Source organism: Roseateles sp. DB2 (assembly GCF_051857535.1).
GTDB lineage: Bacteria > Pseudomonadota > Gammaproteobacteria > Burkholderiales > Burkholderiaceae_C > Roseateles_B.
Genome location: NZ_JBPZGY010000008.1, coordinates 1 through 218,668 on the forward strand (window position 1 = coordinate 1; position 218,668 = coordinate 218,668).

General features: G+C 69.4%; 207 protein-coding genes, 1 tRNA gene, 1 pseudogene and 2 riboswitches. Of the genes and pseudogenes, 118 read left to right on the forward strand and 91 right to left on the reverse strand.

The window, feature by feature from the left end; genetic code table 11:
* Positions 1-245: 245 nt before the first annotated feature.
* The 5 genes from ACS5PK_RS13440 to ACS5PK_RS13460 all read right to left on the reverse strand — a co-directional run bounded on the left by ACS5PK_RS13440 (position 246) and on the right by ACS5PK_RS13460 (position 6,114).
* Entirely contained in the window at positions 246-1,490 is a 1,245-nt protein-coding gene (locus ACS5PK_RS13440) for a tyrosine-type recombinase/integrase (RefSeq protein ID WP_439440761.1), read from the reverse strand.
* A gap of 13 nt (positions 1,491-1,503) precedes the next feature.
* Positions 1,504-2,058 (reverse strand): hypothetical protein, encoded by a 555-nt coding sequence (locus tag ACS5PK_RS13445; RefSeq protein ID WP_439440762.1) that lies wholly within the window; start codon positions 2,056-2,058, stop codon positions 1,504-1,506.
* Positions 2,058-4,190, reverse strand: coding sequence for a hypothetical protein (locus ACS5PK_RS13450; RefSeq protein ID WP_439440763.1), 2,133 nt, complete (start codon positions 4,188-4,190; stop codon positions 2,058-2,060). The genes ACS5PK_RS13445 and ACS5PK_RS13450 overlap by 1 nt, the downstream gene beginning before the upstream one ends.
* A 91-nt stretch (positions 4,191-4,281) precedes the next feature.
* A complete protein-coding gene (locus ACS5PK_RS13455) occupies positions 4,282-5,640 on the reverse strand; it encodes a hypothetical protein (RefSeq protein WP_439440764.1) in 1,359 nt (452 codons plus the stop codon).
* A gap of 159 nt (positions 5,641-5,799) precedes the next feature.
* A complete protein-coding gene (locus ACS5PK_RS13460) occupies positions 5,800-6,114 on the reverse strand; it encodes a hypothetical protein (protein WP_439440765.1) in 315 nt (104 codons plus the stop codon).
* Positions 6,115-6,198: 84 nt separating this feature from the next.
* On the opposite strand from ACS5PK_RS13460, the gene ACS5PK_RS13465 reads away from it, so the two are divergent.
* From ACS5PK_RS13465 to ACS5PK_RS13480, 4 genes are all read left to right on the forward strand, one after another.
* On the forward strand, positions 6,199-7,530 hold the full coding sequence (locus ACS5PK_RS13465) for a YifB family Mg chelatase-like AAA ATPase (protein WP_439440766.1): 1,332 nt from the start codon (positions 6,199-6,201) through the stop codon (positions 7,528-7,530).
* Between the two features lie 193 nt (positions 7,531-7,723).
* Positions 7,724-8,767, forward strand: coding sequence for a Gfo/Idh/MocA family protein (locus tag ACS5PK_RS13470; protein ID WP_439440767.1), 1,044 nt, complete (start codon positions 7,724-7,726; stop codon positions 8,765-8,767).
* Positions 8,768-8,898: 131 nt separating this feature from the next.
* A complete protein-coding gene (locus tag ACS5PK_RS13475) occupies positions 8,899-9,081 on the forward strand; it encodes a hypothetical protein (RefSeq protein ID WP_439440768.1) in 183 nt (60 codons plus the stop codon).
* A 9-nt stretch (positions 9,082-9,090) separates the two neighbouring features.
* Positions 9,091-9,912 carry an SPFH domain-containing protein gene (locus ACS5PK_RS13480; protein WP_439440769.1) on the forward strand — a complete coding sequence of 274 codons (822 nt, stop codon included), beginning with the start codon at positions 9,091-9,093 and terminating at the stop codon, positions 9,910-9,912.
* A 113-nt stretch (positions 9,913-10,025) separates the two neighbouring features.
* On the opposite strand, the gene ACS5PK_RS13485 is transcribed toward ACS5PK_RS13480, so the two are convergent.
* A complete protein-coding gene (locus ACS5PK_RS13485; RefSeq protein WP_439440770.1) occupies positions 10,026-10,634 on the reverse strand; it encodes a glycine zipper 2TM domain-containing protein in 609 nt (202 codons plus the stop codon).
* Positions 10,635-10,751: 117 nt separating this feature from the next.
* On the reverse strand, positions 10,752-13,487 hold the full coding sequence (gene metH, locus ACS5PK_RS13490) for a methionine synthase (RefSeq protein ID WP_439440771.1): 2,736 nt from the start codon (positions 13,485-13,487) through the stop codon (positions 10,752-10,754).
* An 83-nt stretch (positions 13,488-13,570) separates the two neighbouring features.
* Positions 13,571-13,678: riboswitch (S-adenosyl-L-homocysteine riboswitch) on the reverse strand.
* A gap of 89 nt (positions 13,679-13,767) precedes the next feature.
* Between metH and ACS5PK_RS13495 the strand changes: the two genes are divergently transcribed.
* Positions 13,768-14,967, forward strand: coding sequence for an HD-GYP domain-containing protein (locus tag ACS5PK_RS13495; protein WP_439440772.1), 1,200 nt, complete (start codon positions 13,768-13,770; stop codon positions 14,965-14,967).
* A gap of 44 nt (positions 14,968-15,011) precedes the next feature.
* Here the strand turns inward: ACS5PK_RS13495 and ACS5PK_RS13500 are convergent, their stop codons facing one another.
* From ACS5PK_RS13500 to ACS5PK_RS13530, 7 genes are all read right to left on the reverse strand, one after another.
* Entirely contained in the window at positions 15,012-15,326 is a 315-nt protein-coding gene (locus ACS5PK_RS13500; protein ID WP_439440773.1) for a hypothetical protein, read from the reverse strand.
* Between the two features lie 11 nt (positions 15,327-15,337).
* The gene (locus ACS5PK_RS13505) at positions 15,338-16,396 is read right to left on the reverse strand and encodes a homocysteine S-methyltransferase family protein (RefSeq protein ID WP_439440774.1); all 1,059 of its coding nucleotides are present in this window, start codon (positions 16,394-16,396) and stop codon (positions 15,338-15,340) included.
* Positions 16,397-16,512: 116 nt separating this feature from the next.
* Positions 16,513-16,980 (reverse strand): hypothetical protein, encoded by a 468-nt coding sequence (locus tag ACS5PK_RS13510; RefSeq protein ID WP_439440775.1) that lies wholly within the window; start codon positions 16,978-16,980, stop codon positions 16,513-16,515.
* Positions 16,981-17,007: 27 nt separating this feature from the next.
* The gene (locus ACS5PK_RS13515; RefSeq protein WP_439440776.1) at positions 17,008-17,625 is read right to left on the reverse strand and encodes a hypothetical protein; all 618 of its coding nucleotides are present in this window, start codon (positions 17,623-17,625) and stop codon (positions 17,008-17,010) included.
* Positions 17,626-18,054: 429 nt separating this feature from the next.
* Positions 18,055-18,699, reverse strand: a complete 645-nt coding sequence (locus tag ACS5PK_RS13520; RefSeq protein WP_439440777.1) for a pyridoxamine 5'-phosphate oxidase family protein — start codon at positions 18,697-18,699, stop codon at positions 18,055-18,057.
* Complete coding sequence (locus ACS5PK_RS13525) at positions 18,696-19,664, reverse strand: nucleoside hydrolase (protein ID WP_439440778.1); 969 nt, start codon at positions 19,662-19,664, stop codon at positions 18,696-18,698. Before ACS5PK_RS13525 ends, ACS5PK_RS13520 begins: the two co-directional genes overlap by 4 nt.
* Entirely contained in the window at positions 19,661-20,713 is a 1,053-nt protein-coding gene (locus ACS5PK_RS13530) for a fumarylacetoacetate hydrolase family protein (protein ID WP_439440779.1), read from the reverse strand. The genes ACS5PK_RS13525 and ACS5PK_RS13530 overlap by 4 nt, the downstream gene beginning before the upstream one ends.
* A gap of 35 nt (positions 20,714-20,748) precedes the next feature.
* Here ACS5PK_RS13530 and ACS5PK_RS13535 point away from each other — a divergent pair, with 35 nt between their 5' ends.
* The 4 genes from ACS5PK_RS13535 to ACS5PK_RS13550 all read left to right on the forward strand — a co-directional run bounded on the left by ACS5PK_RS13535 (position 20,749) and on the right by ACS5PK_RS13550 (position 25,205).
* Positions 20,749-21,825, forward strand: coding sequence for a hypothetical protein (locus ACS5PK_RS13535; RefSeq protein WP_439440780.1), 1,077 nt, complete (start codon positions 20,749-20,751; stop codon positions 21,823-21,825).
* Between the two features lie 160 nt (positions 21,826-21,985).
* Positions 21,986-22,267, forward strand: a complete 282-nt coding sequence (locus ACS5PK_RS13540; protein WP_183106092.1) for a BTH_I0359 family protein — start codon at positions 21,986-21,988, stop codon at positions 22,265-22,267.
* A 179-nt stretch (positions 22,268-22,446) separates the two neighbouring features.
* Positions 22,447-24,744, forward strand: coding sequence for an ATP-binding protein (locus tag ACS5PK_RS13545; RefSeq protein WP_439440781.1), 2,298 nt, complete (start codon positions 22,447-22,449; stop codon positions 24,742-24,744).
* An 89-nt stretch (positions 24,745-24,833) separates the two neighbouring features.
* Positions 24,834-25,205 carry a hypothetical protein gene (locus ACS5PK_RS13550; protein ID WP_439440782.1) on the forward strand — a complete coding sequence of 124 codons (372 nt, stop codon included), beginning with the start codon at positions 24,834-24,836 and terminating at the stop codon, positions 25,203-25,205.
* A gap of 18 nt (positions 25,206-25,223) precedes the next feature.
* Here ACS5PK_RS13550 and ACS5PK_RS13555 read toward each other — a convergent pair whose 3' ends face one another.
* On the reverse strand, positions 25,224-25,646 hold the full coding sequence (locus tag ACS5PK_RS13555) for a nuclear transport factor 2 family protein (protein WP_439440783.1): 423 nt from the start codon (positions 25,644-25,646) through the stop codon (positions 25,224-25,226).
* 186 nt (positions 25,647-25,832) lie between these two features.
* On the opposite strand from ACS5PK_RS13555, the gene ACS5PK_RS13560 reads away from it, so the two are divergent.
* The 5 genes from ACS5PK_RS13560 (at position 25,833) to infA (ending at position 31,852) form a co-directional block, all read left to right on the forward strand.
* A complete protein-coding gene (locus ACS5PK_RS13560; RefSeq protein WP_439440784.1) occupies positions 25,833-26,165 on the forward strand; it encodes an antibiotic biosynthesis monooxygenase family protein in 333 nt (110 codons plus the stop codon).
* 83 nt (positions 26,166-26,248) lie between these two features.
* Positions 26,249-29,137 carry a DUF2339 domain-containing protein gene (locus ACS5PK_RS13565; protein ID WP_439440785.1) on the forward strand — a complete coding sequence of 963 codons (2,889 nt, stop codon included), beginning with the start codon at positions 26,249-26,251 and terminating at the stop codon, positions 29,135-29,137.
* Positions 29,134-30,588, forward strand: a complete 1,455-nt coding sequence (locus ACS5PK_RS13570; protein WP_439440786.1) for a DUF3999 family protein — start codon at positions 29,134-29,136, stop codon at positions 30,586-30,588. Before ACS5PK_RS13565 ends, ACS5PK_RS13570 begins: the two co-directional genes overlap by 4 nt.
* A 105-nt stretch (positions 30,589-30,693) precedes the next feature.
* Positions 30,694-31,038, forward strand: coding sequence for a DUF2834 domain-containing protein (locus ACS5PK_RS13575; RefSeq protein ID WP_439440787.1), 345 nt, complete (start codon positions 30,694-30,696; stop codon positions 31,036-31,038).
* A gap of 553 nt (positions 31,039-31,591) precedes the next feature.
* Entirely contained in the window at positions 31,592-31,852 is a 261-nt protein-coding gene (gene infA / locus ACS5PK_RS13580) for a translation initiation factor IF-1 (protein ID WP_439440788.1), read from the forward strand.
* A 96-nt stretch (positions 31,853-31,948) separates the two neighbouring features.
* Here the strand turns inward: infA and ACS5PK_RS13585 are convergent, their stop codons facing one another.
* Positions 31,949-32,359, reverse strand: a complete 411-nt coding sequence (locus ACS5PK_RS13585; protein ID WP_439440789.1) for a VOC family protein — start codon at positions 32,357-32,359, stop codon at positions 31,949-31,951.
* Positions 32,360-32,529: 170 nt separating this feature from the next.
* On the opposite strand from ACS5PK_RS13585, the gene ACS5PK_RS13590 reads away from it, so the two are divergent.
* The 14 genes from ACS5PK_RS13590 to sodC all read left to right on the forward strand — a co-directional run bounded on the left by ACS5PK_RS13590 (position 32,530) and on the right by sodC (position 45,528).
* Positions 32,530-33,012: a retropepsin-like aspartic protease family protein gene (locus ACS5PK_RS13590; protein WP_439440790.1), complete on the forward strand. Its 483-nt coding sequence runs from the start codon at positions 32,530-32,532 to the stop codon at positions 33,010-33,012.
* Positions 33,009-33,965: a TraB/GumN family protein gene (locus ACS5PK_RS13595; RefSeq protein ID WP_439440791.1), complete on the forward strand. Its 957-nt coding sequence runs from the start codon at positions 33,009-33,011 to the stop codon at positions 33,963-33,965. Before ACS5PK_RS13590 ends, ACS5PK_RS13595 begins: the two co-directional genes overlap by 4 nt.
* A gap of 55 nt (positions 33,966-34,020) precedes the next feature.
* Positions 34,021-34,749, forward strand: a complete 729-nt coding sequence (locus tag ACS5PK_RS13600) for a PhaM family polyhydroxyalkanoate granule multifunctional regulatory protein (protein ID WP_439440792.1) — start codon at positions 34,021-34,023, stop codon at positions 34,747-34,749.
* Positions 34,750-34,807: 58 nt separating this feature from the next.
* Positions 34,808-35,689 (forward strand): LysR substrate-binding domain-containing protein, encoded by an 882-nt coding sequence (locus ACS5PK_RS13605; protein WP_439440793.1) that lies wholly within the window; start codon positions 34,808-34,810, stop codon positions 35,687-35,689.
* Between the two features lie 9 nt (positions 35,690-35,698).
* Positions 35,699-36,175, forward strand: a complete 477-nt coding sequence (locus ACS5PK_RS13610) for a metal-dependent hydrolase (protein ID WP_439440794.1) — start codon at positions 35,699-35,701, stop codon at positions 36,173-36,175.
* Positions 36,176-36,177: 2 nt separating this feature from the next.
* Positions 36,178-36,669 carry a hypothetical protein gene (locus ACS5PK_RS13615; protein WP_439440795.1) on the forward strand — a complete coding sequence of 164 codons (492 nt, stop codon included), beginning with the start codon at positions 36,178-36,180 and terminating at the stop codon, positions 36,667-36,669.
* Positions 36,670-36,823: 154 nt separating this feature from the next.
* A complete protein-coding gene (locus tag ACS5PK_RS13620) occupies positions 36,824-38,482 on the forward strand; it encodes an L-lactate permease (protein ID WP_439440796.1) in 1,659 nt (552 codons plus the stop codon).
* A 70-nt stretch (positions 38,483-38,552) separates the two neighbouring features.
* Positions 38,553-40,052 carry an FAD-linked oxidase C-terminal domain-containing protein gene (locus ACS5PK_RS13625; RefSeq protein ID WP_439440797.1) on the forward strand — a complete coding sequence of 500 codons (1,500 nt, stop codon included), beginning with the start codon at positions 38,553-38,555 and terminating at the stop codon, positions 40,050-40,052.
* A gap of 15 nt (positions 40,053-40,067) precedes the next feature.
* Complete coding sequence (gene glcE, locus ACS5PK_RS13630) at positions 40,068-41,180, forward strand: glycolate oxidase subunit GlcE (RefSeq protein ID WP_439440798.1); 1,113 nt, start codon at positions 40,068-40,070, stop codon at positions 41,178-41,180.
* 26 nt (positions 41,181-41,206) lie between these two features.
* Positions 41,207-42,472, forward strand: a complete 1,266-nt coding sequence (gene glcF, locus ACS5PK_RS13635; protein ID WP_439440799.1) for a glycolate oxidase subunit GlcF — start codon at positions 41,207-41,209, stop codon at positions 42,470-42,472.
* Positions 42,473-42,731: 259 nt separating this feature from the next.
* Entirely contained in the window at positions 42,732-43,097 is a 366-nt protein-coding gene (locus ACS5PK_RS13640) for a hypothetical protein (protein ID WP_439440800.1), read from the forward strand.
* 275 nt (positions 43,098-43,372) lie between these two features.
* Positions 43,373-43,963 (forward strand): hypothetical protein, encoded by a 591-nt coding sequence (locus ACS5PK_RS13645; protein ID WP_439440801.1) that lies wholly within the window; start codon positions 43,373-43,375, stop codon positions 43,961-43,963.
* Between the two features lie 310 nt (positions 43,964-44,273).
* Positions 44,274-44,783, forward strand: a complete 510-nt coding sequence (locus ACS5PK_RS13650) for a DUF4240 domain-containing protein (RefSeq protein WP_439440802.1) — start codon at positions 44,274-44,276, stop codon at positions 44,781-44,783.
* 226 nt (positions 44,784-45,009) lie between these two features.
* A complete protein-coding gene (gene sodC, locus ACS5PK_RS13655) occupies positions 45,010-45,528 on the forward strand; it encodes a superoxide dismutase [Cu-Zn] SodC (RefSeq protein ID WP_439440963.1) in 519 nt (172 codons plus the stop codon).
* Between the two features lie 18 nt (positions 45,529-45,546).
* On the opposite strand, the gene ACS5PK_RS13660 is transcribed toward sodC, so the two are convergent.
* On the reverse strand, positions 45,547-46,272 hold the full coding sequence (locus ACS5PK_RS13660) for an HD-GYP domain-containing protein (protein ID WP_439440803.1): 726 nt from the start codon (positions 46,270-46,272) through the stop codon (positions 45,547-45,549).
* Positions 46,269-46,496, reverse strand: a complete 228-nt coding sequence (locus tag ACS5PK_RS13665) for a hypothetical protein (RefSeq protein ID WP_439440804.1) — start codon at positions 46,494-46,496, stop codon at positions 46,269-46,271. The genes ACS5PK_RS13660 and ACS5PK_RS13665 overlap by 4 nt, the downstream gene beginning before the upstream one ends.
* Positions 46,497-46,932: 436 nt before the next feature.
* On the opposite strand from ACS5PK_RS13665, the gene ACS5PK_RS13670 reads away from it, so the two are divergent.
* The 3 genes from ACS5PK_RS13670 (at position 46,933) to ACS5PK_RS13680 (ending at position 50,588) form a co-directional block, all read left to right on the forward strand.
* On the forward strand, positions 46,933-47,931 hold the full coding sequence (locus ACS5PK_RS13670) for a hypothetical protein (RefSeq protein WP_439440805.1): 999 nt from the start codon (positions 46,933-46,935) through the stop codon (positions 47,929-47,931).
* Positions 47,932-48,043: 112 nt separating this feature from the next.
* Positions 48,044-49,708, forward strand: coding sequence for an alkaline phosphatase family protein (locus ACS5PK_RS13675; RefSeq protein ID WP_439440806.1), 1,665 nt, complete (start codon positions 48,044-48,046; stop codon positions 49,706-49,708).
* A 256-nt stretch (positions 49,709-49,964) separates the two neighbouring features.
* Entirely contained in the window at positions 49,965-50,588 is a 624-nt protein-coding gene (locus ACS5PK_RS13680; RefSeq protein ID WP_439440807.1) for a PEP-CTERM sorting domain-containing protein, read from the forward strand.
* A gap of 219 nt (positions 50,589-50,807) precedes the next feature.
* Here ACS5PK_RS13680 and fghA read toward each other — a convergent pair whose 3' ends face one another.
* The gene (gene fghA, locus ACS5PK_RS13685; protein ID WP_439440808.1) at positions 50,808-51,671 is read right to left on the reverse strand and encodes an S-formylglutathione hydrolase; all 864 of its coding nucleotides are present in this window, start codon (positions 51,669-51,671) and stop codon (positions 50,808-50,810) included.
* Between the two features lie 7 nt (positions 51,672-51,678).
* Complete coding sequence (locus ACS5PK_RS13690; RefSeq protein WP_439440809.1) at positions 51,679-52,785, reverse strand: S-(hydroxymethyl)glutathione dehydrogenase/class III alcohol dehydrogenase; 1,107 nt, start codon at positions 52,783-52,785, stop codon at positions 51,679-51,681.
* A 72-nt stretch (positions 52,786-52,857) separates the two neighbouring features.
* Between ACS5PK_RS13690 and ACS5PK_RS13695 the strand changes: the two genes are divergently transcribed.
* Complete coding sequence (locus tag ACS5PK_RS13695) at positions 52,858-54,585, forward strand: diguanylate cyclase (RefSeq protein WP_439440810.1); 1,728 nt, start codon at positions 52,858-52,860, stop codon at positions 54,583-54,585.
* 28 nt (positions 54,586-54,613) lie between these two features.
* On the opposite strand, the gene ACS5PK_RS13700 is transcribed toward ACS5PK_RS13695, so the two are convergent.
* Together ACS5PK_RS13700 and ACS5PK_RS13705 are read right to left on the reverse strand one after the other, a co-directional pair.
* Positions 54,614-55,603: a hypothetical protein gene (locus tag ACS5PK_RS13700; protein WP_439440811.1), complete on the reverse strand. Its 990-nt coding sequence runs from the start codon at positions 55,601-55,603 to the stop codon at positions 54,614-54,616.
* 137 nt (positions 55,604-55,740) lie between these two features.
* Complete coding sequence (locus tag ACS5PK_RS13705) at positions 55,741-57,672, reverse strand: sigma-54-dependent Fis family transcriptional regulator (protein ID WP_439440812.1); 1,932 nt, start codon at positions 57,670-57,672, stop codon at positions 55,741-55,743.
* Positions 57,673-58,002: 330 nt separating this feature from the next.
* Here ACS5PK_RS13705 and adh point away from each other — a divergent pair, with 330 nt between their 5' ends.
* Together adh and ACS5PK_RS13715 are read left to right on the forward strand one after the other, a co-directional pair.
* Positions 58,003-59,523: an aldehyde dehydrogenase gene (gene adh, locus ACS5PK_RS13710; protein WP_439440813.1), complete on the forward strand. Its 1,521-nt coding sequence runs from the start codon at positions 58,003-58,005 to the stop codon at positions 59,521-59,523.
* A gap of 85 nt (positions 59,524-59,608) precedes the next feature.
* The gene (locus ACS5PK_RS13715) at positions 59,609-60,001 is read left to right on the forward strand and encodes a DUF779 domain-containing protein (protein ID WP_439440814.1); all 393 of its coding nucleotides are present in this window, start codon (positions 59,609-59,611) and stop codon (positions 59,999-60,001) included.
* Positions 60,002-60,025: 24 nt separating this feature from the next.
* Here ACS5PK_RS13715 and ACS5PK_RS13720 read toward each other — a convergent pair whose 3' ends face one another.
* The 8 genes from ACS5PK_RS13720 to ACS5PK_RS13755 all read right to left on the reverse strand — a co-directional run bounded on the left by ACS5PK_RS13720 (position 60,026) and on the right by ACS5PK_RS13755 (position 67,054).
* Entirely contained in the window at positions 60,026-60,961 is a 936-nt protein-coding gene (locus ACS5PK_RS13720; RefSeq protein ID WP_439440815.1) for a class I SAM-dependent methyltransferase, read from the reverse strand.
* Positions 60,962-61,377: 416 nt separating this feature from the next.
* On the reverse strand, positions 61,378-62,976 hold the full coding sequence (locus tag ACS5PK_RS13725; protein ID WP_439440816.1) for a PH domain-containing protein: 1,599 nt from the start codon (positions 62,974-62,976) through the stop codon (positions 61,378-61,380).
* Entirely contained in the window at positions 62,969-63,472 is a 504-nt protein-coding gene (locus ACS5PK_RS13730; protein WP_439440817.1) for a PH domain-containing protein, read from the reverse strand. The genes ACS5PK_RS13725 and ACS5PK_RS13730 overlap by 8 nt, the downstream gene beginning before the upstream one ends.
* 39 nt (positions 63,473-63,511) lie before the next feature.
* Positions 63,512-63,928 carry an FKBP-type peptidyl-prolyl cis-trans isomerase gene (locus tag ACS5PK_RS13735; protein ID WP_439440818.1) on the reverse strand — a complete coding sequence of 139 codons (417 nt, stop codon included), beginning with the start codon at positions 63,926-63,928 and terminating at the stop codon, positions 63,512-63,514.
* Positions 63,929-64,074: 146 nt separating this feature from the next.
* Positions 64,075-65,142: a nucleotidyltransferase domain-containing protein gene (locus ACS5PK_RS13740; protein WP_439440819.1), complete on the reverse strand. Its 1,068-nt coding sequence runs from the start codon at positions 65,140-65,142 to the stop codon at positions 64,075-64,077.
* Positions 65,139-66,071 (reverse strand): HprK-related kinase A, encoded by a 933-nt coding sequence (locus ACS5PK_RS13745; protein WP_439440820.1) that lies wholly within the window; start codon positions 66,069-66,071, stop codon positions 65,139-65,141. Before ACS5PK_RS13745 ends, ACS5PK_RS13740 begins: the two co-directional genes overlap by 4 nt.
* Positions 66,068-66,397, reverse strand: coding sequence for an HPr-rel-A system PqqD family peptide chaperone (locus ACS5PK_RS13750; RefSeq protein ID WP_439440821.1), 330 nt, complete (start codon positions 66,395-66,397; stop codon positions 66,068-66,070). The genes ACS5PK_RS13745 and ACS5PK_RS13750 overlap by 4 nt, the downstream gene beginning before the upstream one ends.
* Positions 66,398-66,412: 15 nt before the next feature.
* Complete coding sequence (locus ACS5PK_RS13755) at positions 66,413-67,054, reverse strand: hypothetical protein (RefSeq protein WP_439440822.1); 642 nt, start codon at positions 67,052-67,054, stop codon at positions 66,413-66,415.
* Positions 67,055-67,333: 279 nt separating this feature from the next.
* On the opposite strand from ACS5PK_RS13755, the gene pssA reads away from it, so the two are divergent.
* Positions 67,334-67,951, forward strand: a complete 618-nt coding sequence (gene pssA, locus ACS5PK_RS13760) for a CDP-diacylglycerol--serine O-phosphatidyltransferase (RefSeq protein ID WP_439440823.1) — start codon at positions 67,334-67,336, stop codon at positions 67,949-67,951.
* Positions 67,952-68,029: 78 nt separating this feature from the next.
* Here the strand turns inward: pssA and ACS5PK_RS13765 are convergent, their stop codons facing one another.
* A complete protein-coding gene (locus tag ACS5PK_RS13765; protein ID WP_439440824.1) occupies positions 68,030-68,965 on the reverse strand; it encodes a DMT family transporter in 936 nt (311 codons plus the stop codon).
* Positions 68,966-69,025: 60 nt separating this feature from the next.
* Positions 69,026-69,640 (reverse strand): LysE/ArgO family amino acid transporter, encoded by a 615-nt coding sequence (locus ACS5PK_RS13770; RefSeq protein ID WP_439440825.1) that lies wholly within the window; start codon positions 69,638-69,640, stop codon positions 69,026-69,028.
* Positions 69,641-69,768: 128 nt separating this feature from the next.
* On the opposite strand from ACS5PK_RS13770, the gene ACS5PK_RS13775 reads away from it, so the two are divergent.
* Complete coding sequence (locus tag ACS5PK_RS13775) at positions 69,769-70,653, forward strand: LysR family transcriptional regulator ArgP (RefSeq protein WP_439440826.1); 885 nt, start codon at positions 69,769-69,771, stop codon at positions 70,651-70,653.
* Between the two features lie 2 nt (positions 70,654-70,655).
* Here the strand turns inward: ACS5PK_RS13775 and ACS5PK_RS13780 are convergent, their stop codons facing one another.
* The 3 genes from ACS5PK_RS13780 to glpD form a co-directional block, all read right to left on the reverse strand.
* Positions 70,656-71,501, reverse strand: a complete 846-nt coding sequence (locus ACS5PK_RS13780) for an AraC family ligand binding domain-containing protein (protein WP_439440827.1) — start codon at positions 71,499-71,501, stop codon at positions 70,656-70,658.
* A gap of 37 nt (positions 71,502-71,538) precedes the next feature.
* Complete coding sequence (locus ACS5PK_RS13785; protein WP_439440828.1) at positions 71,539-71,928, reverse strand: hypothetical protein; 390 nt, start codon at positions 71,926-71,928, stop codon at positions 71,539-71,541.
* Between the two features lie 307 nt (positions 71,929-72,235).
* Complete coding sequence (gene glpD / locus ACS5PK_RS13790; RefSeq protein ID WP_439440829.1) at positions 72,236-73,762, reverse strand: glycerol-3-phosphate dehydrogenase; 1,527 nt, start codon at positions 73,760-73,762, stop codon at positions 72,236-72,238.
* Between the two features lie 42 nt (positions 73,763-73,804).
* Here glpD and glpK point away from each other — a divergent pair, with 42 nt between their 5' ends.
* The gene (gene glpK / locus ACS5PK_RS13795; protein WP_439440830.1) at positions 73,805-75,298 is read left to right on the forward strand and encodes a glycerol kinase GlpK; all 1,494 of its coding nucleotides are present in this window, start codon (positions 73,805-73,807) and stop codon (positions 75,296-75,298) included.
* A gap of 308 nt (positions 75,299-75,606) precedes the next feature.
* On the opposite strand, the gene ACS5PK_RS13800 is transcribed toward glpK, so the two are convergent.
* Together ACS5PK_RS13800 and ACS5PK_RS13805 are read right to left on the reverse strand one after the other, a co-directional pair.
* A complete protein-coding gene (locus tag ACS5PK_RS13800) occupies positions 75,607-78,699 on the reverse strand; it encodes an ATP-binding protein (protein WP_439440831.1) in 3,093 nt (1,030 codons plus the stop codon).
* 334 nt (positions 78,700-79,033) lie between these two features.
* The gene (locus ACS5PK_RS13805) at positions 79,034-79,615 is read right to left on the reverse strand and encodes a TMEM165/GDT1 family protein (RefSeq protein ID WP_439440832.1); all 582 of its coding nucleotides are present in this window, start codon (positions 79,613-79,615) and stop codon (positions 79,034-79,036) included.
* A gap of 104 nt (positions 79,616-79,719) precedes the next feature.
* Positions 79,720-79,837: riboswitch (yybP-ykoY riboswitch) on the reverse strand.
* Between the two features lie 73 nt (positions 79,838-79,910).
* Between ACS5PK_RS13805 and ACS5PK_RS13810 the strand changes: the two genes are divergently transcribed.
* Positions 79,911-80,303, forward strand: a complete 393-nt coding sequence (locus ACS5PK_RS13810) for a VOC family protein (protein WP_439440964.1) — start codon at positions 79,911-79,913, stop codon at positions 80,301-80,303.
* A 14-nt stretch (positions 80,304-80,317) separates the two neighbouring features.
* Positions 80,318-80,584 (forward strand): TfoX/Sxy family DNA transformation protein, encoded by a 267-nt coding sequence (locus ACS5PK_RS13815; protein ID WP_439440833.1) that lies wholly within the window; start codon positions 80,318-80,320, stop codon positions 80,582-80,584.
* A 17-nt stretch (positions 80,585-80,601) separates the two neighbouring features.
* Here ACS5PK_RS13815 and ACS5PK_RS13820 read toward each other — a convergent pair whose 3' ends face one another.
* Complete coding sequence (locus ACS5PK_RS13820) at positions 80,602-81,516, reverse strand: 2OG-Fe(II) oxygenase (RefSeq protein ID WP_439440834.1); 915 nt, start codon at positions 81,514-81,516, stop codon at positions 80,602-80,604.
* A 58-nt stretch (positions 81,517-81,574) separates the two neighbouring features.
* Between ACS5PK_RS13820 and ACS5PK_RS13825 the strand changes: the two genes are divergently transcribed.
* On the forward strand, positions 81,575-82,255 hold the full coding sequence (locus ACS5PK_RS13825; RefSeq protein WP_439440835.1) for a helix-turn-helix transcriptional regulator: 681 nt from the start codon (positions 81,575-81,577) through the stop codon (positions 82,253-82,255).
* Here the strand turns inward: ACS5PK_RS13825 and ACS5PK_RS13830 are convergent, their stop codons facing one another.
* Both ACS5PK_RS13830 and ACS5PK_RS13835 read right to left on the reverse strand, forming a co-directional pair.
* Positions 82,256-83,356 (reverse strand): acyltransferase family protein, encoded by a 1,101-nt coding sequence (locus tag ACS5PK_RS13830; protein ID WP_439440836.1) that lies wholly within the window; start codon positions 83,354-83,356, stop codon positions 82,256-82,258. It abuts the gene before it with no gap.
* 665 nt (positions 83,357-84,021) lie between these two features.
* Positions 84,022-84,567, reverse strand: a complete 546-nt coding sequence (locus ACS5PK_RS13835) for a GNAT family N-acetyltransferase (protein WP_439440837.1) — start codon at positions 84,565-84,567, stop codon at positions 84,022-84,024.
* Positions 84,568-84,688: 121 nt separating this feature from the next.
* On the opposite strand from ACS5PK_RS13835, the gene ACS5PK_RS13840 reads away from it, so the two are divergent.
* Positions 84,689-86,125 (forward strand): diguanylate cyclase, encoded by a 1,437-nt coding sequence (locus ACS5PK_RS13840; protein ID WP_439440838.1) that lies wholly within the window; start codon positions 84,689-84,691, stop codon positions 86,123-86,125.
* 13 nt (positions 86,126-86,138) lie between these two features.
* On the opposite strand, the gene ACS5PK_RS13845 is transcribed toward ACS5PK_RS13840, so the two are convergent.
* Both ACS5PK_RS13845 and ACS5PK_RS13850 read right to left on the reverse strand, forming a co-directional pair.
* Positions 86,139-86,765, reverse strand: coding sequence for a DUF6515 family protein (locus tag ACS5PK_RS13845; protein ID WP_439440839.1), 627 nt, complete (start codon positions 86,763-86,765; stop codon positions 86,139-86,141).
* Between the two features lie 60 nt (positions 86,766-86,825).
* Positions 86,826-87,719 (reverse strand): VirK/YbjX family protein, encoded by an 894-nt coding sequence (locus tag ACS5PK_RS13850; protein WP_439440840.1) that lies wholly within the window; start codon positions 87,717-87,719, stop codon positions 86,826-86,828.
* Between the two features lie 165 nt (positions 87,720-87,884).
* On the opposite strand from ACS5PK_RS13850, the gene ACS5PK_RS13855 reads away from it, so the two are divergent.
* The 7 genes and pseudogenes from ACS5PK_RS13855 to ACS5PK_RS13885 all read left to right on the forward strand — a co-directional run.
* Positions 87,885-88,532: a glutathione S-transferase family protein gene (locus ACS5PK_RS13855; RefSeq protein ID WP_439440841.1), complete on the forward strand. Its 648-nt coding sequence runs from the start codon at positions 87,885-87,887 to the stop codon at positions 88,530-88,532.
* Positions 88,525-89,169 carry a histidine phosphatase family protein gene (locus ACS5PK_RS13860; RefSeq protein ID WP_439440842.1) on the forward strand — a complete coding sequence of 215 codons (645 nt, stop codon included), beginning with the start codon at positions 88,525-88,527 and terminating at the stop codon, positions 89,167-89,169. The genes ACS5PK_RS13855 and ACS5PK_RS13860 overlap by 8 nt, the downstream gene beginning before the upstream one ends.
* Before the next feature lie 90 nt (positions 89,170-89,259).
* Positions 89,260-90,867: an FAD-dependent oxidoreductase gene (locus ACS5PK_RS13865; RefSeq protein ID WP_439440843.1), complete on the forward strand. Its 1,608-nt coding sequence runs from the start codon at positions 89,260-89,262 to the stop codon at positions 90,865-90,867.
* Positions 90,864-91,298 carry a c-type cytochrome gene (locus tag ACS5PK_RS13870; RefSeq protein ID WP_439440844.1) on the forward strand — a complete coding sequence of 145 codons (435 nt, stop codon included), beginning with the start codon at positions 90,864-90,866 and terminating at the stop codon, positions 91,296-91,298. The genes ACS5PK_RS13865 and ACS5PK_RS13870 overlap by 4 nt, the downstream gene beginning before the upstream one ends.
* Positions 91,299-91,342: 44 nt before the next feature.
* Positions 91,343-91,858: a RidA family protein gene (locus tag ACS5PK_RS13875; protein WP_439440845.1), complete on the forward strand. Its 516-nt coding sequence runs from the start codon at positions 91,343-91,345 to the stop codon at positions 91,856-91,858.
* Between the two features lie 71 nt (positions 91,859-91,929).
* Complete coding sequence (gene pstS, locus ACS5PK_RS13880; protein WP_439440846.1) at positions 91,930-93,021, forward strand: phosphate ABC transporter substrate-binding protein PstS; 1,092 nt, start codon at positions 91,930-91,932, stop codon at positions 93,019-93,021.
* A 98-nt stretch (positions 93,022-93,119) separates the two neighbouring features.
* A pseudogene (locus tag ACS5PK_RS13885) lies at positions 93,120-93,789 on the forward strand (transposase); the annotation flags it as partial.
* A gap of 187 nt (positions 93,790-93,976) precedes the next feature.
* Here the strand turns inward: ACS5PK_RS13885 and ACS5PK_RS13890 are convergent.
* The 7 genes from ACS5PK_RS13890 to ACS5PK_RS13920 form a co-directional block, all read right to left on the reverse strand.
* Positions 93,977-95,767, reverse strand: a complete 1,791-nt coding sequence (locus ACS5PK_RS13890) for a serine/threonine protein kinase (protein ID WP_439440847.1) — start codon at positions 95,765-95,767, stop codon at positions 93,977-93,979.
* Positions 95,768-95,923: 156 nt separating this feature from the next.
* On the reverse strand, positions 95,924-96,805 hold the full coding sequence (locus ACS5PK_RS13895) for a hypothetical protein (protein WP_439440848.1): 882 nt from the start codon (positions 96,803-96,805) through the stop codon (positions 95,924-95,926).
* Positions 96,806-96,840: 35 nt separating this feature from the next.
* Positions 96,841-99,282 (reverse strand): penicillin acylase family protein, encoded by a 2,442-nt coding sequence (locus tag ACS5PK_RS13900; protein ID WP_439440849.1) that lies wholly within the window; start codon positions 99,280-99,282, stop codon positions 96,841-96,843.
* 583 nt (positions 99,283-99,865) lie between these two features.
* Positions 99,866-100,459 (reverse strand): response regulator, encoded by a 594-nt coding sequence (locus tag ACS5PK_RS13905; RefSeq protein ID WP_439440850.1) that lies wholly within the window; start codon positions 100,457-100,459, stop codon positions 99,866-99,868.
* A 176-nt stretch (positions 100,460-100,635) separates the two neighbouring features.
* Positions 100,636-101,820 carry a GNAT family N-acetyltransferase gene (locus ACS5PK_RS13910; protein WP_439440851.1) on the reverse strand — a complete coding sequence of 395 codons (1,185 nt, stop codon included), beginning with the start codon at positions 101,818-101,820 and terminating at the stop codon, positions 100,636-100,638.
* Between the two features lie 32 nt (positions 101,821-101,852).
* Entirely contained in the window at positions 101,853-102,959 is a 1,107-nt protein-coding gene (locus tag ACS5PK_RS13915; RefSeq protein ID WP_439440852.1) for a tetratricopeptide repeat protein, read from the reverse strand.
* A gap of 145 nt (positions 102,960-103,104) precedes the next feature.
* Positions 103,105-103,707 carry a phenylacetic acid degradation protein PaaY gene (locus tag ACS5PK_RS13920; protein WP_439440853.1) on the reverse strand — a complete coding sequence of 201 codons (603 nt, stop codon included), beginning with the start codon at positions 103,705-103,707 and terminating at the stop codon, positions 103,105-103,107.
* 216 nt (positions 103,708-103,923) lie between these two features.
* Between ACS5PK_RS13920 and ACS5PK_RS13925 the strand changes: the two genes are divergently transcribed.
* The 11 genes from ACS5PK_RS13925 (at position 103,924) to paaZ (ending at position 114,821) form a co-directional block, all read left to right on the forward strand.
* The gene (locus tag ACS5PK_RS13925; RefSeq protein WP_439440854.1) at positions 103,924-104,760 is read left to right on the forward strand and encodes an enoyl-CoA hydratase-related protein; all 837 of its coding nucleotides are present in this window, start codon (positions 103,924-103,926) and stop codon (positions 104,758-104,760) included.
* A 44-nt stretch (positions 104,761-104,804) separates the two neighbouring features.
* Positions 104,805-105,269 (forward strand): hydroxyphenylacetyl-CoA thioesterase PaaI, encoded by a 465-nt coding sequence (gene paaI, locus ACS5PK_RS13930; RefSeq protein ID WP_439440855.1) that lies wholly within the window; start codon positions 104,805-104,807, stop codon positions 105,267-105,269.
* 4 nt (positions 105,270-105,273) lie between these two features.
* Positions 105,274-106,581, forward strand: a complete 1,308-nt coding sequence (paaK, locus tag ACS5PK_RS13935; protein WP_439440856.1) for a phenylacetate--CoA ligase PaaK — start codon at positions 105,274-105,276, stop codon at positions 106,579-106,581.
* A 115-nt stretch (positions 106,582-106,696) separates the two neighbouring features.
* A complete protein-coding gene (gene paaA / locus ACS5PK_RS13940) occupies positions 106,697-107,698 on the forward strand; it encodes a 1,2-phenylacetyl-CoA epoxidase subunit PaaA (protein WP_439440857.1) in 1,002 nt (333 codons plus the stop codon).
* Positions 107,699-107,715: 17 nt separating this feature from the next.
* Positions 107,716-108,018, forward strand: coding sequence for a 1,2-phenylacetyl-CoA epoxidase subunit PaaB (paaB, locus tag ACS5PK_RS13945; RefSeq protein WP_269632395.1), 303 nt, complete (start codon positions 107,716-107,718; stop codon positions 108,016-108,018).
* A gap of 11 nt (positions 108,019-108,029) precedes the next feature.
* Entirely contained in the window at positions 108,030-108,821 is a 792-nt protein-coding gene (gene paaC, locus ACS5PK_RS13950) for a 1,2-phenylacetyl-CoA epoxidase subunit PaaC (protein WP_439440858.1), read from the forward strand.
* Positions 108,822-108,940: 119 nt separating this feature from the next.
* Positions 108,941-109,462, forward strand: a complete 522-nt coding sequence (paaD, locus tag ACS5PK_RS13955) for a 1,2-phenylacetyl-CoA epoxidase subunit PaaD (RefSeq protein ID WP_439440859.1) — start codon at positions 108,941-108,943, stop codon at positions 109,460-109,462.
* A gap of 141 nt (positions 109,463-109,603) precedes the next feature.
* Positions 109,604-110,683 carry a 1,2-phenylacetyl-CoA epoxidase subunit PaaE gene (gene paaE / locus ACS5PK_RS13960; RefSeq protein WP_439440860.1) on the forward strand — a complete coding sequence of 360 codons (1,080 nt, stop codon included), beginning with the start codon at positions 109,604-109,606 and terminating at the stop codon, positions 110,681-110,683.
* A 126-nt stretch (positions 110,684-110,809) separates the two neighbouring features.
* The gene (locus tag ACS5PK_RS13965; RefSeq protein ID WP_439440861.1) at positions 110,810-111,418 is read left to right on the forward strand and encodes a TetR/AcrR family transcriptional regulator; all 609 of its coding nucleotides are present in this window, start codon (positions 110,810-110,812) and stop codon (positions 111,416-111,418) included.
* An 85-nt stretch (positions 111,419-111,503) separates the two neighbouring features.
* Complete coding sequence (locus ACS5PK_RS13970) at positions 111,504-112,646, forward strand: ABC transporter substrate-binding protein (RefSeq protein ID WP_439440965.1); 1,143 nt, start codon at positions 111,504-111,506, stop codon at positions 112,644-112,646.
* Between the two features lie 120 nt (positions 112,647-112,766).
* Positions 112,767-114,821: a phenylacetic acid degradation bifunctional protein PaaZ gene (gene paaZ / locus ACS5PK_RS13975; RefSeq protein WP_439440862.1), complete on the forward strand. Its 2,055-nt coding sequence runs from the start codon at positions 112,767-112,769 to the stop codon at positions 114,819-114,821.
* 22 nt (positions 114,822-114,843) lie between these two features.
* On the opposite strand, the gene ACS5PK_RS13980 is transcribed toward paaZ, so the two are convergent.
* Complete coding sequence (locus tag ACS5PK_RS13980; protein ID WP_439440863.1) at positions 114,844-115,617, reverse strand: glutaminyl-peptide cyclotransferase; 774 nt, start codon at positions 115,615-115,617, stop codon at positions 114,844-114,846.
* Between the two features lie 263 nt (positions 115,618-115,880).
* Between ACS5PK_RS13980 and ACS5PK_RS13985 the strand changes: the two genes are divergently transcribed.
* Positions 115,881-117,389, forward strand: a complete 1,509-nt coding sequence (locus tag ACS5PK_RS13985) for a hypothetical protein (protein WP_439440864.1) — start codon at positions 115,881-115,883, stop codon at positions 117,387-117,389.
* A 13-nt stretch (positions 117,390-117,402) separates the two neighbouring features.
* Here ACS5PK_RS13985 and ACS5PK_RS13990 read toward each other — a convergent pair whose 3' ends face one another.
* From ACS5PK_RS13990 to ACS5PK_RS14000, 3 genes are all read right to left on the reverse strand, one after another.
* The gene (locus ACS5PK_RS13990; RefSeq protein ID WP_439440865.1) at positions 117,403-117,630 is read right to left on the reverse strand and encodes a DUF1161 domain-containing protein; all 228 of its coding nucleotides are present in this window, start codon (positions 117,628-117,630) and stop codon (positions 117,403-117,405) included.
* A 109-nt stretch (positions 117,631-117,739) separates the two neighbouring features.
* Positions 117,740-118,474, reverse strand: a complete 735-nt coding sequence (locus ACS5PK_RS13995) for a substrate-binding periplasmic protein (protein ID WP_439440866.1) — start codon at positions 118,472-118,474, stop codon at positions 117,740-117,742.
* 82 nt (positions 118,475-118,556) lie between these two features.
* On the reverse strand, positions 118,557-120,641 hold the full coding sequence (locus tag ACS5PK_RS14000; protein WP_439440867.1) for a S46 family peptidase: 2,085 nt from the start codon (positions 120,639-120,641) through the stop codon (positions 118,557-118,559).
* Between the two features lie 163 nt (positions 120,642-120,804).
* Between ACS5PK_RS14000 and ACS5PK_RS14005 the strand changes: the two genes are divergently transcribed.
* Positions 120,805-121,638: a hypothetical protein gene (locus ACS5PK_RS14005; protein WP_439440868.1), complete on the forward strand. Its 834-nt coding sequence runs from the start codon at positions 120,805-120,807 to the stop codon at positions 121,636-121,638.
* A 110-nt stretch (positions 121,639-121,748) separates the two neighbouring features.
* Entirely contained in the window at positions 121,749-123,101 is a 1,353-nt protein-coding gene (locus ACS5PK_RS14010; protein WP_439440869.1) for an MATE family efflux transporter, read from the forward strand.
* On the opposite strand, the gene ACS5PK_RS14015 is transcribed toward ACS5PK_RS14010, so the two are convergent.
* Positions 123,102-123,992, reverse strand: a complete 891-nt coding sequence (locus tag ACS5PK_RS14015) for a hypothetical protein (RefSeq protein ID WP_439440870.1) — start codon at positions 123,990-123,992, stop codon at positions 123,102-123,104.
* Between the two features lie 153 nt (positions 123,993-124,145).
* Between ACS5PK_RS14015 and ACS5PK_RS14020 the strand changes: the two genes are divergently transcribed.
* The 4 genes from ACS5PK_RS14020 to ACS5PK_RS14035 are packed head-to-tail and all read left to right on the forward strand — an operon-like array spanning position 124,146 to position 128,981.
* Positions 124,146-125,150, forward strand: a complete 1,005-nt coding sequence (locus ACS5PK_RS14020; RefSeq protein WP_439440871.1) for an ABC transporter permease — start codon at positions 124,146-124,148, stop codon at positions 125,148-125,150.
* Complete coding sequence (locus tag ACS5PK_RS14025; RefSeq protein WP_439440872.1) at positions 125,143-125,988, forward strand: ABC transporter permease; 846 nt, start codon at positions 125,143-125,145, stop codon at positions 125,986-125,988. The genes ACS5PK_RS14020 and ACS5PK_RS14025 overlap by 8 nt, the downstream gene beginning before the upstream one ends.
* A 28-nt stretch (positions 125,989-126,016) precedes the next feature.
* The gene (locus ACS5PK_RS14030) at positions 126,017-127,513 is read left to right on the forward strand and encodes an ABC transporter substrate-binding protein (RefSeq protein WP_439440873.1); all 1,497 of its coding nucleotides are present in this window, start codon (positions 126,017-126,019) and stop codon (positions 127,511-127,513) included.
* 7 nt (positions 127,514-127,520) lie between these two features.
* Positions 127,521-128,981 carry an amidase gene (locus ACS5PK_RS14035; protein WP_439440874.1) on the forward strand — a complete coding sequence of 487 codons (1,461 nt, stop codon included), beginning with the start codon at positions 127,521-127,523 and terminating at the stop codon, positions 128,979-128,981.
* Here the strand turns inward: ACS5PK_RS14035 and ACS5PK_RS14040 are convergent.
* On the reverse strand, positions 128,966-129,895 hold the full coding sequence (locus ACS5PK_RS14040) for a carbohydrate kinase family protein (protein ID WP_439440875.1): 930 nt from the start codon (positions 129,893-129,895) through the stop codon (positions 128,966-128,968). The two genes, ACS5PK_RS14035 and ACS5PK_RS14040, sit on opposite strands and share 16 nt — an antisense overlap.
* A 111-nt stretch (positions 129,896-130,006) precedes the next feature.
* Here ACS5PK_RS14040 and ACS5PK_RS14045 point away from each other — a divergent pair, with 111 nt between their 5' ends.
* The 12 genes from ACS5PK_RS14045 (at position 130,007) to ACS5PK_RS14100 (ending at position 143,380) form a co-directional block, all read left to right on the forward strand.
* Complete coding sequence (locus ACS5PK_RS14045; protein ID WP_439440876.1) at positions 130,007-130,876, forward strand: substrate-binding periplasmic protein; 870 nt, start codon at positions 130,007-130,009, stop codon at positions 130,874-130,876.
* Between the two features lie 17 nt (positions 130,877-130,893).
* On the forward strand, positions 130,894-131,784 hold the full coding sequence (locus ACS5PK_RS14050) for a hypothetical protein (protein WP_439440877.1): 891 nt from the start codon (positions 130,894-130,896) through the stop codon (positions 131,782-131,784).
* The gene (locus ACS5PK_RS14055) at positions 131,784-132,728 is read left to right on the forward strand and encodes a LysR family transcriptional regulator (RefSeq protein WP_439440878.1); all 945 of its coding nucleotides are present in this window, start codon (positions 131,784-131,786) and stop codon (positions 132,726-132,728) included. Before ACS5PK_RS14050 ends, ACS5PK_RS14055 begins: the two co-directional genes overlap by 1 nt.
* Positions 132,729-132,920: 192 nt before the next feature.
* Entirely contained in the window at positions 132,921-134,594 is a 1,674-nt protein-coding gene (locus tag ACS5PK_RS14060) for an OFA family MFS transporter (RefSeq protein ID WP_439440879.1), read from the forward strand.
* 109 nt (positions 134,595-134,703) lie between these two features.
* Complete coding sequence (locus ACS5PK_RS14065; protein ID WP_439440880.1) at positions 134,704-135,168, forward strand: formate dehydrogenase subunit gamma; 465 nt, start codon at positions 134,704-134,706, stop codon at positions 135,166-135,168.
* Complete coding sequence (locus tag ACS5PK_RS14070) at positions 135,168-136,745, forward strand: formate dehydrogenase beta subunit (protein WP_439440881.1); 1,578 nt, start codon at positions 135,168-135,170, stop codon at positions 136,743-136,745. Before ACS5PK_RS14065 ends, ACS5PK_RS14070 begins: the two co-directional genes overlap by 1 nt.
* A gap of 2 nt (positions 136,746-136,747) precedes the next feature.
* Entirely contained in the window at positions 136,748-139,630 is a 2,883-nt protein-coding gene (fdhF, locus tag ACS5PK_RS14075; RefSeq protein ID WP_439440882.1) for a formate dehydrogenase subunit alpha, read from the forward strand.
* A gap of 7 nt (positions 139,631-139,637) precedes the next feature.
* Positions 139,638-140,501, forward strand: coding sequence for a formate dehydrogenase accessory sulfurtransferase FdhD (fdhD, locus tag ACS5PK_RS14080; RefSeq protein ID WP_439440883.1), 864 nt, complete (start codon positions 139,638-139,640; stop codon positions 140,499-140,501).
* 19 nt (positions 140,502-140,520) lie between these two features.
* Positions 140,521-140,751: a formate dehydrogenase subunit delta gene (locus tag ACS5PK_RS14085; protein WP_439440884.1), complete on the forward strand. Its 231-nt coding sequence runs from the start codon at positions 140,521-140,523 to the stop codon at positions 140,749-140,751.
* A gap of 97 nt (positions 140,752-140,848) precedes the next feature.
* Entirely contained in the window at positions 140,849-142,183 is a 1,335-nt protein-coding gene (locus tag ACS5PK_RS14090) for a hypothetical protein (RefSeq protein ID WP_439440885.1), read from the forward strand.
* A 72-nt stretch (positions 142,184-142,255) separates the two neighbouring features.
* Positions 142,256-142,459, forward strand: a complete 204-nt coding sequence (locus tag ACS5PK_RS14095) for a hypothetical protein (RefSeq protein ID WP_439440886.1) — start codon at positions 142,256-142,258, stop codon at positions 142,457-142,459.
* Positions 142,460-142,573: 114 nt separating this feature from the next.
* Positions 142,574-143,380, forward strand: coding sequence for an isocitrate lyase/PEP mutase family protein (locus tag ACS5PK_RS14100; protein WP_439440887.1), 807 nt, complete (start codon positions 142,574-142,576; stop codon positions 143,378-143,380).
* Positions 143,381-143,471: 91 nt separating this feature from the next.
* Here ACS5PK_RS14100 and ACS5PK_RS14105 read toward each other — a convergent pair whose 3' ends face one another.
* Positions 143,472-144,542, reverse strand: coding sequence for an ABC transporter permease subunit (locus ACS5PK_RS14105; protein ID WP_439440888.1), 1,071 nt, complete (start codon positions 144,540-144,542; stop codon positions 143,472-143,474).
* A gap of 108 nt (positions 144,543-144,650) precedes the next feature.
* Positions 144,651-145,115 (reverse strand): GNAT family N-acetyltransferase, encoded by a 465-nt coding sequence (locus ACS5PK_RS14110; RefSeq protein WP_439440889.1) that lies wholly within the window; start codon positions 145,113-145,115, stop codon positions 144,651-144,653.
* A gap of 274 nt (positions 145,116-145,389) precedes the next feature.
* Here ACS5PK_RS14110 and ACS5PK_RS14115 point away from each other — a divergent pair, with 274 nt between their 5' ends.
* Positions 145,390-145,605 carry a YgaP-like transmembrane domain gene (locus ACS5PK_RS14115; protein ID WP_439440890.1) on the forward strand — a complete coding sequence of 72 codons (216 nt, stop codon included), beginning with the start codon at positions 145,390-145,392 and terminating at the stop codon, positions 145,603-145,605.
* Positions 145,602-146,180 carry an RNA polymerase sigma factor gene (locus tag ACS5PK_RS14120; RefSeq protein WP_439440891.1) on the forward strand — a complete coding sequence of 193 codons (579 nt, stop codon included), beginning with the start codon at positions 145,602-145,604 and terminating at the stop codon, positions 146,178-146,180. The genes ACS5PK_RS14115 and ACS5PK_RS14120 overlap by 4 nt, the downstream gene beginning before the upstream one ends.
* Before the next feature lie 352 nt (positions 146,181-146,532).
* Here ACS5PK_RS14120 and ACS5PK_RS14125 read toward each other — a convergent pair whose 3' ends face one another.
* Positions 146,533-147,315, reverse strand: a complete 783-nt coding sequence (locus tag ACS5PK_RS14125) for a substrate-binding periplasmic protein (protein ID WP_439440892.1) — start codon at positions 147,313-147,315, stop codon at positions 146,533-146,535.
* A 195-nt stretch (positions 147,316-147,510) separates the two neighbouring features.
* Here ACS5PK_RS14125 and moaA point away from each other — a divergent pair, with 195 nt between their 5' ends.
* The 4 genes from moaA (at position 147,511) to mobA (ending at position 150,605) form a co-directional block, all read left to right on the forward strand.
* On the forward strand, positions 147,511-148,647 hold the full coding sequence (gene moaA / locus ACS5PK_RS14130) for a GTP 3',8-cyclase MoaA (RefSeq protein WP_439440893.1): 1,137 nt from the start codon (positions 147,511-147,513) through the stop codon (positions 148,645-148,647).
* A 147-nt stretch (positions 148,648-148,794) separates the two neighbouring features.
* Positions 148,795-149,526, forward strand: coding sequence for a hypothetical protein (locus ACS5PK_RS14135; protein WP_439440894.1), 732 nt, complete (start codon positions 148,795-148,797; stop codon positions 149,524-149,526).
* Between the two features lie 16 nt (positions 149,527-149,542).
* Positions 149,543-149,899: a hypothetical protein gene (locus tag ACS5PK_RS14140; protein WP_439440895.1), complete on the forward strand. Its 357-nt coding sequence runs from the start codon at positions 149,543-149,545 to the stop codon at positions 149,897-149,899.
* Positions 149,892-150,605, forward strand: a complete 714-nt coding sequence (mobA, locus tag ACS5PK_RS14145; RefSeq protein WP_439440896.1) for a molybdenum cofactor guanylyltransferase MobA — start codon at positions 149,892-149,894, stop codon at positions 150,603-150,605. The genes ACS5PK_RS14140 and mobA overlap by 8 nt, the downstream gene beginning before the upstream one ends.
* A gap of 281 nt (positions 150,606-150,886) precedes the next feature.
* On the opposite strand, the gene ACS5PK_RS14150 is transcribed toward mobA, so the two are convergent.
* Entirely contained in the window at positions 150,887-152,647 is a 1,761-nt protein-coding gene (locus ACS5PK_RS14150) for a PKD domain-containing protein (protein ID WP_439440897.1), read from the reverse strand.
* Between the two features lie 208 nt (positions 152,648-152,855).
* Between ACS5PK_RS14150 and ACS5PK_RS14155 the strand changes: the two genes are divergently transcribed.
* Both ACS5PK_RS14155 and ACS5PK_RS14160 read left to right on the forward strand, forming a co-directional pair.
* A complete protein-coding gene (locus ACS5PK_RS14155; RefSeq protein ID WP_439440898.1) occupies positions 152,856-153,440 on the forward strand; it encodes a GNAT family N-acetyltransferase in 585 nt (194 codons plus the stop codon).
* A gap of 167 nt (positions 153,441-153,607) precedes the next feature.
* Positions 153,608-155,611 (forward strand): OPT family oligopeptide transporter, encoded by a 2,004-nt coding sequence (locus ACS5PK_RS14160; RefSeq protein ID WP_439440899.1) that lies wholly within the window; start codon positions 153,608-153,610, stop codon positions 155,609-155,611.
* Positions 155,612-155,730: 119 nt separating this feature from the next.
* Here the strand turns inward: ACS5PK_RS14160 and ACS5PK_RS14165 are convergent, their stop codons facing one another.
* Positions 155,731-156,147, reverse strand: coding sequence for a VOC family protein (locus tag ACS5PK_RS14165; RefSeq protein WP_439440900.1), 417 nt, complete (start codon positions 156,145-156,147; stop codon positions 155,731-155,733).
* A gap of 217 nt (positions 156,148-156,364) precedes the next feature.
* Here ACS5PK_RS14165 and ACS5PK_RS14170 point away from each other — a divergent pair, with 217 nt between their 5' ends.
* Positions 156,365-157,345 (forward strand): hypothetical protein, encoded by a 981-nt coding sequence (locus ACS5PK_RS14170; RefSeq protein WP_439440901.1) that lies wholly within the window; start codon positions 156,365-156,367, stop codon positions 157,343-157,345.
* Between the two features lie 118 nt (positions 157,346-157,463).
* Here ACS5PK_RS14170 and ACS5PK_RS14175 read toward each other — a convergent pair whose 3' ends face one another.
* The 8 genes from ACS5PK_RS14175 to bufA2 all read right to left on the reverse strand — a co-directional run bounded on the left by ACS5PK_RS14175 (position 157,464) and on the right by bufA2 (position 164,039).
* Entirely contained in the window at positions 157,464-158,945 is a 1,482-nt protein-coding gene (locus ACS5PK_RS14175) for an alpha/beta hydrolase fold domain-containing protein (protein WP_439440902.1), read from the reverse strand.
* A gap of 323 nt (positions 158,946-159,268) precedes the next feature.
* Positions 159,269-159,949, reverse strand: coding sequence for a signal peptidase I (lepB, locus tag ACS5PK_RS14180; protein ID WP_439440903.1), 681 nt, complete (start codon positions 159,947-159,949; stop codon positions 159,269-159,271).
* An 86-nt stretch (positions 159,950-160,035) separates the two neighbouring features.
* Positions 160,036-160,518: a hypothetical protein gene (locus ACS5PK_RS14185; RefSeq protein ID WP_439440904.1), complete on the reverse strand. Its 483-nt coding sequence runs from the start codon at positions 160,516-160,518 to the stop codon at positions 160,036-160,038.
* 79 nt (positions 160,519-160,597) lie between these two features.
* Positions 160,598-161,437 (reverse strand): YceI family protein, encoded by an 840-nt coding sequence (locus tag ACS5PK_RS14190; RefSeq protein ID WP_439440905.1) that lies wholly within the window; start codon positions 161,435-161,437, stop codon positions 160,598-160,600.
* Positions 161,434-161,976, reverse strand: a complete 543-nt coding sequence (locus tag ACS5PK_RS14195) for a peroxiredoxin (protein WP_439440906.1) — start codon at positions 161,974-161,976, stop codon at positions 161,434-161,436. The genes ACS5PK_RS14190 and ACS5PK_RS14195 overlap by 4 nt, the downstream gene beginning before the upstream one ends.
* Positions 161,977-162,053: 77 nt before the next feature.
* Positions 162,054-162,851, reverse strand: a complete 798-nt coding sequence (locus tag ACS5PK_RS14200) for an HvfC/BufC family peptide modification chaperone (protein WP_439440907.1) — start codon at positions 162,849-162,851, stop codon at positions 162,054-162,056.
* Complete coding sequence (bufB, locus tag ACS5PK_RS14205) at positions 162,848-163,699, reverse strand: MNIO family bufferin maturase (RefSeq protein WP_439440908.1); 852 nt, start codon at positions 163,697-163,699, stop codon at positions 162,848-162,850. The genes ACS5PK_RS14200 and bufB overlap by 4 nt, the downstream gene beginning before the upstream one ends.
* Positions 163,700-163,778: 79 nt before the next feature.
* Positions 163,779-164,039: a BufA2 family periplasmic bufferin-type metallophore gene (gene bufA2, locus ACS5PK_RS14210; protein WP_439440909.1), complete on the reverse strand. Its 261-nt coding sequence runs from the start codon at positions 164,037-164,039 to the stop codon at positions 163,779-163,781.
* A 235-nt stretch (positions 164,040-164,274) separates the two neighbouring features.
* Between bufA2 and ACS5PK_RS14215 the strand changes: the two genes are divergently transcribed.
* On the forward strand, positions 164,275-165,198 hold the full coding sequence (locus tag ACS5PK_RS14215; protein WP_439440910.1) for an N-acetylmuramic acid 6-phosphate etherase: 924 nt from the start codon (positions 164,275-164,277) through the stop codon (positions 165,196-165,198).
* A gap of 21 nt (positions 165,199-165,219) precedes the next feature.
* Here the strand turns inward: ACS5PK_RS14215 and ACS5PK_RS14220 are convergent, their stop codons facing one another.
* The 7 genes from ACS5PK_RS14220 to ACS5PK_RS14250 form a co-directional block, all read right to left on the reverse strand.
* Positions 165,220-166,650, reverse strand: coding sequence for an esterase-like activity of phytase family protein (locus tag ACS5PK_RS14220; RefSeq protein ID WP_439440911.1), 1,431 nt, complete (start codon positions 166,648-166,650; stop codon positions 165,220-165,222).
* Between the two features lie 118 nt (positions 166,651-166,768).
* A complete protein-coding gene (locus ACS5PK_RS14225; protein WP_439440912.1) occupies positions 166,769-167,434 on the reverse strand; it encodes a DUF4197 domain-containing protein in 666 nt (221 codons plus the stop codon).
* A 63-nt stretch (positions 167,435-167,497) separates the two neighbouring features.
* Positions 167,498-167,866 carry a DUF5329 family protein gene (locus ACS5PK_RS14230; RefSeq protein ID WP_439440913.1) on the reverse strand — a complete coding sequence of 123 codons (369 nt, stop codon included), beginning with the start codon at positions 167,864-167,866 and terminating at the stop codon, positions 167,498-167,500.
* 30 nt (positions 167,867-167,896) lie between these two features.
* Entirely contained in the window at positions 167,897-168,313 is a 417-nt protein-coding gene (yidD, locus tag ACS5PK_RS14235) for a membrane protein insertion efficiency factor YidD (protein ID WP_439440914.1), read from the reverse strand.
* Positions 168,314-168,459: 146 nt separating this feature from the next.
* Positions 168,460-169,089 carry a LysE family translocator gene (locus tag ACS5PK_RS14240; RefSeq protein ID WP_439440915.1) on the reverse strand — a complete coding sequence of 210 codons (630 nt, stop codon included), beginning with the start codon at positions 169,087-169,089 and terminating at the stop codon, positions 168,460-168,462.
* A 12-nt stretch (positions 169,090-169,101) separates the two neighbouring features.
* Positions 169,102-169,602 carry a GNAT family N-acetyltransferase gene (locus tag ACS5PK_RS14245; RefSeq protein WP_439440916.1) on the reverse strand — a complete coding sequence of 167 codons (501 nt, stop codon included), beginning with the start codon at positions 169,600-169,602 and terminating at the stop codon, positions 169,102-169,104.
* A gap of 104 nt (positions 169,603-169,706) precedes the next feature.
* Positions 169,707-171,797 (reverse strand): M13 family metallopeptidase, encoded by a 2,091-nt coding sequence (locus ACS5PK_RS14250; protein ID WP_439440917.1) that lies wholly within the window; start codon positions 171,795-171,797, stop codon positions 169,707-169,709.
* 125 nt (positions 171,798-171,922) lie between these two features.
* Between ACS5PK_RS14250 and ACS5PK_RS14255 the strand changes: the two genes are divergently transcribed.
* From ACS5PK_RS14255 to ACS5PK_RS14270, 4 genes are all read left to right on the forward strand, one after another.
* Positions 171,923-172,789, forward strand: a complete 867-nt coding sequence (locus ACS5PK_RS14255; RefSeq protein WP_439440918.1) for an N-acetylmuramoyl-L-alanine amidase — start codon at positions 171,923-171,925, stop codon at positions 172,787-172,789.
* 9 nt (positions 172,790-172,798) lie between these two features.
* Positions 172,799-173,803, forward strand: a complete 1,005-nt coding sequence (locus ACS5PK_RS14260; RefSeq protein WP_439440919.1) for an ABC transporter permease subunit — start codon at positions 172,799-172,801, stop codon at positions 173,801-173,803.
* 4 nt (positions 173,804-173,807) lie between these two features.
* On the forward strand, positions 173,808-174,719 hold the full coding sequence (locus tag ACS5PK_RS14265) for an ABC transporter permease (protein ID WP_439440920.1): 912 nt from the start codon (positions 173,808-173,810) through the stop codon (positions 174,717-174,719).
* A gap of 90 nt (positions 174,720-174,809) precedes the next feature.
* The gene (locus ACS5PK_RS14270; protein WP_439440921.1) at positions 174,810-175,739 is read left to right on the forward strand and encodes an agmatinase; all 930 of its coding nucleotides are present in this window, start codon (positions 174,810-174,812) and stop codon (positions 175,737-175,739) included.
* Here the strand turns inward: ACS5PK_RS14270 and ACS5PK_RS14275 are convergent.
* Entirely contained in the window at positions 175,724-176,530 is an 807-nt protein-coding gene (locus ACS5PK_RS14275; RefSeq protein WP_439440922.1) for an MBL fold metallo-hydrolase, read from the reverse strand. The genes ACS5PK_RS14270 and ACS5PK_RS14275 overlap by 16 nt on opposite strands.
* A 110-nt stretch (positions 176,531-176,640) precedes the next feature.
* On the opposite strand from ACS5PK_RS14275, the gene ACS5PK_RS14280 reads away from it, so the two are divergent.
* From ACS5PK_RS14280 to ACS5PK_RS14295, 4 genes are read left to right on the forward strand one after another with little or no spacing between them, the layout of a single operon-like run.
* On the forward strand, positions 176,641-177,636 hold the full coding sequence (locus tag ACS5PK_RS14280; RefSeq protein WP_439440923.1) for a helix-turn-helix domain-containing protein: 996 nt from the start codon (positions 176,641-176,643) through the stop codon (positions 177,634-177,636).
* A 37-nt stretch (positions 177,637-177,673) separates the two neighbouring features.
* Positions 177,674-179,317, forward strand: a complete 1,644-nt coding sequence (locus tag ACS5PK_RS14285; protein ID WP_439440924.1) for an ABC transporter substrate-binding protein — start codon at positions 177,674-177,676, stop codon at positions 179,315-179,317.
* Positions 179,314-179,937: a M15 family metallopeptidase gene (locus ACS5PK_RS14290; RefSeq protein WP_439440925.1), complete on the forward strand. Its 624-nt coding sequence runs from the start codon at positions 179,314-179,316 to the stop codon at positions 179,935-179,937. Before ACS5PK_RS14285 ends, ACS5PK_RS14290 begins: the two co-directional genes overlap by 4 nt.
* A gap of 11 nt (positions 179,938-179,948) precedes the next feature.
* A complete protein-coding gene (locus ACS5PK_RS14295) occupies positions 179,949-181,001 on the forward strand; it encodes a S66 peptidase family protein (protein ID WP_439440926.1) in 1,053 nt (350 codons plus the stop codon).
* A gap of 10 nt (positions 181,002-181,011) precedes the next feature.
* Here the strand turns inward: ACS5PK_RS14295 and ACS5PK_RS14300 are convergent, their stop codons facing one another.
* The 7 genes from ACS5PK_RS14300 to ACS5PK_RS14330 form a co-directional block, all read right to left on the reverse strand.
* Positions 181,012-181,821, reverse strand: coding sequence for a substrate-binding periplasmic protein (locus ACS5PK_RS14300; protein WP_439440927.1), 810 nt, complete (start codon positions 181,819-181,821; stop codon positions 181,012-181,014).
* 81 nt (positions 181,822-181,902) lie between these two features.
* The gene (locus tag ACS5PK_RS14305; RefSeq protein WP_439440928.1) at positions 181,903-182,694 is read right to left on the reverse strand and encodes a substrate-binding periplasmic protein; all 792 of its coding nucleotides are present in this window, start codon (positions 182,692-182,694) and stop codon (positions 181,903-181,905) included.
* Between the two features lie 36 nt (positions 182,695-182,730).
* Positions 182,731-184,224: a D-alanyl-D-alanine carboxypeptidase/D-alanyl-D-alanine endopeptidase gene (gene dacB / locus ACS5PK_RS14310; RefSeq protein ID WP_439440929.1), complete on the reverse strand. Its 1,494-nt coding sequence runs from the start codon at positions 184,222-184,224 to the stop codon at positions 182,731-182,733.
* 69 nt (positions 184,225-184,293) lie between these two features.
* The gene (locus ACS5PK_RS14315; RefSeq protein ID WP_439440930.1) at positions 184,294-184,524 is read right to left on the reverse strand and encodes a hypothetical protein; all 231 of its coding nucleotides are present in this window, start codon (positions 184,522-184,524) and stop codon (positions 184,294-184,296) included.
* Between the two features lie 162 nt (positions 184,525-184,686).
* Positions 184,687-185,688, reverse strand: a complete 1,002-nt coding sequence (locus ACS5PK_RS14320) for an alpha/beta hydrolase (RefSeq protein ID WP_439440931.1) — start codon at positions 185,686-185,688, stop codon at positions 184,687-184,689.
* Entirely contained in the window at positions 185,685-186,878 is a 1,194-nt protein-coding gene (locus tag ACS5PK_RS14325) for an aromatic amino acid transaminase (RefSeq protein WP_439440932.1), read from the reverse strand. Before ACS5PK_RS14325 ends, ACS5PK_RS14320 begins: the two co-directional genes overlap by 4 nt.
* A 213-nt stretch (positions 186,879-187,091) precedes the next feature.
* On the reverse strand, positions 187,092-188,255 hold the full coding sequence (locus ACS5PK_RS14330) for a DUF2332 domain-containing protein (protein ID WP_439440933.1): 1,164 nt from the start codon (positions 188,253-188,255) through the stop codon (positions 187,092-187,094).
* 150 nt (positions 188,256-188,405) lie between these two features.
* On the opposite strand from ACS5PK_RS14330, the gene ACS5PK_RS14335 reads away from it, so the two are divergent.
* Positions 188,406-189,053: a Crp/Fnr family transcriptional regulator gene (locus ACS5PK_RS14335; RefSeq protein ID WP_439440934.1), complete on the forward strand. Its 648-nt coding sequence runs from the start codon at positions 188,406-188,408 to the stop codon at positions 189,051-189,053.
* Between the two features lie 36 nt (positions 189,054-189,089).
* Positions 189,090-189,500 carry a hypothetical protein gene (locus ACS5PK_RS14340; protein ID WP_439440935.1) on the forward strand — a complete coding sequence of 137 codons (411 nt, stop codon included), beginning with the start codon at positions 189,090-189,092 and terminating at the stop codon, positions 189,498-189,500.
* Between the two features lie 23 nt (positions 189,501-189,523).
* Here ACS5PK_RS14340 and ACS5PK_RS14345 read toward each other — a convergent pair whose 3' ends face one another.
* Positions 189,524-190,015, reverse strand: a complete 492-nt coding sequence (locus tag ACS5PK_RS14345; protein WP_439440936.1) for a glutathione peroxidase — start codon at positions 190,013-190,015, stop codon at positions 189,524-189,526.
* 26 nt (positions 190,016-190,041) lie between these two features.
* Positions 190,042-190,902 carry a DMT family transporter gene (locus ACS5PK_RS14350; protein ID WP_439440937.1) on the reverse strand — a complete coding sequence of 287 codons (861 nt, stop codon included), beginning with the start codon at positions 190,900-190,902 and terminating at the stop codon, positions 190,042-190,044.
* A 317-nt stretch (positions 190,903-191,219) separates the two neighbouring features.
* Here ACS5PK_RS14350 and ACS5PK_RS14355 point away from each other — a divergent pair, with 317 nt between their 5' ends.
* Positions 191,220-192,134: a hypothetical protein gene (locus ACS5PK_RS14355; RefSeq protein WP_439440938.1), complete on the forward strand. Its 915-nt coding sequence runs from the start codon at positions 191,220-191,222 to the stop codon at positions 192,132-192,134.
* Positions 192,135-192,235: 101 nt separating this feature from the next.
* Here the strand turns inward: ACS5PK_RS14355 and lplT are convergent, their stop codons facing one another.
* Positions 192,236-193,513, reverse strand: a complete 1,278-nt coding sequence (gene lplT, locus ACS5PK_RS14360) for a lysophospholipid transporter LplT (protein WP_439440939.1) — start codon at positions 193,511-193,513, stop codon at positions 192,236-192,238.
* 279 nt (positions 193,514-193,792) lie between these two features.
* Between lplT and alr the strand changes: the two genes are divergently transcribed.
* From alr to ACS5PK_RS14380, 4 genes are all read left to right on the forward strand, one after another.
* Entirely contained in the window at positions 193,793-194,911 is a 1,119-nt protein-coding gene (gene alr / locus ACS5PK_RS14365; RefSeq protein WP_439440940.1) for an alanine racemase, read from the forward strand.
* A gap of 355 nt (positions 194,912-195,266) precedes the next feature.
* On the forward strand, positions 195,267-195,605 hold the full coding sequence (locus ACS5PK_RS14370; protein ID WP_439440941.1) for a PspC domain-containing protein: 339 nt from the start codon (positions 195,267-195,269) through the stop codon (positions 195,603-195,605).
* An 89-nt stretch (positions 195,606-195,694) separates the two neighbouring features.
* Positions 195,695-197,920 carry a sensor histidine kinase gene (locus ACS5PK_RS14375; RefSeq protein ID WP_439440942.1) on the forward strand — a complete coding sequence of 742 codons (2,226 nt, stop codon included), beginning with the start codon at positions 195,695-195,697 and terminating at the stop codon, positions 197,918-197,920.
* A 61-nt stretch (positions 197,921-197,981) separates the two neighbouring features.
* Complete coding sequence (locus ACS5PK_RS14380) at positions 197,982-198,485, forward strand: hypothetical protein (protein ID WP_439440943.1); 504 nt, start codon at positions 197,982-197,984, stop codon at positions 198,483-198,485.
* 43 nt (positions 198,486-198,528) lie between these two features.
* Here ACS5PK_RS14380 and ACS5PK_RS14385 read toward each other — a convergent pair whose 3' ends face one another.
* Together ACS5PK_RS14385 and ACS5PK_RS14390 are read right to left on the reverse strand one after the other, a co-directional pair.
* On the reverse strand, positions 198,529-199,440 hold the full coding sequence (locus ACS5PK_RS14385) for a DMT family transporter (protein WP_439440944.1): 912 nt from the start codon (positions 199,438-199,440) through the stop codon (positions 198,529-198,531).
* A 107-nt stretch (positions 199,441-199,547) separates the two neighbouring features.
* Entirely contained in the window at positions 199,548-200,183 is a 636-nt protein-coding gene (locus ACS5PK_RS14390) for a LysE family transporter (protein WP_439440945.1), read from the reverse strand.
* 162 nt (positions 200,184-200,345) lie between these two features.
* On the opposite strand from ACS5PK_RS14390, the gene radA reads away from it, so the two are divergent.
* A complete protein-coding gene (radA, locus tag ACS5PK_RS14395; RefSeq protein WP_439440946.1) occupies positions 200,346-201,710 on the forward strand; it encodes a DNA repair protein RadA in 1,365 nt (454 codons plus the stop codon).
* A 73-nt stretch (positions 201,711-201,783) separates the two neighbouring features.
* On the forward strand, positions 201,784-202,221 hold the full coding sequence (locus ACS5PK_RS14400) for a hypothetical protein (protein ID WP_439440947.1): 438 nt from the start codon (positions 201,784-201,786) through the stop codon (positions 202,219-202,221).
* A 186-nt stretch (positions 202,222-202,407) separates the two neighbouring features.
* On the opposite strand, the gene ACS5PK_RS14405 is transcribed toward ACS5PK_RS14400, so the two are convergent.
* Positions 202,408-204,306, reverse strand: a complete 1,899-nt coding sequence (locus ACS5PK_RS14405; RefSeq protein ID WP_439440948.1) for a diguanylate cyclase domain-containing protein — start codon at positions 204,304-204,306, stop codon at positions 202,408-202,410.
* Between the two features lie 167 nt (positions 204,307-204,473).
* On the opposite strand from ACS5PK_RS14405, the gene ACS5PK_RS14410 reads away from it, so the two are divergent.
* From ACS5PK_RS14410 to ACS5PK_RS14455, 10 genes are all read left to right on the forward strand, one after another.
* The gene (locus ACS5PK_RS14410) at positions 204,474-204,887 is read left to right on the forward strand and encodes an antibiotic biosynthesis monooxygenase family protein (protein ID WP_439440949.1); all 414 of its coding nucleotides are present in this window, start codon (positions 204,474-204,476) and stop codon (positions 204,885-204,887) included.
* Positions 204,884-205,336, forward strand: a complete 453-nt coding sequence (locus ACS5PK_RS14415; protein WP_439440950.1) for a hypothetical protein — start codon at positions 204,884-204,886, stop codon at positions 205,334-205,336. The genes ACS5PK_RS14410 and ACS5PK_RS14415 overlap by 4 nt, the downstream gene beginning before the upstream one ends.
* 42 nt (positions 205,337-205,378) lie before the next feature.
* A complete protein-coding gene (locus tag ACS5PK_RS14420) occupies positions 205,379-206,314 on the forward strand; it encodes a branched-chain amino acid transaminase (RefSeq protein WP_439440951.1) in 936 nt (311 codons plus the stop codon).
* 42 nt (positions 206,315-206,356) lie between these two features.
* On the forward strand, positions 206,357-206,563 hold the full coding sequence (locus ACS5PK_RS14425; RefSeq protein ID WP_439440952.1) for a zinc-finger domain-containing protein: 207 nt from the start codon (positions 206,357-206,359) through the stop codon (positions 206,561-206,563).
* A 10-nt stretch (positions 206,564-206,573) separates the two neighbouring features.
* Positions 206,574-207,023 carry a YybH family protein gene (locus ACS5PK_RS14430; protein WP_439440953.1) on the forward strand — a complete coding sequence of 150 codons (450 nt, stop codon included), beginning with the start codon at positions 206,574-206,576 and terminating at the stop codon, positions 207,021-207,023.
* Positions 207,023-208,036 (forward strand): YheT family hydrolase, encoded by a 1,014-nt coding sequence (locus ACS5PK_RS14435; protein WP_439440954.1) that lies wholly within the window; start codon positions 207,023-207,025, stop codon positions 208,034-208,036. Before ACS5PK_RS14430 ends, ACS5PK_RS14435 begins: the two co-directional genes overlap by 1 nt.
* Before the next feature lie 140 nt (positions 208,037-208,176).
* Positions 208,177-209,163, forward strand: coding sequence for an ATP-binding cassette domain-containing protein (locus tag ACS5PK_RS14440; RefSeq protein WP_439440955.1), 987 nt, complete (start codon positions 208,177-208,179; stop codon positions 209,161-209,163).
* Positions 209,160-209,921 (forward strand): ABC transporter permease, encoded by a 762-nt coding sequence (locus tag ACS5PK_RS14445; protein ID WP_439440956.1) that lies wholly within the window; start codon positions 209,160-209,162, stop codon positions 209,919-209,921. The genes ACS5PK_RS14440 and ACS5PK_RS14445 overlap by 4 nt, the downstream gene beginning before the upstream one ends.
* 50 nt (positions 209,922-209,971) lie before the next feature.
* Positions 209,972-210,520, forward strand: coding sequence for a DUF2946 family protein (locus tag ACS5PK_RS14450; protein WP_439440957.1), 549 nt, complete (start codon positions 209,972-209,974; stop codon positions 210,518-210,520).
* A gap of 54 nt (positions 210,521-210,574) precedes the next feature.
* Positions 210,575-211,390, forward strand: a complete 816-nt coding sequence (locus ACS5PK_RS14455; RefSeq protein WP_439440958.1) for a hypothetical protein — start codon at positions 210,575-210,577, stop codon at positions 211,388-211,390.
* 49 nt (positions 211,391-211,439) lie between these two features.
* On the opposite strand, the gene ACS5PK_RS14460 is transcribed toward ACS5PK_RS14455, so the two are convergent.
* On the reverse strand, positions 211,440-211,982 hold the full coding sequence (locus ACS5PK_RS14460) for a c-type cytochrome (protein WP_439440959.1): 543 nt from the start codon (positions 211,980-211,982) through the stop codon (positions 211,440-211,442).
* Between the two features lie 180 nt (positions 211,983-212,162).
* Between ACS5PK_RS14460 and ACS5PK_RS14465 the strand changes: the two genes are divergently transcribed.
* From ACS5PK_RS14465 to ACS5PK_RS14475, 3 genes are all read left to right on the forward strand, one after another.
* On the forward strand, positions 212,163-213,725 hold the full coding sequence (locus ACS5PK_RS14465; protein WP_439440960.1) for a DUF1800 domain-containing protein: 1,563 nt from the start codon (positions 212,163-212,165) through the stop codon (positions 213,723-213,725).
* A 9-nt stretch (positions 213,726-213,734) separates the two neighbouring features.
* Complete coding sequence (locus ACS5PK_RS14470) at positions 213,735-215,033, forward strand: DUF1501 domain-containing protein (RefSeq protein ID WP_439440961.1); 1,299 nt, start codon at positions 213,735-213,737, stop codon at positions 215,031-215,033.
* Between the two features lie 59 nt (positions 215,034-215,092).
* Positions 215,093-215,167: transfer RNA gene (locus ACS5PK_RS14475), tRNA-Arg, on the forward strand.
* A gap of 462 nt (positions 215,168-215,629) precedes the next feature.
* Here ACS5PK_RS14475 and ACS5PK_RS14480 read toward each other — a convergent pair.
* Positions 215,630-218,464: an SEC-C metal-binding domain-containing protein gene (locus ACS5PK_RS14480; RefSeq protein WP_439440962.1), complete on the reverse strand. Its 2,835-nt coding sequence runs from the start codon at positions 218,462-218,464 to the stop codon at positions 215,630-215,632.
* Positions 218,465-218,668: the final 204 nt, after the last annotated feature.

Consider the following 218,668-nt stretch of genomic DNA (forward strand, 5'->3'; position numbering starts at 1 on the left):
AACTCGGCGACGGCGGCCTGGCGCTGCTTGCTCCATAGTGCGTACGTACCCATCAAGTCGTTGATGGATACGAGCATCCTAGGCGCGGCTCAGCGGATCAACATGACATGCCAGGACGCTTACAGATGTGCGGCTTCTTGCACTCTCGCGTCTGACTGGCTCATAGCGTGAGCCTGCGGAGATTGGTTGCTAATCAGTAGGCGGTATGACGATGAGCACACGAGCGCAAAGCACATCTGGGGACGTCAAACACCAGATAGCTGTCTCACCTGCTCTCTGAGTGTTTTAACCTCGTCGCGAAGGGCTTTCAACTCGGCCAGACGACCCTCTCTGGCAATCCGCGCAAGCCTGGCTTGGCTCGATGACGCGTAGCCATAGAACTGATCTGGATCGTCATGTCCAAGCTTCATTGCGGCGGCCGCGGCAATTGACCTGTTGCTTGTGTCGAGGCCGAGTTCACGCCGTTCAGCGAGTTCCTCGTCGACGAAGGTCGAAGCGAATTTGCCTCGCAAGATATGAGGTCCGATGCCTTTGTCGAAGCCGAGCGACCTGAACGCTCGTGAGATTACCTGGGTCATCGATCTCTCAAGGATGGGCTTGCCCGTCTTCTCCGAGAGAAAAAGCGCATTCTTATGTACCGACTTCAGAACCTTGTGCTCCATGACCCAAGGCTTCCAGTAGTTCTCGATGAACTCACAGATTCGATAGGCCAGGGCTAGCTCAATGCCGAACGTCTTTGTGTAGCTGAGCTTCTGCTTGGGAGGCCGCACAAGGTATTCGCCCTCCGCCGTTTCAATCTCGCTCATATCGAATTGATCTATGCGAAGTGAGCAGATGGACCCACGACGAAATCCAGCCGACTCCGCAATGTCGGCGAAGAGACTGTTGCGCTGTGCGACGAATGGATCAAACCGCTCGCTGAAGTAGGCCATGAGGTCACTCACATCTTTGTCCGTGACCACCGATCCTGCCGCGTTGTGCTTGGCGTTGCGCTTCCCAACCTTAAAGAGCAGCGGATACTTCTTTTCGCTCCCCGCAACCCACCTTCCGCCACTACGCTTTCGCACCACCTTTGATTCGATGATCGCAACGACCAGCCCTCGGCGGCCGATCGTCCCAACCGGCACCCGCCCGGTCTCTTGGAGCCACACGATCCATTGATAGATCCGCTCGAGCTTGACGTTCACGGTCTTCTTAGCTTGATCGTCGCCGCCGCGATGTGCCTTTGATTTCTTGACCTTCTTGAAGTTCTCTGCCTTGAACTTGCGAATCGTCGCATTGGATACGGACCGGAGAGGGGTACCCTCGTTCTGCAGAAATGTCCAGAACTCGACGAGGTGGTGCAGCCCCTGACCAACCGTCAGCGATGAGTTGCCACGCTCATCGATCTGATAGGTCGCGTAGTCGGTAAGTTCGCGAAGGATGCAATCCTTCTCCAGGTCATAGACCAGAAAGGCTGGGCATCCCTCCTGCACGGGAACCTCAGACACGATGTAGCGAGGGTTAGACATCCTTGCGAAGCACCCTAACGTTCGAAGGCGTCGACCGGACCAAGTCGGCATTTCGAGACCTGAGTTCCTGCAGAGCTTCCTCGTAAGCTTCGCGGATCGCCGTGAGCTCTTCGACCATGGAGTCGACCGTGGAATTCAATGCCACGATCTGGCGCCGAAGCTCTCCGTTCTCGGATGTCAATTGAAGCGCGTGCCGTTCGGCGATCTGACGCAACTGCAGGTGTACCTTCACCCGCTCGCGAGAACGATTTACCGAGAGCTCTCGAACTGGCGGTGTTGGGTTTGCCGCCGCTTTCACAAGGTCGGTGAGGGCTTTTGCGTCTTTCTGAAGTGAGCCGTGCTTCCTCAGCGTGTCATGCGCATTACTCGCAAACGATTCTTCGGCGCTAGCGCCTGTGAAGACCCACTTGTTGAACTTGTTCAGGCTCGTCGGCGCATCTTCGGTTAGCGTCCCATCCTTCAACATGGTGGCCAGGCGTTTGAGCTTGCGCTCGATGTTGACTCGCCCCTCGTCCGCATTCGCGAATGCCACTTTTGGCTTGGCCATCACTCGCCCCCCATTGACGCCGGCTCGGGTTGCGCCTTCTTCCGATAGAAGGCCACCAGTTGCTCTGTAGCCTCTAGCGCCTTTTGTTCAGCGCTGGTCTGAAGCGATGCCGGGCGCTGCGAAAGACGTTCACGCTGCCTGCTGAGGTCATCCTCAACGGCGACTCGATGCGTCTTCTTCATCTGGTGATATGGACAGGATCCGCACACCGTCGGGGACGCGAGCTCGCGAGCCAACTGCCCGCGCCGGAAACACCGTGCACCAGGTTTGGGCCCGCCGGCGTTGCAGTTGCCGTGGCGGAACGGGATCACCGAATGTCCCCTGTCGATCAGCACGCTCGACACCTTCTTTGCTGCCACCTTTAGATCAGCGTCGTCGTAGCTGATCCGTCCGAGCATCTTGCGCGCGAATCGCTGCACAAGGCGTGCAAACCCGCCGGCTACGGAGGCGCCGCCTTGCAGGATCTCCAGCACGTCGTCATGCAGCTTAACGCGGCCGTATTCCTTGACCTCCGCTGCCAGCTCAGCAGCCTGCGCGGCCCTTGCCTTCTTCGATTCGCCGCCGTCGCCCCACAGCTTCGCCGCGTGATGCGCAAGAGCACGGCTTGGGCCCTCGAGCACATAGTGCAGGGTCATCGCCAAGTCGAAGTGCGCCAGTTGTTGGGAAAGCGCGTACAGGTCCGCGTTCTCATAGCGATAGTGGAAGACCACGGCGTACGCCCGCCTAAACATGTGCGAGTTAGGTGCAATGTCGCTCCCAGAGCCAGTTGCGCGCTCACATAAGAGTCCAATCCCTGGATCGGACGAGTAGTCGTACCAAGTGGGCACGTCTTCTCGACCTCTCGGCGGCATGCAGAACACCTTCCTCATCCGGCCTGTCTGCTGTTGCCCTCCGTTGCGCCCCGCTTCACTCCAAGCAATGTCAGAGATGGCCTTGGCCGTCTTGAGCGCCTTGAAGGAGATCTCATTGATGTAAAACTGGCGATAGTCGCTGATCGTCTTCTCGCAGTAGAAGTAGGACTGGAAGAGGCTCAGTTCCTCATCGATGCACTCGAAGGCATCTGCATAAAGGCCCGTGGCCTTCGAAGCGACCTCGTCCTTCCGACGCCCATTGAAGACCCCCAACAGCACAAAGCATGCCGCCAGGAGCGTCCGCACGAGACCAAGCAGACCGAGACCGCGCTGCCAGTCACCAAGTCTGGCCACGGTAGCGACGCGGAAACCGAGCAGCTGTTCAAGTTGCCGGGCTTCTGGCGCCTCCAGTAGCCTCAGCATTCTCGATTCGTCGACCTCCTCCTGCTCGTATGGGGTCAGGTCTGAATAGACGTAGCCGACGAGTTTGACGATTGGGTCCGAGTAGATGGATACCCAGCGATAGGCCTCGCACATCAAAGCTGCGAGCTGGGCTGGATCGAAGTTCTCAGTGCGATTCTGGGCGGCGGCTGCTGCCGATTCTGCGAAGGCGTATGGCTTCGGATGCGCCACGCAGAGCGCGCGCATATCTTTCGGGAGCTCAACCAGATTATTTAGTTGAGTGATTAACGCGCTGATGCTTTTGACACCGGGCAACTCATCTGCGCGCGTCCTGTGAAGCTGACCGTGCACATCACCTCGACGGTACTCAATCCGTACCTGGCCCGGCCCCACATTGGCGCCCATCGCTGCGAGCAGGCTTTCGCAGCTGTACTCAATGACCCCTTGTTTCTTTCTTCTTCTAGATAACGCAAGGGTTCTCAGGTCAATGACCGAAGCGCGGCGTTCAAGATCTAACGCAAGGTACCAGCCACCCTTCACGAACTTGTCGAGCAGTGCTTCCCAGTGGCCGGGCGTCACCCACTTGAGGTGGTAAATCTCATGGAGCCAGAAGTACTCAAGCGCGCGGATGACCGTTCGCCCCAGGGTGACGGCGGTAGTGGCCGTGCTCTTCGTGTCTTGCTGCCTCAGCACGTAGGTATCGATGACTGCGACAACCACACGGGCGAGATCTGGGCGATCTTTGAGAAGCGTGACCGTTGGATGTAGCCGATTCGGCGGCAGGTACGCAGTTGCTAAGTCGATCGTCCTTTCGCCCGTTTCGTGGTTCTCCGGAAACTTGAGGCCCACCCCAACGACGTCATCCTTGAAGGTCAGCATCCGACACCTGATTTCGTACCCATACGCTGTGACTCGTGGAGTGTCGTCAGGCACCTCCCGCTCGGATGACGGGATGTAAGGTGTTTTGCGCTTAGCCATTGATCAGATGCCGGTAAGGGCCCTTCTTGAGGTACTCAACCAAGTACATGTTGAATTCCAGCCTTGGGACATGAATCTCTGCAAAGGCTTTCGGGTTCTCTGCGTACAGACGGTTCCAGTTGGCGTCGTAGTAGCGGCGCGTGAGCACGGCTTCTTCGACCCGCTCCCGATCAATGACGAGCTTCCGATTTGGGCATCCGCCGTCTTCGTGGCAATGCGCGCCATCGCAGACTCCACCGCTCAGCCAGGCGTCGTCGGAGGGTGTTGATGGATCCAGGCAGGACGTGCCGTCTCCGATCGGCATCAAGGGAATGCCCACGGGCTTCATCGTGATCCGCGCCGCGACCTCCACTTCCCACCGACGCTGGAATTCCAAGTTGATCGACGAATTGATCCGGCGGGTGATCAGATGGTCGATGTAGTCGCCAATGGTCGCGAAGGTGCTGTGGCCCGCAAGCTCCGCTGCGGCGATCGGACCTTCCTCAACACTGACCACGGTCAGCTTTTGGGTACGGATCATCTCGAACGAGAAGTACGGCAGCCCGTACCGGTCTCGAATCGTCTTCAGTGGTTTTTGAAGGTTGGAGATGGGCTGGCCTCGGCTGGCTTCGAAGTTGCTCTCTGAACTCAGCCATAGGCATTGCTCCTCGACATCGGCCCAGCCGCGCCGCACCAAGTGCTCAAGCCGGTCCAGCACCAAGCGGAGCGCCCGCGCAGCAGGGTTGTCATGACCCTCAATGAGGACCATTGGCGTGTCGTCGCCCGTCTTGTCCTTTACCGACTGGATCAGAAATCCGCCGGCGGGCAGCGGGCGCACGTCCTTCTTCCTCAGCTCAATTACTGCTCCCACGTTCCACGCCGTCGCAAGCTGAATCAAGACGATCGCCGCGATCAGAACTGTCTGGTGGGGGTAGTAGCGATATCGAAGACATCGTTGCAGATCCAGCGGCTCGATGCCCATTCGCTCTGCGAGCTCAGGGGCAAGGACGGCACCGCCTTTGTTGCGGGCGGCCTCAAACGGCGTTTCCAATCTGCTGTCGACTTGTAGGTAGTGCGCTACGAGCGCCCGACGTTGGTCGGCGCTGAGCGCCCGGACGTGATCAATGAGCCCCGTCTTGGGCAGGTTGTCGAGGAGCGCTTGAACGAACGCGGGACTCCAATCCTCGGCAAGGATTGCGTCTTGGACTGAACACGCCCTGTAGTACGTGTCGAGTTCGCGACAGCAAGCGTCTGAGATCGCATCAAGGTCCGCGTGCATTCGCTTGAGCTGCAGTTCCTTGAGTTCCTTGGGATTTGCGTGGGGTAAAGCGCCGAGCGGCGCGTCCTTGGCCTCTCCATCCTCGTAGCGCACGCCGTCGCTGATCAAAGGCCTCGGCGTATGGTCCCCGCGGCCCTTAGGCCGAAACGCCATGCTGGCGCGCGCCAGAGCGCCGTCCGGTCGCAGCTCGAGAAGGTGGTTGCTGAGGAACTTCCGCGTCGTTGCCGAGCGCAGCGCCCCTCGATCCTGTCCTCAAAGCCTATGGAACGTGTCGTCGATGTCCATGTAGAGGTCTCGCACGTTCTCCATTTCCAAGGCCTGGATTGGAATTTTTGCGAACGCGCTCCAACTTGGCACTTCGGCCAGTCCAGGAAGCCCGAATGACAGTACGTCCCACGTCGTGAGGTGGGTCGGTTCAAGATCGGTGTCGATTGCGAACTGCTCTAGCGCCGGCCACAGCCAGTTCATCACCACGGGTTGCCAGTCGTCGAATGCGACGTCAACATCCTTGAGGGTGATTCGGCCGTAGCGTTTTGAGTAAAACTTCAGAGTGATCTTTTTGACCATCTATCCCTCACGTTCATGGTAAGCCCTGGAAGCTCTTCACCCATGAGGCGGCTACCCAGCACGAACGTAAATCCTACATAGTGCATGACGGTCAACCTGGCCCCGGCAGACCTGCCCAAGGAAGGCGCACGCTTCGACCTCCCCATCGCCCTGGGATTGCTGGCCGCCAGCGGCCAGATCGAGGCGGGCCCCCTGGCTTGCCTGGAATGCGCAGGCGAGCTGTCCCTGGCCGGTGAGCTGCGGCCGGTGCGCGGCGCCCTGGCCATGGCCCTGGCCCTGCGCCAGCAGGCCCTGCCGCGCCAGCTCCTGCTGCCACCGGGCAGCGCGGCCGAGGCCGCACTGGTGGGCGGGGTGGACGTGCGCCAGGCCGGCCATCTGCTGGACGTGGTTCGGGCCCTGCTACCGCACTCGCAGGAACCCCTGCCCAGAGCCGACGGGCCGGCACAGGCCACGTGCCACTCGGCAGACGACGCTCCCCTGGACCTGCGGGACATCAAGGGGCAGGCCGTCCCCAAGCGGGCCCTGGAGATCGCGGCGGCCGGTGGGCACAGCCTGCTGCTGGTGGGCCCCCCGGGCTCCGGCAAATCCATGCTGGCCCAGCGCCTGGCCGGCCTGCTGCCAGCCATGGACGAAGCCCAGGCCCTGGAAAGCGCCGCCACTCTGAGTCTGGCCGGCCAGTTCCGCCCCGCCGCCTGGGGCCGGCGGCCCCTGCGCGCGCCGCATCACAGCGCCTCGGCCGTGGCCCTGGTGGGCGGCGGCTCGCCGCCGCGCCCCGGCGAGATTTCGCTGGCCCACCAGGGGGTTCTGTTTCTGGATGAGCTCCCCGAATTCCATCGCAGCGCCCTGGAGGCCCTGCGCGAGCCCCTGGAGACCGGCCGCATCCTCATCGCCCGGGCCGCGCGCCAGGCGGAATTCCCCGCCCGCTTCCACTTGGTGGCCGCCATGAACCCCTGCGCCTGCGGCTTCCATGGGCAGTCCGGGGCGCGCCAGTGCCGCTGCACACCCGACCAAGTCGCCCGCTACCAGGGTCGGCTCAGCGGCCCCTTGCTGGACCGCATCGACATGATGGTGGAGGTACCCGCCCTGCCGCCCGAGCTGCTCGCCGCCGCCGCGGACGGTGACGACAGCACCACCGTGGCCCGGCGGGTGCAGCAGGCCCGCGAGCGCCAGCACGCCCGGCAGGACTGCACCAACGCCCAACTGAGCCCACCCCAGCTGGACCGCCACGCCCAGGCCGATGCGGCGGCCCAGGCCCTGCTGGAGCGCAGCATCGCCGCGCTGGGCTGGTCCGCTCGCGCCCAGCACCGCCTGCTGCGGGTGGCGCGCAGCATTGCCGACCTGTCCGGGGAAAACACCATCCAGAAGGCCCATGTGGCCGAGGCGGTGCAGCTGCGGCGGGCGCTGGCGAGGGCCTGAGACGCCGGGCGCCAGGCGCCGCCCGCGAGCGGCCGCGCGCAGGGGCGCAGGGGCGCAGGTCTGCTGCCTGAAACCCGCTTGTATCCAGCCCGCGTGAAGCCTGGGACACAATGCCCACGAGCGACGATCCGGGACTCCCAGGCCCACGGCGCCCCGCACCCGCACCCCGCACCCGCCCCATGGACGCCTCCCCATGAAGACCTTCGGCTGGGCCCTCGTCGGCCCCGGCAAGATCGCGCGGCGCTTTGCCCACGCCCTCAGCGCCCTGCCCGGCAGCCGCCTCGTCGCCATTCACGGTCGCGACGCAGCGCGCGCCACGGCCTTTGCCCATCAGTGCCAGGACCAGTGGCCCGACCCGGCCGGCGCACCGCGTGTCAGCCCCGACCTGAGCGCCCTGCTGGCCGACCCGGCCGTCGACGCCGTCTACATCGCCACCCCCCACGCCCAGCACGGCGCCCCCGTCCGAGCCGCCTTGCTGGCCGGCAAGCCCGTACTCTGCGAGAAGCCGCTGGTGCCCTGCCGCGCCGAGGGTGAGGCCCTGGTGGCACTGGCGCGCGAACGCGGCGTCTTCCTGATGGAGGCCGTCTGGACGCGCTTCCTCCCAGCCTACGAGGTGCTGGGCAGCTGCTTGCGGGCCCAGGCCATCGGCCCGCTGCGGGCCCTCGAATCGAGCTTCTGCTTCCCGGCCCCCTACGATCCCCACAGCCGACTCTTCGACCCGGCGCTGGCCGGCGGCGCCCTGCTGGACATCGGCCTCTACAACCTCACCGCAACGCGATGGGTGCTGGAGCAGGCCCTGGGCCACGTCCCCGAGCTTCAGCGTCTGGACGTCCAAGGCCTGCTGGCGCCCACCGGCGTGGACCTGCGGGTGCAAGGCCTGCTGGGCTTCGAGGGCGGGGTCATGGCGCAGTTCCTCTGCGGCCTGGATGCCAGCGCGCCCAATGCGCTGACCATCCTGGGCGAGCGCGGCTCCATCAGCCTGCCGCGCAACTTCTGGGAAAGCCAGCAACTGGTCCTGCGCCCTCAGGGCCAGGCCGAGCAGTGGGTGGACGCCCCTTGGCGCATCAACGGCTTCGAGGGAGAGATCGAGGAGGCGCAGGCCTGCATCCGGGCCGGCATCATCGAAAGCCCGCGCATGCGGCACACCGAGTCCCTGGCCATCCTCGGCTGGATGGACCGCATCCGCGCGCAGCTGGGCGTGCGCTACCCCTTCGAGCCAGCCCCTCCCCTGCCCTGAGCCCCGGGCCGTCCGCTGTGGCTGCGACCCTACAGGCAAGGCTGGCCGAACGCGGCACGGCGGAATGAAGACCGTCCAGGCCGCGGGCTTGTGGAATGATGCGCGCAGAAAAAACTGCGAGGGACACTGCCATGAGCCTGCTGCGAGCATGGCTGGTACTGCTGATGCTGTGGCTGGCCTGCCTGGGCCTGCTGATGTGGCTGCGATCGCTGAGCCGACGCCAGGCCATCGCCTGGCTGCAGTGGCTGCGCTGGGCGGGCATCGGCGCCGTGCTGGCGGGCGTCCTGGCCGCAGCGACGATTCATTTCTTCTGAGAGGGAACCATGAAAGCACAAGAGAGACGTATCCGCCCCGTGACCCTGGGCCTGCTGCTGGCCGCGGCCGCACTGAGCGCCTGCACACGCATCGAGACCGGCGAGGTCGGCCTGCGCGTGGGCATCGACAAGCAGATCAGCGGCGCCGAGCTGATGCCCGGCAGCTTCAACCAGACCCTGTTCGGCGAGGTGCTGACCTTCCCGGTGCGCGACATCGCCGTCGTCCTGGACAACAAGAACCCGCTCACCTCGGACAACAGCACGCTCAAGGACTTCGACCTGACGCTGGTCTACTCCATCAGCCCCAGCAGCGTGTCCGACCTGTGGGGCAGCAAGAGCCGCAGCTTCCACACCTTCAACAGGGACGAGCGCGACTGGATCCTCATGCACAGCTACATGACCACGGTGGCCAACAACGCCGCCTACAAGGCCGTGCGTGAGTACAAGGCCCTCTCGGTGGCAGACAACCGCCAGAAGATCGAGCAGGAGATCAAGCGCATCGTCACCGAGACCCTGGCCTCGGAGAAGCTGGACCAGGCCCTGACCGTCAGCCTGGTGCAGGTGCGCAATGTGCTGCCGGCGGACGACATCATCGCCTCGGCCAATGCCGTGGTCACCGCGCAGAACGCGCTGCGGGCCAAGGAGATCGAGGTGGAGACGGCCAAGAAGGAGGCCGAGCGCATTGCCGCGCTCAATGCCAACAGCAAGGCCATCGAGTACATGAATGCCCAGGCCCAGCTGAAGATCGCCGAAGGCATCGCGGCGGGCAAGGTGAACACCATCGTCGTGCCCTACGACTTCAAGGGCATCGTCAACGCCAACAGCCGCTGAACAGCGGCGACGAGCCTGACTGGCTCAGGACCTGAGCCAGTCCCGCCCCCAGCGAGGCGGCAAGACAAAGGCGGCCGACAGGCCGCCTTTGCCGTTCATGGAAGGGCGGTGACTCAGCGCTCGCGGCGCTCGATACGCCCGTCCCGCACCACCACGACGTCACCGGCACGCAGGCCGGGATCCTGGCCCTGCTCCAGCCGCTGGGTGCTGCCATCGGCATGACTCAGGCGCACGATCCAGACACGGTGCGACTTCTGGCGCTTCTCGATCTCGTTGCCGGCATAGCCGCCCGCCACGGCGCCGCCGATGGTGGCGATCTTCTTGCCAGTGCCTCCGCCCACCTGATTGCCCAGGAGGCCACCCAGCACCGCGCCGCCCACGGCGCCGATGCCGCTGGCCTTGCCCTGGCGGGTTTCCTCATGGACCTCGACCACGCGCGCGCACTCGCCGCACAGCGCGGGGCTGGACGAGGCCGAGGTGGCGGGCGGGCGGCCCGGCTCGGCAGCCTTGACGGTGCCTGGCGCAGAGCGGGCATCGGCTGCGGCCTGCTTGAGCGGCGGCTGCGGGCTGCTGCCGGCATCGCTATCCGCGACGGGAGCGGCCACCGAGGTCGGCGCCACTGCGGGCGAAGAGGCCCGGCCCACGGCAAAGGCACCGGCCAGCAGGACGCCGGCGCCCAGCACGCCGGCAACGATTTGACTGGAAGAGAAAGGTATTTTCATGAGGCTCCGCGAGCCGCGCCACAGAAGGGACGGGCCGCTTACCAAGAATGCCACGCGAGCCGATTCGGCCGACAAGCGAACCGGTCACAGTTGTAAGAGAGCGTTCCGCCGCGGACCTCAGCCCAGCAGGGGCGCCAGCGCGCGCTGGGCGGCAGCTTCGTCGAGGGCGCAGCGGGCGGCCCAGTCCTTCAGCTGGTCCTCGCCGATGCGGCCAACGTTGAAGTAGCTGGCCTCAGGGTGGGCGAAGTAGAAGCCGCTGACACTGGCGGCCGGTGTCATGGCCATGGATTCGGTCAGGCCCATGCCGATGGCCTCGGGGGCCAGCACGCGGAAGAGGTCTTTCTTGACGAGGTGATCCGGGCAGGCGGGATAGCCGGGCGCAGGGCGGATGCCGCGGTACTGCTCGGCGATCAGGGCCTCGTTGTCCAGTTGTTCTTCATCCGCATAGCCCCAGAACTCCTTGCGCACGCGCTGGTGCAAGCGCTCGGCCAGGGCCTCGGCCAGGCGGTCAGCCAGGGCCTTGAGCATGATGGCGGAGTAGTCGTCATGGTCGGCCAGGAACTGCGCTTCCTTCTTGTCGCAGCCGAGGCCGGCGGTGACGGCAAAGAGTCCCACGTAGTCGGGCACGCTTCCCTTGGGTGCGATGAAATCGGCCAGGCAGCGGTTGGGGCGCATCACGCCATCCACCACCGGCCGCTCCGACTGCATGCGCAGGCCGCGCCAGGTCATCAGCACCTCGCTGCGGGATTCGTCGCGGTAGATCTCGATGTCGTCGTCATTCACCTGCGCGGCCGGGTAGAGGCCGAAGACCGCGTTGGCGGTGAGCCAGCGACCGTCGATGAGGCGCTGCAGCATGCGCTTGCCGTCGCTGAACACGCGCTGTGCCTCGGTGCCCACGATCTCGTCCTTGAGGATGGCCGGGAAGGGGCCGGCCAGGTCCCAGGTCTGGAAGAAGGGACCCCAGTCAATGCAGGACGCCAGCTCGGCGAGGTCGACATTGCGCAGCTCGCGGCGGCCCAGGAACTTGGGCACGGGCGGGGTGTAGGCGGCAAAGTCCAGGCGCTGCTTGTTGGCGCGGGCCTGGGCCAGGCTCACCAGCGGCGTCTGCTTCTTGCTGGCATGCAGGTCGCGGACCTTGTCGTAGTCGGCCTTGAGCTCGTCGATGAAGCGCGTGGCGCGCTCGTCGGACAGCAGATCCGAACACACGCCCACCGAGCGCGACGCATCAGGGACGTAGACCACCGGGCCCTCGTAGTGCGGCGAGATCTTCACCGCCGTGTGCACCCGGCTGCAGGTGGCGCCGCCGATGAGCAGGGGGATCTTCTTCATGCGGAAGTACTCGTCGCGCTGCATCTCGGCGGCAACGTGCTGCATCTCCTCCAGGCTCGGCGTGATCAGGCCGGACAGGCCGATGATGTCCGCCCCTTCCACCTTGGCGCGGGCGAGGATGTCCTGGCAGGGGACCATCACGCCCATGTTCACCACCTCGAAGTTGTTGCACTGCAGGACCACGGTGACGATGTTCTTGCCGATGTCGTGCACATCGCCCTTGACGGTGGCGATGACGATCTTGCCCTTGGGCTTGACATCCCCACCCGCAGCGGCGAGCTGGCGCTTTTCCTCCTCGATATAGGGCACGAGGTGGGCCACGGCCTGCTTCATCACGCGGGCGCTCTTGACCACCTGGGGCAGGAACATCTTGCCCTGGCCGAAGAGGTCCCCCACGATGTTCATGCCGGCCATCAGCGGGCCCTCGATCACGTGCAGGGGCCGGCCGCCGCTGGCGCGTATGGCCTGCCAGCATTCCTCGGTGTCCTCGGTGATGAAGTCGGTGATGCCATGCACCAGAGCGTGCGAGAGCCGCTCCTCGACCGTACCGGCACGCCAGGCCAGGCGGGCGCTGTCGTCCTTGGCCGCGCCCTTGGCGCTCTCGGCAACCTCGATGAGGCGCTCGCCCGCGTCCGGGCGGCGGTTGAGCACCACATCCTCGACCCGCTCGCGCAGCACGGGCTCCAGCTCGTCATAGACGCCCACCATGCCGGCATTGACGATGCCCATGTCCATGCCCGCCTGGATGGCGTGGTAGAGGAAGACGGTGTGGATGGCCTCGCGCACCGGGTCGTTGCCGCGGAAGCTGAAGGAGACGTTGGACACCCCGCCCGAGACCTTGGCGCCGGGCAGATTGGCCTTGATCCAGCGCGTGGCCTCGATGAAGTCGACGGCGTAGTTGTCGTGCTCCTCGATGCCGGTGGCGATGGCGAAGATGTTGGGGTCGAAGATGATGTCCTCGGGCGCGAAGCCCACCTCCTCCACCAGGATGCGGTAGGCGCGCTGGCAGATCTCGGTCTTGCGCTGGAAGGTGTCGGCCTGGCCCTTTTCGTCGAAGGCCATCACCACGGCCGCGGCGCCGTAGCGACGCACCAGCGTGGCCTGGCGCTTGAACTCGGCCTCGCCTTCCTTCAGCGAGATGGAGTTGACGATGCCCTTGCCCTGGATGCACTTCAGCCCGGCCTCGATCACCTCCCACTTGGAGGAGTCGATCATGATGGGCACGCGCGCGATCTCGGGCTCGGAGGCGATGAGGTTGAGGAAGCGCACCATGGCGGCCTTGCTGTCCAGCATGGCCTCGTCCATGTTGATGTCGATGATCTGCGCGCCGTTCTCCACCTGCTGGCGGGCCACGGACAACGCGTCCTCGTAGCGCCCCTCCAGGATCATGCGGGCGAAGGCCTTGGAGCCGGTCACATTGGTGCGCTCGCCCACGTTGACGAAGAGCGTGCCCTGGCCGATCTCCACGGGCTCCAGGCCCGAGAGCTTCATGGGCTGGACGACGGTGCTGGACGGTGTGGACATGGGGACCTCGGCGATGCGAAAGCTGCAGCCTTCTTGCTGCAGGGGGCCGGGGCAGGACTCACCTCGGCCGCCAGGGATTGGGGACTCGGTGAGCGTCGTTGGCAGGGCAGCCCCAGTTCCTGGGCCACCGGGTTCGAGCCTGGCGCTGACCGGCGGACGCCGGTCGGGGCGTCGCAACGCTCCTCGAACGTGCCGGATTTTACGCACTCGCAGGGTTTACGCGCGGCTTTCACGTCCTGGCTCAAGACCATACTGCGCCGCGTCGAAATAATTCCTGATCGTGGAACTCGTCCCCCTTCCTCCTCACAGCCTGCGCATCGGCCAGGTGCTGACCTTCTCGGTGCGCGACGCCGAGGGTCATCTGCTGTTCGCGGCCGGCCAGACCCTGCAGAACACCCCCCAGGTCCAGGCCCTGATCCAGCGCGGCGCCTGGGTGCTGGCCCATGAAACCAAGGAATACCAGAAGGCCCTGGTCCACAAGATGGACACCCTGATGATGCAGGGCGCCTCTCTGGCCAGTATCGTGAAGGTCGAGGCCGACTACCGCGTCGAACGGCCCCAGCGCACCGTCGCTGAGCTCAGCGAACCAGTCTTCTGGACCGACCTGCACCTGCGCGCCCACAGCCTGCTCAAGGACCCTCGCGAAGACTTCCTTGGCCGATTGGAAACCCTCCGCGAGGAAGCCCTGCAGCGATTCCGCCAGCGACCAGACGCGGTGCTGACCCTCCTGGTCCACGACGCGTCCCAGGACTTCCAGCGCTACAGCGCCCGCCACGCCGTGCTGTGCCTGCTGGTCGCGGACCTGGTGGCCCGCCAACTGGGCTGGGCCGAGGAAGGTTCGCGCGCCCTGCACAACGCAGCGCTGACCATGAATCTCAGCACCACGCTGCTGCAGGACCGGCTGGCCGCGCAGGAGGACAAGCCCAGCGAACGCCAGCGCGTGGAGCTGCGCGAGCACGGGGACCGCAGCGCCCAGCTGCTGCGCGAGCTGGGCGTTCATGACGAACTGTGGCTGGGCGCCGTGCGCCTGCACCACGAAGCCGGCCCCGGCGCCCTGGCAGGGCGCGTGGCGGTGGACCAGTTGGCCCGCGTGCTGCGCCGCATCGACATCTTCGGCGCCCGGCTCAGCCCGCGCCGCAGCCGCAAGGCCCTGTCCGGCGCGGCCGCCGTGCGAGCCATCTACCTGGACGAGCTGCAGCAGCCCGACGAGGCAGGCGCCGCCGTGATCAAGGCCGTGGGCCTCTACCCGCCAGGCAGCCTGGTGCGGCTGGCCAATGGCGAGCTGGGCATCGTGGCAAGACGCGGCCACAGCGCCACCGAGCCGCTGGTGGCTGCCCTGATCGGCAAGAGCGGCGCCCCCTTGAGTGGGCCCGTCGCGCGCGACACGCGCCTGCAGGCGCAGGCGGTTGCCGCCAGCCTGGCGCCGCACGAGCTCAAGCTCGTGATCAACATGGAGAAGCTGCTCAAGACCGCCAGCTGAGCCACGCCCGCCTCCCGGTGGCGCTCAACGGTCGGCGCGCCGCATCAGTAGAGGCGCAAGGGGTCCTCGGCCGCCTGCCGGGCCTGCGCAATCTCTTCATTGAGGCGGGACTGCTCCTCCATGAGATCCTGCAGACGCGCCCAGGCACGGGCCCGGTCACGCAAGGCCTGGGGCCGCTCCCCAGGCGCCGGCCCCCGATTCACGATGGATTGCAGGGGCCGCATTTCGCGGTCGATGAGCGCCAGGCGCTGCTGCAGCGGCTTGATGGCCTCCTCCACCGGCTGCAGGCCCGCGGCAGAGGCCAGACCGCACAGCGTCAGGTAGAGGCCGGCGACGAAGCCGGCTCGCGCCCAGGGCATGGCTCGGCAGCTCACGCGGCGACCAGCCCGCTGAAGAGCTTGTGTCCGCAGGCCCGCGGCTGGTAGGCCGAGACCTTGGACGCGATGGCCGCGATGTGCTCGGGCGTGGTGCCGCAGCAGCCGCCGGCGATGTTCAGGAAGCCGGCCTGCGCGAACTCGGCCATCAGGCGGCCGGTGACGTCCGGTGTCTCGTCGAAGCCGGTGTCGCTCATCGGGTTGGGCAGGCCGGCATTGGGATAGCAGCTGATGGCGGTCTCGGGCGCGGCCTTGGCCAGTTCCTCGATGTAGGGCCGCATCAGCGTGGCACCCAGGGCGCAGTTCAGGCCTATGGCCAGGGGCTTGGCATGGCGCACCGAGTGCCAGAAGGCGGTCACGGTCTGGCCGGAGAGGATGCGGCCCGAAGCGTCGGTCACGGTGCCGGAGATGATCACCGGCAGGCGCTCGCCCGTCGCTTCCATCAGCTCATCCAGGGCGAAAAGCGCGGCCTTGGCATTGAGCGTGTCGAAGATGGTCTCGACCAGGAACAGGTCCACCCCGCCCTCCAGCAAGCCTCGGGCCTGCTCGTAGTAGGCGGCGCGCAGGGTGTCGAAGTCGACGTTGCGGGCACCGGGGTCGTTTACATCAGGGCTGATGGAAGCCGTGCGCGGTGTGGGGCCCAGGGCGCCGGCGGCGAAGCGGGGCTTGTCAGGGGTGCTGTACTTGTCGCAGGCGGCGCGTGCCAGGCGGGCGGCGGCCACGTTCATCTCGTAGGCGAAGGCCTGCAGGCCGTAGTCTTCCTGGGCCACCGAGGTGGTGCCGAAGGTGTTGGTCTCGATGATGTCCGAGCCGGCGGCGAGGTACTTCTCGTGGATCTCGCTGATCACGTCAGGCCGGGTCAGCACCAGCAGGTCGTTGTTGCCCTTGAGATCCTTGGGATGATCAGCAAAGCGCGTGCCGCGGAAATCAGCCTCGGTGAGCTTGTAGCGCTGGATCATGGTGCCCATCGCCCCGTCCAGGATCACGATGCGTTGCTTCAGCAGGGCCGGCAAGGCGCTGCCACGGGTGTAGCGGGGGGCGGTGGGGGCGTTCATGGGGGGGATTGTAGAAAACCAGCCGCATCCCTGCTCAGGCGGCCTTCGTCAATGGTTGAGCCAGCGTCGCACCGGGGCGGCCACCCCGGGCCAGGAAGGGCGATGCACGGAGGACCTCAATCGACAGTCACATCAACCAGCTGATACTGGCCCGCCTGCCCGGCGAGCACCTCTCGATTGAAGTCAGTCATCAGCTTCGCGCACGGCGGGCAGCTGGCGGGATGGGCCCAGATGAGCACATCGCCGGCGAGCACGGGCTTGATGCCGAGCAAGGCTTGCTCCGAGGCCAGGTCCTTGATCCGCACCTGTGGCGGCACGCGGCGGGTCTCCTCAGCCTGGGCCACGCTGCTCCCCTGCTTGCTCAGCGCGTAGGCCTGGCCGACGAGAAGCAGCCGCCCCTGGCGATACAGCTTCACCTGCGGCAGATAGATGAAATAGGGGGGCTGGCCGGGCTGGCCGGTCTCAGTGGGCAGCCACCCGCTCTTCTGGACCGTGCTCAGGGGCAGGGTCGAGGAGAGCTTCGGTGAACGGCTCGGCGCGGGTGCGCCGGAGACCTGTGAATGCAGAGCAGCGGCCACCAGCACGGCCAGGGTCAGTGTGCGCATCCTCGTCTACCTGTTCTTTCCGGCCTGCTTGAGGGTCTCCATGCGGATCTGGGCAAGCTCCTCTTCCGAGAGGACATATTGGCGCTCCGCGCCCTGCCGGTGAACGTCCAGACTCAAGGCGAGGCCGCGGTCCGACTGCCCGACGGAGCGGACAGCCACCTTGAGTCCGAGGCCCTGCAGGTCCGCCTTCATTTCATCCATGATGTCCACCACGGCCGCCGCCCCCTTGGACCGGGCCTCCTCGCTGGTCCTGGGAACTGCCAGCTCTGCGATGCAACGGTCGTCCTTGCATTCCAGACTCTCGACATAGGCTCCCAGACGAACCAGATGCTCCGTCTGCAGCAGATAGCCGATCTTCTGCTGGAGCAGGCGCCTATCCAGGCCTGGCGGCTGCAACGCCGTATCACGCCCCGGAGCAGGCGCAGGCGACACCAAGGTCGGTGCGGGCACCGAGGCCTCGCGGGAAGCCGCAACATTCGCCTTCAGGAGGGAAGACGACTCGCCGGTCGGACTCACTGCAGCGGGGGATGGCGCAGCGCGATCGAGCACCACCATGACGATAGCGGCGGCAAGCAGACCCGCAGCCGCGAGAAAGGACCACCGCTTCGTCAACATCTGCGCCATCTCCTAAGCGTCAGTAGGGAATTGACTTTGGAAAGGTATAGCACCCATGGGCGTTGCAGGCGGTGCAGCTACTGGGGCCGCATGTGAAGTCGCGGCAAGGAGGGTCGCAGGATACCCCTCCGGGTCCGTTGGGCTTCGGCGGTTCGGCAAAGGAAACGCCAGCTACAAGCAAAAGAAGGAACAGTGATTTTTTCTATCTCTCAGTTGACCACTGATTTGGCAAGTTATTTTTGCAAACATGGCAGCGAAGAAGATCCACGCAAGCACGTATTGACTTCCCGCCCTTTCGCCCGGCCAAAATGGCATGATGTCCGACCGCTGCCGTCCCGACCGCTGCCGTCATTCGGGGGCGGCACCCGAGCACCCGCCCCGCCAACCTCCTGGAGCTCCGGTGTCTCCGGCAAAGCCGAGATCCGCTGAGCGCCAGCTTCAGTACAGCGTCGCCGCCTGCCGCGCCTGCAGCGCGGCGTCATAGGCCACCCCGTCGAAGCTGGCCTCCAGCGCCTGCAGGATCTCGCCCGGCGAAGGCAGCTCGCTGCGCTCGCGTTGCACCGCCGGGTCCCACAGCCGCGAGCGCTTGATGGCGCGGGCACACTGGAAGAACACCAGGTTCACCGTGATCACCAGCACCGTGGCGGGGCGCTTGCCGTCCACCACGAAGCGGTCGAGCAGCGCGGGCGAGGCGCTGATGCGGGCCTGGCCATTGACCCGCAGCACCTCAGGCACGCCAGGGATCAGGAACTGCAGCGCCACCTGCGGGTCGTGCAGCACGTTGCGCAGGCTGTCGATGCGGTCGTTGCCGCGGCGGTCGGGCAGCAGCAGGGTCCGGCTGTCGGCCACCTGCACGAAGCCCGGGGCATCGCCGCGGGGCGAGGTGTCCAGGCCCTGCGGCCCGCGCGTGGCCAGCACCACGAAGGGCGCGGCCTCGATGTAGCGCTGGTAGAGCGGGTGGATCTCGCGGCACTCCTTGAAAACCGAGGCGGGCGAGGGCTGACGGTCATACAGCGCCCTCAGGCCTGCTGCATCGCGCACATCGTGCGACTCGTCGTACCAGGGGGCGGGGGCGGTGCTCATGCGGTTTCCAGGCTGCGGGCCAGGCGGCCCAGTCGTTCGGTGATGAGATCGAAGAGTCCCTGGGCGTCGACCTCGCCCAGCACCAGGGCGTTGCGCGGGCGCTCGGTCACGCCCCACCAGTCGATCACGCTCATGCCCAGGGTGAGCGGGCTTTGTGTCTCGATCTCGACATTGCAGCGGCGACCACGGAAAAGCTCAGGCTTGATCAGCCAGGCGATCACGCAGGGGTCGTGCAGGGGGCCGCCCTGCTGGCCGTACTTCTGCTCGTCAAAGCGTTCGGCAAAGGCCAGCCAGCCGGCCACCGCCGGGCCGATGCGCCCGCCCAGTGCCTGGATGGCCGCGATGCGCGCCGGGCTGGTCAGGGCCTGGTGCGTGCAGTCCAGCGGCACCATGGTGATGGGCACGCCGCTGCCGAAGACCACCGCCGCGGCATGCGGATCGACATAACAGTTGAATTCGGCGGCCGGCGTGATGTTGCCGCCCTCGAAGAAACCTCCGCCCATCAGCACGATGCGGCCGATGCGCTGCGCCAGCGCCGGCTCCTTCTGCAGGGCCAGGGCGACATTGGTCAGCGGGCCCAGCGGGCACAGGGTGACGCTGCCGACGGGGCGCTCCATCACGCTGCGGATGATCAGGTCCACGCTGTGCTCGGCTTGCAGGGGCATGGTGGGCACGGGCAGCTCGCAGCCGTCCAGACCGGTCTTGCCGTGCACATGCTCGGCCGTGACCAGGGGGCGCAGCAGGGGGCGATCAGCCCCGGCATGCACCGGCAGGTCCGGCCGCCCGGCCAGCTCACAGACCATGCGGGCATTGCGGCTGGTCAAGTCCAGAGGCACGTTGCCGGCCACGGTGCTGATGGCCAGCACCTCCAGCTCCGGGCTGGCCAGGGCCAGCAGGATGGCAATGGCGTCGTCCTGACCAGGGTCGGTGTCGATCACGATGGCTTGGCGGCCTGGCCTGCTCATTCGGCGACCTCCTCGCCCGGCTCGACGGCAGCCACCTCGGGCCCCGGCTCGGCCTGCGCAGCCGCTGCGACGTCCTGGGGGGCGGGGTCCGTCAGGTTCATCACGTCCAGGTCGATGGCGCCGAAAACGCTCTGGCCGTCGGCTCCCTTGAAATCCACGCGCAGGCTGTCACCCCATTTCATGTAGCCGGTCTGCACGCCTGCCTTGTCCTCGGCCTCCAGAGCTCGGCGATGGCTGAGACTGGCGCAGCCCTGGCGCGGCCGGGCGGGTCCCAGGGGACCGCTGCCCACCAGCACGCTGCCACACAGGGGCTTGAGACGGACGGCCTGAGCCAGGAGATCGCCAAAGCCGAAGCGCATGTCAGCGCCCAGATCGATGGGACCGAACTTGCGCCCGTTCAGCAAGGACTGCAGGCTGCCCTTGAGGCGGCCACTGCGCCAGGCCTCGCCCAGCTCGTCCGGCGTCACCAGCACGGGGGCCAGGCTGCAGGCCAACTGGCTCAGATGCGGCGCCTGGCCGGCTTCGCGCTCGCGCTGCGCCAGTTGCTGCAGGCGCCAGTCGCAGCAAAGGCCCAGCAGGCGCACGGCCTCCAGCGCCTGCTCGGGCGCAGCGCCCTGAGCGAGATCCGCACAGACGACGAAGAGCCCGGGCTGGAAATCCAGGCCCAGGGCCTCGTTGGGCAGGCGCACTGGCTCGACAGGCCCCTGCAGGGACTCCGCCGGGCCACGCACCAGCAGCGGCTCCGAGCCTGCCTCGCCGCCCAGCAGCAGGGCCTGCAGCTCGGCGTAGGCATTGCCCTGCAGCAGTGCCCGTGGGCGCGGCAGAGGCGCCATGCAGCGTGCCGGCTCGAAGGCGAAGGCATGGCGGGCCTTGCCATGGTTCAGTGTGAGGAAGAGATCTTCCAGCTGCGGTGCTAGAAAATTCCAGTCGTCCAGCACCTGCTGCAGACGCGAGGCGATGCCGTTGGCGTAGTGCGCCTGGCTCAGGTCCCGCGAGACGACCACCAGCTGGCCATCGCGGGATCCGTCTCGGTAGGTGGCTAGTTTCATCGTGGGTGACACTCCTGCATGCACCGCATTGTCCAATGAGCCGAGCCTCCCCGACGCCTTCCCTTGCCCACCGGCCCGGCCGGGGCATGGCTGCGGCCCTGGGCCTGGCCCTGCTGGCCCACGCCTGGCTGCTGAGCGCCTGGCCCCAGCAGGAGCCGCCTGCGCTGCACAGCGCCCCGCTGCTGCTGAGCCTGCGCGAGGGAGCCCGGCCTCAGGCTGAGCCCCGCGACGCACGCACGGACGCACAAACTGACGCACAAACTGACGCACGAACCGACGTACGCTCCAATGCACGCACGGACGCACGCCCATCCCCCGACACGAACACCGCCGCCGCCCCAGCGGCACGCGCCCCCGCAACCGCCGCAACGCCCGCCCCGCCGCCCGGCGACGTACTCGACCCCGCCATGCCCCAGGGCCTGGCGGCCCTGGCGGAGGCGGCTCCCGTGACGGCACAGGACCTGGCCGCGCTGCCCCCGCAAGGTGAGGGCGTCTGGCGCTACCGCCTGCGCCAGGCCGGCGCCGAGGGCCTGGCCTGGCTGCACTGGCACTCGCAGGGAGAGGCCTACGCCCTGCAGCTGCGGCGCCAGTTGCCCGGCCGTCCCCTGCCCAGTTGGCGCAGCGAAGGCCGACGTGATGCCCTGGGCCTGGCACCGCTGCGCTTTGCCGTGCTGCGCGGCCCGCGCGAGATGCAGGCACTCAACTTCCGGCGCGAGCAGGGCGTGATCAGCTACTCTGCCAGCACCGAGCTGCAGCCACTGGCACCGGCCACCCAGGACCGGCTGTCCTGGTGGCTGCAGTTGCCCGCACTGCTGCAGGCTTGGCAGATCCAGCATGGCACGCCGCTGCCGGGCCAGCGCTTCGAGATCCCCGTGGCCTTGATCCGCGGCGGCCTGCACGGCTGGCAATTCAGGGTGCAGGGCCTGGAAGCAGGTCTGTGGCATCTGCAACGAGGCAGCCTGGGGCCTCACGACACCCGCCTGGACGTGTGGCTGGACCCGGCCCGCCAGTACCTGCCCGTGCGCCTGCGCCAGCAGATCGGCGACGAGGAGGGATGGGAAATGGAGTTCCTGGATGAACTCCCCGGCCCTGAGGCCCGCCCGGCCGCGTGATCCGTGTGATTTGTGACGCGCCTGCCACAAATAAAAGACCCACCAGACGCCGATCAGCCAGGCTTTCTGCCACTATTTGATCGCGGTCGAGGCCGTTAGCAGGCCGGCTTCCCTTGAAACCGGCCCTGCCGACCGCAGTTGCTGGTCACAGGAGTCCATCATGCACATGCTCTACAACTCCCCCAGTTTCATCGTGGTCCAGTTCGACGTCCCCGTCGAACAGCTGCGCCATGACGGCCGTGATCTGCCCGCTCTGCAGCGCGGCGGCTTCGAGATCGTCGACAAGTTCTCCCGCAAGGAGATCTTCATCGAGGGCGCCCTGGCCCAGCAGTTCCAGGAAGGCGTCGAAGCCTTGATCGAACAGGAGCCCAGCGAGGAAGAGCTGGATGACTTCATCGAGCGCTACGCCAACATGGGCCAGCAGCCCGTGGTGATGCACTGAGTGCTGTCCTGGGGCTCGATCATTGCGTCGAGGCCCCCTCCCCCCGGCGTCTTTTGCGAGAGAGTTCACGAAACCTGCCCCCGAACGGGACTTGTCCTTCCGCCGTCCCTGCGCCAAGATGGGTCGGACGCCGGGCCTGACAGCCCGGCGTTCCATTCACCCTCTGTGAGGAGAGGCCCATGGTGAAGCGTTTGGCAGAGCAGCGCGTCCTGGCGTCGCCAGGCTTGCGGGATGCCCCCGTGATGGACCGCATGTGCTCGCACTTCGTGCTCACGCTGACAGTCAAGCACGCCAGCCGCTTCAACCTCCGCCGCGACTTCAACGGTCTGCTCTCCTTCACAGGCCGCCACCTCGTCTGGCCCCAACGCGTGCTCACACGCCTGCGTTCCTACCTGGCCCAGCGCTGCGCCCACAACGAGCTCTGGGCCGGCCATACCGAGCTCGACGACACCCGCTTCCTGGAACGCCACGGCGTCTGGAATGGCCCCTTCGCCGAGGCGACGCTGTTCTTCTACCTGGACGAATACATCAAGGATTCGCCCAAGGACATGATGGCCCTGCTGGCCAGCACCTGCGAGCACCTGGACCGCCAGCTCAAGCGCGAGTCCACCCTGGTCGAGAAGAACATCGCCTCCCTGGGCCACCTGCTGCAGCTCAACCCCGCCGAGCGCGCCATCCTGCTGTACGGCACCCTGGCCCGCTACCAGCGCGAGCTGCGCGGGGCCCTGGTGGAGTTCAAGGTCAACAACGCCCAGGAGGCCTTCGCCGCCATTGCGGCCGTGGCTGGCGTGGACGAGCGCGAGGTCGCCGAGGCCCTGCGCGCGGGCTCGCGTCTGGAGCGCATCGGCATGGTGGAGAACCTGATCTCCGAGCACAACATCACCGATCTGGCCGACCTGATGAAGGTCAGCGACCAGTTGCCCCCGGTGCTGATGCGCGAGTACCGCGACCCCAACGACTTGATGGCCGTTTTCACCCGGCCCGCCACGCGCAGCGAGCTGGCGCCCCAGGACTTCCAGTTCGTTGCCGAAGACCTCGCCCTGCTGGGCCAGCTGCTGCGCCATGCGGTGGCGCGCCACCAGGCGGGCGTCAACGTGCTGCTCTACGGCCCGCCCGGCACCGGCAAGACCGAGCTGGCCAAGGTCGCGGCGCAGGCGGCCGGCCTGGACCTTTATGAAGTGGAGTATGCGGACCGCGACGGCAACTCCCTCTCCGGCCGCGACCGCTACCGCTCCCTGCAGATCAGCCAGGTCTTCCTCAAGGCCAGCAGCAATGTGGCCCTGCTATTCGACGAGGTCGAGGACGTCTTCCCGCCGCTGTCCGGAGACACCGTCCAGCTGATGGCCCGGCTGGATTCCGCCCTGGACATGCCCAGCGGCAACTCGGTCAGCGGCAAGGCCTGGGTCAACCAGATCCTGGAGAGCAACCCGGTGCCGGTGATCTGGGTGACCAACCGCATCGAGCAGATCGACCCGGCCTTCCGCCGCCGTTTCCAGTACCACCTGGAGCTGAGGTCCCCGCCACCCGGCGCCCGCCTGAGCCTGGTGCAGCGCGCCCTGGCCGATGTACCGGTGACGGCCGAGTTCCGTGAGCGCCTGGCCGCCCGGCGCGGCCTCACGCCTGCGCAGATCCGCACCGCCGTGCGCTTTGCCCAGCTGACCTGCGAGGACGAGGCCCCGGAAAGCTATGAGCGCCTGATCGATCGCCAGCTGCACAACGCCGACCGCGCCCTGGGTCATCAGTCGCAGGAACGCGAGGCACGCCGCCGTGTCACCCAGTACGAACTGGACCTGCTGAACTGCGAGTCCCGCTACGAGGTCGCCCGCATCGTGCAAGCCCTGCGCAAGCGCGGGCACGGCAACCTCTGCTTCTACGGCCCGCCGGGCACTGGCAAGACAGCCCTGGCCGAGCACATCGCCGAGCAGCTGGGCCGCCCGCTGATGGTGCGCCAGGCCAGCGACCTCTCCAGCAAATTCGTCGGCGAGACCGAGCAGAACATGGCCCGCATGTTCGAGTCCGCCGCCCAGGAAGGCGCCGTGCTGTTGCTGGACGAGGCCGACAGTTTCCTGCGCAGCCGCCGCATGGCCGAGCGCCACTACGAGGTCAGCGAGGTCAACGAGATGCTGGCCGGCATGGAGCGCTTCCCCGGCATCTTCATCTGCACCACCAATCTCTTCGAGGACCTGGACGAAGCCGCCCTGCGCCGTTTCGCCTTCAAGATCCGCTTCAAGCCCCTGCGCGCCGAGCAGCGCTGGGCCATGTTCGAGCGCGAGGCCGGCGCCGCACCGACAGCCGATCAGCGCGAACGCCTGCTGCGCCTGGACAGCCTCACTCCCGGCGACTTCGCCGCCGTGCGCCAGCAGGGCGAGATCCTGGGCGAAACGCCTGGCGCCGAGGAGTTCCTCGAGCAGCTGGAAGCCGAGCACCGGGTCAAGCCTGAGGTCAGGCAGCAGCGGAGCATCGGGTTCCGGCACTGAGCCCAGGGACCTGGCCGCTCTTCGTGCGGGATCCGGCTGCCGCACAGCCGGCGTACCCGGCTGACGCCGCGGCCCTAAGCTGTCCGCCCATGTTGCTGACCCTTGCTGCCCTGCTGATCTTCCTCACCGGCCTGGCCCACTCCTGGATGGGCGAGCGCTACCTGCTGCGGCGGCTCTTCAAGCGCGAGAACCTGCCCGCCGTGCTGGGCAGCACCGCCTTCACCACGGGCACGCTGCGCTTCGTCTGGCACCTGCTGACCCTGGTGTGGTGGGGCATGGCTACGCTGGTGATGCTGGCGCTGCAAGGCCCCTTGGATGCTCGCATGGTGCTGCGGGTCTTCAGCGGCATCGCCGCGGCTTCGGCCCTCTTTCCCCTGGTCTTCACGCGGGGCCGGCACTTGTCCTGGCTGGCCTTCCTGGCCATTGCCGGGCTGCTGTGGGAAGGCGCCGGCAGGCTCTGAGCGCCGCGGCGCCCGCCTTCAGGGCGCCTTGGGGGGCGGCACCGGCGTGGTCTGGGATGAGGTCAACTGCCAGCGCTCCCCGTCCCAGTGGGCCGACAGGGCTTGCGTCATGCGCATCCTGCGGGGGCCGGCGCCCAGCTCCAGGGTCTGCGTGATGACAGCCGTGCTGCCGCTGACGCGCACCTTCTGATCCAGCACGGCCAGGGGCGGCGCGGCCGTCTTCCTGTCTGCGGCGTAGAAGCCGATCACCGCCTGGCGCTCATCCACCTCGCCCTTGGGCGAGACCTCCACGAACTGCGGCGCTGTCATCCGCGCGATGGCGGCCTGGTCGAAGGCGAACTGGGCCGCCACATAGCCATGGGCCAGCGTCTTCAGCGCCTGTTCCTGCGCAGGATAGGGCTCGAGCAGGCTGGTGCAGGCGCCCAGCAGGAGCAAGCTCAATACGCAAGATGCAGGAAGCACGGTCTTTCCGGGCATGGCAAAGGCTCTGGCAAAGGGAGGGGCCAGCATACTCGCGGATCCTTCACCACACCATGTGCTGGCCGTCATCCCTGCCGCGGTGCGCACGTCGCCATCCAGCGCAGCCACCAGACAGCTCTCGCCTGGCCAGCCCCTGCCCTGCGTCTCATGTATACCGCCACCTTCATCTTCGCCAAAGGCGACTGGGACGACGAGTTCCATGCGCTGGACGCCACCATCGCCGCCGCCGCACGTGCCCTGCCAGGCTACCTGGGCGAAGAGAGCTGGGACAACGCGGAACGCGGCCTGATCTGCAATGTCTACTACTGGGAGTCTCTCGAAGCGCTGCAGGCCCTGATGCGGCACCCAGCCCACCTGGAGGCCAAGCGCCTGCAGGCCCGCTGGCTGCAGGGCTACCAGGTCCATGTGGCGCAGGTGCTCAGGTCCTATGGCGATGGCAGGCTGGCCGTTCAGGACGCCCACCTCCAGCGGGGGAGCTGAAGCCACCCCGCGCCCTGCCACAATCCGCCGCAGACGCCGCCCCCAGCGGCAGGACAAGAGCTCCGAAGAGCAAGGAGGGTGGCATGCGTGTTCTGGGACCCGTGCTGGGCCTGTTCGTGGCCTGGATCCTGGGCAACTGGTTCGGCTGGCGTGAGGGCGGCTTCGTGGCCCTGGGCGCCGTGATGGGCGGCGTGGCGGCCCATCTGCATCGTCGCGTGAGCCAGTTGCAGGCGCAGATGGCGCAGATGGATCAGCAGCTGGCCCTCCTGGGCCTGCCTCGCACGCAGGCCGCGACGGGGCCCCAGACAGCCGCCAGGCGGACAGAGGCCACTGAGCAGCCGGGCGACGCAGCGCCCGCCGTGCCTGTGCCTGCCTTCACACCCGACCCGATCGACACAGCTGCCGAGGCCCTGGCGGTATCGTCCCCTGCCGCGCTGGTTGCCGGCATCCACCCATCCGCGCCAGCACAGGCGGCACCCGCCAGCCCCGCCGCCCTCGCCCCACATGCCGCGGCAGCCCGCAGCGCGGCACTCGAGCCCGACGAGCGCAGCCTTTCTGTCACCAGCAGCCTTGCCGCCAGCGTGCTGGCCTGGTTCCGCGGCGGCAACACCATTGTTCGCGTCGGCGTGCTGGTGCTGCTGGTGGGCGTGGGCCTGCTGCTGCGCTATGCCGCCGAGCATGCGGTCATTCCTCTGCCCTGGCGCCTGGCCGGCAGCGCGCTGGGCGGCCTGGGCCTGACGGCGCTGGGCCTGCGCCTCACCCCGGGTCGCCGCGGCTACGGCCTGAGCCTGCAGGGCGCCGGCGTGGGCATTGCCTACATGAGCCTGTTCGCAGCCTTCCGGCTCTACGGCCTGATGCCCTCCGGCCTGAGCTTCGGCTTGATGGCACTGCTCTGCCTGGCCATCACCGCCTTGGCCCTGAAGCAGGACGCCTTGCCCCTGGCCGCGCTGGGCTTCGGCGGCGCCTTCCTGGCCCCGGTGCTGGTCTCCACCGGACAGGGCAGCCATGTGGCCCTGCTGAGCTACTACCTGCTGCTGAACGTCTCCATCGCCGCCATCGCCCGGCGCAAGCCCTGGAAGCTGCTGCACCTGGAGGGCCTGGGCTTCACCCTGGGCATCGCCTCGGCCTGGGGCTTCAAGGCCTACCGGCCGGAGCTCTTCGCGAGCACCGAGCCCTTCCTGATCGCCCATTTCCTGCTCTACCTCTACATCGGCGTGCAGTACACGCTGCACATGGTCGAGCGCAGCCGGCCCGGGCAAGACCTGGCCCTGGTCGACGGGAGCCTGTTCTTCGGCACGCCCATCGCCGCCTTCGGCCTGCAGGCCGCGATGCTGCGCCACCAGCCCCTGGCCCTGGCCTTCAGCGCGGCAGTGCTCTCAGGCCTCTACCTGGTGCTGGGGCGCCATCTGCTGCGCCGGGCAGGCAAGCGCGTGCTGCTGCTGGTCGAGGGTGCGCTGGCGCTTGGGCTGATCTTCCTGGCTCTGGTGACGCCCCTGGCCCTGGATGCCCGATGGACCAGCGCCGCCTGGGCGGTGCAAGGCGCCGGGGTGCTGTGGATCGCCCTTCGACAGCAGCGGCGCTGGGCTGCCGCGATGGGCCTGCTGCTGCAGGCACTGGCCTGCCTGGTCTATTGGGCGGAGCAGTCCGGCCTGCCGCAGACCTCGGGCGGATGGCTCTTCCTGAACACCGCCTGGCTGGGCCTGGGCCTGCTGGTGCTGGCACTGATGTTCAGCAGCCATGCCCTGCAGCGGCTGCCCCGCGACAGCGCGCTCGCCCGCAGCTTCGCGGAGCCCGTGGTGTCCTGGGCATTGCTGGGTGGTGCCCTCCTGCAGCTGTGGATCCCCGGAGTAGAGGAACTGGCGCGATGGGACCAGGCCCGCTACGCCCAGCCCCTGCTGGAATCGGGCTGGGGCGCCCTGCTGGCACTGGCCAGCGAAAGCCTGCGCCGACGCCTGCACTGGCCCGCCCTGGGTCTGGCCGCGCGCGGGCTCGCCGGCCTGGGCCTGCTCTTCGGCCTGGCCCTGCTGCTGCTGGCGCTGACCCGCATCGATGGCGACGCAGACACCCTGCTGCTGCGCCAGGGCGGGCTGGACATCGCCCTGCTGGGCCTGCTGGCCACAGCCTGGCTGCTGCATCGCCAGGACAGCGACGCGCAGAAGCCCGCGCCCCGAACACATCTGGCCCTGCTGACGCTGGCCGCCTGGCATCTGCTGCTGCATGCAGCAGCCCTGCCTTACGCCCTGGCGGTCGCCCACATCGGGCGCCATGAGGCCTGGACCCCGGCCGCGCTGATCCTGCTGCCCACCCTGGCCTGCCTGGCGATGCTGGGCCCGCGCCTGGCCCGGCACTGGCCGCTGCAGCCCCACCACGACTGGCTGCGCCAGACGGTGCTGCGCCCCTGGCTGGCCGTGCTGATGGGCTGGAGCCTGCTGGCCAACCTGGTGGGCAACGGCCGCATGGATCCGCTGCCCTCGCTGCCCCTGCTCAACCCGCTGGACCTGGCCCACGGCCTGGCCCTGCTGTATGCGCTGCGGCTGGGCCATGGCGAACCCGGCGGCAGCCTGGGCGGCCGCTGGCTGCGCTGCGGCGCCGCCCTGGGCTTCTTCTGGCTCAACAGCCTGCTGGTGCGCGGCCTGCACCTCTGGGCAGACACGCCGCTATGGCTCTACGGCGCGCTGGGCAACAGCCTGGTGCAGACCGGCCTCAGCCTGCTGTGGACGCTCAGCGCGCTGGCGACCATGGGCTGGGCCACCCGCCGGGCTCCTGCCGCCCTGGCGCGCAGCGCCTGGATGCTGGGCGCCGGCCTGCTGGGCGTGGTGGTGCTCAAGCTCTTTTTCCTGGACCTCGCCATGCTCAACAGTCTCATGCGCATCGCCAGCTTCCTCGCCGTGGGCCTGCTGATGCTGGTCATCGGCTACATCGCCCCCCTGCCTCCTGCCGCAGGGGAGGCCCGAGCCAAGGCCGCCCCATGAAGCTCAGCCGCCGCCAACTGGGCCTGTGCGGCCTGGCCTTGCTGACCCGGGGCGCCACGGCCTCGCCGGCCACGCAGGCCTCCGGTGCCACGTCGCCCGCCCTCGTGTGGGCGCCTCTGCAGGCCCAAGCCGGCGGCGGCCTGCAGCGCATGACGCTCGGCTGGGCACTGCTGCGAGCGGCGCCCGCCGGCTCGCTGGACACGATCCAGGTGCAGGACGCCAAGGGTCAGGTCTTGCCCAGCGCCTGGGCCGGTGCGCCGGCCCAGGCTCAATCCCGCCGGACGCTGCCGCTGCCCCTGTGGGCCTGGCCGGACGAGGCCCCGGTGGGACCCGCCGAGGGTGCTCGGTCGCTGGCCGTGGAACTCGACGCACAGGGCCGGGTCCGACGCATCCTCTCCAGCACCAGCCCCCAGGGGCCGGGCCACGGCGCAGGCCAGGGCCCCGCAAGCCGGCGCTGGCTCATGGACCTGTCGGCACTGCGCGACGCCGCCGAGCGGGCATTGGACCTGGCACTGGACTGGACCTCCCCACCGGAGGGTCAGGTCTTGTCCGCGCAGCTGGAAGGCAGCGACGACGCCCAGCACTGGCAGGCCCTGCGCAGGGCCCAACTGCTGGATCTGCCCGCAGCAGCCAGTGCGCCCGCGCTGCAGCTCAGGCACATCGACTGGCCGGCTGGGCAGGCCCTGCCGCGCTACCTTCGCCTGCAGTTCGACGCGCCAGTGCTGCTCAGGTCCGGCGCCTTGACGGTGGAGAGCCGCCAGCGGCCGGACCTGGCCACGGAGCTGCTGTCCTGGCAGGCCGAGCCCAGGGGCGTGGATGAGGCGCCTCGCTGGCGCCTGGACCTGCCCGTGGCACTGCGCCCGGAGGCCTTGCGCGTACAGCTGCCCGCGCTCAACCAGTTGCTGAGCCTGCGCCTGGAGCAACGCCAGCAGGACGGGCAGGCCTGGCAGGGGGTGCACCGCTTCGTGGCCTGGCGCATGCAGCGCGGGGGCGTGGAGGCGCAGTCGCCCGCCGAGCCGCTCCAGGCGGCGCCCGCCCGCCAATGGCGACTGGTGGCGGAGGGCCCCGTGCCCGCCGGCCTGGAGCAGGCCCCGCTGGACCTGCAGTGGCTCTGGCGGCCGCCTCAGCTGGTCAGCCTGCTGCCGGCAGATCCGGCCCTGCTGGCAGGCCTGCGCCTGCAGTTGAGCGCCAGCACCCAGGAGCCTGGCCGCCTCGCGCTTCGGACCTTGATGCCGGGCTACCAGCCGGGCAGCGAGTACCAGCTGCCCGAAGCGCTGCCAGGCCCGGTGCAGGCACAGGCCGCACACCCGGCGCCGCCCGCCTGGGAGGACCCGGCCACCCGCAAGCGCTGGGGCCTGTGGGCGGTGCTGGGCTTCAGCGTGGCTGGCCTGGCAGGCCTGGCCTGGCGGCTCAAGGGTGAGGTCACCAGCACCGAGCCGCCGCAGACGTGAACCCGCCGCCCGCCCATTTGTGGCGAACCGGCGGGTGGGCGAGGCCCCGTTTATGCCGCCCGTCATGACATAACATCCAGAAACCGCGACCCGCCTGCCCGACGCATGCCCGCCTCCTACACCCGCCAGGCCCTGACCTACGACGCCCTGGCCCTGCTGGGCCTCCTGGCCACCTGGCCCTTCAATCTGCAGTACCTGCTGCAGGGCGGGAGCCTGGCGCCCGCCGCCTTCTTCGGCGCCGCCTTCGCCAATACGCTGACCACGGCCTTCACCCTGGACCTGCTCGTGGCCGCCCTGGCCTTCGCGGTCTTTGCCGTGGTGGATGGCCGACGCGCGGGGGTCCGGCGGCCCTGGCTGTATGTGCTGCTGTGCTGGAGCACCGGCCTGGCCATTGCCCTGCCGCTGTACCTGGCACGCCGGGAGCAGGCCAGAGCCGCCCAGGTGCACTGAGGTCGCGCAGCCTGCTCATTGCCTGTGCGCTGCCAGGCGACCTGCGTCGCATCGGCGGCCTTTGCAGCATTTACGGCATTTACGGCCGCAGTTGGCACGAACCGGCCCTTGTGCAGCTCCGGCGGCGCCTGCGGCTGTTAAACTCCGTGCATTGCTGCCGTCTCGCTTTCCTCAGCAGCATTCTGTGCGTCTGCCAGTGGCCCCAGGGCCGTCGCCAGACGCAACGGCCTGCAGCCGTCCTCCACCAGGGACGCCCGCGCCCCCAGGCAAGCTCGTCTGGCTCATCGATTCCGGACGCCGGCAAGGCCGGCAGGCCCAGCGCGGAATCCTGAACTGCACACCCGCGATGCACACGATCGTCGCCATCGACCGCGTGCCTCTCCAACGCCCCCTGCCCACGCCGTCTGCCCCAGACACGCGGGCGTCCACTTTCTGATTGCTGTTGACCTGCACCCTGCGCCCTTGGCAGCCTTGTCCTGCCCCTCCTCGAGTCGTACTGGCGGCGCTCGATCTGCAGCGTCGACCCACCCACGATTCAATAAAGGACTGATCCATGGCCAAAGAAGAACTGATCGAGATGCGCGGCAAGGTCGACGAAGTGCTGCCGGATTCGCGCTTTCGCGTGACCCTGGAGAACGGGCACTCGCTGGTGGCTTACACCGGCGGCAAGATGCGTCGCCACAACATCCGCATCCTGGCAGGCGACCAGGTCTCGCTGGAACTCTCGCCCTACGACCTGAACAAGGGCCGCATCACCTTCCGGCACCTGGAAAACCGCGGCCCCATGGGCGGCGCACCGCGCCGCCGCTTCTGAGGCACGGCGGCCCGCCAAAGCCGCCCCCCACACACCTCAGCGCCAGGCCTCTCGTCAGGGAGGCCTTTTCAATGGCGCCGTGACTGGCACCCAGGCTCAGTGCCAGCGCGCCAGGGCGCGCTCGCTCGCCCGGATCTCCAGCGCATTGCCGCTGGGATCCCGAATGAACATGGTCCAGCGCTCATCCGCCCGCCCCTCGTGCTGGCAGTGAGGCGGCACCTCGAAGCGGGTGCCCGCGGCCATCAGGCGCTGGGCGAGGTTGCGCCACTGCGGAAGCGACAGGCAGACATCCAGCAAGCAGGCTGGGGCGTCCGGCGCGCCGGCATCGTCCAGCCAGACAGCCAGGGGCTCGCCAAAGAAGTCGAAGGACAGCGCCCGATCTCGGGACGCCGACTCCCTGCACCCGAGCAGCTCGCCATAAAAGGCACGTGCCTGGGCCAGGTCATGAACGCGGATCGCCCAGGCGGCGGGCCTGGCGTCAGGGGAAGCGGCGACGGCTGTGAGCATCCTTGAATCTCCTGAAAATTCTGGATACCAGCGGACACGGTCACGCAAGGTCTTGTTGCATCGGCCGTTCAGAATAGCCAAGCCGCCGCGCGCTGGCGAGCGCGCCCAGGGGGGCACTTGCGCGCATGCGACGCCCGCCTGTCCCTCAAAGCTGTGGCATCGTGCGGAGCATGAGCAAGGAACTGCCCTCATCCTTCAAGCTGCTGACGATCTGGCTGCTGATCCTCACCGCCGTCTTCCTGGCCGCACAGGCCTGGCAGCACCAGCGCGAACGGCCGCGCTTCACGCTCAACGAGCGCGAGCTGCGCCTGCAGCGGGGGCCGGACGGCCATTTCCACTGGCCCGGCCACCTGGGCGGGCAGGAGACCGTCTTCCTCGTCGACACCGGCGCCACCACCACGGCGCTCCCCCGCGCCCTGGCTGAGCGGCTGGGACTGCGTCCGCTCGCGACCCTGCGCAGCAGCACGGCTGGCGGGGTGGTCGAAGGCTATGCCGCCGAAGTCGACCTGAGCCTGGAAGGCGGCCTGAAAGCCCCACGCCTGCGCGTGGTCGTGCTGCCGACTCTGGACGCCCCGCTGCTGGGCATGGACGTGCTGGGCCGGCTGAAGTTCAGCCAGCAAGCCGGCGAATTCACCGTGGAGCTTCAACGATGACCTTCAGACACTGGCTGCTCGCCGGTACGGCCTGCCTGACCCTGCTGCTGAGCCACCCTGCACATGCGCAGGACTGCCCCCCCGCGCTGCCGCCCCCGAATCCCGCCCTGCTGGCCCAGCCGCCGGCCGGCACCCCCGACCGGGGCCTGCTGTGGCAGCTGGAGAAGGACGGCCGCAGCGCCTGGCTCTATGCCAGCATTCACCTCGGCCGCCCCGAGTGGCTCCTCCCCGGCCCGCGCCTGCAGGCGGCGCTGGCGAGCAGCGACACCCTGGCCCTGGAACTCGACCTCAGCGACCCGCAGGTCTTGCAGACACTGACCGGCCCGGTCCCGGGCCGCCCCACGCTGACGCTGCCGGCCGAGCTGCAGACCCGCATGCAGGCCCTGGCCCGGCGCTACTGCACCGACCTCTCGCCCTACGCCCGCCTGCATCCCGTGCTGCAGCTGGGCCAGTTGGTGGCGCAAAGCGCCCGCAGCGAAGGGCTGGGGGCCGAGTTCGGCCAGGAGATGGGGCTGATGATCCAGGCCCAGCTGCGCGGCCTGCGCCTGACCGGCCTGGAGACGGCCGTGCTGCAGCTGCAGGCCCTGATCCCAGCGGGCCGCAAGGAAGCGCTGGAAGAGGTGCGCGAAGGCCTGCGGCAGCTGGAGTCGCCCGAGGTGCGCCGCCAGACCCGCCGCCTGGCCGAGGCCTGGGCCCAGGGCGACCTGGCCACCCTGGAAAGCTACGAGCAGTGGTGCAACTGCGTGCACACCGCCGCCGACCGGGCCGCGCTGAGGCGCACCATCGCTGAGCGCAACCCCGGCATGGCCGAGGGCATCGCCAAGCTGCATGCCAAGGGTCAGCGCCTGCTGGTGGCCGTGGGCGCCCTGCACATGACGGGCGAGGGCAGCTTGCTGGAGGCCTTGCGGGCGCGTGGCTTCGCGATCACGCAGCGGTGGCCCGAGCCACGCTGATCGACGAGCTGCGCGCCCTTGGCGCTACCATGGCGCCATCACCCCAGGAGGCCCCATGGCAGACAGCAACAGCTTCAGCAAGTTCGTGCCCGGTTTCGAGTTCCTGCAGGGCTTGGTCAAGAACGCCGGCGCGGCCCTGCCGGGCATCGGCCAGTGGGTCGCCCCCACGCTGAACCCGGAGGAGCTGTCCAAGCGCATCGAGGAGCTGCGCACCGTGCAGTTCTGGCTGGAGCAGAACGCCCGGATGCTGGGCGCCACCATCCAGGCGCTGGAGGTGCAGCGCATGACGCTGTCCACGCTGAAGTCCATGAACGTGCCGCTCACCGAGCTGAGCGAGACGCTCAAGGTGCCGCCCATCCCCGAGTACAAGCTGCCCGAGATGCCCGGCATGCCGCCCGCCCCCAAGGCCCGCAAGCCCGCATCCAAGGTGGCCGCCAAGTCCGACGAGACAGCGGCAGCGCCAGCCTTGGGCGCGGTGGACCCCATGCAGTGGTGGTCCGCGCTGAGCAACCAGTTCACCCAGCTCGCCACCCAGGCCATGAAGGACGGCGCCACCGACGCCGCCAAGAACCTGGCCGGCGCCATGGTCAAGCAAAGCTTCGACGCCGCGGGCGAGACCATCAAGAAGGCCGCGGCCATGCCGCTCAACGTCGCCAAGAGTGCCGCGGCGGCGGCAGGCGCAGCGGCGGGTGCGGCCGCCGGTGCCGCAGCCAATGCAGCCATCAAGCCCGCGACCAAGGCCGCGCGCAAGGCGGCACCGGCCCGCAAGCGCATCACGCGCTGAGGGGCCAGCGGCCTTTCGTTCAGCGATGCCCCTCGCCTGATCCGACTTCCCTGCACGCATGGCCGCGTCCCGCATCCCGCCCATCCAGTGCCTGCTGGCCTTCGAGGCCGTGGCCCGCCTGCGCAGCGTGAGCCTGGCGGCCGAGGAGCTGAGCGTGACACCCAGCGCCGTCAGCCACCGCATCCGCCAGTTGGAGACGCAGCTGGGCTTCAAGCTCTTCGGGCGGGACTTCGCGCCCACGGACGACGGCCAGCGCTACCTGCCCTCGGTGCGTCAGGGGCTCAAGGCCCTGCAGCAGATCCCGCGGCCCGACGGCGCCGGGCTGCAGCCGGCCCGCCTGCGCCTGGCGGTGACGCCCACCTTCTCGCGCCAGATCCTGCTGCCGCGCCTGGCCCTGTTCCGCCACGCCTATCCCGAGGTCGAGCTGGTGATGCAGGTGGCCATCCCGCTGGCCAACACCAAGGCCGAGGACGCCGACCTGGAAATCCGCTACGGCACTGGCGACTACCCCGGCCTCGAATACCGTCGCATCCTCAGCGACGAGCTCACGCCAGTCTGCAGCCCCGAGTACCTGCACGAGTTCGGCCCCTTCGACGGCTTCGACAGCGCCGAAGACATCCGCCGGGCCCGCCTCATCCGCAGCCCCCTGGACCCCTGGAGCACCTGGTTCGAGGCCCATGGCATCCACCTGGACGAGCCCCGCACCGGCGCGCAGTTCAACGACGTCGGCCTCGTGCTGGACGCCGCGGCGGCCGGCTTCGGCGTCGCGCTGATGCGCATGAAGCTGGGCCTGACCTGGCTGGACAGCGGGCGCCTGCTGCGCCTCTCGCCCCGCACCGTGCCCTCGCCCTTTCACCATTACCTGTGCTGGAAGCCGGGAGCGATGGAGCGCTGGGAGTGCGCGGCCTTTGCGGACTGGCTGTTCAAGGCCCTGGGCTAGCAGCGCGGCATGCCGGTCACGCCCTTTCACTTCGGACTGGGCGCCGCCCTGCACGGCGCTGCGCCCCGCCATCTGAGCTTCCTCGCCTTCTGCGCCGCCAACGTGCTGATCGACGTGGAGTCCATCTGGAACCTCCTGCGCGGACAGCCCCAGGTCCATGCCTTCTTCCATACCTATGTCGGCGCAACGCTCGCCGGCCTCGCGACGGCCGCGCTGTGCGGGCTGTGGCGGCGCTGGCGGCTGGGGCAGCCGCTGCCGCCGCCGTACCGGCGCTCGCTCCTGCTCGGCGCCCTGCTGGGTGCCTGGAGCCACGTGATGCTGGACAGCATCATGCACACCGACATCCGCCCGCTGGCGCCGTTCAGCGAGTCCAACGCGCTCTTTCGCCTCATCGCGCTGCCCGAGCTGCACCTGATCCTCCTCGGGCTGGGTATGCTGGGCGGAATGGCCGCCTGGCTGCGGCGGCTGCAAGAGGGAGACCGTTGAGCATGCACGTCGAGACCCTGACGCTGGAGCGTGTGTTCGATGTGCAGCGGCCGACCATCGGACGCAGCCGCGACACCACCTCGGACTTCTCCTTCGAGGCACAGGGCCGCAAGGTGTACGGCCTCAACGCGCCCGGCACCCCGAGCCTGAAGGCGGGCGACCGGGTCAGCTTCGTGCTTCGGGAGTCCGGCAACTTCCAGTCGCTCGTGGGATGGCACAACCACACCACGGGCGAGGACGTGCTGCCCAGGCACCGCTCCCTGGGCCGCGGCCTCTTCCACGCCGGAGTCATCCTGGTCTTCGGATGGATGATGTTCTCGACGGCGGAGCAGCCCGGCGTCCGTCTCATGACTGGCGGCCTGTTCGTCCTGTTCGTCCTGTTCGCCATCAGCGCCGTGCAGAACGCCTGGCAAGGCCAGCAGGCGCCCGTGTCATCCGGTCACTGCGGGAATCAGCCGAGGGCCGCTGACAACAGCTTGACGTCTCCGCGATGACGGCCTCCGGATCTACCCTGTGTCCGCCGCCGCTTTGAAATTTCCTCAAGGAGCAGCCCGCCAGGATTCACGCAGCGCGCGGCCCTGCCCCCGCACCATCGCTCCCCAGCGGCTCCTTCCCCAGAGCCCACCACAAGAGCGACTGGAGACAACCATGGTCTGGCAACAGGTCTACAACCCCTTTGACAACATGCTGCTCAGCACGCTGGTGGCCGCCATCCCGGTGGTCGTCATGCTGCTGGGCCTGGGCGTGTTTCACCTCAAGGCCCATGTGGCTGCGGCGGCCGGCCTGGCGAGCGCGATGCTGATCGCCATCGTGGCCTTCGGCATGCCGGCGGGCATGGCCACGCGGGCCGCGCTGCTGGGCGGGCTCACCGGCCTGCTGCCCATCGGCTGGATCGTGCTGAACATCATCTTCCTGCACCAGCTGACCGAGCAGAACGGCAGCTTCAAGGTCCTGCAGGATTCCATCGCCGGCATCACGCAGGACAGGCGTCTGCAGCTGCTCCTGATCGCCTTCGCCTTCGGCGCCTTCTTCGAGGGCGCGGCCGGCTTCGGCACGCCGGTGGCGGTGACGGCGGCCATCCTGATCGGCCTCGGGTTCTCGCCCCTGGCCGCCTCGGGCCTCTCGCTGATCGCCAACACCGCGCCCGTGGCCTACGGGGCCCTGGGCACGCCGGTGATCACGCTGGCCAAGGTGCATGGCTACGACCTGATGGCCGTCTCCGGCATGATCGGTCGCCAGCTGCCCTTCTTCTCGCTGCTGGTGCCCTTCTGGCTGATCTGGGCCTTCGCCGGTCGCAAGGCCATGATGGAGATCTGGCCCGCCATCCTGGTGACCGGCCTCTCCTTCGCCATCCCGCAGTACCTGGTGAGCAACTTCATCGGCCCGGAGCTGGTGGACGTGATCGCGGCCATGGTCTCCATGAGCTGCCTGGTGGGCTTCCTGCGCGTCTGGCAGCCGAAGACCGTGTGGACCTCCGTCTCGCTGAAGGGCCATGAGAAGGACGGCGGCACCGCCCTGCCGCCGCAGAAGCCGCAGGTGCACCCGCGCGGCGCCGTCATCAAGGCCTGGACGCCCTGGGTGATCCTGACCGTCTTCGTCTTCGCCTGGGGCCTGCCGGCCACCAAGAACGCGCTGAACGGGATCTTCGCGCCCAAGTTCGCCATCGAGGGCCTGCACAAGCTGGTGCAGAAGGTCGCCCCCGTGGTGCCGACGCCGCACAACGAAGCGGCCGAATACGTGTTCAACCTGCTGTCGTCCACCGGCACGGGCATTCTCGTCGCCGCGATCGTCGGCGGCCTGGTGATGGGCTACGGCCTCCCGGCCCTGGTGCGCACTTTCTTCAAGACGGTCTGGCTGGTGCGCACCTCGCTGCTGACCATCGTGCTGATGCTGGCCCTGGGCACGCTGACGCGCTATAGCGGCCTGGACACGACGCTGGGCCTGGCCTTTGCCGGCACCGGCGTGCTCTACCCCTTCTTCGGCACGCTGATGGGCTGGCTGGGCGTGGCGCTGACGGGCTCGGACACGGCGTCCAACGTGCTCTTCGGCGGCATGCAGAAGGTGGCGGCCGAGCAACTGGGCCTCAATCCCAACCTGATGGGCGCTGCCAACAGCTCGGGCGGCGTGATGGGCAAGATGATAGACGCGCAGTCCATCGTCGTGGCCTCCACCGCCACCCGCTGGTTCAACCACGAGGGCGACATCCTGCGCTACGTCTTCTTCCACAGCATCGCCCTGGCCTGCCTGGTGGGGATTCTCGTCACGCTGCAGGCCTATGTGCCGCCCTTCACCTGGATGGTGTGGTGAGTCGCCGCCGCGCCCCGAGGCGGGGCTACAGTGCTGCACTGAGCCCCGCCCCCTGCACGAAGCCCCTGCCATGAACGCGAACGACGCCGTCACGCTCTCCCCCGCCGAGCGCAGCCAGCGCCAGCACCGCCTGGTGCAGGCCCTGCGCGCCCTGCTGCCCGCCCACGCCCTGCTGTGGCAGGCGGAAGAGACCACGCCCTATGAGTGCGACGGCCTCTCCGCCTACCGCGCCCGCCCGCTGGCCGTGGCCCTGCCCGAGACCGAGGCGCAGGTGGCCGCCGTGCTGCGCTGCTGTCTCGAACTGGAGATTCCGGTGGTGGCGCGCGGCGCAGGCACAGGCCTCTCGGGCGGCGCGCTGCCGCATCCTGACGGGCTGGTGCTCTCGCTGGCCCGGCTCAACCAGATCCTGGACATCGACCCCCTCGCCCGCACTGCCCGCGTGCAGTGCGGCGTGCGCAACCTGGCCATCTCCGAGGCGGCAGCGCCCCTGGGCCTCTACTACGCGCCGGACCCCAGCAGCCAGATCGCCTGCACCATCGGCGGCAACATCGCCGAGAACTCCGGCGGCGTGCACTGCCTCAAGTACGGCCTGACGCTGCACAACGTGCTGCGGGTGAAGGGCTACACGGTGCGCGGCGAGGCCGTGGAATTCGGCTCCGCGGCCCTGGACGTGCCAGGTCTTGATCTGCTGGCCACCGTGGTCGGCAGCGAAGGCATGCTGGCCGTGGTGACCGAGGTGACGGTGCGCCTGCTGCCCCGCCCCGTGCTGGCGCGCTGCATCATGGCCAGCTTCGACGACGTGCGCAAGGCCGGGCAGGCCGTGGCCGACCTCATCGCCGCCGGCATCATCCCGGCCGGCCTGGAGATGATGGACAAGCCCATGACCGCCGCGGTGGAAGACTTCGTCCACGCCGGCTACGACCTCAGCGCCGAGGCCATCCTGCTGTGCGAGAGCGACGGCACGCCGGACGAGGTCGAGGAGGAAATCGAGCGCATGAGCGCCGTGCTGCGGGCCAGCGGCGCCACGCAGATCTCGGTGAGCGCCGACGAAGCCCAGCGCCTGCGCTTCTGGAGCGGCCGCAAGAACGCCTTCCCGGCCTCGGGCCGCCTGAGCCCGGACTACATGTGCATGGACTCCACCATCCCGCGCAAGCGCCTGGCCGACATCCTCCTGGCCATCGCCGAGATGGAAAAGAAGTACGGCCTGCGCTGCGCCAATGTCTTCCACGCGGGCGACGGCAACCTGCACCCGCTCATCCTCTTCGATGCCAACGACCCCGACCAGCTCGACCGCTGCGAGCGCTTCGGCGCCGAGATCCTGGAGACCAGCGTGGCTCTGGGCGGCACCATCACCGGCGAGCATGGCGTGGGCATCGAGAAGCTCTCGTCCATGTGCGTGCAGTTCAGCCCCGAGGAACTGCAGCAGATGCGCGACTTCAAGGCCGCCTTCGACCCGCAAGGCCTGCTCAACCCCGGCAAGCTCATCCCCAGCCATGCGCGCTGTGCGGAATACGGCAAGATGCATGTCCGTCAAGGCCTGCTGGCCTTCCCTGATCTGCCGAGGTTCTGAATGACCGCATCCGCCATGCCCTCCCCCCGCACCGCGCCGGCCGACCTGGGTCAGCTGCAGGCCCGCATCCGCGAAGCCGCGGCACGGGGTCAGGTCTTGCAGATCCAGGGTCAGGGCAGCAAGCAGTTCTACGGCGGCACGCTGCAGGGCGAGCTGCTGGACCTGACCCTGCTGCCTGGGCTCAGCGGCATCAGCGCCTACGAGCCCAGCGAGCTGGTGGTGACGGCCAAGGCCGCCACGCCCCTGGCCGAGCTGGAAGCCCTGCTTGCCGCACAGGGCCAGCACCTGGCTTTCGAGCCGCCCCGCTTCGAGGGCCGCGGCACCGTAGGCGGCATGATGGCGGCCGGGCTCTCGGGGCCCTCGCGCGCCACCCAGGGCTCGTTGCGGGACCATGTACTGGGCCTCACCATGATCAACGGCCGCGGCGAGCTGCTGAGCTTCGGCGGCACCGTGATGAAGAATGTGGCCGGCTACGACCTGCCCCGCCTCATGTGCGGCGGCCTGGGCGTGCTGGGCGTGATCGTCGAGGTCTCGCTGAAGGTCCTGCCCCTGCCGGTGGCGCGCTGCACCCTGCGCTTCGACATGCCCGAGGCCGAGGCCCTGCAGCAGATGAACCGCTGGTCCGGCCTGCCCCTGCCCCTGCGTGCCAGCGCGGCCTGGGACGGCGCCCTGGTGCTGGAGCTGGCCGGTGCCGAGCGCGCCGTGGCCGCCGCCCGGCGCGAGCTGGGCGGCGAGCTGATCCCCGAGGACCTGGCCGCCGGCTTCTGGCGCGGGCTGCGGGACCACAGTGACGAGTTCTTCGTTGGCGCCCACCGCGCGGTGCAGGGGGGTGCCAAGCTGTGGCGGCTCTCGCTCCCGCAGACGGCGCCCAGCCTGCGCATCCCCGGCGAGCAGATGATCGAGTGGGGCGGCGCCCAGCGCTGGGTGACCACCCCCCTGCCCGCGGCGCAGCTGCGCGAGCTGGCCGCGCAGGCCGGCGGCCACGCCACGCTGTTCCGCGCGCTGGACAAGTCCGACGGCGTGTTCAGCCCCCTGAGCGCGCCGCTGGCCCGCATCCACCGCGATCTCAAGACCGCCTTCGACCCTGCCGGCGTCTTCAACCGCGGCCGGCTCTACCCCGACTTCTGAGCGTCCCCACGGAGCGCCCCCGGACCATGCAGACCCGCCTCGCCCCCGAATTCCTGAACACCACCGCCGGCGAGGCAGCCGAGGCCATCCTGCGCCGCTGCGTGCACTGCGGCTTCTGCACCGCCACCTGCCCCACCTACCAGCTGCTGGGCGATGAGCTGGACGGCCCGCGCGGCCGCATCTACCTGATCAAGCAGGTGCTGGAGGGTGCCGAGCCCACCCGCGCCACGCAGGCGCACCTGGACCGCTGCCTCACCTGCCGCAACTGCGAGAGCACCTGCCCCTCGGGCGTGCAGTACGGGCAGCTGCTGGAGATCGGCCGCGAGATCGTGGACCGCAAGGTGCCCCGGCCCTCCACCGAGCGTGCCGTGCACTGGCTGCTGCGCGAGGGCCTGACCTCGCCGGTCTTCCCTGCGGCCGCCCGGCTGGGCCAGGCCCTGCGGCCGCTCGTGCCCGTGGCCCTGCGCGAGAAGCTGCCGCCCAAGGCCGGCCCACGCGCCCACCAGTGGCCCACCCGCAGCCACCCGCGCAAGATGCTGATGCTGCTGGGCTGCGTGCAGCCGTCGCTGATGCCCAACATCAACGCCGCCACCGCCCGCGTGCTGGACGCCATCGGCATCCAGACCCTGGTGGCCGACGACGCCGGCTGCTGCGGCGCCATCCGCGCCCATCTGCACGACGAGGCCGGCGGCCTGGACGACATGCGCCGCAACGTCGACGCCTGGTGGCCCCTGGTCGAGGGTCTGGCCGGCGGCGGCCCGGTCGAGGCCCTGGTGATGAATGCCTCGGGCTGCGGCGTGATGGTCAAGGATTACGGCCGGCTGCTGGCCCACGACCCCGCCTATGCCGAGCGCGCGGCCCGCATCAGCGCCCTGTGCAAGGACGTCAGCGAGCTGCTGGCGCCCGAGACCGGCGCCTTGCAGCAGGCCCTGGCGAAGGCACAGGCCGTGCCGGGCCCCAAGCCCCGCCTGGCCTACCACCCGCCCTGCACCCTGCAGCACGGCCAGCAGCTCAAGGGCGGCGTCGAGGCCCTGATGCGCGCGCTTGGCTTCGACATCCAGGTCTCCCGCACCGAAAGCCACCTCTGCTGCGGCTCGGCCGGCACCTACTCCCTGCTGCAGCCCCAGCTCGCCCACCAGCTGCGTGACCGCAAGCTCGCCGCCCTGGCGCCGCTGCAGGGGGACTGCACGGTGTCGGGCAATATCGGCTGCATCCAGCATCTGCAGTCCGGCACCGAGCAGCCGGTGCGGCACTGGGTGGAGGTGCTGGACGAGGCCTTGGGCGGGGCCTGAAGGCCGCGACGGGCGGACCTCGTCCATTCGGAAAGCGGCACACCATGCCAGCCATTGGCTGGCGCGCTGTCAATGCTGGCGACTGTGTGCCTGCTCGTTGTGCCTGCTCGTTGTACCTGCACGTGTGCGCACGGCCTGAGCACGCGCAAGCCCTCCTGCCGCTCGCGGCCGAAAGTGCTGCCCCGGGCGTCGGGTCGACCCAGACCGCGGCCAGGCCTGCAAGAATCCGGGGCACCACCACCTGCCCCTCGGAGCCCGCATGTCCAAGCCTGCCTTCACCGTCAAAGCCTTCGGCCTCTACGTGATCGTCCTGGGCCTGTGCCTGGTGCTGGCGCCCAACCTCTTGCTCTCAGTGTTCGGCATGCCGCCGACCTCGGAGGTCTGGATTCGCGTCGTCGGCCTGCTGGCCTTCAACATCGGCGTTTACTACGTCTACGCTGCCAAGTGTGAGGCCCGGGCCTTCTTCCAGGCCTCCGTCTATTCGCGCGTCCTGGTGCTCGTGGCCTTCGCCGCCTTCGCAGGCCTTGGGCTGGCCAGCCCCGTGCTGGTGGTGTTCGGCCTGGCGGATTTCGCGGGAGCGGTCTGGACGCAACTGGCCTTGCGGGCAGAGAGGGCAACGGCCTGACTGGCTGAGCAGGGTCAGATCCTGCCTCGGTCCCTGCCGGCAACAAGACTGCCTGGCGCCCTCGGATGAGCCCGCCATGCGGGCCGGCGCAGGGCCTGGCGTCTTGCCCCTGAGGATCGGGCCAAGCAAGACCTGACCCCCATCGGGGGGAGTGAAAACATCACGACGCGGCCGGCGCGGCCGTGTACAGACGCTGCACAATCGCTCGCCGCCCGGTGGGGCCCCGTTCGACGGTGCCCCACCGGCGCATCCACCACCGCAGCGAGGAATTGCACTTGAGCGCTCTTGTCATCAAAGCCTGGCGGGCTGACACCAAGCCCGTCGACGGCCAGAACACCTTTGTGAGCATCACCGGCCGGGAGGGCGGCCTGATCGCCTGGCTGCTGTCGCTGATGGGGGTGGACCCCACGACCACCATCCGCGTCGGTCTGGAGCGCGTCGAGTTCTCCAGCGCCTCGCTGGCCGGCACGGAATCACGCATGGTGCCGCTGCAGAGCGTGTGCTCCACCTACTACGGCTATCACAAGCCCTGGAAGGCCGCAGCGTCCGTCATCGCCCTCTTCGCCTTCCTGGGCTTCTCCTTCGCCGCGCCCTCGTCTCACACCTCGGGCGAGGGTTTTTCACTGACCACCTTGGCGTTGACCACCGGCCTGGGCACTGTCTTCGCCCTGCTCTACTACTTCCTGAACAGAACCCTGACCCTGGGCTTCGTCGAGCACAGTGGTGCCGTGTGTGCCATCCGCTTCAAGCGCTCGGTCATCGAGAACGTGGACATCAACGAGGAGCAGGCGCGATCGGTGTGCACCATCGTCCAGCGCCTGATCGAGGCCAAGGAGAAGCGCGCGCTGCAGGCGGCGCGAAGCTGAGCCAGCGACAGCGCCTCTAGCGCCGCCCTGCGCTTGCTGATCCGGGTGTTGCGATACGACGCCAAGGCTGCGCTGGACCTGGGCGAGCAGGCGGCGCGGACGGATATCGCCAAGGGCTTGCTACGCCGCCACGCCCGCAGGCCTGGCGCTGCTCGCTGACCCTCCCGGCCATCTTCGTGCTGCATGGCAGCACCGTGCTGGAAGGCTAACCTGCCTCCTGCGTGCCACCCCTCGAAATCGGCCACAATCCGCCGGAGCGACGACCGTCCTTCCCGGCACCCGTCGCACGGACATTGCGCCAGGACCCGCCATGCTGACCATCGACTTCTGGAACCTCATCGACCGCAGCCGCAAAGCCGCCCAAGGCGATGCCCAGGCCCATCTGGACCTTCTCAACGAGGCGCTGCGCGAGTTGCCCGCCGGGGACCTCGTCAGCTTCCAGCACTGGTTCGATGACTACGAAGCCCGCGCCAACAGCTGGGCGCTGTGGGGCGCGGCCTACCTCATCGGCGGTGGCTGCTCCGATGACGGCTTCCTGGACTTCAAGGGCTGGCTGATCTCCCGGGGAGAAAAGGTCTTCGAGGCTGCGGTGAAGGATCCGGACAGCCTGGCCAAGGTCGTGCAGCGTGACGAAGACTGCCAGGTCGAGGGCTTCTCCCTCGCCGCCCGCTGGATATGGTGCGAGAAGACCGGCGAGGACTTCGCCCATTTCCCACCCTCCCCCCTGGCACGGCCTGGCACCGAGATCGCTGGCGAGCCTTGGGAAGAAGACGATCTGCCCCGGCTGTTCCCCAAGCTGGCGAAGAAGTTTGCCGGCTGAGCCCGGTGCGACGAGGACCGCTCGGTCGTCACGGAGCACGACCGAGGCAGAGGACCCAACTCCCGTCGCTGCCGGCACCGGGCTCTGCTCGTTCGGACAGGCGCTTGTGGGATTCAGAGCCGTGCCGCCACAATCAGGGCACACTTCGCACGGTCCGCGTGCCAACCGCGCCCTTTCATGCCAGCCATCACCCATGCGCTGGCCAGCCCCCGGAGTAAGCATGAACATGAAGAACGCTTGGGTCGCAGCCGCCTGCCTCCTGACGGCCACCGCGGCCTCCAGCGCCGAAGTGTCGGTGCCTCTGCACATGGCAGAGAAACAGGGCACCGGCGCCGCCCTTGGCACCGTCCGCATCGTCGAGACGCCCTACGGCCTCGCCTTCCACCCCACGCTGAAGGGGCTGGTGCCGGGACTGCACGGCTTTCACATTCACGAGAAGCCCTCCTGCGATTCCGCCGAGAAGGACGGGGCGCTGGTGCCGGCCCTTGCGGCAGGTGGGCACCTGGATCCGCAGGGCACGAAGAAGCACGGCGAGCCCTGGGGCGACGGTCATCTGGGGGACCTGCCGCCCCTGTATGTGGCGGCCGACGGCACGGCCGTCACCCCGGTGCTCGCGCCCCGCCTGAAGCTGGCCGACGTGCACAAGCGCTCGATCATGGTCCATGCAGGCGGCGACAACCATGCCGATCACCCCATGCCCCTGGGCGGTGGCGGCGCCCGCGTGGCCTGCGGTGTGATCGAGTGAGCCTGGCGCAGCCGGGCCTCAGCCCTGCTGCGCATGCTCCAGCGCCTGCCACAGAGGCTCCAGGGCCTGGGCGTCGGCCTCCTCGTGGTCGATGTCGGCGTCCTCGCCATGGGCCGCCTGCTGGATGGGCTCCACCATGTGCACATCGAACTCCCCCGGTACCAGACACAGCGCCAGCGTGGCGCGCGAGAGTGCCGCCGGGCCTGAATCGGCGATGCCCATCAGCACCTCCGTCACGGCCAGCAGCCGCCCCAGCGGCGTGAGTGCCTCGCCGGCCAGACGCAAGGGATAGCCACTGCCATCCAGGCGCTCGTGGTGCTGGCTGATGGCCTTGCCCAGAGCCTCGGGATAGTCGGTGAGCCGCTGCATCAGCTGCTGGCCCACGACGGGATGCGAGACCACATGCCGATAGGCGGCGGCGTCAAAGGCCGTGTCGTCTTCGAGGTAGCGAGGATCCAGGTACATCTCTCCCAGGTCATGCAACAGGCCACCCAGCAGGGCCAGGCGCAACTCGTAGCGATCCCAGTCCTGGGCCGCCGCCAGGGCCATGGCTTCCAGTGCGTGGGCGAAGACGGCGGGACGCGTGGTCTGCACCGTCGTCAGCAGCAACTGGGCGGCCGGGTGCAGCGGCAGATGGCTCACCTCCTCCAACAGCTGGCCAAGCCGCGGCGCCAGCAACAGGCCGACGCCACCGCGGCGCTCGCTGAGCACCTGCAGGCCCTGGACCAACTGGGCCGTTGTCACCCCGTCGGCGGCGCGCAGGCAACTTCGATGGGAGCACGCAGCTTGCGCTCCAGCAGGCGCTGGTGCAGGGTGTGGGACACCGGCTGGTCCCGGCTCCAGAACTTGACGCCGTGCTCATCGACGATGTCCTCGGAGGCCACGATCTGGCGCAGCTCGGCCGTGGCCATGATGGCCGCCACCACATGCTCATTGGCACTCGCAGGTGCTGCATTCGTCTGGCTCATCAAGCCTCCCTGGCCGATGCTGGAACGAGGGGGGATCAGGCGGCATCCGGGCCAGCCTTGTCCTGGCGGCAGTCAGGAGGCGGTCAGGACTGGCGCAGCGCAAGCCAGCGCCACCCGGATGAGACCAATTGCATGGCGATAACGACCATTTAAGACCAGTTGCACCTTCTTTCGCCCGCCTTAGCCTTTCTGCGCCCTGGCGCGTCCCGGCTGCCATCCAGGTGTTGTCACAGGGCTGTCGCCAGCAGACCCTTCAATGAATGAGTGGGCCGCAGACCAATCTTTTGCTCAGAACCGCCCCACAACCTAACTTTCTAGACACACTCCCCACCATGCCACGACGCCCGGTCTGCAGGACACCGCCGCCAGTGGCATCGACACCCCGCCGGCCCGTGCAGGGCATGCGGTGCAACTCAACCCCCAACTCCCGCACACCATGAAAAAGATCTCTCTCCTGGCCGGACTCGGCCTGGGCATGACGCTGGCGCAGGCCGACATCATCCCCGCCATCGGCAACAGCCAGTACATCGCCACTGCCCGCTACAACGGCAGCAGCATCAGCTATGCCGAGAACCGCTATGGCAGCGGCCCGCTGGCCGAGATGGCTGCGGCCATGCAACGCCTGCCCATGCTCGTGCAGAACGGTCTCAACACCGCGGTGACCAACAAGGCCAGCAACAGTGGCGGCAGCTTCCTGCGAGGCAGCCTCACGGGCGATCCCACGCTCACCATCGCCCCACAGGTCAATGGCGTCACCTTCATCCAGCTCAGCGGCTGGAGCTACACGGCCGCGACGCGCTACACCGGCAAGAAGCTGGGCATCATCAGCTACGACTGCACGAACACCCTGAGCCTGCGCAACGTCAGCATCACCGGCCAATACGGTGCCGTGGACGGCAAGCTGCAGGAAGACAAGATCGGCGTGACGGCCGACGTGTCGTCGAGCACGGACTGCGACTCCAATCTCAGCTGGATCCTGCCCTTCGTCGGGGACTTCATCATCGGGCAGATCACCTCGCGCCTGGACGCCGGCTTCGTCGCCTCCGCCCAGCAGTCTCTGGGCGAGGCCAAGGACCATCTGCTCTTTGATCGGACCTCCAACTACCTCAGCGGCCTGAACAAGCTCGTGCCGGTGGACAAGGTCATTCCCTTGCCCAATGGCAGCAGCTTCCCGCTGGGCCAGTACATCCAGAACAACCTGCCCTACCTGATAGGCAACAGCCAGCTGACCCTGAAGCTGGGCCAGGGCGTGCAGGTCCGGCCCAGGTTCGGGGGCGAGCCCGCGACCACCACCGAGACCGGCCTGGTACTGGACCTCAGCCTCAGTTCGCCCGCCTTCTCCTTTGGCGTGGGCATGGTCGAGCAGGCCCAGGTGAAATGGACCTGGGTGTGCAGCTGGCAGAACCCCACCAAGCGCTGCCATCCCGACTATTGACCCTCAGGCGAGCCCGCCGGTCCGGGCCAGCCTGCCCAGCGCCATCGCGCGGCACCCTGCCGCGCGATGGCGCATACTGCCACCCTTTCGAGCCCCTGACCATCGTCTGACCATGTCTCTGTTCGCCTCGCTGCGCCCGCTGACCGCCCTCCTCGGCCTGAGCCTGCTCCAGGCCTGCTCGACGCTGCCGCCCCCGGCGCCCGCCGCCCCGCCGCGCCTGGTGGTCTTCATGGCTGTGGACGGCCTGCCCATGCGCCAGGTGCTGGCCTACCGCGACCAGTTGGCGCCCGACGGCTTCCGGCGCTTCCTGGACCGCGGCCGGTGGTTCTCCGAGGCCCACCATGGTCATGGCTACACAGTCACGGCGGCCGGGCATTCGGTGATGCTCAGCGGGGCCTACCCACAGCGCAGCAGCATCATCGGCAACGAGTGGGTGGACCCTCAAACGCGCCAGGATCGCTACAACACCGACGACCCGGGCCATCGCTACCTGGGCCACACCACGCCCGCCCTGGCCGGCACCAGCCCGCGCAACTACCGCGTCGAGACCGTGGGCGACGTGCTGCGCACCCTGCATCCACAGGCCCGCGTGATCGGCATCTCGGGCAAGGACCGCGGCGCCATCCTGCCCAGCGGGCACAAGGGCACGGCCTACCTCTACATGCAGAGCAGCGGCGGCTTCTCGACCAGCGACTACTACCTGCCCGCGCTGCCCGCCTGGGCCCGGGCCTTCAACGAGGCCCACCCGGCCGACCGCTACTTCGGCCGCAGCTGGGAGCCCCTGCTGAAGGATCCCCAGGCCTACGACCGCTCGGTGCCGGACGGCCAGCCCTGGCAGTCCGACAGCGGCAACGGCAATCGTCTGCCCGCTGTGGTGGGCGCGGGCATGGCAGCACCCGGGCCGACCTTCTGGGCAAACCTGCTGCCCTCACCCTTCGCCGACGAACTGACCCTGGACTTCGCCCGCGCCGCCCTCCAGGGCGAGCATCTGGGCGAGGACGAGGTCACCGACCTGCTGAGCATCAGCCTGTCCAGCCACGACTACATCAACCATGCCTTCGGGCCAGAGTCGCGCCTGTCGCATGACCATTTCCTTCACCTGGACCGCTACCTCCAGGCCTTCTTCCAGACCCTTGACGAGCGCGTGGGCCGGGACCGCTACATGGTGGTGCTGACGGCGGACCATGGCTTCCTGGACACCCCCGAGTGGGCCCGCTCGCAAGGCCGGGATGCCGGCCGCGTGCCGCTCAAGACACTGATGGGCGCCGTCAACGACGGCCTGGCGGTGCAGTACGGCGAGGGTCCGTGGGTCACGCACTGGTCGGCCACGGGCATGCTGTTCGACGAAGCCCGCATCCAGGCCCGCGGCCTGGACCGCGATGCCGTCTATGCCGCGGCAGCAAAGCTGGCCGAGCAGGTACCCGGCATTGCTGCGGCCTTCACCCGGGCGCAGCTGAGCCGTGAGGGGCCTGCGCCGGAGCTCCTGCACCGCATGCGCCTGTCCTGGCACCCGGACACGGCCGCGCCGCTGCAGATCGTCGTCAAGCCGGGCTGGATGATCAGCAGCAAGACCACCGGGACCACGCACGGCTCGCCCTACCGCTACGACACCCATGTGCCCATCCTGGCCTGGGGCCCGGCCTGGTGGGGCCAGGGCGAGGTGAAGCAGCCGGTGGTGGTGGCCGACATCGCGCCCACGCTGGCCCGCATGCTGGCCCTGCCGCCGCCGGCCCAGGCGCAGGGTCAGGTCTTGCCGGTGCCGGGGCTGAAGCACTGAGGCAGGCGCGCCGGCCAGATCCATGTGATCCCGCGGCGCACAGATGCAGATCACTTGCTGCCCGCACTGTGCCAACTCCCATGACAAGCCTGCCACAGGTCAACGCATCGACGCAGGCAAGTCACTGATTTCACTGCATCAACCCGTAGTGGCCTGGCTTTTGCTTAAGCGCGGCGGGCCCGCCCGAGCTCGCCTTGACGGCTCCCCGGCTGGCCGGGAGCATGCGGGCTTCAACGCCACAAATCAGGGGGTTCCCATGCGCAAACTCAGCACTGCCTGTGCGGCTCTGGCCGCCTTCACATTCAGCGCCATCCCGGCGCTCTCCAGCGCCGCTCCCGTGACCATGGGGTTTGAGGGCGTAGCGGATGACAGCGGCCAGGTCGTGCCCGGCACGCCCTATACGGAGGCCAGCTATCAGCTGGTCAATCTCGCGCCCAGCCCCTATTCGGACGGCATCTTCGGGAAGTACGCTTCCAATTCCAATGGCAGCGCCACCTTTGTCTTCTGCGCCTACGACTCCACCTGCTATGCCGGCACGGCCATCAAGCTGACGGGCCCGCAGCCCTTCTCCCTGAAGAGTATCGACGTGGGCAATTGGGAGCGGGGCTACCTGCCCGGCAGCATGGAGCTGATCGGCACGCTGGTGGGCGGCGGCACGGTGTCCACCATGCTGAGCACCTCCGACCTCTGGTCCTCCCACCTCCTGGCCGGCTTCGACATGCTGACCAGCGTGGAGTTCCGCGGCCACGGAACCTACGCCGTGGCCTTCGACAACCTGGTGCTGGATGCCAGCCACAGCGTGCCTGAACCCGGCAGCCTCGCGCTGCTGAGCCTGGCTGTTGCAGGCCTGGGACTGCGCGGACGCCGACGGGCGGGCTGAGCACGGACCCCACTCGCCCGAAGCTCGACGGAAGGCGGAAACGGAGCTCGACATCGCTCAGGCTGCGGCTGCCGGGCAGCCGCAGCGGGCATCGAAGCGCCCCCGGTCCGTTCGATCACCGGACCGTCAGGCCCCACCGTCACCCCGGGTGAGCCGGCGTGCTCTGGGCAACACTGCCGGCAGCTTAGGGATTGAACGACAGGACACGCCTGAAGAAGGTCAGGTCTTCGTCACAGGGGATGTCAGAGCCGCGGCATGGTGCTGCAGATGCTCCCCGATGAAGCTGGCCACGAAGTAGTAGCCATGGTCATAACCCGCATGACGACGCAGGGTCAGGTCTTGCCCGGCGGCTCGGCAGGCGGCTTCCAGGCGCTCGGGCTGCAGTTGCTCGGACAGGAACTTGTCGGCCAGGCCCTGGTCCACCAGCAAGGGCGGCAGGCGACCGCCCGCGGCGATCAAGGCACAGGCGTCGTGGGCCGCCCAGGCCGACTCATCAGTGCCCAGGTAGCCCGCGAAGGCCTTGCGACCCCAGGGGACCTGGCTGGGCGCCACGATGGGCGCCAAGGCCGAGACCGAACGGTACAGCCCCGGGTGCCGCAGGGCTAGCGTGAGCGCACCATGCCCGCCCATGGAATGGCCCATGAGGCCGATGGCATCGGCCCGCACCGGCAGTTGCTTGCACATGAGCGCGTGCAGCTCCTGGGTGATGTAGCGTTCCATGCGGAAATGGGCCGACCAGGGCGCCTGTGTGGCGTCGAGGTAGAAGCCGGCGCCATGGCCGAAGTCCCAGGCGGCGTCCGCACCTTCGATGGCCGTCCCACGCGGACTGGTGTCAGGCGAGACAAGGACCAGGCCCAGCCGCGCCGCCTCGCGCTGGGCGCCGGCCTTGATCGCGAAAGTCTCCTCGGTGCAGGTCAGTCCGGCAAGGTAGAGCACCGCAGGGCAGGGTCCGGCCGAGGCCTGCGGTGGCAGGTAGACCCCGAATCGCATGGGCGAGCCGGTGGACTCGGACGCATGCTCGTAAAAGCGCTGCACGCCGCCGAGGCAGGCGTGCTCGGACAGCAGACGCAGGGAATCACTCATGCCTGCCTCAGTACATCACCACGGAGCGGATGGACTCGCCGCGCTTCATCAGCTCGAAGCCTTCGTTGATGTCCTCCAGCTTCAGGCGGTGGGTGATGAGCTCGTCGATGCGCAGCTTGCCCTCCATGTACCAGTCGACGATCTTCGGCACATCGGTGCGGCCGCGGGCGCCGCCGAAGGCTGAGCCTTCCCACTTGCGCCCCGTCACCAGTTGGAAGGGCCGGGTGCTGATCTCGGCGCCGGCCTCGGCCACGCCGATGATGATGCTGCGGCCCCAGCCCTTGTGCGTGCACTCCAGGGCCTGGCGCATCAGCTGGGTGTTGCCCACGCACTCGAAGCTGTAGTCGGCCCCACCGTCAGTCAGCTGCACGATGGCATCGACCACGTTCTCAACCTGCTTGGGATTGATGAAGTGGGTCATGCCGAACTGGCGGGCCATGGCCTCACGGCCGGGGTTGATGTCGATGCCGATGATCTTGTCCGCGCCGACCATCTTGGCCGCCTGGATCACGTTCAGGCCGATGCCGCCCAGGCCGAAGACCGCCACGGTGGCGCCAGCCTCCATCTTGGCCGTGAAGATCACCGCACCCACGCCGGTGGTCACGCCGCAGCCGATGTAGCAGATCTTGTCGAAGGGCGCGTCGGGCCGCACCTTGGCCACGGCGATCTCGGGCACCACGATGTAGTTGCTGAAGGTGCTGGTGCCCATGTAGTGGAAGACGGGCTTGCCATCGAGCGAGAAGCGCGAGCTGGCGTCCGGCATCAGCCCCTTGCCCTGGGTGCCGCGGATCAGCTGGCAGAGGTTGGTCTTGCGCGAGAGGCAGAACTTGCACTGCCGGCATTCGGGCGTGTAGAGCGGGATGACGTGGTCGTCCTTGCGCACCGTGGTGACGCCCGGACCGACGTCCACCACCACGCCCGCGCCCTCGTGGCCCAGCACTGCGGGGAAGAGGCCTTCGGGGTCGGCGCCTGACAGCGTGTAGTAGTCCGTGTGGCAGATGCCCGTGGCCTTGACTTCAATCAAGACTTCGCCGACCCTTGGTCCGGCAAGATCCAGGGTTTCAATGCTGAGGGGCTGGCCGGCTTTCCAGGCCACGGCGGCGCGTGTCTTCATGGGCACTCCTGCTGAGGATTCCAGGGAAGGTCCGACTGTAGGGGATGCTGACGAACCAAGGAATCTGAGGGCATGTGGCTCTTCCACGCTTGGCGAAGCCTGCGCCTGCGCATGGCGCTGACCTTCGGCCTGCTGGCCGTGATCGTCGCGCTGAGCATGCAGTCCTACATCGGCATCGTTTTCGCGCGCCATGTGATGCAAGAGCGCACCAGCAGCCTGCAGAACAGCGCGCGCACGGTCGCAGCCCAGCTGTCCGAGCAGCTCCGCCAGCGCCAGCGCGAGCTGGACTTCATCGCCACCCTGCCCACCACCCTGGCGGCACGCAGCGACACCCGGCCGCTGCGCACCCTGCTCAGCCAGCTCAAGGGCAGCTTCCGCGATTACGCCTGGATAGGATTCGCTGATCCCCAGGGGCGGGTGCTGGTCTCCAGCGACGGCGTGCTGGAGGGGGTGGACGTCTCGCAGCGTCCCTGGTTCCAGGAAGCCCGCAGCAGCCCCTACATCGGCGACCTGCATGACGCTGTGCTGCTGGCCCGTCAGCTGAGCACCCTGGATCCCAGCGAACCTCCGCGCATGCTGGACTTCTCGGTGCCCCTGCTGGATGCACGCGGCCGCAGGCTGGGCGTGATGGGCTCGCATGTGCACTGGCGCTGGTTCGAGCATCTGCTCCAGGACATGGGCGCGAGCGGCGTGCTGCCACAGGGCATGGAGGTGATGATTGCCCGGCGCGACGGCCAGCTGATCTACCCGGAAGGCGAATTCGACGAATCGGCACACGAGCTGCTGCAGAAGCTGGAGCGCGAGCCCGTGGTGGACGAGTTCATCGGCGACCAGCGCTATTTCGTGGTCGGCACGCCCATGCCCATGGCCGAGCATGGCCAGGACCTGGGCTGGACCGTGCTGGTGCGCCAGCCCACGGCCCAGCTGCTGGCCACCTCGCAGCAACTGGCGCAAGGCCTGTGGCTGCTGTGGGGCGTCGGCGCCCTGGCGACCATGCTGCTGGCTTACCTGATCGCCGTGGGCCTGAGCCGCCCCATCGAGCAGCTGGCCACCTTGCTGCGCAGCCGCCAGCCCGTCGCCCCACCAGACCGCGAGGACCCTGGCTCCACCCGCGAGATGGACGAGCTGCTGGAGGCCCTTCACTGGCGCGACAAGCGCCTGGCCCACCAGCGCGAGGAGCTGGAGCGCAATGCACATGAGCTTGAGGCGCGGGTCGAGCAGCGCACCGCCGAGTTGCTGCAGGCCAATGCGGAGCTGGCGCGGGTGGCCCAGACCGATGCGCTGACAGGGCTTCACAATCGCGGCCACCTCAATGCCCGGCTCCACGAGGAATACACCCGCTACCGGCGGCATCGCCAACCCTACTGCGTGCTGCTGATGGACATCGACCACTTCAAGCTGATCAACGACTCCCACGGCCATGCCGCCGGTGACGCGGTACTGATGGAGTTCGCCGCGCTGATCAAGACCTCGCTGCGGGCCAGCGACTTCATCGGCCGCTTCGGCGGCGAGGAGTTCCTGGCGCTGCTGCCCGGCACCACCCTGGAAGGTGCCGCAGCCCTGGCGGCCAAGCTCTGCCAGAAGACGCGCGAGCACGCCTTCAAGGGCGCGGGCTATGTGACCGTGAGCATAGGCGTGGCAGACATCGATGAGGGCGACCCGCTGTACGAGGACGTCGTGCGCCGGGCCGACACCGCCCTGTACGAGGCCAAGAGCGCGGGGCGCAATCGGTTCATGGTGGCCCCGCGCCTGTCGCAGCAGGATGACGCACAGCCAGCCCAGCGGACGGCCAGCGCGTGAAGGCGCTGGGGGTCACACCCCCAACGCTTCAGTCAGGAGCGTCAAGGCGGATCTGCCGCACGCGCTCCGTGATGCCATCGCGTCCCAGGTCCAACGACAGCTTGAAGGCCGGCCCCTTGTAGATGACGGTACTGGGGCCGCCGACGGGAATGCCGAACGCAAGCTCACCCACCGTGCGGGACGGCTCGCCGAGGCGATTCCGCACCGAGGACAGGGTATCGCCCACGGCGACCCCCCGAACCGTGGCGGTGGCCGGCGCCTTCAGCCGCAGGTGCATCAGTTGCCCCTGGGCGTTGAACTTCATGAGGGCACCGGCTGCATCGAGCGCCAAGGACGATCCCTCCCGCTCCGCTGACAGCAGCGCGCCCGGGCCCAGGGCCGCCTGCACCGCCGCCAGCGTCTCGCCAAGCTGGGCAGGCAGGCCTTCGACACGCGCCGGCTCCTGGACCCTCGGCGTCATGGAGACTCCCAGGGCCTTCAGCTGCGTCAGCACAGACTGGGCGAACAACCCGTCCTCGCGCCCGGAACCGACGACGGACTGAGCACGCCACAGGCTGTGCTTGCTGGAGAGCTGGATCAGCCGCAGCTCCACCGTGGTGGAAAAGTGCGTGGAACTGCTCGTCTTGGAGGCCTCCATCGGCACGATCACCAGCACATGCGTACGGCCCGGGGTGCCAGGCCGGCCCTCCAGGCTGACCCGCCCTGGCAGGCCGGCCCAGTACAGGACATCGTGCAGCTCGCCACGCAGATTGCGCATGGTGAGCGCGACCTCATTCTCAAGCTCCACCTGCCGGACTGATGTGACATTGGTCGAGCCCCACCAGTCCAGCTTGGGCTTCAGCGACGGCCGAGCCACCAGCACCACGTCCACGGCGCCAAAGGGCTGTGCCTCGAGTTCACGGTCTTTGGCGGGGAGTTCCAGGGTCCGCAGTTCACCGCGGTGCGCGCAAGCCGAGATCAGCGGCAGCGCCGCAGCAGCCAGGCTGGCGAAGCCCAGCCGGCGTCGAGAAATCTTCATGGGTCCCTCAGGTGTCTTTGTGATGTTGCGGGCCGGACAGCACAGAGGCTGAGGATCCCGCTGCCGGGCCGGGCCCGAGGCCGACTGGTTCCGGTGGGGCAGCACCGGCACGGCACGGCAGGTAGGCAGTTTAAAGGTCAGGGGCAGCGCGCTGCCTGCAGCCGCCGGTACAGCGTCTGCCGCGCAATCCCCAGCTGCCGGGCCGCGGCGGAGACATTGCCCCGCGTGTTCTCCAGCGCCTGGGCGATGGCCTGCTGGGACAGCTCGCGCAGGTTCTGGGCCGGGCGGCCACCAGGCAGAGCCTGGCGCTGCTGGAGCTGAGACAGAAGATCATCCGGCAGATGGGCCCAGCTGATGCAGCCGTCCTGGGGCAACAGCAGCGCCACCGCGGTGCGCAACGCCTGGTGCAGCTGACGCAGATTGCCCGGCCAGTCATAGGCATGGAAGGCCTCGCGCAGGCCCGGGTCCAGCCCCAGGCCCTGGTCGGGTGCGAGCGACTCCAGCAGGCGGTCCACGAGCGTGTCGAGGTCGCTGCGCTCGCGCAGGGGCGGCAGCTGCAAGGCCAGGCCGTTGATGCGGTAGTAGAGGTCGGCCCGGAAGCGCCCCTCGCTCACGGCCTGAGCCAGGGACTGGTGGGTGGCGCAGAGCAGCTGCACGTCGAGCGCCACCGGCGCGCCGCTGCCCAGCGGCAGGACCTCGCGTTCCTGCAGCACGCGCAGCAGGCGGGTCTGCAGGGCCAGGGGCATGTCACCGATCTCGTCCAGGAACAGCGTGCCGCCCTGGGCCTCGCGCAGGCGCCCAGGCGAGCCCTGGCTGCGCGCGCCGGTGAAGGCGCCGTGCGCGTACCCAAAGAGCTCGGCCTCGATCAGGGACTCCGGCAGCGCCGCACAATTCAGCGCGACAAAGGGCCGGCCCCGCCGCGGGCTGATCTCGTGCAGGGCCTTGGCGAAGAGTTCCTTGCCCACCCCGGACTCGCCCAGGATCAGCAGCGGAATGTCCTTGCCCAGCACGCGGCGGGCCTTGTCGGCCGCAGCACGCCAGCAGGGGTCGCCGCTGTCCAGGCGCTGCAGGGCATCTGCTCGCGGGGCCTCGGGCGCTGCCGGTGCGGCGCCCGGCTTGGGCGCCAGGTTCAGCACCGCCGGGCTGCGGCCCTGCAGCTGCGCGTAGAAGGCTTCTCCCCGCTGCGTGCGCAGCAACAGGGGCCGCGTGCCCGACTGGCGCAGGTTGCCCAGCCAAGCCTGCAGGCCACGCTCGAAGAGCTGGGACCAGGCCACGCGCTGCAGGTCCGTCGCACCCAGGCCCAGCAGCGCCAGGCCCTTGCGGTTGGCACCCACCAGCCAGCCGTCCTCCGAGAAGGCCAGCAGGCCCTGGGCCACCGAACCGATGCCTTCGGCCCGTGCGTGGAACTGCAGCAGCAACTGGTGGCGGCAACTGGCCATCACCAGGCTGTTCTCTATCATGCGGGCCGCCGTACCCACCAGGCCCAGCGTGTGCGGATGGCGGCTGCGCTGCTCGCCGGAGATGTCCAGGATGCCCATCAGCTGCCCCTGGGCCGAGAAGATGGGCGCCGCTGCGCAGGTCAGGAAGCCGTTGCGTTCCAGGTAGTGCTCGGCGCCGTGGATCTCCACCTCCTGCGCTTCCGCCAGCGCCGTGCCGATGGCATTGGTGCCGCGCTGCGACTCCGCCCAGCTCGCGCCGCAGGTCAGGGCCACGCGCTCGGCCTTGCTGAGGAAGTCCAGGTCGCCGCGGGTGTGCATCAGCACGCCCTGTGGATCGGCCAGGATGACCATGCTGTGGCTGTGCCGCACCTGCTCGAAGAGGTGCTCCATGACCGGCTCGGAGTGGCTGATCAGCTCGTGGCTCAGCACGCGGCTGCGCTGCAATTCCGGGCCCGCGAGATTGTCCTGGCACTGCAGGCGGCCAATGGGCGAGAGCCCGGCCGTGAGGCTGCGCTGCCAGGAGCGCGCCAGCAAGGCATCGACGCCGGGGGCCTGGGCCAGGCCCTGCTCGGTCAGCCGCTGCCGGGCCAGGCGCAGCTGCTGCGCCGGCACGAGGAGGTGGGAACGCATGCTTGTCTCCGTGCGCGGGTGGACCCGCGGTCTGTGGCGCCAAGTCTAGGAGGCCTGGCGTCGCGCTGCGGCGCGGTGCGGTGCCCGCCTGCGCAACTGTCGCAATTAGTGACAGCTGTCGCTGACACAGGCCGGACAAGGGTGACAGCCGGCAGGGTCTTCGCGGGCCCTGGGTAGACCCTGAGGGGCTCGAAAACATGCGTCAGATCAACGGCTTGCAACAGCGATCCGGCAGGCACCGGGGCTGGCATCGCCCTTGCAACGCGGGTGTCGGCGCCGGCCCGGCCGCGCACCACCACTTCAACAAGCTGATCCAGCAGGAGACACCCCATGATCTACGCAGCACCCGGCACCCCTGGCGCCAAGGTCCAGTACAAGGCCCGTTACCAGAACTTCATCGGCGGCCAGTGGCGCGAACCCGTCAAGGGCCAGTACTTCGACGTGCTCACGCCCATCACGGGCCAGGTCTACACCCAGGCCGCGCGCTCCACCGCCGAGGACATCGAGCTGGCCCTGGACGCCGCACATGCCGCGGCCGATGCCTGGGGCAGGACCGCCCCGGCCGAGCGCGCCAACATCCTGCTGAAGATCGCCGACCGCATCGACGCCAATCTGGAGCTGCTGGCCTACGCCGAGACCGTGGACAACGGCAAGCCCATCCGCGAGACGCTCAACGCCGACATTCCCCTGGCCTCCGACCATTTCCGCTATTTCGCCGGCTGCGTGCGGGCCCAGGAAGGCGCGCTGTCCGACCTGGACGAGCACACCGTGGCCTACCACTTCCACGAGCCCCTGGGCGTGGTCGGCCAGATCATTCCCTGGAACTTCCCCATCCTGATGGCCGCCTGGAAGCTGGCCCCCGCGCTGGGCGCCGGCAACTGCGTGGTGCTCAAGCCGGCCGAATCGACGCCCACCAGCATCCTGGTGCTCGTGGAGCTGATCGCGGACCTGCTGCCCCCGGGCGTGCTCAACGTCGTCAACGGCTTCGGCCGCGAGGCCGGCATGCCCCTGGCCACGAGCAAGCGCATCGCCAAGATCGCCTTCACCGGCTCCACCTCCACCGGCCGCGTGATCGCCCAGGCTGCGGCCAACAACCTGATCCCCGCCACGCTGGAGCTCGGCGGCAAGTCGCCCAACATCTTCTTCGCCGACGTGGCCGATGCCGACGACGCCTTCTTCGACAAGGCCATCGAGGGCCTGGTGCTCTTCGCCTTCAACCAGGGCGAGGTCTGCACCTGCCCCTCGCGGGCGCTGATCCATGAGTCCATCTACGACAAGTTCATGGGCCGCTGCCTGGAACGCATCGCCGCCATCCGCCAGGGCAACCCGCTGGACACCGACACCATGATCGGCGCCCAGGCCTCCAAGGAGCAGATGAGCAAGATCGCCTCCTACCTGGACCTGGGTCGCCAGGAGGGCGCGGAGCTGCTGATCGGCGGCGCGCCCGCGCAGATGGCGGGCGAGCTGGCCGGCGGCTACTACATCCAGCCCACGGTCTTCAAGGGCCACAACAAGATGCGCATCTTTCAGGAGGAGATCTTCGGCCCTGTGCTGGCCGTGACCACCTTCAAGACCGAGGCCGAGGCGCTGGCCCTGGCCAACGACACGCTCTACGGCCTGGGCGCCGGCGTGTGGAGCCGCAACGGCAACGTCGCCTACCGCATGGGCCGGGCCATCAAGGCCGGGCGTGTGTGGACCAACTGCTACCACGCCTACCCGGCGCACGCGGCTTTCGGCGGCTACAAGGAATCGGGCATCGGCCGCGAGACCCACAAGGACATGCTGGACCACTACCAGCAGACCAAAAACCTGCTCGTGAGCTACAGCGAGAACAAGCTGGGCTTCTTCTGAGCCCGAGGCCCCGCTCGCTCACCGCATGGGCCAGGGAGCGGAGCGATCCGCTCCCTTTGTCCTTGCTGAAGACCAGGAGCCCGCCATGGCTGACACCCTCGTCCCTCGCGTCGTGGCCACGGACGCCGCGCTCGCACTCATCCGCCGCCTGCAGGCCGAGCATGGCCCGGCGCTGATGTTCCACCAGAGCGGTGGCTGCTGCGACAACAGCGCCGCCAACTGCTACCTGCCCACAGACCTCACCATCGGCGCCCAGGACGTGCACCTGGGCGAGGTCGGCGGCGTGCCCTTCTACATCGGCAAGCTGCAATACGAGTACTGGAAGCACACGCAGCTGATCCTGGACGTCATCGACGGCCACGGCGGCACCTTCTCGCTGGAAGGCTCGACCGGCCTGGCCTTCCACACCCGCTCGCGGCTGTTCAGCGACGGGGAATGGGCGCTGATCGCGGAGCAGGTGGAGCGGGACCTGGCCTGAGCCCGCCGAGCCCGCGCTGTCCGCTCAGGCAGCCGGGGCGCGGTAGACCAGCACCTTGAGCGCACGCTCCGCATCCGCGTCCGCGAAGGCCGGCGGATTGGGCAGGCGCTCGACGAACTGCAGCGTGGGCGCGAGTTCGCGCATCTGGTCCGTCAGGAAGGCCGTGCCCAGCTTGGGCGTATTGAGGCACAGCAGGGCCTCGCCGCCCGGCGTCAGCAGCTCGGGCAGGCGGCGCATGAGCCGCGCGTAGTCCTTGGTGGCCACGAAGCTGCCCTTCTGGAAGCTGGGCGGGTCCAGGATGACCAGGCCGTAGGGGCCGCTGCGCTTGAGCTTGGCCCAGGAGTTGAAGATGTCATGGGCCAGGTAGCTGGCCTGGCCTGCGGGCGCCTTGCCCAGGCCGTTGAGTTCATGGTTGCGCCGGCCAATGGACAGCGCGCCCGAGGCCATGTCCACGTTGATGACCTCCGCGGCACCGCCCTGCAGCGCCGCCACCGAGAAGGCGCAGGTATAGGCGAAGAGGTTCAGCACCCGCAGGCCCGGCTGCGCGGCCGCCCGCTCGCGCACCCAGCGCCGGCCCTCGGCCATGTCCAGGAAGAGGCCATGGTTCTGGCCCTTGAGCACATGCACGGCGTAGCGAGCGCCTGCCTCGGTGACGATGTGTGGCTCCGGCACGCTGCCGGCCATCAGGCGTGTCTCGACGGCATTGTCCTGGCGGCACTGGAAGACCCAGTTCAGCGCCTGCCCCGGCGCGATGAGGGCCCAGCGCGCCGCCAGCGCCTGGCCCACGCGCGCGAGGTCCTCCTCGGGCACCGCCTGGAAGCTGGTCAGCACCCAGACCGGCTCGAACCAGTCCAGCACCCAGTGCTCGCAGCCCGGATGCAGGCCGCCGCGGCCGTGGAAGAGGCGCCGGGTGTCGGTGGGCAGGGACATCGCGGCGAGGGTGTCGAGCAGGGCTTGCATACGGGGTCTGTTGAGGGGCAGGAACAAGGGCAGAGCTCAGCATTGTCTGCCCAGCCTGCTCCCTCAGCGCGGGGCAAGCAACGACTCACCCACCCGAACCACATGCACCTGCGCCTTGGGCCCCAGGCGCGCCTACAGCGGGCACTTCAGCCCGGCCCACTGGTTGGCGCAGGGCGACCTCCGTGCTGACGCTGCCCTCGACCGCCAGCAATTGCGCATGGACCGGCCGGACCGCCCCAGGAGAAGCACAGGGAGCGCTTGAGCAATCGCTCGCATCGAGATTGCTGCCGCCTTGTGATGATGCCGCCCCTATTGCATGCAGTGCTTTGAGCTGATCCGCATACAAGCCTCATGCCCGTCGGGCAGCGGCCGCAACCGCAACAAGGCATTTGCGCAACGCATCCGGCTCTTGCCCGTCAATACGGCCGCAAGACCTGACCCCACAGCCGCGCCCGCAGGCGCTGTGCCTCCGCCAGCGGCAGGCAGGGGATGTCCAGGGCGCGGCCGACCTTGCCACTGCCCTGGCTGTCGGCCCGCAGATGGCACAGGCCCAGGCTGCGGTCCAGGGCAGAGCTGTAGAGGCTCAGCTGCTGCAGGCGCGGGCCGGCCACCACCACCCAGCGGCGGGTCAGCACACCATGCCGGTACAGCAGCAGCTCGCCGCACTCGGCGTAGGCAGCGAAGTGCACCCAGGCTCGGCAGTAGGCGGCCAGGCCCGCGCCCAAGCCCAGGGCGAGGGCCAGCAGCGCGGGCAGCGGCACCACGATCTTGAGCGCGAGGTCGGCAGCCAGCAGGACCAGCAGCACGATGAGGAGGACGCGGCCCTGCCCCCACAGCTGGCGCCAGAAGGCCTGGGCCGGCAAGGCCTGCCAGCGCAGCTGCTCCCATTGCAGGGCCGGCAGGCATAGCGTCAGCAGGGCCTGCGCCTGGGCCGGGGTGGCGATGGGGGCCAGCTCATCGAAACGGCCACCAGGGTCGAGGCCATGCTCGTGGTCCTGCGAATCGTGGCCGGCCACGCTGACCGCCAGGCGGCAGCGTCCGAAGCGGCGGTGCAGCCAGGTCTCCACCAGCTCCCAGCGCTGCAGGCGTGGCAGCCGCGCGGTAGCCGTCACCTGGGTGCTGAGGCCGCGGTGCACCTGCAGCTTCTCGCCGTCCTGCTCCAGGCGGAAGCCCTGGTAGCGGAAGAAGGCCAGCACCACGGACAACACACGCACGAACACCAGGAAGGCCAGCACCAGCAGGGCGATCTCCGCCGCCAGCCATAACCAGTGGCCGGATTCGAACAGGCGGACGAAAGCCTGGCGCACCCAGGCGGTGGGCCCGGACAACCAGCCAAAGAAGCGGCGATGCAGCTCGGGCTTCTGAGCCAGGGCCGCGAAGGCGGTGCCCACGATCACCATGCCTCGGTTGGAGATCAGACCCAGGCGTAGGATGTCCAGGCTGCCCAGGCGATGCAGCAAGCGCGTCGAAGGCTGTGGTACGGACGCACTGGCAGCGGCGTCCGTCGCCGCCGCCGCCGCCGCAGCAGCAGCAGCAGCAGCAGCAGCAGCGCCAGGCACGGCCTGCGGCGTGCCTCGCAGGGCCTGCTCCAGTCGCAGGGCAGCCCTCAGGCTCAGCACTTTCATCACCGCCTCGGGCTTGCCGCCGGACGCGGACTCCAGATGCAACTCCGTCACACCCAGCAGGCGATGCGGCAGCTGGCGCAGGCGGCTGGTGTTGTGGATGCGGGCCAGCGGCACATGGCGCACGCGTCGCCCCAGCACGCCCTCGTGGATGACCAGCTCCGTGCCCTGCAAGGCATAGCGGTAGCGGCTGGCCTGCAGCACGGCCCAGATGGCGGTCACGCCCAAGGGGATGGCGGCCCAGACTTCCCAACCCGATCCCCGGCCGAAGACCAGGGCCACCAGCACAGGCAAGGCCACATGCCGCAGCAGATGGGCGGCCACAAACAAGGCGGAGAGCGGGTGCAGGCGCTGCCAGGCGCCGGTCTGCAGATCGTCCCGGGCGTCACTCATGGTGGCCTTGCACCCGCGGCATCAGCGAGGCCCGCAGCGCCTGGGCCTCGGCCAGCGGCAGGCCCTGCACCGCCGTCTTGTGATCGTGCTGGCCCGCCGTGTGCAGCTCCAGGCGCGCCATGCCCCACAGCCGCTCCAGCGGTGACTGCTGCAGGTCCAGGTGCTGCAAGCGGGCGATGGGCACCCAGCTCTCGGTCTGCCACCACACGCCGCGGCGCAGCACCAGGCCCTCGCCAGGATGCAGGGCTGCGCTGTAGGCCTGGTAGCGCCAGGCACCATAGACCGCCCCCAGACCCAGGCTGAGCAACAGGACCAGCGGCGCGGCCCCGGCCAGCCAGTGCCAGGGCCAGCGTTCGTCGATCAGGGACAGCAGCCCCACGGCTCCTCCCGCCAGCACCACGGCACACACAAGGGCCGCCCGCAGCTGCCACAGCGTGCACAAAGTGCGCATCTTCCCCAGCACCTGGCCGGCGCTGCCCTCCATCTCACTATTCATGCATGCTCCTCGGGGCGGCACAGCGCCCCAGCCGCGGACTCAGGGCTTGGTAACGCCCAGCAGCTGGACCTCGAAATACAGCGTGGCGCCAGGCGGGATGAAGCCACCGCCGGCACCCTTGTCGCCATAGGCGATGGATGCCGGACAGGTCAGGCGCGCCTTGCCACCGACCTTCATGCGCTGCACGCCTTCGGTCCAGCACTTGATCACCTTGCCCAACGGGAACTCAGCCGGCTGGCCGCGGCGCACCGAGCTGTCGAACTCCCGGCCGTCGGCAAAGGTGCCGACGTAGTGCACCCGCACCTTGTCCGCCGCGGTGGCTTGCTCACCGCTGCCTGCCACCAGCTCTTCATAGACCAGGCCCGTGGACGTGGTGACAGGTTCGGCGGCACCGGCTGCCGTGCAGCACAGGGCCAGGGCCAGCAGAAAGGGGGTATTGCGGGAGAAGAGACTCATGGGATCGCTGCTTTCTGCGAGGTCGAAATGCGGCGCATCATGCTGCAAGCGGGCTGGACCGCCAAGCCGTATCGTTACGGAGTTCGCCCACCGCCGCAGACACGCAGGCGCAACGCCCCCTTCCACGGGCCACGCCGCCAGCAAGCTCAGGGCGCGAGGCGCTCGCGCAGACCCATCCAGGACTTGCGCAGCAGGTGCGGAAACAGCAGCCGCGGCGGCATGCGCAACAAGTGAGCCCGCCAGTACAGACGCCGGCTTGCGCGCTGGCGCTGAGCGGAGCTGGCGGTCTCATCCAGGCCCAGGGCGGTGCACATCCAGCGCGCCGACGGCCAACGCTGCCAGCCCGGCTGCACGGCATCCAGGCCGGCGGCCAGAGACTGCAGCAGGCCGTGCTCAGGCAGCAGCCTGCACAGGGGCGCCAACGACTGGCTCATCACCGGCAACAGACGCAGCTGCACCGCCCGGTCCAGCAGAGCCGTGGCGCCCCCCTCGGCGGGCAGCAGGCTCAGGAGGTCATGGAGATCCAGCAGATCGCGCCAGGCGTGGTCCAGCTCGCCGTCCAGGCACAGGTGCAGGGCCGAGTGCAGAACCAGGTCCGTGGGCTGAAGCAGGCGAAAGCCGCTGGCACCAAGCGGCTGCGACTGCGCGATCAGCTCGACGCCTGGCGTGTGGAAACGTGAGCTGCGAGGCGCCAGCGCATGGTGCACGTCCAGCACCGAGCCCCGTTGCACGTGGCGCAGCGGCGGGATCTCATGCATCCACTGCCGGTAGTAGCGCTGGTTATAGGCCTGGCGCTCCTCACTGATCCAGCCTTGAGCCATCAGGGCGGACTCCACGGCGCCGAGCTGGGGCTCGGGCACCAGCAGGTCGATGTCCGAGAAGATGCGCCCGCGGGCCGGTGGCAGCTCGGCCAGCAGGTAGGCCGCCCCCTTGAGCAGCAGCACGGGCTGGCCAAGCGGCTGCAGGGCTTCGCGCACGGCCAGTAGCTCGTGGCGCACCTCGTGGCGATGGCGCTCCAGCACGCGCAGGCTGGCCTCCAGGGCAATGCGCACCGGCCCCGGCAGCAGCGGCATCAGGCCCTGGTCCTGCATGCGGCAGGCCAGGCGACCCAGCAGGCGGCCCTGGCGGGCCTGGCCCAGCAGGCGCTCCCAATCCCGCCCCTGGTATGCGGTCGGCAGCACGCCTTGCAGCAACAGATGCAGCAGGTCCCTCATGCGGCGGTTTCCGTCGACGGCAAGCCGTCCATCAGGGCAGCCAGGCGGGGGATGACGTCATGCAGATCGGCGTAGCGCAACTCGTAGCAGTCGCAACCCTCCAGCATGGCGCCCAGCGCCTCAAAGCCCTGCAGGCCCAGCAGCAGGTAGTTGAAGGAGTTCTTGCCCAGCTCGATCATGGCGGGCGCCTTGGGCAGGGGCTGGAGGTGCGTGGGCTCGCCGACGGCATAGCGCGGAAAGACGACCACGCGAGGCACGGCCGGCTCCGCCATGCGCTGGACCTGGTCCTGCGGCACTTTCATATGGACCACATCGCCCTTGCTGGTGCCCCGTGTAACGGCCCCGAACTCCGCCTGCGGCGCATAGCGGCGGATCACGTCCAGCGAGTTGTTCTTGAGGCTCACCGGGCGCACGGCCGGGTGCACGCGCCCGTCGGCGAGGCTCAGCAGACAGAGCTCATCAGACAGCAGCCGCCAGCCGCTATGGGTCAGGGCCGCACACAAGGTGCTCTTGCCGGAACCGGGAGGGGCCGGCATCAGCAGCGCATGCCCACCGCGCTCCAGCACGGCTGCGTGCAGCATCAGGTACTGGTGGGCACGGGTGCTCACGCACCAGTTCATGGCCCACTCCATCTGAGCAAAGGCATGCGACTGCGGCAATGGCTCGAAGGGTCGTTCGCCGTCCGAGCTGAAGCGCACCTGGCGATGCCACCAGCGGTGCAGGCCGCGGCCGTGGTCCAGGCGTAGAGAAAAATCGGCCTGCACGTCCGGCGGCAGGCAGGGGTAGCCGCCGTAGAGCTGGCGCAGGCCCTGCTCGATCAGGGGCAGCGGGCTCTGCAGCCGGTAGCTGAACACGCCAGCCTGCAGGACCAGATCCCCCCGGGCCAGGCTGGCGTGCAGTTCAAGGGGCGTCAGCTGCGCAAGATTCATGCAGGTGAGTGTCTCAGCAGGCCCTGCTCGGCCAGGAATCCCAGGCCCTGAGCCAGGCCGGGCCAGACCTCGTCCGGCAGGGGACGCTCCAACAGCCGCGGCAGGCGCTGCTGCAGCTCGGCCAGGCTTGCGGGAGCTTGTTCCAGCTCGGTCAGCGCCGCGGTCAGGAGGGCGTCGAGCTGCAGGGTCTGGCCGCTGCCATTGTCAAACAGCACCCAGTCATCCCCCCAGCAGCGCCAGTGGAACTCGGCCAGGGGGTGCAAGGACCAGCGCCCGCTGGCAAGGGCGGGCGCTTGGGACTGTGCAGGGGTGGCGGGATCAGCCACGCGGGGGACGATGGCTCACTTCTCCAGGTAGCTCACGAAGAAGTTGTAGGCCGCCAGGTCGTTGTTCAGGTAGAAGTTGATGACGTCGGTCGAGCTGTAGGGGAAGGCCCAGCCCGTGCGACCCTTGTCCCAGCCGGTGTTGGTCTCGTAGGCCAGGGCGTTGAGGTAGGCACAAAGCCAGTGACGCTCGGGCGTGTCGGCATAGCTCGAGTTGCTCATCAGCGTGAACAACGTCAGGTTCTTGGTGGTCGAACTGGCGCGGATCAGGATGGAACCGACCGTCACGTTGTAGTTGCAGGGCCAGGTACGGCGCGGCACGGCCTTGCCACTGACATAGTTGATCTGCCCCCACCAGCCGGGGCTGTAGCCCCAGGCGTTGGGAAAGGTCTCGCCATGGAAGGAGTGCGCTGCGGACTGCACGCCGGAGATGGTGCAGATCACGGCCTTGCCCGTCTTGGCGCTGCTGCAAACGGCCAGGGTCACGCCGCCAGCCATGGCCTTCATGGGGCTCAGGGCCGCCAGGGTCGCCACCCCGCCGGTGCCGGCGCTCTTGAGCAGCATGCGACGGCGTGCCAGCGCCTCGGCAGACAGCCCACGGGTCGCCGCCAGGGGATCCCGTGTCGTCTGCTGATCGGGGGTCGAATGCTGCTTGTCCATAACGAACCTCTACAGTCCAGAGAACTCATTGAAAAACCGGGGCGGCCGGGGCGCTTGCACGCCTTGCGACACGCGCGTCGACATGCATGGCCAGCCTGCCAATGGTCCTGTATTTGACACTATCGCAGACACCGTGGACGCCTCACCCGCGCATCCAGGGGGGGCCACAGGCCCGGTGCAGGCCGCTCAAACGGGGGACGCCGTCCGGCACAGCCCCGCAGCGCCGCGGGAGGGGAGTCCTCCCGGCAGCCCGGCCGGCCTCCTGTATTCTTTGGCCCCATGAACCGACCCAAACCCTTTTCCATGATTCGCGAGTTCCATCTGGCGGACTGGTTCACCCTGGCCAATGCCTTCTGCGGCATGGGCGCCTTGTTCTCGGTGATGACCTATCTGCAGACCCGCGAGGTGCTGCACCTGTTCTACGCCTGTGCCCTGATTCCGGCTGCCCTGGTCTTCGACATCCTGGACGGCCGCATCGCCCGCTGGCGCCAGAAGAGCTCGGCCATGGGCCGCGAGCTCGATTCCCTGGCGGACGTGATCTCCTTCGGCGTCGCTCCTGCAGCTATCGCCTACGGCTGCGGGATGCAGGGTCTCTATGACCGCATCATTCTGGTCTTTTTCGTGGCCTGCGGGGTCTCGCGCCTGGCGCGCTTCAACATCACCGCCGAAAAGCTCTCGGAAGGGGGCGACAAGGTCAAGTTCTTCGAGGGCACCCCCATCCCCACCTCCCTGGTGCTGGTGCTGCTGCTGTGGGTGGCCGCCGCCCAGGGCGCTCTCGGGGACCAGATGTGGGGCGGCCGACTGCAGCTGGCAGGTTTCAATTTCCATCCGCTGGTGCTGCTGTTCGCGGCCTCGGGTTCACTGATGGTCAGCCGCATCCGCATTCCCAAGCTCTGATCCGCGGAGGCCCGCAGAGCCGCCGCCCTCGCCGCCGGGCCGCCCCGGTGCGGGCGGAGGCCCCCCCTCAGCGCACCCTCAGCGCACCCTCAGCGCACCCAGCACGCCAGCCACCAGCAGCCCTATGCCCAGGGCGGTGAGTGCGGCTGGCCATTCCTGACGCCAGGCAAAGGCGTAGGCCAGGGCGGCCAGGGTCTCGAACACGATCAACTGCCCGACCAGGGTGGTGGGCAGGCGCTGGCTGGCCTCGTTCCAGCACAGGGTGCCCGCCCAGGAGGCCAGCAGTCCTATGGCCAGCATCATCCCGACATAGACCATGGGGCGGGGCCCCAGGGGAAGGTCCAGCTCGAGCTGCCCTGTGCGCTGCAGCAGGCCCAGTGCCAGAAACGCCAGCAGGGACAGCGGCAGAGTCACCAGGCCCTGGGCCGTGGCCCAGGCACGAGGGCTGCGATCCGGGTGGGCGCGCAGCCAGTCGGCATTGCGGATGGGATACCAGGTCCAGCACAGCAGCGCCCCCACCGCCAGCAAGCCGCCCTGCAGATAGGCCCCCCGGCGCTCGGCCGGCTGCCCCGCCAGGGCCTGCAGTTCGACCTGATTGACGCAGACCAGACCAGCGGCGATCAAGGCCAGTGGCAGGGCGAGCCGGGACCAGGGCAGGCGTCCGTCACGCACACGGTTGCGGTGGTTGGACACCAGGGCGATGAGCACCGGCAGCGTCCCGATGATCATGGTCGGCAGCGGCCCGCCTGCCCGCTGGATGGCGGCGGCCAGGCACAGATAGTAGAGAAAGTTGCCAATGGCGCTGAGGCACAGTGCCGCCCCCCAGTCCGCCGCCGCGAACTCGCGCAGGGCGCGGCGGTCCAGCCAGGCCAGGGGCAAGGCGATGAGCCCGAAAGCCAGGTAGCGGCCGGCCATCAGCTGGGCGGCCGGATAGTCCGGCAGCATCTGAGGGGCCACGAAGACCAGGCCCCACATGAGCCCGGCCGCCAGCGCGAAGAGAACACCTGTCCACATGCCGCCATCATGCCGGCCGCAGACGGACGGCAGCTTGTACAGGATTGCTGCCGTGAGGCCTCAGGCCACGGCGTTGAACAGGCCCCAGGCCAGGGCCAGCATCATCAGCCCCAGCAGCAGGTCCAGGATCCGCCAGGCCAGGGGTCTCGCAAAGACCGGCGCCAGCAGGCGCGCTCCATAGCCCAGAGCGGCAAACCACAGCAGGCTGCAGCAGACCGCCCCCATGAAGAAGAGCGGGCGCTGCACTGGCGTCTGCGCCGTGCCGATGGCCCCCACCAGCAGCACGGTGTCCAGGTAGACATGGGGATTGAGCAGGGTGAAGGCCGCAGCCTGCGCCAGCGTGCGTCCGGCCGAGGCGGCCTGGCCGCTGCCAGCCTGCAGCCCCCCCGGACTCGCCACCCGCTGCAACGAACGCAGGCCGTAGGCCACCAGGAAGGCGATGCCAGCCCAGCGCAAGACCACGGTCACCCCCGGCAACCGGGCGTCGACCGCGCCTAGACCCCAGATGCCCAGGGCCATCAGCAAGGCGTCGACCAGGGCGCAGAAAGCTACGACCAGGCCCACATGCCGGCGCAGCAGGCCCTGGCGCAGCACGAAGGCATTCTGGGCACCAATGGCGACGATCAGGCCCGCGACCAGCACCATCCCCTGGAAAAAGGCAGCAAGTTCGTTCATGGCGTACAGCATGCCTGCAGGGCGGCAGGAGGGCCAGTTAGACTTCCTGAAGCGCCTTCAGCGGCGCTGAATCCCTGCCCTCGCCCTGAGGCAGTGCCGCCCCGGACGCCCCGCACTTCCTGTCTGCCATGCTCGACTACCCCCTGATCGCCGCGCTGGCTGCCGTCATCCGCGAGGGCAGCTTCGAGAAGGCGGCCCGCAGCCTGCACCTGAGCCCTTCTGCCGTCTCTCAGCGTGTCAAGCTGCTGGAGCAGCGCCTGGGCCAGGTGCTGGTGGTGCGAGACAGCCCCTGCCGCGCCACGCCCGCCGGGCTGCAGTTGTGCCGCCATGCGGAGCAGGTGTCCCTGCTGGAGCGCGAGCTGCTGGCCAGCCTGCCACCTCAGACCGGGCAGGGGCGCTTGGGCAATCTGCGCCTGGCCGTCAATGCCGACAGCCTCAGCACCTGGTTCATGCCCGCCGCCATTGCGCTCTCAGACCAGGACTGGCTGCTGGACCTGAGCCTGGACGACCAGGACCACACCGCCGAGCGCCTGCGCGAGGGTGACGTCCTGGCCGCCGTGACTGCCGTGGCCGACCCCCTGCCCGGCTGCAGAAGCCTGGCCCTGGGCCGCATGGACTACCTGGCCGTCGCTACGCCAGGCTTCATCCACAGACACTTCGCCAACGGCCTGCAGCTCGGCGCCCTCATGCAGGCCCCTTGCCTCAGCTACAACCGGCGGGACCAGCTGCAGTCGCGCTGGGTCCGACAAGTGCTGGAGCAGAGCCCGCCCCTGCCCAGCCACTGGCTGCCGTCCAACGACGTGTACCTGGCGGCTTGCCGCAGCGGCATGGGATGGGGCATGTGCCCCCGCAGTCTTGTGCAGGCTGACCTTGACTGCGGCAGTCTTCAGGCGCTGAACCCCGCCCCGCTGGAGGTGCCGCTCTTCTGGCAGGCGGCCGCTCAGTCCTGGCCCTTGCTGGAGCCTGTCACCCGGACGGTGGAGGAGGCGGCACGTCTGGGCCTGCGCGGCTGAGCTCAGCGCCCCTGCTGCCTGCCGGACAGGCCCAGTTGCCGCTGGTAGGCAGCCGGCGTGACGCCATAGCGGCTCAGCAGGCTGCGGGTCAGGTGGGACTGGTCACTGAAGCCGGTGGCCGCCGCGACCTCGGCGGGCGCCCGGCCCAGGGCCAGCAGGCGCTTGGCCTCGAAGCTGCGCAGTGCCATCAGCACCTGCTGCGGCGTGGCGTGATGTTGGTCGCGGAAGCTGCGAAGGAAGTGGAAAGGGCTCAGGCCTGCGACTGCGGCCAGCTGCTCCAGGGTCAGCACCTGGTCCAGCTGGCTGCGCATGCACTCGATCACGGGCTCGAAACGCCCCGCGGCCTGGACCCTGCGGCCCTGAACGCGGGCCTGGGGGCGGATCAGCTCCACCAGCTGCAGCAGCAGGCTGTCGACCGCCAGCGGCTCGCGCGCCTCCCACAGGGCCACCATGCAGCGTGCCACGGACTGGGCCTGCGCCGGGCTGCCGCTGACGGCTGCGTCGAAGCGCCAGCTGTGGTCACCGCCGTAGGCTGGCAGCAGGGCCTCGTCAAGGTAGACCATGTGATAGGTCCAGCAGTCAGCATCCGCCGATTGCCCCGTGTGCAGGTCTTCCGGGTTCATCAGCATCAGGCTGGCCTGCGGAGCCAGGTGCTCGCTGCCACGCCAGCGAAAGCGGCCCATGCCGCCCGTGATCACGCCCAGGCCATAGGCTTCGTGGGAATGCGCTTCGAAGCGGTGGTCGCGGATGCGCGCCCGGTAGAACTCGACGCCCGACCGACCGGCGGGACGGCGGTACAAGGCACGGTCCTCGGGGCCTTCGAAGCGGAGGAGGGCATCGGACTGCATGGCCCGGCCATCATGGCACAGCCGGGCAGCCCCGCCCTCAGCGCAGGTTCAAGGAGGCCAGGCTCCAGTTCTTGCGCGGCATGCTCAGCAGGACGGCGTCCGGCGTGTCCCACTCCTGGCCATGGAACTGCATGCGCAGCTCGCCGTCGGCGCTGTGCCAGACGCCGTCGGGCGAGGAGGTCATGGCCACCGGCGCTTCGCTGCCCAGGCTGATGCGCATGCGAAGGCCACTGCCATCGACCCGCAACTGCCGGCCATCCTCCATCTGGTAGACCCCTGCCAGCACCTTCATGGAGGAGCGGGCGATGGGAGTGGCCGGCTGCTTCTGAAGGCTCACCGGATCCAGCACCGTGGTCTCCTGGGCCTGGGCCAGTCCCGTGAGCGCAAGGGCGGTGAAGGCGAGGGCGAGGCGGGACGGCATGTTCATGATGGACTCCTTGGAAAGCTCAGGCCGCGTGACGCGGATCGTTGTGGGAAAGGAACGCCTCCAGTGTGGGAAATTTCTGCCCGGATTTCTTCCTGTCTTCGATCGGGTGCTGCATGAGAGGCCCGAAATGCCGCCTGGACGGACAAGCTGCGACAGGGTCTGAACGACCGAGAACCCCGATGGAATGGGGCCATGACGCCCTTCACATGCCACGCGTCACGCAAGGCACGGCCTGGCTTTCCAAAGGCACATGAGCCGGGTCATGGCAAGACCTGACCCCGCTCGATGCGTGACCGCGGGACCGAGTTCAGGCGTGGTCGAGCAGCCAGCGCTGCACGCGCAGGGCATCGTCTGCCGAGCAGCGCAAGCCCAGCTTGCTGCGCCGCCACAGCACATCCTCAGCGCACATCGCCCACTCTTCGCGCTGCAGGTGGCCAAGCTCGGACTCGAACAGGCCCGGTGCGATCTCCGCCCCCATCGCACCCCCGGACAGGACTCGGTCCACGCGGCCGCCATAGGCCAGGCACAGGCGCCGCAGCAGGGGTGCCGGCAACTGCGGATGGCGCTGCTGCACGGCCTGCAGCAGCGCCTCCAAGGCCGCGGGTCCCGGGCCTGCGTCCGGCACCCAGGCCGACACATCGGCGCCCGGCAGCGGCGCCTGGGACGTCCAGGCACCCTGGCGTCCACCCAGCTCAACATCGATGCGATCCGCCGACTCCTCAGCCAGCCGCCGGTAGGTGGTCAGCTTGCCGCCCCAGACATGCAGCAGCGGCGCACCCGGGCTGCTGTCCAGGTCCAGTGCGTAGTCACGTGTCACGGCGGCGGCTGTGCCGGCGTCGTCGTCCAGCAAGGGCCGAACGCCAGCGTAGCTCCAGCGTACGTCGGCCGGCCGCACCTCCTGTTGGAAGTAGCGCCCGACCTGCCCGCAGAGGTAGGCCACCTCATCCTCGCTGATGCCCGGCGTGCGGCCACCCTCGATGTCCTTCGGCAACAGTTCCAGGTCCGTCGTCCCGACCAGGGTGAAGTCCTGCTGGTACGGAATGGTGAAGACGATGCGCCCGTCCGCCCCCTGCAGCAGATAGGCATGGTCATGGGCATAGAGGCGTGGCACGACGATGTGGCTCCCCTTGACCAGGCGCAGGCGACGGGCCGAGGGCGTGTTCCCTTGCGCGTCATGCAGGGCCTGCTCGACGAAGCTGGCTGCCCATGGGCCGGTGGCATTCACCAGCAGGCGTGCACTGAGCCGCCGCTCGCCGCTGCCCGTCTGCAGGCGGGCCTGCCACAGACCCTGGACCACACGGGCGTCCAGGCAAGCACTGCGCGTGAGGATCTCGGCCCCGCGCTCGCGAGCGTCGATGGCGTTGGCGATCACGAGGCGGGCGTCGTCCACCCAGCCGTCCGAGTAGACAAAGCCACGCCGGAACTGCGCCTGCAGAGGCGCGCCCAGGGCATGGCCGCGCAAGTCCAGGCCCGAGGAAGCGGGCAGCAGTTCGCGAGGGGCCAGGTGGTCGTAGAGGAAGAGGCCCAGACGCAGCAGCCAGGCCGGCCGCATCTGCGGGTGATGGGGCATCACGAAGCGCAGGGGATGGATCAGGTGCGGCGCCGCCCGCAGCAGGCGCTCACGCTCCTGCAGGGCCTTGCGGACCAGGCCGAATTCGCGGTACTCCAGGTAGCGCAGGCCGCCGTGGATCAGCTTGGTGGAAGCCGAGGACGTGTGCGAGCCCAGGTCATCGCGCTCGCACAGCAGCACACGCCAACCGCGGCCAGCGAGGTCCCGGGCGATGCCCACCCCGTTGATGCCACCGCCCACCACCAGTACGTCAAAATCAGCCATCACCACACTCCTCGCGGGCCACTCTAACCTGCCGGATTCGCCATGAGCTACCTCCTCGCACTGGACCAGGGCACCTCCAGCTCCCGCGCCATCGTCTTCGACCGCGAGGGCCGCCAACTGGCCAAGGCCCAGCAGGAATTCCGCCAGATCTACCCGCAGCCGGGCTGGGTGGAGCACGACCCGCAGGAGATCTGGTCCAGCCAACTGGCCACTGCCCGCGAGGCGCTGCGACTGTCCGGCCTGCGCCCCGAGCAGATCGCCAGTGTTGGCATCACCAACCAGCGCGAGACCACCGTGCTGTGGCACCGGGGCACTGGCGCGCCGCTGCACCATGCCATCGTCTGGCAGGACCGCCGCACCGAGCCGCTGTGCGCACGGCTGCGCGAGCAGGGCCTGGCCTCACTGATCCGCGAGCACACGGGCCTGGTGATTGACGCCTATTTCTCGGCCACCAAGCTCAGTTGGCTGCTGGACCACATCCCCGGCGCCCGCGAGCAGGCGCAGCGGGGCGAGCTGGCCTTCGGCACGGTGGACAGCTGGCTGATGTGGCAGCTCAGCGGCGGCCGCATCCATGCCACGGACGTCAGCAACGCCTCGCGCACCATGCTCTTCAACGTGCGCCGCAATGAGTGGGACGAGGAGATTCTGGCCGCGCTGAACATCCCGCGCGCACTGCTGCCCGAGGTCCATCCCAGCGCCCATGAGTTCGGCGCCCTGGACCCGCAATGGCTGGGCGCCGCGCTGCCCATCGGGGGCGTGGCCGGCGACCAGCAGGCCGCCCTCTTCGGCCAGGGCTGCTTCAAGGCAGGCATGGCCAAGAACACCTACGGCACCGGCTGCTTCACCCTCATGCACCTGGGCGAGCGCTTCCAGACCTCGGCCAATGGTCTCATCACGACCAGTGCCGCGCAGACGGGCAGGCAGCCCGAGTTCGCGCTGGAGGGCAGCGTATTCATCGGCGGCGCGGTGGTGCAATGGCTGCGGGACGGCCTGCATGCCTTCCCCAGCAGCAGCGAGGTCGAAAGCCTGGCGGCCAGCGTGCCGGATGCAGGCGGCGTGATGTTCGTGCCTGCCTTCACGGGCCTGGGTGCGCCTTACTGGCAGCCCGAGGCGCGGGGTGCCATCGTGGGACTGAGCCGAGGCAGCACCATGGCGCACATCGCCCGTGCTGCGCTCGAGTCCATTGCCTTCCAGAGCGCTGCCCTGCTGCAGGCCATGAGCCGCGACGCCGTGGCCGCCGGCTCGGCCCCGGTCAGCGAGCTGCGGGTGGACGGGGGCGCCTGCGTCAACAACCTGCTGATGCAGTTCCAGGCCGACCTGCTCGGCATCCCGGTCGTGCGCCCCCGCGTCATCGAGACCACCGCCCTGGGCGCCGCCTACCTCGCCGGACTCAGCGCTGGTCTCTACAGCGGCCTCGAGTCCCTGGGCCAGCAATGGCAGGCCGAGCGCATCTTCCATCCCACCCTGCCCCGCGAACGCGCCCTCGAACGCATGGCCGACTGGGAACGTGCCGTCCGCCAGACCACCGCCAGCTGACCCTGCGCTCCGCACGATCGCAGGCCCGTGCCTCCAGCAGCACCCGAGGATCCGGCTTCGCCGGTCATCCGGGCGCCCCCCGGGGGGCCGGCGCAGCCGGCAGGGGGGCCTCTACAGCGGCCCCGAATCCCTGGGCCAGCAATGGCAGGCCGAGCGCATCTTCCCTACCACCCTGCCCCGCGAACGCGCCCTCGAGCGCATGGCCGACCGGGAACACGCCGTCCGCCAGACCACCCCCTCCGCACGGCCGCAGGCCCGTACCCCCAGCGGCCCCCGAGGATCCGGCGCAGCCGGTAGGGGGGGCCTTCTCAAGCCGCCCGCGACAAGCGCGAAATCTCCCAAGCCTTGATGGCCTGGAGATGGGCCGCCAGGGCCCGGTTGGTGGCCATGACGAGCATCGCCAGTTCTGCGGCGGCAGCCTGGGGTGCCTGCTGCTCCAGGGCGGCGGCGGTCGCGGCCAGGCCGTCCAGGCCAAGATTGCCCGCCACGCCGCGCAGGCGGTGGGCATAGCCCCGCACCGCCAGAGGCCCAGCGATGCGAGCTTCCTCCAGCGCACTGAGGTGCTGCTCATACTGGCGCGCAAAGCTGCTGAGCAGCTTGGCCAGCAGGTCGGTGCGACCGGCACAGCGCAGCACCGCGTTCTCGAAGTCCGCCTCAGGCACCAGCGGCCAAGGCGAGGCGGCATCGGCGGGCGCTCGCGCAGGCGTCTTGGCCGGCAGAGGAGTCAGCGGCGGCGAGACCGCGTCGCTGCGCTGGCGCCGCGGAAAGGGCGCGAGGGTTCGCAGCAGCTCCGCCTGGTCAATGGGCTTGCAGATGTGGCCGCACATGCCGGCCTCCTGGCTGCGCTGGCGTTCCTCACTTAGCGCATGCGCCGTCAGGGCCAGCACGGGCAGCGCCGGATCGATCTCATGCAGCCTCCGCGTCGCCTCATAGCCATCCATGCCCGGCATCTGCACGTCCATGAGCACCAGGTCGTAAGCCCCCTGGCCCTGCTCCTGAATGCGCGCCACGGCCTGCTCGCCGCAGTCCGTGGACATCACGTACGCGCCCGCGCCTGAGAGCATGTCGTGCAGGATCTCGCGATTGATGTCCACGTCGTCGGTGATCAGGATGCGCAGGCCGGCCAGGGCACGTGACGCAGGCTCAGGCCGCAGGCTGGCCGCAGGCAAGTCCCGCAGAGGCGCCGCCGCCTCGAACAAGGGCAACTCCACCGTGAAGACCGAGCCCTGGCCCGGCGAGCTGCGCACCCGGATGTCGCCACCCATCAGCCGCGCCAGGCGTCGGCTGATGCTGAGCCCCAGGCCGCTGCCGCCATACAGCCGCGTCACCGAGCTGTCAGCCTGCTCGAAGGGCGTGAAGATGCTGTCCAGCTTGTCCTCGGGGATGCCGATCCCGCTGTCTTCCACCTCGAAGACCAGGCAGCGCCCGTGCTGGGCGGCACGCACACGCAGGCTCACGCCGCCCTGCTCCGTGAACTTGACGGCATTGGCCAGGAGGTTCACCAGCACCTGGGTCAGACGCAGCTCATCCAGCACCACCCACGCCGGCAGGCCCTCGATGCTGGAACTCAGGCGCAGCCCTTTGGCGCGCGCGCGTTCGCCGACCATCTCCAGCGCATCGTTCACCAGCTGGGCCAGCTCGCAGGGCCGGGATTCCAGCTCCAGCTTGCCGCTGTCCAGCTTGGCGAAATCCAGCACATCGTTGATGACGCCCAGCAGGTGCCGCCCGGCGCGCACGATGCGACGGAAGCTGTCGGCCGCCGCCCGCGGGTCTGCCGCGCGCTGCTCGCCCAACTGCGCCAGGCCCAGCACGGCATTGAGCGGCGTGCGGATCTCGTGGCTCATATTGGCCAGGAACTGGCTCTTGGCGTGGACCAGGCGTTCGGCCTCGTCGCGCGCGCTGGCCAGCTCGCGGTGCAACTGCTTGATGGAGGTGATGTCGGTGCTCAGGTTGAGCACGGCATAGGGCCTGCCATGGTCGTCACGCAGCGGCACCGCGGTCACGAGGAAGTCATGCGGGCCATCTGCCAGCCGCATCTGCCGGTCGCGGTCCAGACGAAGCCCGCGCTGAAGGACGAGCGCGTCGCTCTCCCGCGCCTCGGCAGCCAGATCCGGTCCGAACACCGACAGCACCGTCTGGCCGATGACCTGGTCGCGCGAACGCCCACTGGCCTGTTCGAAACCGCGGTTGACCTGCAGATAGCGGCCTTCGGCGTCGCGGATGCTCAGCAGCAGAGGCAGAGCCTCCAGAATCTCCTGCACCTGCTGCTGTTGCTTATGGAGCTCGGCCGTGCGCTGGCGTACCAGGTCTTCCAGGTGCTGACGGTGCTGCTCCAGCGACTGCTCAGCAGCCACGCGGTCGGTGATGTCGTGGGCAAAGGCCACCACACAGTCTTCACCGTCCAGATCGAAGCGATCCAGCTTGACATCCCACCAGATAGGGCTGCCATCGACATGCCTGGACTGCCACTCCAGGGTCTGGCTGCCCTCCGCCAGGGTACGCCTGACCAGCGCACTGGCGCGGGCGGGGCTGTAGTCGCCACCCGGGAAGGTCAGCTCGGGTGTCAGCGCCTCGCGGCTGGTCACGCCAAAGCGGCGCAGGCAATAGGTATTGGCGTAGCGCAGCGCCCCGCTTTCGCCATCAAAGATCTGCACCGACATGTGCGAGGCCTCCAGCAACTGGCGCAGGCGGCGCTCGCTTGACTGCAGGTCCTGCGCACCCTGCTGTTGGGCCCGCAGGGTGTTGGCCAGCACTTGGCGCGAGCTGTCCAGCGATCGGGTCAGGTCCCAGTAGAGCGTGCCGTAGCGCAACATCAGCCAGCCGGCGAGGCCGCAGCTGAAGAGTTGCACGACCAGATAGCTGGCATGCGGCGGCGTATTGCCCGGATGCAGCCCGGGAATCCATCCCAGGCCCTCGGCAATGAAGAGCAGCGACAAGCCTGCAAGCCCTGCCAGGGCCCCCCACTTGGCGGCCTTGGGGCCCACCATGAAGCCCAGGACCACGATCAGGGCCGTCAGCGAGCCCAAGCCGGAAGACATGATGCCGTTGCCATGCAGGGCGGCCAAGCCCATCAGCATCAGCATGGTGGTGACGGCAAAGAAGCCGGCCGCACGGCGCACATGGCCGCGCCAGGCCAGCAGAGCGGCGGTGGCAGCCACCGCCAGCACGCAGGCGCCGGTGGCCATGCGCGAGAGGCGCTGCGACCAGCTGTAGCCCGGCTCCAGCGCCGTGGCAGCCAGCTGGAACAGCGATGCCAGCATGACCAGGACCAGCAAGAGCGCCGCACCGCGCGCCACGCGACGGTCCATCGTGGCGTGAAAGGCCTCGAGGCTCTGCTGACGGTCGGCCGCATCCAGGGCGGCCTCGACCGCCCGGATGTCCGGACCATGGGGCTTGTCCATGGCAATCACCCGCCGACGCCGTGCGTCAGCGTCCGGGCGGGCGCGGCCCGCGAACTCCCGGGCCAGGGGAACCCAGAGGCTTCAGGGACCCAAGACGGGCGCTCATGGCGCCCCGCCGCTGCATTGACCGTTCATCCATCTCGTCACTCCCTTGCCGGGCGGATCCCGATGTGCTTCCCTCGGTCAAGATGGCGCTCCCGTGGCCGCGCCTCTTCACGTCAATCGTGTCCTGGGGCGCCCTGATGACAGCAGGGGTGCCCACCCCAGACTGCCAGAGTACGGCATGCACGCATCGGAGGGCAAGACCACGCCCGCGGGGGAGCGGTGACGGAGGTCACAGCCCCCAGGCCCGGGCGAAGCCGCCCAGCACCAAGGCGCCAAGCATGATGAAGATCAGGGCGGCCATGCCATGGACCAGACGGACGGGGATCTTGTGCGCCATGCGGTCTCCCAGCAGCACCGCCGGCACGTTGGCGATCATCATGCCCAGCGTCGTGCCCGCCACCACAGCCAGCAGGCTCTGGAACTGCGCAGCCAGCGCGACCGTGGCAATCTGGGTCTTGTCCCCCATTTCCGCGAGGAAGAAGGCCACGATGGTGGTGCCCAGCACGCCCAGGCGCAGGCCCTTGCCGGCCGCCTCCTCCTCGTCGAGCTTGTCCGGCACCAGGGTCCAGACACCCATGGCCACAAAGCCCAGGCCCAGCACCCAGCGCATGATGGCGGGCGGCACTTGGGCGGTGATCCAGGCCCCCAAGGCTCCCGCGCCGGCATGATTGAGCAAGGTGGCGATCAGGATGCCCGCGATGATGGGCAAGGGCTTGCGGAACCGCGCGGCCAGGACAAAGGCCAGCAGTTGGGTCTTGTCGCCGATTTCAGCGAGGGCCACCAGGCCGGTGGAGACGAGCAAAGCTTCCATGTGAGACTCCCCGGCCGGTACGGACACCCATGACCGCCCCTCTCCGGCCGGATACCGAGAACGAGCGGTCAAAGGTCTTGCCAGGTGCAGGCCCGGCCAGGACGGCCAGGGCGGGAACTGCCAGCGCCATGCCGGGCCAGGCCCAGGCAAGTGTGTTGACGCAGGCCCGCTGATCCGGAGCACGGACCGCGGCAGCTACTCCCCAATGACGGGGCGGATTGTAGCGGAGCGCCCGGGTCCACCGCCGCGGGTTCCTGCCATGACGCTGGCAGCAGCCCGCACCGATGATGCCCCCATGAACTACGCCTACACCATCCTCTACGTCGCCGACGTCGCGGCCTCTCTGCGCTTCTTCGAGACCGCCTTCGGCCTGCAGACGCGCTTCCTGCACGAATCCGGCGCCTATGGGGAGCTGGAGACCGGCGCCACGGCCCTGGCCTTCGCCCGGCTGGACATCGCCCGCGACAGCCTGGGCGGTGATTTCATCGAGGCGGCGATCAGCGAGCGCCCGCTGGGCATGGAGGTAGGCCTGGCCTGCGCGGACGTGAATGCGGCCTTTGCACGCGCCCTGGCCGCAGGTGCCACCAGCCTGAAGCCCCCGACCACCAAGCCCTGGGGCCAGGTCGTGGCTTATGTGCGCTGCCCGGACGGCTGTCTGGTCGAGCTGTGCACGCCCATGGGCGGCTGAGCGCCAGCCGGCACATGGGCAAGGCATCACCGCTGCGAGGCCTCGGCCCCCGCAGCCTTGAACAGCTCGCCGCGCTGAGCATCACCAGCGTGGCGGAACTCCAGGCCCAGGACGCCTTTGCCCTGTATGCCCGCCTCAAGGCGCGCTGGCCCGGCGCCAGCCTCAACCTGCTCTATGCGCTGATCGGCGCCCAGGAAGATCTGGACTGGCGCGAGGTGGCACGGGAGCGCCGCACGGACATCCTGCTGCGCCTGGATGACATGGGCCTGGCCCCGCGCTGAACAGGGGCGGCGCGATGTCAACCGTAGCGCCGCTCCCGCAGCCATTTGGTGGCGATGTACTTGACGCCTGCCAGCACAGGCACGCCAGCATGCAGGGTGCCCGGGTCTTCGACGCCCTGTGCATCGACGTCGGCAAAGTACAGCACCGCGCCAGGCCGAGGGCGTATCTCCAGGCCCAGGTTGGGGAAGCGCGTGCCGCCGCCGTCCTCCACCTCCGAGAGATAGAGGATGCAGGTGCCCACCCGCTGCCCCCCCGTGCGCAGGTGACGCTCACTGCCGGCATGGGCGGGGTTGAACCAGTCGAAATGGGCCCGGTACTCGCCGCCGACGCCGTAGCGCAGCACCTGCAGGCCCTCGCCGTTCTCCACCGGCCAGTCCAGCAGCTCGGCCAGGCGCGCCTCGATGCTGGCCACCAGGGGATGCTCGCCGCGCTGGAAGAAGCCGCCGGCACTGGTGCGGTGCTCATGCGGACGGGCCTCGCCCAGCTGCTCGTCCACCACCGTCGAGCGCGTCAGGCGCGTCTCAGCCAGGGCGATCATGGCCTCGCACTCGGACGGACTCAGCAGGCCCTCGTAAAGCAGCACCTGGGGATGGTCCAGCTGGGCGGCGATGCGCAGCTCGCAGCCGTCACCGAGCCGCAGGCGGTTGCCGGCCAGGCGCGGGCGAGGTCGCGCACGCAAGACCTGACCCTCCCCCGAGCCGGCCTGGGCCTGCCCGACATGCTCCGCCAGCAGGGAGGACTGCGGAGCCACCGCCGGGGCGGCCATCGGTGGCATGGCTGCACCATGGGCCTCCCGCAGCACCCGCTCCGACAGCGCTCGGGGCAGCCCGCCCTGCACCATCATGGGCAGCATGGACTCGGCCGTGCACCCGCGCGCCACGTTCTCCGCTACCCATTGCCGCCACTCGGGGTTCAGCTGCGCCAGGCTCATGCCCATCTCCTCGCTGTCTCGTGCGGCTGCATTCTGGCCTATCGCCGACAATCCCCGGATGCGCCGTGCCGACCGCCTGTTCCAGATCGTCCAGTTGATTCGTGGACGGAGACTCTCCACCGCCGAATACCTGGCCCAGCGCCTGGAGGTCTCACCACGCACCATCTACCGCGACGTGGCCGCGCTGCAGCAGCAAGGCGTGCCCATCGATGGCGAGGCAGGTGTGGGCTATCGCATGAGGGCGGGCTTTGACCTGCCGCCGCTGATGTTCAGCAAGGAGGAGGCCCAGGCCCTGGTCGCCGCGCTGCGCATGGCGCAGCCACAAATGGACAGCGCCCTGGCCCGCCATGGCGAGGAGGCCATCTACAAGATCCTGGCCGTGCTGCCCGGCACGGCACGCGCCGCCGCAGAGAGCCTGGCGCTGTGGGCCCCGCTGGGCGGATTGGACGAGGCCACCCGCGAACGCCTGCAGCAGCTGCGCCTGGCCACGGAGCAGCGCCAGAAACTGCGTGTGCTCTACCTGGACCTCAGCAACACGGCCAGCGAGCGCGTGCTGCGCCCCCTGGGCTGCTTCTTCTGGGGACCGGTCTGGACCTTCGCGGCCTGGTGCGAGCTGCGCGAAGGCTTCCGCAATTTCCGGGTGGATCGCATCCAGCAGCTGGAGGTGCTGGACGAGCGCTTCAGGGATGAAGCCGGCAAGACCCTGGCCGACATGCAGCGGGCCGAAGGCTGGCCCTGATCAACGGCCCAAACTGCCCTGCGGCACCAGCCAGCGCAGGGGGTTGAAGCGCAGGCGGCTGCTGGGCGCCTCCACCCAGCGGTGAAAAGGCAGCGCGGCCAGATTGGCAAAGCCCCAGGCCGACAGCACCAGGGCAAAGGTCAGCAGCAGGGGCTGCTCGCTTTGCTGGTCATACCAGGCGTTGAGCAGCACCAGCACGGGAAAGTGCACCAGGAACAGGGAATAGGAATGGGTGCCCAGATGGGCCACCACATCGGCCACGCGCTGCCACAGACGACCGGCCAGCGGCCCGACGCGCCACCGCCACAGGCCCAGCAACAAGGCAGTGAGCAGCGCAAGCACCAGGCGCTCCCGGAAGTCCACCCACAGCGCCAGACCCGTCAGCCACAGCAGCAGCAGCAGGCCCAGGCGAGGCCAGCGGCTCAGCGAGAACCAGTGCACCAGGGCGCCCAGCCCATAGGCTCCGAAGAAGTAGAAGCCCCAGTTGTCCAGGTCCGACTCACGATTGAGCACCAGCAGCGACAGCCCGCACAGCGCCAGCACCAGTCCCGGCCCCAGCACCATGCGCCAGGCGTGCGGCAGCGGGCGGCTGCGACGTGCCAGCCAGAGCAGGCCCAGCATGAGCGCATAGAGTTGGAGGTCGATGGCTACATACCAGGCGCCCACGGTGATGGATTCATGGCCCAGCAGGCCGTGCATCAGGGTGGCATGGCTCAGCAGCGTGGCCAGCGTCAGCTGCTGCGGCAGGAATTCAGGCAGCCAGGGCTGGACCAGCCACGCGCAGGACAGGGTCAGGCCCACGGCCGCCATGAAAGGCAGGGCCAGGCGCAGGTAGCGCCGCCACAGCGACTCCAGCGGCGCAGCCTTCAGCAGCCCACCTTGCGGCGACAGTGCCCGGGCACTGAGATAGCCCCCCACCACCAGGAAGACCTGCACCGCCATGCGGCCGTAATGGAACAGCCAGTCCCCCAGCGCCGGCCAGGCCTGATGCAGCGCCTCGGCCAGAGGGCCGTAAACCGAGAGGTGGTGCAGGACGATGAGCTGGGCCGCCAGGGCTTTCAGCGCATCGATGTGCAACAGTCGGGTCTTGGGAGCGGACATGGGTAGGGCTGGCCGGCAGCCTGGGGCTGCTGGCATGAGGTTGGTCGTTGAAAACAGGGCTGGCGGCAGGCCTGGAGCCTGTCAGGACTGGACAGCGGCCAGTCCCGCCGGGCTTCCGGCGATGCAGCCCGGCTGAACTAGGGCAGATCCACCGGAGCGCCCGCAGTTCCAATTGCAGTTCCAGTTGCAGTTCCAGTTGCAGTTCCAGTTGCAGCTCCAGCCGTAGATCCAGCTGTAGTTGCATGCAACACCGCCCGCAGCCAAGGCCGCGAAGCGGCGGATTTTAGTCGGCCGGCGCCCGGAAGGCTGCCCCCCGAGTCGCTTCAGCTCGTGAGCAGGCGTGAAAACCGGTGACAGAAACTCGCCTGCGTGCTCCCTGGCCAGCCCCTTGCAGCGAGACGGCCAGGGGGCAGGGGGCAAGCACGGCATGCCGCAAGGGTTGGAAGGCAGGAACGAGGCGCCCACGTCGTCCCCGAGGTCCTCTCCGATCAAGCGCTGACCCTATACGGTCCAGCGCCATGATGCGCACGGCCCGCCTGGGCCGGACGAGTGCCTGGGTCAGGGCATTGCCTTCGCCCTCGCTCGGCAGGAGCAAGGCATGGCCGATCCACGGCGTGAAGGGCGGCAAGGTGCACAGCCCTGGCAGCCGGTGGGGCAGCGGACGATCAGCCCCCGGCCGCGAGCGCCTGCGCGGCCGGGCTCAGGCGCTGGAAATGCAGCAGGTCCTGCCACTGGCCGTGCAGGCGCACGCTGAGCCGGCTGCGCCCCCAGCAGTCGAAGCCATTCTTCTCCAGCACCCGGGCCGAGGCCGGATTGCCCGGACGCACCACCGCCTCCAGCCGCCAGAGGGCCAGCTCGCCAAAGGCGATGGGAAGCAGCAGTCCCACGGCCTCCGTGGCCCAGCCCCGTCCCTGGGCATCCGCTCCCAGGCGATAGCCCAGCTCGGCGCGGCCGTGGTGCTCGCGCTCCACGCGGTGCAGATTGATGCGCCCCACCAGCCGGCCTTCGTGGCGGATCAGGAAGGCATGCGCGCGATCCGCCTCGGCGGCATCCTGGGCCTCCGCCAGGTGGGCCGCAACGCCCTCGGCGCTGTAGAAGGAAGCCGGACGGGCATGGACCCAGGTCTCGAAATGCGCGCGCTCGCGGCGCTCGAAATCCAGCAGCTGGTCCAGGTCCGAGGGCTGCGGCCGGTGCAGGCTCAATGTACTCATGGCGTGCAAGCCTAGCAGGCGAGCGCAGCAAGCAAGGCCCCATCGGCGCACCATTCGCACGGGCAGCCGGAGACAATGGGCATCTCGCTGCACCGTCCACCTTCGAGCCCCCCTTTTGCCCATGCTGCGCCCGCTGTCCTTACGCCTGCAACTCATCCTGGCACTGATGCTGGCCGGGCTGGCAGTGGTGGTGACGGTCGGGGGCGTCGCCTACCTGGAGCTGCAGCGCAAATTCAGCTCTCGGGCCGCACAGCAGGCCACCGCCCATTTCAGGGCCGGTGTCACGTCGTATTTGCAGGCATTCGGCAGCTTCGAGGCCGGCGAGGCGCAGGGCGTGGGCCTGGGGGACTACCTGGCCCGGCAGCGCGGCCCTGAGCCGCTCGCCCCGTCTTCGGAGGACGAAGACCTCCGCTCCAGGCCCCCCGAAGGTGCGCCGGAGCCCTTCGGTCCTCCTCGACGGGGAGTCCCGCCCGGGCCGCGGCCCGACCACGGGCGGCCTCCGGGGCCGCCGCCAGACGGCAGGCTGCCCCCGCCCGGCCAGGGCGCGCGGTGGGAGCCCCGCCCGCCCCAGGCGCCAAGCGCCCACCCGCCCTTCCGTTTCATCCTGACCGATGCGCAGTACCGGGTGCTGCTGGGCGCTGGCAGCTATCCCAGGGGAGAACCCCTGCCTGAGGCACAGCGCGCCCTGGCAGAACCGGTGCAGGTGGAGGGCAAGGTGCGGGCCTACGTATCTACGGAAGGGGTGCTGAGCCCGGGGCAGGACGACCTCGCCTACCTGGCCGCCATGCGCCAGGCCCTGATGGTGGGCGCCCTCGCGGCCACGGTGCTGGCCGCGCTGCTGGGTCTTGCGCTGGGCACCGGGCTCAGCGCCCGTCTGCGCCGACTGACGCAGGCCGTGCGCCGCATGCATGCCGGCGAGCTGCTGCAACGCGTGGACGCACGGGGCAGCGCTGAGATCGAGGCCCTGGCTTTGGCCTTCAACCGCATGAGTGAGGCCCTGGCGCGAAGCGACGCGGAGCTGCGGGCCTCGCATGCCACCATCAGCATGCAGGCCCGCCAGCTGAAGGAGCTGAGCATCCGTGACGCGCTGACGGGGCTCTACAACCGGCGGCATTTCGACGAGTCCGTCCGACAGATGTTCGAGCAGAGCCGCCTGCAGAGGCAAGACCTGACCCTGGTGCTGGCTGACATCGACTGGTTCAAGCGCATCAACGACCAGTACTCCCACGCCGTCGGCGACGAAGTGCTGCGCCGCGTGGCCGCCCTGCTGGAACGTCAGTTGGGCGCGGCCCATCTGCTGGCCCGCTACGGTGGCGAGGAGTTCGTGATGGCCCTGCCCGGCACGCCCCTGCAAGAGGCTGCCGCCGTGTGCGAGCAGCTGCGCGCCAGCGTAGCCGCCCAGGACTGGAGCGAGCTGGCGCCCCGCCTGCAGGTGAGCCTCAGCATGGGGCTGGCCGCAGACCTGGCAGCGCCCAGCGCCAGCGCACTGCTGGAGCAGGCGGACGCCCAGCTCTACCGGGCCAAGGACGCCGGCCGCAATCGCGTCTGTCACGCCTGAGCGGCGCGCGGGCTCAGCGCATGCTGTAGCCGCGCCCGTCCATGCAGGCCTCCACGGCCCGGTTGAAGACGCCCGCATCGTTGAGCGCCGCCGGCTGGCTGGTCGCCCAGCGATTGCATTCCTGGCGGTCTGCCTCAGTCTGCTGCGCGCTCTGGCCATTGCGCGGGTAGATGATGGGCTCGGGCTTCAGCGGCGGCGGCGCGGGTGCCGGCACGGCCGCAGCCGCCTCTTCGGGCGGATTCACCACCACATAGCCGCCAGGGGCGCTCTGGTAGTAGGCGCCATTGGCATAGAAGTAGGGATGGCCGCCGATGCGCAGCGTCACGTAGGCCGAGGGCAGGAGGGGCACGACGATGCCGACGGGCGGCAGCACCACCCGCAGACGCTGGCCGTAGGGCCGGTACCAGACGCCGCCATGGAAGTAGTAGGGGGCGGCATGGTGATGCACGACCACGGCGCCGGGCGGCGCATGGGACACCACATAGCCCGGCGCGGGGTAGTAGTGATCATGGTGGTAGCGCTTGTCAAAGCGCAGGCCGATGCCGACGTCGACATGGGTGCCGGCGAAGGCCGGCCCGGCTCCGAGGCTGCAGAGGGTCAGGGCCAGGGGTCGTGCAAGAAGGCGCAGGAAGGATGGCATGGGCGTCTTGCCGGCATCGGTCAGGGGATGCGCCCATGCTGCCGCGCCAGGATCAGGCGCTTATTGCGCCCAGGTAAAGCTGGCTTGCGGCCCGCCCAGGCGCGCGAGCAGGCCGTCGTGGATCCCGTCCAGCAGCGCCGAGCGCTTGCGCGCCTCGGAGCGCTTCTTTGAGGGGATCTGCTCGAAGTCGATGTCCTGCAGGGCCAGGGGCGTCAGCTCGAAGAGGCCGTCCGCCCCACGCCGGGCGCCCAGTTCCTGCCAGCTCTGGTCGTAGTCGGCCCGGATACGCCAGCGCCGCCAGAGGTTGATGGCGATACGCTCCTTGTTGCACACCAGTCGCACCGACTCGCAGCCTAGCACCCGCGCCAGCTGGCGGGCAGCCGTCACCAGCAGCGTGGCCGGCCGGCAGGCGTGGAACTCCTTGGTCGCCAACCGGACCTTCTCGCGCGCAGCCTCACCGGCCTCCCCCTGCAGCCGCCCCACCAGCATGTGCAGCCGGCCGGCCCGCTGCTGCAGCACGAAGCTCAGGCCGAACAGCGAGATGCCGTCCAGGCGTAGGCGCAGACAGAGTTCACCCTCCCGGTGCCCGTCATGGATGGCGTTGAGCTCCAGACAGAAGGGCAGTCCGGACTTGCTGAGCCCAGCATGCAGGACCTGGGGCTGCTGCGCCGCCGCCGCCGCCAGGGGCAACAGGCCCAGTGCACTGAGGGTGTCGTAGTGGTTGATCAGGATGTCCACCCGCTCCGGGCAGCGCAGGCTGGTACGCAGATAGGGCCGGAAGGCCTTGGTCAGCAGCTTCGGGCTGCAGGCCTGGGCCAGCAGCGGCTGTGCATGGATGTATTGCAGCCAGCGCCGCGTCGCCCCAGGATGCAGCAGGGCGCCCAGGCGCAGCTTCAGCCGGTCCTTTGGGCACAGCCCTGGATGCGCCAGGGCCTTCTTCAGTGAAACGGACATCGCCCCTCCTCCTCCACTCACTTCATTCCCTCGGCCATGGGGCCCGCTACAGTCGGTCTGCTGCCGCAGTGGGCGGGCCCTCAGGCCGACGGATTGTAAAGTTTCGTTTCTGGCCGCAAAGCCCCCTTGCGGGGGCGTCTTCCTCGAATGCGCAAGGATTTCCACATGCTTCGTCTGTACTTCGCACCGGGCAATGCCAGCCTGGCCCCACACCTGCTGCTGCGGGAGCTGGGCCAGCCCTTCGAACTGGTCCCGGTGGACCGCGACCAGGGCGCACATCGCAGCCCCGACTACCTGCGGCTCAATCCCAACGGGCTGATCCCGGTCCTCGTCGACGGCGATCTGGTGCTTTACGAGACCGCCGCCATCCTGATGCATCTGGCCGACCGGCATCCGCAGGCCGCCCTGCTGCCCCCGCTGGGCAGCGCGGCGCGGGCCCAGGCCTACAAGTGGCTGTGCTGGCTGAGCACCGGACTGCAGCCGACGATGGGGCGCTGGTTCTATCCCGAACGCCATCTGCCAGCGCAGTTCCCCGAGGCCATCGCAGCGATCAGGACCCTCGCAGAGACGCGCGTCGGTGAGTTGCTGGACATCCTGGACGCCGAATTTGCCCGCCACGGCGGCCCCTGGGTGCTGGGCGAGCAATTCAGCGCCGTCGACCCCCTGGCCTTCATGATGTGCCGCTGGACCCGCGGCCTGCAACGCCCGGCGCGCGCGCTGCCGCACCTGGGGCCCTATGTCCAGCGCATGCTGGCCCGCCCCGCCACGCAGGGACTGTGGGCCGCAGAAGGATTGCAGGCGCCCTATGTCTGAGCCCCTCGCCGAGACCACCGAGCTGATCCTCGTCCGCCACGGCGAGACCGACTGGAACCTGCGCAAGTGCTTCCAGGGCCAGATCGACGTCCCGCTGAACGAGCGCGGCCTTGCCCAGGCGCGGCGCCTGGCACAGCAGCTGCGCTTGGAAGGCCTGCGCTTCGATGCCATCGTCAGCAGCGACCTCGGCCGTGCGCGCCAGACCGCGGAGCCCGTCTGCCTGGCCCTGGGCCTGCCCCTGCAACACGACCCCGCCTGGCGCGAGCAGGCCTTCGGCGTGCTGGAGGGCCAGAGCGTGGACACCCTGCGCAGCACCCATCCCGAGCTGCATGCCCATTGGCAACGCCACGACCCTGACTACGCCCTGCCCGGCGGCGCCGAGAGCCGCCGGCAGTTTTCCGAGCGCATCCTCGCCGCCGCGGCTCGCCTGGCTGGGCGGCATGGCGGCGGCCGGGTCCTGGTGCTGACCCACGGCGGTGCGCTGGACATGATCTGGCGTGCCGCCCGCGGCCTGCCGCTGAGCGGTCCTCGGGCCTGCGACATCCCCAACGCGGGCATCAACCGCCTTCGCTGGGGGCCAGGCGGCCCCAGCCTGTTGTCCTGGGCCGAGGACCAGCATCTGCGCACCCTGGACTGAAGGCCATGCGGGCACGCCGCACCCCATCACCAAAGTCACCCGGCATAGACCCTCTGTGAGCCCGTGGCGGGGCTTGCTAAGGTCCGGCCCATGCCTATCCACACCTCCCCTGCCCGCGGCCCCAGCCGGCGCGCCTGGCTGCAGCGCCTGGGCGCCGTGGCCGGCAGCGGCGCGGTGTATGCCGCGCTGAGCGCCCTGGGCCTGGCCCAGGCATCGCCAGCCCAGGCCGGCTTCCGGCTCGGCCCCGCTCCGGCACGCGGCCGGCGGGTATTGATCCTCGGTGCCGGCGTGGCCGGCCTGGTGTCGGCGCTGGAGCTGCTGCGCGCGGGCTACGAGGTGGAGATCCTCGAGTACCAGGACCGCATCGGCGGCCGCTGCTGGACCCTGCGCGGCGGCGACCGCTACACCGAGCTGGGTGGCGCCCTCCAGCACTGCCAGTTCGACCGTGGCCAGTACTTCAACCCCGGCCCCTGGCGCATTCCCTTCCATCACCACGGCGTGCTGGACTACTGCCGCCAGTTGGGCGTGAAGCTGGAGCCCTTCGTCCAGCTCAACCACAACGCCTATGTGCACAGCCCGCGCGTGGCGGGCGGGCGGCCGCAGCGCCTGCGCGAGGTGCAGGCCGATTTCCGGGGCGACGTCGCCGAGCTTCTGGCCAAGCTGGTACGCCAGCAGCCCCTGGATGAGACGCTGACGGCCGAGGACCGCGAACGCCTGGTCCAGGCCCTGCAGCATTTCGGCGGCCTGGACCGCGAAGGTCGCTACCGCGCCGGAGAGGCGGCCGCTGACCGCCGCGGCTTCGAGCCCTTCCCCGGCATGGGCGTGTCTGCCCATCCACCCGAGGCCGACCCTCAAGGCCTGCAAGCCTTGCTGCGCTCAGGCCTCTGGGCCCAACTGGACCAGGGCGCCGGCTTCGAGTACCAGACCCCGCTGTTCCAGCCGGTGGGCGGCATGGACCGCATCGCCCAGGCCCTGGCCCAGGCCGTGGGGATGCAGCGCATCCGCCTGCACCGCCGCGTCAGTGCCATCCAGCAGGATGCCCACGGCGTGCGCGTGCAGGTGCAGGACCTCGCGCGACCCGGCCAGCCGGTGCAGACAGTGCAGGCCGACTGGTGCCTCTGCACCCTGCCCCTCTCGGTGCTCTCGCAGCTGGACGTGCAGTGCAGCGCGGCCCTGCACGAAGCCATCGAGGCCGTGCCCTATTTCTCCGCTTTCAAGGCCGGCCTGCAGTTCAAGCGCCGATTCTGGGAAGAGGACGAGGCCATCTTCGGCGGCATGAGCAGCACCGAGTTGCCCATACGCCTGATCGCCTATCCCAACCACGAGTTGCAGAGCCGCAAGGGCGTGCTGCTGGGGGCCTATGCCTTTGGAACCCAGGCCCTGGAGTTCACCTCCCTGCCGCCGGCCGAGCGCTTGCGCGAGGTGCTGCGCATGGACAGCCTGATCCACCCGCAGGCCCGCGCCGAATATGAATGCGGCATGGCCGTGGGCTGGCATCGCCACCCGGCCACCCTGGGCTGCTTTGGCGATTGGAGCCGCGTGGCCCGCGAGCGCCACTACCCGACCCTGCTGAAGATGGACGGCCGATTGATCCTGGCGGGTGAGCACGCCTCCTTGCTGCCCGCCTGGCAGGAGGGCGCCGTGCTCTCGGCGCGCCACGCCACCACCCAGCTGCACGAGAAGGCCCGCGCCACATGAAATCTGCCCTGACGCTCCTGCTGGCCCTGCTGCCGGCGCTGGCCATGGCCGACGAGCCCGCGAACAGCGGCGAGCCGCGCTTCTCCAGCGGCTGGCGCTTCGAGCAGCGCAGCGGCCCGGCCCTCTACGGAGCCCTCTGCGCCGCCTGCCACATGCCCGATGGCCGAGGCGCGCACGGGGCCGGCGCCTATCCGGCGCTGCAAGGCAATCCGCGCCTGGCCGCCGCGCCCTACGCCCTGCACATGGTGTTGAATGGCCATCGCGCCATGCCAGGCTTCGGCCGCCAGCTGAGCGACGAGCAGGTCGCCGCCGTGCTGAGCCACGTGCGCGAACGCTTCGGCGGCATGGCCCCCGAGGCCGCTCGCGTCACGCCGGCCGAGGCGGCCGAGGTCCGCAAGGGCCAGCAGGCCAGCCCCGCGGTCGCCCACTGAGCGGCGCTGAGGCACACTGATCCCAACCGTTATCCGGAGCCCGCATGAAACGACTCGCCCTTGCCTGCCTCCTGCCCCTGGCGCTCGCCGCCCAGGCCCAGACGCCGCCCGCCGCCAGCCCATCCGCTGCGCCGGAGGTGATCCGTCACCGCATCCCCAACTCCACCTTCCCCATTGCCAGCGCCGTGGAAGTGCCTGCTGGCCGAACCCTGGTCTTCGTCAGCGGCGCCGTGCCGGCCGTGGCCGATCCCAAGGCCGAACGTGGCAGCCTGGCCGCCTATGGTGACACCCGGACCCAGACACTCAGCGTGCTGGGAAATATCGAGCGCCAGCTCAAGGGCCTGGGACTCTCCATGGGCCAGGTCGTGAAGATGCAGGTCTTCCTGGTGGGCGACCCGACCAAGGGCGGGCGCATGGACTTTGACGGTTTCATGTCCGCCTACAGCGAGCACTTCGGCACGGCCGCCCAGCCCCATCTCCCGGCGCGCTCGGTCATGCAGGTGGCGGGCCTGGTGGTGCCGGGCTGGCTGGTAGAGATCGAGGTGACGGCCGTTCGCTGAGGGTCAGGCAAGACCTGACCTTGCATCGATATGGAACAGAACTGTCATAAATCACCTTCAGAATCTCGGGCATGTCACGCGCACTGCCCCTCCCCCAAGCTCCTCGACTCCTGCGCCGCCACGCCCTGCGTGCGGCCGTTCTGGGCGCCCTGCTGCCCGCACTGGGGCCCAGCCACGCCCTGGCCGATGTGCAGGGCGTGGGCGCCAGCTTTCCCTCGGTGGTCTACCAGGCCTGGACCGAGCAGTACGCCCGCGCCCACGGCCGCAAGGTCCGCTACAAGCCCACCGGCTCGGGTGATGGGCAGAAGCAGATCCAGGCTCGCACCGTGGACTTCGCCGGCAGCGACGTGCCTTTCAGCGCGGCGGACCTGGCCAGCAAGCAGCTGGTACAGCTGCCCATGCTGGTGGGGGGCATCGTGCCGGCGGTGAACCTCAAGGGCGTCAGCCAGCTGCGCCTGGACGGCAATACCCTGGCCGACATCTTCCGCGGCGAGATCCGCCAGTGGAACCATCCCCGCATCGCCGCACTGAACCCGGGGGTCACGCTGCCCGCCCTGCCCATCACCCGCGTGGTGCGCAAGGACAAGTCCGGCAGCACCGACGCCTTCAGCCGCTACCTGAGCCTGGTCTCGCCCGCCTTCCGCGAGCAGGTCGGCGCCGGCATGCTGCCCAAGTGGCCTGAAGGGGCCCTCGCTCCCGTCGCCGCCGAGGGCAACGACGGCATCGCGCAGGCCATCAAGGCAACGCCCGGCGCCATCAGCTATGTCTCCTTCGACCGCCTGCACAAGGCGCAGCTCAATGGCGTGCTGCTGCGCAATGCCGAGGACAGCGACTTCGTGGCCGCCAGCGAAGCCGGCTTCCGGGAGGCTGTGCGCAATTCCTCGATGGGTCGTGCGGGCGACGAGTCCGCCAGCCTGCTGCAGCGCCCCGGCAAGGGCGCCTGGCCCATCACGGTCACGTCCTACATCCTGGTCGACGCCCGCCCCAAGTCGGCCGCGGCGGCCAGCGAGGCCTTGCATTTCATCAACTGGACCCTGCAGTCCGGCGATCGCCTGCTGGCTGACACCGGCTTTGCCCCCCTGCCCGTGGCCGTGCAGGCCCGCATGGCCGCGCGCATCGCCAGCGTGCGGGCGCAGGATGGGGGCGTGATCAACTACTACTGAGGCCGGGGCATCGACTCGATGCCTGATTCTCAGGCTTCGGCTCCGATACTGATTGGCCCGCAAACTGGCCGCTCGATAGAGCGGCAGTACTGAGTCGGGTCAACGTGCAGCTCGAAGGCCAAGGCTTGAAGGTGGCCGGCAGCCGCGGGGCGATCATCGACGCGACCATCATCGAGAGCGCGGCTCGGCCCAATCAGCACATCGAGGTCGATGACGAAGGCAAGGCGGACGTGGTGGACAGCGCGGACGACGAGGCGCGCTGGGTCAAGAAGGGCAAGGACGTGTTCTTTGGCTATCGGGGCTACAGCGCGGTGGAGACGGAGGATGGCTACGTCGAGCACGTGGAGGTGCATCCGGCCAACCAGGCGGAGGTGAGCAAGCTGCCGGGCATCGTGGACGCGCTCATCGAGCAAGGCATCCCCCGCTGAAGGCGTGCTGGCCGACAAGGGCTATGCGAGCGCAGCGAATCGCGAGTACCTGGCGGCCAAGGGCATTGGGGATCTCATCCAGTTCAAGGGCAGCCGGGGCCATCCTGTGCATCCCTTGCAGACCCGGATGAACCGGGCCATCGCCACGCTGCGCTACAAGGTCGAGCAGGGCTTCGGCACGATGAAGCGGCGCTTCCACTTGGGCCGGGCACGGTACTTCGGGGCGGCCAAGACGCAGGCGCAGATGGCCTGGGCGGCGCTGGGGCTCAATCTGCTCAAGGCGACGAGGAAGCTGCAGAGCGGGCGGCTGCTGCCGTGTCCGAGCAGTAGTCCGTCTTGAGGGGCCCAAGGGCCTGGGGGAAGGGCTCGAAAGGTCCCAAAACGGGCCCAAAAACTCGAATCCTTTGCGCATGCCGAAATCTTCAGCGTGTGGGCCGAGTGGCTGCGCGCGATGGGTCCAGTTGTGCAGCGGTCTCATCTCGGCGCCCGGGGGCCTGACCGAGCGAGGTCCCGTCCGCCGCCTCGCCCTAGTTCCGGTTCCTCTGCCGCTGCTCCCGCGCCTCCCGCAAGGCCACGCACTCCGCATGGCCGGACAGGCGCGGCGTGGCGCACTGCTCATCCAGGCACAGGGCGCGGGCCAGGAAGACCCGCTTGCCGCAGGCCTCGGAGGGGCTGGCGGGGAGGTGGGTGTCGGTGGGCACCGGGGCGCTGGCGGGGCCGGGCGTGAGGGCGGCCACGGGCTGGGCGCGTTCGACGGGTGCCGGAGCCGGCGCAACCGGGCTGGGACTGGCGCCAGCGGCAGGCGCGGGATCCTTGCGCTTGCGGGCGGCGGCGGCGGCAGGGCGTTTGTCGGCGGGCTTGTCGGCCGACATCGCCGGGGCGCTGGCGCTCGGCGCAGCAGGAGGGGCCGGGTTTGCGGACTGCTGCTGCGACTGCACCAGGGCCAGCACGGGATCGGGGGCGGGCGCGGAGTCAGCGCTGGCCGCGGACGCAGGCTCCGAGGCCGCCAGCGCCAGCTCCGACTGGACCGCTGGCTGGCGGTGCCAAAGCAACTGCACCATGGATACCAGCAAGGCGGTGCCGGCCCCTGCGGCCAGCAGGCCCAGGGCCCAGGACCAGCGGCGGTCGGCTGCTGGCGGGCTCCGTCTTGCCGAGGAGCGCCGCGAAGGCGGTGGTGCCGGTACAGGTTCGGGCACCGGCAAGGGCACAGGCGCTGAGGCGGCACGCGCATCCTCCAGCAGCAGGTCTGGTACGTCCATGGCCCGGGTAGGAAGGAAGTCGCTGTCGCCAAGCTGGCGAGTCTCGGCAAACTCGGAGTCGTTGGCCAGCCGGGTGTCCTCGAAGCCCACTGGCGGCGGCACGCCCGCCGTCTCGACCATGCGCGGCTCCGGAGGAGTAAGGCGTCCGTCCAGTGCGGCACGGAGGTGAGCAACCGACTGCGGCCGGTCCTGGGGATGCACACGCAGCATCCAGTCCACGCAGGCCAGCAACTCGGGGCTGTAGCCAGGCGGGGCAAGGGTGACCAGGCTCTGGTAGTCGTCGCCCAGGCTGCGTGCGGTGGCGGCTGGCGGTGTGCGGCCAAGGATCAGCTCGTGCACCATGGCCCCCAGCGCGTAGAGGTCCGTCCAGGGCCCCTGGCGCAGTTGGCGGGACTCGGCGTACTGCTCGATGGGGGCGTAACTGGGCTTGAGGATGGCGGTCAGGCCTTCGGCGCGGTCGCTGATGACCTGGCGCGCGGCGCCGAAGTCCAGCAGCACCGGGGCCGCCCCGCCATAAGGCAGGAAGACGTTGTCGGGGGCGATGTCACGGTGCCAGATGGACTCCGTGTGCAGCAATTCCAGCGCCTCCAGCAAGGCCGTCAGCAGGCGGCGGAGCCAGGCCTCGTCCGGCTGCTGGCTCATGGCACGGCGAGCCTGACGCAGGGTCTGACCCTGCAGATAGGGCATGACCATATAGGCCGTGCCATTGGCCTCCCAGAAGCGGTAGACCTTCAGCAGGGAGGGATGGTCAAAGCGCGCCAGCAAGCGGGATTCATTGACGAATGAGCGCAGTCCGGCATCGAAGGTCTCCTGCTGAGAGCCTGAGCGCACCGACACCTTGGACTTGGCATTGCGCTGGGCCAGCATGGAGGGCATGTACTCCTTGATGGCCACCTGACGCTGTAGTGCATGGTCCTGGGCGACGTAGATGATGCCGAAGCCGCCGACGGCCAGGGTGCTGAGGATTTCGAGCTCGCCAAAGCGCGTGCCTGCCGGCAGGGCATTGGGTGCGGCCGACGAGGCGGCGGCTCGGCGATCAGGGCTGGCGTCGGACATCATGACCGGGCGGTAAGCGCGAAGGCGGTATTCAGGCAGGAACGGGCAGGATGCGGCGTGCGAGGGCCGAAGCGTAGCGGATCACATGCGCCGCAGGCGTCGCTTCTCCGCAAGATGTAACAACTGCTTGCGCCTCTGTGGGAGCAAGCGCGAAATTGTTCAGGGTTGCAGCGTCAAGGCCTTGAGATAGTCATGCAGCTGCTGTGCAAGAGCCTCGCGTTCAGGCTCGGGTAAACCCTCGCTCAGTGGCGGCATGGTGGTACCGGGCTTGAGCTGGGCTGGCTGCAGCAGCCATTGGCGCCAGCGCGCAGCGTCGATTTCGCGGGCGCGCCTGGCCAGGTTGATGGGCATCTTGTCTCCCCCATAGCCGTTCACCTGGTGGCAGCTGAGGCAGTGGGTCTGCAGGGCCTGGGCCTGGGCGGCGTAGCGCTGGGCCATGCCGCCGGGCAGCAAGGCTGCGCGGCTGGAGGGTGTGCGGCGCACGCTGGCCACCTGGTAAGGCCAGACTGCACCGCCCTCAGCCTGCAGTGCGGGCTCAGCCAGGTTGTCCCAGACCAGGTAGTAAGGTCCCAGGGGCACCTGCGTCTCCCCCTGGGCGTGGTGGTCGACCTGGAAGGGTTGGCCATCGGCGCGCGCAATGACGATCCAGGCCTGATGGCGCCGGAAACGCTCCAGCGGGATGCGGGACACGAAACCGTCCAAGGCGCGGAACTCCAGTTCGCCCTCGCCCTTTTCCCAACCCTGGTCCCAGCCTTTGCCCAGCCAGTGGTCCAGGAAGGTTCGGGCCGGCCAGCCGCGGTAGCGCACCTGCACCGGCTGCCCGGGCCGGGAGAGGTGGGGTTCCACGACGGTCACCTGCCCCTGGGCAGGCCCTTTCCTGGCGGCCATGGCGGGCTCGGGCAGGCGCAGCGGCGCCGGCCCGCTGGCGGCTGGGGCGGCGAAGGCAGCGACCGCCAGCAGCGTGCTCAGCAGCGTGCTCAGCAGGGTGGACATCGTGCGGCTGGCGAAGGCGGACAAGCCGATGGAAGGAGAGAGGCTCATGGTCGCAGGGCCGGCGGCAGGGGGCTGCATCAGGCTCAGGGCTTGGGTGAGGGCGTGAAGACCAGCCTGCTGCGCGACTGCGCCTGCACGTCGGCGGCGTCCAGCCACTGGGCACGGGAACGACCAGCCACGTAGTCGCGAGCCTGGTCGCTGTAATGGCGATCGCCCAGCACCCCGCTCTGGCCAACCGGGTTGATACCCTGGCTCTGCCCCGGCGCAGCGAAGTCGATGACGCGACGGGTGGAGGGGCCGTAGACCACGGACCAAGGGGCATCACCGCTGCGCTGGGCCAGGTTGTTGGGGACTTCATGGGCGCCGGGGGCCGGGAAGGGCCCGACGTTGAAGACAGGTGCCAGCCACTTCACCTCGCCCAGCGGATGCTTGTGGGTGACACTGTGCGCCCGCCCCCAGGTCCATTGCGCGGGATCCTCGCCGAAGCTGCGGCGCAGATGCTGCAGCGTGGCCGCCCAGGCCTCGGCCACGATCTGTTCCCGGGTCTCATGCTGAGCCGTGCCCTTGCGGTCCCACCAGGGAGAACTGGGGTCGGCAGCCAGGCGCGGCAGGGCCTGATCCAGGGCCCGGGTGCGGGTAAGGTTGGCCAGCATGGCCTCGCTCATCTTGTCGGCCAGCACGCCATGGATGAGCTGGTGCTCGAACTGGTGGAACAGCACCGGGGCGCGGTCCTCCAGGCCATGGCTGCCCTTCCAGCCCGCCAGCAGGGCTGCCAGTTCGGCGCCCTCCTTCTGCTGAAGCAGGATGGGCAGCAGTGGCGCCAGGACACGAGGACCATAGCCGGTGTCATCGGCCAGTTGCAGCGCCTGGGCACGGGCGACGTCCCAGCCGCCGGCGCTGGCCTTCAGCCCTTCCTCAAGGCGCCAGCCGCGGTCGGGCAGGTTGTAGTAGCCCGGCACCGGCTCGGCCGAGGCCGGCTGGTGGTTGGCCGAGACGATGTAGCCGCGCGCCGGGTTCTCTTCCTGCGGGTTGGCGCTGAAGGGCAGGAAGCCGGGCTTGTCGGCCTCGGCCGTGCTGCCATCGAGGATGAAGCTCGGGTTCACGCCAGCCGGCCGTTGCGGCAGCCGGGCCGAGGCCCACCAGGCGATGTCACCGGCTGCATTGGCCCAGACCACGTTGAGGCCGGGCGAATGGATGCCTTGCACCGCCGTGCGGGCGGCGGCCAGGGTGTCGGCTCGATTGAGCTGATAGAAGGCCTCGATGATGGGATTCTCGCTTTCCAGAAAGGTCCACCAGAGGGCGATGGGGGTGCCGCCGGTGTCGCCGGGCACCACGTCGTTGACGATAGGGCCATGGGGTGAACGGCGCAGCTGGATGACTTCGTCAGCCCGTCCCTTCACCTTGATGCGGGCCTCGGAGGACTCCAGCGGCCGCCAGACACCTTTGACCAGCACCTGGCCCGGATGGGCCGCGTCGGTCCGCTCGGCGACCAGGTCGATATCGTCGTTCTGAAACATGGTCAGACTCCAGCCGAAGCGCTGGTTGTGACCGATGAGGGCAAAGGGATTGAGGACCTGCAGGTGACCATAGAGCTCGAAGCCCGGTGCCTTCAGGTGCGCCTCCCACCACACGGCAGGAGTAGAGAAACCGATGTGAGGATCTCCCGCCAGCAGGGGTTTGCCACTGCGGGTGCGGTTGCCAGCAATGACCCAGGCATTGCTGCCCTCCATCTGTGCCAGGCCGGTACCCAGGCTGTCGCTAAGCTGCCCGATGTGCGCCAGGGCTTGCCAATCAGCGGGAAGGAGGCGCGGGCCCGCCGTGACCGCGGAGGCGGCAGCGCCCGTGAGGCGCGCCCTGGCGGCCAGGGCCCCCTCAGGCTTCCAATCCAGGTCGAAGATCTTCAGGTACTCCGGCCCCAGCTGGTCTCTGACATAAGTGAGTGCCGGCTCCGTACGGAATGCCGAGGCAAAGCTGTAGGCGAGGTAGCCGGCCACGGCATAGGTATCCACGGGTGTGAAGTCCCGTTTGGGAATGCCCAGCAGCTCGAATTCCAGGGGTGCGGGCCGAGTGGCCTGGTATTGGTTGACGCCGTCCAGATAGGCCAGCAAGGCCTGTTGGGCGGGGCTGGCCGCGCGGGTGGACTCGGCCTTCGCCCGGGCTTCGGCGAAGTCGAGCAGGCGCAGGCTGCGGAAGAGTTTGTCGGTCGGCAGCAGCTTCTCGCCCAGCACCTGGGCCAGCTCGCCGCGGGCCAGGCGCCGGGCCATCTCCATCTGGAACAGGCGGTCCTGGGCATGCAGATAGCCCAGCGCGCGGTAGAGATCGGCTTCATTCTGGGCCTCGATATGCGGCACCCCCCAGGCGTCGTAGTGCACGCTGACCGCCTGGCTCAGGCCCTGCAGCGGCAGCTCGCCGTCCCGCTTGGGCAGCTTGGCTCGCCAATGCAGGCCAGCGGCCAGCAGGGCCAGGACCAGCAGACCGAGCAACAGCCAGAGCAGGGAACGAAGGCGAAGAATGCGTGCAGCCATGCGCAGGACTCCAGGACGGGCCTGCATTGCAGCACAGCGCCAGGGGGCGCGCATCAGGATTGGCGCGGGCAGCGCACGGACTCGGGCTGGAGTCCTCCCTCGGATGAAGGAGCCGGGCGATGGGAAATCCCCCCGCAACGGCCGCAGCCCTGCTGCGCCAATGGTCAATGGCCAATGAAAAGGGCTGATGGTTCCATAGACCCATCAGCCCCTGCCATCCGCGCTTTGCCGCGGCACACAGGCTCGCCCCGGCGAACGGCCTGCTCAATGCGGATGAGTGTGCTCACACCTCCTCATCCGCCCCTCCGGCCCGTCTTTTGCGGGCCACCCTCGTTGTCGTGCTGTGGACTGTAGGCGGCTTCACGCACAAAAGGCTTGCGTTTCGCGGCGATCAACTGTCTTTTGGCGCATGAAAACTGCGCCGAAAAAGAGAATTCAGGAAAGTCCCCATCAAGGAAAACCCCAGCTGCGCAGCATTCCGTGAACCCTGACACAGATTGCCCCAGGTTTGCGGCAGCGCAAGGCGCACCGGTGCCGAAAGCCCCAGGCAGGGCCAAGGCGCAGCCCGGGCCGCCCCATCAAGTCAAGCCGCGATGCGCGGACCGCGCTGGCGCAGCTGGGTCAGGGTCTCGATGCGCTTGAGCAGGTCGCGGTCGCTCCAGGGCTTCTTGAAGATGCCGTAGAGCCCCTGGATCTGGTGAACCCGCCCCTGCAGCTCCTCGTGGCCGGTGATGGCAATGATGGGCAGGTCCTCGGTTTCCAGGGAGCCCTGCACATCAGCGATCAGCTCGAAACCGTTCTTGTTGGGCATCTCCAGGTCGGTGATCATGACCTGCACGGGATGGCGGGCCAGCACTTCCAGCGCCTCAACCCCGTCACGCGCCAGCAAGACCAGATAGCCGGCGGCCTCCAGCAGCTTGCCAAGCTTGGCACGCACCACAGCCGAGTCATCAACCACCAGGACCGGCACCGGGCCATCGCTGGGCTGGATGCTGGGCTGGAAACGGCTGGCTGCGCCGGGACCGCTGAAGCTGGCCGGCAGTTGCGACTCCTGGAACTGGCGGACCTCCTCATCCTCCTTGCGGATGCTGATCAGGATCACGACGATGGCCAGCGGCACCGCGATCAGCAGAGGCAGCAGGTAGGGACCCAGGAGGTCGGGCAACTGAAAAGGCATGGGGGATTCTCCACGCCGGCGGCGCGGCCGGCAGGGCTGGGCGGATGCCGCTGGAATCTACCACTGCGGCAGGCGGCTCGAACTGGGGATTGCACAGGAGCGCCCGCTCGAATAGGCGGGTGCAAGCAGGCATTTTGTAAGCAGGCGTTTCGGCTCGTCCGCCCCATCGCCCTGGGCTACCAGAGGCCGCGCCACCGCTGGTAGCCATGCTCCTCGCAGGGCGCGCCCCGGAAGTCCCGGACCTCGGTGCAGAAGCGTCGCATGCCGCTGGCTTCCAGTAGCTGGATGGAGGGCTGGTTGCGGGCGTCGACCCAGCATTCCACCTCCAGCAGGCCGCCGGCGTCGAGCAGGAAGTCCTGGAGTGCGACAAAGGCCTCGCGGCCCAGGCCGCGTCCGCGCCAGCCGGGATGCAGGGTGATGCCCATCCAGGCGCCCAGCGGGTGGGTGTCGGCCCCCGGCGTCAGCTCCGGTGGGCGAGCGCGCAGGCACAGGCCGATGTCGCCGATCAGCTGGTCGTCCTCACCATCGGCGATGGCCAGCTGCACCCACTCGTCCGGCACGCCGATGGCGGCCTCGCTCATCTCGCGCAGGAAGACCGCCGACTGAGCGGGATCCTGAGCCTGCGTCCAACCTTGGAAGCGGGCGGTCTCGGCGTCGCTGCGGTAGGCGTGGAAGCGGTCGAGATCACTCTCGCGCATGCGCCGCAGTTGCACCCGGCCCTCCCGGGAGCGCAAAGGCAGGGCATCGGCCACCAGACGCAGGCTGTCCTGCGGCTGGCGGTCGCGCGGGACGGCAGCGAGGTAGTCGGCCCAGTCCGCCAGCGCCGGGCCGTCCCCCAGATGCTTGAGCATGACCCGCACGGGGCCAGGCGGCTGGCCAGCCGCCTGGCTCACCCGGCTGCGCAGCTCGCGATAGCCCTGCGAGCGCCAGAAGCGCTCGGCCGGCTCATTGCCGGCCACCACGCCCAGTCGCATCCAGCGCGCACCGGACTGCCGCGCCCAGGACTCCAGCGCCGCGAGCAGGCGCTGAGCCAGCCCCGTGCCGCGCCGCGCCGGATGGACCATCAGCAAGCCCAGGTGCCAGGCTCCAGCCGCCGGAGCCTCGCTGCAGACATGGAGGCAGGCGAGCAGCCCTTCTCCTCCTGGCTGCGTGATGCCCAGATGCCATTGCGCCGCCCAGGCGAAGTCCGGCGGCGGCGCACTGCGCAGCTCCTGCCGGGCCTCGTCAGCGGCCAGCACCAGGCCGCAGCGATGGAAGTAGTCGGCGCAGGCCTCGAACAGGGACTGCAGGCGGGGCGCGTCGGCCTCGCCCAGCGCCTGCACGTTCAGGTCCTGGTCGGCAAGAAAGTTCTGGAGGCCCATGGGCCCTCCTTGCGATGAGCGAAAGCCGCAGCCTAGCGCAAGAGATCGTGCTGGCCCGACAGCCACTGCGGCGTCTGACGGCGCAGGGCACGCAGGGTCTCGCCAACCTGCCGGCGCTGCCGCGCCTGGTCCTCTTCCAGCTCCTGCAGACGCTGCATGAACTGAGCCGCCCGAGCCGCCTCTCCGGACGCCTCATACAGGCGCAGCGCATTGCGCAGCAGCGGGGCCCGCATGAAGGGATAGGCCTGCAAGGCCTCAGGCAGTAGCAGCGGTTCCAGCAGGATACGCGCACGGTCGAGATCGCCCGCCAGCAGGGCGCATTCGCCCTGCGCATGCTGCAGCGAGGCCCAGGCGTGGGGCAGCTCGTCCTGGTGGATCAGCGCCTGCCCGGCCTCGAACAGGGCCTGCGCCTCGGACAGCCGGCCGCCGTGCATCATCCCGATGCCAATGTTCAGCAGCAAGGAGGAGCGCTGTCGCTGGTTCATTTCCGGCGCATCCATTTGCGAGCGCGCCTGGAAGGCCAGGCGCAGCTGGCGCTGGCCCATGGCATCGGCCTGGAGGTCATGGCCGCGTCGGCGCAGTTCGTCGATGGCCAGGGCACCGGCCAGCAGGGCATTGGTATAGGCCCGGGTCATGGCGTGAGGCTCCTGGCTTTCACGCGCCCTCGACAGGGCCTGCATGTGCAGCATCTCGGCCTCGTCGTACTGGCCCAACTGGGCGCAGACATGGGCCAAGGCGCCCAGGGCGCGGGGCAGCACCGGGTGCAGCTGCGGCGGCCTCGTGGCCAGTTCGACGGCCTCGCGGGCCATCTCCAGGGCCTCGTCCATGAGGCCGGCGCCGCTGAGGCAGAGGCTGGCGATGTCCAGCATCTCCACACGTTCGATCCGTGCCTGCGCAGGCAGGTGGCTCAAGGCAAGACTGGCACCGACATAGGCTTGGCGGAGGTCATAGAGCGCCCAGCCGGCGCGGGCCTGCATCTGGCCGATCTCGCAACGCAGCGCCGCTGGCAGGGCATCCAGATCGCAGGTGCCGCGCGCCTGGTCCAGCAACACCAGGGTGTCCCGCATGCGCTGCTCGGCCAGCGCCTGCCGGGCGAGGTCCAGGCACTGCTCGCAGGCTGGAGGTTGGGGTATCAGCAAAGGCTCCATGCAAACCGTCCCGCCGACGCCGTACAGGCAGGCATCGGACTGTGCGCATAGCGTAAGGCCGGCGCGCATCCTGTCCGTCGGCGGCACTGGGCCAAAGCAGGGATCGATGTGCAGAACTTCTGGCTTGGCCCGCTTTTCAGTCCTGCCGGCTCGTGTGCAGGGGCTGGTGGAGGCTGGCCGGTAGCGCCGGGCGGTCGGCTTCCGCCGCCGCCAGCGGCTGGACTTCTTCCAGACTGGCCAGGCAGCGCTGGCTCAGCTGCTGGTAAGTGCGGGTGCCTTCGAGCTTCCAGCGGATCTCATCGTCACTCAGCGGGCGCAGCACCTTGGCGGGCAGGCCGGCGATCAATGACTTCTCCGGCAGGTCCTGCCCCGCCTTCACGAAGGCGCAGGCGGCCAGGATGCTGTAGGCGCCCAGCACCGCGCCGTCCATCACCACCGCCTTCATGCCGACCAGCGCATCGTGCCGGATCACGCAGCCATGCAGCACGGCACCGTGGCCGATGTGGCCATTGCGCTCCACCACGGTCTCCGAGCCGGGAAAGCCGTGGACCACACAGCAGTCCTGCACATTGGCCCCCTCATGCAGCACGATGCGGCCGAAGTCCCCGCGCAGGCTGGCATTGGGGCCGACATAGCAATTCGGCCCGATGTGGACGTCGCCAATCAGCACCGCCGTCGGATGCACATGGCTGCTGGGATGGACCACGGGGATCACCCCGTCGATGGCGTAGGAAGGCATGAGGACTCCAGTTGACGGGCGGCCGCCGCGCCAGGCCGCTTTGCCTGCGGCGCAGCGGCCGGATCAGCAGCCATGAGGACCAGCGCGGACAAACCTAGGGTTTACGCCAGGCCGGCAGCGCTTGTGCCAGATCAAGCGGCACCTTACGATCTACCGACCGGTCGGTCAAGAGTGCAAGAACCTTGACCTGACGCATAGCCACACGAGGCCTCGCCCATGTCACAGCCTTCCGCCCCTTCTGCGGCGCCCCAAGCCGACGACGCCCTGCTGATCAGCCAGGAAGGTGCCGTGCGCACCCTCAGCTTCAACCGCCCGGCGGCGCTGAACGCCTTCACCGCCCAGTTGCTGGCCCAGACCCGCGCCGCGCTGGACGAGGCGGCTGAGGATGTCGGCGTGCGCGCCGTGGTGATCACAGGCATGGGCCGCGCCTTCAGCGCCGGGCAGGACCTCTCCGACCCGCTGATCAAGCCCGAGTTCGGCGCCGACGCCCGCCCCAAGGACATCGGCCACCTGCTGGACAACTACTACATCCCCCTGGCCTTGCGGGTGCGCTCCATGCCCGTGCCGGTGATCGCCGCCGTCAACGGCGTGGCGGCTGGCGCCGGGGCCAACCTGGCCCTGGGCTGTGATCTCGTGGTCGCGGCCGAGTCCGCCAGCTTCATCCAGGCCTTCTCCAAGATCGGCCTCATCCCTGACTGCGGCGGAACCTGGCTGCTGACCCGCCTGGTGGGCCGCGCCAAGGCCATGGAGCTGGCCCTGCTGGGCGACAAGCTGCCCGCCACCGAGGCGGCGCGCCTGGGCCTGATCGCCCGCGTCGTCCCGAACGAGGAGCTGGCCGCCACAGCCCAGGCCCTGGCCTCGCGCCTGGCCGGCATGCCCACGCGCTCGCTGGTCGAGACCCGCAACGCCTTCGACGAGGCCCTGAGCCTCAACTACGAGGACGCGCTCAAGCTGGAAGCCGTGATGCAGAGCCAGCTGGGCTTCGCGCACGACTACCTGGAGGGCGCCGCCGCCTTCCTGGAAAAGCGCACGCCGGTCTTCAAGGACCGCTGACGCGCCCTGTGCCGCCCCTTCCTGTTGTCCGAGGAGCCTCCTGCATGTCCACGCCCCTGAGCCCGCAAGCCATCGCCGAAGCCGTGCGCGACGCCATGTTCCGCGAGGACCACGCCTCCAAGGGTCTCGGCATGGACATCCTGGCCGTGGGCCCCGGCAGCGCGACGATACGCATGACAGTGCGCCAGGACATGCTCAACGGCTTCGCCATCTGCCATGGCGGCCTCATCACCACCCTGGCCGATTCGGCCTTTGCCTTCGCCTGCAACGCGTACAACGAGTTGACGGTGGCCTCGGGCATCACGATAGACATCGTGGCGCCCGCACGGCAGGGCGACGTGCTGACCGCCGTCGCCCACGAGGTTTCGCTCGCCGGCCGGACCGGCGTCTATGACGTGAATGTGCGCAACCAGCGGGACGAGCTGGTGGCCGTGTTCCGCGGCAAGTCCTACCGCATCAAGGGCAAGCCCGTGGTCCCCGGCCTGGCCGCTGCCCCTGCGCAGGAGTGAACCCATGACCGTGAAGCATCCCGCCCCCGGCGATCTGGAGCCCATCGAGACCGCCAGCCGCGACGAGCTGCAGGCCCTGCAGCTGCAGCGCCTGCAATGGACGCTCAAGCACGCCTACGAGAACGTGCCCCACTACAAGGCCGCCTTCGACGAGAAGGGCGTGCACCCCTCGGACCTGAAGACCTTGGCCGACCTCGCCAGGTTCCCCTTCATGACCAAGAAGGACCTGCGCGAGCACTACCCCTTCGGCCTCTTTGCCGTGCCGCGCGAGCAGGTCGTGCGCCTGCACGCCTCCTCCGGCACCACCGGCAAGCCCACCGTCGTGGGCTACACGCAGGCCGACATCGACACCTGGGCAAACCTCGTGGCCCGCTCCCTGCGCGCCGCCGGCGTGCGACGCGGGGACATCGTGCACATCGCCTACGGCTACGGCCTCTTCACCGGCGGTCTGGGCGCGCACTACGGCGCCGAGAAGCTGGGCTGCACCGTCATTCCGATGTCTGGCGGGCAGACCGAGAAGCAGGTCCAGCTGATCCAGGATTTCAAGCCGGATGCCATCATGGTCACGCCCAGCTACATGCAGGTGATCATCGAGGAGTTCGTGCGCCAGGGCCTGGACCCGCGCGAGAGCTCGCTGAAGGTGGGCATCTTCGGCGCCGAGCCCTGGACCGAGGCCATGCGCCGCGAGATCGAGAACAAGGCCGCCATCGATGCCGTGGACATCTACGGCCTGTCCGAGGTGATGGGGCCAGGTGTTGCCAGCGAATGCATCGAGTCCAAGGACGGCCCGGTGATCTGGGAAGACCATTTCTACCCTGAGATCATCGATCCCGAGACCGGCGAGGTGCTGCCCGACGGCGCCGAGGGCGAGCTGGTCTTCACCTCGCTCTCCAAGCAGGCCCTGCCCGTGATCCGCTACCGCACCCGCGACCTCACCCGCCTGCTGCCGCCCACCTCGCGCAGCATGCGACGCATGGGCAAGATCGTGGGCCGCTCGGACGACATGCTCATCATCCGCGGCGTCAACATGTTCCCCACGCAGATCGAGGAGCTGGTGCTGCAGGAGCCGCAGCTCTCCGGCCAGTACCAGATCGTCGTCAGCCGTGAAGGCCCGCTGGACGAGGTGCTGGTGCGCTGCGAGATGCAGCCCGGCGCCGACATGGCGCTGAAGGACGGCATCGCCCGCCATCTGCAGCACCGCATCAAGACGCTGATCGGCGTCTCCACCAAGATCGACATCGGTGCGCCGGACAGCATCGAGCGCACGCTGGTCGGAAAAGCTCGCCGCGTGATCGACAAAAGACCGAAATGAACCACCCCCTACGCGCTTCGCGCGCCCCCTCCAGGGGGCAGCGCCGACCGCCCGGCAAAGCCGGATCGGCGGCACTCACCCGGGAATACCAACCTCAAACAGACAGGAGTGGCTGATGTACACACAAGCGATGAGCGTCGGGCCGCAGGAGCAGGCGGCCAAGGTGCAGAGCGCGGAGGATGCCAAGCGGCTGGAGGCCTTCGAGGCCCGCGTCGGCGAGGGCGAGTTCGTCGAGGCCAAGGACTGGATGCCCGAGCACTACCGCAAGACCCTGGTGCGCCAGATCAGCCAGCACGCGCACTCCGAGATCGTCGGCATGCTGCCCGAGGGCAACTGGGTCACGCGGGCGCCTACGCTCAAGCGCAAGGCCATCCTGCTGGCCAAGATCCAGGACGAGGGCGGCCACGGCCTCTACCTCTACTCCGCCGCCGAGACCCTGGGCACCAGCCGCGACCAGATGCTGGAAGCCCTGCACTCGGGCAAGGCCAAGTACAGCTCCATCTTCAACTACCCCACGCTGAACTGGGCCGACATCGGCGTGATCGGCTGGCTGGTCGACGGCGCGGCCATCATGAACCAGGTGCCGCTGTGCCGCTGCTCCTACGCGCCCTATGCGCGGGCCATGATCCGCATCTGCCGCGAGGAGAGCTTCCACCAGCGCCAGGGCTACGAGAGCCTGCTGGTGATGATGCAGAAGGGCACGCCCGAGCAGAAGGCCCTCGTTCAGGACGCCGTCAACCGCTGGTGGTGGCCCTCGCTGATGATGTTCGGCCCGCATGACAAGGACTCGCCCAACTCCGAGCAGTCCATGCGCTGGGGCATCAAGCGCATCTCGAATGACGACCTGCGCCAGAAGTTCGTGGACGCCACCATCCCGCAGGCCGAGGTGCTGGGCGTGACCGTGCCGGACCCGGATCTCAAGTGGAACGCCGAGCGCGAGCACTACGACTTCGGCGCCATCGACTGGGACGAGTTCTGGCGCGTGGTGGGCGGCGACGGCCCCTGCAACCGCGAACGCCTGGCCACCCGCGTCAAGGCCTGGGACGAGGGCGCATGGGTGCGCGAAGCCGCGCTGGCCCACGCCCGCAAGCAAACAACCCAAGCAGCAGCAGCCTGAACACGAGGACCCTCACCATGAGCAATCAGCAAGCCCCCAAGAACGAATGGCCCCTGTGGGAAGTCTTTGTGCGCAGCAAGGCCGGCCTCGATCACAAGCACTGCGGCAGCCTGCACGCGCCGGACGCCAAGCTGGCCCTGCAGATGGCCCGCGAGGTCTACACCCGCCGCCAGGAAGGCGTGAGCATCTGGGTGGTGCTGTCCAGCCAGATCGTGGCCTCGGACCCGGGCGAGAAGGGCATGTACTTCGATCCGATGGAAGACAAGGTCTATCGCCATCCGACCTTCTACGAATTGCCCGACTCTGTGAACCACATGTGAGCACGCCCACCATGAGCCAACAATCGATCAAGGTGGGTGACAAGCCCGAGGTGCGCTACCTGCTGCGCATCGCCGACAGCTGCCTGGTGCTCTCGCAGCGTCTCTCCGAATGGTGCGGCCACGGCCCCATCCTGGAAGAGGACCTGGCGCTGACGAACATGGCGCTGGACCTCATCGGCCAGGCCCGCGGCCTGCTGACGCGTGCCGGGCAGCTCGATGGCCAGGGCTTCGATGAAGACCAGCTGGCTTTTCTGCGCGACGAGCGGCAGTACTTCAACCCGGTGCTGATGGAACTGCCGAACGGGCCTGGAAAACCGGGCGACTTCGCCTTCACGACGGTGCGCAACCTGGCCGCCGCCACCTGGCTGCGTCTGCTGTGGGCCCGCCTGCAGGAGTCCAGCGACGCCGAGGTGGCCGCCATCGCCGCCAAGGCCTTCAAGGAGGCCAGCTACCACCAGCAGCACGCGGCCGACTGGACCGAGCGCCTGGGCGACGGCACCGAGGAATCGCACCGCCGCATGGAAGAGGCCCTGAAGACGCTGTGGCCCTACACCAACGAGCTCTTCGCCAGCGACGACATCGATGCGCACGCCGCCGCCACCGGCCTGGGCCCCGCCTGGGACTCGCTGCGCGCCGACTGGCGTGCCGCCATGGACGAGGTGCTGACCGACGCCACGCTGCAGGCCCCGGCCGACAGCCGCTACGTCCCCAGCGGCCGCGTGGGCATCCACAGCGAGCACATGGGGCACATGCTGTCGGAGATGCAGTACCTGCAACGCGCCTACCCCGGCGGCGTGTGGTGAACGGAATGACCACCCCCTACACGCTTCGCGTGCCCCCTCGAGGGGGCGAGCCCGCAGGCCCGGCAGAGCCGGATCCTCGGGCTCCGCTGGGGGAATCCAGCCTGGCATCGAGTCCCGCCATGAGTGACACCGCTTCAGATCAGGCCTGCGGGCGGCTGTCAGCCGCCTGGGAAGTGCTGCGCCAGATCCCGGACCCCGAGGTCCCGGCGGTGAGCCTGTGCGAGCTGGGCATCGTGCGCGATCTCAAGGAGACGGCTGGCGGCCTGGAAGTGGTGCTCACGCCCACCTACTCCGGCTGCCCCGCCACCGAGCTCATCCAGGACAACGTGCGCGAAGCCCTGGCCCGCTTCGGCGAGATCAGCATCACCCTGCAGCGCTCCCCCGCCTGGACCACCGACTGGATCACCGAGGAAGGCCGCGCCAAGCTCAAGGCCTATGGCATCGCGCCGCCGGGCCCGGCCCATCCGGGTGCTGAGCAGCCGATCCGCCTGGTGCATCGCGCCTCGCTCACCAGGCTCGCATGCCCGCGCTGCGGGTCGGAGCAGACCGAGCGCCTCTCTGCTTTCGGCTCCACCGCCTGCAAGGCCTTGTACCGCTGCATGGCGTGCAGGGAACCGTTCGAACACTTCAAACCCATATGACGGCCCACCCCCTGCTGGCTTCGCCAGCCCCCTTCGAGGGGGCAGCTCCGAGGGCCCGGCAAAGCCGGATCCCCGGACCTCGCTCGGGAATGCATTCCGTTCCTGCGGCGGATCTGCCGCATTCAACGATGGATCACTGATATGAGCCTCAACTTCCACCCCCTGCGCGTCCGCGACGTCCGCCCGGACACCGAAGAAGCCGTGATCGTCAGCTTTGACGTGCCGCCCGAGTCCGCCGAGCTGTTCAAGTTCACCCAGGGGCAATACCTGACCCTGCGTGCCGACATCGGCGGCGAGGACCTGCGCCGCTCCTACTCCATCTGCGCCGGGGTCGACGACGGCGAGCTGCGGGTCGGCGTGCGCAAGGTGCTGGGCGGCCGCTTCTCCAACTGGGTCAACAGCGAGCTCAAGGCCGGCGACGTGATCCAGGTCTTCCCGCCCCAAGGCCGCTTCTTCGTGCCGGTGGAGCCGCAGAGCCAGCGCCATTACCTCGGCATCGCCGGCGGCTCGGGCATCACGCCCATCCTGTCCATCATGAAGACGGTGCTGGCGAAGGAGCCGGGCAGCCGCTTCACCCTCATCTACGGCAACCGCCGCCAGGCCTCCACCATGTTCAAGGAGGAGATCGAGGATCTGAAGAACCAGTACCTCACCCGCGTCTCCCTGCACCATGTGTTCAGTGACGAGGTGGTGGACTCGCCCTTGATGGCCGGCATCATGAACCGCGACAAGATCGCCGAGTTCCTGGGCGCCCTCATCGAGCCCGCCAGCATCGCCCACGCCTTCATCTGCGGCCCCTACCAGATGAACGACGAGGCCGAGGCCGCGCTGCTGGCCGCGGGCGTGAAGCCCGAGGCCATCCACATCGAGCGCTTCGGCACGCCCGAGATGCAGGCCGGCCAGCCCGCGCCGCACGAGGTGCGCGAAGGCGACGCCGAGCTGGCCACGGTGCTGGTGATCCGCGACGGCCTCTCGCGCGAGATCAGCGTCAGCAAGAGCGATCCCAGCATCCTGGACGCCGCCGCCCGCGCCGGCATGGACGTGCCCTTCTCCTGCAAGAGCGGCGTGTGCTCCACCTGCCGCTGCAAGCTGATCGAGGGCGAGGTGCGCATGGACAAGAACTTCGCGCTGGAGAAGCATGAGGTCGCTGCGGGCTTCATCCTGAGCTGCCAGGCTCACGCGCTGACCCCCCGCGTCGTGATCTCCTTCGACGAGAGATGATCACCCCCTACCGGCTTCGCCGGCCCCCTTCGAGGGGGCGAGCTCGCAGGCCCGGCCAAGCCGGATCCTCGAGCTCCACACGATGAAGCCTTGAGCGCCCTTCGATCGAGAAAGCTGAACAGAAAGATGGCCAGAGGCAGAGCCCCCGGATTCGATGCCAGCCGCGACCAGATCCTGGCGCAGGCGGCGCGGCTGTTTGCCGCGCAAGGCTATGCCGGCACCTCCATGAACCAGGTGGCCGAGGCCTGCGCGGTGAGCAAGCCCACGCTCTACCACTACGTGCGGGACAAGCACGAGCTGCTGGTGCAGATCTGCGAGACCCATGTGCAGGGCCTGGCCGCCCTGGTGGCCGAGGTAAAGGCGCAAGACCTGGCCCCCGAGCCGCATCTGCGCGCCCTGATCGCCCGCTTCATGCAGGCCTACGGCGAGGCTCAGAACGAGCACCGGGTGCTGACCGAGGACGTCAAGTTCCTCGAGGGCGCCGACCAGGAACGCCTGCTGGCCGTCGAGCGCCAGGTGGTCCAGGCCTTCGCCGAGGCCGTGGCCGCCGTCCGCCCGGAGCTGCAGGCCGCCCGGCTGCACAAGCCGCTGACCATGCTGCTCTTCGGCATGATCAACTGGACCTTCACCTGGCTGAAACCGGACGGCGATCTCAGCTACGACTCGGTCGCGCCCATGGTGGCCGACCTCTTCTTCGGCGGCCTCGGGGCCGTGGGCCTCAAGCAAGCCTCGTGAAGGCTTGAGCACCGACGATCACCCCGCGAGGATCCGCATCCTGCACACACTGGCAAGACCAACACAAGGAGACACCGTGAAGCTGATGAAGAAGACCCTGCTGGCCCTGGCCGGCACCGCCGCACTCATGGGCCAGGCCCTGGCCGACATCAACGTGGGCGTGACCGTCTCGGCCACCGGCCCCGCCGCCTCGCTGGGCATCCCCGAGAAGAACACCTTCACCCTGCTGCCGACGACCATCGCCGGCCAGAAGGTGAACTACATCGTGCTGGACGACGCCTCGGACACCACGACGGCCGTGGCCAACACCCGCAAGCTGATCACCGAGCACAAGGTCGACGTGGTCGTGGGCTCCACCGTGACGCCCAACAGCCTGGCCATGATCGACGCCGTGGCCGAGAGCCAGACGCCCATGATCTCCATGGCCGCCTCGGCCCGCATCGTCGAGCCCGTCGACGCCAAGAAGCGCTGGGTCTTCAAGACGCCGCAGAACGACATCATGATGGCCCTGGCCATCGCCTCGCACATGGCCAGCCAGGGCGTGAAGACCGTCGGTTTCGTGGGCTTCGCCGATGCCTACGGCGAGGGCTGGTACAACGAGTTCAACAAGGTCGCCTCGACCAAAGGCCTGACCATCGTCGCCAACGAGCGCTACAACCGCACCGACACCTCGGTGACCGGCCAGGTGCTGAAGATCCTCGCTGCCAAGCCGGACGCCGTGCTGGTGGCGGGCAGCGGCACCCCCGCCGCCCTGCCCCAGAAGACGCTGAAGGAGCGCGGCTACGCCGGCAAGTTCTACCAGACCCATGGCGTGGCCAACAACGACTTCCTGCGCGTGGGCGGCAAGGACGTGGAAGGCACCTTCCTGCCCTCCGGGCCGGTGCTGGTGGCCACGCAGCTGCCGGCGGACCACCCGGTCAAGAAGAGCGCGCTGGACTACGCCGCCAAGTACGAGGCGGCCTTCGGCAAGGGTTCGGTCTCGACCTTCGGCGGCCATGCCTGGGACGCCGGCCAGCTGCTGCAGGCCGCCATCCCCGCCGCGGTCAAGAAGGCCCAGCCCGGCACGCCCGCCTTCCGCGCCGCCCTGCGCGACGCCCTCGAGGCCATCAAGGAAATGCCCGGCGCGCACGGCGTGTTCAGCATGTCCGACAAGGACCACCTCGGCCTGGACCAGCGCGCCCGCGTGATGGTCAAGATCGAGAACGGCACCTGGAAGTACCAGCCCTGATCGCCCCCACCTGACCGCCCCCACCTGACGGCGACGCCCCCGGCGGGCGCCGCCCCCGGAGAGCCCCGCCCCGCGGGGCCTTTCTTTCACCCCTTCACAACCGATCCCGGAGGAGCCGCCATGAGCGCCAACGTCCCTGTTCTTCAAAGCCTGATCGCCGGCCGCTGGGTCGGCAGCCAGGCCGCACGCGGCCTGCACAGCGCGCTCAATGGCCGGCTCATCGCCCAGACCCACGCCGAGAGCCTGGACTTCGGCGAGAGCCTGGCCTATGCCCGGGGTCAGGCCTTGCCTGCCCTGCTGAAGTCCACCTTCCAGCAGCGCGCCGCCACGCTCAAGGCCCTGGCCAACTACCTGATGGAGCGCAAGGAACAGCTCTACGCCATCTCCGTGCACACCGGCGGCACGCGGCCGGACAACTGGATCGACATCGAGGGCGGCATCGGCACCCTCTTCGCCTACGCCTCCATGGGCCGGCGCGAGCTGCCCTCCAGCAACGTCGTCCATGAAGGCCCGGCCCAGCAGCTAGGCAAGGAAGGCCACTTCTGGGGCAGCCATGTGCTGGTGCCCAAGCGCGGGGTGGCCGTGCACATCAATGCCTTCAACTTCCCCATGTGGGGCATGCTGGAGAAATTCGCCCCCACCTTCCTGGCGGGCATGCCCAGCATCGTCAAGCCGGCCACCGCCACCAGCTACGTGGCCGAGGCCTGCGTGCGTCTGATCCAGGAAAGCGGCCTGCTGCCCGAGGGCGCGCTGCAGCTGATCATCGGCGGCTCGGGGGACCTGCTGGACCGCCTGGAGGAGACCGACGTCGTCACCTTCACCGGCTCGGCCGACACCGCCGCCATGCTGCGCGTCAACAAGAACCTGATCGCGCGCTCCATCCCCTTCAACGCCGAGGCGGACAGCCTCAACTGCGCCATCCTGGCCCCGGACGTCACGCCCGAAGACCCCGAGTTCGAGCTCTTCGTCAAGGAAGTGGCCAAGGAGATGAGCGCCAAGGCCGGCCAGAAGTGCACGGCCATCCGCCGCGCCATCGTGCCGCGCCACCTGGTCGATGCCGTGGGCGAAAAGCTGCGCGAGCGCCTGGCCAAGATCAAGGTGGGCGACCCCGCCGTCGAGGGCGTGCGCATGGGCGCCCTGGCCTCCCGCGACCAGCAGAGCGACGTCACCGAGCGCGTGGCCCTGCTCTCGCAAGGCAACGAGGTGCTGCTGAGCAGCCGTGACGGCTTCGCCCCGGTGGGCGAGGGCGTGGCCGAGGGCGCCTTCTTCGCGCCCACCCTGCTGCTGTGCCGCAACCCCCTGGCCAACGAGACAGTGCACAGCGTCGAGGCCTTCGGCCCCGTGTCCACGCTGATGCCCTACGAGGACTTCGACGAGGCCCTGCACCTGGCCGCCAAGGGCCGCGGCAGCCTGGTCGGCTCCGTCATCACCAAGACCCCGGCCCTGGCCGCGCAGGCCGTGTTCCATGCAGGCGCCTTCCATGGCCGCATCCATGTGCTGGACCGCGAGGGCGCAAAGGAATCCACCGGCCACGGCTCGCCCCTGCCCATGCTCAAGCACGGCGGCCCGGGCCGGGCCGGCGGTGGCGAGGAGCTGGGTGGCATCCGCGCCGTCAAACACTACCTGCAGCGTGTGGCCGTGCAGGGCTCGCCCACCATGCTGACCGCCATCACCGGCGAGTACCAGCGCGGCGGCAAGGTGCAGGAAGACGCCATCCACCCCTTCCGCAAGTATTTCGAGGAGATCCAGATCGGCGACTCGCTGCTCACGCACCGCCGCACCGTCAGCGAGGCGGACATCGTCAACTTCGGCGGCGTCTCGGGCGACTACTTCTACATGCACTTCGACGAGGTCGCCGCCAAGGACACGCAGTTCGGCCAGCGCATCGCGCACGGCTACTTCGTGCTGTCGGCCGCTGCGGGCCTCTTCGTGTCGCCCGCGCCGGGCCCGGTGCTGGCCAACTACGGCCTGGACACCCTGCGCTTCGTGAACCCCGTGGCCATCGGCGACACCATCCAGGCCCGCCTCACCTGCAAGCGCCGCATCGACCGCGGCAACCGCCCGGACCAGCCGCCGCAGGGCGTGGTGGCCTGGGACGTGCAGGTGACCAACCAGCGCGGCGAGCTGGTCGCCAGCTACGACATCCTGACGCTGGTCGCGAAGAAGAGCGGCTGACCGGCCTGCGGCGCCCGGGGGCTCAGGCCCTCGGCACCAGCCGGATCTCGAAGAGCTGCGGCCAGAGCTTGCCCGTCACAAAGAGGCGCTTGGCCGCAGCGTCGTAGGCGATGCCATTGAGCACGTCGGCCTGGCGCGCCTGCGCCGGGGGCAACAGGCCGCGCAGATCGATCCAGCCGCGCACCTGGCCGCTGGCCGGGTCGATGCGGGCGATGACGTCCTGCTGCCAGACATTGGCCCAGACCTGGCCGTCCACCCACTCCAGCTCGTTGAGCTGCTCCAGCGGGCGGCCCAGGGCACTCACGGAGACGCGGCGCACCTCCTTCATCGTGCCCGGGTCCAGGAAGCGCAGCTGAGCGCTGCCGTCGCTCATGATGAGGTGCTCGCCGTTGTGGGTGAGGCCCCAGCCCTCGCCGGCGTAGCGGAACTCGCGTTTCTTCTTGAAGGTCTTCCTGTCCCACACGAAGCCGAGCTGGGACTTCCAGGTGAGGCTGAAGATCTCGTCGCCGACGATGGTCATGCCCTCGCCAAAATGCTCGGCCGGCACGTCCACCTTCTGCTGCACGCGGCCGTCCTCCAGTCGGACCCGCCGGATGGAGCTCTGCCCCTCCAGCCCGGTGCTCTCGAAAAGATGACCCTCATGCCATTCCAGGCCCTGGGTGAAGGCGCCCGGGTCATGCGGATAGGCCTTGACCACCGCCACGCCCCACACCGGCAGGGCGATGCGCTGGGCCTGGGCCACGCCCAGGCCACCAGCCAGCAGGGACAGCAGGAAATCGCGCTTGCGCAGGGACATGGGCTTCACTCGAGAGGGCCGAACACAGGGCGCCATTGTCGACGCTGCGGCCGGACGCTGCAGCCGGACGCCGTGGCTCGGTGCTTTGACTCGACAGCGCGCCGACCTTCGGTCCGGCCAGGGCCGCAGCCGGCTGCAGGTCACGCATTTGAGGGGCGGCCTCCCCCGCAGCGCCACCATCCGCCAGTATGCTGCGGGCCTGTTACGGCACGTATCCCATGCAAAAGCAAGCAACGTCCTTCCAAGGGCCCACTCGAGGCGCCTTGCGACTCGAAGCCCGGCTGCAGACCGAGCTGCCCGCGCTGGCCTGGTGCATGCAGTTGCAGCAAGGGGACGAGGCGGCCCAGGTGGACCATGGCGCCGAGGTGCTGGTGCTACCCGATGCCATTGCCGAAGGTTGCTGGGCCGGGGCCCTGAGCGCCGAAGGCCTGTTGACGGCCGATGTCTGCGCAGCCACCGGCGTGGCGCTGCATCAGGGTGCACTGTGGCTCTGCACCCCGACCCACACGCTGTCCCGGCTGCACTCGCTGCGACTGGGCTCGCGGCTGCTGGTGTCGAACTCGCTGGCCCTGGTGTGCGCCGCGGCCGGGCGGGAACTCGACGCTGGCTATGCCTTCTACAAGGACGACTTCTGCAGCATCCAGGACGGCCTGTCTCTGGCCCGTCGCAGCGTGCCCCTGGCCGATGGCCATCAGCTGCACCTGCATTACCACTGCAATGTGCGGGTAGGCGCCGACCTGCGGCTGCAAGAGCAGGCCAAGGCCTGCCCGGACATCGGCAGCAGCTACGAGTCCTACCGCGCGCTGCTGCTGGAGCGCATCGGTGCCGCACTGCGCAACGCAGCGGACGAGCGGCGTCCCGTGGGCCTGCAACCCATCAGCACGCTCTCGCGCGGCTATGACTCGGTCACCTGCACAGTGCTGGCCCGCGAGCTGGGCTGCCAGGAGGTGCTGTGCTTCCGCGACCCGGAGGCCCAGGAGCCTGACGCCGACAACGGCGCCGCGCTCGCGGCCCGCCTGGGCATGCAGGCGCATGTGGCCCAGCGCACGGCCTACCAGGCCCTGGATGTCTGCCCGCTATTCCTGTCGACCGGCACTGGCGGCGAAGACGTGTTCCTGGCCGCGCATGCCGACGTGCTGCGCCATCGCGTGCTGATCAGCGGCTTCCATGGCGACAAGGTCTGGGACCGCCACGCCTCGAACTTCTCACCAGACATCGTGCGCGGAGACCCCAGCGGCGCCGACCTCGAGGAGTTCCGCCTGGACCTGGGCTTCTTCCACCTGCCCGTGCCCTTCATCGCCTGCCAGCGCAAGCAGGCCATCCATGCCATCAGTGCCGGCGAGGCGCTCGCGGCCTGGCGCGTCCCTGGGGACTACGATCGCCCCTTCTGCCGGCGCCTGGGCGAGGACGCCGGACTGCCCCGCGAGAGCTTCGGCATGAAGAAGCGGGTCATGAGCCGCGCCTTCAGCCGCGGAGACCAGATCAGCAGCTACCTGGGCCCCCATGCCGAACCGGCCTTCCGTGACTACCTGGCCCGCCATCCCGTGGCCAGGCGCCCCCAGGACCTCCTGCTGCACACCCTGCAGCGGGGTCTGACGGCGCTGGGGCGCACCCTGGGGCGCCACAGCTACCGCCTGCAGCGCCTGCTGGACGCAGCGGCCCAGCGGCTCAGCCGCCATGCCGACGACTTCCATGCACAGCGCGCGCTGTTCCCCTGGGGATTCGCCCAGCGGCTGGAGCACTACCAGGCAGCCTGGCAGCGCCGCGTCTAGCGCCTGGCCACGCTCACGGCTTCTCGTAAGTGATCTTCTTGCTGCCGCCTTCGCAGCTGCCGATCACCTTGGCCTCGCCCACCTTCTCCGCCTCCACCACGTTCAGCGTGTAGTGCTTGACGCCCTTCTCCTCCAGCTTGGCGGCAATCTCAGTCTTCAGCACCTCGCAGGGCTTGACGGCGGCAAGGGCAGGAGCGGCCAGCAGAGTGGCCAGCAGGGCGGGGACGAGCGTCTTGTTCATCGATGGCTCCGAAAGAAGCTGGAGAAAGGCCAGGGCGAGGGGACGAGCGCGACAGCGCACAGCCCGTGCATTGCCCTGAGCCTGGGCGGCAGTTGGTGGTCGCGCAGCCTCACTCCTTCTGGGGGGCAGGCGTGTCCCGATACTGCAAGGCCACCTCCTCGCCGGTGCGGCGGATGAAGCCGCTGCGCTCCAGCTCCCGCAAGGCCTGCGTCAACGGCGCCAGCAAGGCCTCGTGCCTGCGGTGCAGATAGTGAAACACCGGAAAGGTGGCCAGCGGCGGCTGCAGTTGCACCACGCCCTGGACGCCATGCTGGCGCAGGCTGGCCAGGCCTGAGAGTCGGTTGGACAGGACGAGGTCCGAGCGGTCCAGCTCCATCTTCACAAAGGCCTGCTGCAGCGTGGCCACCGGCTCCAGCTGCATGCCTTTGGTGTTCTCCTCGATGATCTTGATGCCCTTGACGAAGCCCAGGCGATAGGGCCGCAGGCTGTCCCAGCCCTGCACCTTGAAGTTCCAGCGCCGGGAGAACACCACGATCTCGTACTGCAGCAACTCCACCGGCACCCGCAGCAGATTGGGGTAGAGCGTGTCGATGCCGGCCCGGCGATAGAGTTCGCCGTCCGTCTCGCCGGTGTTGGCGCTCAGCAGCGAACGTTCGCCCGGCATGCTCAGCACCTGCAGCTCACGGCCCAGTTGGCGGTAGGCCTCGCGCAGCACACGCTCAGCCACCTGGGTGGCAGGATCCTGCTCCAGCAGTGTGGAGATTCGCAGCGGCGGCTCCCCGGCCAGGGCCAGGGAAGGACTGCAGCAGGTGAGGGCCAGGACGGCCAGGCGGCGCGTGGTCATGCGATCGATCCAGGCGTTGTTGCCAGAGCATAGCCCAGCCGGGCGGACCCCGCCGCCCCATGGCCGGGCGACGGGCGCTGCCTCAATGACCCCGCATTTCCTTCAGCAGGGCGTGGGCACCGTAGATCCTGTCCATGGCCTCGGCGATCGCCGCGGCATTGACGGCCACCGTGCGGTTGCGCGCCGACTCGAACCAGTAGGCACCACCGATGGAGTGGATGTTGCCATCGAAGACCAGGCCCACCAGTTCGCCACGGGCGTTCAGCATGGGACTGCCGCTGTTGCCGCCGATGATGTCGTTGCTGCTGACCAGGTTGAAAGGCTTGGCCAGGTCCAGCTTGTCCTTGGCGGCCAGCCAGGAAGCGGGCAGCGCAAAGGGCTCGGCGCCCGTGGCGCGCTCATAGGTGCCCCCCAGCGTGGTGAAGGGCGGCACCTGGGCGTCACCTTCCTTCCAGCCCTCGACCCTGCCGTAGGACAGTCGCAGGGTGAAGGTGGCGTCCGGATAGACCTTGGGACCGGTCATGGCGAAGCGCGCCTGGGCGACCAGCTCGGAGTTCTTCTGGATCACCGACTGCACCTCTCGCTCATAGCGCTGACGCAGGGACCGGGCCTGCTCATCCACGGCCAGGACCAGGCGGATGAAGGGATCCTGGCTCTGGCGCAGCGCGGCCATGCCGCCTTCCCACAAGGCCTTGCGCTGGGCGATGTCGGCCAGTTGGCTGCCGTCAACCAGGCGGCTGGCGACCTGCTCGGGCGAGTCCTTGCCCAGCACCTGGCGGACCAGGGGCGCGTCAGCACCGAGCTGCTCCCGCATCTTCTCCAAGGAGAAAGCCAGCTTGAATTTCTCGAAGGCCGGGTAGACCGGCGCGGGCGAGAAGAGCTGGGCCTCGACGGCGGGCAGGCCGGACTCGGCGAACTCGGGCAGGCGTTCGGCATCAGGCTTGCTGCGCTCGGCCGCGCCCCGCACCAGGGTGCGAGCGATGCCGAAGAGCTGGGTGTTGAAGGCCTGCGCACGCTCCAGCTGCTGGTTCAGCATGCGATAGCCGCGGTAGCGCTGCAGCGCCGTGGCGATGGCATCCCAGGCGCCCGAGGCCTGCTGCAGCGAAGGCTGGCGGGCGACAAAGGCGCGCAGCCTGGCCTCCTCCGCCCGCTTGGCGGCCAGCAGGGAGGGCTCGTTGAGGGCCTCCAACTGGCCCTTGAACACCTTGATGTCGTTCTCCACATAGAACAACTCGGCATTGGCCATGCGGGCCTGCTCCTCCCCCTGCGTGCGGTACTGGGCCAGGCGACCACGGTATTCCGACATCTCCACCAGCGCCTCGGGCAGGCGCTGGGCGCGCAGCTGCTCCAGCTGTGCGACGGTCAGCGTGCGCTGCGTGGAGCCTGGGTGGCCCGTCACGAAGACGGCCTCGCCGGAAGCCGGCCCCTGGGTATTGACCGGGAAGAAGTCCCGCACCGCTGCGGGCTTGCCGTTCTCATAGACACGCAGCAGGCCCATGTCCAGGTCATAGCGCGGGAAGTTGAAGTTGTCCGGGTCGCCGCCGAAGAAGGCGATGGACTGCTCCGGCGCAAAGGCCAGGCGCACATCCTGGAAGCGGTGATAGCGGTAGAGCTTGTATTGGCCGCCGTGGTAGAGGTCGACCAGATCGCAGCGCTGGGTCTTGCTGTCGCCGCCCACGCATCCGGCCGTCAGCGTGGCCCGGATCGCGTTGAAGGCCTTGCTGAAGGCCTCGCCCTCGCGGCCGCGGGTGGCGGCCTTGACCTGCTCGGTGACGTCCGTAATGGCCTCCAGGCGATTGACCTCCATGGCGGGGCAGACCTGTTCCTCGTCGCGAGTCCGGGCCAGGAAGCCGTTCTTCATGAAGTCCTTGCCGGCGCTGGAGAGCTGCTCCACGCATTCGGCCACGCAATGGTGGTTGGTCAGCACCAGTCCCTCCGGGGACACAAAACTGCCTGAGCAGCCGCCAGCCAGCCGGGCCGACCCGCGCATGGCCTTGCCTAGCCAGGCCGCATCAGGCGCGAAGCCCAGCTCCTGGCGCATGCGGGCGGTGGGCGGGTTGTCCAGGGTCCACATGCCTTCGGCGGCGAGCGACAGCACCGGACTCAGCAGCAGGCTGCTCAGAAAGGCCAGACGGGTGGGACGGCAAGGCAGCATGGGCAGTCGCATGAAAGGCTCCGCAGGAAATGGATGCCGGGATTGTGGAAGTGCTGCCAAGCTGGGCGGAAAGCCATGGGTGCCCCGCAGGCCAGTCCCAGGGAAAACACCGGGCAGACTGTGGGTCGGACACGTCATCATGCGCGCAGCCAAACGGTCAGCTTTCATCCCGCCCATGACGGTCGCCGCCGCCTCCCCTTCCCTGATCCAGCGCTGGACTGCCTGGCGCGAGCGCCGTCGCGCCTCACGGACCCGCCATCAGCTGCTGCGCCGCTGCCCCCGGGCCCTGGATCTGCAGCAGCGCCTGCCAGCGGGGTTGCACCAGGCCTGGCTGGCCCATGCCAGCGACGAGTTCCCCGGCCTGCCCAGCCTTGAAAGCGACTGGTTGCTCGCCTCCACCGGACTGATGCAGTTCTTTCTGGCCGCCGCGGAGCTGGAAGGTCCCTGCGCCCTGCCCAGCCGCGCGGCCGACGCGGTCTGGCACGCCTGGCTGCAGTGGGATGCCGCCGGGCTGAGCACCTTCCAGCGCGAGCGCCTGGGCCGCGAGGTGCCCCACCTGAAGGAGTCCCAGCTGGCCGGCCCTCTGGACCATGCCCTCAGCCGCTGCTATGCCGCCTGCTGCCGGCTGGAGCAACTGAACCCGCTGGAGGGCCGTCTCCCCTTGGTCTTCGAGCTTGACCGCCGCCTGCGCATGCCGGGCGGCTGGCACTACGCCTGGCACAAGCGCCTGCACTGCCTCAGCCACCAGATACTGGACGTCGACGGCGACCCGCGTGGCCGCCAGCACCTGCATGCCGTGCATGGCGCCAGCCTGCTAGGACTGGGCCTGCTCACCGCCGGAGAGCAAGCCTCATGGGCGCAGCACCTGCAGCGCCTGAGCCGCCAGGACGAGGCCCGGCAGCGCGGCGACTCGACCGGCTCGGGCAGCAGCTGCGGCAGCGACGCGGGCAGCGCCTGCAGCGAGGGCGGCAGTTCCTGCGGTAGTTCCTGCGGAGGCGGAGGCGACTGATCGCCGCCGATGGCAGTTACGGCAGCGGTACATCCGCCGCCAAGGCCCTGGGCTAGCATCGGCGCCTGCTCAAGCCGGGCCGCCCGCCGGCCTCCTTCCTGCCGTACCCCATGCCGCCTGCCGCTCACGCCCCCCGTCTGTTCACCCTGGCTTGGCCGCTGTTCCTGGAGATGGGGCTGGGCATCGCCATCAGCCTGCTGGGCACCTTGTTGGCGGCCCGTATCTCTGACAGCGCCGGGGCCGCCTTTGCCTTGTCCAACCACGTATCGGGCACGCTCTTCATCCTCTTCCGCGTCATCGGCGCCGGCATCAGCGTGGTGCTGACCCAGGCCCTGGGCAGCGGCCGACGCGACATCGCCGACACCACCGCCCGCGCCGCCCTGGGTGCCAGCAGCTGGATTGGCCTGCTCACCGGCCTGGGCGCGCTGCTGGCCGCACGGCCCCTGCTGGGCCTGCTGGGCGCCCCCGCCGAGGTCATGCCGCTGGCCGTGCCATTCCTGATGCTGCTGGGCCCGGCCATGCTGCTGGACGCCTGGAATGCCGCCATGGCCAGCGTCATGCGAGCCCACCTGCGCGCCCGCGACACCCTGGCCGTGCTGCTGGCCATGCAGGCCCTGCAACTGGCCCTGGCCGTGCCGCTGATGCAGCAGCTGGGCCTCATCGGCTTCGCCCTGGCCCTCATTGCCAGCCGGCTGCTGGGGCTGTGCCTGCATCTGTGGCTGTGGCGCGCACGCCTGGGCCTGCGCCTGCAGCCGGCCGACTGGTGGCGGCTGCCCCGGCGCGAGCTGGGTGCCATCCTCCATATCGGCCTGCCCGGCGCAGGCGAAAACATCGCCTACCGACTGGCCTTCATGGTCAGCGTTGCCGTCGTGGGACACATGGGCGCGCAAGCCCTGGCCACGCATGCCTACGTCTCGCAGCTGATGTACTTCATCCTGCTCTTCGGCCTGGCCACGGGCTTTGCAGCAGAAATCGTGGTGGGCCACCTGATCGGTGCCGGGCAGCTGCATGCGGCGCACCGCCTGGTGCGGCGGGCCATGGCGCGCGGCCTGCTGGTCTCGGTACTGGTGGCCGGAGGCTTCGCCCTGGCCGGCCCCTGGCTGCTGGGCTTGTTCACGAGGGACGCCGCCATCATCGCGATGGGCAGTACCCTGCTGTGGCTGACGGTGCTGCTGGAGCCGGGCCGGACCTTCAACCTGGTGGTGATCAACGCCCTGCGCGCAGCCGGCGATGCCCGCTATCCGGTGATGGTGGGCAGTGGCTCCATGCTGCTCGTCCTGGCCGGCGGCAGCTGGCTGCTGGGCCATCAGCTGGGTCTGGGCCTGGTGGGCGTGTGGATCGCCTACGCAGCCGACGAATGGCTGCGCGGCCTGCTGATGTGGCGGCGGTGGGCCCGGCAGGACTGGGTGCCCCATGCGCGCGCCGTGCACCGCCGCCTGCGCAACGCGCAGGCCGAGGCCTGATCAGCGGTCGTTGAGGTAGCTGAGCGCCTGGCGCGCCTGGCTGATGCCATTGACGAGGCTGTAGGAGGACAAGCCCGGCGCCACCGTGCCCTTGGCGCGGTACTCCCACACCAGGGCCAGCCGGCACTGCTTCACCGTGACCGCCGTGTTGGCACCGCCGCCCGCAGCCCCGGCGGCAGCCTGGTCCAGGCTGGCCTGCAGATCCTCCAGGCTGACCGTGTACAGGGACCGGTCGGCACTGGTGGCCTGCAAGCGCGCCTGCGGACCGCCGCGATAGCCCGTCCAGCGCACGGAACGGCCGTCTGCGAGCTGGCATTCGCCATCCGCCAGGCTCAGCTGGGGCTGCAGGCCGGCCGGGCCGGCCAGGGCCGAGCTGAACTGTGCCTGCGAACGCTGCAGCGACGAGGGCGCCGCAACGCGGATCTGCACCGCCGCTGGCAGCGAGACCGTGCTGTCATGGGTCTGGCCGCCATGCTGCAGCCGGATCGTCCAGGCCTCCTGGGCGCTGAGGACCTGGGCCGCGAGCGTGTCGCCCAGATCGGAAGTAGGCGACAGGCGCACATTGCCCGGCATCAGCCACATGGCGTCCGGCGCATCGAGCCGGACGACGGTCAGTAGATTGGCACGGTAGCTGAATCCCAGATCGGCCGTCACCCGGCCGTCCTCGCGACGCAGGCTCCCGCCCAGGCGCAGATCCTGAGCGGCCACCTCCTTCGAGGACTTGCAGTTGGCCAGGCCGCACAGGGCGCCGTTGGCTATGTCCTTGCCCAAGTCCTCCACGCCGCCCCCGCAGGCCGACAGGCCGATCAATGCCGCCGTGGCCAGGGCGACAGCGCAGCGTCCGCGCGCGCGCAGGGCGGGGCTCAGGGGGAAGGAGGGTGGCAGCAGCATGGTCGGTGTCCTTGGTAGACGAACGGACCGGACGCAAGCCCGGTGCAATGCGCGAAAGTCTAACGACTTGATGGATGATGTCACCCGCCAGGCGGGCGATCGATGCGTCTATCGAACAGGCGATGCGCAGGCTGGCCCATGCAGAATGCCGCCATGCCCGCCCCCCCTGCGCCCACCGCTCCGCCAGTCCTGCCGGCCCTGCTGCGCCCCAGCCTGCAACTGATCCTCACCTTGGCCCTGGCCTCGGTGCTGATCTTTGCCAGCCTGGAATGGCTGCCGGGGCATGCCGCCGCGCTGATGCTGGGACCAGATGCCAGCCCCGACGCCGTCCAGGCCCTGAGCCGCGAGCTGGGCCTTGAACAGCCGGCCTGGCAGCGCTACGGGCAATGGATCACAGGCCTGCTGCAGGGCGATCTGGGGCAGTCCTATGCCTACCGAACGCCCGTGGCGCCCATGCTGGCCGAGCGGCTGCGCCTGAGCCTGCCGCTGAGCTGCCTGGCGCTGGCGCTCACCGTGCTGGCCTCCCTGAGCCTGGGGCTGCTGGCCGCGGCCCGCCGTGGCCGCTGGGTAGACCACCTCCTGCTGGGCCTGAGCCAGCTCGGCCTGGCCCTGCCCGCCTTCTGGTTCGGCATGGGGCTGCTGTGGCTTTTTGCGGTGCGCCTGCAATGGCTGCCGGCCGGCGGCTTCCCCGGGTGGGACGCCGATCTGGGTGGCGGCTGGGCGCCGGCCCTTCAGGCCCTGCTCCTGCCCGCCCTGGCCCTGGCCCTGACCCAGACCGCCCTGCTGGCCCGGCTGCTGCGTGCCAGCCTGCTGGATGTGCTGCAGGAGGACTACGTCCGCGCGGCGCGATCCCGGGGTCTGCCCGAAGGCCGAGTGCTGCTGCGCCACGTGCTGCGCAACGCCCTGGTGCCCGTGCTGACCCAGCTGGGTACGCAGTTCGCCGGCCTGCTGGCAGGTGCCGTGCTGATCGAGACCCTGTTCCAGCTGCCAGGCCTGGGACAGCTCATCGCCCAGGCCATCGCCAACCGCGACCTGGTCGTGGTGCGCAACGCCGTGATGGTCCTGGTGGCCCTGGTGCTGCTGCTGAACTGGGCCGTCGACATGCTCAACACCTGGCTGGACCCGCGCCTGCGTCGACCGGAGCTCGCCCATGGCTGAGGGCCAGGTCTTGCCTCGCACCCGATGGCGCCGGCTGTGCACCCACCCGCGTCTGCTGGCTGGCCTGCTGCTGTGCGCGCTGCTCCTGCTGGCCGCTGCGGGCAGCCTGCTGCTGCCCAGAGCCGCCACGCTGGACGTCGACCTGGCGCGGCGACTGCAAGGCCCCGGACCCAACCACTGGCTGGGCACCGACGCCCTGGGCCGCGACCTGCTACCCCTGCTGCTGGGCGGCGCGCGCAATGCCCTGGGCGTGGGGCTGATCGCGACCGGCCTGTCCCTGGGCCTGGGCCTGCCGCTGGGGCTGCTGGCGGCCTCGCAGGGCGGCTGGGTGGACCGGCTCATCAGCCGCTTCAGCGACCTGGGCCAGGCCTTCCCCGCCCTGCTGCTGGCCATCCTGATGGCGGCCAGCCTGGGGCCCGGCATGGGCGTGGCCATGGGGGCCATCGGCCTGCACGGCGTGCCTGCCTGCCTGCGCCTGGTGCGCGCGGCGGCGCGGGTGCAATGGCAACGCGACTATGTGCGGGCGGCACGCGCCTTCGGACGGCCGGGCTGGCAGATCGCCCGCGTGCATGTGCTGCCCAATATCGCTTCGCCCCTTCTGGTGCTGGCCAGCAACCAGTTCGCCCTGGCCCTGCTGGCCGAGGCCTCGCTGGCCTATCTGGGCCTGGGTACGCAAGCGCCTGCGCCCAGCTGGGGCCGCATGCTGGCCGAGGCCCAGACCTGGCTGTTCGAGGCCCCGCAACTGGCCCTGCTGCCAGGCCTGTGCCTGATGCTGTCCGTGCTCGGCCTGCAGCTGCTGGCCGATGGCCTGCGGGACTGGCTGGACCCGCGCAACTGAGTCCGCCGGCCATGCCATGATGGCACCCATGGACCGCCGCCACCTCCTGCACGCCCTGGGCGCCAGCCTGGCCCTGCCCGCCCTGCCCGCGCTGGCCCAGCCCCGCGGGCGCGACGCCGTCGTGATCGGCATGACCCTGGAGCCCCCGGGCCTGGACCCGACCGTGGGCGCGGCCTCGGCCATCGCCGAGGTGGTGCACTACAACGTCTTCGAAACCCTTACCCGCATCGGCCCCGACGGCCAGGTCGGGCCGGGTCTGGCCCTCAGCTGGGAGGTCTCGCCGGACCTGCGGACCTACACCTTCCGCCTGCGCCGCAACGTGCGCTTCCACAACGGCGAGCCCTTCACGGCCGCCGCGGTGAAGTTCAGCTTCGAGCGGGCCGGCGGCGAGGCCAGCACCAACAAGGACAGGCGCGTCTTCGCCAATATCGCGCTGATCGCCAGCCCCGAGCCGGAGGTGCTGGTCATCGGCCTGAAGCAGGCTGAGCCGGACTTCCTCTTCCTGATCGGCCAGGCCACCGCCGCCATCGTGGAACCGAAGAGCGCGGCCACCAACGCCCAGCAGCCGGTAGGCACCGGGCCCTACCAGCTCGCCAGCTGGCTGCGCGGCGCCAGCCTGCAGCTCAAGGCCTTCGAGGGCTATGCCCAGCGCGGCCAGCCCCTGCCGCCCATCCGCCGCGCCAGCTTCCGCTTCATCGCCGACCCGGCCGCACAGGTGGCGGCCCTGCTCTCTGGAGACGTCGATGCCTTCCCCCGCGTGGCCGCCGCCCGCAGCCTGGAGCAGTTCAAGCGCCAGCCCCAGCGCTTCCAGCTGATCATCGCCGGCTCGCGGGCCAAGACCCTGCTGGCCATGAACCACCGCCGCAAGCCGCTGGACGATGTGCGCGTGCGCCGCGCCCTGTCCATGGCCCTGGATCGCAAGGCCCTGATCACCGTCGCGGCCGACGGCTACGGCCTGCCCATCGGCAGCCACTACGTGCCGGGGGCGCCGGGCTATGTGGACCTGACCAGCGTCAATCCCTACGACCCCGCCCGGGCCCGCGCCCTGCTGAAGGAAGCCGGCGTCAGGGACCTCGCCCTGACCCTCAAGCTGCCGCCCACGCCCTATGCCCGCCAGGGCGGCGAGCTGGTAGCGGCCCAGCTGGCGCAGGTGGGGGTGCAGCTCAAGCTCGAGAACATTGAGTGGGCGCAATGGCTGGCGGGCGTCTACGGCGCCCACAACTACGAGCTCACCCTGATCTCGCATGTGGAGCCCTTCGACCTGGGCAACTTCGCCAAGCCGGGCTACTACTGGGGCTACGAGAGCAAGGCATTCAACGAGCTGTGGCAGCGCTACCTGTCCAGTGCGCGCGAGGCCGAGCGCCTGAAGCTGCTGGGCGAGATGCAGCGCCGCATCGCCGAAGACGCCGTGGCGGCCTGGCTCTACCAGCCGCAGTGGATCACGGTGGCCCAGGCCCGGCTCAAGGGCCTGTGGACTGGCATGCCCATCTTCGCCAACGACCTGGCAGCCCTTCGCTGGGAATGAGGGCCTGATGCAAGACCTGACCCCCTCGACGCAGGCTGTTCACGAATGGCCGGCCCTGCGGCTGCTGCAGGCCTACGAGATGCGCAGCCTCAGCCCCGTGGAAGTACTGGACAGCCTGCACGCCCATGTGCAGCGCTGGGAGCCGCAGCTGCAGGCGCTCTACGCCCCGGACTTCGACGCCGCCCGCGAGGCCGCCCGTGCCTCGGAGGCCCGCTGGGCGCGGGGCGAGCCACTGTCGGTGGCGGTCGCCGGCCAGCGAATCACCCTGGACGGCCTGCCCCTGACGCTCAAGGAGAACATCGCCAGCCGCGGCACCCCCGTGCCCCTGGGCACCGCCGCCACCGAGCTGCAACCCGCACCCGAGGATGCGCCCCCCGCCGCCCGCGCACGCGAGCTGGGCGCCCTGCTCTTCGCCAAGACCACCATGCCGGACTACGGCATGCTCAGCTCCGGCCTCTCCAGCTTCCACCCCCTCACCCGCAATCCCTGGGACCTGCGCAAGAACCCGGGCGGCTCCAGCGCAGGTGCCGCGGCCGCGGCGGCGGCGGGCTACGGTCCGCTGCATGTGGGCACGGACATCGGCGGCTCCATACGCCTGCCGGCCGGCTGGTGCGGCCTCTTCGGCCTCAAGCCCAGCCTGGGGCGCATCCCCATCAAGCCGCCCTTCGCGGGCCGCGTGGCCGGCCCCATGACCCGCCGGGTCGAGGATGCCGCCCTGCTGATGGCCGCCCTGTCCCGCCCCGACTGGCGCGACGGCATGAGCCTGCCGGCGCAGGAGCTGCCCTGGCTGGACCTCGACCTGGACCTGCGCGGTCTGCGCATCGGGCTGATGCGCGATGCCGGCTGGGGACTCACGGTGGACGGCGAGATCGCCGCCGCAGTGGACGAGGTGGCGCAGCGGCTGGCAGCTGCCGGGTGCCAGGTCTTGCCCACGGGGCCCTGCTCCACCCGCGCCATGATCGACAGCCTGGACGCCTTCTGGCGCATGCGCTCCTGGCTGGACATCTCGGCCCTGCCGGAGGAGCGCCGCGCCCGCGTCCTGCCCTACATCCGCGCCTGGGTGGACCGCGGCGCCCAGCTGACGGCCACCGAGCTCTTCCACGGCTACAGCCAGATGGCGGCGCTGCGCGACGCGGCGCTGGCGGCCTGTCAGCCCTTCGACTTCGTGATCTCCCCGACCAGCCCCGTGCCCAGCTTCCCGGCGGAATGGGCCAGCCCCATCCACGATCCGCAGCGGCCTTTCGAGCACATTGCCTTCACGCTGCCCTTCAACATGAGCGAGCAGCCGGCCGCCACGCTCAACGCGGGCTACACGGCAGCGGGCCTGCCCATCGGCGTACAGGTGGTGGGGCGGCGCTTCGATGACCTCGGCGTGTTGCGCCTGAGCCATCAGCTGCAGGGCCTGCTGGCCGACCGCCAGCGGCCCTGGCCCCGGCCTCCCGCCGCCGCGGCTCAGGGAAGCAGCTGAACCTGCGCCGCCAGCGCGCGCACCTCGGCCAGGCTGGGTGAGCGCGCCCCGGCCTGCAGGCAGGCAGCAGCGCCGGCCGCCATGGCGTAGCGCAGCTGGGCTTCCTCGCCGAGCCCGTGCAGGCAGGCGTAGACGAAGCCGGCCATCGAGGCATCGCCCGCGCCCACGGTGTCGACCACCTCGACGGCCAGGGCGCTGGCCGACCATTCCTGCGCGCCCTTGTAGAGCGTGGCGCCCTGGGCGCCGCGGGTATAGAGCAGGCGGGCCTGCGGATTCCATACCGCCAGCTGGCCCAGGCCCACATGGGCCGTGGGGCTGCGGAAGAGGCCGCAGAGGTCTTCGTCCGACACCTTGATCACATCGGCCAGGCGGCTCATGCGCTCCAGGGTGTCGTCATAGCGGTTGTCCATGCCCTGGCGGTAGTTGGGGTCGTAGCTGATGGTCACCCCCTGAGCCTTGAGCGACTCCGCAAGCTCGACCAGGCGGCTGGCCAGAGGCTCGCGGTTAAGGCTGATGCCGCCGAAATGGGCCCATCGCACGAACTGCCGCCAGCCCTGGGGCAGGCCGCTGGGATGGAAATGCAGGTCGGCGCTGTCATCGCCGATGAAGAAGTAGCGCGGCGGGTGGGTCTCATGGACCACAGCCAGCAGCGGCGAGCGCTCGACCTGCTGCAGGAAGCGTGGGTCCAGGCTGGCATCCATGCTCTCCTGCCACAGGGCCTGGCCGAAGACGTCACAGCTGATGGCGCCCCCAAAAGCCGAGAGTTCGCCCAGGGTGGACAAGGCCCGCGCCACGTTCCAGGGCGCGCCGCCGCAGCGGCTGATCCAGCTGTCAAGGCCGGTGCAGATGAGGTCGGTCAAGGCCTCGCCAAAAGCAACAAAGCGGGGCAGGTCAGCATGAAGGACTGGGCTCATACTGCAATTGCAGCGCCGTCCGTCACACTCTGCAAGCCCTCCGAGGCGGGAGAGGGATGACAGGCGCGCTGCGCGCTTCCACAATCGATACCAATCACGCAGTACCTGACGATGGATCGACGTTGCCTGCTCCTGAGCCTCCTCGCCTGCACCCACCGTGCCATGGCGGCGGATGCCGTGATCGGCTACCCCAGCTATGCCGACTCCGACGCCCAGGACCCCATCCACCAGTACCACCTCGCCGTGCTGCGCCTGGCTTTGGAGCGCAGCGGAGGCCACTACCGCTTGCAGGCGGTGCGCAAGCCCGTGGGCCAGGGGCGGGCGATCCGTGAGCTGTCCGGCGGATCCTCCGACCTGGACCTGCTCTGGAGCATGACCAGCGAGGAACGCGAGCAGCAGTTGCTGCCGGTTCGCATCCCCATCGACCGCGGCCTGATGGGCTGGCGCCTGCTGCTCATCCGGCGCAGCGACGCCGAGCGCTTCGCCGCCGTCCGCAGCCTGGAGGCCCTGAGGGAGCTGACGGCGGGCCAGCTCCATGACTGGCCGGACACCGGCATCCTGCGCGCAAACGGCATGACCGTAGGCACCACAAGCGTCTACGGCAGCCTCTTCACCATGCTCAGCCGCGGGCGGGTGGACTATTTCCCCCGCTCGGTGCTGGAGATCCAGGAGGAGATGCAGCAGTTCGGCTCAGCCAACGAGCTGATGATCGCTCCGGGACTGATGCTGCGCTACCCGACCGCCAACTACTTCTTCGTCAACCGCCAGAACCAGCAGTTGGCAGCCGAACTCCAGCGGGGCCTGGAGCGACTGCTGGACGAGGGCCTGCTGCACAGCCTGTTCATGAACCACTTCCGCATGCGCCTCAAGCCGCTGCGCCTGGCCGAGCGGCGCGAGCTGCAGCTGCGCAATCCTCTGCTGCCGGCGGCCACGCCGCTGCAGCGGGTCGAGCTGTGGGCGGATCCGGCGCAGTTCTCTTGAAGCCCGGACGGCCCCGCATGCATCGCATCCCGCCGGCCCCGCCGCTGACCCGGCGCGGCCTGATGCTGAGCCTGCTGGCCCCGGGCCTGGTTCAGGCGCAGCCGGTGACCCGCGTGGTCTACCCGGCACACGAGGCCTTTCACGATCCCCAACTGCCTTACATGCTGGACGTGCTGCGCCTGGCCCTGTCGCAGGGACCCCATGCCTACGAGGTCCAGGCCAACGGCACGGCCATGACCCAGGGGCGCGGCCTGCGCGAGCTGGAATTCGGACGCGGCGACATCAACCTGCTGTGGAGCATGACCAGCCGCGAGCGCGAGCGCACGCTGCTGACGGTGCGCATTCCCCTGGACCGCGGCATCCTGGGCTGGCGGCTGCTGCTGGTGCGCGCGGCGGATCTGGAGCGCTTCGCCCGCGTGCGCAGCCTGGATCATCTGCGCAAGCTGCAGGCCGGCCAGATGCACGACTGGCCCGACACCGAGATCCTGCGCCACAACGGCCTGCCCGTGGGCACGGCCAGCATGTACGAGAAGCTCTTCCAGATGCTGGCGCGCCAGCGCATCGACTACTTCCCGCGCTCGGTGATGGAGATCGAGGACGAGCTGCAGCGCTACGGCCGCGCCCTGGACCTGGCCATCGCGCCCCGCCTGATGCTGCGCTATCCCACGGCCAACTACTTCTTCGTCAGCCCGCGCTTCCCGCAGTTGGCCGAGGACCTGCGCCTGGGCCTGGAGAAGGCCGTGGCCGAGCGCAGCCTCCAGGCCCTCTTCGCCCAGCACTTCCGCGCGCTGCTGCAGCGGCTGGACGTCCCGCACCGCCAGGTCCTGAAGCTGGACAATCCACTGCTCACCCCCGAGACCCCGCTGCATCGGCCCGAGCTCTGGGCAGATCCCGGCAATCCCTTCTGATGAACCTCTTCGTCGCCCTGCGCTACCTCGTCGCCCTGGACGATCACAAGCACTTCGGACGCGCCGCGCTGGCCTGCCATGTGACTCAGCCCGCACTGTCCAACGCCCTGCGCGCGCTGGAGGAGCACTACGGCTGCGCCATCGTCAAGCGCGGGCGCAGCTTCGAGGGCTTCAGCGCCGAGGGCGAGCGCGTGCTGCAGAGCGCGCGGCGCATGCTGCGCGAGCAGGAGCTGCTGGACCAGGACCTGAAAAGCCGCGTCGGCGCGCCGCAAGGCCATCTGCTGGTAGGGGCCGTGCCCACGGCCATGCCCATCGCCGCGCGCTTCGTGGCCCAGCTGCAGCGCCGCCATCCGGGCATCCTGCCCACCCTGCGTTCGCTGAGCTCCATCGAGCTGGAGACCGGCCTGGACCAGCTCGCCCTGGACCTGGGCCTGGGCTACACCGAACGCATGGCCGATACCCGCGTGCCCCTGCGCCTGCTGCCGCAGTACACCGAGGCCTACTTTTTCGTGCGCCGCGCCGAGACCTCGGCGGCCGGCGGCCTGCAGATGGGCCCGCCCCTGCCCTGGGCCGAGGCGGCACGCCTGCCCCTGTGCCTGCTCAGCCCGGAGATGCACAACCGCCGCATCATCGATCGCGCCTTCGCCGAGGCACAGGCCGTGGTGCGACCCGCCATCGAGTCCAACTCCACCATCACCCTGGTCACCGCCGTGCTGGCCGGCGGCGTCTGCAGCGTGCTGCCCGGCGCCCTGCTGGGCACGGTGCTGGAGCATGGCGGGCTGGAGGCTCGCCCGCTGAGCCACCCCGAGGTGCGCATCCCCATCGCCTTCATGCTGCACAGCGCCAGCCGCCCCTCACAGGCCCTGGAGGCCGCCCTGCAGCTGGCCCAGGAGCCCGACTGGCTGGCGCAGGCCGCGCAGCATGCGGGCGCGCTGCGCGGCTGAGCCCGGGCACGACGGACGGCCCGCGATCTCCTGGTGCAGGATCGGTGTTGCGGGCGGATATCCTCAGCCCCGGGGCAACCCTGATTTCGCACGCTGATCGTCCCATCACGTAAAAGAATTGGACGCTGCTCCCCGGCGTGGCAACACTCGGCCCCGCACCGAACGAGTGCGCACAACACGCAGGAGACATGCATGTCCTCGGTCCTCACCGGAAGCGCCCGCCCGCTGGGCGACACCCCACCCAGCTTCCTCGACAAGGAACGCATCATCGCCCCGCCAGGCTTCAACCGCTGGCTGGTACCGCCTGCGGCCCTGGCCATCCACCTGTGCATCGGCATGGCCTACGGCTTCTCGGTGTTCTGGCTGCCGCTGTCCAAGGCGCTGGGCATCAAGGAGGCGGTGAAGTGCGGCCCCGAGATCGGCTTCTGGCAGGAGCTCTTCGTCACCAGCTGCGACTGGAAGGTCTCGACCCTGGGCTGGATGTACACCCTCTTCTTCGTGCTGCTGGGCAGCTCGGCCGCGATCTGGGGCGGCTGGCTGGAGCGCGCCGGCCCGCGCAAGGCGGGCGTGGTGAGCGCCGTCTGCTGGTGCGGCGGCATGCTGATCTCCGCCCTGGGCGTGCACCTGCACCAGTTCTGGCTGATGCTGCTGGGCTCGGGCGTGATCGGCGGCATCGGGCTGGGCCTGGGCTATATCTCGCCGGTCTCGACCCTGATCAAGTGGTTCCCCGACCGCCGCGGCATGGCCACGGGCATGGCCATCATGGGCTTCGGCGGCGGCGCCATGATCGGCTCGCCCCTGGCGGCCGAGCTGATGAAGGCCTTCGCCACCCCGACGGATGTGGGCGTGGCCTCGACCTTCATCGTGATGGCCCTGGTGTATTTCGTCTTCATGATGGGCGGAGCGCTGTCCTACCGCGTGCCGGCCTCCGGCTGGAAGCCCGCGGGCTGGACCCCGCCCGCCGCGCAGACGGGCAATGCCATGATCACCCAGCGCCATGTGCACGTGAAGAAGGTCTGGGGCATCCCGCAGTTCTGGCTGGTGTGGATGGTGCTGTGCATGAATGTGTCGGCCGGCATCGGCGTGATCGGCATGGCCAGCCCCATGCTGCAGGAGGTCTTCGGCGGCGCGCTGATCGGCATCCCGCAAAAGTTCGGCGAGCTGGACAAGGCCCAGCTGGCCGCCATCGCCACCGTGGCCGCGGGCTTCACGGCGCTGCTCTCGCTCTTCAACATCGGCGGCCGCTTCTTCTGGGCCAGCCTCTCCGACAAGCTCGGCCGCAAGCTCACCTACGTGGTCTTCTTCGTGCTGGGCGGACTGCTCTACGCCAGCGTGCCGGGCAGCGCCGCGGCGGGCTCCAAGCTGCTCTTCGTGGCGGCCTTCTGCGTGATCCTGTCCATGTACGGCGGCGGCTTCGCCACGGTGCCAGCCTACCTGGCCGACCTCTTCGGCACCCAGATGGTGGGCGCCATCCACGGCCGTCTGCTGACGGCCTGGGCCACGGCCGGCATCCTGGGCCCGGTGGTGGTGAACTACATGCGCGACTACCAGCTCGGGCTGGGCATCCCGCGCGAGCAGGTCTACAACCAGACCATGTTCATCCTGGTGGGCATGCTGGTGATCGGCCTCGTCTGCAATCTGCTGGTGCGCCCGGTGGCCGACAAGCACTTCATGAGCGACGCCGAGCTGGCCGAGGAAAAGCGCCTGGCGCACGAGCGTGCCGCGGCGGCCGAGCTGGGTCCGGGCACCATGACCTTTCGCAGCACCTCGCCGCTGTGGGTGGCGATGGCCTGGGCCGCCGTGGGGCTCCCCCTGGCCTGGGGTGTCTACAAGACCGTGCTGAGCGTCATGAAGTTCTTTGCCTGATCCCGCCACGGCCGCCCTCCGAGCTGTAGGGCGGCCGTGGCCAGGGCCGCCCCCAACGGGGACAATGCGCAGCAAGGCTGCCCCTGCAGCACCATTCCCGAGTTCCGCCATGGACCAACAGACCAACAACTCCCTCGCCGCCGTGCTGACGGCTCATCCGCCGGCCCCAGGCGCCCTGCTGCCCCTGCTGCATGCGCTGCAGGATGCCCTGGGCCATGTGCCGCCCGAGGCCGTGCCCGTCATCGCCGAGCACCTGAACCTCTCGCGTGCCGAAGTCCATGGCGTGATCAGCTATTACCACTTCTTCCGCCAACAGCCGCCGGGCCGCACGGTGCTGCAGGTCTGCCGCGCCGAGGCCTGCCAGTCGCGCGGGGCCCAGGCCCTGTTGGCCCATGCTGAAGCGCGCCTGGGCTGCACGGCGCACAGCACCCGGGCCGACGGCGCAGTGACGCTGGAGCCCGTCTACTGCCTGGGCCTGTGCGCGTCCTCGCCGGCCCTGATGCTCAACGACCGCCTGCATGCGCGCATGAACGCAGCCAGGCTGGACGCCCTGCTTGAGAAGGAGGGCCTCTGATGTCCGCCGTGAAAGTCTTCGTCCCCCGGGACTCCGCCGCGCTCGCCGTCGGCGCCGATGAGGTCGCCGCTGCACTGATCGCCGAATGCCAGTGCCGCGGCCTCGCCATCGAGCTGATCCGCAACGGCTCGCGCGGCCTGCTGTGGCTGGAGACGCTGGTCGAGGTCGAGACCCCCCAAGGCCGCGTGGCCTATGGGCCGGTCGAGGCAGCCGATGTCCCCGCCCTGCTCGACGCCGGCCTGCTGAGCGGCGGTGCGCACCCGCTGTGCCACGGCCTCACCGAGCAGATCCCCTACCTCGCCCGCCAGGAGCGCCTGAGCTTGCGCCGCATCGGCGTGACGGACCCGCTCTCCCTGGCCGACTACGAGGCCCACGAGGGCTGGGCCGGCCTGCGAAAGGCGCTGGCGCTCGACGGCGCCGGCATCGTCGCCGAAATCACCCACTCGGGCCTGCGCGGCCGCGGCGGTGCGGCCTTCCCGGCCGGCATCAAGTGGAAGACGGTGCTGCAGACCGAAGCCCGGCAGAAGTACATCGTCTGCAACGCCGACGAAGGCGACTCCGGCACCTTCGCCGACCGCATGGTCATGGAAGGCGACCCCTACATGCTGATCGAGGGCATGGCCATCGCCGGCCTGGCGGTGGGCGCTGATCGCGGCTACATCTATGTCCGCTCGGAGTACCCGCACTCGATCGCCGTGCTGAACGAGGCCATCGCCCGCGCCACGGCCACCGGCTTCCTCGGCACGGACCTGCTGGGTTCGGGCCGTGCCTTCCATCTGGAGGTGCGCAAGGGCGCCGGCTCCTATGTCTGCGGCGAGGAAACCGCGCTGCTGGAGAGCCTCGAAGGCAAGCGCGGCGTGGTGCGCGCCAAGCCGCCGTTGCCCGCCATTCAAGGCCTGTTCGGCCAGCCCACCGTCATCAACAACGTGCTGACCTTCGCCGCCGCGCCGCTGATCCTGGCCCGCGGCGCGCAGTGCTACCGCGACCACGGCGTGGGCCGCTCGCACGGCACGCTGCCCTTCCAGCTGGCCGGCAACATCCGGCACGGCGGCCTCGTGGAGAAGGCTTTCGGCCTGACGCTGCGCGAGCTGCTCTACAGCTTCGGTGGCGGCACGGCCAGCGGCCGCCCGATCAAGGCGGTGCAGGTGGGCGGCCCGCTGGGCGCCTACGTGCCTGAATCGCAATGGGATGTGCCGCTGGACTACGAAGCCTATGCCGCCATGGGCGCGGTGCTGGGCCACGGCGGCATCGTCGTGCATGACGACACGGCGGACCTCTCGCAGCTGGCACGCTATGCCATGGAGTTCTGCGCCATCGAGTCCTGCGGCAAGTGCACGCCCTGCCGCATCGGCTCCACGCGAGGCGTCGAGGTGATCGACCGCCTGCGCGCCGACCAGAACCGCGAGCAGCAGGTCGTGCTGCTGCGTGATCTCTGCGACACCATGCTGCACGGCTCGCTGTGCGCCATGGGCGGCATGACGCCTTACCCGGTGCTCTCCGCCCTCAACCACTACCCGCAGGACTTCGGCCTGAAGAGCGAGCAGCCGTCCGTTCAAACGTCGGCACAGGAGGCATGACCATGAACACCCCCGAAATCGACTACGGCACGCCCCGCCGCGAATCCGAACGCGAAGTCACGCTGGAAATCGACGGCCAGACCGTCACCGTGCCCACCGGCACCTCGCTGATGCGCGCGGCCGCCGAGGCGGGCGTCATGGTGCCCAAGCTCTGCGCCACCGACAGCCTGGAGCCTTTCGGCTCCTGCCGGCTGTGCCTTGTGGAAATCGACGGCCGCAAGGGCTTCCCCGCCAGCTGTACCACGCCCGCCGAGGCCGGCATGAAGGTAAAGACGCAAAGCCCCAAGCTGCAGCAGCTGCGCAAGGGTGTGATGGAGCTCTACATCTCCGACCACCCCCTGGACTGCCTCACCTGCAGCGCCAACGGCAACTGCGAACTGCAGACCCAGGCCGGCGTGGTGGGCCTGCGCGAGGTGCGCTACGGCGTCGGCGAGAAGGCAGGCGCACATCATTGCGACCTGCCCAAGGACGAATCCAACCCCTACTTCACCTTCGACTCCAGCAAGTGCATCGTCTGCAACCGGTGCGTGCGTGCCTGCGAGGAAACGCAAGGGACTTTCGCCCTGACGATCAGCGGTCGCGGCTTCGAGTCCCGCGTCTCGCCGGGCCAGGACCAGCCCTTCATGGAGTCCGAGTGCGTGAGCTGCGGCGCCTGCGTGCAGGCCTGCCCCACGGCCACGCTGCGGGAAAAAACCGTCATCCAGATCGGCCAGCCCGAGCACAGCGTCATCACCACCTGCGCCTACTGCGGCGTGGGCTGCGCCTTCAAGGCCGAGATGAAGGGCAGCCAGGTCGTGCGCATGGTGCCCTGGAAGGACGGCAAGGCCAACGAGGGCCACAGCTGCATCAAGGGCCGCTTCGCCTGGGGCTATGCCACGCACCCGGACCGCATCACCAAGCCCATGATCCGCGCCAGCATCCAGGATCCGTGGCAGGAGGTGAGCTGGGAGGTGGCGCTCTCGCACGCCGCCAGCGAGTTCCGCCGCATCCAGGACAAGCACGGCCGGGACTCCATCGGCGGCATCACCTCCTCGCGCTGCACCAACGAGGAGACCTACCTCGTGCAGAAGCTGGTGCGCGCCGCCTTCGGCAACAACAACGTCGACACCTGCGCCCGCGTCTGCCATTCACCCACCGGCTACGGCCTGGGCCAGACCCTGGGCACCTCGGCCGGCACGCAGACCTTCAAGTCCGTCGAGAAGGCCGATGTGGTGATGGTCATCGGCGCCAACCCTAGCGAGGCCCACCCCGTCTTCAGCTCGCGCCTGAAGAAGCGGCTGCGCGAGGGCGCGAAGCTGATCGTCGTGGACCCGCGCCGCATCGACCTCGTCAGGAGCCCGCACATCCAGGCCGCGCACCACCTGCAGCTCAGGCCCGGCACCAATGTGGCGGTGATCAGCGCCATGGCGCACGTGATCGTCACCGAGGGCCTGGTCAACGAGGCCTATGTGGCCGAGCGCTGCGACCCCAGGAGCTTCGCCCAGTGGCGCGACTTCGCGGCCCGCCCCGAGAACTCGCCCGAGGCGCTGGAGGCCGCCAGCGGCGTGCCGGCGGCCGAGCTGCGCGCCGCGGCCCGGCTCTACGCCATGGGCGGCAATGCGGCCATCTACTACGGCCTGGGCGTGACCGAGCACAGCCAGGGCTCGACCATGGTCATGGGCATCGCCAATCTCGCCATGGCCACCGGCAATGTGGGCCGCGAGGGTGTGGGCGTGAACCCGCTGCGCGGCCAGAACAATGTGCAGGGCAGCTGCGACATGGGCAGCTTCCCCCACGAGTTGCCGGGCTACCGCCACATCAGCGACAGCACCGTGCGCGGCCAGTTCGAGGCCGCCTGGGGCGTGACGCTCAACCCCGAGCCGGGCCTGCGTATTCCCAACATGCTCGATGCCGCGCTCGCGGGCAGCTTCAAGGGCCTGTACTGCGAGGGCGAGGACATCGTGCAGTCCGACCCCAACACCCAGCATGTGGCCGCTGCCCTGATGGCCATGGAATGCGTGGTGGTGCAGGACATCTTCCTCAACGAGACCGCCAAGTACGCGCATGTGTTCCTGCCCGGCTCCAGCTTCCTGGAAAAGGACGGCACCTTCACCAACGCCGAGCGCCGCATCAGCCGCGTGCGCAAGGTCATGCCGCCGCTGGGTGGCTATGCGGACTGGGAGGTCACGCAGAAGCTGGCCCAAGCCCTGGGCTACCCCATGAACTACGCGAACCCCGAGGAGATCATGCGCGAGATCGCCGCGCTGACCCCGACCTTCGCCGGGGTCAGCTACGAGAAGATCGAGCGCCTGGGCAGTGTGCAGTGGCCCTGCAATGACAGCACCGAGGAAGCCGGCACCTCCATCATGCACGTGGGCAAGTTCGTGCGCGGCAAGGGCCGCTTCATCATCACCCAATACGTGCCCACGGACGAGAAGGTGACGCGCAAATTCCCCCTGCTGCTGACCACCGGCCGCATCCTGAGCCAGTACAACGTGGGCGCCCAGACGCGCCGCACCGAGAACAACCAGTGGCACAGCGAGGACGTGCTGGAGATCCACCCACACGATGCCGAGGAGCGTGGCATCACCGCGGGCGACTGGGTGGGCATCCACAGCCGCGCGGGCGAGACCGTGCTGCGCGCCACCATCACCGAGCGGGTGCAGCCGGGCGTGGTCTACACGACCTTCCACTTCCCCGAGTCCGGCGCCAACGTCATCACCACCGACAACTCCGACTGGGCCACCAACTGCCCCGAGTACAAGGTGACAGCCGTGCAGGTGACGAAGGTGATGCAGGCTGAAGCCCTCTCGCCCTGGCAGCAGGAGTTCAGCCGCTTCGACGCCCTGCAGCAGGAGCTGCTGCATGCCGCGCAGCAGGCCGAGGTCGTGCATGGCGGCAAGTGAGTCCGTGATGAAGCGCCCTCCCTTGCCACCCGCCGACTTCTGCGAAGGCGCCCGCGCCCTGCCGGTGCGCCGCGTGCGCGGCGGCCACAGCGCGGAGCTGCTGGACTGGGTGGCGGACGAAGTGCCGGTGGCGCTGGAGTACAACGGCGTCAGCCATGCCGTGATGCTGGCCACGCCGCTGGACCTGGAGGACTTCGCGCTGGGCTTCTCGCTCAGCGAGGGCCTGCTGCAGAGCCCGGACGAACTCTACGGCGTGGAAGAGGCGCCCGGCCCGCAAGGCATCACCCTGAAGCTGGAGATCGCCAGCGGCGCCTTCGCCCGGCTGAAGGAGCGCCGCCGCACCCTGGCCGGCCGCACCGGCTGCGGCCTGTGCGGCACGGAGAGCCTGGCGCATGTGGCGCGTGACCTGCCGGAGCTGCCGGCCTCGGAGGGTCAGGTCTTGCGCCGCGAGGCCATTGCCCATGCCATGAGCCAGTTCTGCGAGCAGCAGACCCTGCAGCAGGCGACCGGCGCCGTGCATGCCGCGGCCTGGTGCTCGGCGGACGGCGAGTTGCGCTGGCTGCGCGAGGACGTGGGCCGCCACAACGCCCTGGACAAGCTCATCGGTGCCCTGGCCCGCAGCGGCGTGAAGGCCAGCGAGGGCTTCATCGCCGTGACCAGCCGTGCCAGCTTTGAAATGGTGCAGAAGACCGCCATAGCCGGCGTGCCCCTGCTGGCGGCCGTTTCCGCGCCCACCAGCTTTGCTGTGACGACCGCCACCCAGGCGGGCATGACGCTCGTCGGCTTCGCCCGCGGGCAAGACCTGGTGGTCTACTGCCACCCCGAGCGCCTGGACCTGGACGCACAGGGCGCCGGTGCCACGCCTCACTGAACACGCATCCCGACACATCATGGAAATCGCCAAACTCGTCCGCATGGCCAACCAGATCGGCACCTTCTTCCAGGCCATGCCCGACCACGCCGAGGCCCTCGACGGCATCGCCCAGCACCTCCAGAAGTTCTGGGAGCCCCGCATGCGCCGCGAGTTCCTCGGCGCGCTGGAGGCGGGGCATGAGGAGATGGCGGCCCTGCTGCCCATCGTGAGAGAGGCTGTGCAGAGCCGGCGGGCGGCGCTGGGCTGAGCCCCCAACGCATGCAGCGGCACGCCGGCTGCCGCTGGCCCCGGTGCTTGCCGCAAGGGGGCGTCCGGCGTCTACACGCCCGCCGCAGGGAGTGCAGATGAAGAAGACAGACTGGAACACCGCAGGGGTGGCCGGACTGGCCCTGTGCCTGGCGGCCGGACTCGGGTATCGCCTGATGACCGCGCCGGTGCCTGCGGAGGCCGCCCCCGAAACCCACACCCGCGCCGCAGCCGCTGGCCCCGCCTCCGCCCCGCAAAGGGTCGTGCCAGCCGCGCCCCTGCCCGCCTCCATGGCGTCGTCCGTCAGCACCCGAGCGGCGGAGCCGGCAGCAGACGACCCCTTTTCCACCCTGTCTCCCCGCGCCCGGCGCATGGCCGCGGACTGGTGCAGCTATGGCGCCCGGGAAGCCATGAAGGACGAGGAACGAAAGGCCGCCGCTCAGGGCGACACCGTCATGAGCGACGACGCGCCAGCGAGCGATGCCGAGCAGGTGCTGGACGCCGCCCGCGCGCACGTGCTGCGGCACTGGCTCCGGACGCTGCGCTCGCGCCGCGACCTGCGCTCACAGGCCATCGCCGACTACCTCGCCGGCGACACCCCCAGCCGCGCCCACCTGCAGGACCTGGCCCGGCGCAGCACCGATCCCATGGTGACGGCCCTGGCCCTGCAACGGCCTTGCAAGGCCGAGGGCTGCCGCACGGTCGACGCTGCCCAATGGGCCCGCCTGGAGCCCGACAACCTGGCCGCCTGGCTGGTCCAGGTGCAGGCGCCGTCGACGTCGCCGGAACAGCTCAGCTACCTGATCGAGCGCATGGGAAAGGACGCGAGCCGGCACGACGACTACCTGCCTGCCCTCCGCCAGGCACTGGCCGCGCTGGCCAGCACCGAGACGCCCGGCCTGGCCCAGAGCGTCGAGGTCGATCTGCTGTCCGGAACGGTGAGCGGATGGTCCCTGCAGCCGATGCGCCCGTTGATGGACCGGTGTCAGGCCGCAAGCCAGCAGCCGGTCACTGCCGCGCACTGCGCCCGTATCGCCCGGGTGATGTGGGACAGCGCCTCTCTGATACCCCGCGGCCTGGCCCTGGGCCTGGCCCGCCGCGTGGTGCCGATGGGCCATGCCCAGCGCCCGGACTGGGAAGACCGGGCCTTGCGTTACGACGCGCTCCTGGCCGTGGAGACAGCCAGCGCAGGGGCGCTGGCGGAGCGCCTGGAACAGACGCCGGCCGAGCAGGTCTGTCAGATAGGCGCCACCCTGCATGCCGAACTGCGTCGTCGCTACCGCCAGGGGGACTGGGCCTATGCCGAGGAGCGCCTGCCCAGCCTGGGTGAACCCCTGGAGGCGCTGGCCCGCAAGACCCGCCACGACCGCGGCGGACGCTCGCTGCTGGAGGAGCCCCCGCCCGCGAAGGCCGCCGCAGGAGCCAGCCGCTGAGACCTGCAGCAGCCCTGGCAGGAACGGCTCAGGGCGGCGCATGGCCCTCGCGCTCGCGGCACAATGCCGCCCATGAGCCAAGCCGTCCCCACCGTCCACCTGACCCCCGAAGAACGCGACCACCTCTGGTACATGCCGCAGCAGCCCGGCGGCCGCATCGTGCCTGAGCACATCCAGCAGCGCCTCCAGGACCTGGGCCTGGTGACCGCGCCCCTGGCCGACGGGCAGCGCGGCATCACGGTGCTGGGCGACAAGGTCCGGCGCGGCGTGCTCTGAGCGACGGGTCCACCCTGCGCGCAAGGGCGCAGGCACAGGTCCGATTCCGGCCAGACGGCATCCGGCCTGGCGTCTAGAGTGCAGGCATCCACTTCAAGCACCGCCTGCAGATCCATGACGACGACAGCGCAAGACTTCCACGCCCTCCACGCCCCCGGCCAACTGCTGATCCTGGCCAATGTCTGGGACCCCGGCAGCGCCGTCCTGGCCCAACAGGGCGGCGCCCGCGCCCTGGCCACCAGCAGCGCCGCCCTGGCCTGGTCCTTGGGCCATGCCGACGGCGGCGTGCTGCCGCGCCAGGACCTGCTGGACGCCATCGCTCGCATCCAGCAGGTCAACCACCTGCCGCTGAGCGTGGACATCGAGGAGGGCTACAGCCAGGACCCAGGCATGGTGCTCTCCCTGGTCCAGGCCCTGATCGAGCTCGGCGTGGTCGGCATCAACCTGGAAGACGGCCACCAGCCTCCCGAGCTGCTGGAAGCCAAGCTCCGCGCACTGCGCCAGGCCCTGCCCAGGTCGCGCCTGTTCATCAATGCGCGAATCGACACCTATCTCTCGGGCCGGCTGCCGGCCGAAGCCCTGGAGGACGACGCCCGGGCTCGCATGCAACGCTACGAGGCGGCCGGCGCCGACGGCCTCTTCCTGCCCGGCCTGTCCGACCTGGCCGTGGCGCGCCGGCTGGCCGACGCAACGCCCCTGCCCCTGAACCTCATGAGTTGGCCCGGCCTGCCCGGCGCCGAGGCATTGCGCCAGGCCGGCGTGCGGCGGCTCAGCGCCGGGGCCGCGCTGTTCAAGTCCTGCTATGGCGCCTTGCTGCAGGACATGGAGCTGCTGCACCGGCAGGGCGAGCTGCTGGACCGGGCTCAGGCGCTGGACTACGCCAGGACCAATGCCTGGATGAGCGCAGCCCGCAAGACCTGACCCTCTTCCGTCCCGCCCTGCAAGCCCGGCAAGGTCGCCTGCAGAGGCGGCCGTCCACGCCCTGAGCCCGGGGAGCCGGCCCGGCCGCGCCTCAGCGCCGCCCCACCCACAGCCCTTGTGGCCGCCACAGCATGATGCCTATCATCGCCAGCGCGATCAGCAGCTGGCGCAGGATGGGCGCATCCAGGTGGCCGTCGGTGAAGCGCTGCAGCGGGCCGGAGGCATGGCGCAGGGCCTCGGGAAGCACAGAGAGCAGCAAGGCGCCCAGGATCACCCCGGGCACATGGCCCAGGCCGCCCAGCACCACCATGGCCACGATGAGCACGGACTCCTGCAGGCTGAAGGATTCCGGCGAGATGAAGCCCTGCAGCGCCGCGAAGAACACCCCCGCTACGCCGCCGAAACAGGCGCCCACGGCAAAGGCCCGCAGCTTCAGCGAGCGCGTGTCCAGGCCCATGGCACGCGCGGCCATCTCGTCCTCCCGCAGGGCCATCCAGGCCCGGCCCAGGCGCGAGCGCTGGAGCCTCGCACTGACCAGCACGCTCAGGCCCACCAGGGCCAGCAGCAGGTAGGCATAGAGCGTGACTGGCGCCAGCGTCAGCGGCCCCAGCTCCAGGGGCCGGCCCAGGCTCATGCCGAAGATCTGGAGGTCGTCGATGGGGCTGATGCCGCGTGCCCCGTTGGTGAGGTTGACGGGATGACCCAGGTTGTTGATGAACAGTCGCACGATCTCGCCGAAGGCCAGTGTGACCACGGCCAGATAGTCCCCCCGCAACCTCAGGGTGGGCGCGCCCAGCAGCAGCCCCGCCACTGCGGCCAACAGCGCGGCCAGCGGCAGGATCAGCCACCAGGGCGCATGCAGCCCCATGGGGAACAGCGATCGCAGGCCGCTGAACTGCTCGGTCAGGTGCGGTGATGCCAACAGGGCGAAAAGATAGGCACCAACGGCGTAGAAGGCCACATAGCCCAGGTCCAGCAGGCCGGCATAGCCCACGACGACATTCAGCCCCAAGGCCAGCAGCACGTAGAGCAGGGCCTGGTCCAGCACCCGCACCGGCGCCTGGCCCAGCTGCTGGGCCAGCAGCGGCAGCAGGCACAGGCCCAGCAGCAGGCTGGCTGCGACCAGGGGGTGCCGGGTGATCTTGTCGGTCCAGGTACTCATCGATGGCTCCTCGCCGAAGGTGGGCGTCCGTCGCGGCGCGGCCAGGGTAGCAGCAGGCCCCGGGGCACCGCCTGCTGCCGGGCGCATACCGGACTGGCGGGCGGCGGCTCAGGGCATCGCGCCGTCGAGCAGCAGTTCCAGCTCTTCATCGCCCAGGCGGTCCTTGCGGCCGGTGGGCCGCCAGCCCAGATGGCGGTAGAAGCCGTGGGAGCGCACCGCCGGGTCGCTGGAGCAGCCCAGGAAGAGGCGGCGGTGCCCGCGGGACTGCAGGTCCGCCACCAGGCGCAACAGCAGCTCACGGCCCAGGCCGCGGCCCTCGTAGGCGGGCAGCAGGGCCAGCACCACAACCTCGCCGCTGGCCAGCTCGCCAAAGGCATAGCCGGCCATCTGCGTGCCCTCCCAGGCCACATGGCCGATCAGCTCGCCACGACTGACCTGGCCGGCCCATGACGCCACGGTGATGCCCAGGGACGCCAGGCGCTCGGCCGACACGGCGTTCTCCCGGGTCCGGCCGCGCAGCGCCACGCAGGCGGCGATGTCCTCCGGCAGGGCCGGGCGCAATTCGATGTCCATGGCCGCACATTGTGCAGGCCCGGGCCCTTCCGCTGCGCAAGGGCGTGGTTCGCGCCGTGGCCCTTCGCTTCCGTGACGCAGTCCGGCCAGCCGCCGCGCTGGCACCAGGCCTTCTCGCCGAACGGCGGCCAGACCGGGGAAGAGAACCGGACCATGGCGCTCCTGCCGTCGGCGCCCTGATCGCTGCCGCAGGATTTTTTGCGGCACCTGAATCCTTTCGCCACCGCCACGCCTCTTGTGCAGGGTGATCCACTTCCAGCCCGGGAGGCTGTCCATGTTCTATCTCAAACGCAACGTCCCCGCTTCCGAGCGCGGCGCCCGGCTCGCAGGCGCCCTCCTCATGGCACTGGCCGCGGGCTTGGGCGGGCTCGGTCCGGTCTGGGCCTGGCTGCTGGGCGGCTCGGCCCTGGGCCTGGCGCTGACCGCCCTGTTGGGCTTCTGCCCGGCCTGCGCGATGATGGGCCGCCGCCCCCTGGACCACAAGCCATGAATCCTGCCCACACGCCCCTGGTCGAAGCCGCCCGCTCAGGCGACGCCCAGGCCCTGCATGAGCTGCTGCGCCGCTGCCAGCCGGACCTGCGGCGCTTCGCCCGCCGCAGCTGTGCCAGCAGCGAAGATGCGGAGGACGCCGTGCAGCTGGCCCTGTGGACGCTGCATCGGCGCATCGGCACTCTGCGCACGGTGGCGACCTTCACCACCTGGCTGTTCCGCATCGTCGAGCGCGAGTGTTTTCGCCTCCTGCGCCGCCAGCCGCGGCACCAGCCCCTGGATGAGCTGGCCGCCCATGAGCATCCCGAAGCAGCGGCCGTTCCCCTGGACCTGCGCCAGGATCTGGTGCGCGCCCTGCAGGCCCTGAGCCCGCCCTACCGCGAGGTGCTGTTGCTGCGCGATGTGCACGAACTGAGCGGCCCCGAGGTGGCCGCCGAGCTGGGCCTGAGCCTGGAGGCGGTGAAGAGCCGCCTGCACCGGGCCCGCGCCCAGGTGCGCCAACGCCTGCTGGCCAGCGGCTACTGGCTGAAGGACGGCGTCCCGCAGCCCGAGGTCGCAGGCCGCCACACCCGCTGAGCCGTCTCAGAGGACCATGCCGCCCGAGGCCTCGATGCACTGACCGGTGATCCAGGCCGCACCCGGCATCAGGGCGGCCACGGCGCCGCCGATGTCCTCGACCTCGCCCACGCGCGGCCCAGGCCGGCGCCGGCATCGTCCAGCTGCCGCTCACGGGCGTACGCGAGGCGCTGGCCCAGGGCCGGCTGGAACGCCTGCTGCCCGGTTTCGAGGGCCACCCCTGCCCATCACCCTGCTGCGCAGCGCGCGTCGCCACACGCCACGACGGGTGCGGGTGTTCATGGACTGGCTGGCGCAGGACCTTGACCACGCCCCAGCAGAAGCGCGCAAGCCGCTCTGACTTGCTGCCGGATCAGACGCCGTACTGCCGACGCAGCACATCGACCCGCCCCTGCCGACGCAGCGTCTCCAGGCTCTCTTGCAGCAGTTGGGCCAGGGCACGGGCGCTGGGGACGACGCCGAACCAGTAAGCCCCCTCGCCATCCAGTTCCATGACGGGCCGCAGGAGGTCACTGGCCAGGCCCAGTTGGCGGGCCGCCCAGGCCGCAGCCAGCTCGTTCATGGCCAGGAACTCAGCGCGGCCGGCCACCAGCATGCGCAGGGCCGTCGTGTAGTTGGCAGACACCTGTAGCTGGGCCGGCGGCACATGGAAGTCCTCCAGCAGCTTGCGATGGGTGGCCGTGCCCTTGTTGACGACCACCTGGGCGCTGCCCAGGCGTGCCCAGCCCTTGAATTCCAGGTCGCTGCGCTGGCTCAGGCGGTAGAGCATCACCCGGCGCCGCATGACCGGGCCTATCCACAGGTACATCTCCTCCCGCTCGGGCAGGCGCACGAGGGGGAACGCCACCACGCCCGGGCCCAGCATGGCGGCCTGCTGCAGCCGCAGGAAGGGCTGGATTTCGATGGCAGCCGGCAATCCCAGCTGGGCAGACATCTCGCGGAAGAGGTCGGCGAAGAGACCCTGCACCCGCCCGCCTTCCTCGAAGCTCAGGGGCGGCAGCGAGTTCGCGTAACCCAGCAGACGGTCCAGGCCCAGCGGCGGCGGCGCTCCCCAGGCCGGCGCGGCCATGGCGCCAGCACCCAGCAGGACCTGGAGGCACTGACGGCGAGACGCAGACGGGTCAGGCGGACGCATGCTGCCATGATCCTGCCCTGGCCCTCGCGAAGCTGACGCCCACGGCCCAAGCCCTGGCATTGCGTGACTTGTCACCGGAGGCCATGTCGCCCGGCGCGCAGTCTGCCGACGCTGGCTGAGCCCCGGTCTTGACCTTGCTCAAGCCCTTTGCCCTTCCCCCAGCGACCCATGGCGGTGCGCGGCACAATGGACGCCATGTCCGAACGCGTGATCCCCCTGCTGGACCAGCGCCAGCGTTCCCCGGTGCCACCCCGGCCGGCCGGGATCGCCCTGCCCGAGGCCGGCGCCGCCCTGCTGGACGCCCGCGGGCGCCCCCTGCGCGACCTGCGCATCTCGGTGACGGACCGCTGCAACTTCCGCTGCAGCTACTGCATGCCCAAGGAAGTCTTCGACCACTACCACCCCTTCCTCTCACACGGGGAGCTGCTGAGCTTCGAGGAGATCACGCGGCTGGCCAGCGTCTTCGTGCGTCTGGGCGTGCAGAAGCTGCGGCTGACGGGCGGCGAGCCCCTGCTGCGCAAGCATGTAGAACGCCTGGTGGAGTTGCTGGCGCCCCTGCGCACGCCCGAAGGCCGCCCCCTGGACCTCACGCTGACGACCAACGGCTCACTGCTGGCCCGCAAGGCCCGGGCCCTGAAGGACGCCGGCCTGCAGCGCGTCACGGTGAGCCTGGACGCACTGGACGACGCCATCTTCCAGCGCATGAACGACGTGGGCTTTCCGGTGGGCGAGGTGCTGGCGGGCATCGAGGCTGCGCAGGCGGCGGGCCTGGGACCGATCAAGGTGAACATGGTGGTCAAGCGCGGCACCAACGAGGACCAGATCCTGCCCCTGGCCCGGCATTTCAAGGGCACGGGCGTGGTCCTGCGCTTCATCGAATACATGGACGTGGGCGCCAGCAACGGCTGGCGCATGGACGAGGTCCTGCCCTCGGCCCAGGTGCTGGCGCGGCTGCGCGAGCACTGGGACATGGTGCCGCTGTCTGCCAGCGCGCCGGGCGAGACCGCCGAGCGCTGGGGCTATGCCGACGGCTCGGGCGAGGTCGGCCTGATCTCCAGCGTCACCCAGGCCTTCTGCGGGGACTGCAACCGCGCGCGGCTCTCCACCGAGGGGCAGCTCTACACCTGCCTCTTCGCCAGCGGCGGCCATGACCTGCGCGCCCTGCTGCGCGGCGAGCGCGGCCATGCGGCCCTGGACGACGAGGCCTTGGCCGCCACTCTGGCCGGGTTGTGGAACCGGCGTGCCGACCGCTACTCCGAGCTGCGCTCGCAGCTGACAGCCGAGCCGGGGAGCGGGCAGCGGCGCATCGAGATGCACTACATCGGAGGCTGAATGGCTCCCCCCCTACCGGCTTCGCCGGCCCCCTCGAGGGGGCACGGCCGTAGGACCGGCGAAGCCGGATCCTCGGCCGTCGTGCCTGAGGGCCCGCTGGCGCGGCCCGGTCTGGTGGGAGCGACGCGGGGCCCGCGGCCTGCCTCGATGGCCCAAGCGCTTCACCAGGCGTCGCAGGGCGGCGTCAATGCCGGCGAAGCCAGATCCTCGGCCGTCGTGCCTGTGGGCCTGCTGGCGCGGCCCGGTCTGGTGGGAGCGGCGCGGGGCCCGCGGCCTGCCTCGATGGCCCAAGCGCTTCACCAGGCGTCGCAGGGCGGCGTCAATGCCGGCGAAGCCGGATCCTCGGCCGTCGTGCCTGAGGGCCCGCTGGCGCGGCCCGGTCTGGTGGGAGCGGCGCGAGGCCCGCGGCCTGCCTCGATGGCCCAAGCGCTTCACCAGGCGTCGCAGGGCGACGTCAATGCCGGCGAAGCCGGATCCTCGGCCGTCCTGCCTGAGGGCCCGCTGGCGCGGCCCGGTCTGGTGGGAGCGGCGCGAGGCCCGCGGCCTGCCTCGATGGCCCAAGCGCTTCACCAGGCGTCGCAGGGCGACGTCAATGCCAGCGAAGCCGGATCCTCGGCCGTCCTGCCTGAGGGCCTGCTGGCGCGGCCCGGTCTGGTGGGAGCGGCGCGAGGCCCGCGGCCTGCCTCGATGGCCCAAGCGCTTCACCAGGCGTCGCAGGGCGGCGTCAATGCCGGCGAAGCCGGATCCTCGGCCGTCGTGCCTGTGGGCCTGCTGGCGCGGCCCGGTCTGGTGAGAGCGGCGCGGGGCCCGAGACCTTCGCCAGGCGCTGAACGGGCCTGGTGCCGGGCAAGTCCTTTGCTCCTGGGCCATCCAGCCTGATTGACACGAGGCCGCCATGCCCCCCTCTCCTCCAGAACATTTCCGGCAGGCCCTCACGGGCTGGTTCACGCGGCCGGTGCGGCGGCGGGCGGCGCTGTTCACGGCGCTGAGCTTCGTGCTGCCCTGGCTGCTGGGCGCCTGGATCAAGCTGGGGCAGCAGCCCGGGCTGCACAACGACGCCGAACGCCAGCAGCTGCTGGTGGACTACATGGTCGTAGGCGCCATTCTCTTCAGCCTCAGCATGGTGCTGACCTGGTTGATCGGAACCTGGATCCTGGCGGTGATGAAGGGCCGGCAGGTGCTGGGTGACGACTTCCCGGAGGAGACGCACCGCCCGAGCCCGGCCGATGACCGGGTGCGCCGCCGTGGCTGAGCAAGGCCCCGGTCCAGGGCAGATCACCGGCCTCATCCTGGCCGGAGGCGAAGGCCGCCGCATGGGCGGGCAGGACAAGGGCCTGCTGATGCTGCAGGAGCGCCCACTGGCCGCCCACGCACTGGAGCGCCTGTCCCCGCAGGTAAGCCAGGTGCTCATCAGCGCCAACCGGCATGCCGAGGCCTACGCCGCCCTGGGTGCGCCCGTGCTGGCGGACAGCCTGCCCGGCTTCCTGGGCCCGCTGGCCGGCCTGCTGACCGGCCTCCAGGCCTGCCGGACCGACTGGCTGCTGAGCGTGCCCTGCGACAGCCCTGCCCTGGTCCCGGACCTCGGGACGCGCCTCGCAGCAGCCCTGGACGGCAAGCCCGGTGCCGGCGGCCAGCCCCCGGTTCGCGTCGCCCTGGTGGAAGGGCCGGACGAGGAACGCGGCGGCTGGCGCCTGCACCCGGCCTTTGCCCTGGTGCACCGCTCCCTGGCCGCCCCCCTGGCACAGGCCCTGGCCGGCGGCGAGCGCCGCCTGGGCGCCTGGCTAGGCAGCCAAGCTCACGTCCGCGTGCGCTTCGCAGGCCCCGCCGACGCCCTCATGCTGGCCAATGCCAACACGCCCGAGGCCCTGGCACGCCTGGCCACGCGCTGGGCCGAACATCAGCCGACTCAAGAAGGGTCTCATCAGCCGCCTCATCAGCCACCTCCTCAAGCCGCCTGAAGAAGCCTCTGAACCAAGGCAGCAGCCCCCCGCGACGAAGCCGAGCCCCGGGTATCCGTGGGGCCAGGTCTTGCCATGACCCACCGGGGTGATGCCTGGCGGGACGGCCGGGCAGCACCACCAAGGCAGCACCACCAAGGCAGCACTACTGAGGCAGCACCACCGAGGCGCGCCACTGAGGTCTCATCGACTCCAGCCGGACAGACCGCCCGGCGCGCCAGCGCAGACAGGCCCCGCAGGGCCTGTCGGGGGCCGGCTGACCGGCCGCTCCTAGCGAGGGATCACTTGAGGCTCAAGGTCACGCCCGAGAAGCTCGCATAGGCGTAGAGCCCGATGTAGACCACGTCCCCCGCGGCCACGGTCAGCGTGCAGGTCTCGGTGTTGCTGCTGCTCCAGGAGCGGCATCCGTAGCTGCTGGTGGTGGGGGCCGCGCCCTTTCGCAGGTAGAGGTCGGCATCACCGCTGCCGCCGCTGCTGCTGAAGGTGACGCTGCTGACCCCGGCCGGCACGGTGTAGGTATAGCTCAGCCAGTTGCCTTTGGTCGCGGACAGATTGGTCTTGGGGAAGCCGCCGCCGCCACTCACGGTCACGGTGGCCGATTTGGTGTTGACGGCCCCCTTGTCGTCGGTGACGGTCAGGTTGACCGTGTAGCTGCCCGCCGCAGCGTAGCTGTGGGCGGGCTGCAGGCCGCTGCCCGTGCCGCCATCGCCGAAGTTCCAGGCATAGCTGACGATGCTGCCGTCCGCATCACTGGAGCCTGCGCCGGAGAAGGTGCAGGACAGGCCCGTGCAGCTGCTGGTGAAGCTGGCCACAGGCGGGGTGTTGGTGCCGCCGGTGCCGGTATCGCCGTCAGGAACCTGGTTGTTGAAGTGGGTGGCGACCTGGGGCCAGACCTTGCTGAGCTTCACGCCCTGGTTCGTGCAGCCGCCGAAGTGGTGCAGAGCCACGGCCTTGTTGCTGGACCCGGCGATCACCGGCGAGCCCGAGGATCCGCCTTCGGTGTCGCAGTAGTAGGCCACGTCGGTGCCTGAGCCGTTGCCATTGGCGTTGGCATTGTTGATCTTGCAGTTGCCGCCGCCGTCCTGGTCGCTGGTGAGGGCCAGCTGCTTGGGCTTGCCGCCGCCGTGCTGGGCGATGTAGATGGTCTCGTTGAGCACCGGATCGCGCACCTCCAGGCCCAGGTAGCCGAAGCTGGCCACATTGGCGAAGTTGTTGATGGTGAACAGCGTGTAGTCCAGGGTGCTGTCCGTCTTGAGCAGGGTGCCGCCGGTCACCTTGGTCACGGGGGCCAGGGTGCTGCCGCCGCAGCTGGTGTTCTGGTAGTTGAACCAGACCTCGGTGTTGGTCAGCGTGGACTGGGTCGAGAAGCAGTGGTTGTTGGTGAACATGCGGTTGTCAGGCCCCACGCGCCAGCCGGTGCACAGGCTGCTGCCCGCCATCAGCAGGCGGGCCACGGGGCGGGTACGGTCCACCTGCGTCGGGTTGCTGCTGGCGAAGCAGACCGGATCGCGGCGCTCGTCCGTGCCGCAGACGGACAGGGTCGTGCGCTCCGCCGCCGCCAGTTGGCCGGCATGAAACTGGTCGATGCGCAAGGCGTGCGAGGCGCCCCAGGCCACGCCGGGCGGCAGCACCAGGGTCACGCTGGCGCTGTCGCCGAAGACCGACAGCGCGGCAAAGCGCGTCACGCCGTCCTCGCCCTGGCTGCGGTCGAAGGTGCGGTTGGCCTGGGGCACCGCGTCATAGCGATGGACCTCACGGCCGTCCGCCGAGGCGACCAGCACATAGGCGCCGGCAGGCAGGCGGAACTCGGCGAAGTGCACCTTCACGAAATCAGCGCCCTGGGAGCGCAATTGCTGGCTCAGACGGCGTTCGGTGCTGCCCAGGGCCTGGCGCGGCTCGACGGCGAACCTCAGGTCCGCGGCGATGGGGCGGGCGACGGTGACGGGCCTGGGATGGGTATCCGTGGATGGAGACTGGGCGAGGGCCGCGAACGGCAGGGCGGTTCCCAGCAGACAGGCGGCAATACGACGGGTCGGAATCATGGCTTCCTCGATGCATGGACGTTGGGGAAGCGGCCCACGGCTGTTGGCAGGCCGCCACGATGCTCCCGGCACTGCAGAGCCCGCTGCGCCACGGGTCAGGGCTCCTGCCCCCCCTCGCGACGCCGCCGCGCCATGATGGCAAAGGGCATCCCCATGCCTAGCTGCAAGGCCTGACAGGCCCCCGCGGTCCATGACCTATGCTTGGTCCATGACCCATGTCCGCACCACACTCCCCTCACGTTTTCCCCAAGCCCTGCCTCCAGGCCTGGAGATACGCCTGATGCGCGAGGCCGACCTCCTGGCCTACAAGACCCTGCGCGACGCCATGCTGGAACGCCATGAGGAAGCCTTCACCTCCGATGCCGCGGCCGAGCGCGGTCGCGATGCCCAGAGCTACCGCAGCCGCCTGAGCGGGGCCGGCCACTGCCTGTTCACCCTGCTGGCCTGGGACGGCGAGCAGCTGCTGGGCGCGCTCTCCGCCGAACGCGATGGCCGCGCCAAGATCCGGCACATTGCCCATATTGTCGGCATGATGGTGGACGAAGCCGCGCAGGGCCGCGGCCTGGGGCGTGCCCTGATGCAGGCCGCCCTGGCCCTGCTGGCCCAGGATGAGGCCCTGCAGTTGGTTACCCTCAGCGTGACCCGCAGCAATGCGCCCGCCCGCCGGCTCTACGAACGCTGCGGCTTCAGCTGCTATGGCCGCCTCGAGGGCGCCATCGTGCTGCCCGACGGCCGCGTGCTGGACAAGGACCTGATGGTGCACCGCCTGCGCCCGCCCGGCACGGCGGACTGAGCAAGACCTGGCACCACGGGGACCGCCCAGCGGGGCCATGGGCGCAGGGCGCCTGTCGCCCACCCCGTAGTCGACCCGATCCCAGGTACGGCCGCACGCGCGATGATGCCGGCTTCCAGGGCCTGTCCCGCCGGACGGGCCCGCCACGCCAACAAGGAAGCCGTGCCATGAGCTCGCCTCAGACACCCACGACCCACACTGACATCCCCCTGGGGAGCGAACTGACCCTGCGCGGCATCGTGCTGGGCATCCTCATCACCCTGGTTTTCACCGCCGCCAACGTCTATTTCGGCCTCAAGGCCGGCCTGACCTTCGCGACCTCCATCCCGGCCGCCGTGATCTCCATGGCCCTGCTGCGCCGTTTCGCGGGGAACTCCATCGGCGAGACCAATATCGTGCAGACCATCGCCTCCTCGGCGGGCACGCTGTCCTCCATCATCTTCGTGCTGCCCGGCCTGGTGATGATCGGCTGGTGGACAGGCTTCCCCTACTGGGTCTCGGTCACCATCTGCGCCCTGGGCGGCGTGCTGGGCGTGATGTACTCCATCCCCCTGCGCCGCGCCCTGGTCACCAACTCGCCCCTGCCCTATCCGGAAGGCGTGGCCTGTGCCGAGGTGCTCAAGGTAGGCCATGCCGACGGCGAAGCCGCCGGTGAGAGCAGCCGCCAAGGCCTGCGCGCCATCGTGATGGGCTCCCTGGTGTCGGCAGGCTTCGCGGTGGTGATCGCCACCAAGGTCTTCGCCGACAAGATCGCCGACTACTTCCGCCTGCCCAACAATCCCAACAGCGCCAGCGGCTTCGACTTCAACCTCAGCTTTGCCCTGCTGGCCGTGGGCCATCTGGTGGGCCTGTGGGTGGGCCTGGCCATCCTGGTCGGCGCGCTGATCGCCTGGGGTGGCGCCGTGCCCTACCTGACCGGCCTGGTGGAATCCTCCGGCCCCGCACAGGACATCGCCCGTGCCGTCTGGAGCAAGCAGGTGCGGTTCCTGGGTGCCGGCGCCATCGGCGTGGCAGCCATCTGGACCCTGGTGAAGCTGGCCCGCCCGGTCTTCGACGGCCTGCATGGCGCACTGATGGCCAACAAGGTCCGCAAGTCCGGCCAGGCCGCCAGCCTGCCGCGCACCGAGCGCGACATCCCCATCGGCACCGTGGGCCTGATCACCGCGGCCTGCCTGCTGCCCATCGGCTTCCTGCTGTCGCACTTCATCGGCGGCGCCGGCCTGGGCGACCACATGGCCTTGCTGGTCGTCGGTGGCCTGGTCTATGTGGTGTTGATGAGCTTCTTCGTGGCTGCCGTGTGCGGTTACATGGCCGGCCTGATCGGCTCCTCGAACAGTCCGCTGTCGGGCGTGGGCATCCTGGTGGTGCTGGGCATCGCTCTGCTGCTGGCCTTTGTCGTCAAGCCCCTGCTGCCGCCCACGGCCGGCCAGGCGCTGGTGGCCTTTGCGCTCTTCGTGACCGCCGTGGTGTTTGCCGTGGCCACCATCTCCAACGACAACCTCCAGGACCTGAAGACCGGCCAACTGGTGGACGCCACCCCCTGGCGCCAGCAGGTGGCTCTGATCATCGGCGTGCTGGCCGGCGCCGTGGTGATCCCGCCGGTGCTGGACCTGCTGAACAAGGCCTACGGCTTTGCCGGTGCACCCGGGGCCAATCCTGAGACGGCGCTGGCTGCCCCGCAGGCCGCACTGATCTCGGCCCTGGCCAAGGGCGTGATCCAGGGCGATCTGAACTGGAACCTGATCGGCATCGGCGCCCTGATCGGCGTCACCGCCATCGTGGTGGACGAGTTCCTCAAGCGCTCCAGCTCGGGCAAGGTCTACCTGCCTCCCCTGGCCATCGGCCTGGGCATCTACCTGCCGCTCAACAGCACGCTGATGATCGTGGTGGGCGCCCTTGCCGGCTGGTACTTTGACCGCCGTGCCGACCGCAGCGCCAAGCCCGAAGCCACCAAGCAGCTGGGCGTGCTGCTGGCCTCCGGCATGATCGTGGGCGAGAGCCTGATCGGCGTGATCCTGGCCGCCATCGTCGTGTTCTCCGGCCAGGGCGAGCCTCTGGCCCTGGTGGGCGACAGCTTCCACACCGCCAGCAAGTGGCTGGGCGGCCTGGCCTTCGCGGGCCTGGGCATCCTGCTGTACCGCCGCCTGCTGGGCATGAACGCCAAGGCCTGACAGGCCTGCCGGCAACGGGCCTCCCGGCAATAGGCCTGCCGGCATGCACATGGGCGCCCCGCGGGGCGCCCTTTGTCGTTCATGGGGTGGCTCAGGCCCTGAGCCTTTGCCGCCAGCGCCTACTCGCTGGCGCCGCCGGACATGGCGGCCGGATCCATCCAGAGCGCGGCCCACATGTGGCCGTCGGGGTCGGCCAGATCGCGGGTGACCATGAAGCCGTGGTCCTCCATCGGGTTCACATCGGCCGTGCCACCGTGCGCTGCGGCCGCCGCGTTCATCGCATCGACCGCGGCGCGGCTCTCCAGCAGCAGCGAGAGCATGTGGCCGGCGCTGCCGGGCGCTGGAAAAGGCCGCTGGGTGAAGGTGCGCCACTTGGCATGCGAGACGAGCATCACGCTGATGGCTTCGCTCCAGACCATGCAGGCCCCGCTGTCGTCGCTCATCTGCGGCTTGCGGGTGAAGCCCAGGGCTTCGTAGAAGGTGATGGACCGCGGGACGTCGGCCACGGGCAGGCTGATGAAGAGGGACTTGGGCATGAGAGGCTCCTGGGGTGGGTGAGGCCCGCGAGCGGGGCTTCTCTGGTACGACGAACGGGACGGCGTGGATTCGACAGGCGGTGCCAGACACAAGCGCCCGGCACCATCGTGCGGCAGGCGGCGCTCGCTCGGCAAGCCCTGACCGCAGCCAGGCCGCGTCGATGCTAGATTCAGCCGCGCCAGATCCCCTCCTGACAACCCGCTTCCCGACCGCCGCATGATCGTTCCCGACCACTGGGCCGAGGCCCGCCGCCAGCACCGCCACCGCCGTCGCCAGGTCACCGTCCGCCGCTTCGGCTGGTCAGACAGCAGCGAGGCAGAGGCCCAGGCCATGGCCGATCGCCGGGCCGACGAGGCGCTGCAGCAGATCCTGGCCGGCCAGCCGCTGGCCCGCCTGGAGCGCCTGGCGGCCTACAACGGCGCCGAGGGCCTGCCCATCCGCGAGGAGGTGCTCGCCCGGCATGGCGAGGAGGTCATCACCCGCAATGCCTACGGCGCCCGCTGCCTGAACTCGCCCTGCGCGCTCTTCGCCGACATCGACTTCAGCGACGCCCCGCGCGGCCGCCACGTCCTGATCGCCCTGCTGCTGCTGACCCTGCTGAGCGCGGCCCTTGGCGTGGCCGCCGGCAGTGCGCCGCTGGGCGGCGGGCTGTGGGTCCTGTCGCTCCTGGCGGCCCGCCCGCTCGTGGCCTGGCTGCAGCGCCTGGCCCTGCTCGCCAAGGGCGGGCACGAGCGTGTGGCAATGCAGCGCATCCAGCGTTTCCTGGCAGTGCATCCGGTGTGGAACCTGCGCGTCTACCGCACCCCGGGCGGCCTGCGCCTGCTGGCCACGCATGCGCCCTTCGAGGCCACCGCCCCCGAGGTGGCCGCGTTCTTCAGCGCCGTGGGCGCCGACCCGGTCTACGTCCGCATGTGCCGCCACCAGCGCTGCTTCCGCGCCCGCCTGTCCGCCAAGCCCTGGCGCATCGGCATCGGTCAGCACATGCGCCCGCGCCCGGGCGTGTGGCCGGTGCGCCCCTCGCAGCTGCCCAGGCGCCAGGCCTGGGTGGCCGCCTACGAACAGGCCGCCGCGGGCTACGCCGCCTGCCAGTTCCAGACTGCGGTGGGCTCGGGGCAGGTGCATCCGCGGCTGCGCGGGGTCATCGAACTGCATGACCGGGAGGCGCGGGCGGGAGCGCGGGGGATGGGGGTGGCGTGAGGGCAGGCGCCGGACAGACCTGAACCAAAGACGGCAATCTGCCGGTGACGGGATCGGGATCGGGATCGGGCTTCTATGGTCTGCATGCAGCAGGCACCGATGCGCGCGCCAGGATGCACTAGTTGGTTGACCAGCCCCAGCGCTTGAGCACCTCGGCAAGCGATGCACGCACGCGAGCTTGTCCCGGTTGATGAAAGAAGCCAAAGAAGTGCGGCGCACCTTCGATCGCCACCAGTTCAACCGCATTGCCGGCCGAGCCATAGGCAGTCACGAAGCGCTTCATATCGTCGAACGGGCAGTATTCGTCCTCTGTCCCGTGAAACGCAATCAGCGGCGGCTGACCGCTGCTCACCTGGGCCATCGGGGAGAAGCGCTCAGGCGGCGCTACACGCTCAACCTGGCGACGGAACCAGCCGTCCTTGCGAGGGTTCAGGGGGTCCGGACAGCCACCAAGACTGACGACGGCGGCCGGGTAATGCTTGACGGACGGCGATCGACCCTTCTCTGCTTCGGGATCCAGGCCATGAGTCGCCAGCATCAAGGCCAGCACGGCCCCTGAAGAGAACCCGGCAACGCCCACGCGCTGAGGGTCCACGCGCAGGCGGGCCGCATTCTTCTGAAGCCATTCGTAGGCCAGACTGGCATCACTCAGCTGCTCCAGAGGCCCGGTGTCGAATCTGGTGCTGGTCCGCAAATCAAGGGCAAGTACCAGAACGCCCTGCTCCTGCAGCGCGGCGCTGATGACGGGTGAATGCCACCACTGCCCCTCTGTGAAGGATCCGCCGTGCAGCCACAGCATGGCCGGGCGCAGGGCCGCCGTTGCTGCAGCCCCCCGCGGCTCGAGCACGTGCACCCGCAAATCGACCCCTTGCCATTCCCGCAACACGGCGCTTTCATGGCAGCACTCCCGGGCGCGGTTGGCGTCGATTGCCGCTTGAATCCGAGCGAGGTCAGCGGCAGGCGGGGCCATTGCGCGCCATTGTTCGACTACGCCATCAATCCCCTGGCTGCCGTTGTCGTCGACATACTCTGCGAGCATCCGGCCCATGAGTTCGCGCTGATGGATGCGCGGCAGGCCTGAACGATGGAGCGCAGCGACCTCTGCGCGCAACCAACGTGCGTCACCCCGACGCAGCGATGGATCCTTCTGCATGAGGGCTCGCGCGTCTTCATGCAGCCATGCTCGCCAGAATGCCTGGACCTCTGCCAGCGGCCACCAAGCCGGGTCGTGCAGGGGCAAGTCACGCAGCAGCTGTGGCAGCATGGGGTCGGCTTGCAATGCACCAGGGGCAGGCGCGTCACGCCAGTGGAAATACGGGTACATCACGCGGCCTTGCGCCCAGACGAAACGCTGGCGAACTCGCTCCCGCTCTGGCGCATCCCTCAGGCGCGACAAATCCTCATTGAGCAGCGCCTGCCACTGCGCAGCGAAGGCCGCATGCCGCAGCGGGGTCAGCATCGCAAACGCGCGCATGCTCAATGCGGGCGGCTGCGGCGGCTCCGATTGCTGAGCGCGTGCCGTCAGTGACAGGCCTAGCAAGGCCACCATGACAACGCCCGCCAGCGCGCCTGCCTTGTTCCTCTGTTGCTCATGCCTCATGCCGGCTCCCTGCCCCGTTTGGAATCTCGTACCGATGCAAAGATGAAGTTCATATCACCCCTTGCGCAAGCCTGGCCGCGCCATCAGCACCTTGCAGCCAGCCCCCAGGCTCTGGATCCAGGCGCGAGCGCCGTGGCGTTCAGAGACCCTGAGCCGCGTGCGCAATAGGCGCCGACTGAGCCGGTGTGTTTCGGGGTGATGTTATCGGCATCGGTCCATCTGCCAGGACTTGCCTGGCGCCATGAAGCCCGGGCCTATGGCTTCGTCGCGCCGCCCCTTGATGGCGAGCGAGCTGGTGGAAGCAGCAGCGGAACGGGGAGCGCTCACCTCAACACCATCCCAAACCGATCGAAGCGCGGCGTCCAGAAGCCCTCGATATCCGCCGAGGCCAGGATGTGATGCGCCCGCCCGATCACCGCCTCTCGCGGCACGAGGCCGATGTAGCGGGAGTCGGCGCTGTTGTCGCGGTTGTCACCCAGCACCAGCAGCTGGCCAGGCGGCACGGTGAGGGGCTCGAAACTGGAGCGGGCATGCACGCCGTCCAGCCACTGCACCTGCCTGATCTGGCCGCCCACGCGCTCCTGCACGCGGCGGGCGGGCCAGTCGCCGATGCCGGGCACGGGCTCGCGCACCGGGGTCTCGTTCTCGTAGGCGGCCGCCTCGCCGTTGATGTAGAGGCGCTCGTCGCGCATCTCGACCAGGTCCCCACCCACGGCCACCACGCGCTTGATCAGGCGGGTGCCGTCCTTGGGGGAGCTGAAGGTGATGATGTCCCCGCGCTGCGGATCCCCCAGGCGGGCCAGCACGATCTGGCTCAGCGGCAGCTTGAAGTCGTAGGCCAGGCGGTTGACCAGCACCACGTCACCCTCCAGCAGATTGGGCCGCATGGAGCCGGTGGGGATGGGGTTCCAGTCCGCGATGGCCGTGCGAAAGAAGCCGAAGCACAGCAGGAAGATCAGGAAGCCGCGGTTCTCACGCAGCCATTGCATCACGGGTTTCTTCATGGGCCTCTCCTGGTGTCCGGGCCTAAGCATCGCGGGGCGGACTTAGCAAGGTCTTAAGCGACGCCAATGCCGGCCGCCCGAGGCCTTCAGCAACGGAAGCTCGCCCGCGCCGGCCGTGGCAGCGCTCGCGCCAGCGGATGCTCGGCGCCAGCGGCATCGACCACGGCCTGGTGCAACCCCTCCAGATCAGCCAGCATCAGCGGCAGCCAGAAGCTGCGACGCTCGCCGTCGAGCCGGATGCGCAGATGCGGGAAGTGCAGCAAGTAGGCGGGCTCGACGGCGCGGACATGCGCCCAGGGCAGCGTCTGCCAGCGGCCGCGGGCATCGAAGGTATGCAAGCCCTGCGGCCCCACACGGAAGCGGAAGGCATGCACCGGCCCGCACATCACCAGCGCCATCAGCAGGCCCATGGCCACATGCAGGAGCAGGTCGGGGCGCTGAATGGGCTGGCCGGTCCACGCCGACTTCGCCACCAGCACAGTCCCGATGCCGGCCATGCACAGCGAGAGCTGGGCGCGCCACATCGGCCAGAAGGCATAGCGGAAGCTGCGGTAGTGAGATGGGGTCACGGGTGAAGATGACTGAGGCGGCGGCAGGGCGAAGGCGGCCGCAGCGCCTCTTGCAGGACGCGGCCGGGCCGCCATTCTGTCAGCGCAGGCGCAACACCAGATCCAGGGTCACCCCGATGTCGTCCTGCACTGCCAGCATCCCGCCCAGCAGGCTCAGGGGCTGGATGCCGAAGTCGGTGAGCCGCAGGGCCATCTGACCCTGTACGCGCAAGACCTGACCCTCTGCCGAGGGCGCCATGGCCAGCGCCAGCGGCAAGCGCCAGCGGCGCTGCTGGCCATGCCAGTCGATCTCGACCTCGGCCAGCACCTGCGCGCCCTCGCCGCGCAGCATCGCTGACTGCACGCGCAGCCAGGGGTGGCGGGCCGCATCGAGCATGGCCGGGCCGAGCAAGTTGGCGCGGGTCCCGGCGATGGCCTGGGCATCCGGCCGGGACGCGAAGGCGGGCCCGAGCTGGGCGCGCCGTGCGGGCTCGTCCAGCGCCACGTCCTCCAGGCGCAGGGCCAGCGCGAAGCGCGTGTGGGCGAGCTGCGCGGGGCTGAGCCGGGTCGGGTCCGGGGCATCAGCCGGCAGCTGCAGCCAGCCCTGCAGGCGGGGCGCCGTGAGGACGTGGTTGTGGCCCAGGCCGGCCAGCGCCCCTTGCCGGAAGGCCAGCACCTGCAGCAGCGAGGCGGCGGGGTCGATGCGCCACAGCAGGCCCTCGGCCGGCTCCGGCGTGGGGCCAGCCGAGGGCTGGGGCTCAGGTGGGGCATGGGCCGGGGCATGGGCCGGGGTATCAGGTCGGGTATCAGGCCGGGCCCCGGGCGCAGCCGCCGATGCGGCCGCGGCGCGCTGCGAGTCCGCGGGCCCATTGGTGCCGGCACAGGCGGCCAGCAGCAGCGCGGTGGCGCTGCCCAGCAGGGCGCGCCGACGGAGGCTCAACGCGCGGCCTTCCAGGCCTCGGCCGCCTTCATCATGGCCTCCACGTGGCCGTCGGCGCTGAGCTTGGCGTGCACCGCGGCAATGCGGCCCGGCGGCACGATGAAGTAGGAGATGCGGTCCGCCGTGTCCGGCATCATGAGCAGCTTGGCGTCGTAGGCCTTCATGACCTTGGCGCCCGCATCCGCCGCGACGGCGAACTGCTTGCGGCAGGCCTCCACGCTGAAGCGCTTGAGGGTGGCGATGTCGTCATTGGAGATGCCGATCACCGTCACGCCCAGGGCCTGGAATTTGGGCGTGGCCTCGGCGAACTGGTGCGCCTCCACGGTGCAGCCGCTGGTGAAGGCCTTGGGATAGAAGTACAGCACCACGGGGCCCTTCTTGAGTGCCTCGGCCAGCTGGAAGCGGTAGGGCTCGCCGGCCAGGGCGGCATCGGCGCTGAAGTCGGGGGCGGCGTCGCCGGGCTTGAGGGCGGCGTGCGCGGGCAGCACCGCAGCCAGGCCCAGCAGGGCCGTCAGCAGGAAAGAAGCAGAAGCGCGCATGACCGTTCCTTGAGGCATCAAAGGTCTGCATCATGCCCACGAGGCAAGCCCTCTGCCAGGCCTCGGCTATTTGGCGATCACGCCAGCGCCCGCAACCACCCCTCCTGCACCCACTGCTGCAGGCAGCCCACCAGCCGCGCAGCGGCCTCGGCCTCGCCCCATTGCGCAGCAGCAAGCTCGCCCAGGCGGGTCCAGTCGGCGCCCTCGAACACGGCGGCGACCAGCGCGCCCTCCTCGGCCTCCAGCGAGCGCCAGCGCGTCTCCAGTTGCGGGCGCCAGGCCAGCAGCCGGTGATCCAGAGGCTCGGGGGCGGGCAGCTCGGGCTCGTCCGCCGCCTCACCGTCCTCCCGCTGCTGCGCATGGCGGGCCAGCACGGCCCAGGCAGGCTCCACGGCCCAGGCCAGCGGCAGGCAGCAGGCGCTGGCGCGGGGCTGCAGGCGCAGGGCTGGCCAGTCCTGCGGGGCCAGTTGTTGCAGGGTTTCGAAGGCCAGCGCCTCGTCCTCGGCCGCATCGAAGACGCCGCGCAGGGCCCAGTCCATGCGGGCGACGTCGATGAAGGCGGGGTGGGCCGGCGCCGTCTCAGTGGCCATGAAGTCGGACAGGGCGTCGCCGTACCAGCGAATGGAGGCGAAGGCGGAGGGCCGGGCCTGCACATAGGCGGCGGCCAGGGCGTCAAAGTCTTCGTCGCCCATCACCTGGGCCAGCACGGGGTAGTTGTCCCGCAGGGCGGCGATCAGCCGGGCGCGGTAGGCATGGCGGTAGACGGCCAGGCCGCGCGCCGAGGCCGCTTCCAGCAGGCCTCCGGCCTCGGCGGGCGACGCGTCCAGCAGCAGGGCCTGCATCTGGCGCTGGGTGGCCAGCAGCGGCGCGCTCATGCGGCCTCCTGCCAGCCGGCCAGCACGCGGCGTGCAAGCTGCCGCGCCAGGTCCAGCTCCTGCAGCAGCTCGGGCAGCGGCGGGATGTGGTCGTCGCGCTCGATCATGGTGGGCAGGGGGCCCAGGCGCTGCAGGGTGTAGGCATAGAGCTGCCAGACGGCATCGCAGACGGGGTGGTCGTGGGTATCGATGAGCAGGTCGCCCTGGTCCTCGTGGCCGGCCAGGTGGATCTGGCGGATGCGGTCGGCAGGCAGGGCGTCGATGAAGGCGCGCGCATCGAAGCCGTGGTTGCGGCTGGAGACGTAGACGTTGTTGACGTCCAGCAGCAGCATCGCGCCGCTGCGCCTGAGCAGCTCGGCGATGAAGGCGGCCTCGCCCATTTCGTCCTGGGCATAGCGCACATAGCTGGAGACGTTCTCCAGCACCAGGGGCCGGCCCAGCAGGGTCTGGACCTCGTCGATGCGCGGCAGCAGGTGGCGCAGCGTGGCCTCGGTGTAGGGCAGGGGCAGCAGGTCGTGCAGGCGGCGGTGGTCCACGCCGCCCCAGCAGAGGTGGTCGGACACCCAGCCCGGCTCGATGCGATCGGCCAGGGCGCGCAGCGCGTGAAGGTAGCTGCGGTCCAGCGGATCGGCACTGCCGATGGACAGGGACACGCCATGCATCACCACGGGGTAGTCGCGGCGCAGGCGTTCCAGGTGGTGCAGGGGCTTGCCGCCCGGCACCAGGTAGTTCTCGGAAATGATCTCCAGCCACTGCGGACGCAGCGCCGGGTCCAGGGGCTCGCAGAGGGCCTGGTAGTGCTCGACGCGCAAGCCCAGGCCGAAGCCTTCGACGGGGCGTGAATTCATGGAGGTATTCGGTGGACAGGGCCGGCCGCCGCCCCTGACCGCAGGCGGCCGCACCGACCCCGTCAGTGCGGACGAGGGCTTACTTCTGGACGGTGCCGCCGGCCTTCTTGCACTCGGCTTCGGACTTCTTGACCCAGCCCTGGCCCTTGCAGCTGTTGTGGCCCTTGCAGTCGTTCTTGGCCGTCTTGCACTCGGACGTGCCCTTGCAGCTGTTGACGCCGGCGCACTTCACCATGCCGTCGTCTGCAGGCGCAGCGGCCTGCGCGGGCAGCGTGGCGGCGGCGAACAGGGCGGCGGCGGCGGCGGCGACGGACAGGCCGGTCTTGAGGCTTTGTTGCATGTGATTCTCCTGAGTTGCTCTGTGTTGAGATGGGTAGGAGACCCGGCGCGGCGGCCGGGGCCGTTCGCGATGGATCTGCGGGTCTGTCGCGCACGGCTCCGCGAACTTACACCCCCGCCGCCGAAAAAGATGTAACAAGCGGGCCTCACTGCGCCCCGGCGCGGCCGGCACGCCGCGCGCCGCGCTGCGCAAGGTCCAGACGGCCTAAAGTAGCGGCACGCTGCCGGAGAACGCGATGCTGAACACCGAAAGCCCGCCTCCCCAGGCCCCCGCCCTGGACCTGTGCCCGACACCCCAGCTGCTGGCCTGGCTCGTGGACGACCAGCAGCAGGCCCTGGCCGCCGTGCAGGCCGCCCGGCCGCAGCTGCTGGCCGCGGTGGAGGCCGCCCTGCCCCGCCTGCGCCGGGGCGGTCGGCTGGTCTATGTCGGCGCCGGCAGCTCGGGTCGCCTGGGCGTGCTGGACAGCGTGGTGCTGACGCCCACCTTCAGCTGGCCGCGCGAGCGCGCCCTGGGTCTGATGGCGGGCGGCCCGCGGGCCATGTTCGAGGCCATGGAAGGCGCCGAGGACGACGAGGCCGCAGGCCGCCGCGAGCTGCAGGCCCTGGCCCCCACGACGGACGATGTGGTGATCGCCCTGGCCGCCTCGGGCAGCACGCCCTATGTGCTGGGTGCCGTGGCCGCGGCACGCGAGGCCGGCGCCCTGAGCCTGGGCATCGCCAACAACGCCGGCACCCCCCTGCTGGCGCAGGCGGACCTCGGCATCCTGCTGGACACCGGCCCCGAGCTGATCGCCGGCAGCACGCGACTCAAGGCGGGCACGGCACAGAAGATCGCGCTCAACACCCTCTCCAGCGCCCTGATGGTGGGCCTGCACCGGGTGCATGGCTGCTGGATGGTGGACATGCGGGCCGCCAATGCCAAGCTGCGCCGCCGCGCCCTGGCCCTGGCCGAGCGCCTGGGGCGGGCCACGCCCGACGCCGCGCAGGCCGCGCTGCAGGTCTGCGAAGGCGAGCTCAAGCCGACGATCCTGATGCTGCGCGCCGGCCTGGGGGCCGCCGACGCCCGCGCGCTGCTGGCCCGCTGCGAGGGCCATCTGCGGCGGGCGCTGGAGGCTGCGGGGATTCAGGAGGACCAGGCCGCGCTTGCAGGCAAGACCTGACCCCCTGTCACAACCGCGCGTTCAGCGGCCCTGGCCACGCTGCCGCCGGACCACGCCGCCCATCAGCAGCAGGGTGCTCAGCGCCAGGGCCAGGGAGGCGGGCTCGGGCACGGTCTTGAGGCCCTGGGGCTGGTAGACCGAGCCCTTGAGGTCCGCGTCGCTGATGCCGAAGACGTAGAAGTTGTTGGTGCCAGCCACCTCGGGCAGGAAGTCGTTGTCATTGGCCACCCACAGCGTGTGCAGCAGCTGGCCCTTCCAGACCAGGTCCTCGCCCCAGCTGAGGCCCTCGATCTTGGCGGGCACGGTCTCGGCCGTGATGCCGACGCCAGCACCGATCAGCGTGGCCGCGACGTCCAGAAAGAGGCTCTTCTTCACGGCGAAGCTGCGCAGGTCGCCCTTCCTGCCACTGATGTCCGTGGCGCCGGCCAGGTCGATCTTGAACAGCTTCTTGGTCTTGGCGGCGCTGCCGTCGCCCAGGCCGGCGCCGTCACGCTCGTCCAGGATGAACTCGTGGTCGTTGAGGGCCAGGATCTCGCTGACGCCGCTGCCCTCGGTGAGCTGGTAGGCGTACTGGCGGGTCGTGCCACTGGCCACGTCGATGGTGACGATGCGGATGACCTTGTTGCTGTCCTGCAGAAGCGGGGCCTGCATCACACCGACCAGGGTCTTGCCGTCGGGCGTCAGGGCCAGGCCCTCCATGCCCTTGTTGGCCACGCGGCCGCTGCTGTTGACGGGCTTGTCCTCGGCGGCCGTGGTGGTGCCCAGCACCTTCACACCCAGCTCGGCCGGCAGGGCGTAGCTGCGCAGGCGCTGGCCCGTGGCGCGGTCGAACTGGTAGACGTAGGGGCCGTATTCATCGCTGATGAAGACGCTCTTGCCGTCGTTGGAGACGCGCGCGCCTTCGGGGTCCAGGCGGGCGTTGTCCGGGTTCAGTGAGGACTTGGCCGGGTCGAAGCCGTCCGAGCGGCCGGTGAAGTACTGGCGCGTGGCCGTGTTCTGGGCCGGGGCACCGTTGGGCAGGCCGTAGGCCGCGCCCGAACCGTAGTTCAGCGCCGTGGGGCTGGACAGCAGGGTGGTGCGCTGCAGCGTGGGTGTCAGCGTGAAGGGCAAGGCGCCGCCGGCCGAGGCCTTCAGGTCCATCTGCAGGGTGTGGAAGCGGCTGATGTAGGAGGCGGTGTTGTCCACGGCCGGGTTGTAGACGGTGGCATTGGGGCCGCGGTCCGGCAGGGCGATGAAGGTGCTGCCGCCGGCCCAGGCCAGGGCCGAGCCCATGCCGCCCAGCACATCGGCGGGCAGGCCGTTCTCCAGGGTGCCGGTGAGGCCGGACTTGTCATGCAGGCCCGACAGCGAGCCGACGGCCAGCAGCGGCGCGGCCGTGGCGGCGGCGGGCAGGGCCAGGCTCAGGCTCAGGACCAGGGCGCGGGAGGAGGGAATGGGCAGAGGACGGGACATGGCAAGACTCCAGGCAGGACCAGCCCGGCATCTTTGTGAAGCCCGGTGACAGCGCCGTGAAGCGCAGCGCCGGGCATCCCCCGTGTTCACGGGACAGGGTCAACCCGCCCGGGCCCGGTCAGCCGCCGAAGACCTTCTTGAGCAGGGCCGATCCCGTGCCCACCGGGTCGCGGCGGATCTGCCGCTCTTCCTCGCCGATCATGAGGAAGAGCCCGTCCAGGGCGCGGCGGGTGACGTACTGCTGGATGTTGGCGTCGTCCTGCTTCACCAGGCCCAGGCCGGCGGCCTTGCCGGCCACGGCGTTGTACTTGTCGGCCAGGGCCTGCTTCTCGGTCGCGCGAGTCACGATGGGCAGGAAACGTTCGGTCAGGGGCGCGCGGGTCTTGGCGGCGAAGAACTGGGTGACGGAATCGTCTCCGCCCTTCACGATCTTCAGCGCGTCTTCCACGCTCATGTTCCGGGCGGCATTGACCAGCAGCACGCGCGCCTCGGGCACGGCGGCCTCGGCGGCGCGGTTCATGGCCGTCAGCAGCTCGTCCAGCTTGTGGCCCTGGCCGGTGGCCTTGAGCAGGCGGGCGGCGCCTTTGAGCGAGTCCGGCAGCTCGATGCGCACGCGCTCATCACCCAGGAAGCCGTCCTTGCGCCCCAACTGGGCCACCGCAGCCTGCGCGCCCCGCTCCAGGGCGGCTCGGATGCCGGTGGCGGCCTCGCTCTCCCCCAGGGCCCAGGCGGGCAGGGACAGTGCCAGAGGCGAGGCGATCAGGACGGCGCGGCGGTTCAGCATGGGGCAACTCCTTCGGTGCAGGGGCCCATGCTACTGCGCATGGCCCGGCCTCGCTCGGTGGGGTCAGGTCTTGCCTGCGCGCAGCTTGAGCAGCTCCTGGCTCAGCCAGGCCTTGCTCTCGACCGGCGCGGCCGCGGCGCAGCGCACGAGGTAGGGCTTGCCGCTCATGCTGCTGCTGCTGGCGGCCTGCTGAATGAAGTCTTCGCTGCGCTTGAGACTGGCGTCGTGCGACTCCAGGTAGTCCAGCTTCTTGAGCAGGTGGCTGCGGGCCTCGGCACCGCTGTACCAGTTGCCGTTGCGGTTGAACTCGCAGCCGGAGTCCTGCAGGCGCTGCAGCAGGCTGAGGATCTCGGTGCGCACGGCAGGCGCGGTGGGCGCGGCCTGGGCGGTGCCCAGGCTCAGCAGAAGGAGCAGGGTGTAGGCGATCTTCATGCCGCCATCATCGCGCATGGCGCACCGTGCTCAGGAGAAGCGCCCGCGGAAGGCCCTGCGGCGCTGCTCGCGGCGGGACTTGCGCTCGAAGACATCGCAGGCATCGCAGCAGTCGCAGGTGTCGCCCAGGTCACAGGCATCACCGCCACCTGCGCCGGGCAGGTCGCAGCCGCCGCAGTCGCAGTCGCAGTCGCCGCGCTGCAGGGCCGGCGGACGGTGCTGCGAACGGGGCTGCGGATGCGCCTGCGCATGCACCGCCGCACAGCGCGCCAGGCGCTCGCGCAGCAGCCACAGCCCCGTCCAGCTGCCCTTCCAGCGGATGGCACGAAAGCCCAGGCCCGAACAGCCCGCGCCGCCGCAATGCAGGCGGTAGGCACAGCCGTAGCCCTTGCGCGGCGAGAGATGGCGCTGGTAGAGGCGGATCAGGGCCAGCAGCAGTGGGCGCATGGGCTCAACCGTGCACGAAGACATCGAGGGCACCGTGCAGATCGACGGCGGTGCCCTTGAGCCCCCGGAGGCCAGGCAGCCGCAGGCTCAGGGCATCGAGTGAGCCAAAGGGCTGGAGCGATGGGATCTGCAGCATGGGCAGAGGATCAGCGCTGGACGGTGGCCAGGCGCAGGGCCAGGCCGGCGAACACCAGCGCCGCGCAGCGGTTGAGCCCGCGCTGCAGGCCCGGCGAACGGCGCAGACGCTCGCCCAGCAGGCCGGCGGCCCAGGCGATGCTGCCGAAGGCGATCAGGGTCGCCAGGATGAAGACGGCGCCCAGCACCGCCAGCTGCAGGGCCACGGGGCCGCGCTCGGCGGCCACGAACTGCGGCAGCAGGGCGAAGAAGAAGAGCAGCACCTTGGGATTGCTGAGGTTCATCACGATGCCGCGCCGGTACAGCGCCGACAAGGCTTGCGCGGGGGCCTGCGCCGCACCCGGCAGCGCGGCGGCGGGTGCCCGCCAGGCGCCCCAGGCCAGGTAGAGCAGGTAGGCCGCGCCGGCCGCCTTCATCAGCGTGAAGGCCAGGGGCGAGGCCGCCAGCAGCGCCGCCAGGCCCAGGGCCACGGCCGCCGTGTGCACCACGATGCCCGTGCACAGGCCCAGCACCACGACCAGGCCGGCCCGCCGGCCCTGAGTGGCGGACTGCATCAGCACGAAGAGGTTGTCAGGCCCGGGCGTGAAACCCAGGACCAGGGCGGTGGCCAGGAAGGCCAGCAGGGTGTCGAAGGAGGGCATGGACGGCAGAGCTCAGCGCGCAAGGCCGGCATCATCGCACTCCGCTCGGCCGGGATGGCGCATGGGCTGGAAGGCTACGCCGTGGACCTGCTGCACCGGGCCTTCGGCGACAAAGCCAAAGCGCGCGTAGACCGGCATCGCGGGCAGCGAGGCATTGACGGTGAAGGGCCCGCGGTGCCCGGCCTGGCTTGCCCCGTCCTGGAGGACCTGCCACAGGCGCCGGGACAGGCCCTGGCCTTGCCAGGCCGGCGCCACGAACAGGTGGAAGAGATGGCTGGTGTCACGGCTGGCGATGAAGCCGGCCAGCGCGCCGCCGTCGGCCTCCAGCAGCCAGAAGCGGAAGCGGGGGTCGGCCAGGTAGCCGGCCTCGGCGGACGCGGACACGGAGGCCAGGAAGGGCTCGGTGCCCGCACCGTCAGGCGATAGAAAGAAGGCCGGCGCGAGTTCGACAATGAGGGCGCTGATGGCGGCCGCATCGCCCGCCTGGCCGGTGCGCAGCAGGAGGGTCGTCATGGCTGCCAGCTTGCCAGAGTCCAGCCGCCCGCCCGCATGCCTAGGGTCACGTCAGGCGTAAAAAAGGGCTGCCGAAGCAGCCCTCTCCTCGCCTCAGGTCCGGCTTACCAGACCTTGCAGCGCTCCGCGGCCGGCTTGACCATGGCCTGGCCCGGCTTGCAGGCGAAGGCCTTCTCGAACTCGGGCATGTTCACCGCCACGCCGTTGATGCGGTAGCGGCCCGGCGAGTGCGGGTCGGTGGCGGCATGCACACGGGCGGCCTCGGGCCGGGTGTCGCTGCAGTCCCACTGGGCGAAGCCCACGAAGAAGCGCTGCTCCGGCGTCAGGCCGTCGACCGTGGGCAGCTGCTTGCCCGCGATCTGGGTCTGCCAGGCGGCCCAGGCCAGGACCAGGCCGCCGAGGTCGGCCAGGTCTTCGCCCAGGGTCAGCTTGCTGTTGATCTTGATGTCGTCGATGACCTTGTACTGGGCGTACTGCTTGGAGACGCAGGCGGCGCGCTGCTCGAAGGCCTTGGCGTCCTTCTTGGTCCACCAGTCCTTGAGGTTGCCCTTGGCGTCGAACTGCCGGCCTTCGTCATCGAAGCCGTGGACCAGCTCGTGGCCGATGGTGCCGCCGGTGTTGCCGTAGTTGGGCGCATCGTCCATGCGGGCGTCATACAGCGGGGGCTGCAGCACGCCGGCGGGGAAGTTGATGTCGTTCATCTGGGCGTTGTAGTAGGCGTTCACCGTCTGCGGCGTCATGCCCCACTCGCCACGGTCCAGGGGCTGGCCGATCTTGCCCAGATCGCGGCGGCGCTCGAAGGCCTGGCCGCGCATCACATTGCCCACGAAGTCCTCGCGCAGCACCGCATAGCGGCCGTAGTCACGCCACTGGTCGGGGTAGCCGACCTTGTTGACGATGCTGTGCAGCTTCTCCATGGCGCGCTGCTTGGTCTCTTCGCTCATCCAGGGCAGGGCCTGGATGGCCTTGCCCATCTCGGCCTCGATTTGCTCCGTCATGCGGATGGTGGCGGCCTTGAGCTCGGGGCTGAAGTTGCGGGCCACGAATTCCTGGCCCAGGGCCTCGCCCAGTTGACCGTCGACCAGGGTCACGCACTGCTTCCAGCGCGCCTGCTGCTTGGGCACACCGCGCAGGGTCTTGGAGAAGAAGTCGAAGTTCGCGTCGACGAAGTCCGGGCCCAGGTAGGGCGCCATGCTGCTGGCCAACTGCCAGCGCAGCATCGTGCGGATGTCGGCCACCGGCAGGCGCTTCCACTGCTGGCCCAGGGCCTTGTAGAAGGCGGGCTCGGTGACGTTGAACTCCTGCTGCGGGGCCAGGTCTTGCGCGCTCTGGTAGGCAGCGAAGTCGAAGTCGGGGATCAGTGCCTGCAGCTGCTTGTCCGTGTAGCGGTGGAAGCTCTTGTAGGGGTCGCGCTTGTCGACCACGCTCAGCGAGGCCCGCGCCAGCGCGGTCTCGACCGCCAGCACCAGGCGCGCGTTGGCCGCGGCCTTGGGCGCGGCGTCGCCCAGCAGCTCGAAGACGCGGGCCACATGGGCCTGGAACTTGGCGCGCAGCTCGCGGCTCTTGGCATCGGTCTTGAGGTAGTAGTCGCGCTCGGGCAGGCTCAGGCCGCCCGTGGCCGCGAAAGCGATCTGGCGCGTGCTGTCCGCGAAGTCCTGGCCGGAGCCGAAGCTGAAGAAGAGGCGGTTGTTGTGGGTGTTCTGGTGCAGGGCGGCCAGCACGAAGGGCAGCTCGGACTTGTCCTTCAGGCCTTCGATGCGGCGCATCAGCGGCTTGAGCGCGGCCAGGCCGTTCTTCGCGACGGCGGCCTCGTCCATGCAGGCGGCGAAGTAGTCGCCGATCTTGGTCTGGGACTCGCTGCGGGTCTCGCCGGGCGCTGCGGGCTGGGCCAGCTTCTCCAGGATGCCCCAGAGGTAGCGCTGGTTGTCATTGGCCGCCTTGGCATAGACGGACCAGCGGGCCTGGTCGTCCGGGATGGGGTTGTTCTTGTTCCAGCCGCCGCAGGCGTACTGGTAGAGGTCCTCGCAGGGATCCACCGTGCGGTCCATGGCCGAGAGGTCCAGGCTGGGCGTGTAGGGCAGGCTCTGCAGCGGCTGTTCGGCGGGCTTGGCGTCCTGCGCATGGGCGAGGCTGGCCAGGGCGAGGGCGGTGCCCAGGGCGCTGAGGCGCCAGGCGGTCTTGCGGGCAGTCTTCATGGTCTGGAAAGCGTGTCTTCGTGAAGGCCCGCATTGTGGCGCCAGGACCCGCTCCCTGCCGCTCGTCAGGGCCCCGTCGGGGATCGGGCCTTTCCCCAATGCACAAGCTGCAACAATGCGGGCCGATGAGTGCCGCCCACTTCACCCGCTTCACCCACGCCACCCGTTCCCTGCCCCTGCTGGCCTGCCTGCTGCTGGGCGCATGCGCCACCGGCCCGCGCGGCCTGCAGATCGACGACAGCTTCCCCTCCAGCAACCAGGACAGCCGCGCCCAGCTGCTGATCCTGCACTACACGGTGGGCAATTTCGAGAGCGCGCTCAAGACCCTCACCCAGCCCAATCCCGGCGGCGGCGAGGTCTCGGCCCACTACCTGGTGCGCGACGAACCCGTGCGCACCTACCGCCTGGTGGACGAGTCCCGCCGCGCCTGGCATGCAGGCCTGAGCCGCTGGAAGAGCTGGGGCAATGTCAACGCGGCCTCCATCGGCATCGAGATCGTCAACCCCGGCCGCGTGGACACCCCCGACGGCCCGCGCTACGCCCCCTACCCGCAGGCCCAGATCGACGAGGTGATCCGCCTGTGCCAGGACATCGTCGCCCGCCACCGCATCCGCCCCGACCGCATCCTGGGGCACAGCGATGTGCAGCCGCTGAGCAAGCAGGACCCCGGCCCCGCCTTCCCATGGAAGCAGCTGTGGGCCGCCGGCCTCATCCCCTGGCCGGACGAGGCCCTGGCGGCCAGCCTGCGACCGCAGTACGAGCAGGCCCTGCCCGAGGCCGCCTGGTTCCAGCAGAAGCTGGCCCAGCACGGCTTCGGCCTCGCGCAGAGCGGCCTCTGGGACATCGAGACCCGCAAGGTGCTGGCCGCCTTCCAGATGAAGTACCGCCCCGATCGCCACGACGGCGAGGCCGATGCCGAGACCGCCGCCCTGCTGGACGTCGTCACCCGCCGCGACGGCCTGCGCATGAAGGACGGCAGCCTGCCGCGCTGAAGCCTGCCCATGCCTGCCCTGCTGCGCCGCCTGCTGACCCTGCTGCCCACCCTGCTGGGCGTGAGCCTGGTCTCCTTCGGCCTGATCCGCCTCGTGCCGGGCGATCCGGTGGAGGTGATGATGGGCGAGCGCGCCCTGGACGCGGCCACGCATGCCCAGCTGCTGCACCAGCTGGGGCTGGACGCGCCCTGGCCCGTGCAGTACGGCCGCTACCTGCTGCAGCTGCTGCAGGGCGACCTCGGGCGAAGCCTGGTCAGCCACGAGCCGGTGGCGCAGGAGTTCCTGGCCCTCTTCCCCGCCACGGTGGAGCTGGCCGCGGCCGCCCTGCTGCTGGCCCTGGTGCTGGGCCTGGCCCTGGGCCTGGCGGCCAGCCTCAGGCGCGGCTCCTGGCTGGACCAGGGGGTGATGGGGCTGGCCACGCTGGGCTACTCCATGCCGGTGTTCTGGTGGGGCCTGATCCTCATCATGACCTTCTCCGTGGGCCTGGCCTGGACGCCGGTGACGGGGCGCATCGCCGTCGAGTACGAGGTCGCCCGCGTGACGGGCTTCATGCTCATCGACGCCGCCCTGCACCCCGAGCCCGGCGCCTGGCGCTCGGCCCTGCTTCACCTGCTGCTGCCGGCCCTGGTGCTGGGCACCTCCAGCACCGCGGTGATCGCCCGCATGACGCGCTCCAGCATGCTGGAGGTGCTGCAGGAGGACTACATCCGCACCGCTCGCGCCAAGGGCCTCTCCACGGCCCGCGTGGTGCTGGGCCATGCCCTGCGCAATGCCCTGGTGCCGGTGCTGACCGTGGTGGGCCTGCAGACCGGCAGCCTGCTGGCCGGCGCGGTGCTCACCGAGACCATCTTCTCCTGGCCCGGCGTGGGCAAATGGCTGATCGACGCCATCGGCCGGCGGGACTACCCCGTGGTGCAGGCAGGCATCCTGATCTCCGCCCTGACCTTCATGGCGGTGAACCTGGCGGTGGACCTGCTCTACGGCGTCGTCAACCCGCGGATGCGTGCGCGCTGAAGCCATGATCCAGGCCTCCCCCACTCAAGACCTGACCCCACGCCCACCGCGGGGCCGCAGCCCCGCACGCGCGGCCTGGGACCGCTTTGCCGCCCAGCGCGGGGCCCTGGCGGCGCTGATCGTGTTCGGCCTGGTGGCCCTGGCCGCGCTGCTGGCGCCCTGGCTTTCGCCGCACGACCCCCTGCAGCAGTACCGCGACCACCTGCTGCAGCCGCCGCTGTGGATGGACGGCGGCCTGGCCCGCTTCCCGCTGGGCACCGACGAGCTGGGCCGCGACCTGCTCTCGCGCCTGCTGCACGGCGCGCGGGTCTCGCTGGGCCTGGGCCTGGCCTCGGTGGTGCTCGCGCTGGTGCCGGGCATCGTGCTGGGCCTGCTGGCGGCCTTCCATGAGCGCTGGCTCTCGCCCCTGGTGATGCGCAGCATGGACGTGCTCCTGGCGCTGCCGGGTCTGCTGCTGGCCATCTGCGTGATCACCATCCTGGGCCCGGGCCTGATGAACACCGTGATCGCCATCGCCATCGGCGCCCTGCCGGGCAGCACGCGCCTGGCGCGGGCCGCCGCGCTGGCCGAGAAGTCGCGGGACTATGTGCAGGCGGCCCGCGCCGCCGGGGCCTCGTCCTGGCACCTGATGTTCCGCACCGTGCTGCCCAACTGCGCGGCGCCGCTGATCGTGCAGGCCACGCTGGCCTTCTCCTCGGCCATCCTGGAGGCCGCCGGCCTGGGCTTCCTGGGCCTGGGGGTGCAGGCACCCACGCCCGAGTGGGGCGGCATGCTGGCCACCGCGCGCGACGCCCTGCAGCGCGCACCCTGGGTGCTGAGCCTGCCAGGCCTGGCCATCCTACTGACAGTGCTGAGCGTCAACCTCGTCGGCGACGGCCTGCGGGACGCGCTGGACCCCAAGCTGCGACGCGGCTGAGCCCGGCCTCCTGCCTCGGCGCATGCACGAGGTGACGCAGGCACCGACTTCGGTCAAGATGGCCCCGCCCTCCCCTCTCCTGCCAACGCCATGACGCAGTTCGCCTTCCTCAGCCACACCAGCTTCATGAAGCAGCCGCCCGCCGCACCAGGCAGCCGGCCCTTCGGCCTGGCCGGCATCGCCTGGGACGGCTGCGTGACCAACCGCCCTGGCGCCCGCTTCGGCCCACGCGCCATCCGCGAAGCCAGCCACATGCTGTGCGACGGCATCCACCCCTTCTTCGACACCACGCCGGACGGGCATCTCCAGGACCACGGCGACCTGCCCCTGCCCAACACCAGCCTGGAGGGCATGCGCGCCGCGATGATGCCGCTGATCGCACCGCTGATCGCGCAGCAGCACATGGTCTGGCTTGGCGGGGACCACAGCATCACCCTGCCCCTGCTGCGGGCCTACCGCGCCCAGCTGGGCCGGCCCCTGGCCTGCCTGCACTTCGACGCCCACTGCGACACCTGGGAAGACCATTTCGGCGAGCCCAGCGGCCATGGCACCTGGGTCTACGAGGCCCTGCAGGAGGGCCTGGTGATGCCGCAGGGCATGATGCAGCTGGGCATCCGCTCGGCCGGCCAGCGCGAGGCCCGTGACTATGTGCGCGAGCAGGGCGGCCTGATCTACGACGCCCGCAGCCTGCGCGGCCTGGAGAGCCCGGCCCAGCTGGCCGGCGTGCTGGGCGGTATCCACGAGCGCATGGCGGCCCTGGGCCATCCGCCGGTCTACCTCAGCCTGGACATCGACTGCCTGGACCCCGCCTTCGCCCCCGGCACCGGCACGCCCGAGCCGGGGGGCATGAGCAGCAACCAGGTGCTGAGCATCCTCGAGGAACTGGCCGGCCTGCCCTGGGTGGGCATGGACTGCGTGGAAGTGGCGCCGCCCTACGACCACGCCGAGCTCACCAGCTACGCCGCCGCGCAGTTCGTCTGGACCTACCTCTGCGGCCGCCTGGCTCAGGCCGCGCGCTGAAGGTCAGCCGGGATCTCGTAGCGGCGCGACTCACCGTCCCGCGGCACCCACAGCCGATCGCCCAGTCCGGCGGCCTCCCGCCGCACGTCCTCGCGGCTCACCGGGCAGTGATCCAGGGCCTCCAGGTGGTTGACCACCAACTGGCCGGCAAACAGCCGCCCGGCTTCGGCCACCTCGGCCGCGTCCATCAGGATCTCGCCGCCCAGGTCGAAGCGGGCGCCGCCGGCAGGCAGCACGGCGACGTCCGGCCTCAGCACCGACAGGCAGTGCCGCACCGGCGCGTGCAGCACGGTATCGCCCGCCACATAGACGCTGGGCTCGCCGGGCATCTCGATCAGGTAGCCCGCGCCATGCGCCATCAGCCGCCCCACCCAGCCGCGGCCGTGCAGGCAGGGGATGGGCGTAATGCTGCCGCCCAGGAAGGGCTGGCGCTGCAGGCCTGCCAGGGGCTGCGCCTGCAGGCCGCGGGCCGCCAGCCAGGGGGCGTCGTCCGGCATGCAGACCACGGGCAGGCTGCGCTCGCGCAGATAGCGTCGGCCCGCGCGGTCCAGGTGGTCGAAGTGGCCCTTCTGGCAATGCGTGATCAACGCATGGGAGGCGCGCTCCAGCGCCGGCCCGGCCGCGTCGGGCAGGGGCACCAGGGGATTGCGCCGCCGCGTGCCGCCCAGGTAGCGCAGGCTGGGCAGAGTGCCGGCCTCAGCCAGCATGGGGTCCACCAGCAGTGCGATGTCGTGGCCGCCGACGTGAAACTCCAGCAGCACGGTGGCATTGCGGATCTGGGTGATGTTCATGGCAGGGCTCGCGCAAGGCGCCGGGAGTGGTCGTGGGATGGATTGTTCAAAGCCGGCCTCGGACCCACAATGGCGCAATCCGCCAATTTCCTGCCGATTCAAGCCACACCATGCCCGGCCCGCCGCTGACCCTGGGGCTGCTGCTCTTCGAAGGCTGCATGCCCGCCGGACTCTTTGCCGCCGCGGACCTGGCCCGAGCGGCCAATCTGCGCGCGGGCTGCGAAGCCTTCCGCCTGCACTGGGTCAGCCTGGATGGGCACCCCGTCAAGACCTGGCAGGGCCCCACGCTGGCCGCCGACGCCGCCCTGGCCGACGCCCGCTGCGAGGCCTGGCTGCTGCCCGGCCTGTGGACCGACTCGCCTCAGTCCCTGGCGCGCCAGTTGGCCACTCTCGATCCCCTGGTGCAGGCCCTGCGCCGGCTGCCCAAGAGCCAGCCGCTGTGGAGCTATTGCGCCGGCGTCGCCCTGCTGGCGGCCGCCGGACGGCTGGATGGCCGGGATGCCACCGCCACCTGGTGGCTCAAGCCCGGCCTGAGCGCCCGCTTTCCGCTGGTGCACTGGCGCTTCGACGAGCTGCTGGTGTCCAGCGGCCCCCTGCGCACCGCCGCCGGCCCCCACGGCTACCTGCCTTTGATGCTGCAGGCACTGGCCGAGCAGCTGGAGCCCGCGGCGCTGCGCGACATCGAGGCCGTGCTGATGCTGCCACGCCCGCAGCAGTGGCCCGCGGTCTTCCGCCCCGTGGAACTGATGGGCCAGTCCGACGAGGCCCTGCGCCGCCTGATCGTCTTCGCGCAGCGGCAGCCGGCGCAGGCGCTGTCGCTGGCGGCGGCGGCGCAGGCGCTGGGCCTGTCGGTGCGCAGCCTCAGCCGCTGGCTGCCGGCGCAGACTGGCCTGCCCGCCGGCCAGTGGCTGCGCCTGCTCAAGCTGCGCCAGGCGGCGGAGCTGCTGTGCGAATCCACCCTGCCCGTGAAAACCGTTGCCGAGCAGCTCGGCTATGCCAACGAGGCCGGGCTGCACCGCAGCTTCCAGGCCCTGCTGGCCTGCACGCCTGGCGAGTTCCGCCGCCGCCACACCCGCCTGCCCTCGCCTGCGGGCGCCCGCGCATGAGCCCCCTCGCTTGGACCTGTCACGCGCAGCGCTCACAATGGCAGCCCGCTCCCACCTGCCACGCGCCCCTGAGCTGATGTCCCGTCATGGTCTGTCCCTGCTGTTCGGCCCACTGCTGCTGCTGACGGCGGCCGCTGCCGCTTCGGCCCCGGCGGCGCTGCCTGCGGGCAAGCCCATCGTCTACTGCAGCGAGGCCAGCCCCGAAGGCTTCGACCCGGGCCTGTGGGACAGCAGCAGCACCAACAATGCGGTGCGCCAGCTCTTCCAGGGCCTGCTGGGCTTCGAGCGCGGCGGCACGGCCCTGGTGCCGCGCCTGGCGCAGCGCTGGACGGTGTCGGAGGACGCGCGGGTCTTCACCTTCGAGCTGCGCCGCGGCGTGCGCTTCCACACGCGGCCCTGGTTCACGCCTTCGCGCGAGTTCAATGCCGACGACGTGCTCTTCACCTTCGGCCGCTTCCTGGACCCGGCCCATCCTTTCAACAAGGCCCTGCCCGGCAACTTCATCTACCCCAACAACCTGGGTCTGGCGAAGCTGGTGCAGAAGCTGGAGAAGCTGGACGAGCACACCGTGCGCTTCACGCTGCGCGAGCCCAACGTCGTCTTCCTCAGCTGGTTCGCCATGCCCTTCGCAGGCATCCATTCGGCGGAATACGCGCAGCAGCTGCTGCAGCGCGGCGAGCCCCACAAGCTCAACAACGCACCCGTCGGCACCGGCCCCTTCGCCTTTCGCAGCTATGCCAAGGACGACGTGCTGCGCCTGGAGGCCAACCCCAGCTACTGGGCCGGGCCGGTGCGCACACCCAAGCTGATCTTCAGCATCGCGCGCGAGCCCAATGTGCGCATCCAGAAGCTGCTGGCCGGCGAATGCCAGGTCAGCGCTCCGGCACGCGACATCGACGTGCCCGTGCTCGCCAAACGGGCCGACATCCAGCTGCTGCAGGTCCAGGCCCTCAACATCAGCTATCTGAGCTTCAACCTGGCGCGTGCGCCCACCAACGTCCGCGCGGTGCGCGAGGCCCTGGACATCGCCATCGACCGCCCCGCCCTCTTCAAAGTACTGTTCCCGCGCGGCGACGCCACGCCGGCCACCAGCGCCTTCCCGCCCGCCATCCCCGGCTTCGACAAGAGCCTGCGCAACGAGCACGACCCCGAGCGTGCCCGGCGCCTGCTGGCCGAGGCGGGCTTCCCGCAGGGCTTTGCCATCGACCTCTGGGCCCTGCCCATCGCGCGGCCCACCAATCCCAACGGCCTGCTGCTGGCCCAGATGATCCAGCAGGACTGGGCGCGCATCGGCGTGCGCGCCACCATCAAGACCTATGAGTGGGGCGAGTACCTCAAGCGCGCCAACAAGGGCGAGCACGACGTCTACATGAGCGGCTGGAGCGGCGAGAGCGGCGATGCCGACGAGTTCCTCACCCCCAACCTCAGCTGCGCGGCCAACCGCAGCGGCGTGAAGTTCTGCCATGCCGAGTTCGAGCGCCTGATCGACACCGCCCGCGCCACGCCGGACCCCGCCCGGCGCGCCGCGCTGTACGTCGAGGCCCAGCGCATCTTCAAGCGCGAGCGGCCCTGGATTCCCTTCGCGCATTCCACGCTGTACCTGCCGGTGCGCGCGGACGTGAAGGGCTTTGTGATCAACCCCAATGGCGGGGTCGAGTTCGAGAAGGTCTGGCGCGAATGACAGCTCCCCCGATACCCATGATTGCCTGCGAGGACCTCGCCACGCACCCCGACTTCCAATCGCTGCGTGGCATGCCGGAGATCGACCTGGACCTGCGCTACGCCACGCCGGACAACTTCGTCAGCCGCGACGTCTACGGCCCGCTGGACTGTGCCTACCTGCGCAAGGACGCAGCCGATGGCCTGCAGCGCGCAGCGCGGTGGCTACAACGGCAGCGGCCGCAGTGGCAGATTCGCGTCTTCGATGCCCTGCGCCCGCAGCGGGTGCAGGAGGCCCTGTACGCCGAGCTGGCCGGCACGCCGCTGACCCTGTACCTGGCCCACCCCGAGGCCGGCTCCCTGCATTCATTCGGTGTGGCGCTGGACGTCGGCCTGCTGGACGAGCAGGGCCAGGAGCTGGACATGGGTTCGGGCTTCGACGAGATGTGCCTGCTGTCCCATCCCGACCACGAGGCCGAGCACCTGGCCCAGGGCCTGCTGACGGCGCAGCAGCTGGTGCACCGCGGCTGGCTGCGCGCGGCAATGCGCGCCGGGGGCTTCCACACCATCGCCACCGAGTGGTGGCACTTCGAGTTCGGTGACCGCGAGCAGGCACGCGCCACCCTGCCCCGCGTGCTGTGAAGGAGCCCCGCATGGACCGCCGCCATTTCCTGCAGACCTTGCCCGCCGCCGCCCCGCTGGGCGCCCTGGGCACCGCGGCCGGCGCCGTCCCCATGACGGCGGAGCGCCTGCCCGCGCTGCGGCCGCGCCGCCTGCGCCCCGGGGACGCCATCGGCCTGATCAGCCCCGCCAATGCCAGTTTCGAGCGCGAACCCGTGGCGCTGGCCATCGAGGCCCTGCAGGCCCTGGGGCTGAAGGTGCAGCTGGGTGCGCATGCGCTGTCTCGCCGTGGCCAGTTCGGCGGCAGCGATGCTGAACGCGCCGAGGACATCCACCGCTTCTTCGCCGACGACGGCATCGCCGGTCTGCTGGCCCTCACTGGCGGCTCGGGCTGCGCGCGCATCGTGGACCGTCTGGACTACGGCCTGATCCGCCAGCATCCCAAGTTCTTCGGCGGCTTTTCCGACGTGACCTGTCTGATCAACGCCATCCAGCGCCGGACCGGGCTGATCACCTTCCACGCGCCCTTCGCCGGCTCCACCTGGACGGCCTTCACCACCCGGCACTTCCGTGCGCTGGTGATGGAGGGCGAGGCCCCGCTGCTGCGCAATCCCGGCGGCGAGGCCGGCGGGGACCTGGTCCAGGCCCACGACCGCGCCTGGACGGTGCGCAGCGGGCGCGCCCGCGGGCGCCTGGTGGGCGGCAACCTGGCCGTGCTCAGCGCCATGGCGGGCTCGGCCTACTGGCCGGATTTCGACGGCGCGATCCTCTTCCTGGAAGACATCAACGAGTACATCTACCGCGTGGACCGCATGCTGGCCACCCTGCGTCTGGCCGGCGCCTTGCGTTCGCTGGCGGGCGTGGTGCTGGGCCAGTTCACCAAGTGCGAGCCCGGCGACGGCAACTACGGCACGCTGACGCTGGACGAGGTCTTCGAGGACTACTTCGGCGCCCTGGGCGTGCCGGTCTATCGCGGCGCGATGATCGGCCACATCCCGCGCAAGTTCACGCTGCCCATCGGAGCCGAGGCCGAGATCGACGCGGACGCCTGCACCCTGCGCCTCCTCGCGCCCGCAGTGACTTGAGCATCGGCGCTCAGTTGCAGGGCGCCGCCGGCAGGGCGTAGGGCTGCAGCAGCTCGGCCATGCGCCCGCTGCGGCACAGCTGCTGCAGGCTGCGCTGGAAGCGCTGGTGGTCGGCCGCACTCATGCGCTGGCGGCTCAGGCCGAAGTGGTAGCCGAACTGCTTGACCGCGCCCACGGCCTGCAGGGGCGGCATCTCGTTCTGAGCGCTGAGCCACAAGGCCACGGCCTCGTTCATCAGGACCAGGCCCTGAGCGCCGTAGCGCCCGGCATGCAGCAGGCGCAGCACGGTGAGGTTGTCACGCTCCATCATCAGCTGGACCTTGAGGCCCTGGCTCAACTCCTCCAGCATCAGCGAGGTGCCCGAGGGCCCGTAGGCGGCCACGGTGCGGCCCTCCAGCGAGGCAGGCCCCTTGTACTGCAGGCTCTCGCCCTGGCGGCCGAACAGGGTGTAGCGCGCCTGCACCACGGCCGGCGAAAGCGCGAAGTACCTGCGCCGCTCCGGCGCGTCGACGACGGTGAAGAGGCCGTGGGCCTCGCCCTGCTCCGCCAGTGCCAGGGCGCGGCGCCAGGGCATCACCTGGACCTCGCAACGCCAGGCCAGTTGCTCGCAGACCTTGTTGAGCACGTCCACCATGGGGCCGGCGGGCTGCCCGGCACGCTCGTAGGTGTAGGGCGGGAAGGGTTCGGTCAGGAAGAGACGCCTAGGGCCGGCTGCCGCCTGCAGCACCGGCCACAGGAGCAGGGCCGCACCGCACAGCAGGCGCCAGGCCGCGCGGCGGCCGCGAGGGCGGGCGGGGGCGGGCCGCGGCGTCATGGGCATGGGGTGCAGTCTCCCAGGATGAGGTGCCAAGCATAGGGCCTGCGGGGCGCGCATCCAGCCGGGCAGGCCCGGGGCCGCGCCTCAACGCGGCATGCGCACCACACAGGCCGAGGCCGGCAGCGCATAGGGGCGGATCAGCGCGGCATTGCGCCCGTTGCGGCAGTTGGCCTGCAGGGCCTCGTCGAAGCGCTGGAAGTCAGCCTCGGTGAGCCGGGCCTTCACCAGCCCGAAGCCGTAGCTGATCTCGCGCGCCACGCCAGCCATCTGCAGGCCCTGCAGCTGCTCCTGCTTGAGCAGCCACAGCGCCACGCTCTCGTTGACGAAGGCCAGGCCCTGTTCGCCATAGCGGCCATGGACCAGCTTGCGCAGCACGGTGGCGTTGTCGGGCTCCACATGCACGGAGACGGGGGGGCCATCCTGCAGCAACTCATGGAGGGCGATGGACGAGCCCGAGGGCCCGTAGACGCCCAGCTCGTGGCCCTCCAGGCTGGCCGGTCCCTCGTAGCGGTAGCTTTGACCGCTGCGGCTGAACAGGGCGTAGCGGGCATTCAGCACGGGGCTGCTGAAGTGGAACAGGCGTTCGCGCTCAGGGGTCTGCAGCAGGGGGAAGAGGCCGTCCAGACGGCCGGCCTCGGCCTCGGCGAGGGCGCGGCGCCAGGGCAGCAGGCTCAGCTCGCAACGCCAGCCCAGGCGCTCGCAGGTGGCGCGCAGCACCTCCACCATGGGCCCGCTGGCCCGGCCCTGGCGCTCGATCACGTAGGGCGGAAAGGGCTCCGTCCCGAAATGCAGCAGGGGCGGCGGCTCGGCGGCCGCGCTGGGTCGGGCCAGGAGAAGGGTCAGGGTCAGGCTCAGTGTCAGGACCAGGGGCTTCATGGCGCCCAGCATAGCGCCAGGGCAGCCGGCTGCGGATCAGGACTGGCCCGCCAGCCAGTCCACGATCCGGTCCAGCGCCGGGCGACCCACCCAGAGCGCCGCCTCGTCATTGAGCATCAACACCAGCACCCAGGAGCGCCCACGGCGGTCCTGCACCAGACCCGCGAGCGAGACGACATTGCGCAAGGTGCCCGTCTTGAGCCGCGCCCGGCCCTGGACGGGCGAGCCCTGGAAGCGGCGGGACAGGGTGCCGTCGACCCCCGCCAGCGGCAGGCCGGCCAGCCAGTCCGGCGCATGGCGCCCCTGGACCGCCTGGCGGATCACCGCGGCCAGCGTGTCGGCGCTCAGACGCTCGCTGCGCGAGAGGCCGGCCCCGTTGTCCGGCACCAGCTCGGGGGCGGCGATCTCGTGCGCGGTCAGCCAGCGCTGCACGGCCTGGGCGGCCCGCTCGCGGGTGGGCAGGGCCGCGTCACCGGCCACTGCGGCAGCCGCCTGCTCCCCCAGGCGAAGGTAGACCAGGCGCAGCTGCACATTGTCCGAGCGCTTGAGCGCTCCGCGCAGCACTTCCGCCAGGGGTCGGCCCCAGCGGGTCTGCAGCACGCGAGCCTCGGCGGGCGCACGGCCGCTGCGCAGCTCGCCGCTGAGGGTGCCGCCCAGGGACTGCCACAGCTGGCGCACCGTCTCGCCCAGCTGCCACTGGCGATCGAGCAGTTGCAGTGCCTGGCTCACCCGGCACTCCACCGGGAAGCGACCGCTGAGTCGCAGGCGCGGCGCGGCGCCCCCCTGCCCCGGCTCGAAGCGCGGCTGCAGGGGCAGCACATCCCAGTGCCGGCAGGGGGCCTCGGCCAGGCTCAGGCCACTGGTGTCCACCGGCAGCTCGGGCCAGGCCGGCAGCCGCGCCTGCACGGGCCCCTCGGCGCCGCTGGCGAGTTCCAGGAGCTGAACACCGCCGTCCAGCAGCAGGGCATCGGGCACGACGTTGTAGGGGAAGAGGGGCGTTTCGTCGAAGTCCGGGGCCTGCTGGTCCTCGCGCTCGGGCAGGAAGAGGCTGCGGTCCAGCACCAGGCCGCCGCGCAGCTCGCGCACGCCGGACTGGCGCAGGTCCCGCAGCAATTGCCAGAGGGCGGCGCTGTCAAGCTCGCCGTCACCGCCGCCGCGCAGGTACAGCGGCGTCTCGAGGACGCCCTCGCGCGGGATGCCCGTGCTGAGCAGATCGGTCCGGGTGCGCGCATTGGGACCCAGTTGGTCCAGGGCGACCGCCGCGGTCAGCAGCTTGGCCACGGAGCCCGGCACCATGGGCTTGTCCGCCTGCCAGGCATAGCCGGCCTGGGGTCGATCCAGGGGGAAGGCGCGCAGGGCCAGGGCCTCGGGCGGCAGGCCGGCGCGCTGCAGAGCGGCGGCCACCGGCGGCGGCAGCTTGCTGGCGGCCTGGGCCGGGGCGATCAAGCCGACACAGCTCAAGGCCAGCAGGGCGGCCTGCGCCAGGCGGCGGGACCGAGGGGGGCGTGAGACGGGAGCGCGGCGGTGCATGGACCGCAATGTAGCGCCCGGGCAGCATCCGGATGGTGCGAGGCCGCCCGGGGCGGAGGTGGGCGACCGTCAGCGCAGGTAGTCGGAGACGCCGTGGCGGAACTTGTCCTCGAACTGGGACTGGCACTGCTCCCATTCCTCCAGCGTGGAGTCCTGGACTTCCAGGCCGTCGATCTTGCTGGCACCGACGATGTTCAGGGGCCTCGCGATGGCGTTCATCGCGCTGCGGCCCAGCTGGGCCATGCGGGCCATGCCGGTCTCGGGATGTGCGGCCCCGCGGGGCTTGATCAGCTGTGCCATGGTCCACCTCGACGGCTTCAGTGATGGATCCAGTGTGCGCCGCACGGGGCGTGAATGCCATCGCATCTGCGGCGCAGAAGCCCCCTGTTTCAGGGGACCGTCACCTGTTGAGGTGGCAAGGCGGAGGTGGCAGGGCGGAGGTGGCAGGGCAGGCGCCCGGGCTCAGGGCCGGGGCTCGACCTGGGTGGCGACGAAGTCGCGGATCTGGTCGACCATGGGCTGCACGGCGCGGGGGGCGTCGATGTCACCGGCCAGGACGTGCTGACCTGGCGACTCGCTGTAGTCGACCTCGATCAGCTGCTTGCGCGGGCTGCCGATGCGCTCGAAGGCCGCGCGGGCCTCGGCGACGTCGATGACGGTGTCCCGCGGGGACATCATCATCAGCGTGGGCGCCTGGATCTTGCCCAGCTCGCTGCCGCGCACGCGCTCGACCAGGGCCATCATGGGGAAGAGGGCCTCGGTGGGGTAGCGGTGGGTCCAGAAGCGCGCCTTGCGCTCGTTGGCCGGTGCTTCCTGGTACTCGGCGCCCTGCACCAGCCGGGCGATGCTGCGGCCCCAAGGCCAGTTGATGACGCCGGCCAGGGGGTCGCGGGGGCCGAAGTTGGGCGAAACCAGTACCCAGCCGGCCACGTCCTTGGCTTCCTCGCGCTGGGCCAGCCAAGCGGCCAGGGTGGCGCCGGTCGAGGCCCCCACCACCAGCACGCGCTCGCCGATGCGCTGGCCCACCTGCAGGGCTTCCAGCGCGTCGGCCTTCCACTGGCCCAGGCTGGCCTGGGCCATGGCCTCGCCGGGCAGGCCATGGCCGGCCAGGCGGGTGTAGAAAGTGTTGCCCCCCAGGGCCTGGGCCAGGCGCTCGGGCACGGGCGCCATCTCCTGCCGCGTGGCGCTGAAGCCGTGCAGATAGACGACCGCCCAGGGCGCACGCTGGCGGCCCTTCTCGCCCCAGACGATGCGTTTTTCCGTCTGCGGCGTCAGGCCGCCCACGCGCGCTTCGCTGGCAGCCAACTGGGCCTCCAGCGCCTCCAGCTGCTCGGGCAGCTGGACGGGGTTCGTGGGGGCGGGCTCCCAGGCGATCTCGCCATTGCGGGGGCCGATGGAAAAAACCAGGCCGCAGGCCAGCAGCGCCAGCGAGGCGCCCCAGGCGATGCGGCCTGCGCGGCTCACGCCAGCACCGCGGCCATGGCGTTGGCCACGGCTTCCACGTTCTTGGTGTTGAGGCCGGCGACGCACATGCGGCCCGAGCGGACGAGGTAGACGCCGAACTCGTCCTTCAGGCGGTCCACCTGCGCGGGCGTCAGGCCCGTGTAGCTGAACATGCCGCGCTGGTGCAGGAAGTAGTCGAAGTTGCGGCCCGGCAGCTTGGCGGACAGCACCTGGTGCAGGGCGTTGCGCATGGCAAGGATGCGCTCGCGCATCTCCTCGACCTCGCCTTCCCACAGGGCGCGCAGGGCCGGGTCGCCCAGGACCTTGGCCACGAGCTGGCCGCCGTGCATGGGCGGGTTGGAGTAGTTGCGACGGATGGTGGCCTTGAGCTGGCCGAGCACGTGCGTGGCCTGCTGGGCGTCAGGGCAGACGACCGACAGCGCGCCGCAGCGCTCGCCGTAGAGGCTCATGTTCTTCGAGAAGCTATTGGCCACGAAGAAGGACAGGCCCGCGTCCGCCATGGCGCGAATGGCGAAGGCGTCCTGCTCCAGGCCCTCGCCATAGCCCTGGTAGGCGATGTCCAGGAAGGGCAGCAGCTCGCGCTGCTTCAGCAGGGGGATCAGGGTGTCCCACTGCACGGGAGTGAGGTCCACGCCGGTCGGGTTGTGGCAGCAGGCGTGCAGCAGCACCACGCTCTTGGCGGGCATGGCCTGCACGGCCTCCAGCAGCTCGTTGAAGCGCACGCCGCCGCTGACCGGGTCGTAGTAAGGGTAGGTCTTGACCGCGATGCCCGAGCCTTCGAAGACGGCACGGTGGTTGTCCCAGGTGGGGTCGGAGACGTAGATCGCGCTCTCGGGGAAGTAGCGCTTGATGAAGTCGGCGCCGACCTTCAGGCCGCCGCTGGAACCCACGCTCTGGATGGTGGCCACACGACCGGCCTTGAGGACCTCGGCATCACGGCCGAACAGCAGGGCCTGCACCTCGCTGCGGAAGGCGGCCAGGCCTTCCATGGGCAGGTAGGGGCGCGCACCCGCGGACTCGACCACTGCCAGCTCGGCCTTGCGGACCGAATCCATCATGGGAATGCGGCCGTCGTTGTCGAAATAGATGCCAATGGACAGGTTGATCTTGCCCGCGCGCGGATCCTTCTGGAAGGCTTCGTTCAGGCTGAGGATGGGGTCGCCAGCGTAGGCGTCAACGTGTTGGAACATGGCAAGTCACTCCGGGGTCTGAGACAGCCTGCCATTATGCGGCCCGGGGCCTGGCGAGAGGCCGCGCGGCCCGCACCCCAGCCCCGCCACGGCCTGGCAGGCGCCTTCGTCCCTGATGAGGGGAGGCTTGCCCCGCGCTGGCTGTGCCGCGGGGCTACTGCGCGGGAGTCTATGCCAGGGGATGGGCCGTGTTCGCGTGCCGAAGGGCACCCGTCAGCCGCCATATCCGCTCGATCCTGTCGACGCCAGCCAGTGCGCGAATCGCCCATGCGGATGCGACCAGGCCAGGGCCTGGGACTCATGACCGGCACGACGCCATTGCCACAGCGTGGCGCTGCCGGCAGACACGCCCTCCGGACGAGGCGGCAGGACGGCGGCAGCCGGCCAGTCGCTGTCGGACAGGGACTCTGCCGAAAGCCACCACAAGCCCCGCTGCGCCATCAGCTGCTCCACGCGCTGCCGATGGCGGTGGCGGTCGGCAGCCTGAAAGTAGTAGAGCACCCAGCTGTGGAACAGCACGGGCTGCACGCCCGGCGGCAGCCCGTCCAGCCAGACCTCGAGCAGCGCCAGGCCATCGGCCGCCGCCCGCACCGGCCAGGCGCGCCGCCGCGCCAGCGCAAGGGCGGACTGCAGGCGCTCGCGGCGTTCGTGGTCATGCGGCCAGAGGCAGGCCAGCAGCCAGCGGGCGTCGTCCGGCTCGGCGGCGTGCAGCGGGCTCAGGTCCACGCCCTGGCGCTGGACCAGCTCGAAGCCCGCCTCCGCCCTGGGCAGCGCGCCCTGCCAGCGGCAGCTGATCTGCGGTGCTGCCAGATCCGCGAGAGCACCTGCCTCGACCACACGACCGTCCTCACCGAGGTAGCGGTAGCGGTAGGCATCCACGCCGAGATTGAGCCCGGCACTGCAGCCGAAGTCGAACAGGGCCAGGCGCCGACGCCCGCCGGCCCGGGCCATATGCTGCAGGGCGGGCCACAGCAGGGCACATCGGCCGATCTCGTTGGTCTGGGTGGCCCGTTGACGCAGCAGGGCGCGCAGAGCCGCTTCATGTTCGGCAACAAAGCCGGCCAGGACGATGGACAGGGCAGCGTCCGGCAGCCGTCGACCGCCCAGGGACGGGAAATAGCCGGCCAGTTCCGACTGCGGTGAGGCCATCACCAGGGCGTGCAGAGCCGCCAGGTAGAGATTGGGCCGCGCCTGCTCGGGCGGTGCTTCGTCCATCAGCGCCAGCATCGCCGGCTGCGCCGCCAGGGCCCGGCACAAGGCCTGGTAGAGAGGATCCTCCGGACAGTCCTCGGCGGCGAAACGCAGAAACAGGACGACCCAATCGGAGCGCGGCGACGGGATGCGGTCCAGGGCGGCGGCGGCAGAAGAAGAAGTCATGCACGAAGCTTAGGCGGCCAAGGCCCCAAACATGGTCGGCTACCCGACAATCTTCAGATGCCTGCCCCGCCCCGTCGCCCTGCGAAGAAAGCGTCGCCCCCTTGCCCTGCCGGCCGCCCACGCGGGGAGCTGCGGGCAGCCCTTGCGGCCATGCTGGACGCACTGGCCCCCGGCCTCGCCCTGGACGAGGCCCACTGGCAGGCCCTGGCGCCGCTGCTGCGCCTGCAGCACCTGGAGCCGGGGCAGGCGGTCCTGCTGCAGGGGCATCTGCCCCAGGCCTTCTACGCCGTGGCGCAAGGCGAGATCGAGGCGCGCTTCAGCAGCCTGGACGGCCAGGTATCGGTGCTGGAGTCGGTACGGCCTCCGCGGCTCTTCGGCCTGGCCGGCTTCGTCTGCCGCCAGCCCTCGCGCTACGAGGCCGTCGCCCTGAGCCCCAGCGAGCTGCTCGCCATCGGCCCCGCGGCCTACACCTGGCTGATGGACGAGCTGCCCGGCTTTGCCCGTGCCCTGATGCAGGAATTTGCAGGGCGCTATGCCGGCACCCTGGGGCTGCTGGCGGCCTCGCGCCATGCCACGGCGGCCGAGCGCCTGCTGCTGGGTCTGCAGCAGCTGGACCAGCAGCGCGGCGAAGACCTGCCTGGGGAGCCCGGCTGGCGGCGGCTGCAGGCCAGCCAGGTGGAGCTGGCCGCGCTGGCGAACGTCTCTCGCCAGACCGTCAACGAATGGCTGGGCCAGTTGGCCGGCCAGGGGCGGCTGCGCCAGGCCTATCGCTGCATCTTCTGGCGACCCAGCGTCTGAACCGGCCCATGCCGGTCCGCCCCCGACAATGCCGGCATGGAAGCCCTCGACACCGCCTGGCCCGCCCCGCTGACCCTGGTCCTTGCCGATTCCGAGCTGCGACAGGCCTGGCATCAGGACGGGCAGTGCGGGATCGAGCTGGCCAGCGCCCTGGTGCGGTGGCCTGACAGCCGCCAGCGCCAACCGCAGCAGGGCTGGGTCTGGCCCTTGCGGCTGCAGTGCTCAGGCGTGCGGGCGTGGCAGTCCCAGGGGCTGATGCCAGGGCGCATCGCCACGGCCGTGCTGCTGCTGGACGATCAGTCGCTGGCCCCTGTCCTGCCCGCCCGGCACGCGGGCCGGCTGAGCCTGGCGCTGGAGTTGACGCACGGCGGGCAGTTGCGCCTGCAGGCCCGCACCTTGTGCATCAGCCTTGAGGGCGCGCAGCTGCGCGAGTCCCTGGCCTGCTGAGCGAGAACGGCAATGCCGGTGGATCAGTCGCCCAGCGCTGCCTCGATGTCCGCACGCAGCGCCTCGGGGGTGTCATTGGGCGCGTAGCGGCGCAGCACCCGCCCGTCACGGCCGACCAGGAACTTGGTGAAGTTCCACTTGATGGCCTGGGTGCCCAGCAGGCCTGGCTTTTCCTTCTTGAGCCACTGCCAGAGTGGGTCGGCCTTGTCGCCGTTGACCGCCACCTTGGCCATCATGGGGAAGCTGACGCCGTAGTTGATCTCGCAGAAGGACGCGATCTCGTCATTGCTGCCGGGGTCCTGGCCGCCGAACTCGTTGCTGGGGAAGCCGACCACGACCAGGCCGCGGTTGCGGTAGTCCTTCCAGATCTGCTCCAGCCCCTTGAACTGGGGCGTGAAGCCGCACTCGCTGGCCGTGTTGACGATGAGCATCACCTTGCCGTGCTCGGACGCCAGCGAGAAGGGCTGGCCATCTATGGTGGTGGCGTTGAAGTCGTAGATCGTCTGTTGTGCCATGGCGCGCTCCTTGGGGAAGCCGGATATTAGCCCTGGCGCCTTTCCAGCGCCGCCAGCAGGGCCGCCCCGACAATGCACAGCCCGCCGACCGCCGTGCGCGCGCCCAAGGTACCGCCGCCCCAGGCCAGCGAGGAGATCGCCGCGAAGGGCACCTCGCAAAGCATCACGATGGCGGTGATGTTGGCTGGCAGCCGGGCTGCCCCATATTGCAGCGACAGGTTGGACAGGAAGAACAGCAGGGCCATGCCCGCCAAGGGCAGCAGCCAGACCGGCGAGGCCAGTGCCGGCCACGGCGCCAGGCCCTGGCTCGCCATCAGCGCCGCCGCCAAGGCCGATACCACCACGCCGCCGCTGAACATGGCCAGTGCGCGAGCCTCGGGGCTGCGACCGGCTTCGCGACGCAGCATGACGTTGTTCAGCGCAAACGCCATGCCACCCAGCACGCCCAGCCAGTCCGGGAGGCTGGCAGGCAGGGGCAGGCCGCCCTGCGCCGGCCCGAGTACCGCCGCCGCTCCGCCCAGGGCCAGAACCATGCGCAGCACGGCGAGGCGGGTCAGGTGCTCGCCCAGGAGCAGCCTCGCCAGCAGCACCGCCCACAGCGGCATCAGGTAGAACAGCAGCACCACTCGCACGACATCGCCCGTAGCGACGCCCCAGTTGAAGAAGGTGTTGGTGGTACCGGCGGCAAGCATGACCACCCACAGGGAAGGCGTGGCAAGCAGCTCGCGCCAGGCCTGGCGCCGTGCGACCAGGATGACCAGCCAGGACAAGGTGTAGAAGCAGACTGTGGCCCACAGCGGGTGGAGCCCCGCGGACTGGAACTGGCGGAAAGGCCACCAGGACAGGCCCCAGACCAGGGCGTTGAAGATCAGACCGAGGAATGCCATGCAGCCAGGTGCGCAAGGGGCGCAAGAGCCCGGCGGATGCGAGTGCCGGGAACCGGAACGGGGAATGGGGTCAGGTCATGCCCCCCTGGCGCAACGGGGCCGTGCGGACCATGTCACTGCTTACAGGGCATGGGTTGGCTCGCTGCAACAACCCCTTGAAATCCACTGGGAAGCCGACACACTGCCGACCCACAATGCCCAGGGTTTATAGCATGGTGTCCAGAGGAAGAACCGTACTCCAATCGGGACGCCGTGCAGCCAGTCTCCGGGAGGCTGGCCACCCTTCGATGAGCCTCATGAACTAGGGAGAGCCCGACTTGGACCACTTGGCCTGCTTGACCCCGGCTGATCTGCAAGCGAAACCGGCACCCGACCTCAGCGGCTACCGCTGGCGACTGCTGGCCCAGGGCGACTCCTGGTTCAGCTTCACCGCCGCGCAGATGAATGCGCATGCCAATCTGCTGGAGGAGCTGGTGTTCCGCGACAAGGCCTTGGCCGTCAACTGCGCCGGCCAGAGCAATGCGCTGAGCCACATGGTGGACCTGGAGTCCGCACCGGAATTCGTGCGCCTGCTCAGCGCCGACGACGCCCCCGCCTGGGACGGCATCCTGCTGTCCGTGGGGGGCAACGATCTGGTCAAGGCGGCCCAGACCCCGGCCCATCTGCCGGACAGCGAGCCCGTGGCCCTGCACCTGCGACTCCTGCGCCGCCAGACCGAATGGGGTCCGCCTTCGGCCGGGGTCGCCCGCTACTTCTCCGAACCTGGCTGGGCCACCTATGCCGACTACCTCAGCGCCAATCTGCGCCACCTGCTGAGCCTGCGCGACCAGGGCCGCTCGGCAGGCAAGCCGGTCTTCATGCACAGCTACGCCGTGCCCATGCCTCGCCCTGCTGGCGCTGAAGACGCTTCCGGCCCCTGGCTCTATCCGGCACTGAAGGCCTATGCCATCCCGGCGGCAGACTGGGCAGCGGTCAGCCGGCTGATGGTCTATCACCTGGCCCAGCTGCTCAAGCGCCTGGCGGCCGACCAGCAGCTCTACCCCGGGCTGCACGTCTTTGATTCCACCGCCGTGCCCCTGGCCCTGGCCGCCCCCGGCTCCAGCGGCAACAGCGGAGACTGGTTCAACGAGATCCACCTGAACCACAGCGGCTGCTTCAAGATCGCCCGGGCCTGGAGCGAGCACATCGAGGGCGTGCTCAACGGGAACACGGGCGGGAAGAAGAAGGCCTGAAGGGCTGAGCGCCGTACGCCGGGCACGGCCCGGCTTCAATGAAAAAGGGGCGCCACACGGCGCCCCTTGCTGTTTCGTGTGCCGGCCCTGGTGATCCGGGCTCAGTGCTTGTCGCTGCGGGCAATGGCCAGCAGGCGCTGCACTTCCTCGGCATGCTGGACACAGTTGTTGCGGTGCCAGCGCTGGATCAGCCACATGGTGCCGGCCACGACCAGGCCGAAGATGGTGATGGCGCCGAAGGCCGACATGCCCAGACGGGTCATGCCCGTGTACAGCGCCCCCAGGCCCAGGATGCAGGCCTGTTCGTTGAAGTTCTGCACGGCGATGGAGCGGCCGGCGCCCATGAGGTTGTGGCCCCGGTGTTGCAGCAGGGCGTTCATGGGAACGACCAGGTAGCCGCCAATGCCGCCCAGCAGAATCAGGAAGGGAGCCGCTATCCACACGTTGTGGATGACATTCATGAAGATCACCAGCAGGCCCATGGCGATGCCCAGCGGCACCACGGCCGTTGCCCGCTCCAGGCGCATGACCATGGAGGCCAGCACCGCGCCCACGGCCGTTCCGATGGCCACCACGCCGACCAGGGTCGACGCCTGGGTGGTGCCATAGCCCAGAGCCGCCGCCGCCCACGCCAGCACGATGTAGCGCAGATTGCCGGAGACGCCCCAGAACAGGGTGGTGGTGGCCAGGGAGATCTGGCCCAGCTTGTCCTGCCAGAGCCGCGAGTTGCAGTTCGCAAAGTCGCGCACCAGGTAGAGCATGTCGCGGCCCATGGGCTGCAAGGCCGTTTCCGTGCGTGGGATGCGCAGGTTGAATACGGCAGCCAGGGCGTAGAGGCTCACCAGCGAAGCGATGGCAGCCTCGGCCGCGGTGTCGATGCCAGTGTCGATCAAGGGCAGGTCCATCGCCAGCAGGTGCGGGGCGATGTGCTGCCCGACGAGTTGGCCGCCCAGCAGCACGCCCATGATGATGGAGGTGATGGTCAGCCCCTCGATCCAGCCGTTGGCCTTGACCAGCTGGGACGGCGGCAGCAGCTCCGTCAAGATGCCGTACTTGGCTGGCGAATAGGCGGCCGCACCAAGGCCAACCACCGCGTAGGCCAACAAGGGGTGAAGGCCCGTCAGCATCAGCAGGCATCCCACGACCTTGATGCTGTTCGAGATGAACATCACCCGGCCCTTGGGCACGGCGTCGGCAAAGGCACCCACGAAGGGCGCCAGGACCACGTAGAACAGAGCGAACATGGGCACCAGGGCAGCACGCTGCCATTCCGGGGACCCGCCGCTGCGCAGCAACTCCACGGCAGCGACGAACAGCGCGTTGTCAGCCAGCGAGCTGAAGAACTGCGCCGCCATGATGGTGTAGAAGCCTTTTTTCATGGACCCGAGCTTGTGAATGCCTGTCTTTTCGAAGCAAAGGAGAGAAAGCCGTGCCCCCGTAAACGCCTCACAAAACTTCACAAGCGGGCCATGCTGCGGCGGGTTTATAGCACGCACACCTGTGCATGCCATGACGTCAGGGGCCTGCGGCTGCAATCCTTCGCAGGCGCAGGGTGCTGCCACCGGGCATGGCGCTGGCCGGCCTGCCTGCTCAGCAGATGGCCTTGCAGCCGCTGCGCCTAGGGCAAACCCTCGGGCTTTGCTGCCACAATGGCGAGCATGCCGCGCCCCATTCAAGCCCTCATCCATCCGTCCCACCTGGCCCACAACCTGGCCCGTGCCCGCGCCTGCACCCCTGATGCCCAGATCTGGGCAGTGGTGAAGGCCAATGCCTACGGTCACGGCGTGGCCAATGTCTTCGAGGCCTTCCGGGCCGCCGACGGCTTCGCTCTGCTGGATCTGGACGAGGCGCAGCAACTGCGCGAGCTGGGCTGGCGTGGCCCCATCCTGCTGCTGGAGGGCTGCTTCGAGGCGCGCGACCTGGAGCTGTGCTCGCGGCTGAAGCTCTGGCACACCGTGCACTGCGAGCAGCAGATCGACTGGCTGGCCATGCACAAGACGCACGAACCCCACCGCGTCTTCCTCAAGATGAACAGCGGCATGAACCGCCTGGGCTTCACGCCGCAGGCCTTCCGCGCCGCCTGGACCCGGCTCAATGCCCTGCCCCAGGTCGACGAGATCTCCCTGATGACGCACTTTTCCGACGCCGATGCCCAGCGCTTTGGCGAGGACGGCATCGCCCACCAGAGGGCAGTCTGGGCCGAAGCCACCCATGACCTGCCGGGCGAGCGCTCGCTCTCCAACAGTGCCGCGACCCTGCGCTACAACCAGCAGCCCGACGTGCGCGCCGACTGGGTGCGCGCCGGCATCATGAGCTATGGCGGCGTGCCGGACTACCCCGAGCACGACATGGCGTACTGGGACCTGCTGCCTGGCATGAGCCTGCGCGCCAAGGTGATCGCCGTGCAGCATCTCCAGCCCGGCGATTCCGTGGGCTATGGCAGCACCTTCGTGGCCGACCGCCCCATGCGCATCGGCACCGTGGCCTGCGGCTACGCGGACGGCTACCCCCGCCACGCCGGCAGCGGCACGCCGGTGCTGGTGGACGGGCAGCCCAGCCGAACCGTCGGTCGCGTGTCCATGGACATGCTGGCAGTCGACCTCAGCGAGCTGCCCAGCGCCGGCTTCGGCTCCGAGGTGACGCTGTGGGGACAGAGCAGCAAGGGCAGCGTGCTGTCCATCGACGAAGTGGCCCGCGCCGCCGGCACCATCGGCTACGAGCTGATGTGCGCCGTCACGAGGCGCGTGCCGGTGCAGGTGGAGCCGCTGAAGGCCTGAGTCTGGGGCGGCATCACCCAAGGCTGGTAGCTGCCTGAAGGCGCTGATTGACGCCTGAATCTGCCGCGGGGCCTGCCCTGAACCTGGCACCGTCCCATCTGACCGGCGACGCCGTGTCGCCGACCTTCGACCGCACGCAGCGCCACACCGCCCCCGCTCAATCAAGTGCACGCAGTCCTGCAGCCCCGTGCAGCCTTGCTGCCGGGGCCTGTTCCGTCGAGGACTTCGTCCCTGTCGGCTGCACCTGCAGTCCAGGGCTTGCGGATTGCAGACCGTCCAAGACGGCTTGGCGCGGCGCACGGAGCGTTTAGGCTAATGCCTGAGAACACGGGGTTCTCGATCACAAGGAGCACACATGAGCAGCATGAGCAGTGAGCTGGAACGCCTGGCGGAACTGCATCGCCAGGGCCAGCTGAGCGACGAGGAGTTCGCACGCGCCAAGGCCCGCATCCTGCAGGGCGAGGCCAACGCCGCTCCCCCACCGGGCGGTGCCCCCTTCGGCAGCCAGGCTTCCGGGCAGGTCCTGCGCCGCAGCCTCAACGACCGCTGGCTGGGCGGCGTCTGTGGCGGCCTGGGGCGCATGACGAATGTGGAGTCCTGGATCTGGCGCCTGCTTTTCGTGCTGACCAGTCTCTGTGTCGGCGGGGGCCTGCTGGTCTACCTGCTGCTGTGGATCTTCGTGCCGGAAGAATGAGGATTGACTTGCCGGGATGATAAAGATTCCCCCTCGGGGTAGCATGGTCATGCACTGGCCCGCTGCGGCCGGCACAACCCCGGGGGTCCATGAAGCGGCTCGTCCATGCCTTCCAGAGGCAGTCACTGTCCCGGCAGCTGGTCCTGCAGCTGAGCCTGCTGGTGACGGTCATGCTGACCGTGCTCACCGGTCTGGCCTATGTCGTGATCGGGCAGGCGGCCCTGCAAGTCGTACCGCCGGTGATGCGGCGCACAGTGGCGCTGCACGCGGCGCAGCAGGGTCAGGTCTTTCTCCAGGCCGAAGCCAGCGTCCAGCGCCTCTCCCGGGAATGGCTGCGGCGCATTGACGAACCTGCCGACGCCGACATCGACCGACGCTGGGCCCAGCTCTTCGAGCGGCAGGCCGACGGCGTCTGGCGCCTGCAGCAGCGTTGGATAGACACCGAGCGAGCGCCCACCTTCTATCTGCAGCATGGGACTCAGGGGCCCGATGCCTCCACGCGGCGGCGTGCCGTCGTCAGCCATCAGCTGCTGGCGGAACAGGGGCCGGCTCTGGTGCCGCCCTTCTTCTCCGTCTACACCGACTTCGTCGAGAAGGGTTTGATGGTCTTTTCGCGTGGCGTGGACTGGGGCCGTAGCGCAACGCCCGCCACCGACAACTTCAGCTACCCGACCATGACCGGATCGGACCCCGCCCGCAATCCGCAACGGCAGCGCTTCTGGACGCCGGTCTACTTCGACAGCGAGGCTCACGCCTGGATGGTCTCGGTGATCCAGCCCCTGGACTGGCGAGGGCGCTGGGTCGGCACCGTGGGCCACGACATCACCATTGACGCCCTGCTGCGGCAGATCATCGACGCCGAGGCGCCCATGGGGTCGACCGCCATGATCCTCAGCGGCGACGGGCAGTTGATCGCCCACCCAGAGCTGCATGAGCGCATCGCGCAGGCCCAGGGACAGCTGGCCCTGAAGGACCTCAAGGATCCTGTCCTGGACCAGGTGCATGGGCTGCTTTCGCGACAGGCCAACAGCCCGGAGGCCAGGGACGGCATGACGGCCGACGGGCGCTACCTGGTGGCCTGGAGCCGCATGCCCGGGCCGGACTGGTGGTCGGTGCGCATCATCCCCCGCGACAGCATCGACCAAGTCCTGCGCACCGTGGTCCGCTGGATGCTGGGCGTGGGCGCACTGGGCCTGCTCCTGACCTTGCTGCTCCTGCGGGGCGTGGTCCGGCGCCGGCTCTACCAGCCGCTGGAGACGCTCAGCCAGGCCATAGAAACCCAGGGCCTGCGAGTGCGCGGCGGCGAGGAGCCCAGCGCCCTGCCCGCTGCTGCCTCGCCGGACCTGAACCGCCTGACACAGGCCTTCGACACCCTGGCTGCCGGGCTGGCGGCCCATCGGAGGGAGGAGCGCAGCGTCCGCAGTGCCCTGGAGCACGAGGTGCAGGAGCGCCGGCAGGCGGAGGAATCCGTGCGCTTGCTCAACCTGTCGCTGGAAGCCCGGGTGCAGGAGCGCGGGCGCCAGCTGCAGCAGGCCCACGAGGAACTGGTGCAGCGCGAGACCCTGGCCAGCCTGGGCTCGCTGGTGGCAGGTGTATCGCACGAGCTCAACACACCCATCGGCAATGCCTTGATGGGGGCTGACACCGCTGCCGAGACCCTGCGCAGCGTGCGCCGGATGCTGGCCGGACCGGCCGTGCGCCGCGGCGAGATGCAGCGCCAGCTGCAGCTCGCCGAGGACAGCCTGCACCTAACCCTGGGCAATCTGCAGCGCAGCGCGGGCCTGGTGCGCGACTTCAAGCAGGTCGCCATTGACCGCGCCAGCCTCCAGCGCCGCCCCTTCCGCCTGCGCCAGGTCTGCGAGGAGGTGGTCCACCTGCTGCACCACACGCTCAAGGGCCAGCAGCACGAAGTGCTGATCGAGCTGCCGGAGGCCCTGAGCCTGGACAGCTACCCAGGCCCCTTTGGCCAGGTCCTGACCAACCTGGTGCAGAACGCCGTGATCCATGCTTTCGGCGAGCGCCAGGGCGGGCTGATACGCATCGAGCTGCTCGCACAGGACGAGGACCGCGTCCATCTCGCCGTCAGCGACAACGGGCGCGGCATTGCGCCCGAGCATCTGGATCAGGTCTTCAAGCCCTTCTTCACCACGCGCCTGGGCCAGGGCGGCAGCGGCCTGGGCCTGCACCTGGTCTACACCATCGTCTGTGATGTGCTGGGCGGACACATCGAGCTCAGCAGCCGCCTGGGCGACGGCACACGTTTCGTGTTGACGCTGCCGCGCGTGGCGCCCACCGGCCCCCAGCACAAGGCCTGATCAGGGCGAAGCTCAAACGCTGCGCGCCAGTGCCACGCGGCCTGCCCCGTATAGTGCGCGCATGGATCTGATCGCCACCAAGCTTCCTCCGCAGGGCAAGTTCGACAGCCTGGAGATGCTGCGCAGCGATGGCAGCGGCTGCCGCTTGCTGATGCCCAGGCAGGGCACCCTGCCGCATGACCTGATCCATGTGCTGGTTGAGGCCCTGCCGGCGCTTCGCCATGGCTTTTTGGACCAAGTCTCCCAAGGGGCCGAACCTGCGTTCACCATGAGCCAGGTTCACGCGCGCCCTGCCGAGGCGACGGCAGCTGCAGCAGGCGCGTGGCAGGTCGAGGCGGTGGTTGAGGCCCTGCAGACCCAGCTCTGGGCCGGCACATTCGATCCGCAGGCCTTTGCAGAGGGCGTGCGCCTGGCCTGCGAGGCGCGCGGCATCCCCCTGCCGGCAGCCGACGCCCTGGCGTACGGCCCCCCGCTGCACGAGCAGGCCCTGCGCCTGCTTCAGGACTGGCAGTCCCTCCCGATGGGAGCGGCGCTGCGCCTGCAGCACCAGGCAGGCCGCGGCTGAGGGCACCCGGAGCTGTCCACCCGCTGCCGCTGTGACCGTGGCTTCATTGCGGCCGCGTGGCCACGTAGATACTGCCCAGGCACAGACCCATGCCCGCCAGGGACAGGGCCGTGGGCATCCAGCCTTCCAACAGGGCGGAGACAGCCAGGGCGATCACCGGGATGACCACTCCCGTCAGTGCCGCCCGCGCCGCGCCCTGGCGCTGGGCCAGCTTGAAGTACATCACAAAGGCCGCCACCGATCCCGCCACGGCCAGGTACAGCAGACTCAGCAGATAGCTGGGCTGCCAGCTGAAATGCCAGCCGCTGCCGTTGAGCAGAGAGAGGCTGGCCAGAAAGGCCGCGCCATAGCCCATGCTCCAGGCCAGCACCGGTACCAGCGCCAGGCCGCGGCGGGTGAGCGTGAGCGTGAGCACGTTGCCGACGCAGGCGCACAGCACGGCCAGCAGGCCCAGCCCCAGGCCCAGGGCGGCCGTCGGCCGCGCGCCGGTGGCGGCAATCTCCGGCCAGAAGATCATCACCACCCCCGCCACGCCGCCACTGGCCGCAAGCAGGAAGCGGCGGCTGACGGTCTGCCCGAAGAAGAGGCGCCCCGAGAAGGCATTGCCGAAGACCATCAGGCAGAAGAGGACCGCCACCAGGCCGCTGGGTATGTGGCGCTCGGCTTCATAGACGGACACATAGTTGCCGCTGTACTGCACGATGCCGGTGGCCAGCATCAGGCCATGGGCGCCCAGGGGCAGGCGCAGGCCCTCGCCGCGCCAGCGGGCCAGACCGGCCAGCATCAGCGCCGCCAGCGCGAAGCGCCAGGCCACCGAGTTCAGCACCGGCACGCCGCTGTCCAGCTGGTAGAGGATCACATGCCAGGTGCTGGCCCAGATCAGCGTGGGCCCCCAGAAGAGCCAGCGGGAAGACAGACCCGGGGAAGCCGGGGCCAGGGCAGCGGTGGTGCTCATGCAGATTCCATGAAAAAGACGCGCCATCGGTGGCGCGTCTTGCGGATTTCACGCGGGGAGCGCTCTCGGCGCGACCCGCTTCTTGCTTCTTGCGGATACTGGCAGGCTCAGGCTGCGCGCTTGAAGGTGGCCAGCAGCGTGCCAGCCGCGATGAAGAGACTGCCGAAGACGCGGTTGAGCGTCTTGATGTGCTCGGCGCTGCGCAGGGCCGACAGTACCTTGGCCGCCAGGGCGGTGTAGCCCGCCATCACCACCAGGTCGGTGAAGCACAGGGTGGCGCCGATCACGGTGTACTGCGAGCTGAGGCTCTGGTGCATGTCCAGGAACTGCGGCACCACGGCCAGCAGGAAGACCGTGCCCTTGGGGTTGACCGCGTTGATGGCCCAGCCGCGCAGCACCAGCTGGCGCAGGCTCACGGCGCTGGCCTCTGAGGGCTCGGTGGCCGCCACAAGGGGCTTGGCCGGCGCGCGCCATTGCTGCACGCCGAGATAGACCAGGTAGGCCACGCCCAGCCACTTGACCAGGGCAAAGCCGAAGGACGAGGCGGCGATCAGGGCGCCCAGGCCCGCCCCCACCAGCACGATCTGGGTCAGGATGCCCAGCACCAGGCCGAAAGTGGTGAAGTAGCCGCGGCGAAAGCCGTGGTTGAGACCGGAACTCATGGCGGCGATGGCACCGGCACCCGGCGAAAGGCTGATGGCCCAGGAGGCGGCGAAGAAGGCCAGCCAGGTCGAGAATTCCATGTCAAATGCTCCGGCATGAGCCGCGCCCTGGAACAACGGTGGGCACGGCGAACCGTGGTTGTAGCACTTTGTCCGGGTTTTTGCCGAGGGCAGGGGATGCACGGCGGCAAGATGCCCGCGAAGCGCCGGGAAGCGGTCCCCAGCCACGCCACAATGCCGGCCATGGCCAAGGAAAAAACCGTCTACAGCTGCAGCGAATGCGGCGGCAGCAGCCCCAAGTGGCTGGGCAAGTGCCCCCATTGCGGTGCCTGGAACACCCTGATCGAGACCGTGGCCGAGCCCACGGGCGGCGGCAAGAACCGCTTCCAGGCCCTGGCGCGCAGCCAGCCGGTGGCCACGCTGTCCGAGATCGAGGCCAGCGACTACGAGCGCACCCCCACCGGCCAGGAGGAGCTGGACCGGGTGCTGGGCGGCGGCATCGTGGCCGGCGGCGTGGTGCTGATCGGCGGCGATCCCGGCATCGGCAAATCCACCCTGCTGCTGCAGGCCGTGGACGCGCTGAGCCAGCAGTGCAAGGTGCTTTATGTGACCGGTGAGGAATCCGGCGCCCAGGTGGCCATGCGCGCGCGGCGCCTGGGCCTCTCGGGTGCGCAGGTGCGGGTACTGGCCGAGATCAACCTCGAGAAGATCCTCGCCACCATCGAGGTCGAGGCCCCGGCCTTCTGCGTGATCGACTCCATCCAGACGCTCTATTCCGACCAGCTCTCCTCCGCCCCCGGCTCGGTGGCCCAGGTGCGCGAGTGCGCCGCGCAGCTGACCCGCACCGCCAAGGCCGGTGGCTGTGCCATGGTGCTGGTGGGCCACGTCACCAAGGAAGGCGCCCTGGCCGGGCCGCGGGTGCTGGAGCACATCGTGGACACGGTGCTCTATTTCGAGGGAGACACCCACAGCAGCTTCCGCCTGGTGCGGGCCATCAAGAACCGCTTCGGTGCCGTGAACGAGATCGGCGTCTTCGCGATGACTGACAAGGGCCTCAAGGGCGTGGCCAACCCCAGCGCCATCTTCCTCTCCACCCATGGAGAGCCGGTGCCGGGCTCCTGCGTGCTGGTCACGCTGGAGGGCACGCGCCCCTTGCTGGTGGAGCTGCAGGCCCTGGTCGATTCGGGCGGCCCCAGCCCGCGCCGGCTCTCGGTAGGCCTGGACCGCGACCGCCTGGCCATGCTGCTGGCCGTGCTGCACCGCCATGCCGGCGTCTCCACGGGTGACCAGGACGTCTTCGTGAACGCCGTGGGCGGCGTGCGCATCAGTGAGCCGGCGGCTGACCTGGCCGTGCTGCTGGCCATCCAGAGCAGCCTGCGCGGCAGGGCGCTGCCCCGCGGCTTCATTGCCTTCGGCGAGGTGGGCCTGGCCGGCGAGGTACGGCCGGCGCCGCGCGGCCAGGAGCGTCTCAAGGAGGCGGCCAAGCTGGGCTTCAGCGTCGCGGTGGTACCCAAGGCCAACGCACCCAAGAGGGCCATCGAGGGCCTGACGGTGCATGCGGTGGACCGCATCGAGGACGCCATCTCGGTGTTGCGAGAGCTGGATTGAAACCCGCTGGCTCTCAGGCCGAAGTCTGCTTAGGATGCAACGCAAGGCCACGCCGGCCAGCAAGGAGCCCTTCATGACCGACTCTGCCTCCGAGCAGCGCCTGCATACCCGCTTCGATCTGCCCGCTGCCGGGCAGGATGTGGCGTCCCTGCCGGGCTGGATCTTCAAGCCCGTGCAGTTCACCCGCGGCCCTGCCGGCCTGGTGCTCAACATCAGCAATGGCGGTCTGCAGGTGCTCACCAGCGCCACGGAAATGCTGGACCAGGGCCCTTACGAAGTCGTGCTGCTGCTGGGGCAGCCTGACGCCCAGCCCGGAGAGGACGAGCAGGTGTCATGGTTCAACGGTGTCCTGGAGCGTGCCTGGACGCGCCCCCTGCCCGGCATGGGCCATCTGCACGGCATGCGCTTCATCTCGGCCAACTCCACGGCCGAGAAGTTTCTGGCCGGCCACCGCGAGGACCTGGCCGCCGGGCACTGGGTGCGCTGCGTGCTGCTGCAGGCCAAGCCCTGAACTGAAAGAAGTCACGAGGCCCCCAGACCTGTCACTGTGTGCCAGGCCCCCCCGAGGGGGTCAAGGCAGCTTGGGGCGGCCCGGCGCTGCGTTGACGCGCCCCCTGACCTGTCACTGTGTGCCAGGCCCCCCGAGGGGGTCAAAGCAGCTTGGGGCGGCCCGGCGCTGCCTTGGCACGCCCCCGGCTCAGCCGCCCGCCGCGCCCAGCAGCAGGCGGCCGGCTCGCTTGCTGGCATACATGGCGTCATCAGCCGCCTTCTTGAGACTGCGCTCGTCCTCGCCGTCTTCGGGATACATGGCCAGGCCCACGGAGCAGGTGAGTTCCAGGCTGAGTTCGCCCAGTTGCAGGGGCTCGGCCACCAGGTTGTAGATCTTTTCGGCCACATGACGGGCGCTCTCGCGGCTGACCGGGCCGCACAGCAGCACCAGGAACTCATCACCGCCGATGCGTCCCACCACATCGGTCTCGCGCACCGCAGCCTTCAGGCGCCGGGCCATGGCCTGCAGCAGCTCATCGCCCACCGCATGGCCGTGGATGTCGTTGACAGGCTTGAAACGGTCCAGGTCAACCAGAATCAGGCCCAGGCTCTCACGGTAGCGCCGCGCATGGGCAAGGGCCTGCTGCAGGCGCTCGGAGAAATGCGCCCGGTTGGCCAGCTCGGTCAGCGGATCGTGGCGGGCGAGGAAATGGATCTGCGCCTCGGACTGGCGGCGGGCGTCGATGTCGGACAGCGTGCCTATCATGCGCAAGGGCTGGTCTACGCCGTCCCGCTCGACGATGCGCCCGCGAGCCAGGCGCCAGCGCCAGCCCCCGCCCTCGGCCCGCACGCGGTACTCGACCTCGAAGCTGCCCCGCCCGCCCTTGATGCACTCACGCAGCCGCTGCCGCAGGCCGGCGTGGTCATCCGGATGGACCAGGGGCAGCATCTGCACGAAGCGGGGCTCGGGTGCGGACAGTGGCCAACCCATCAGCGCCTTCCAGCGTGCCGTCGTGACCAGGGTGTCCGCCCGCATGTCCCAGTCCCAGACCCCGTCGCCCGCCCCCTCCAGCGCGAAGGCCCAGCGCTGCTCGCTCTCGCGCAGGGCGCGCGTCATGCGCTGGGCCAGGGCCTGGGCGCGCTCACGCGATCCAGCCAGGGCCCAGGCCAGCAGGGCCAGCAGCAGGCTGCCCAGGCCGCCCAGCAGGCCCAGGGTCAAGGGCTCGGTCTGTCCGGCCAGGGGGGCATAGCCTTCGTGGACCACCAGTTGCAGGGTCCAGGCCTGCCCACCGCGTTGCAGCCGCTCCTCGCGTTGGAGCAGGCCCTGCGCTAGGGCCTGGGACGGCTGGTAGAGCAGCGAACGATCCTGCAGGACCTCCCCCTCGAAGAGCCGCAGGCTCAGAGCGTGGGGCATCTGGGCCTGCAGGGGGTCCATCAGGGCCCCGAGCGCAACGGGCGCCAGCACCCAGGACTCCAGCCGATGGCTGCCATCCAAGGCCGTGCGGAACAGGGGCTGGACCAGCACAACGCCCTGGCTGCGCCCGAGACGCCAGCTGCGCAGATCCAGGGATGGACTCAGCGCAGGCTGTCCGCTGTCGCGGGCGCGCTGCAGGGTGGGCTGCAGCAAGGGCTCGCGCCAGAGGTCCGGAGACTGGCCCAGCAGCCCGGGGCCGGGCAACAGCGGACCCAGCAGGGCCCGCGGGGTGGCGTTGTCGTCCGCCGTGCGGCTGGGCATCCAGCGCACCAGGGCCAGGCCTTCCAGGCCGGCGTGGTCTGCCCCCAGGGGCAGCGCGTCAAGGAAGCGCCTCAGCCGCGATTCATCCAGGGGCAGCCCCGTGGCCGGCTCCTGCGTCTGCGCCAGGGCGTGGACAGCGGACAGGATCTGCTGCAGGGCATCGAGCCGGTGGTCCAGGCGCTGGCTGGCGGCATGCAGGACTGCCTCAATCTCACGCTGCTGAACATGCTCGGCTTCCCGGCGTTCGTGAGACCACAGGCCCAGACTCAGCATCAGGCCCAGCAGCAGGATGGCCCATGGCAGGCCCTGGGTCAGACGGGGGCCGTTGCGCCAGCGGGCACGCCAGCGCAGGAGGCGTCGCCGCAACCTCATTGCCCGCCCCGTCTGTTCAAGCCCGGTCCGCACTGCTCAGCCATGGACCACCTCCGGGGTCGCACAACAAGACATCGACAAGGAAACGTGCCCGGCGCCCGCAGCCCCTGGAGGGCCGCCCGCCATCGCACAGAATACGCCTGTCCCCGACACAACCCAAGCTGACCATGACCACGTCTCAGCAGCCCGACACCCGCCCGTCCGACGCCCGGCCGCCGGGCTTTGCCGGCCGCTTTCCCGCGCCCTATGTTGCAGTGATATTCACCAGCCAGCGCCGGGCACCGGACCCGTCCTATGACGCCATGGCCACGGCCATGGTGGAGTTGGCCGCCCTTCAACCGGGCTACCTGGGAGCGGAAAGCGCCCGCGGGGCCGACGGGCTGGGCATCACGGTGTCCTACTGGATGGACGAGGCCGCCATCGCCGCCTGGCGCGCCGAGCTGCGTCACCAGGCTGCCCGCGACACCGGCCGGCTGCGCTGGTACAGCCATTACGAACTGCGCGTGGCCCGGGTGGAGCGCGCCTATGGCTGGGACGAAGCGGACGGCCCGGCCGATCCCCTGCACGGAGCCGGCGCATGAACCCCGTCGTAGGCGTGCTGCTGGCCCTCGCTGCCCTGGTCGGGGGCGGCGTGCTGCTGGGCTGGAAGGGGGTGATCCTGGCTCTCACCGTGATCGTGTTCTGGCTGCTGCTGCAGTTCAGCCGCCTGATGCGGGTGATGCAGGCGGCCAACGGCGCGCCGGTGGGCCGCATCGACAGCGCCGTCATGCTGCAGTCGCGCCTGCGCCAGGGCATGAAGCTCATGGAGGTGCTGCCCCTCACCCGCAGCCTGGGCGCCAAGATCGAAGGCCGCGAAGAAGCCTGGGCCTGGACCGACGTCGGCGGTATCCGCCTGGAACTGCAGTTCAGCCAGGGCGTGCTGCAGCAGTGGACGCTGCGGCGGCCTGCCGAAACGTGCACGGAAGCCGAGGGGCCCGGCACCAGCGCGGGCACCGGCGCGGGCACCGGCGCCGGCACGGGCGCGGCATAGAATCCCCGGGTCAACCCTCAAGCCCTCGAGCAAGGAGCCCTCATGTCCATGGAAGATCGCGACGGCAAGATCTGGATGGATGGCCAGTTGGTCGACTGGCGCGATGCCAAGATCCATGTGCTGAGCCACACCCTGCACTACGGCTGCGGCGCCTTCGAGGGCGTGCGCGCCTACAAGACGCCGCAGGGCACGGCCATCTTCCGGCTGCGCGAGCACACCGAGCGCCTGTTCAACAGCGCCAAGATCCTGCGCATGAAGATCCCCTTCACACTTCAAGAGGTCGAGGAGGCACAGAAGGCCGTGGTGCGCGAGAACCAGCTTGAGAGCTGCTACCTGCGCCCGCTCACCTGGATAGGCTCCGAGAAACTGGGCGTCAGCCCCAAGGGCAACCGCATCCACCTGATGGTCGCCGCCTGGTCCTGGGGCGCCTACCTGGGCGAGGAAGGACTGAAGCGCGGCATCCGCGTCAAGACCAGCTCCTTCACCCGCCACCACGTCAATATCACGATGACGCAGGCCAAGGCGGTGTCCAACTACACCAACAGCATCCTGGCCAATATGGAAGCCACGGACGACGGCTACGACGAGGCCCTGCTACTGGACGCCTCGGGCTTCGTCTCCGAGGGCGCGGGCGAGAACCTCTTCGTGATCAAGAACGGCGTGGTCTACACGCCCGACCTCTCGGCCGGCGCGCTCAACGGCATCACCCGCAACACCATCTTCCACATCTGCCAGGACCTGGGCCTGAAGCTGGTGGAGAAGCGCATCACCCGTGACGAGGTCTACATCTGCGACGAGGCCTTCTTCACCGGCACGGCCGCGGAAGTGACGCCCATCCGCGAGCTGGACCGCATCGAGCTGGGTACCGCTGACTATGTGGGCCGGCGCGGCCCCATTACCGAGCAGATCCAGTCGGCCTTCTTCGACATCGTCAACGGCCGTAATCCCAAGTACGCGCACTGGCTGAGCCTGGTCTGAGTCCCGGCCCGCCCCCTGCCACAACAAAGAAGAGAAGTCCCCATGAGCGAAACCAAATCCATCGTCGAAGTCCTGGCCAAGGACGTGCAGGGCCCCGGCGTGGTCGCCTGCCCCAACCCGAAGATGCCGCTGTGGAGCAACCACCCCCGCGTCTTCATCGATGTGACGCATGACGAGGGCGGCAAGTGCCCCTACTGCGGCACCGTCTATCGCCTCAAGGACGGCGAGCACCTGCACGCCGCCCACTGAAGGCCGCGCGATGCAACGCCCCAAGGCGCAGACGGCCGCGCTGATGGCCTCCCCCGAGGACATCGAGCAGCAGTTCTACGAGGCCCTGCAACATGGTGAGCTGGACCGGCTGATGGACATCTGGGCGGACGAGGACGAAGTCTCCTGCGTCCATCCCGGCGGGCCCCGCGTGGTGGGTCTCGCGGCCATACGCGCCGCCTTCGAGACGGTGTTCCAGCAAGGCCCCATCGCCGTCACGCCCGAGCGCGTGCGGCGTTTGCACACCGGGGACACCGCCATCCACCAGGTGCTGGAGCGCGTGCAGGTGGAAGGGGCTGACGGCCCGCAGAGCGCCTGGGTGATCGCCACCAACGTCTACCTCAAGACCTCGCAAGGCTGGCGCATGGTGCTGCACCATGCCAGCCCCGGCACCGGGCACGACATCCAGGAAGTCGTGCAGGAGCCGACCATCCTGCACTGATGGAGTTCCACGCGCCCTGGTGGCTGCCCGGCGGGCAGGTCCAGACCATCTGGCCCGCCCTGTTCTCGCGTCGGCATTTCGGCAAGCCCCTGGCCTTCCAGCGCCAGCGCTGGGCCACGCCCGACGGCGATTTCGTTGACGCCGACTTCCTGCTGGACCAGCCCCCGCCCAGCCGCCACCCAGGCGGCGACGCGGCCTTGCCCCCTCGGGACGACGTGCCCATGCTGGTGCTCTTCCATGGCCTGGAAGGCAGCTCGCAAAGCCACTACGCCCAGGCCTTCGCCGACGCCGCCCGGCGCCGCGGCTGGCGTTTCGCGATCCCCCATTTCCGCGGCTGCTCGGGCGAGTTGAACCTCGCGCCACGGGCCTACCACTCGGGCGACTACGCGGAGATCGGCTGGATGCTGGCGCAAGTGCGCCGCCAGCACCGCGGGCCGCTCATTGCTGCGGGCGTGTCCCTGGGTGGCAATGCCCTGCTGCGCTGGGCGCAGGAGGCCGGCGACACCGCCCGCCAAAGCGCCAGCGCCGTGGCCGCCATCTGCTCGCCCATCGACCTCGCGGCGTCGGGCCGCGCCATCGGCAGCGGCTTCAACAGGCAGGTCTACACCCGCATGTTCCTGCGCACCATGGTGCCCAAGGCCCTGCGCAAGCTGCAGCAACATCCCGGCCTCTTCAATGGCCAGGCCCTGCGCGAGGTGCGCGACCTCTACGAATTCGACAATCTCTTCACCGCGCCCCTGCACGGTTTCCGCAACACGGAGGACTACTGGGCCCGCGCCTCGGCCAAGCCACAGCTGCCCCGCATCCGACTGCCAGCCCTGGTGCTCAACGCCCGCAACGACCCCTTCGTGCCCGCTGCCTCGCTGCCCGCCGTCCAGGACGCCGGCCCCTTCGTGACACTGTGGCAGCCCGCGCATGGCGGCCACGTCGGCTTCCCCGGCGGCCGCTTCCCGGGCCATGTGCTGGCCATGCCGGAACTGGTCTGCCACTGGCTGGGCCAGCGCCTGGCCTGAACTGCCTCGCCCGCACCCTGCCTCCATCGGGCGGGCGGATCTGCCGTCCATGTCGCGACGGCTGCCATTCGCCCACTCGACCCCGCGTCCATCGTCCTGGACGGCTAGCATGGCGCCGCCTTGAAACAAGGAGGGCGGACATGAACGGGACAGCGATCCCCCCGGATGGCAACACGGCATCCCTGCTGCGCCTGGAGCAGGCCAGCAAGCAGTACCGACGAGGCGACAGCGCAGTGCAGGCGCTGCAGGACTTCGAGCTGCAGTTGCAGCCCGGCGAGGTGCTGGGCCTGCTGGGTCCCAATGGCTCGGGCAAGACCACCTTGGTCAAGCTGCTGACCGGGCTGTGCGGCGCTGACCACGGCACGCTGCGCTGGCGCGGCGGTCCGCCGCTGCCGGCAGGCCAGGGTGGCCCGCATCTGCGCGAGATCGGCGTGCTGCTGGAAGGCCGGGGGGCCGCCTACGAGCGGCTCAGCACCCTGGAAAACGCCCGCTACTTCTGCGAGCTGCGCGAGACCCGCTTCGATCCCGTCCACTTCCGCCACATGGCCGAGGCACTGGGCCTGGACGATGTGCGCGCCCCCATCCGCCAGCTCTCGACCGGCAACAAGCTGCGGGCCGCGCTGATCGGTGCGCTGATCCACCGCCCGGCCCTGGCCCTGCTGGACGAACCGACCCTGGGCCTGGATCTGGAAGGCGTGGAGCGCCTGCACACGCTGGTGCGCCAGGGCACGCAGGATGGCCAGACCTTCCTGATCAGCTCGCATGACCTGCACTTCATCGAGCGCCTGTGCCCGCGCATCGTATGCATCCACCAGGGCCGCAAGCGCTTCGACGGCCCGCGCGAGGCCTTTGTCCACCTGCCCCATCCCTACCGCCTGCAGGTCCGCCACCAGGCGCCCTGCCCGGACCTCCCCGACTGGCTGACCGAACGCCGCTGGGAGCGCCAGGACGAGGACTGGACCCTGCCTCTGAAGGACCCAGCGGAGGCCATGCGCCTGATGAGCCTGTGGGCGGGCTGGCTGGCCGCCAGCGAGCAGTTGCAGCTGCGCCGCATCGACCTGCGGGAGCACTACCTGGAACATCTGGAATCGGGCCGCTCCGCAGCGACCCCGGAGGATCAGACATGACACGCCTGTGGAGACATAGCCTCAACGAGGCACGGCGCGGCCTGTGGCTGGCGCGGCGCTACTGGGTCGAGACCCTGCTGGGCCTGGGCTTCCTGGTCAGCCTTTTCGGCGGGCTGGTCTATGCGGTGCTCAAGGCCAGTGGGCAGAGCCTGGACTCAGGCCGGGCCGACGGACTCATCGCCGGCTTTGCCCTGTGGCTGTTCGCCAGCGGCACGGCTCATGCGGGCTCCAAGGAGATCATGGAGGAAACGCGCCAGCGCACCCTGGAGCAGCTCAACCTGGCACCGCTGAGCCTGGCCAGCCTGCTTGCGATACGCCTGGTCCTGGGCCTGGCCGTGAGCCTGCTGCTGCTGGTGCTGAGCCTGCTGCTCATCGGCGGGCTGACCGAGGGACGCGTGCAGACCTCCCCCGAGGTGCTGGCCTTGGCCCTGTTGGGCTGCCCGGCACTGGCCGGCATCGGCTATGCCATGGCAGGGCTGAGCCTGCTGGTCAAGCATGGCGAGCTGTTGATGGTGGCCGCCTACCCGGTGGTGATCGCCCTCGTGTCACTGCCGGCCTACCCCGTCTCCGAGCTGGCCTGGCTGCCCTATGCCCTCGCGGCAGCTGGCGCCCGTGCCGCGGCCACCGGCACCCTGCTGTCCGCGGACGTGTGGGCCTGGGTGGCGCTCAACGGCGGCGCCTGGTTGGCCCTGGGCCTGCTGTGCTTCCGCGCCTGCCTGGACCGTGCGCGACGGCTGGGCGTGCTGGGACACCTCTGAGGAAGGGGACCTAGGCACCGGCTGCAGGCGTGGGGTCCTACACTGCCGCCATGGATGACATCGTCAAGGCGGCCCTGAAGAAGTGGCCGAACGTACCCCACTGCTATGACTGGCTGGCCCTGGATGCCCGCGGTGACTGGTACATGCGTGACGAGCGCATCCAGGCCGCCGGCCCCTTCCCCCAGGTCAAGGGCAGCCGCATCACCCATGACAAGCTGCGGGACTTCATCCACCGCAACTACCTCCCCGACGAGCGAGGCGCCTGGTTCTTCCAGAACGGACCGCAAAGGGTTTACGTCACCCTGGAGGCCACGCCGCATGTCTGGCGCCTGCATGGCCAGGGGCCGGACGGCTCGCCCCGCATCTTCAGCCACACCGGCCCGCAGGCCACCCTGCTGCACTGCTGGCTGGACGAGCAGGACCGCCTGCTGCTGAGCGCCCACCTGCCGGGCCTTGAGGCCCCGGTGCTGGGCCTGGTGCACAGCCTGGACATGGGTCTCGCGGCCGATGCGGTGGAACAGTCCGCTTGGGTGCCGGAGAGCGCGTCCTTCGAGGCGCTGTGCCAACAGCACCACGTCATGGGCCATCCCGAGCCCTGAGTGCCCTGCCATTGGCGCGCTAGACTCGCTGCACCACCACTTGGCTCATCAGCGATGGCCGCCTTACCTGACAAGCAGACTAGATCGGGATGGCGCTGGCATTGGCTGGGGCTGGGGCTGGGGCTGGGGCTGGGGCTGACCAGCCTCACCTGCGCGCAGCCGACCGCAGCCCTGCAGGTCTGCGTGGGCGATGTGCCCGTGCCGCCGTTTCTCAGTGGCGACGCCAACCATCCCGGTGTCACCGAGCGCCTCATGGTGGATGCCGGCCGCCAGATCGGCCTGCAGGTGGAGCTGTTGCGCTGGCCGGCACGCCGCTGCTTCGAGCAGATGCGGCTGGGCAAGGTGGAGGCCGGCGTCGGCGCCGCCATTCCGTCCAATATGCAGGAGTTCGATTTCCCGGGCAGCCCCAGCGGCGATCCGCAGATGCGTGTCGCCCGGACCTCCATCGTGCTGGTCAAGCGGCAGGATGCCGTCGTCACCTGGGATGGCCGGCGCCTGGAGATGCCCCACGCCAGCCCCATGCGCCTGGGCGCTCGAGCCGGCTTCCGTGCGGCCACCGAGGCCGTCCGCCGCCTGGGCCTGGAGCTGACGCCGGGACCCAACCAGTCCCTGCACGTCCTGCGGATGCTGCAGCTGGGCCGCCTGGACCTCGCCGTCCTGGTGCGCGAGGAGGCCGACACCCTCCTGACCCGCCCGGAGTTCAGCAACCTGACCCAGCTGGAGCCTCCCCTGCTCATCAGCGACTTCTACGTCATGACCATACGCCAGCTGCCGGAGGCCCAGCGCCAGCAGGTGCAGCGCTGGTGGGAGCTGATGGCACAGTGGCGGGACCTCCCGGCCTATCGCACGGACGCCACCGCCAGCCCATGAAAAAAGCCGCCGGTCTTGCGACGGGCGGCTTCTTGCAAGAAACGGAGCTTCAGTTCGCGGCCGAGGCGGCGGCGGCGGGGGCCTTGGGCTCCTCGAACCTGGCGCCGCCGTTGTTGGCCATGTAGACCACGGCACGGGCGATTTCCACGTCACTGTGCTCGCCACCACCCTGCGGGCTCATGGCGTTCTTGCCCTTGAGGGCCGAATTCAGCAGGGCTTCGAAGCCGGTCCTGATGCGGGGCGCCCAGGCGGCGGCATCGCCGAACTTGGGAGCGCCCATGGCGCCGGTGCCGTGGCAGGCAGCGCACTGGGCCTGGTAGACCTGCTCGCCGGTCTTCAGCGCGCCGGCGCTGGAGGCATCCTTGAGCTCGATGCTGCCGATGGGCTGGATGCGGGCGGCGATCGCCTGCTCTTCCAGGCCGACACTGCCAGCGGCGGGCTTGGTGTCCGTCGTCACGTAGTTGGCCAGCAGCACGATCACGAAGATGGGCACGACGAAGGCGAAGAACACAGCCCAGGCCAGTTGCTTGGGGGTCTTGATCGGGCCCTCGTGAGAGTCGTGGCCGTGGTCTTGATCCTGGTGTCCGCTCATGAAATCCTCGTTGACGTCGGCAATTTGGAAAATTGGCTAGGCCTTATCAGGCGCAAAGCCGCGGGATTATAGGCCGCCCCCTTCCCGCACAGAGCTTTACCGGCGCGACAAATGCCGCGAACACCACAGGCCCATGATGAGAACCCGTATGGTCAGCTCCCACACTTTGTGTCTCCGCCCATGAAGCCTTGCCTGCCGGATCCATGTCGGCGCTACCTGCTGCTGGGCAGCAGTGCCCTGCCCCTGATGGCCAGCCTTCCCGGCACCGGCCGCGCCGAGGTCCCTGCCCGGCAGGCGCCGCTCAACGAGGAGGAACGCGCCCACCATGCCCTCAAGCGCCTGGCCTACGGCCCGCGTCCCCAGGACGTGCAGGACATGCAACGCCTGGGCGCCGCGCGCTGGCTGGAGGGCTTTCTGCAGGCGCAGCTGCAGCCGCAGGCCCTGCCGGCCACGCTGGAGCAGCGCCTGGCCGGCCTGGGCACCTGGCGGGAAAGCCAGGGCGAGTTGGGCGAACGCTTTCGCCGGGCGCAGCAGGCCCAGCGCGAGAACAAGGCCGCAAAGACAGGCTCCTCACCCGCCGATCCCGCCCCCAACGCCCGCCGCGAGCTGGTCCGCCCAGTGCTGCTGGAGGCGCAGTCCCAGCGCCTGTGGCGGGCCCTGGAAAGCCCGGCCCAGCTGCAGGAGCGCCTGGTCGAGTTCTGGTTCAACCATTTCAATGTCTACGCTGGCAAGAGCGCGGTGAGCGTCTACGCAGGCGCCTACGAGCGCGAGGCCATACGCCCGCACATCCTCGGCCGCTTCCGCGACATGCTGGGGGCCACGGCCCGGCATCCGGCCATGCTCATCTACCTGGACAACCACCTCAGCGTCGCGCCTGGCTTCCAGCCCCGCCGCGCCAATGCCCGCAGCCAGGGTCTCAACGAGAACTACGCCCGCGAGCTGATGGAGCTGCACACCCTGGGCGTGGACGGCGGCTACACCCAGGCCGACGTCACCGAGCTGGCACGCATGCTGACCGGCTGGACCCTGGACCTGCGCGGCCTGGGCAGCAGCCGGGATCTCTTCGCCTTCGATCCCCGCCGCCATGATCACGGCGAGAAGCTGTGGCTGGGCAGGCGCATCCGCGCCAGCGGCCCGCGCGAGGGCCAGGCAGAAGGCGAGCAGGCGCTGGACATCCTCGCCCGCCACCCCGCCACCGCGCGCCATCTGAGCCGCAAGCTGGCCCAGTGCTTCGTGGCCGACGAGCCGCCGGCATCCCTGGTTGACCGCCTCGCCCAAGTCTTCCTGCGCAGCGACGGCGACCTGCGCCAGTGGACCGAGGCCCTCATCCAGGCGCCCGAGTTCTGGAGCCCCGAACACTGGCAGGCCCAGTTCAAGACGCCCTACCGCTATCTGCTGTCCGCCCTGCGTGCCGTGAATGCGCAGGTGGACGAGCCCGCGCTGCTGCTGCCCCTCCTGGCCCAGGCCGGCCAGCCGCTCTACGGCTGGCAGACACCCGATGGCTACAAGACCACTGCCGCCGCCTGGCGCGGGCCCGAGGCCCTGACGCAGCGCGTGCAGTTCGCCAGCAGCCTGGCCGAGGGACGCCTGGGCCGGCGCTGGAACGCGGACACCCAGCCACAGGCCTTGCTCGCCACCCTGGGCCCCAGCCTGCAGGCCCGCACGCGCGCCGCGCTGCTGGGTGAGACCCCGGCCGCGCAGGCCGCCCTGCTGCTGGCCAGCCCCGATTTCATGCAGTGCTGAGGTGTTGACATGACCCTGCCCCTTCCGAAGACCCTGCGTCGACGCGACTGGCTGCTGCACGGCGCGGCCACCCTCGGCACCCTTGCCCTGCCGACCCGGGCCTTGAGCGCCGCGGACGATCGTCGTCCCCGCCTGGTGGTGGTGATGCTGCGCGGGGCCATAGACGGGCTCAACGTCGTCGTGCCCCACGGCGACCCGGCCTATGCACGCGCCCGGCCGCGTCTGGCGATTGCCAGGCCCGGCGAGGAAGGCGGCGCCTTGCCGCTGGACCGCCTCTTCGGCCTGCACCCCGCTGCAAGCCCGCTGATGCCCTACTGGCAGCGCGGCCTGATGGGCTTCGTCCATGCCAGCGGCTCGCCAGACCCGACACGTTCGCATTTCGATGCACAGGACTACCTCGAATCCGGCACCCCGGGCCGCAAGGGCACGCCCGACGGCTGGATGAACCGCCTGCTGGTCGGGCTGCCCGGGCCGCACAGCGCCAGCCGCGCCCTGAGCCTGGGCAACACGCCGCCCCGCATCTTCGCGGGCAGCGCACCCGTGGCATTCCTCGGCACCGGCCCCAAGGCACTGGACCCCAAGGCCATCGACCAGGCCCGGCTGCAGCGCGGCCTGGCCAAGCTGTACGCGGGTCAGGATGCCCTCTCCCAGGACTATCGCGATGCCACTCAGTCCCGCCAAGACATGCGGCGCAACCTGGCCCAGGCTGAGCAGCGCCCGCGCGACATGAAGGACGAAGCCCCCAGCCGCGATCCCAGCGCCGATGCCGGCGCTCCGTCCGCCCGCAGCTTCTCTGCCGACGCCCGCCGCCTCGGGGAGCTGGTCCGCGCCGACGCCCAGACCCAGCTGGCCTTCACCTCGGTAGGCGGCTGGGACACCCACGTCAACCAGGGCGGAGCCCGCGGCCAGCTGGCCAGCCGCCTGGGGGCCTTGTGCGAGGGCCTGGACGCCCTGGCCCAGGGTCTGGGCGACAGCCTCCAGGACACCGTCATCATGGTGATGAGCGAGTTCGGACGCACCGTACGTGAGAACGGCACCGGCGGCACCGACCATGGCCGGGGCAATGCAATGTGGTTGCTGGGCGGTCCGCTGCAGGGCGCGGCCGGCGGCCGCGTGCTGGGCGAATGGCCGGGCCTGGAGGACCGCGCACTGGCCGATGGGCGCGACCTGGCCGTCAGCACCGATTTCCGCCATGTGCTTGGCCCTGTGCTGCAAGGCCATCTGGGCCTTGACGACGAGGCACTGGCCCGCGTCTTCCCTGATCTGCCGGCCCGAGCGGCGCCGCGTCTGAAGCTGCTGCGCAGCTGAAGCAGTCAGACCAATCATCGGGACGGCTCCCAAGCCGGGTTAGAATACACGGCTGGCGTGCGACCGTGGTGAAGTGGATATCATGGAGCCCTCCGAAGGCTTCGTCGCAAGTTCGATTCTTGCCGGTCGCGCCAATTCGATTTTTGCTGCCTTGGGTTTTGTGACTTAGCCCATAAGTTGGCCGGGATGGCCAAGGTTAAGTTAATTCGACTCTGGGCCAAGCTTTGCTTAACTGCGGAGCTGAAGCGGTCAGGGCTCTGTTGCGGGCACTGACGGATCACGGGTTGCCGCCCTCGATAGCCGCAAGCGAGGCTATGCGTGCGCGCCAAAGCCGACGCCGGCCGACGACAGGTCACGGGCTAGAAGCACTCGGCCAAGCTGGGTAGCCCGAACGTAATCACTGCACGGCAGCGCCAATCGCTACAGCGATGTCGGCTTCAGGCTGGTCTGGGTCGTTCGCGGGGCAGGGCCAGAGCGACAGCTACCGCCAATAGCAGCCGCCGAGCACCGTTGGGTCAGGCCGGCAGCACTCCCCTCGTAACCGGTGGCTCGTCTGTGGCTCACGTGCTGTACCCACTTGAATGACTGCTTCGGCGCTATCCGGCAAGACCGCAGCCGCACTTCTTGAACTTCTTGCCTGAACCACACGGACAGGGTTCGTTGCGCCCGATCTTTGCCCCAGCAGAAATCGGCGTTCCTTGTCTGACGACCAGAGGACGCACTCCCGGGCGCCACTGCGGTATCGGATTGGCCTTGATTTCAGCGATCAGCTGGCGTTGGTTCGCGAGGCTCATGCGAGCCTCGGATGTCAGGCCGGTCGCATAAGCCTGAAGCCGCTCCATCTCCATCTCGGCCTCTGAGTAGTTGCCGCAGTAGGCCAGAACGACCGCGTACTGCGCGCGTACATCTAGGTTCCGATTCAGGAGTTGGTTGTCCACGAACACAGGCATGACGTGCTGCTCAAGAATCTCACGCGCGCCCACGAAATCATGTCGCTCGACGAACTCGTCGGCGAGGTCTTGCCCGACACGAATGAGCGAGTCGATGGCGCCTGCCATGTTGTAGAACTTCATGGCATGGATTCGCGCGAGAGGCACGAACGAGTGCATCCCGCCAGCCACCATTGCCTTGAGTTCGAGCGCATCCGCGAGCCGCTTTATGTCCGCGTGATCAAGTCCCGGCTTGTTGATGAGCGCCCAGAGCGCGGCATTCTTTGCGCCAACAACCTGCTCGGGACGAATGCCGAGAACCGCAAACGTCTCATCGATCACTTCGTCGACCACCCTCATCGCGTTCTCATAGCGCTCAAGTCGAAAAAGCGCCGCGGCCGCGTTGTAGAGGAAGACGCGTCGGTGGACGGGCTTGTCTGACAATCGGCTGTCCAGCTCGCGGATCGCGCGCAGAACACCCTCCTCGTCACCCTGACTCGAGAAATAAAGCATGCGCTTCATCAAGAAGGACAGGGCTTCGTCCTCACCGAGCACGCCACTGTCGATCAATTGCTCCATCGCCGCAAACCTAGGCGCCAGACGATCCATGCGCCCGAGCTTCATGTCCGAGAAGACAAGACCATCGAGAGCCCAATACCGCTGCTCCGGATCTGACCCGTCTCCGGCAACCAGCGCCTCCAGGCCGTGCCAGACCTCTACGGCAACGCCCATCTCATGGAACATCTCTTCGCCGACGAGGTCCACCAGCGTCTTGACGTCTCCTGTCGCCAGCAGCAACCGCGTGTAGAGCGAGAAGCGCGCCGTGTTGCGATCACGCTCGAACGCCTCGACCATCAGGTCCTTGAGGGCAACGCGAGCCCGTGACGCTACCTCTGCGGGCATGCCTGACAGGTGCAGACTCCCGACAACACGGATGGCGTCATGCAGTCGGATCTCCTTGTTGCCGTAGATCTCCACGACCCCAGCGGCTCGTAATTCCCGGATCACGCCAGCAACCGCACGCTCGTCCATCTCAAGGGCCGCGTCCAGCAGCTTATTGATCTCGGCCGGGAGCAGACCGATATCGGACAGACTCAGCACCGCAATCGTCTGTTGCGCGGCGTCGGGAAACGCGTCGAAGACCTTCGCCAGGATGACCTCTTGCGCGGTCTGGGTCAGGTTGGTCAATGCGTCGACGGCGTCGCACATCTGGTCGAGGCGCCCAGCGTACTCTTCGCGAGCAATCGTCGCGGCACTTCTGACGAACAGAGGCATGCCCGCCGTCAGCGTCTTCAAACGCCCCATAGTGGCCGCATCACCTCGACATCCCCACGCAGAGGCCGCCGCCGCAACGTCGTCGACACCCCACCCATTCAGCGGCTCTCGCGTCAGGCCCAGAAGCGCTTCGATCTCGGCCAATGTCCCCAGCGGTTGCGCCAGGAGAACGAACCTTAGCGCAGACGTGACATCGACCATGCGCTTGAGGCTCTCTGCCGAAACACGATGCACGTTGTCGAGCACAACGATCGGCGAGAGGCCCTCGTGCTTGAGATAGATGTCTAGCTGGCGCAGCGACTCGACACCGGTGGCGCCCGGCAGCAAGACCTTGCGCACCGCATCCGGGCCGGCGCCGGCCAACTTGGCGGCCAGCTCACGCACCAGCGAGAGGGCGAGGGCCTCCCCCGGCGTCTCCGCGCAGTCGAAGTACGCGCAGTTGTGACTGCTGAAAGTGGCCGCCTGTGAAGCCCACGCGGTCTTCCCGGCGCCCGAGAAGCCGGAAACGATACGGACCCGGGAGTTCGAGTCGAGTTGAGGCTCGTTCTCCTGCGGGCGGTACTGGTCGGGTGGCGCCGGGAAGTCCTGCAGCTGGATCAGGATCTGGTCGAAAAGCGACGACAACTCCGCGATCACGAAGGTGTGATCCGCATGGGGCGCCTCTCCGGCGGCCGCAGCCTGGACGCGGCCAGCCAGCTTCCACACGAGGGAATCAGGCGCCAGCATGGCGAGCGGCACCGTCGCGGCTCGATCGACGCACCAAGAGACTGCCTCGTCGATGCCCGACCAAGCAGGTGGAAGTTGACCAAGGGCGTCCGTACAGACGCGGCCCGGCCAGAGGATGTTCACGTCACCTGCCAGCTGTCCTGTGCGAACTTGATCAGCGAGCGTCGGCCCCAAGGCACGGTTGACCACCACCACGAACGTCGCTTGCCCCGGCCGGCGGCCCTGCGCGTGCTCTTGCCGCAACTCGTCGAATCGTTCCAGAGCCAATTTGATGTCCGACGGCATGATGGCCCGGCCGCGCGTCTTGACCTGGATGTAGATTCGCTCTGTCGGCGTGACGAGCTCGATGTCCTCGTCGCGCTCGACCACCACGGAAGTCGCGCCGGTCTGCCTTGAGGCGAGAAGGCACGCTGCTGCATAAAGATGCTGATAGAGAAAGCCGCGATGTACCGCCTCAATGCGGATCTCTTGGGCAGGATCGAGCGTCGGGATCTGGGTCATATGCGCAAGAAGATTTGGTTTCGAGCGTCGCGGGGTGGTTTCGCCAGCAGCAGCTGATCGCTACGACTGGGATGCAACACCTGATCTGCATTGAAGAAATCGAGACACGCTGAGCGTTAGTCTTTCGGCGATTCGGCCTCGAGAATGGGGCGCAGGAGAAGTCGTGAGACGGAGTCGTTTTTCGGTGGAGCAGATCGTGGCGGT

Bases quoted from the DNA above. Each gene is read 5' to 3' on its own strand.
- ACS5PK_RS13445 (WP_439440762.1), bottom strand. From the start codon at position 2,058: ATGGCCAAGCCAAAAGTGGCATTCGCGAATGCGGACGAGGGGCGAGTC.
- ACS5PK_RS13450 (WP_439440763.1), bottom strand. From the start codon at position 4,190: ATGCTGACCTTCAAGGATGACGTCGTTGGGGTGGGCCTCAAGTTTCCG.
- ACS5PK_RS13460 (WP_439440765.1), bottom strand. From the start codon at position 6,114: ATGGTCAAAAAGATCACTCTGAAGTTTTACTCAAAACGCTACGGCCGA.
- ACS5PK_RS13465 (WP_439440766.1), top strand. From the start codon at position 6,199: ATGACGGTCAACCTGGCCCCGGCAGACCTGCCCAAGGAAGGCGCACGC.
- ACS5PK_RS13470 (WP_439440767.1), top strand. From the start codon at position 7,724: ATGAAGACCTTCGGCTGGGCCCTCGTCGGCCCCGGCAAGATCGCGCGG.
- ACS5PK_RS13475 (WP_439440768.1), top strand. From the start codon at position 8,899: ATGAGCCTGCTGCGAGCATGGCTGGTACTGCTGATGCTGTGGCTGGCC.
- ACS5PK_RS13480 (WP_439440769.1), top strand. From the start codon at position 9,091: ATGAAAGCACAAGAGAGACGTATCCGCCCCGTGACCCTGGGCCTGCTG.
- ACS5PK_RS13485 (WP_439440770.1), bottom strand. From the start codon at position 10,634: ATGAAAATACCTTTCTCTTCCAGTCAAATCGTTGCCGGCGTGCTGGGC.
- metH (WP_439440771.1), bottom strand. From the start codon at position 13,487: ATGTCCACACCGTCCAGCACCGTCGTCCAGCCCATGAAGCTCTCGGGC.
- ACS5PK_RS13500 (WP_439440773.1), bottom strand. From the start codon at position 15,326: ATGCCCTGGGCGCGAGCCGGCTTCGTCGCCGGCCTCTACCTGACGCTG.
- ACS5PK_RS13505 (WP_439440774.1), bottom strand. From the start codon at position 16,396: ATGAACGCCCCCACCGCCCCCCGCTACACCCGTGGCAGCGCCTTGCCG.
- ACS5PK_RS13515 (WP_439440776.1), bottom strand. From the start codon at position 17,625: ATGGCGCAGATGTTGACGAAGCGGTGGTCCTTTCTCGCGGCTGCGGGT.
- ACS5PK_RS13520 (WP_439440777.1), bottom strand. From the start codon at position 18,699: ATGAGCACCGCCCCCGCCCCCTGGTACGACGAGTCGCACGATGTGCGC.
- ACS5PK_RS13525 (WP_439440778.1), bottom strand. From the start codon at position 19,664: ATGAGCAGGCCAGGCCGCCAAGCCATCGTGATCGACACCGACCCTGGT.
- ACS5PK_RS13530 (WP_439440779.1), bottom strand. From the start codon at position 20,713: ATGAAACTAGCCACCTACCGAGACGGATCCCGCGATGGCCAGCTGGTG.
- ACS5PK_RS13535 (WP_439440780.1), top strand. From the start codon at position 20,749: ATGAGCCGAGCCTCCCCGACGCCTTCCCTTGCCCACCGGCCCGGCCGG.
- ACS5PK_RS13540 (WP_183106092.1), top strand. From the start codon at position 21,986: ATGCACATGCTCTACAACTCCCCCAGTTTCATCGTGGTCCAGTTCGAC.
- ACS5PK_RS13545 (WP_439440781.1), top strand. From the start codon at position 22,447: ATGGTGAAGCGTTTGGCAGAGCAGCGCGTCCTGGCGTCGCCAGGCTTG.
- ACS5PK_RS13550 (WP_439440782.1), top strand. From the start codon at position 24,834: ATGTTGCTGACCCTTGCTGCCCTGCTGATCTTCCTCACCGGCCTGGCC.
- ACS5PK_RS13560 (WP_439440784.1), top strand. From the start codon at position 25,833: ATGTATACCGCCACCTTCATCTTCGCCAAAGGCGACTGGGACGACGAG.
- ACS5PK_RS13565 (WP_439440785.1), top strand. From the start codon at position 26,249: ATGCGTGTTCTGGGACCCGTGCTGGGCCTGTTCGTGGCCTGGATCCTG.
- ACS5PK_RS13570 (WP_439440786.1), top strand. From the start codon at position 29,134: ATGAAGCTCAGCCGCCGCCAACTGGGCCTGTGCGGCCTGGCCTTGCTG.
- ACS5PK_RS13575 (WP_439440787.1), top strand. From the start codon at position 30,694: ATGCCCGCCTCCTACACCCGCCAGGCCCTGACCTACGACGCCCTGGCC.
- infA (WP_439440788.1), top strand. From the start codon at position 31,592: ATGGCCAAAGAAGAACTGATCGAGATGCGCGGCAAGGTCGACGAAGTG.
- ACS5PK_RS13585 (WP_439440789.1), bottom strand. From the start codon at position 32,359: ATGCTCACAGCCGTCGCCGCTTCCCCTGACGCCAGGCCCGCCGCCTGG.
- ACS5PK_RS13590 (WP_439440790.1), top strand. From the start codon at position 32,530: ATGAGCAAGGAACTGCCCTCATCCTTCAAGCTGCTGACGATCTGGCTG.
- ACS5PK_RS13595 (WP_439440791.1), top strand. From the start codon at position 33,009: ATGACCTTCAGACACTGGCTGCTCGCCGGTACGGCCTGCCTGACCCTG.
- ACS5PK_RS13600 (WP_439440792.1), top strand. From the start codon at position 34,021: ATGGCAGACAGCAACAGCTTCAGCAAGTTCGTGCCCGGTTTCGAGTTC.
- ACS5PK_RS13605 (WP_439440793.1), top strand. From the start codon at position 34,808: ATGGCCGCGTCCCGCATCCCGCCCATCCAGTGCCTGCTGGCCTTCGAG.
- ACS5PK_RS13610 (WP_439440794.1), top strand. From the start codon at position 35,699: ATGCCGGTCACGCCCTTTCACTTCGGACTGGGCGCCGCCCTGCACGGC.
- ACS5PK_RS13615 (WP_439440795.1), top strand. From the start codon at position 36,178: ATGCACGTCGAGACCCTGACGCTGGAGCGTGTGTTCGATGTGCAGCGG.
- ACS5PK_RS13620 (WP_439440796.1), top strand. From the start codon at position 36,824: ATGGTCTGGCAACAGGTCTACAACCCCTTTGACAACATGCTGCTCAGC.
- ACS5PK_RS13625 (WP_439440797.1), top strand. From the start codon at position 38,553: ATGAACGCGAACGACGCCGTCACGCTCTCCCCCGCCGAGCGCAGCCAG.
- glcE (WP_439440798.1), top strand. From the start codon at position 40,068: ATGCCCTCCCCCCGCACCGCGCCGGCCGACCTGGGTCAGCTGCAGGCC.
- glcF (WP_439440799.1), top strand. From the start codon at position 41,207: ATGCAGACCCGCCTCGCCCCCGAATTCCTGAACACCACCGCCGGCGAG.
- ACS5PK_RS13640 (WP_439440800.1), top strand. From the start codon at position 42,732: ATGTCCAAGCCTGCCTTCACCGTCAAAGCCTTCGGCCTCTACGTGATC.
- ACS5PK_RS13650 (WP_439440802.1), top strand. From the start codon at position 44,274: ATGCTGACCATCGACTTCTGGAACCTCATCGACCGCAGCCGCAAAGCC.
- sodC (WP_439440963.1), top strand. From the start codon at position 45,010: ATGAAGAACGCTTGGGTCGCAGCCGCCTGCCTCCTGACGGCCACCGCG.
- ACS5PK_RS13665 (WP_439440804.1), bottom strand. From the start codon at position 46,496: ATGAGCCAGACGAATGCAGCACCTGCGAGTGCCAATGAGCATGTGGTG.
- ACS5PK_RS13670 (WP_439440805.1), top strand. From the start codon at position 46,933: ATGAAAAAGATCTCTCTCCTGGCCGGACTCGGCCTGGGCATGACGCTG.
- ACS5PK_RS13675 (WP_439440806.1), top strand. From the start codon at position 48,044: ATGTCTCTGTTCGCCTCGCTGCGCCCGCTGACCGCCCTCCTCGGCCTG.
- ACS5PK_RS13680 (WP_439440807.1), top strand. From the start codon at position 49,965: ATGCGCAAACTCAGCACTGCCTGTGCGGCTCTGGCCGCCTTCACATTC.
- fghA (WP_439440808.1), bottom strand. From the start codon at position 51,671: ATGAGTGATTCCCTGCGTCTGCTGTCCGAGCACGCCTGCCTCGGCGGC.
- ACS5PK_RS13690 (WP_439440809.1), bottom strand. From the start codon at position 52,785: ATGAAGACACGCGCCGCCGTGGCCTGGAAAGCCGGCCAGCCCCTCAGC.
- ACS5PK_RS13695 (WP_439440810.1), top strand. From the start codon at position 52,858: ATGTGGCTCTTCCACGCTTGGCGAAGCCTGCGCCTGCGCATGGCGCTG.
- ACS5PK_RS13700 (WP_439440811.1), bottom strand. From the start codon at position 55,603: ATGAAGATTTCTCGACGCCGGCTGGGCTTCGCCAGCCTGGCTGCTGCG.
- ACS5PK_RS13705 (WP_439440812.1), bottom strand. From the start codon at position 57,672: ATGCGTTCCCACCTCCTCGTGCCGGCGCAGCAGCTGCGCCTGGCCCGG.
- adh (WP_439440813.1), top strand. From the start codon at position 58,003: ATGATCTACGCAGCACCCGGCACCCCTGGCGCCAAGGTCCAGTACAAG.
- ACS5PK_RS13715 (WP_439440814.1), top strand. From the start codon at position 59,609: ATGGCTGACACCCTCGTCCCTCGCGTCGTGGCCACGGACGCCGCGCTC.
- ACS5PK_RS13720 (WP_439440815.1), bottom strand. From the start codon at position 60,961: ATGCAAGCCCTGCTCGACACCCTCGCCGCGATGTCCCTGCCCACCGAC.
- ACS5PK_RS13725 (WP_439440816.1), bottom strand. From the start codon at position 62,976: ATGAGTGACGCCCGGGACGATCTGCAGACCGGCGCCTGGCAGCGCCTG.
- ACS5PK_RS13730 (WP_439440817.1), bottom strand. From the start codon at position 63,472: ATGAATAGTGAGATGGAGGGCAGCGCCGGCCAGGTGCTGGGGAAGATG.
- ACS5PK_RS13735 (WP_439440818.1), bottom strand. From the start codon at position 63,928: ATGAGTCTCTTCTCCCGCAATACCCCCTTTCTGCTGGCCCTGGCCCTG.
- ACS5PK_RS13740 (WP_439440819.1), bottom strand. From the start codon at position 65,142: ATGAGGGACCTGCTGCATCTGTTGCTGCAAGGCGTGCTGCCGACCGCA.
- ACS5PK_RS13745 (WP_439440820.1), bottom strand. From the start codon at position 66,071: ATGAATCTTGCGCAGCTGACGCCCCTTGAACTGCACGCCAGCCTGGCC.
- ACS5PK_RS13755 (WP_439440822.1), bottom strand. From the start codon at position 67,054: ATGGACAAGCAGCATTCGACCCCCGATCAGCAGACGACACGGGATCCC.
- pssA (WP_439440823.1), top strand. From the start codon at position 67,334: ATGAACCGACCCAAACCCTTTTCCATGATTCGCGAGTTCCATCTGGCG.
- ACS5PK_RS13765 (WP_439440824.1), bottom strand. From the start codon at position 68,965: ATGTGGACAGGTGTTCTCTTCGCGCTGGCGGCCGGGCTCATGTGGGGC.
- ACS5PK_RS13770 (WP_439440825.1), bottom strand. From the start codon at position 69,640: ATGAACGAACTTGCTGCCTTTTTCCAGGGGATGGTGCTGGTCGCGGGC.
- ACS5PK_RS13775 (WP_439440826.1), top strand. From the start codon at position 69,769: ATGCTCGACTACCCCCTGATCGCCGCGCTGGCTGCCGTCATCCGCGAG.
- ACS5PK_RS13780 (WP_439440827.1), bottom strand. From the start codon at position 71,501: ATGCAGTCCGATGCCCTCCTCCGCTTCGAAGGCCCCGAGGACCGTGCC.
- ACS5PK_RS13785 (WP_439440828.1), bottom strand. From the start codon at position 71,928: ATGAACATGCCGTCCCGCCTCGCCCTCGCCTTCACCGCCCTTGCGCTC.
- glpD (WP_439440829.1), bottom strand. From the start codon at position 73,762: ATGGCTGATTTTGACGTACTGGTGGTGGGCGGTGGCATCAACGGGGTG.
- glpK (WP_439440830.1), top strand. From the start codon at position 73,805: ATGAGCTACCTCCTCGCACTGGACCAGGGCACCTCCAGCTCCCGCGCC.
- ACS5PK_RS13800 (WP_439440831.1), bottom strand. From the start codon at position 78,699: ATGGACAAGCCCCATGGTCCGGACATCCGGGCGGTCGAGGCCGCCCTG.
- ACS5PK_RS13805 (WP_439440832.1), bottom strand. From the start codon at position 79,615: ATGGAAGCTTTGCTCGTCTCCACCGGCCTGGTGGCCCTCGCTGAAATC.
- ACS5PK_RS13810 (WP_439440964.1), top strand. From the start codon at position 79,911: ATGAACTACGCCTACACCATCCTCTACGTCGCCGACGTCGCGGCCTCT.
- ACS5PK_RS13815 (WP_439440833.1), top strand. From the start codon at position 80,318: ATGGGCAAGGCATCACCGCTGCGAGGCCTCGGCCCCCGCAGCCTTGAA.
- ACS5PK_RS13820 (WP_439440834.1), bottom strand. From the start codon at position 81,516: ATGAGCCTGGCGCAGCTGAACCCCGAGTGGCGGCAATGGGTAGCGGAG.
- ACS5PK_RS13825 (WP_439440835.1), top strand. From the start codon at position 81,575: ATGCGCCGTGCCGACCGCCTGTTCCAGATCGTCCAGTTGATTCGTGGA.
- ACS5PK_RS13830 (WP_439440836.1), bottom strand. From the start codon at position 83,356: ATGTCCGCTCCCAAGACCCGACTGTTGCACATCGATGCGCTGAAAGCC.
- ACS5PK_RS13835 (WP_439440837.1), bottom strand. From the start codon at position 84,567: ATGAGTACATTGAGCCTGCACCGGCCGCAGCCCTCGGACCTGGACCAG.
- ACS5PK_RS13840 (WP_439440838.1), top strand. From the start codon at position 84,689: ATGCTGCGCCCGCTGTCCTTACGCCTGCAACTCATCCTGGCACTGATG.
- ACS5PK_RS13845 (WP_439440839.1), bottom strand. From the start codon at position 86,765: ATGCCATCCTTCCTGCGCCTTCTTGCACGACCCCTGGCCCTGACCCTC.
- ACS5PK_RS13850 (WP_439440840.1), bottom strand. From the start codon at position 87,719: ATGTCCGTTTCACTGAAGAAGGCCCTGGCGCATCCAGGGCTGTGCCCA.
- ACS5PK_RS13855 (WP_439440841.1), top strand. From the start codon at position 87,885: ATGCTTCGTCTGTACTTCGCACCGGGCAATGCCAGCCTGGCCCCACAC.
- ACS5PK_RS13860 (WP_439440842.1), top strand. From the start codon at position 88,525: ATGTCTGAGCCCCTCGCCGAGACCACCGAGCTGATCCTCGTCCGCCAC.
- ACS5PK_RS13865 (WP_439440843.1), top strand. From the start codon at position 89,260: ATGCCTATCCACACCTCCCCTGCCCGCGGCCCCAGCCGGCGCGCCTGG.
- ACS5PK_RS13870 (WP_439440844.1), top strand. From the start codon at position 90,864: ATGAAATCTGCCCTGACGCTCCTGCTGGCCCTGCTGCCGGCGCTGGCC.
- ACS5PK_RS13875 (WP_439440845.1), top strand. From the start codon at position 91,343: ATGAAACGACTCGCCCTTGCCTGCCTCCTGCCCCTGGCGCTCGCCGCC.
- pstS (WP_439440846.1), top strand. From the start codon at position 91,930: ATGTCACGCGCACTGCCCCTCCCCCAAGCTCCTCGACTCCTGCGCCGC.
- ACS5PK_RS13890 (WP_439440847.1), bottom strand. From the start codon at position 95,767: ATGATGTCCGACGCCAGCCCTGATCGCCGAGCCGCCGCCTCGTCGGCC.
- ACS5PK_RS13895 (WP_439440848.1), bottom strand. From the start codon at position 96,805: ATGAGCCTCTCTCCTTCCATCGGCTTGTCCGCCTTCGCCAGCCGCACG.
- ACS5PK_RS13900 (WP_439440849.1), bottom strand. From the start codon at position 99,282: ATGGCTGCACGCATTCTTCGCCTTCGTTCCCTGCTCTGGCTGTTGCTC.
- ACS5PK_RS13905 (WP_439440850.1), bottom strand. From the start codon at position 100,459: ATGCCTTTTCAGTTGCCCGACCTCCTGGGTCCCTACCTGCTGCCTCTG.
- ACS5PK_RS13910 (WP_439440851.1), bottom strand. From the start codon at position 101,820: ATGGGCCTCCAGAACTTTCTTGCCGACCAGGACCTGAACGTGCAGGCG.
- ACS5PK_RS13920 (WP_439440853.1), bottom strand. From the start codon at position 103,707: ATGCCTTCCTACGCCATCGACGGGGTGATCCCCGTGGTCCATCCCAGC.
- ACS5PK_RS13925 (WP_439440854.1), top strand. From the start codon at position 103,924: ATGTCACAGCCTTCCGCCCCTTCTGCGGCGCCCCAAGCCGACGACGCC.
- paaI (WP_439440855.1), top strand. From the start codon at position 104,805: ATGTCCACGCCCCTGAGCCCGCAAGCCATCGCCGAAGCCGTGCGCGAC.
- paaK (WP_439440856.1), top strand. From the start codon at position 105,274: ATGACCGTGAAGCATCCCGCCCCCGGCGATCTGGAGCCCATCGAGACC.
- paaA (WP_439440857.1), top strand. From the start codon at position 106,697: ATGTACACACAAGCGATGAGCGTCGGGCCGCAGGAGCAGGCGGCCAAG.
- paaB (WP_269632395.1), top strand. From the start codon at position 107,716: ATGAGCAATCAGCAAGCCCCCAAGAACGAATGGCCCCTGTGGGAAGTC.
- paaC (WP_439440858.1), top strand. From the start codon at position 108,030: ATGAGCCAACAATCGATCAAGGTGGGTGACAAGCCCGAGGTGCGCTAC.
- paaD (WP_439440859.1), top strand. From the start codon at position 108,941: ATGAGTGACACCGCTTCAGATCAGGCCTGCGGGCGGCTGTCAGCCGCC.
- paaE (WP_439440860.1), top strand. From the start codon at position 109,604: ATGAGCCTCAACTTCCACCCCCTGCGCGTCCGCGACGTCCGCCCGGAC.
- ACS5PK_RS13965 (WP_439440861.1), top strand. From the start codon at position 110,810: ATGGCCAGAGGCAGAGCCCCCGGATTCGATGCCAGCCGCGACCAGATC.
- ACS5PK_RS13970 (WP_439440965.1), top strand. From the start codon at position 111,504: ATGAAGAAGACCCTGCTGGCCCTGGCCGGCACCGCCGCACTCATGGGC.
- paaZ (WP_439440862.1), top strand. From the start codon at position 112,767: ATGAGCGCCAACGTCCCTGTTCTTCAAAGCCTGATCGCCGGCCGCTGG.
- ACS5PK_RS13980 (WP_439440863.1), bottom strand. From the start codon at position 115,617: ATGTCCCTGCGCAAGCGCGATTTCCTGCTGTCCCTGCTGGCTGGTGGC.
- ACS5PK_RS13990 (WP_439440865.1), bottom strand. From the start codon at position 117,630: ATGAACAAGACGCTCGTCCCCGCCCTGCTGGCCACTCTGCTGGCCGCT.
- ACS5PK_RS13995 (WP_439440866.1), bottom strand. From the start codon at position 118,474: ATGACCACGCGCCGCCTGGCCGTCCTGGCCCTCACCTGCTGCAGTCCT.
- ACS5PK_RS14000 (WP_439440867.1), bottom strand. From the start codon at position 120,641: ATGCGACTGCCCATGCTGCCTTGCCGTCCCACCCGTCTGGCCTTTCTG.
- ACS5PK_RS14005 (WP_439440868.1), top strand. From the start codon at position 120,805: ATGACGGTCGCCGCCGCCTCCCCTTCCCTGATCCAGCGCTGGACTGCC.
- ACS5PK_RS14010 (WP_439440869.1), top strand. From the start codon at position 121,749: ATGCCGCCTGCCGCTCACGCCCCCCGTCTGTTCACCCTGGCTTGGCCG.
- ACS5PK_RS14015 (WP_439440870.1), bottom strand. From the start codon at position 123,992: ATGCTGCTGCCACCCTCCTTCCCCCTGAGCCCCGCCCTGCGCGCGCGC.
- ACS5PK_RS14020 (WP_439440871.1), top strand. From the start codon at position 124,146: ATGCCCGCCCCCCCTGCGCCCACCGCTCCGCCAGTCCTGCCGGCCCTG.
- ACS5PK_RS14025 (WP_439440872.1), top strand. From the start codon at position 125,143: ATGGCTGAGGGCCAGGTCTTGCCTCGCACCCGATGGCGCCGGCTGTGC.
- ACS5PK_RS14030 (WP_439440873.1), top strand. From the start codon at position 126,017: ATGGACCGCCGCCACCTCCTGCACGCCCTGGGCGCCAGCCTGGCCCTG.
- ACS5PK_RS14035 (WP_439440874.1), top strand. From the start codon at position 127,521: ATGCAAGACCTGACCCCCTCGACGCAGGCTGTTCACGAATGGCCGGCC.
- ACS5PK_RS14040 (WP_439440875.1), bottom strand. From the start codon at position 129,895: ATGAGCCCAGTCCTTCATGCTGACCTGCCCCGCTTTGTTGCTTTTGGC.
- ACS5PK_RS14045 (WP_439440876.1), top strand. From the start codon at position 130,007: ATGGATCGACGTTGCCTGCTCCTGAGCCTCCTCGCCTGCACCCACCGT.
- ACS5PK_RS14050 (WP_439440877.1), top strand. From the start codon at position 130,894: ATGCATCGCATCCCGCCGGCCCCGCCGCTGACCCGGCGCGGCCTGATG.
- ACS5PK_RS14055 (WP_439440878.1), top strand. From the start codon at position 131,784: ATGAACCTCTTCGTCGCCCTGCGCTACCTCGTCGCCCTGGACGATCAC.
- ACS5PK_RS14060 (WP_439440879.1), top strand. From the start codon at position 132,921: ATGTCCTCGGTCCTCACCGGAAGCGCCCGCCCGCTGGGCGACACCCCA.
- ACS5PK_RS14065 (WP_439440880.1), top strand. From the start codon at position 134,704: ATGGACCAACAGACCAACAACTCCCTCGCCGCCGTGCTGACGGCTCAT.
- ACS5PK_RS14070 (WP_439440881.1), top strand. From the start codon at position 135,168: ATGTCCGCCGTGAAAGTCTTCGTCCCCCGGGACTCCGCCGCGCTCGCC.
- fdhF (WP_439440882.1), top strand. From the start codon at position 136,748: ATGAACACCCCCGAAATCGACTACGGCACGCCCCGCCGCGAATCCGAA.
- fdhD (WP_439440883.1), top strand. From the start codon at position 139,638: ATGAAGCGCCCTCCCTTGCCACCCGCCGACTTCTGCGAAGGCGCCCGC.
- ACS5PK_RS14085 (WP_439440884.1), top strand. From the start codon at position 140,521: ATGGAAATCGCCAAACTCGTCCGCATGGCCAACCAGATCGGCACCTTC.
- ACS5PK_RS14090 (WP_439440885.1), top strand. From the start codon at position 140,849: ATGAAGAAGACAGACTGGAACACCGCAGGGGTGGCCGGACTGGCCCTG.
- ACS5PK_RS14095 (WP_439440886.1), top strand. From the start codon at position 142,256: ATGAGCCAAGCCGTCCCCACCGTCCACCTGACCCCCGAAGAACGCGAC.
- ACS5PK_RS14100 (WP_439440887.1), top strand. From the start codon at position 142,574: ATGACGACGACAGCGCAAGACTTCCACGCCCTCCACGCCCCCGGCCAA.
- ACS5PK_RS14105 (WP_439440888.1), bottom strand. From the start codon at position 144,542: ATGAGTACCTGGACCGACAAGATCACCCGGCACCCCCTGGTCGCAGCC.
- ACS5PK_RS14110 (WP_439440889.1), bottom strand. From the start codon at position 145,115: ATGGACATCGAATTGCGCCCGGCCCTGCCGGAGGACATCGCCGCCTGC.
- ACS5PK_RS14115 (WP_439440890.1), top strand. From the start codon at position 145,390: ATGTTCTATCTCAAACGCAACGTCCCCGCTTCCGAGCGCGGCGCCCGG.
- ACS5PK_RS14120 (WP_439440891.1), top strand. From the start codon at position 145,602: ATGAATCCTGCCCACACGCCCCTGGTCGAAGCCGCCCGCTCAGGCGAC.
- ACS5PK_RS14125 (WP_439440892.1), bottom strand. From the start codon at position 147,315: ATGCGTCCGCCTGACCCGTCTGCGTCTCGCCGTCAGTGCCTCCAGGTC.
- moaA (WP_439440893.1), top strand. From the start codon at position 147,511: ATGTCCGAACGCGTGATCCCCCTGCTGGACCAGCGCCAGCGTTCCCCG.
- ACS5PK_RS14135 (WP_439440894.1), top strand. From the start codon at position 148,795: ATGGCCCAAGCGCTTCACCAGGCGTCGCAGGGCGGCGTCAATGCCGGC.
- ACS5PK_RS14140 (WP_439440895.1), top strand. From the start codon at position 149,543: ATGCCCCCCTCTCCTCCAGAACATTTCCGGCAGGCCCTCACGGGCTGG.
- ACS5PK_RS14150 (WP_439440897.1), bottom strand. From the start codon at position 152,647: ATGATTCCGACCCGTCGTATTGCCGCCTGTCTGCTGGGAACCGCCCTG.
- ACS5PK_RS14155 (WP_439440898.1), top strand. From the start codon at position 152,856: ATGACCCATGTCCGCACCACACTCCCCTCACGTTTTCCCCAAGCCCTG.
- ACS5PK_RS14160 (WP_439440899.1), top strand. From the start codon at position 153,608: ATGAGCTCGCCTCAGACACCCACGACCCACACTGACATCCCCCTGGGG.
- ACS5PK_RS14165 (WP_439440900.1), bottom strand. From the start codon at position 156,147: ATGCCCAAGTCCCTCTTCATCAGCCTGCCCGTGGCCGACGTCCCGCGG.
- ACS5PK_RS14170 (WP_439440901.1), top strand. From the start codon at position 156,365: ATGATCGTTCCCGACCACTGGGCCGAGGCCCGCCGCCAGCACCGCCAC.
- ACS5PK_RS14175 (WP_439440902.1), bottom strand. From the start codon at position 158,945: ATGAGGCATGAGCAACAGAGGAACAAGGCAGGCGCGCTGGCGGGCGTT.
- lepB (WP_439440903.1), bottom strand. From the start codon at position 159,949: ATGAAGAAACCCGTGATGCAATGGCTGCGTGAGAACCGCGGCTTCCTG.
- ACS5PK_RS14195 (WP_439440906.1), bottom strand. From the start codon at position 161,976: ATGCGCGCTTCTGCTTCTTTCCTGCTGACGGCCCTGCTGGGCCTGGCT.
- ACS5PK_RS14200 (WP_439440907.1), bottom strand. From the start codon at position 162,851: ATGAGCGCGCCGCTGCTGGCCACCCAGCGCCAGATGCAGGCCCTGCTG.
- bufB (WP_439440908.1), bottom strand. From the start codon at position 163,699: ATGAATTCACGCCCCGTCGAAGGCTTCGGCCTGGGCTTGCGCGTCGAG.
- bufA2 (WP_439440909.1), bottom strand. From the start codon at position 164,039: ATGCAACAAAGCCTCAAGACCGGCCTGTCCGTCGCCGCCGCCGCCGCC.
- ACS5PK_RS14215 (WP_439440910.1), top strand. From the start codon at position 164,275: ATGCTGAACACCGAAAGCCCGCCTCCCCAGGCCCCCGCCCTGGACCTG.
- ACS5PK_RS14220 (WP_439440911.1), bottom strand. From the start codon at position 166,650: ATGTCCCGTCCTCTGCCCATTCCCTCCTCCCGCGCCCTGGTCCTGAGC.
- ACS5PK_RS14225 (WP_439440912.1), bottom strand. From the start codon at position 167,434: ATGCTGAACCGCCGCGCCGTCCTGATCGCCTCGCCTCTGGCACTGTCC.
- ACS5PK_RS14230 (WP_439440913.1), bottom strand. From the start codon at position 167,866: ATGAAGATCGCCTACACCCTGCTCCTTCTGCTGAGCCTGGGCACCGCC.
- yidD (WP_439440914.1), bottom strand. From the start codon at position 168,313: ATGCGCCCACTGCTGCTGGCCCTGATCCGCCTCTACCAGCGCCATCTC.
- ACS5PK_RS14240 (WP_439440915.1), bottom strand. From the start codon at position 169,089: ATGCCCTCCTTCGACACCCTGCTGGCCTTCCTGGCCACCGCCCTGGTC.
- ACS5PK_RS14245 (WP_439440916.1), bottom strand. From the start codon at position 169,602: ATGACGACCCTCCTGCTGCGCACCGGCCAGGCGGGCGATGCGGCCGCC.
- ACS5PK_RS14250 (WP_439440917.1), bottom strand. From the start codon at position 171,797: ATGAAGACTGCCCGCAAGACCGCCTGGCGCCTCAGCGCCCTGGGCACC.
- ACS5PK_RS14255 (WP_439440918.1), top strand. From the start codon at position 171,923: ATGAGTGCCGCCCACTTCACCCGCTTCACCCACGCCACCCGTTCCCTG.
- ACS5PK_RS14260 (WP_439440919.1), top strand. From the start codon at position 172,799: ATGCCTGCCCTGCTGCGCCGCCTGCTGACCCTGCTGCCCACCCTGCTG.
- ACS5PK_RS14265 (WP_439440920.1), top strand. From the start codon at position 173,808: ATGATCCAGGCCTCCCCCACTCAAGACCTGACCCCACGCCCACCGCGG.
- ACS5PK_RS14270 (WP_439440921.1), top strand. From the start codon at position 174,810: ATGACGCAGTTCGCCTTCCTCAGCCACACCAGCTTCATGAAGCAGCCG.
- ACS5PK_RS14275 (WP_439440922.1), bottom strand. From the start codon at position 176,530: ATGAACATCACCCAGATCCGCAATGCCACCGTGCTGCTGGAGTTTCAC.
- ACS5PK_RS14280 (WP_439440923.1), top strand. From the start codon at position 176,641: ATGCCCGGCCCGCCGCTGACCCTGGGGCTGCTGCTCTTCGAAGGCTGC.
- ACS5PK_RS14285 (WP_439440924.1), top strand. From the start codon at position 177,674: ATGGCAGCCCGCTCCCACCTGCCACGCGCCCCTGAGCTGATGTCCCGT.
- ACS5PK_RS14290 (WP_439440925.1), top strand. From the start codon at position 179,314: ATGACAGCTCCCCCGATACCCATGATTGCCTGCGAGGACCTCGCCACG.
- ACS5PK_RS14295 (WP_439440926.1), top strand. From the start codon at position 179,949: ATGGACCGCCGCCATTTCCTGCAGACCTTGCCCGCCGCCGCCCCGCTG.
- ACS5PK_RS14300 (WP_439440927.1), bottom strand. From the start codon at position 181,821: ATGCCCATGACGCCGCGGCCCGCCCCCGCCCGCCCTCGCGGCCGCCGC.
- ACS5PK_RS14305 (WP_439440928.1), bottom strand. From the start codon at position 182,694: ATGAAGCCCCTGGTCCTGACACTGAGCCTGACCCTGACCCTTCTCCTG.
- dacB (WP_439440929.1), bottom strand. From the start codon at position 184,224: ATGCACCGCCGCGCTCCCGTCTCACGCCCCCCTCGGTCCCGCCGCCTG.
- ACS5PK_RS14315 (WP_439440930.1), bottom strand. From the start codon at position 184,524: ATGGCACAGCTGATCAAGCCCCGCGGGGCCGCACATCCCGAGACCGGC.
- ACS5PK_RS14325 (WP_439440932.1), bottom strand. From the start codon at position 186,878: ATGTTCCAACACGTTGACGCCTACGCTGGCGACCCCATCCTCAGCCTG.
- ACS5PK_RS14330 (WP_439440933.1), bottom strand. From the start codon at position 188,255: ATGACTTCTTCTTCTGCCGCCGCCGCCCTGGACCGCATCCCGTCGCCG.
- ACS5PK_RS14335 (WP_439440934.1), top strand. From the start codon at position 188,406: ATGCTGGACGCACTGGCCCCCGGCCTCGCCCTGGACGAGGCCCACTGG.
- ACS5PK_RS14340 (WP_439440935.1), top strand. From the start codon at position 189,090: ATGGAAGCCCTCGACACCGCCTGGCCCGCCCCGCTGACCCTGGTCCTT.
- ACS5PK_RS14345 (WP_439440936.1), bottom strand. From the start codon at position 190,015: ATGGCACAACAGACGATCTACGACTTCAACGCCACCACCATAGATGGC.
- ACS5PK_RS14350 (WP_439440937.1), bottom strand. From the start codon at position 190,902: ATGGCATTCCTCGGTCTGATCTTCAACGCCCTGGTCTGGGGCCTGTCC.
- lplT (WP_439440939.1), bottom strand. From the start codon at position 193,513: ATGAAAAAAGGCTTCTACACCATCATGGCGGCGCAGTTCTTCAGCTCG.
- alr (WP_439440940.1), top strand. From the start codon at position 193,793: ATGCCGCGCCCCATTCAAGCCCTCATCCATCCGTCCCACCTGGCCCAC.
- ACS5PK_RS14370 (WP_439440941.1), top strand. From the start codon at position 195,267: ATGAGCAGCATGAGCAGTGAGCTGGAACGCCTGGCGGAACTGCATCGC.
- ACS5PK_RS14375 (WP_439440942.1), top strand. From the start codon at position 195,695: ATGAAGCGGCTCGTCCATGCCTTCCAGAGGCAGTCACTGTCCCGGCAG.
- ACS5PK_RS14380 (WP_439440943.1), top strand. From the start codon at position 197,982: ATGGATCTGATCGCCACCAAGCTTCCTCCGCAGGGCAAGTTCGACAGC.
- ACS5PK_RS14385 (WP_439440944.1), bottom strand. From the start codon at position 199,440: ATGAGCACCACCGCTGCCCTGGCCCCGGCTTCCCCGGGTCTGTCTTCC.
- ACS5PK_RS14390 (WP_439440945.1), bottom strand. From the start codon at position 200,183: ATGGAATTCTCGACCTGGCTGGCCTTCTTCGCCGCCTCCTGGGCCATC.
- radA (WP_439440946.1), top strand. From the start codon at position 200,346: ATGGCCAAGGAAAAAACCGTCTACAGCTGCAGCGAATGCGGCGGCAGC.
- ACS5PK_RS14400 (WP_439440947.1), top strand. From the start codon at position 201,784: ATGACCGACTCTGCCTCCGAGCAGCGCCTGCATACCCGCTTCGATCTG.
- ACS5PK_RS14405 (WP_439440948.1), bottom strand. From the start codon at position 204,306: ATGAGGTTGCGGCGACGCCTCCTGCGCTGGCGTGCCCGCTGGCGCAAC.
- ACS5PK_RS14410 (WP_439440949.1), top strand. From the start codon at position 204,474: ATGACCACGTCTCAGCAGCCCGACACCCGCCCGTCCGACGCCCGGCCG.
- ACS5PK_RS14415 (WP_439440950.1), top strand. From the start codon at position 204,884: ATGAACCCCGTCGTAGGCGTGCTGCTGGCCCTCGCTGCCCTGGTCGGG.
- ACS5PK_RS14420 (WP_439440951.1), top strand. From the start codon at position 205,379: ATGTCCATGGAAGATCGCGACGGCAAGATCTGGATGGATGGCCAGTTG.
- ACS5PK_RS14425 (WP_439440952.1), top strand. From the start codon at position 206,357: ATGAGCGAAACCAAATCCATCGTCGAAGTCCTGGCCAAGGACGTGCAG.
- ACS5PK_RS14430 (WP_439440953.1), top strand. From the start codon at position 206,574: ATGCAACGCCCCAAGGCGCAGACGGCCGCGCTGATGGCCTCCCCCGAG.
- ACS5PK_RS14435 (WP_439440954.1), top strand. From the start codon at position 207,023: ATGGAGTTCCACGCGCCCTGGTGGCTGCCCGGCGGGCAGGTCCAGACC.
- ACS5PK_RS14440 (WP_439440955.1), top strand. From the start codon at position 208,177: ATGAACGGGACAGCGATCCCCCCGGATGGCAACACGGCATCCCTGCTG.
- ACS5PK_RS14445 (WP_439440956.1), top strand. From the start codon at position 209,160: ATGACACGCCTGTGGAGACATAGCCTCAACGAGGCACGGCGCGGCCTG.
- ACS5PK_RS14450 (WP_439440957.1), top strand. From the start codon at position 209,972: ATGGATGACATCGTCAAGGCGGCCCTGAAGAAGTGGCCGAACGTACCC.
- ACS5PK_RS14455 (WP_439440958.1), top strand. From the start codon at position 210,575: ATGGCCGCCTTACCTGACAAGCAGACTAGATCGGGATGGCGCTGGCAT.
- ACS5PK_RS14460 (WP_439440959.1), bottom strand. From the start codon at position 211,982: ATGAGCGGACACCAGGATCAAGACCACGGCCACGACTCTCACGAGGGC.
- ACS5PK_RS14465 (WP_439440960.1), top strand. From the start codon at position 212,163: ATGAAGCCTTGCCTGCCGGATCCATGTCGGCGCTACCTGCTGCTGGGC.
- ACS5PK_RS14470 (WP_439440961.1), top strand. From the start codon at position 213,735: ATGACCCTGCCCCTTCCGAAGACCCTGCGTCGACGCGACTGGCTGCTG.
- ACS5PK_RS14480 (WP_439440962.1), bottom strand. From the start codon at position 218,464: ATGACCCAGATCCCGACGCTCGATCCTGCCCAAGAGATCCGCATTGAG.